This is a genomic window from Teichococcus aestuarii (assembly GCF_003116135.1).
Taxonomy (GTDB): domain Bacteria; phylum Pseudomonadota; class Alphaproteobacteria; order Acetobacterales; family Acetobacteraceae; genus Pseudoroseomonas; species Pseudoroseomonas aestuarii.
In genome coordinates, this window is sequence record NZ_PDOA01000005.1 from 1 (window position 1) to 221,766 (window position 221,766).

Here is a 221,766-nt window from a genome sequence, read left to right on the forward strand (position 1 = left end):
GAACCTTTGGGCCCGCCTCAAAGAATGGCGTGCCGTCGCCACCCGCTACGAGAAGACCGCCCGATCCTTCATCGGCATCCTCTGCCTCGCAGCAGCCGCCGACTGGCTCAAGCTCTAACAGGCCCTAGTCCCGCGCCAGCAGCAGCCGTGCCAGCCGGTCGAACTCCGCCACGCTGAGCGTCTCGGCGCGGCGCGTGCCGTCCAGCCCGGCGCCGCCGAGCAGCGCCTCGGCCTCGCCCAGCGACTTCAGGCTGGAGCGCAGCATCTTGCGCCGCTGCCCGAAGGCCGCCGCCGTCACCTTCTCCAGCGCCGCCATCAGCGCCGGGTCCGGCGCCTCGGCATGCGGCACGAGGTGGACAATGGCCGACCACACCTTGGGCGGTGGCGAGAAGGCGCCGGGCGGCAGGCGCAGCGTCATGCGCGCCTGGCAGCGCCACTGCGAGAGCACGGCGAGCCGGCCGTAATGCTCCGTGTCGGGGGCGGCGACGATGCGCTCGGCCACCTCCTGCTGGAACATCAGCGTCATGCTCTCGAACAGATGCGCCTGGCGCAGCCAGCCGATCAGCAGCGGCGTGCCGACATTGTAGGGCAGGTTGGCGACGATGCGGCGCGGTGCCGGCAGCAGGCTCTCCGCGTCGATCCTCAGCGCGTCGCCCTCGACGACGCGCAGCCGGCCGGGATAGGCGGCGGCCAGCTCCTCCTGCGCGGCGATGGCGCGGTGGTCCAGCTCCACCGCCACCACCTCGGCGGCGGCGGTGTCGAGCAGGGCACGGGTCAGGCCGCCGGGGCCGGGGCCGACCTCCAGCACGTGCCGCCCCTCCAGAGGCGCGGCGATGGAGGCGATGCGGGCGCAGAGCGTGGCATCGAGCAGGAAGTGCTGGCCGAGCGCCTTGCGCGCCGCCAGCCCGTGCTTCGCGATGGTCTCGGCGAGCGAGGGAAGGGAGGCGGAAATGGCCGGATCAGCTCCGCATGTCGATCTGCGCGCGGCGGCGCAGGTCGCGCTGCAGCTGGCGCGAGGTCAGCTCGATGCGATCGCGCAGGATCTGGGCACGCGCCTGGTCGGGCGTCAGCTCGGCCAGGTTGCGGGTCTCGCGCGAGCAGACGGCCAGCACCAGAACGCCCTCCGGCGTCACCAGCGGCTGGCTGGCGCGGTTGACGGCGAGGCTGGCGACGATGCCGCGCAGCGGCGCGGGCTGCAGGGTGTCCTGCCGCAGCGGGCCGCCGGGGTCGGCCGGGCGGTCGGAGCCGCGGGCGGCGGCCTCCAGGGCGGGGCAGGCCTTGCCCTCCAGGGCGCGGGCGCGCTCCAGCGCCTGGATCTGCTGCTGCGTCGGCGCCTGCGGGTCGAGCGCGCTGGTGAAGCCGAAGAAGGCCTGGCGCAGCGTGACGAGGGTGGCGATCTCGCGCCCCGTCTCGCGCTTCTGCCGCAGCGTGACGATCTGGAAGCCCCCCGGCACGCGCTGCGGGTTGGCGATGGCGCCGGGCGGCATCTGGCTCACGATGCGGCCCACGGCGGGGTCGAACTCGTCGGGGCGGGTCCAGCCCATGTCGCCGCCCTGCAGCGCGGTCTGGCTCTGGCTGAACTGGGTGGCGGCGGCGGCGAAGGGCACGCCGGCGCGGAGCTGGCCCACCACATCGTCCACGAAGCGGCGCACCTCCGGCTCGGCGGCCGGGTCGTCGACGGGGATGAAGATCTCGGAGACCAGGAATTCCGGCTCGCCGGTGCGCGCCTTGTGGGCGGCCATGAACTCCTCGATCTCCTGCGGCGAGACCTGGGCCTGGTTGCCGAGCTGCTGCCGCACCAGCCGCGACCAGCCGATCTGGTTGCGGATCTGGTCGAAGAGCGCGCGCGGCTGTACGCCGGCGCCGCGCAGCTGGGCCAGCAGCCCGCCGGAGGGGAGGCCGTTGCGCTGCTCGATCTCCTCGATGGCGGCGGCGACATCGGCATCGGCCACGGGGATGCCGCGGCGCTGCACCTCCTGCATGCGCAGCCGCTCATCCACCAGCAGCCGCGTCACCTGGGGGCGCAGCCGGGTCAGCACCTCGGGGTTCGGCCCCATGCCGGCGTTCAGCGCGAAGAGGCGGGTGCGCGCGGCCACCTCGTTCGCCGTCACCACGTCGCCATTCACCACGGCGACGATGCGGTTCATCGGGGTGGCGCCGGGCTGGGCAGCGCTTTGGGCAGCCCCCTGGGCCGCGCCGGCCCGCTGGGCCAGGGCGCCCGGCGCGGTGGCGAGGGCGGCCAGCGGCAGCACCGCCGCCAGGGCCAGCGCGCGCCACGCCGTGGCACGCAGGGCCGGGACGGAAGGGGCCGGGGCGGAAGGGGTCGGGCGGGTCGGGGCGAGGGCGCGTCGCATGGCGGATTTCCTAGGCCGGGTGCGCATCCTCCGCCAGCCCCAATCGCGCAGGGCGGCGGGGATGGCGCCAGGGTATGACGCCGGGGAGGGCGTCAGATCGCGCGGAAGCCGAAATCGCCCACCGTCTTGAACGAGACACGGAACAGCAGGACGGTGTCGGAAGGATAGTAGGAGGCGCGGTTGCTCGGCTCCGCATAGGTCTTGGCGAAGCGCGTGTCGAAGATCAGGCATTCATCCTCGTAGGTGAGGTTGACGCCGGCCGAGACAGCGCGGTCCAGCTCCAGGTCGTAGCGGCCGAAGCCGCCGCCGCGCCAGAAGCGGGTGATCTGCGCCTGGGCAGAGCCCGAGACCTCGCGCCGCTCGCGGGTCGAGATCAGCGCGGTGGAGGGGTCGGTGTAGAGGTAGCCGGCGCCGAGCGTCACGCGGCCGAGGCTGAGCTGGGCGCGGGTCTCGACCAGCCGGCTGTCCAGGTTCTCCTTGTCCAGCCGGGCGCGGGCGGTCAGGTCCAGCCAGGAAACGGGGGAGAAGCGCACCCGGCCGACCCAGTCCGAAGCCTGGTCGCGCAGGCCGGAATTGACATCGAACACCGCCTCCTCGCTGGCGCGGAAGGAGCGGCCGACCAGCGCCTCGACCTGCCCGCCATTGGGGAAGAACCAGGCGCCGCGGAAAGCGGCGTCCACCCGGCTGCCGCCTTCCTGCCGGTCGCGGCCTGGGAAGCGGTTGAGCTCGAACAGGTTGGCGTCGGTGAACTCGAAGTCGAGGCTGTCCTCGTTCGCCACCAGGGTCTGCCGCCCCGTCGCCGGACCGGTGACGAGCTGCACCCGCGGCTCGATCAGCTGGGTGCCGTAGGCGCCGGCGCTGCGGCTCATCGGCAGGCGCCAGTCCAGCGCCACGCGGACATTGCCGGTGGCGTCGGTGGCGGTGTTGCGGCTGGCGAAGTTGGGGGCGAGGTCGAGGTCGTCCACCCAGCGGGCCAGCCCGTCCGCCTGGGCGCGGAAGGTCCAGACCTGCCCGAAGCGGTCGATGCGCGGCAGGTCGTAGCGCAGGCGGGAGGCGATGCGGCGGGTGTCCGTGCCTTCGTCGCGGAAGAGGGCGAAGGCGCCGATATCCGCGCTGAGGTAGCCGCCCAGCCGGTCGCGCCCCACCCAGTAATCGGCGAAGAGGTTGGGCAGCACGAGCGGGATCTGCCCCGTGTCGTCCACCTCAGAGAGGCCCTGATAGGCACGGCTATCGACCCGCGCATAGGCCTCGGTGCCCCAGAAGCCCTCCGCATAGGCGTCGGAGGAGAGCTGGCGGGGCGCCGGGTAGCGCCAGGCGCGCAGGTAGTTCTCGCTGCTGGCGCGGTTCAGGTTGAAGCCGGTGCGCCAGTTCTCGTCGATCGAGAACTGGCCGCGGCTGTAGATGTGGCCGCCCCAGCCCTCCTCGCCCGGCGCGCCGTCGCGCTGGCCGACGGAGCCGGTGGCCTGGATCTCGCCGCTGTTGAAGCGGCGGCGGTAGTCGAAGCCGAGCGCCGGGTCCTGCTTGGTCGAGAAGGTCGGCGAGAGGGTCAGGTCCTGGCTGGGGTCGATCGCCCAGTAGTAGGGCGTGGTGAGGAAGCCGCCGAGGAAGCTGCTGCTGCCGAAGGTGGGCGTCAGGAAGCCGGACTGGCGCGGCACCGAGGGGTCGGGGTGCGAGAGATAGGGCGTGTAGAGCACCGGCACGCCGCCCAGCATCAGCGAGGCGTCGCGGTAGCGCAGGCGCTTGGCTTCCTGGTCGTGCGTGGCCAGCCGGGCGCGCAGCTGCCACAGCGGCGGCGCCTCCGGGTTCTCGGCGCAGAGGTCGCAGGAGGTGTAGAGCACCCGCGACATGTCGAGGATGGTGCCGTCCGTGCGGCGGGCGCCGCTGGCCACCATGCGGCCATTCTGGGCGAGGCGGGCCTTCAGCCCCTCCACCACGCCATCGCGCATGTTGCCGGTCAGCTCGGCGCGGTCGGCGAACAGCACCTGCCCGTCCGCCTCCAGCAGCTGGACGTTGCCCTCGGCGGTGGCGATGCCGGTGTTGCGGTCGAAGGTGAAGCGGTCGGCGCGCAGGATGCGCTCGTTCTGCCAGGCCTCCACCGCGCCGCGGGCGGTGACGAGGTCGCGCGCCTGGTCGTACTCCACCTCCTCGGCGGTGAAGGTGACGGGGGCGTTGTTGCCGGTCTGGGGCGGTGTTGCCTGGGGCGGTGTTGCCTGCGGCGGTGTTGCCTGGGGCGCTGTGGCCTGCGGCGGGGCGGCCGGCACCGCGCCGGTTGGCTGCGGCGCGGCGGGCTGCGACTCGGCCTGGTGCAGCGGCAGGCTGGCGGAAAGCAGCACGGCGCTGCCCAGCAGGGCGGCACGCCAGCCGGCCGGCGGCAGGGAGCGCCGCGGCCCTCCCCGGCGATCCGTCTTCCCTGCCGGGGGCTCCCCGGCGTCGCGCATGGCTCGGTCCATGCCGCTTCCATAGCGGCTTCGGCGGAGCGCGGCGAGAGGGATGCGCGGCGCCGGGGCGGGCCGTGGGGCGCCGGGGCGGCATCACATTGCGCTCAGGCGCCGCCGGCGGCCTCCGGCGCACCGTGCCCCGGAGCCCGAAGGCCGGGCCTGGAGGCCGGAGCCCGGATTGTGGCTCCCGGCCCGGCTCAGCCGTCTTCCTGGTAGATCAGCAGGGTCAGCGCCAGCAACAGGCCGGCGATCGAGGGGGCCCAGGCGGCCAGCGCCACCGGCAGGGTGCCGGCCTGGCCGAACTCCTCCGACACCTTGTCCAGCAGGAACAGCGCGAATCCGGCGGCGATGCCGGCGCCGATCATCCGCGCCACGCCGCCGCGGCGGGAATGGCGCATCGAGAAGCCGGCCGCCATCAGCGCCATGGCCGCCGTCAGCAGCGGCAGGGAGAGCAGGGAATGGAAGTGCAGCCGGTGCCGCATGGCGGAGAAGCCGGCGCTCTCCAGCACCGCGATGAAGCCCGGCAGCGCCCAGAAGGAGAGGGTGTCGGGGCTGGCGAAGCTGTCCTCGATGCGGTCGGGCGTCAGGGTGGTGGGCAGGCGCAGCGTGCCCGGCGCCGAGGGCTGGCGGTCGCTGCCGAAGGCCACCGCCTGCTCCAGCTCCCACGCGCCGGGGATGAGGCGGGCGCGCGGCGCCTCCACCCGCTCCAGCGGCCGGTCGTTGGCGGCGAGCCGCCACAGCGAGACCTGGGTGAGCTGGAAGCCCTCCCGCCCGATCTCCGGCACGCCGGCCAGGATGGCGACGCCGCCCGGCTCCAGCGTGGCGTCGGCCTGGCGCAGCCAGAGCCGCCCCCCCGCCAGCGAGGACAGGCCCGTGGCGTTGCGCAGGTAGGTGGCGTCCAGCCGCTCGGCGCGCGCCAGCATGGCGGCGGAGAGCGGCGAGACGACGGTGATGGCCAGCGTGCCGAGGCAGAGCGCCACCAGCACCGGCCCTGCCAGGAAGCTCCAGGCCGAGACGCCGGCGGCGCGCGCCACCACCAGCTCGGAGGAGCGGGCGAGGCGCCAGAAGGCGATGATTCCGCCCAGCAGCACGGCGAAGGGCAGGATCTGCAGCACCACGAAGGGCAGCCGCAGCGAGGCGATGGAGGCGACGAGGCCGAAAGTGGCCTCCGGCCGGGTGGCGGCGCGGCGCAGCAGCTCGATGAAGTCGAACAGCGCGACGAGGCCGGTGAGCGCCGCGACCAGCGCCAGCGCCATGCCCGCGAAGCGGCGGGCGATGTAGGCGGAGAGGGTGTAGGAGAAGGCCATCATGCCGGCTCAGCCTTCCGCCGTGCCGGGCCGGCGGCGCGGCAGGCCCGGGCTGCCGGAGAGCACCCAGGCCGCGATCAGCCCCGGCACCACGGCCTGCGCCCAGACCAGCGGGATGGCGGCGTTGTTGCGCGCCGCCAGGTTGCCCACCGCGAGGCCCAGCGCCAGCAGCACCACCACCAGCCCGACGCCGAGGGTCGCCGGCCGCCAGTCGCCATGCCGGCGGAAGCCGCTGGCCAGCGCCGTGGCCAGCCCGACCATGGCGAAGGACAGCGCGGTGAAGGGGGAGGAGAGGCGCTGGTGCCCCTCGGCGCGGAACTTGCGGATGTCGCGCTCCGGCAGGTTCTCCTCCGGGTCGGGGTGCAGCAGCTCGCCCACGAAGCGCTCGCGCGAGTCGCGGTTGCGGGCGGTCTCGGCGGGGCTGTTGGAGGTGCTGGCCAGGTCCACGCTGTTCTCGGCGAAGGAGAGCACGGAGAGGCGCGCGGGGCGGGTGGCGGTGGCCGGCTCCATCTGCTGGCGCACGCCGTTCAGCAGCGTCACGCGCGGGCCGGCGGGGGTGGAGACCAGCCGCCCCTCCTGCGCCATGATGGTGACGGGCGTGCCCGGCTCGCGCATGTCGTGCACCAGGATGCCGCGCAGGGTGCCGTCCGCGGCGCGCTGGCGGGCATAGACAGTGAGCGTGTCGCCCAGGCTGCTGAATACCCCTTCCTGCAGCAGGATGGCCGCCATCTCGTTGCGGATCTCGAACTGCCAGGCGCGGAAGGCGGCATGGCTGACCGGCACCAGCCAGAGCTGCATGAACAGGGCCAGCGCGGTGGCGATGGAGGCCACCAGCAGCGCCGGGCGCGAAAGCTGCCAGTCCGACAGGCCGGCGGCGCGCATCACCACCAGCTCGCGGTCGGCGTTCAGCCGCACATAGGTGAACAGCGTCACCACGAAGGTGGTGATGGGCAGGATCACCGCGAAGAAGCTGGGCAGCAGCAGGCCGGTCAGCTCGATGAAGACCGCGAGGGAAAGGCCGCGGTCCAGCACCAGCTCGATGAAGCGCAGGCTCTGCGTCAGCCAGACCAGGGCGGCGAGCCCCACGGTGACGGCGAGCAGCGACACGCCGAGCTGGCGGAACATGTAGCGGTCGATCTTGGTCATGCGGGCAGGGGTTCACCTCTGGCGGGCCGCGGCGGGGCCGGGGCGGGGGAGGGGCCGGGGCGGGGAGGGACCGGGTCGGGGCTGCATGTAGGCCGGGCGGAGCGGGGCGCCAAGCTTTGCGCCCCCTTCCGCCCGGCGTCCCGCGCCCGGCTACTCCCCGAGAAACGCCCGCAGCACCGGCGCGGGCACGAGGCGCGTGCCGGCCGGCCTCCCGCCCGCCTCGGCGCGGTGGCTGACCAGGCCGAGCAGGCAGGGCACCGACGCATCGACCACCGCGCCGCCGGATTCGCCGGGCTCCAGCCGCAGCGGCATCTCGGCATAGGCGCCGTGCAGCGCCGTGGCCTCCGGCCGCAGCCCGGCGATGCGGCTGGTGGCGCGGCGGCGCGGCGTCAGCACCAGCAAGGGCTGGCCCGGCCACGGCGCGCCGGCGCAGAGCGGCAAGGCGGGGGCGCCGGCCGCCAGGCCCGCCACCCGCAGCAGCGCCACGTCCCGCCCGCCGACATAGACGGTGCCGAGGCCGAGAGGGTCGAGCCCGGGTCCGAGATCGGCCTGCCCGGCGCGCAGCAGCTCCGCCGTGTGGTCCCGCCCCTGGAAGCGGATGGAGGGCGGCGCCGCGCCGGGGGCGCAGCCCTGCAGCAGGGGCTGGGTGCCATCCACCAGGTGCGCCGCGGTCAGGAAGCGGCCGCGGCCGATATGGGTGGCGGCGCCGGTGGCCCAGCAATCCGGCCCCAGCCCGGCGCGCAGCCCGGCCAGCGGCAGCGCCCCCTCCGGGGTGGCGCAGCCGCCGAGCAGCAGCAGCAGCAGCCCGGCGGCGCGGCACGGGTTCAAGAAATCGTGAAGGTGACGGTGCAATGATATCCTGGGAGAACGGTGCCGGGCCGCGGCGGGCGTGACGACCCCGCCGCGTCGCCCGCTGCCATGCCCGGGAGCCGAACCAGCCGCCGCCATGCCCGTCCGCCAGCGCCTCTTCGACAATGGTGTCAACACCGTCACCTTCACCGCGGCCGGAACGGCGCCGCCACCCGGCCTGGGCGCCACCCTGGCGGTCACCTTCGATCCGTTCCGCAGCCTGGAGGTCGAGCGGCCCGGCTTCGGCGAGACGGTGCTGACGGGCCGCGGCATCGACGTGCTGGCCGTGCAGAAGCGGCGCGAGAACTGGTACCAGGATATCAGCCGCGAGACCTTCGTGGCAGAGTTCGGCGCGCGCATCGCCGCCTATGGGCGCGTGCTGTTCTATGGCTCCAGCGCCGGCGCCTATGCGGCGCTGTACTTCGCCCGGCCCTTCGCCGCGCATGTGCTGGCCATCTCGCCGCGTGCCTCCATCCATGCCTCCTACCCCTCGCATGAGCGGGCACGGGCGCGCTGGGGCGCCAGCTTCCGCCACGCCCCGATGGCGGAGGGGGAGGACCGCACCCTGGGTGTCGCCCTGCTCTACGACCCCCGCCTGGCCGGCGACGCGCTGATGGGCGAGGACATGCGCTACCTGGAGCAGGAGATCCTGGCCGCCTACCCCGCGGCGAGGCTGCTGCCCATTCCCTATTCCGGCCACCCCAGCGCGCCGATGCTGGCCGATCTGGGCCTGCTGAAGCCGCTGCTCTTCGGCTACCTGGCGGAAGGGCGGCTGCCCGTGCTGCGCTGGCACGGGCGCCGCCGGGAGTCGTGGAACCACCTGATGCAGCTCAGCCGCGCGCTGCTGCGGCACCGCCGGCCGGCGGCGGCGGCGGCGCTCTGCGACCGGGCGCTGGCGATGCAGCCCGAAAGGGGCGAGCTGTTCCAGCTTGCCGCGCAGATCCGGCAGGCGGTGGACGACCGGCCGGGTGCCATCGCGGCGCTGCGCCAGGCCGTGGCGCTCTCTCCCGCCACGGTGGCGGCGCGGCTGAAGCTGGTGCAGATGCTGCGCGCCGAGGGCGGGACGGAGGAAGCCATCGCCCTGCTGCGGGAAGGGCTGACCCTGGCGCCGGAGCAGCCGCAGATGCGGCTCTGGCTGCTGGAGATGCTGCGCCTGCGCTGCGAGCGGCACATGCAGGAAGGCGCGGTGGAAACGGCCCAGGCCGATGCCAGTGCCGCCCTGGCGATGCTGGATTTCGACGCGGCGCCGGGCGACCTGGCCGAGGCGCAGCGCCACCGCAGCGGCCTGCTCGCGGTGCTGGGCCGCCAGGAGGAGGCGCTGGAGGCCGCCGCCGCCGCCTGCGCGGCCGCGCCGGAGCGCGCCCGCTACCACACCCACCATGCCCGGCTGCTGCTGCGCGCCGGGCAGCTGCCGGCGTCCCGCGCGGCGGCCGAGACGGTCGTGCGGCTGAGCCCCGGCCATGCCGCCAGCCACCGCCTGCTGGCCGAGGTGCTGAACCGCATGAAGCTGACGGAGCAGGCGGTGCGCAGCGCCGGGGACGCGCTGCGCTGCGACCCCGGCAACCCCCGCCTGGAGGAATTCCTCGCCCTGATGCTGAGCAAGGCGGGGCATGTGGCGGAGGCCGTGGCGGTGCTGGAGCGCGCCATCGCACGGGGCGCCACGCAGCCCTCGCTGCTCCAGGCGCACCGGCGCCTCGCCGCGCAGCAGGCCCAGGCCCAGGCCCAGGCCCAGGCCCAGGCCCAGGCCCAAGCCCAGGCCCACGGCACCGCTGCCTGACCGGCGGGAGGATGGCCAGGGGAGGGCCTGCTCCCCCGCCGGCCTTCAAGAACCCCGTGGCGCCGCCGCCCGCGCCAGGCGGTCGTTGATCGCGGCGCCCAGGCCCTCGTCCGGCACCGGCATCGCCGCGATGCCGGAGAGGCCGCGCCGCGCGCCCTCCTCGTCCAGCCAGCGCAGCCCGGCGAAAAGGCGGGAGGCGGCCTCCACCGTGTCGCCCGATTCACTGAGCTGCCAGACGGCGCCGGCGCCCGGCAGCGGCGGCCCGAAGGCCAGCAGCGCCTCGCCCGGCGCCACCGCGCGCGCATCCAGCCGCACCGGCAGGCCGGGGGCGTAGTGCGAGCGCATCATCCCCGGCGCCGGCAGCGCCGCGCCCTCGGCCTGGGCGCCGGGCCGGCCGAGCGGGCCGAGCAGCGCCGCCAGCGCCGCCTCCGGCACGCCGCCCGGGCGCAGCAGCCGCGGCTGCGGGCCGGAAAGGTCGAGCACCGTGCTCTCCACCCCCACGGCGCAGGCCCCGCCATCGAGCACCGCCTCGATCCGCCCGGACAACCCGTCCAGCACATGCGCGGCGGTGGTGGGGGAGACGGCGCCGGAGCGGTTGGCCGAGGGTGCCGCCACCGGCACCCCCGCCGCCCGCAGCAGCGCCCGCGCCAGCGGGTGGGCCGGCACGCGCACCGCCAGAGTCGGCAGCCCGGCGCCGGTCAGGGCGTCGATCCGGCTGTCCGGCGCGCGCGGCAGCACCAGGGTGAGGGGGCCGGGCCAGAAGCGCGCGGCCACGGCGCGGGCGCGCTCGTCGGCCACCACCTCGGCGAAGGCGGCCTCGGCATCGGGGAAATGGCTGATCAGCGGGTTGAAGCGCGGCCGGCCCTTGGCCTCGAAGATGCGCGCCACGGCGCGTGCCTGCCGCGCATCGACGCCGAGGCCATAGACCGTCTCGGTGGGGAAGGCGACCAGCGCGCCGGCCCGCAGCAGCCCGGCGGCGCGCCCGATGGCACTCTCCGGCAGGCGCTCCGTCGGGAGGCTCACGCGCGGCCCTGGCAGAGGAAGGGCTGGTTCTCCCAGCCGGGCTTGCCGTAGCCGAGCGGGCTGCCGTCGAAATGGGTGCAGCGGCCGCCGGCGGCCACCAGCACCGCCTCGGGCGCCGCCGTGTCCCACTCCATGGTGCGGCCGAAGCGCGGGTAGAGGTCGGCCGCGCCTTCCGCCAGGCGGCAGAACTTCACCGCCGAGCCGATCTGCACGATGCGCTGCACCCGCCGCCCCTCCAGGAAGGCGGGAAGCTTCGGGTCGTCCTTGTAGTGGCGGCTGGCCATGACCACGAGCCCCTCCGCCGGCACCGCGCGGCAGGCGATGGGGCGGTGCCCGCCGGCATCCTCCTTCCAGGCGCCCTGGCCGACGATGCCGGTGAACAGCTCGTCCGTCGCCGGGATGGCGACGGCGCCGAGCTTCGGCCGGCCATTCTCGATGAGGCCGATATTGACCGTGAACTCGGCCCGGCCGGCGGCGAATTCGCGGGTGCCGTCCAGCGGGTCCACCAGCCAGTAGCGCGGCGCGGCGGAAAGTTCGGCCCCGTCCGAGACCGCCTCCTCCCCGACCACGGGGATGCCGGGCGCGGCTTCGCGCAGCCCCTCGGTGATGATCGCCTCGGCCAGCCGGTCGGCGGCGGTGACGGGGCTGAGATCCTCCTTGCGCTCCACCGAGAAGCCGGCGTCACGCACGGAGAGGATGGCGGCGGCGGCGCTGCGGGCGAGTCGCGCGGCCAGGGCGAGGAGTTCGGCGTCTGTCATGCTGATATCCCTGTAGCACCCGCGGGCGCGCGGGGAAAAAGCTCCGCCGTGCCGCCGCACGGGTTTCCCCCGCCGTGCCGGCATGGTTCCGTTCCCTCCGCCATCACCGCGAGAGGAGCAGGCCATGAGCGAGACACCGGACGAAGTGCGCTGGGAGAAGCTGACCGCGCCCGAGCTGCGGGCGCTCGCCGGGCGCGGCGCGCTGGTGGTGCTGCCGGTGGCGGCGCTGGAGCAGCACGGGCCGCACCTGCCGGTCTGGACGGACAGCATGATCGGCCATGCCTGCTGCGTCCGCGCCGCCGAGCAGGCGCGCGACGTGCCGGCGGTGGTGCTGCCGCCGATGTGGATGGGCATGTCGGAACACCACCTGCCCTTCGGCGGCACCATCAGCCTGGACTACCAGACCTTCCACGGCGTGCTGCGCTGCGTCTGCCGCTCGCTGAAGGCGCAGGGCTTCGGCCGGCTGCTGCTGGTGAACAGCCATGGCGGCAACATCGACCCGCTGGCCGTCGCGGCGCGCGAGCTGTGCACGGAGTTCGCCATGCCGGTGGTGGCCACCACCATCTTCCACATCGACGGGCCGGGCGTGGCGGCGGTGCTGGAGACGCAGCCGGGCGTGCAGCATGCCTGCGAGGCGGAGACCAGCTTCTGGCTGGCGCTGCACCCGGAGGAGGTGCGGCAGGACAAGATCTCCGATGCCCTGGCGGGGCCGGGCGTCTCCGCCGGCGCGGTGTTCCAGCGCTTCTGGTCCTTCGAGGAGCGGGCGCCCCGGACCGGCGTGCGCGGCGACCCGCGCGCCGCAACGGCGGAGAAAGGCGAGAAGCTGCTGGAGGTGGTGGCGGCGGCACTGGCCGCGGCCATGCGGGAGAAGGTACTGTGGCGCGCTCCTCACGCGGTTTGGGAGGGAGGAAAATTGCCTCAGGGTTGATAAAATCGCTCAGAGGGCAAACGAAGTCTGGCGTGGCTTCGCAAGGCGTAATAAACTTTTCGTGATCCGTCACGATGAGGGATGCGCCTTATGGCTGTCCGGAGCCTCCGCCTCTCTTACCTTGCCCTGGCGATCCTGCTCTGCGCCATGGCGGTTGCCCTGTTGCATGCCACGACCACCGACCATCAGCACAGGATGGCGGCGGCCATCGTGCGGCAATCCGCCCAGACAGCCCTGCACCAGGTGGAGGCCCGGCTGGGGCGGGAGCTGGAGGTTGCCGTGATGGCGGCCACCAGCGGCGCACGCCTGCCCGCCCTGACCAAGGACAAGCCTTCCAAGGACGCCCCGGTGCCGCTGGAGCTGCTGCGCCGGCAGGGCTGGCTGGGGGTGCAGGTCTCCGGGCCGGACGGGCTGCTCTGGCGGGTGGCGCATGACGAATTCGCGCTCTGGGCGCCCGATCCGGAAGGGGAGGCCCGTGCCGCCAGCCTGCACCAGCCCATGGCCAGCAGCCTGCGGCGCGCCCGCTCCGGGCTGGGCGCGCACCTGCTGCTGCACGCGCCGCTGCCGGTGGAGGAGGGCGGCGGCGTCGTCACCATCGTGGTGCCGGCCGCGCTGGTGGAGCAGGCGCTGCGCGACCAGCTCCACATGCCGGGGCTGCACCACCGCGTGCTGGACCATGCCGGCCAGGACATCGCCAGCCGCCCGCCGGTGCAGCCGGGCGAGGCGGGGGAGCCGGCCGAGGGCACGCTGAGCCCCATCACCCTCACCGGCCCGCTCACCGGCTGGCGCATCGTCACCACCGTGGTCGGCTCCCTGACGGAATGGATGCCGCGGCCCTCGCTGCTGACGCTGGTGATGGGCGTGGCGCTGGCCGCCGCTCTGGTGCTGGTCTGCGTGCTGGCCTACCAGACCCGGCGCGGCCAGGCGGCGCAGGAGATGCTGACCCGCGCCCTGGCCGAGCAGGAGGCGGAGCGCCGCCTCTCCGACATCGCCGCCAACCTGCCGGGCGCGCTCTACCGTATCGTCCGCACCCCCGGCGGCAAGCTGGAATGCCCCTATATGAGCGACGGGCTGACCACGCTGATGGGCGAGCCCAGCGGCACCTCGCCGCAGGCGGCGCTGCAGCGCGGCCTGGCGCCGGAGACGCGGGCGCGGGTGGAGGCGGCGCTGCGCCACTCGGCCGACACGCTGACCCCGCTGCTGCTGGAGTTCGACTTCACCACCGCCGATGGCCGCCGCCTCTGGCTGCGCAGCATGGCCAGCGCCCATCCGGGCGTCGATGGTTCGGTCATCTGGGACGGCGTGCTGCTGGACAGCACCGTGCAGCGGGAGGCCGAGGAACGCGCCACCCTGCTGGCGCGCGAGGTGGATCACCGCGCCAAGAACATCATGGCGGTGGTGCGCTCGCTGCTGCTGCTGACGCCGCGCAACGTGCCGCCGGCGCAGTTCGTCGCCAATCTCGACGGCCGGCTCTGCGCCATGGCCCGCGCGCACGACCTGCTGGCCGGCCAGGGCTGGGCGGGGGCGGAGCTGGAATCGGTGGTGCGGCGGGAGCTTGCCACCTACGAGGATGCCGGCGGGGCGCCGCGCCTGGTCTGGCACGGCCCGGCGGTGCGCCTGACCCCGGGCAGCGTGCAGCCCGTGGAGATGATCCTGCACGAGCTCTCCACCAACGCCGCCAAGCATGGCGCCCTCTCCCGGACGGAGGGCATGGTGGAGGTGCGCTGGCTGGCCGTGGCGCAGGGCGGGCTGATGCTGGACTGGCGCGAGAGCGGCGGCCCGGAGGTGCAGGGGGAGCCGGGCCGGCAGGGCTTCGGCTTCCGGCTGATCCACACCCTGGCGCGGCACCAGCTGGGCGGCGGCGCCACCTTCCTGTGGTCGCCCACCGGGCTGCACTGCCGCATCCGCCTGGGCGCCGCCAGCATCGCCGCGATCGAGACCTTCTCGGAGCCGCCCCTGCCGGCCGATTCGCCGCTGGAGATCCCGGAGCCGCCGGCGCGCCAGGCCGCGATGGTGATGTGATCCGCAGGCGCGCCGGGGTTCAGGCCTTACGCTCCCAGCCGCGCGGGCCCTGCTGCCAGTAGGTCAGGCTGTGGCCGGCCGCCTTGGCGGCGCTCCAGCGCTGGCGGGCGGCGGCCACGGCCGCCTCGTCCTGGCCGTCGAACAGGTCGAACACCCGGTCGTAGCTGCCGAGCCGCGCGCTCTCCGCGCCATCGACCAGGAACAGGAAGCGCGCGTCGTTCGGCGCCTCGTCCTCGGTGGTCAGCCAGATTGGCTGCATCGCGGCATGGCCGCTGCGCGGGCTGCCATGCGGCAGCCAGTCCGGGTCGGCGGAGAGCCAGAGGGCGGCGTCGAGGCTTTCCAGCCGCTCGGCGTCGCCCACCCGCACCACCGCCCGGCCGTTCTGCGCCAGCACCCGGCCCAGCAGCTTTGGCAGCGCCGCCGCCAGCGGCGTGCGCGTCAGGTGGTAGAAGCCGATCTCGCTCACGTCCTGCCTTCCCTCCGGTTCCGCCCCTCAGCGGCGGTGCGCGTCCTCGAAGCGCAGCGCCACCAGCCGCTCCAGCAGCCGCACGCCGAAGCCGCTCGGCCCTTCCGGCAGGCCGGGCGGGTTCCCGGCCTGCCCGGCCATGTCGACATGCGCCCATGCGGGGGGTGTATCGCCCAGGAACTCGCGCAGGAAGGCCGCGGCGTGGCAGGCATCCGGCTGGCCGGGGCCGGCGGCGCACTGCCTCAGGTCGGCGATGCCGCTCCGCAGGTCCTCGCGGTGCGCCGCGCCGATCGGCAGCGGCCAGAGCCGCTCGCCCACCGCCTCGCCGGCGGCGCAGAGGGTGGCGCCGAGCGGCGCGTCGTTGCCGAACAGCGCCGCCCGGTGGTGGCCGAGCGCGGTGATGGCGGCGCCGGTCAGCGTGGCGAGGTCCACCACCGCCTCGGGGCGGAAGGCGCGCACCGCGTAGTTCAGCGCGTCGGCCAGCACCAGCCGGCCCTCGGCGTCGGTGTCGATGATCTCCACCGTGCGGCCGGACAGGGTGGTGACCACGTCGCCCGGCCGGTAGGCGGCGGCGCCGATGGCGTTCTCGGCCAGGGCCAGCACGGCGGCGGCGGGGGCGGGGCTGTCGCGCAGCGCCAGGGCCAGCATGGCCCCGGCGCAGGCGGCGGCGCCGGCCATGTCGGCGCGCATCTGCTCCATGCCGGCGGCGGGCTTGAGCGAGAGCCCGCCCGTGTCGAAGGTGATGCCCTTGGCCACGAACACCACCGGCGGCGCGGCGATCCGCCCGGCCCAGCGCAGCACCGCCAGGCGCGGCGGGTTGGCCGAGCCCTGGCCCACCGCCAGCAGCCCGCCGAAGCCGGCCTGCCGCAGCCGCTTGCGCCCCAGCAACTGCACCGCGATGCCGTGCCGCTCCAGCGCCTTCAGCCGGTGGCCGAATTCCTTGGGCGTCAGCACGTTGCCCGGCGCCGCCACCAGGCCGCGCGCCAGCGCCACGCCCTGCGCCACGGCCCACGCATCGTGCCAGAGCGGCGCCACCGCCTCCGGCGCGGGGTGCAGCAGCTCCAGCCGCAGCCCGGCGCGGGTGGCGCCCAGCACGGCGCCGGTGGCGAAGGCCACCGCCTCCGCCGGCGCGAGGGCCGTGGCGTCCAGCACCGCGCGCGTCTCGTCCGCGGGCAGGGCGCCGAGGCCGGCGGCGCCGGCCTGCTCCCAGTCCGGCCCCGGCGCCACGATGCGGCCAGGGCTCCAGCGCGCCGTGCCGGGCCGGTGCGGAAAATCCTGAGCCGGGAAGCCTTCGGGCGCCGGCGTTCCGGCGCGCCAGGGCAGGATGCGGGTGAGCGCGGCGGTCTTGCGGCCCAGACTTCCGCGCAGCCGCAGGCGGGGGGGCGCGGCCGGCGCCCAGGCGGCGCCTTCCGCGCCGGGCGGCCGGTCCTCGGCCCGCGTATCCTCAGCCCTCGTAATGGTCGGCCACCAGCCGGTCGAGCAGCCGCACGCCGAAGGCCGTGGCGCCCTTCGGCGTCAGGGCGCTGTCCTTCGTCGCCCAGGCGGTGCCGGCGATGTCGAGATGCGCCCAGGGCACATGCCCCTCGCGCGTGTCGATGAAGCGCTGCAGGAACTGCGCGGCGCTGATCGAGCCGCCGGGGCGGCCGCCCACATTCTTCATGTCGGCGATGTCGGACTTGATCAGCTTGTCGTAGGCCTCGCCGAGCGGCATCCGCCACACCGCCTCGCCCGTGGCGGCGCCGGCGGCGGAGAGCTGCTGCGCCAGCGTGTCGTCATTGGCGAACATGCCCGCATGCTCGTGCCCCAGCGCCACGATGATGGCGCCGGTCAGCGTGGCGAGATCGACCATGAAGCGCGGCCGGAAGCGCTCCCGCGCGTACCAGAGCACGTCGGCCAGCACGAGCCGGCCCTCGGCGTCGGTGTTGATCACCTCGATGGTCTGGCCGGAGTAGGAGCGCACCACGTCGCCCGGGCGCTGCGCGGTGCCGGAGGGCATGTTCTCCACCAGCCCCACCAGCCCGACGGCGTTGACCTTCGCCTTCCGCCCGGCCAGCGCCCCCATCAGCCCGATGACGGTGCCGGCGCCGGCCATGTCGTACTTCATGTCCTCCATGCCGCCGGCGGGCTTGATGGAGATGCCGCCCGTGTCGAAGGTGACGCCCTTGCCGATGAAGGCCACCGGCTGCGCGTCCTGCGCCGCGCCGCGCCACTGCATCACCACCATGCGCGGCTCCCGCGCGCTGCCCATCGCCACGCCGAGCAGCGCGCCGAAGCCGAGCTTCCGCAGCTCCTTCGGGCCGAGGATCTCGACCGTGACGCCGAGCTTCTCCAGCACCTTGCAGCGCTCCGCCATCTCCTCCGGGTGGAGGATGTTGGGCGGCTCGCTGACCAGGTCGCGCGAGAGGAACACTCCGTCGGCCAGCGCCGAGAGGGGCTGGAAGGCCGCCTTGGCCTCCGCCGGCTCGGCGCTGGCGAGGCTGAGGCGCAGCAGCTTCGGCTTGTCCTCCGGCTTCTCGCGCGTGCGGTACTTGTCGAAGCGATAGCCGCGCAGCCGGGCGCCGAAGGCCAGGGCGGCGGTCAGGGCGGCGTTCAGCCCCTCGGCCGCGATCACCGCCTCCGGCTCGCTGGCGATCAGCGGCAGGGCGGCGCCGCCGGCCTGCTGCGCGCTCTCCGCGTCCGGCTTCGGGCCGAGGCCGACCGCGACGATGCGGGAGAGATGCCCGCCCGGCGCCCAGAGCGTGCAGCTCTGCCCCTTGCGGCCCTTGAAGCCCGCCGCCTCCAGCCCGCGCGAGACCGCGCCGCCGCAGGCCGCATCCGCCTCCTGCGCCAGGCCGGAGAGGGTGAAGCCCTCGGCCAGCGGCAGGACCAGCGCGCCCGCCCGCGGCAGGGCGGCTTTGACGAACAGGATATCGGTCATGGCGGTTTCCATCATGGTGTCTGCGGGCCGGATCGTCTGCCGACAGCCTTGCCACCCCGGGCGCGGGTGGCAAGGGGCGGGGCGGCGATTCTTGCGAAACGGCGGGCAGGGCGGGCCGGCTGTGGCCGCGTGGGGCGGGCCCCCTAGAGCTGCGCCTCGATCGGCAGCCAGCGCACCAGCCGCGCCAGAAGGCGGCGCGTCCAGGGCGCCTCCGGCTCGTGCAGGGTGGTGCCGCCGGCATCGGTCCAGGTCAGGCGCCCCTTCGGGGTACGGCCGACGCGGTAGCTGCGGCCGGGGTCGGAGAGGCGGTGCTGCTCCAGCCCGAGCTGCTCCGCCAGGCCCGGATGGCGGGCCACTGCCCCCATCTCGGTGTTCAAATTGGCCGAGCGCGGGTCGAGGTTGAAGGAGCCGACGAAGACGAGGTCGCGGTCCACCATCAGCGCCTTGGTGTGCAGGCTGGCGCCGCGCGAGCCGAACACGCCGCTGCCATGCGCGCCACTGCGCTTCAGCTCGTAGAGGTCGATGCCGAGCTCGACCAGGCGCGGGCGGTAGCGGGCATAGCCGGCATGCACCGCCACCACATCCGTCGCCGCGAGGGAGTTGGTGATGACGGTCACCCGCACCCCGCGCCGCACCAGATCCTCCAGCACCCGCATCCCCGCCTTGCCGGGCACGAAATAGGGGGAGATCAGCACCGCCTCCCGCCGCGCCTCGCGCAGCAGCGCGTCCAGCGCCGGCGCCAGGCCGCCGGGAACGCCGCGCCCCTTGGCCTTGGCGGGGGGGTCGGCCAGCACGCGCACCGTGTCGGCGGCGGGTAGCAGCGGGCGCTCCTGGTCCAGGAACTGGCGGCGCGTCTCGGCCAGGGCGCGCAGATAGGGCCGGGCCTTGCCGGAATCGGGGATGGCATCCAGCTCGGCGCGGAAGGCGGCCAGTGCCGTGGCGCCGAGCCCGGCGGCGAGGCGGAACTGCTCCACCGGGCGGGCCAGGCTGCTGGCCCAGTAGCTGTCGAACACCGCCTGGGCCTGCCGCGCGGCCTCGCCGGCGATCAGCAGGTCGAGGTCGCGGAAGTTGAAGTCGCCGGCGCCGTCGAAATAGGCATCGGCGATGTTGCGGCCGCCCACCAGCGCCAGACGGCCATCGGCCACCCAGGCCTTGTTGTGCATCCGGTGGTTGAGGTGCCAGCCGCCGAGGGCGAATTCCACCGCCAGCGCCACCTGCCCCAGCCAGCGCAGCCGGGCGGTGTTGAACAGCCGCACCTCGATGCGCGGATGCGCCGAGAGCAGCGCGATGCGCCGGTCCACCCCCAGCACGTAGCTGTCGTCCAGCAGCATGCGCACGCGCACGCCGCGGTCGGCGGCGCATAGCACCTCGCGCGCCATGAGGCCGCCGGTGATGTCGTCCGACCAGCGGTAGTATTGCAGGTCCAGGGTGCGGCCGGCGGCGCGGGCGCTGGCGGCGCGCACCATGAAGGCCTCCAGCCCGCCGGGCAGCAGCGCCACGCCGGTGGAGGCGCCATCGAGCAGCTTCTCGACCATCGTGTCGGCGTCCGAGACAGGCGGCGGCGCGCCGGCCAGCACCGGCTGCGCGGGGGCGTGCGGCGCCCTGGCCAGGGCCTCCAGGGGCGCGCCCGCGTTCATGCCGCCGCCGCGACCGCCGGCGGCATGGCCGGCAGCGCCGGGCGGAGGTCGAGCCGGGCCTTCAGCGGCAGGTGGTCGGAGGCGATGCGCGCCAGGGGGGTGTCATGCACTTGCACGTCCCGCACAACGCCGCGGGGCCAGCCCAGGATGCGGTCGAGCGCAAAAACCGGCATGCGCGAGGGGAAGCTGGCCGGGTTCATCGCCAGGGTGCCGAACAGCCCCTCCAGCGCGCGCAGCGAGGAGCGGCGGCCGGGGCGCCATTCGTTCAAGTCGCCCATCATCAGCGTCGGCATGCTCTCGCCCTGGCCGATCGCCTCCAGGATGGCGGCGGCCTGGCGGGCGCGGCAGCGCCGCAGCAGGCCGAAATGCGCCGCGACGACGCGCAGCCGGCCCGCCGGCAGCTCCATCTCGGTGATGACGGCGCCGCGCGGCTCGGCCCCCGGCAGGGCCAGGCGGTGCACCGCCAGCGGCGTGCCGGCCCGCACCAGCAGGGCGTTGCCGTGCCAGCCATGCCCGTCCGGCAGGCGGGAGACCGGCACCAGGGAGAGCCCGGCCTCGCGCAGCATCTCCGTGTCCAGCAGGCCGACGCGGCGGCCGAAGCGCTTGTCCGCCTCCTGCACCGCGATGATGTCCGGCTGCATCTCGGCGATGACGCGGGCGATGCGCTGCGGGTTGAAGCGCCGGTCCAGCCCGACGCATTTGTGGACGTTGTAGGAGGCCACCGTGATCGGCCCCCCCGGCACGGGCGGCAGCGGCACGGCGGGCAGGGCCGGGATGCCGTGCGCCTGGCGCAGCGCCGCCAGCCCGCCGGGCACGGGCCCGGTGGCGGGCAGGGCAGGCGTTGTCGGGATGCGCGTCGGATCGGGCAAGGTCGGGCTCCGCCATGGATCAGGGCAGGGCAAGGCCGCGCGAGCCGCCCGCCCCAGTCGGTCGCCGGGCGCGGCAGGCGCCCCGGGCTGTGGAAAACCTAGGCAAAGCCCCTCGGGTTTCCAAGCCTGGGCCGTGCCGCAGCGCACGCGCCCCAGCCCCGCGCCGCGATCCTGCCCTAATCTAGGCGCCGCTCAGCCGAGGCCGAGCAGCGAGCGGGCATAGTCCCGCGCCGAGAAGGGGCGCAGGTCGGCGGCCTTCTCGCCCACGCCCACGGCATGCACTGGCAGGCCGAATTCCTCCGCCAGCGCCACCACGATGCCGCCCTTGGCCGAGCCGTCCAGTTTGGTGACGACGAGGCCGGTGACATCCACCATCTCGCCGAACACCTTGCATTGCTGGGTGGCGTTCTGGCCGGTGGTGGCGTCCAGCACCAGCAGCACGGAGTGTGGCGCCGTCTCGTCCAGGCGGCGCATGACGCGCACCACCTTGCGCAGCTCCTCCATCAGAGCGGCCTTGTTGTGCAGGCGGCCGGCGGTGTCCACCAGCAGCACCTCGGTGCCCTGGGCCTGGGCCTGCTTCAGCGCGTCGAAGGCCAGGCCGGCGGCGTCCGCGCCTTCCTTCGCGGGGGCCACCACGGCGCAGCCGGTGCGGTTGCCCCAGATCTGCAGCTGCTCCACCGCCGCGGCGCGGAAGGTATCCCCCGCCACGAAGGTGACGCGCTTGCCCTGCTCACGGAACTGCTGGCCGAGCTTGGCGATGGTGGTGGTCTTGCCGGTGCCGTTGACGCCCACCACCAGCACCACATGCGGGCGCTTCGCCCCGTCCAGCACCAGGGGCTTCGCCACCGGCTCCAGGATGGTGGCGATCTCGGCGGCCAGCGCCTCGCGCACCTCCTGGTCGCCCACCTCCTTGCCGAAGCGGGTGCGGCGGAAGGCGGTGACGATGCGCTGCGCCGCCGCGACGCCGAGATCGGCGGTGATCAGCGCCTCCTCCAGCTCCTCCAGCGCCGCGTCGTCCAGCTTGCGCTTGGTGAACAGGCCGGTCAGCCCGTCCGTCAGCTTGGCGGTGGACCGCGAGAGCCCCGCCTTCAGCCGGGTGAAGAAGCCGCCACGCGCCGTCGGCTCCTCGGCCGGCGCGGCGGGCTCGGGCTGCGCCAGGAGGGAGGCGGGGGGGCCGGGCTCGTGCTCCGGCTCCGGCTGCGGCACGCCGGGCGGCGGCGGCTCCGGCGGTGGGACGGGCACCGGCTGCGGGCGCGGCTCGGGCGGGGTGGATGGCGGCGCTTCGACAGGCGGCTGCGGCGGCGGGGCCGGGGAAGGCGCCGGCGGCGTAACGGGGGAAGGCGCCGGCGGCTCCGGCGCACGGGGCGGCGGGGCGGGCACCTCGGGCGGCGGGGCAGCGGGCGTGGCTGGCGCGAGAGGCGGCACCTCCAGCGGCGGCCGCGGCGCCGTGGGCGTGGCGGGGGCGGGCCATTCGGCGGGGGAGGGCTGCCAGCCCGGCGGCGCCGGCTCGGGGCGCGCGGGGGGGACGGGCTGCTCCAACGGCGCGGCGGGCGGCAACTCGGGCAGGGGCGCGGGGGCCGGGCGCTCGGCGGGCGGCGGCTGCGGCGCGGCGGGCGGTGCCGGGGGCGGCAGCTCGGGCGGCGTGGCGGGCAGGTCGCCCGGCGGCAGATGACCCGGCGGCAGATGACCCGGCGGCAGGCCGGCCAGGTCCGACGGCTGCGGCGAGCGCGTCTCGGGCGGGGCCACGGCGCCGGCGGCTTCCGGCAGGCGGCCGGCCGGCGCATCCTCCGGCGCTTCCAGCCCTTCGGGCGGCGGGCTGCGCGTGCCCTCCGGCGCGGGCGCCATCACCGCCGGATGGGTGTGGGCGGGCGGCGGAAGCTCCGGCTCGGCCTCATCGGCGGGCGGGGGAGCTTCCGGGGCGGGCGGCTCAGCCGAGGCAGGCCTGATCGAATCAGGCTCGGGCGGGGCAGGCTCGGGCGGGGCCTCGGGGTGCCCGGGCGCCGTCTCGGGCGCGGGCGCCGCCGCGTCCTCGGCCGCCTTGTCCTTCTCGCGGCCCGTCAGGCGGGCCCACAGGTCACGCAGCGCCATGCCTCAGGCCACCTCGGCCAGCAGGCCATCCGGCCCCGCGGCGGTGACGCGGGCGCGCAGCACGGCGCCATGATGGCCCGTGGCGCCCTTCAGGCGCAGCGGGGCGAAATGCTCGGTATGGCCACGATCGGGACTTTCCAGCAGCACCGATTCCTCCTGTCCCAGACGGGCGAATGCAAGACGGGCGTTGTAGAAGCGCAGGGCGGCCTCGGCGCCGGCGGCGCGCAGCCGGGCGGCGCGCTCCCGGCGCAGCGGCACCGGCAGCTGCGGCATCCGCGCGGCGGGCGTGCCCGGCCGCTCGGAATAGGGGAAGACATGCAGGAAGGTCAGCCCCGCCTCCTCCACCAGCGCCAGCATCTCGGCGAAGTGTTCCTCGGTCTCGGTCGGGAAGCCGGCGATGAGGTCGGCACCGAGGGCGAGGCCCGGGCGCAGCGCCTGCGCGCGGCGGGCGCAGGCCAGCGCCTCCGCCCGGCCATGGCGGCGGCGCATGCGCTTCAGCATCAGCTCCGCCCCGTGTTGCAGGGAGAGGTGCAGGTGCGGCATCAGCCGGGGCTCCTCCGCCAGCAGGCGCCAGAGATCCTCGTCCATCGCCGCCGGGTCGAGCGAGGAGAGGCGCAGCCGCGGCAGCTCCGGCACCAGGGCCAGCAGGCGACGTACCATCTGCCCGAGCGGCGGCCGCCCCGGAAGGTCGGTGCCGTAGCTGGCGATGTCCACCCCCGTCAGCACCACCTCGCGGTAGCCGGCCTCCAGCACCGCCCGCACCTGCGCCACGATGGCGCCCACCGGCACGGAGCGGGAAGGGCCGCGCCCATAGGGGATGACGCAGAAGGTGCAGCGGTGGTCGCAGCCCTGCTGCACCTGCACGAAGGCCCGCGCCCGCCCGGCGAATTCGGTGACGAGATGCGCCGCCGTCTCGGTGGCGGCCATGACGTCGGAAACGGGGGCGGGCGGCGCGGCGGGGGCCCAGGCCTCCGGCTTCAGCTTGTCGGCGTTGCCGATGACGCGCGCGACGCCCGGCAACGCCGCCCAGGAATCGGGGGCGATCTGCGCGGCGCAGCCGGTGACCAGGATCGGCGCGCCCGGGTTCTCCCGCGCGGCGCGGCGGATGGCCTTGCGCGCCTGCTTCTCCGCCTCGGCGGTGACGGCGCAGGTGTTGACCAGGATGGCGCCTTCATGCCCCGCCCGCAGCGCCAGCTCGCGCATCGCCACGCTCTCATAGGTGTTCAGCCGGCAGCCGAAGCTGAGCACCCGCACCGGCCCGGCGGAGAGATCCTCGGCCGGCGCGCCGGCTGCCTCCGGCGGGCGGGCATTCATCCCGGGAAGGCCTGCGGGTCGAAGCGGCCCTCGAAGGCGGTGGCCACGGGGCCGGCCATCAGCACATGGCCGCCCAGCCGCCATTCCATCTCCAGCGTGCCGCCGGGCAGCTCGACCCGGGCGCGGCGGCCGGCCAGGCCCCGCCGGTGCGCGTTGACCAGCGTGGCGCAGGCGCCGGAGCCGCAGGCCAGGGTCGGCCCCGCGCCGCGCTCCCAGATGGCGACGCGGATATGGTCCGGCGCCAGCACCTGCGCGAAGCCGATATTGGCGCGCTCCGGCAGCAGCGCGTGGTGCTCGGCCACCGGGCCGAGGGCGCGCCAGTCGATGGCGTCCAGCTCGGGGACGAAGAAGGTGGCGTGCGGGTTGCCCATCGAGCAGGCGGCGGGGTCGGCGACGGCGCCGAGGTCCATCGGCAGGTGGAGCGTGTCCATCTCGGCCGCCAGCGGCACCTCCCGCCAGCCGAGCAGGGGCGGGCCCATGTCGGCGCGGACCCAGTCGGTTCCGTGGGGGCCGTCCGGCAGGCGCTCGCAGGGCAGGTCGCCGCGGATGGTGCGGACCACCACCCGCTCCCGCCCCGTCTCGGCCATCAGCAGGTGGGCGACGCAGCGCGTGGCGTTGCCGCAGGCGCCGGCCTCGGAGCCGTCCGGGTTGTGGATGCGCATGAACACATCCGCCCCTGGTCCGGGCGTCTCCAGGGTGATGAACTGGTCGCAGCCGATGCCGTAATGACGGTCCGACAGCGCGGCGATGCGCGTGGGGGCCAGCGGCAGCGGGGCGGGGCGGGCATCGACGATGACGAAGTCATTGCCCAGCCCGTGCATCTTCCGGAACGGGATCATGCTGCGCCATATGCCCCGCATGGCCGCCGAAATGAAGGCCCGTGGCCTGCTTCTTCGCTCTGGGCCGACTTGCAGAAAAAAGATGGGGGCGCGGGGGAATTCCTTCCCCCGCCCTTGCTTCTCACCCGCGCAGCGTGGCGCCGGTCGCCTTGGCCACGGCGGCGACGATCTTCGCCCCCACCGCCTCGATCTCGGCATCCGTCAGGCTGGCCTCGCGCGGCTGCAGCGTCACCTCCAGCGCGAGCGAGACCTTGCCCTCGGGCAGCTTCTCGCCGGCGTAGCGGTCGAACAGCGCCACATCCGTGATCAGTGTCCGCTCCGCCCCGCGCGCGGCGCGGAGCAGGTTCTCCGCCGGCACGCCGGTGTCCACCAGGAAGGCGAAGTCCCGCTTCAGCGGCTGGAAGGCGGGCAGGTCCGGCGCCGCCTTCTTCTTGCGCTTCGGCTCGGGGATGGCGTCGAGGAACACCTCGAAGGCCACCGCCGGGCCGGCGAGGCCGAGCTCCTCGCGCAGCTTCGGGTGCAGCTCGCCGAACTGCGCCAGCACCACTTTCGGCCCCTGCCGCACCACGCCGGAGCGGCCGGGGTGGTAGTAGCCGGGGGCGTCGGTGGTGACGGAGAGCGCCGCCATCGGCACGCCGAGCGCCGCCAGCACGGCCAGCGCGTCGCCCTTGGCGTCCATCGCGTCCACGGCGCGGGCCGGGGATGCCCAGTGGCGCGGCGTCTCGCCCAGGCGCAGGCCGGCGGCCACGGTGAGCTGCCCCTCGGGCGTGATGTCGCGGTAGGCGGCGCCCAGCTCGCACAGCGCCACGTCCGGGTAGCCGCGCGCGGCGTTGCGGGCGGCGGCCAGGGTCAGGCTCGCCACGGGGGTGGGGCGCATCTGGTCGAGATCGGCGGCGATCGGGTTCTCCAGCCGCAGCGCGGCGGGCGTGTCGCCAAAGCGGGCCGCCACGCGGCTGTCGAGGAAGCCGAAGGAGACGCAGTCCAGCATGCCGCGCGCGGCCAGCGTGCGGCGGGCCAGCACGGCGCGGGCCTGCCTCGGCGTCAGCGCGGGGCGCGGCACGGGGGAGGCGACGGGCAGCGACACGGCCGGGATGCGGTCCAGCCCGTGGATGCGCAGCACCTCCTCCAGCAGGTCGCATTCCGGCTCGATGGCGGCGCAGCCCTCGGCGGCGGCCTGGGCGCGCTCCGCCGGCAGGCCGGGCGCCTGGGTCAGGCTGCCCTGGGCGGCGACGTCGTTGCGCCAGGAGGGGACGGAGACCGTCACCCGCGCCGCATCCCGCGCCACCACGCCGAAGCCGAGGCGCTCCAGCGTGGCCACCGCCGTGTCGGCGTCGATGTCGGCGCCGCCGAGGCCGGCGATGCGCTCGAAGCGCAGGCTGGCCTGGCGCCGCCACATCGGCTCCGCCCCGGCCTGCGTCACCTCGGAGGCCTCGCCGCCGCAGAGGGCGATGACCATGGCCGTGGCCGCCTCCAGCGCATCGGGCAGCAGCGCCGGGTCGATGCCGCGCTCGAAGCGCTGGCGGGCATCGGAGCGCAGCTCATGCCGGCGGCCGGAGAGGGCGATCCGCACCGGGTCGAACAGGGCGCATTCGATGAACACCTCGGTGGTGCCCTCGTCCGAGCCGGAATGCTCGCCGCCCATGATGCCGGCGAGGCTTTCCACCGCCTCGGCATCGGCGATCACCAGATCCTCCGGCGTGACCGCCACCTCCTTGCCGTTCAGCGCCAGGAAGGTCTCGCCGGCGTGGCCGGGGCGGAGGAACAGGGCATCGCCCTTCACCTTGGCCACGTCGAAGACGTGCAGCGGGCGGCCGAGGTCGAAGGTGAAGAAGTTGGTGATGTCCACCAGCGCGTTGATCGGGCGCAGGCCGATGGAGACCAGCCGGTCCTGCAGCCATTTGGGCGAGGGGCCGTTCTTCACGCCGCGCACGGCGCGGCCGAGCACCCAGGGGCAGGCCACCGTATCCTCTACCACCCAGCGCAGCGGCGAGGGATAGACCCCCGGCACCGGCTCGGGCGCGAAGGGCTTCAGCGTGCCGAGGCCGGCGGCGGCGAGGTCGCGGGCGATGCCGCGGATGGAGAGCGCGTCGCCCCGGTTGGGGGTGATGGAGATCTCCACCACCGGGTCGTCCAGCCCCGCCCATGTGGCGTAGGGCACGCCCACCGGCGCGTCGGCCGGCAGGTCGATGATGCCCTCATGGTCGTCGCCGAGGCCCAGCTCGCGCGAGGAGCACATCATGCCCTCGCTCTTCACGCCGCGGATCTCGCCGACCTTCAGCATGATGCCGGTGCCGGGCACATAGGCGCCGGGCAGGCCGAGCACGGCCTTCATGCCGGTGCGGGCATTCGGCGCACCGCAGACGACGGAGCGGAGCACGCCATCCCCCACATCGACGGTGCAGGCGCGCAGGCGGTCGGCGTTCGGGTGCTGCACCGCCTCGACCACATGGGCGATGCGGAAGGGCGCGAGCGCCGCGCCCCGGTCCTCGACCCCCTCGACCTCCAGGCCGATGGTGTTGAGGGCGGCGGTGATCTGGTCGAGAGTCGCCTCGGTCTCGAGGTGCTGCTTCAGCCAGCTGAGGGAGAACTTCATCGCTCAGACCCCTTCGGCCAGGGTGGCGGGGGAGAGGGGGCTGGTGCCGTAGTGGCGCAGCCAGCGCACGTCGCTCTCATAGAAGGGGCGCAGATCCGGGATGCCGTGCTTGAGCATGGTGATGCGCTCGATGCCCATGCCGAAGGCGAAGCCCTGGAATTCGCGCGGGTCGATGCCGCAATTGGCCAGCACGCGCGGATGCACCATGCCGCTGCCCAGAATTTCCAGCCAGTCGCCGCCCTTGCCCAGCTCGCCGGTCTTGCGGTTCCAGCCGATATCCACCTCCATCGAGGGCTCGGTGAAGGGGAAGTAGGAGGCGCGGAAGCGCACCGGCAGGTCGCTGATGCCGAAGAAGGCGCGCAGGAAATCGACCAGGCACCCCTTCAGGTGACCGAGAGAAATGCCACGGTCGATCACCAGCCCCTCCACCTGGTGGAACATCGGGCTGTGCGTCGCGTCATGGTCGGCGCGCCAGGTGCGGCCGGGGACGATGACGCGGATCGGCGGCTCTTGCCCCAGCATGGTGCGGATCTGCACCGGGCTGGTGTGGGTGCGCAGCACGGGGCGGCGGCCATCGGGGCCGGCGGGGACGTAGAAGGTGTCGTGGTCCTGCCGCGCCGGGTGGTGGTCGGGGATGTTCAGCGCGCCGAAATTGTACCAGTCGCCCTCGATGTCCGGCCCCTCGGCCAGGGCAAAGCCCATGGCGCCGAAGATCGCCACGATCTCCTCGATGGTGCGGGCGATGGGGTGGATGGCCCCCTGCTCGGCGCCGGCGGGCGGGAAGGGACGGGGCGGCAGCGTCACGTCCAGCCGCTCGGCGGCGAGGCGCGCCTCCAGGGCGGCGGCGTCGAGGGCCACGCGGCGCGCCTCGATGGCGGCCTCCAGCGTGGCCTTCAGCCGGTTCACGGCGGCGCCGCGCTCCTTGCGCTGCTCGGCGGGCACGGCGCCCAGCCCCTTCAGCAGCGCGGTCAGCGCGCCGCTCTTGCCCAGCGTGCCCACCCGCACCGCGTCCAGCGCGCGGAGGTCGGCGGCGGCGGCCAGCGCGGCCTCGGTCTCCGCCTGCAGGGTGGCGAGATCATCCGTCATGGTATCGTCCCGTCCGTGCCTGGCGCGTCTCGGATGCGCCGATACGAAAAGAGCCGCCGGACGCCCTGGAAGCCCAGGGCGGCGGCGGCTCGGTCATCGCAGCCCCCTCAGGAGGGGGCGGAGATCACGCCTCGGCCGAAGCCGGCAGCGCCGCCTTGGCCTTCTCGACCAGGGCGCCGAACGCGGCGGAGTCCTCGAAGGCGATGGCGGCCAGCACCTTGCGGTCCAGCTCGATGTTCGCGGCCTTCAGGCCGGCGATGAACTTCGAGTAGGTCAGGCCATGCTCGCGGGTCGCGGCATTGATGCGCTGGATCCACAGGCCGCGGAACTCGCGCTTCTTAACGCGGCGGTCGCGGTAGGCGTACTGCAGGGCCTTCTCGACGCGCTCGAGCGCGGGGCGGTAGGCCTTGGAGGAACGGCCGACATAGCCCTTGGCGAGCTTGAGGACCTTCTTGTGACGGGCGTGGGCGGCGACGCCGCGCTTAACACGAGCCATGGTTCAGATCCTCTGTCTTACCGGGCCGAACCGTACGGCATCCACTGCTTCACCGTGTCACCATCCTGCTTGTCCAGCACGTAGGTGCCGCGGTTCTGCCGCTTCATCTTGTTGGTCTTGGCGGTCAGCATGTGGCGCTTGTTGCCGGCGCCAGCCTTCACCTTGCCGGTCGCCGTCAGCGTGAACCGCTTCTTGACGCTCGACTTCGTCTTCATCTTGGGCATTTCGGTACTCCTGGTCCTGAAGCGCCCTGCCTCCGGAGAGGCGGACACGGAACCGCGGCCGGGCATGCCCTACAGGCCCGGACGCGCGGGAAGAGGCGGGGGTATAGCCATGCCCGGCCCGCGCGGCAAGGCCGGAGGCCGATTCGCATGCCGCTCCGCGGCGGGCCGATTCGCGCGCCGCGCCGCGCAGGACGCTTCGCATGCCGCGCCGCGCCGGGTCCCGTTCCGGCCCTGGGCAGCGCGGCGCGCCTGGCGCAGCATGGCCGCCAGAGATCCGGTGCGGGAGGAAGGGCGATGACGGAATGCCGGCTGGTGCTGGCGCGGGCGGCCGTGGATGCGGCGTCGCGGATCGGCGCGGCGCGCGCGGCGCATCTGGCGCTGATCGGGCCGATGGCGGCGGCGGGGGAGCTGCTCGCCGGGGTGCCGCTGCAGGATGCGGCGGGGCAATACCAGGGCTCGCTGATGCTGCTGCGGCCCGAGGCGCTGGAGCGCTACCTGGAGGCCGAGCCCTTCCGGCAGAAAGAGGTCTGGCAGAGCCATGCGGTGCATGTGTTCCGCCTCGCCCCGCTGCCCTGGCGCCCCCTGCCGGCGGAGCCGGCGCCGGAGCAGCCCACGCCGGAGCGGCCCACCCACACCATCGCCATCGCCTGGGACGGGCGGGACGAGGCGGCACCGGCGCGGCGCCTGGCGGCGCGCGAGGCGCATTTCGCCCGGGTGGAGCCGGCGGCGCGGGCGGGGCTGCTGGCGCTGGGCGGCGCCATCCTGGACGCGCCGGGCGGGCGGATGGTGGGCTCGGTGGCCATCACCGCACACCCTTCCGTGGCGGCGGCCCAGGGCTGGTGGGCGGAGGACCCCTATCTGCGCCAGGATGTCTGGCGGGAGGTCTCCTGGCACGCCACGCGCTTCGCGCCGCTGCCCTACCGGCCGCTGCCGGGTGTGGGCTGAGCGGCCTCACCGCCGCCCGAACAGCTTCTCGAACTCCGCCTTGCCGAAGCGCAGCCAGGTGGGGCGGCCGTGGCTGCAGGTGGAGGCGCGTGGCGTGGCCTCCATCTGCCGCAGCAGCGCGTCCATCTCGGCCGGGTTCAGCCGCCGCCCGGCGCGGATCGAGCCATGGCAGGCCAGCCGCGCGATGGCGGCATCCAGCCGCCGCCCCAGCGCCGTGCTTTCCTCCCACTCGGCCAGTTCGGCGCAGAGGTCGCGCAGCAGGGGCGCGGGGTCGGGGTTGCCGAGCAGGGCAGGCAGGGCGCGCACCAGCACCGCGCCGTGGCCGAAGCCCTCCAGCTCCAGCCCGAGCCGCTCCAGGGCGGGGGCGGCCTCCAGCAGGCGGCCGCATTCCAGCGGCGCCAGCTCCACCACGGCGGGCAGCAGCAGGGGCTGGCTGCGCACCTGCCCCTCCAGCAGCTGCGCCTTGAAGGCCTCGTGCGTCAGCCGCTCATGTGCCGCATGCTGGTCCACCAGGATCAGCGCCCCATCCGGCGCCTCGGCCAGGACGTAGGTCTCCATCAGCTGCGCCACCGGGCGGCCGAGCGGGCCTTCCGCCGCAGCTGGCGGAAGGGGGGCGGGCGCGGCGCCGGCAACAGGGGCGGGGAAGGCGGGGCGCGGCGCGGGCAGGCGCAGCCCGGGCTGCCAGGAGAAGCCGTGCGCGCGCGGCCCGGCGAAGCCCGGCTCCGCCTCGGCGAAGCCGGGCTGGAAGGGCTCCGGCCGCCCGCCGGCGGAAGGCCAGGGCGCGGCGGGCGGAGGGGCGCCGCCTTCCGCCCCTTCCTCCTCCACCACGGCGCCCGTGGTCCCGGCGCCCACCGCCAGCGCCCGGCGCAGCGCCGAGATCAGCGCGCCGCGCACCGCGCCGGCCTCGCGGAAGCGCAGTTCGGTCTTCATCGGGTGGACGTTCACATCCACCATCTCGGGGGGGAGGTCGATGAACAGCGCCGCCACCGGGTGCCGCCCGCTGGCGATGAGGTCGCGGTAGGCCACGCGCAGCGCGGCGCGCAGCAGCGGGTCCCGCACGGGGCGGCGGTTGACGACGAGGTGCTGCTCGGCCGCGGTGGGGCGGGTCAGGCCGGGCAGGGCGGCCATGCCGTCGAGCGTCAGCGCCTCCCAGGAGGCGCCGCCCACCGGCACGGCGGCGGCGGCGAAATCCGGCCCCAGCACGGCGGCGAGGCGCCCGGCGCGGTCGGCCGGCGCCACGTTCAGCACGGCGCGCCCCTCCAGCTCCACGCGGAAGGCCACCTCCGGCCAGGCCAGCGCCAGGCGGCGTACCGCCTCCACCGCGTGCCCCGCCTCGGTGCCGGGGGTCTTGAGGAACTTGCGGCGGGCGGGGGTGGCGTAGAACAGGTCCCGCACCTCGACGCGCGTGCCCGGGGCGCCGGCGGCGGGCCGCACCTCGCCCTTGGCGCCCCCTTCGACGGTGATCTGGTGCGCCTCGCCCCCCTGCGGGCGGCTGGTGATGCAGAGCCGCGCCACGGCGCCGATCGAGGGCAGCGCCTCGCCGCGGAAGCCCAGCGTGGCGATGCGGAACAGCGCCGCCTCCTCCGGCAGCTTGGAGGTGGCGTGCCGCTCGACGCAGAGGGCGAGATCGGCCGGCGACATGCCGGCGCCGTCATCCTCCACCAGGATGCGCCCGGTGCCGCCTCCCTCCAGCGCCACATGGATGCGGCGGGCGCCGGCGTCGAGCGCGTTCTCCACCAGCTCCTTCACGGCGGCGGCGGGGCGCTCGACCACCTCGCCGGCGGCGATGCGGTCGGCCGTGGTGGCGGAGAGAAGGCGGATGCGGTCCATGCCCGGGCTTATAGCGCAGCCCGGCGGGCGGCGCCGCAGCCGCGCCCGGAAACGCTGCCGGAAAAGAGCCGCCGGATTGCCGGCCGGGGAAGGGTGCTTCCCCGGCGCCGCCTCAGTTCGGGTTGCCCTGCATGTCGCGGATGCGCGCGATCAGCCCCGCCGTGGAGGGGTCGTGCTCGCCCACGCGGCCCGCCGGCTCCAGCTCCGGCAGGATCGACTTGGCGAGCTGCTTGCCCAGCTCCACCCCCCACTGGTCGAAGGCGTCGATGTCCCACAGCGCGCCGAGGCAGAACACCTTGTGCTCGTAGAGCGCCACGAGCTGGCCCAGCGTGTAGGCGTCCAGCCGGTCCAGCAGCAGGGTGGTGCTCGGCCGGTCGCCGGGGAAGAGGCGGTGCGGCAGCAGCCGGGCGATCTCCTCGGGCGGGGTGCCGGCCTTCCGCATCTCGGCGGTCACCTCCGCCTCGGTGCGGCCGCGCAGCAGGGCCTCGGCCTGGGCCAGGCCGTTGGCCAGCAGCAGGCGGTGGTTGTCGGCATAGGGGTGGTTCGGGTTGGCCACCAGCACGAAATCGGCCGGCACGGGGGTGGTGCCCTGGTGCAGCAGCTGCATGAAGGAATGCTGCGCGTTGGTGCCCGGCTCGCCGAAGATCACCGGGCCGGTGTCGTGCCGCACCGGCTCGCCGGCCAGGGTGACGCGCTTGCCCAGGCTCTCCATCTCCAGCTGCTGCAGATGCGCCGGGAAGCGGGAGAGGCGGTGGTCGTAGGGCAGGATGGCATGCGCCTTCAGCCCCAGCCCGTTGACGTGCCAGGCGGTGATGAGCGCCAGCAGCAGCGGCAGGTTCTGCTCGGGCGGCGCGGTGAGGAAGTGCTCGTCCATCGAGCGGGCGCCGGCCAGCAGCTGCGAGAACTCGTCCCAGCCGCAGCCCAGCGCGATGGAAAGGCCGATCGCCGACCACAGGGAGAAGCGCCCGCCCACCCAGTCGTGGAAGCCGAACACCCGGTCCGGCATGATGCCGAAGGCCGAGGTGGCCTCGTGGTTGGTGGAGAGGGCGGCCATGTGCCGGCGCGCGCCGGCCTCGCCCAGGTTGCGCTCCAGCCAGCCGCGCACCACCCGGGCATTGGCCATGGTCTCGGCGGTGGTGAAGGTCTTGCTGGCCACCAGCATCAAGGTGCGGTGCGGGTTCAGCCGGGGGCGGATGGCCTCCCAGTTGTGCGCGTCGGCATTGGCCAGGTAGAGCGGCCGCATCGGCGAGCGGACCGTCCAGAGTGCCCGGCTGGCCATGAAGGGGCCGAGGTCGGAGCCGCCGATGCCGATGTTGATGACATCGGTGAAGGTCTCGCCGGTGGCGCCGCGAATGTCGCCGGTGTGGATGGCGCGGGTGAACTGCCGCATCCGCTCCAGCGTCTCCTCCACCGAGGCGCTGGCATCCTCGTAGCCGCCCTCGGGCAGGGCGGCGCGGAAGCCGGCGCTGCGCGGTGCCCGCAGCGCCATGTGCAGCACGGCGCGCTGCTCGGTCTGGTTGACGATCTGGCCGGCCGCCATGGCGTCGCGCCGCGCCGTCACCTGGGAGGCCTGCGCCAGCTCCAGCAGCGCTGCCAGGATCTCGGAATCGATCGAGGTCTTGGACATGTCGAGCAGGATGCCGCAGGCCTTGCGGTGGAAGCGCTCGAAGCGCTCCGGGTCGGCGTCGAACAGGGGCCGGATCGATCCGGCGCCGGGCTGCCGGGCCAGCAAATGGATCCGGGCCCAGGCGGTCTCGCGCGCGGAAAGCGTCATGCAGTCGGTCCCCAGTTTCACTCCGTGCGGGCAGGCTAGAGCGTCACCGGCTGTCGTTGAAGCCCCCGCCCTACAACCCCTCCGGTTGCCCCGCAACCGTCACGGAAAGCTGACCGGGAACGAGCAGGCGGGCCGCGAGTTTCGTCGCCTGCCCGCGGCTGATGGCGGCCAGGCGGGCAGGGCGGCGCTCGAGCCAGTCCAGCGGGCGGCCGTTGCGGCGCATCGCCAGCAGGGTGGCGGCGGTTCGGCGGCTGTCGGTGAACTGGAGCGGCTGGCTGCCGGTCATGTAGGCCACCGCCTCCTCCATCTCCTCCGCCGTCGGGCCCTGCTCGGCCATGCGCTTCCACTCGGCGCGCAGCACGCCGAGCAGCTCGGCCACCCGCGCATTGACCGTGGCGCAGGAGCCGGCCAGCACGCTCTGGCCGAACAGCACGTCGAGCCCGGCGCCGATGCCGTAGGTCAGGCCCCGCTCCTCGCGGATGCTGCGGGTGAGGCGGGCGGTGAAGCCGCCGCCGGCCAGGATGCGCAGCACCACCTGCGCCGCCTCCCAGTCCGGGTCGTCCACCGGGAGGCCGGGCTGGCCGAACAGCACGAAGGATTGCGGCGAGGCCACCGGCACCACCTGGGTGCCGAACTGGCGGAAATCCGGCAGCGGCGGCGGCGCGGGCGGCGCGCCTTCCGGCAGGGCGCCCAGCAGCTCGGGCAGCAGCGCGGCCAGCTCCGCCGCGGTGATGGCGCCGGAGGCAGCCACCAGCAGCCCCTCCCGGCCCTGGGGGCCACGGCGCAGATGGCGGCCCAGCGCGGCACGGAGCTGCTCCACCGTCAGCGCGGCCAGGCTTTCCTCCGTGCCGCCGGAAGGGCGGCCAGCGGGATGGTCGGGGTAGCCGGCGGCCCAGAAGGCGCGGGCGCCACGGCCGCGCGGCCCTTCCAGCGACTGCCGGGCGCGGGCGATGGCGCGGGCGCGCAGCCGCGCCACGTCCGGCTCGGCCAGGGTGGGCGCCGTCATCGCCAGCCGGGCGAGGCGCACCGCCTGCGGCAGGGCGGGGGCGAGGGCGCGCAGGCTGCCGTCGAAGCTGTCGCGCGCGGCGCTGAAGTCGAGGCCGATGCCCTCGTCGCGCAGCGCATCGGCGAAGGCCAGGGCGGAGAGGTCGCCGGCGCCCTCGGTCATCAGCGCGGCGGCGAGCGCCGAGGCGCCCTCCTGCCCCTTGGGGTCGAGCGATGCGCCGCCCGGCCAGGACCAAGCGAGGCTGACCACCGGCACCGAATGGTCCTCGGCCAGCCAGGCGGTGAAGCCACCGCCCTCCACCACCTGGATGGGCAGCGAGAAGCCGGGGGCGTTCGGGTCGGCGCTCATGCCGCGCCCTCCGGCAGCAGCCAGCCGCTCATCGAGGGGCGGGCCAGCACGGCGCGGGCGGCCGCCTCCACCTGGGCACGCGTCACGGCGCGGATGCGGGCGGGCCAGTACTCGATGGCCTCCAGCGGCAGGCCGGTGGCGAGCGTGCCGCCCAGGATGCGCGGCGCGGTGCCCAGGCTGTCCAGCGCCAGCAGCGTGCCGGCGGTGAGCTGGCGGATGGAGCGCGCCACCTCCGCCTCGGTCACGCCCTTCTCCAGCAGCGTGCCGATGCAGGCGCCGACCGCCTCCTCCAGCTTCGCCGTGGTGGTCTCGCGGCGGGGGGTGACGAACAGCTCCAGATTGCCGGTGCCGATGGCATCCCCGTCGTAGCCGCAGCCGGCGGAGACGGCGAGGCCGCTCTGCACCAGCGCCTCGTGCAGGCGGGAGCCCTGGCCGCCGCCCAGCAGGTGGGAGAGCACCTCCAGCGGATAGGCCTGCTCGCTCGGCGTGGCGCCGGTCAGGGTGGGGGCCACCCAGCCGCGCAGGAAGGCGGCCTCCTGCACCGTCGGGTCGCGGCGCATCAGCCGCTCCTCCCGCGGGGCATCGGGGGCGGGGGCGCGGTTGCGGCGGCCCTTGTCGTAGGGGGCGGGGCGGCCCTGGATGCCGCCGTAATCGGCCACCGCCAGCTTCTCCAGCGCCTCGCGGCCGATGGCGCCGGTCACCACCAGCGTGGCGTTGGCGGGGGTGTAGTAGGTGCGGAAGAATTCCAGCATGTCGTCGCGCGAGAGGCTGGCGATATCCTCCGGCCAGCCGATCAGCGGCCGGCCGCGCCAGTGCTGGCGGCCCCAAAAGGCGGCGTCCCAGTCCTCGCGGAAGCGGCCGCGCGCGGTGCTCTCCACGCGCTGGCGCCGCTCCTCCTGCACCACCTGCCGCTCGGCCTCGATCTCGTCGGCCGGGAACAGGGCGCTGGCCATGCGGTCCGCCTCCATGCCCGCCACCAGGGCGAGGCGGGTGGCCTCGACATGCTGGTGGTAGGCGGTGACATCGCGCGAGGTGAAGGCGTTGTCCTGCCCGCCCTCCCGCGCCACACGGCGGGAGAAGGCGCCGGAGGGCACGTTCGGGCTGCCCTTGAACATCATGTGCTCAAGGAAGTGGGCGAGGCCGGACTTGCCGGCCGGGTCCTCGCCGGCGCCGACGCTGTAGAACACGTAGTGCGCCACCACCGGCGCGCGCCGGTTCTCGGCATGCACCACGGTCAGCCCGTTTGGTAGCGTCCAGAGGCTGGCGCCGAACAGCGGCTTCTCCGCCGGCAGGGCGGCGGGCGCGGCAGGGGGTGGGGAAGCCGGCTGCGTTTGGCTCCGCGCGGGCGGCAGCACGGCGAGGGCGGGGAGGGCGGCAGCGGCCGTGATGGCCGCGCGACGGGAGAGGGCGCACATCGCCGCCTCACATGGGGCGTCCCCCGCCATGCCACCAGGGCCGGCGGGCGACGGCCCGCCGCTCTCCGGCAGATCCGGCGCCGGGCCGTTCAGAACAGCCTCTCGAACAGGCCCTCGCGGCGCCGCTGGATCACCGGGGTCTCGCCATCCACCGGCTCGCGGCCGAGGGCGGAATTCTCGCGCAGGCGCTGCGACTCGCGCTGCGGGTCCACCGCCACGCCGGGCGCCGGGGCGTCGCGCCAGAACATCAGCCGGTCCACCACGCTGCGGTCGGGCTGGTCGAGGCGGGTGCTCTCCTCGTCCACCTGGCCGCGGATGCCGGTGGGGACGCGCGGCCCGGCCTCGGCCAGCAGCGCCATCTCGCCCGAGGAGGGGGCGCTGGAGGCGCCGACGCCGAAGGCGGCGCCCGGCGCCACCGTGGCCTCGCCGGCGGCGCGGCCGCGCAGCTCCTGCGGGCGCGGGGTGCCGGGCCGCGGCGGCGGCAGGTCGCCCAGCGTCGGCGGCAGGGAGAGCGGGGCGCGGGTGACCACGCTGAACTCGTCCGGCGCGTCGCGCGTGAAGCCGAGGGTGCGGGCCGTGTCCGAGCCGCAGCCGGAGAGCAGCAGACCGCAGGCGAGCGGCAGGAGGGCGGCGCGGGCCCCGGGAAGAGCCGGGATGCGGAAGGGGAGCAGCCTCATGGCGTTTCCTTAGCCGTCTGTCGGGGGCGGAACAAGGCGTCGGCGATCAGCGCCACCACGCCGAGCACGATGGCGGCATCGGCGAGGTTGAACACGTACCAGTGGAAGGAGCCCACCCAGAAATCGGCGAAATCCACCACCGCGCCGAAGCGCAGCCGGTCGATGACGTTGCCGATGGCGCCGCCGACGATGCCGCCGAGCGCCACGGCGGTGAGGCGGTTCTCGGCCCGGGCCAGCCAGCGCAGCAGGAAGGCGACGACGGCCAGCGCCAGCAGGGCGAGGCCGGCGCGGTGCCAGACCGTGTCTCCCGCCAGCAGGCCGAAGGTGACGCCGCGGTTCCAGACCATGGTGAAGTCGAAGCCGAAGCTGCCGAAATCGAGCAGCTTCACCTGGAAGCGCTCCGGCAGGCGCAGCACCTCCAGGACCCACCACTTGCTGGCCTGGTCGGCCACCAGCAGCCCGGCGGCGATCGGCAGCCCCAGCTTCAGGCTCATGCGCCCAGGCTCACACCGTTCGGGCTCACGCCGTTCGGGCTCATGCGGCGGCGCGCTCCACCACCGCCTCGCAGCGGCGGCAGAGGGTGGGGTGGGCGGCGGAGGCGCCGACCTCGGGCAGAACGCGCCAGCAGCGCTCGCATTTCTGGCCGGGCGCGGGGTCGGTGGCGACCTCGGGCTGCGCCCCGCCGGGCGGCTCGATGGCCACCTCGGAGACGATCAGCACCTCTTCCCACAGTTCCGGCGGCAGCAGCCGGGCGGCCTCGCCCGCCGTGCCGAAGCGCACCCGCGCCTGCAGGGAGGAGCCGATGCGGCCCTCCTTGCGGTCCAGCTCCAGCAGCTGGGTGGCGCCGCGGCGCGCTTCCCGCACCTGTTCCCATTTGGCGGCCAGCGCCTCGTCCCGCCACTCCGCCGGCACGGCGAAGAAATCCTCGAGGTGGACGGAGCCATCCTCGGAGGGGAAGCGGGCCAGCCAGGCCTCCTCCGCCGTGAAGGGCATGACGGGGGCGAGCCAGGTGGTCAGGCAGCGGTGCAGCGCGTCCAGCACGGTACGGGCGGCGCGGCGGCGCGGGCTGTCCGCCGCGTCGCAGTAGAGGCTGTCCTTGCGGATGTCGAAGTAGAAGGCGGAGAGGTCCGTGGCGCAGAAGGCGTGGATCTCGGGGTAGACGCCGTTCCAGTCGTAATCCCGCACCGCCTTGCGCAGCCGGTCGTCCAGCTCGGTCAGGCGGTGCAGCACCCAGCGCTCCAGCTCGGGCAGCTCGGCATGGGGGAGCTTCTCGCCCTCCTCGAAGCCGTCGAGGTTGCCGAGCAGCCAGCGCAGCGTGTTGCGGATGCGCCGGTACAGCTCCGCCTGCTGCGCCAGGATGTTCTTGCCGATGCGCAGGTCGTCCGCCGTGTCCGAGTTCATCACCCAGAGGCGGAGGATGTCGGCGCCGTACTGCTTCGTCACCTCCTGCGGCGCGGTGACGTTGCCGAGCGACTTCGACATCTTCCGGCCCGTCTCGTCCAGGACGAAGCCGTGCGTCAGGATCGCCTTGAAGGGAGCAAAGCCGTTGGCGCCGACGCTCTCCAGCAGGGAGGAGTGGAACCAGCCGCGATGCTGGTCCGAGCCCTCCAGGTAGAGGTCGGCCGGCACCGGCAGGCCGCGGTCGCGCAGCACGAAGGCGTGGGTCGAGCCGGATTCGAACCAGACATCGACGATGTCCATCACCTGCTCATAGGCGTCCGGGTCACGGTCCGGGCCGAGGAAGCGGGCGGCGGCGCCGGGCCTGTACCAGGCATCCGCGCCTTCCTCGGCGAAGGCGGCGCAGACGCGGTCCAGCACCGCCTGGTCGCGCAGCACCTCGCCGGTGCGCTTCTCGACGAAGACGGCGATCGGCACGCCCCAGGCGCGCTGGCGGCTGATGCACCAGTCCGGCCGTGCCGCCACCATCGAGCCGATGCGGTTGCGGCCCATGTCCGGCACGAAATGCGTCTCGGCGATGGCCTGGAGCGACTTGGCGCGGATCTGGTTGGCATCGTCCATGGCGATGAACCATTGCGGCGTCGCGCGGAAGATCACCGGCTTCTTCGAGCGCCAGCTATGCGGGTAGCTGTGGGTGATGAAGCCCTTGCCGGCGAGGTGACCGGTGGCCTCCAGCGCCGCCCACACCGCGTCATGCGCCTTGAACACGTGCAGCCCCGCGAAGCCCGGCGCCTGCACCGTGTAGGTGCCGTCATCCCCCACGCATTCCGGCACGGCGATGCCATGGGCGCGGGTCAGGTGGAAATCGTCCTCGCCATGGGCGGGGGCCATGTGGACGAGGCCGGTGCCCGCCTCGGTGGTGACGAACTCGCCCTCCAGCAGCGGCACCTCGAACTGGTAGCCGCCCTGGTTTCCTTCCCAGCTCCGCAGCGGGTGGGCCGCGATGACGCCGGCCAGCTCCGTGCCCTTGAACACGCGCGTCACGCTGAAGGCGGCCAGCCCCACCTCCTTGGCGAAGGCGCCGATCAGCGCCTCGGCCACGATGAAGCGCTGGCCGGGGCGCACCAGGGTGGTGCCCTCCGCCACGCCATCCACCGTCAGCAGCGCGTAGTCGATCTCCCCGCCATAGGCGAGCGCGCGGTTCGCCGGGATGGTCCAGGGGGTGGTGGTCCAGATGACGGCCTCGGCGCCCACCAGATCCGGGGCGGCCGCCGTCACGATGGGGAAGCCGGTGTAGAGGATGGCCGACTTATGGTCGTGGTACTCGACCTCGGCCTCGGCCAGGGCGGTCTTTTCCACCGGGCTCCACATCACCGGGCGCAGGCCGCGATAGAGGGAGCCGTTCATCAGGAACTTGCCGATCTCGCCGGCGATGGCGGCTTCCGAGGGGAAGTCCATGGTGGCGTAGCGCCCGGCCCAGTCGCCGGCGACGCCGAGGCGCTTGAACTCCTCGCGCTGCACGTCGAGCCAGTGGGCGGCGTAGGCGCGGCACTCGGCGCGGAACTCCAGCACCGGCACGGCGTCCTTGTCCCGCCCGCCCTGGTACTTGCCCTTGGGGTTGCGGTACTCCTCCTCGACCTTCCACTCGATCGGCAGGCCGTGGCAGTCCCAGCCGGGGATGTACTCGGCGTCCTTGCCGCTCATCTGGGCGGCGCGGTTGATGACGTCCTTCAGCACCTTGTTCAGCGCGTGGCCGATGTGCAGCGCGCCATTGGCGTAGGGCGGGCCGTCATGCAGCACGAATTTCTCCCGCCCCGCCGACTGGGCGCGCAGGCGGTCCCACAGCCCGATCTTCTCCCACCGCTCCAGCCAGCCGGGCTCGCGCTTCGGCAGGTCGCCGCGCATCGGGAAGGGGGTCTGCGGCAGGAACACGGTGCCGCGGTAGTCGCGGCCAGGAGCGTCGGTCATCGGGAGGTCCACATGCCGCCAGGGTGGGCGGGCTTCAGGGCATGAAGAAGGCAGCGCGCGTCGGCGAACCCGGCCCTCGCCAGGAAGCCTGGCCGAGGACCGGGCAGCTAATTCGCGCCGCCAGCAGGGGCGCCTGCGGCCGAGGCTGCGTCCGGGACATGGCGGCGTTTTGCGACCCCGCGCGGCAGGGGTCAAGGGAGACTCGGCGCCGCTTGCCGGCGGCGCCGGGCCGCGCCAGATGCGGGAGCCCCCTCCGCCGGACCCCTTTTGCCGGAGCCCGCCCATGCCCCCGCTCTTTCTCGACCTCGACGGCGTGCTGGCCGATTTCGACCGCGGCGTGCACGCCATCACCGGCCAGCGGCCCGAGGCGCTGCCCCTCAGGACCATGTGGGCCGCGCTCGCCCGCGCGCCGCGCTTCTTCGAGACGCTGGAGTTCATGCACGACGCGCAGGAGCTCTGGCGCTTCTGCGCGCCCTGCCACCCCACCATCCTCACCGGCCTGCCGCTCGGCGCCTGGGCGCCGGAGCAGAAGCGCCGCTGGGTGGCGCGGATGCTGGGGGCGCATGTGCCCGTCATCACCTGCATGAGCCGCGAGAAGCCGCGCTGGTCCGGGCCGGGGCATGTCCTGGTCGATGACCGGGCGAGCGCCGCCGAGGGGTGGGAGAAGAAGGGCGGCGTCTTCGTGCATCACCGTTCGGCGGCGGGCAGCATCGCGGCGCTGCGGGCGCTGGGCTTCGGGAAGGAATAGGGCCCTTCCCGCCGCGCCTTCAGCCCAGCAGCAGGCGGCGGGCCTCGGCGGCGTCGGCCCCGATCTGCGCCACCAGCTCCGGCAGGCCGGCGAAGCGCTTCTCGGGGCGGAGGAAGTGCAGCAGCGCCACCGAGACCTCCTGCCCGTAGAGATCGCCCTGGTAGTCGAAGAGATGCGCCTCCACCCGGCTCTCCGTGCCGCCCACGGTGGGGCGCAGCCCGATATTGGCCACCCCCGGCACCACCTGCCCACCGGCCAGCGTGGCGCGGATGGCGTAGACGCCGCGCGCCGGCTCCAGGTGCCGCCCGAGCGGGATGTTGGCGGTGGGGAAGCCGATGGTGCGGCCGCGCTTGTCGCCATGGCTCACCGTGCCGCAGATCTCCCACGGCCGGCCGAGCTTCCGCGCGGCGCGCTCCGGGTAGCCATCCTGCAGCACGCGGCGGATGCGGGAGGAGGAGAGGGGGCCGCCCGCATCCGTCACCGGCGGCACCACGGAGAGGCCCATGCCCAGCGCCTCGGCCCGCGCGGCGAGGAAGGCCACGTCGCCGCCGCGGCGGTGGCCGAAGGCGAAATCGGCGCCGCAGGAGAGATGGCGGGCATCGAGCGCGCCGTGCAGCACCTCGGAGACGAAGGCCTCGGCCGGCATGGCGGCGAGGGCGGCGTCGAAAGGCAGGGCCAGCACGAAATCGGCGCCCGCCGCCATCAGCGCCCGCGCCTTGGCCTCGGCCAGGGTGAGGCGGAAGGGCGGGTCGTCGGGGCGGAAATGCTCGCGCGGGTGCGGCTCGAAGGTCAGCGCCACCAGCTTCAGCCCGGGCCGCGCGGCATGGGCGGCGCGCAGCACGGCGCGGTGGCCGAGATGCACGCCGTCGAAATTGCCGAGCGCCACGGTGGCGCCGCGCGCGGCCTCGGGGATGGCTTTCCAGTCCGAGAGGATCATGGCGGGGCGGCACCCATCGCGGCGGGGCTCAGCGCTGCGTCTTCTCGGCCCATTTCTCCACCGTCACCGGCGTGAAGCGGGCCAGCGCCTCCAGCGCCGCGTCCGGGTCCTCGGCGAAGGTGACCATGGCGCGGTGCTTCTCGTGCAGGAAGCCCTCGGCCACCATGTGGTCGAACACCGACGACAGGCTCTGCCAGTAGCCGGCGGTGTCGAGGAAGACGAGGCCCTTGTCGTGGATGCCGAGCTGCGTCCAGGTGAAGGCCTCCACCGCCTCCTCCAGCGTGCCGATGCCGCCCGGCAGCACGACGAAGCCATCCGCCAGGTCGGCCATCATCGCCTTGCGCTCATGCATGGTGGAGACCACCCGCAGGTCGGTGATGGCGCCATGCCCGACCTCGCGCTTCATCAGCGTCTCGGGGATGATGCCGATGACCTCGGCGCCGCCGCGCATGGCGGCGTCGGCCACGATGCCCATCAGCCCGACATGGCCGCCGCCATAGACGAGGCCGAGGCCCTGCGCCGCGATGGCGCGCCCCATGGCGCGGGCGGCGGCGGCATAGGCCGGGTTCAGGCCCGGGTTGGAGCCGCAGAACACACAGACACGCTTCATCGGCACAGTCATTCCGGTTGGCCGCCAGGCCGGGTTCGCCCGGCCGCCGGGGAAAGAAGACCAATGCCTTAGCGGCGGGCGCCCGGATGGACAAGCCGGCCATGGGGCGCGACAACCGCCGGCCCAACCGGAAGGAGCGAACGGCCCCATGCCTGTCACCGAACTCGGCACCAGCGAACGCCTGCTGGAGGAACTCCGCGGCTGGGTGGAGCACGAGACCCCCACCACCGACCCCTCCGCCATCAACGGGCTGATGGACAAGGCCGAGGCCGAGCTGCGCGCCGTGGGCGCGGTGGTCGAGCGCATCCCCGGTACGCGCGGCTTCGGCGACCACCTGGTGGCGCGCACTCCCGGCGCCGGAAAGCCCGTTCTGGTGGCCGGCCACCTGGACACGGTGTGGGATCACGGCACGCTGGCCAACACCATCCCCTTCCGGGTGGAGGGCGAGAAGGCCTATGGCCCCGGCATCTACGACATGAAGGCCGGCAGCTTCTTCGCCTTCCACTCGGTGCGGGAGATCCTGCGGCAGAAGGTGGCGACGAAGAGCCCCATCACCCTGCTGCTGACCTCGGACGAGGAGGTGGGCAGCGGCACCAGCCGGGCGCTGATCGAGCGCGAGGCGGCGGGCGCCTGCGCCGTGCTGATCCCGGAGCCGGCGGGCGGGGCCGACAAGTGCTGCGTCACCGCGCGCAAGGGGGTGGGGCGCTTCACCATCCGCGTGCAGGGGCAGAGCGCCCATGCCGGCGGCAACTGGCAGGACGGCGCCAGCGCCGTCGTCACCCTGGCGCGGCTGATCGGGCGGATCCATGCGCTGGTGGACCTGCCCGGCGGCACCACCACCAACTGCGCGCCCATCTGGGGTGGCACGCGGCCGAACGTGATCCCGAACGAGGCAGGGTGCGAGGTGGATTTCCGCGTCGCCACGCTGGAGGACGGGGCGCGCATCGAGGCCGCCATCAAGGCCATGGCGGGCGCGCAGCCCGAGGGCACCACGGTGGCCGTGGAGGGCGGCCTCAACCGCCCGCCGATGGAGGAGGGGCCGGGCAACCTGGCGCTCTACGCCCGTGCCCGGGAGATCGCCGCCCGGCTCGGCTACGACCTGCCGAAGCAGCACCGTGGCGGCGGCTCGGACGGCAACTTCACCGCCGCCATGGGCGTGCCCACGCTCGACGGCCTCGGCTGCTCCGGCGCCGGCGCCCATGCGGAGTTCGAGCACATCCTGTGGCGCGAGCTGGCGCCGCGCTGCGGCACGCTGTGCGAGCTGCTGGAGACGCTGGGGTAAGAGACTTTGTCAGTCTGGCGTCCCGCCTCACCATCAGCGTGACGCCAACTGACAAAAGTTTTTTGGTTCTTTTTTCCAAAAAAGAACGACTTGTTTAGAATTCCAGGCAGATCTTCCCGAAATGCGCCCCCGCCTCCTGGTGGCGGAAGGCGTCCGAGATTTCTTCCAGCGTGAAGCTTCGGTCGATCACCGGCTTCACCGCGGTGGCCTCCAGCGCCCGCACCAGCTCCTGCTGCTGCCGCCGGCTGCCGACGATGAGGCCCTGCAGCCGCGCCTGCTTCGCCATCAGCGCCGCGGTCGGCACCTCCCCGCCGCGCCCGGTGAGCACGCCGATCAGCGAGATGTGGCCGCCGACGCGCACCGCCTGGATGGACTGCGCCAGAGTGCCCGGCCCGCCCACCTCCACCACGTGATCGACGCCGCGCCCGCCCGTCCAGTCCCGTGCCCGGCGGCCCCAATCCTCGTGCTCGCGGTAGTTGAGGGTGTGCGCGGCGCCAAGGGCGCGGGCGCGCTCCAGCTTCTCGTCCGAGGAGGAGGTGACGATGACCTGCGCCCCCATCATGCGGGCGAATTGCAGCGCGAAGATCGAGACGCCGCCGGTGCCCAGCACCAGCACCACCTCGCCCGCCTTCAGCGCGCCATCGCCCACCAGGGCGCGCCAGGCGGTGAGGCCGGCGGTGGTCAGCGTCGCCGCCTCGGCATGGCTCCAGCCGCGTGGCGCGCGGGTGAACCAGGTGGCGGGGCGCACCACCGCCTGCCGCGCATAGCCGTCCACCCCGTCGCCCGGCACGGTGGAGAAGTCACCGAGCGTCGCCGCGCCGTCCATCCAGGTGGGGAAGAACACCGAGACCACATGGTCCCCCGGCGCGAACTCCGCCACGCCGGCACCCACCGCCTCCACGACGCCGGCGCCGTCCGACATGGGGATGCGGCCATTCGCCGTCGGCATCCGCCCGGCCACCACGCCGTAATCGTGGTAGTTCAGCGAGCTGGCGTGGAGGCGGACACGGATCTCGCCGGGGCCGGGGGCGCCGGGGTCGTCCATCTCCGCCCGCTCCAGCCGGTCCAGCCCGCCGGGGGCGTGCAGCACAATGCCTTTCATCGAAGGCTCCTCTTCACTTGTCCGGTGTGACGGGGAGGAAATGGGCCGCTGGCGGCATCGTTGCAGGGTGGTGCGCGGGGTGCCCTAATCAGGCCCTCCACCTGCAGGGAACATCCTCATGGCCGAGGCCAGCCATCTCACCCCCATCCTGGCGCCCATGGTGTTCCTGGGCGCGGCGGTCATCGCCGTGCCGCTGGCCAAGCGGGCGGGTCTCGGCTCGGTGCTGGGCTACATCGCGGCGGGCATCGTCATCGGGCCCTGGGGGCTCGGGCTGTTCGGCGAGCCGGAGCGGGTGGCCGGCATCGCCGAGTTCGGCATCGTGCTGCTGCTGTTCATCATCGGGCTGGAGTTGAACATCGGCCGGCTCTGGGCGCTGCGGCGGGACATCCTCGGCCTCGGCCTCGGCACGGCGCAGGTGCTGCTCTGCGCCGCGCTGCTGGCGCCGCTGCCCTGGCTGCTCGGGCATGGCTGGGCGGCCGCGGTGGTGGCCGGGCTGGGGCTGGCGCTCTCCTCCACCGCCCTGGTGATGCAGTTGCTGGAGGAGAAGGGCGAGCTGGAAGCGCCGCATGGCCGCACCGCCTTCGCCGTGCTGCTGCTGCAGGACCTCGCCATCGTGCCGCTGCTGGCGCTGGTGGCCTTCCTCTCGCCGCACCCGGCGGCGGCGGAGCATCCGGCCTGGGTGGGGGTGGCGCTGGGCTTAGGCGCGGTGGCGGCGGTGGTGCTGGCGGGGCGCTACCTGCTCAACCCGCTCTTCGGCCTGCTGGCCCGCTCCGGCGCGCGCGAGATCATGACCGCCGCCGCCCTGCTGGTGGTGCTGGGCGCCGCCGGGCTGATGGCGCTGGCCGGCCTCTCCATGGCGCTCGGCGCCTTCCTGGCCGGCGTGCTGCTGGCCGAATCCAACTACCGGCACGAGCTGGAGGCGGATATCGAGCCGTTCCGCGGCCTGCTGCTCGGTCTGTTCTTCCTGTCGGTGGGGATGAGCGTCGATCTCGGGGTGGTCTGGGCGCAGGCGCCGCTGCTGCTGGCCGGCGTGCTGCTGCTGGTGGCGCTGAAGGCGCTGGCCACCTATGGCGCGGCGCGTGCCTTCGGCCACCCGCCGGCCACCGCGCTGCGCGTCGGGCTGGTGCTGGCGCAGGGCGGCGAGTTCGGCTTCGTGCTCTATTCGGCGGCCGCGGCGGCGGGGGTGATGGCGCCCTCGCTCGCCAGCCTGCTGGTGGCGCTCGTCACCCTCTCCATGGCCACCACCCCGCCGCTGCTGCGGCTGGCGCCGCGCCTGCTGGCGCTGTGCCGCCGCCCGATGCCGGAGGAGGACTACTCCGACGCGCGCGGCAGCGTGCTGGTGGTGGGCTTCGGCCGCTTCGGCCAGCTTGTCTCGCAGGTGCTGCTGCGCCAGGGCCTCTCCCTCACCCTGCTCGACAACGACACCCACCGCATCCAGGAGGCGGGCCGCTTCGGCGCCCGCGTGCACTACGGCGACGGCACGCGGCTCGACGTGCTGCGCGCCGCCGGCGCCGGGCGGGCACGGATGATCGTGGTCTGCACCGACCGGCCGGAGGTGACCGACCGCGTGGTGGCCGTGGTGCAGGAGGCCTTCCCCGAGACGCCCTGCCTGGTGCGTGCCTATGACCGGGTGCACGCCCTGGCGCTGATGGCGCGCGGCATCGAGGCCCCGGTGCGCGAGACGGTGGAATCGGCGCTGCTGCTGGGGCGGGAGGCGCTGCTGGCGCTCGGCCTGCCGCGCGAGGAGGCGCAGGCGGCGGAGCACGCGGTGCGGCTGCGCGACCGCGAGCGGCTGGCGGCTCAGGCGATGGGCGGCCCGTTCATCGGGCCGGAGCCGCTGACGCCGCCGCGGCCGCAGCACGCCCCCGGGCAACCGGCCCCCGAGGCCGTGCCGGGGGAGTGAGGCGCCCGCGCGGCCCCGCCAGGCCTGCCGCCGGAGGGCGGCCTCAGCTGTCGAGGAGGGTGGTGAAGCCGCCATAGATCATGCGCTTGCCGTCGAAGGGCATGGGCGTCTCGCCGCTCATCATGGCCTTCATGCGCGGGTCGGACATGACGCGCGCATGCACCGTGTCGCGCACCGCCTTGCTCGGGAACTCCATCCAGCTGAAGACAACGATCTCGCCCGCCTCCGCCTTCACCGCGCCGCGGAAGTCGGTGACCTTGCCATCCGGCACGTCGTCGCCCCAGCATTCCACCACGCGGGTGGCGCCGAACTCGCGGAACAGCGCCGCCGCCTCGGCGGCGTGGCGGCGATAGACCTCCCTGTTGCCGGCCGGCACGGCCAGGACGAAACCTTCCACATACTGCATGCCTGCTTTCCTTCCCTGCTCTCCGGGCCGTTGCGCCCTTGATTTTTATGTTGATATCAACATAAAAGCCGCATGTCAAAACATGTGCCCTACGCAACGACGCTGGAGGTGCGGGATGCCTGCCTCTGCCTGCATACGCAGCGCGCGGCGCGCGCCCTGGCCCGCCGCTTCGACGAGGCGCTGCGCCCGCTGGGGCTGACCAGCGGCCAGTTCTCCCTGCTGATGGCGCTGAACCGGCCGGAGCCGCCGCCCCTCGGCCCGGTGGCGGCGCTGCTGGCCATGGACCGCACCACCCTGACCGCAGCACTGAAGCCGCTGGAGCGGAACGGGCTGGTGGCCATCGGCACCGACCCGCAGGACCGGCGCAGCCGCCGCCTCTCGCTGACGGAGCAGGGGCAGGCGGTGCTGGCCCGCGCCGTGCCGGCCTGGCGCGCGCTGCATGGGGTGGTGGAGGCGGAGCTGGCCGCCGCGCCGGCGCCGGTGCCGCCCGATGCGCTGCGCGCGGCGCTGCGCGCGCTGTCCTGAGGCCCCAGCCGCCCGTCAGCCGCCCATCAGCCGGTGGAACACCGGCACCGCCGCCGCCAGCCGCGCCAGGTGGGCGCGCTCGCGCGGGGAGTGGGCGGTGTCCATCACATCCGGGCCCAGGATCACGCAGGGGGCGATCTCCTGCAGCTCGCTGGCATCGGTGCCGAAGGGGCGGGTCTCGGCGGCGTGGCCGGTGGCGGCCTCGGCGGCGCGGATGAAGGGGTGGTCGGCAGGCGTCTCGGGCGGGCGGCCCTGGCGGATGACGTCGAGCGTCACGCCGGCCCGCGCGGCGGCCGCCTCCACCGCCGCCACGATGGGGCTGGGGTCGATGCTGCGGCTGTAGCGGAACTTGATGCGCGCGGTGGCCTTCGGCACCGTCACGTTCACCGCCGCGCCATGGTTGTCGAGCACCAGGTTGAAGTCGCTGAAGGGGGGTGCGTAGGCGGCGTCGTGCAGGGTGGCGTCGTCGCGCAGCCGCTCGGCCAGCGCCTGCATCTCCACCAGGAAGGGGATCAGCGCCCAGTTGGCGTTGCGGCCCACGCCGAGCGAGGAATGCGCCTGCACCCCCTCCGCCACCGCGATGAAGTCGATGTTGCTGCGGTGGCCGCGCACCGGCAGCATCCTCGTGGGCTCGGCCACGACGATGCCGCGCGGCGCCGCCTGGCGGGCGAGCGCGGAATGGTCGGCGATGCGCCGCGCGCCCATCTTGGTGGTCTCCTCGTCGGTGGTGATGAGGAGGGTGGCGGGCAGGTGCGCCGGCAGGGTGCGGGCCGCCACGATGCAGGCGGCGAGCGGCCCCTTCATGTCGGCCGCGCCGAGGCCGTGCAGCACGCCTTCCGCGTCGATGCGGCCCGAGAAGGGGTCGTCCGTCCAGCCGGTGTCCGGCACCGTGTCCATATGGCCGGACAGCGCCACCCCGCCGGGCGGGCCGCGATGCGCGACGATCACCTGCTTGGCCACGCCGGCGGCGTCCGCATAGTCGAGCCGCTCCAGCGCGAAGCCCTCCAGCTCGGCCGCGATGCGGTCGGCCACCGCGCGGTTGGAGACAAAGCTGCGGCTGTCCAGGCGGACGAGGTCGGCGGCGAGGCGGGCGACGGCATCGGCGTGTTGCATGGGGCAAGGGGGTACCCTTGCCGGGCGCGCCTGCGCAAGCCAGGGTGTCTCATCATGCCGAACGCCGCCTATCTCGACCCCCGCTCCGGCCGCACCTGGCCGCTCGACACCCCCCGCTGGTGTGGCCCCGAGGGCCAGCCCCTGCTGCTGACCGACCTGCCCGGCATCACCCGGGCCGACATCGCCGGCGGGGAGCGCAGCCTGTGGCGCTATGCCGCCGCGCTGCCCTTCATGCCCGCGGCGCCGATCAGCCTGGGCGAGGGCTGCACCCCCCTGCTGCGTGGGGAGTGGGCCGGCGCGCCGGTGCGCTTCAAGTGCGAGTGGTTCATGCCGAGCGGCAGCTTCAAGGACCGGGGCGCCTCGGTGATGCTCTCGCTGCTGCGCGACCAGGGCATCGAGGCGGTGCTGGAGGACAGCTCCGGCAATGGCGGCGCCGCCATCGCCACCTATGCCGCCGCCGGCGGGATGCGCGCCAAGATCATGGTGCCGGCCTCGACCAGCCCGGCCAAGACCGTGCAGTCCCGCGCCATGGGCGCCGGCATCCAGCTGGTGCCGGGCAGCCGGCAGGATTGCGCCGACGCGGCGCTCGCCGAGGGCAGCGACCCGGCGGCGGAGATCTTCTACGCCAGCCACAACTGGCACCCCTTCTTCCTGCACGGCACCAAGACGCTGGCCTACGAGCTGTGGGAGGATCTCGGCTTCCGCGCGCCGGACAACGTCATCGTCCCCTGCGGCGCCGGCTCCAACGTGCTGGGCTGCGGCATCGGCTTCGGCGAGCTGATGCGGGCGGGGGAGATCGGGCGGCTGCCGCGCATCTTCGCCGCGCAGCCGGAGAATTGCGGCCCGATCGCCCGCGAATGGCTCGGCGAGGACGCCGCCGACCCCATTCCCACCATCGCCGAGGGCACCGCCATCGCCCAGCCGCTGCGCAGGGCCGAGGTGCTGGCGGTGCTGCGCGAGAGCCGGGGCGGCGCCGTGCTGCTGAGCGAGACCGAGATCGTCCGCGCCACGCGCGGCCTGGCGCGGCGCGGCCTCTACGTCGAGCCGACCTGCGCCCAGGCCGCCGCCGCCTTCGGCCGGCTGCTGGAGGACGGCACCATCCGCGAGGAGGAGACCACCGTGGTGGTGCTGACGGGCAGCGGCCTGAAGGCCACGCAGCGCCATGCCGAGCTGGCGGGGGTGAGCCTGTGACCGCCGCCCCGCGCATCGCCCTGCTGGGCTTCTCGATCGAGTGCAACCGCTTCGCCCCCGTGGCGCGGCGGGAGGATTTCCGCTGCTGGCTGGAGGGCGAGGCGATCCTGGAGGATGCCCGCTCCGCCGCCCCCGTGGCGCTGGCCGAGATGCCGGGCTTCGTGGCGGAGATGGACGCCGCCGGGCCGTGGCGGCCGCTGCCTCTCCTGCTCGCCATGGCCGAGCCGAACGGGCCGGTGGAGCAGACGCTGTTCGACGCCATGCTGGCGCAGTGGCGCGCCGGGCTGGAGGCGCTGCGCGGCGCGGTGGATGGCGTCTATTGCGTGATGCACGGCGCCGGCCTCGCCACGGAGATGGACGACCCCGAGGGCGCGCTGCAGGCGCTGATCCGCGACGTGCTGGGCGAGGGCGTGCCGCTGGTGTGCAGCTACGACCTGCACGCCAATGTCTCGGACAGCATGGTGCGCGACTGCGACGCCTTCGTGGGCTACCGCACCAACCCGCATCTGGACATGCGCGAGCGCGGCGCGGAATCGGCGCAGCTGATGCGCCGGCTGCTGGCCGGCGAGCGTTTTTGCCGCGCCTTCCGCCGGCTGCCGATCGTAGCGCCCACCGTCAGCCTGCTGACGTCCCACGGCCCCTATGCCGAGGTGATCGACCTCGGGCAGGAGCGGCTTGCGGAACTGGGGCCGCAGCGTGTGGCCAATGTCTCGGCCATGGCGGGCTTCGCCTATGGCGACACGCCCTTCAACGGCTTCGCCGTCATCGTCACCGGCCCGGACGCGGCGGCCTGCGAGGCGCTGGCCACCAAGCTGGCCGAGGCCGCCTGGGCGCGGCGCGACCGCTTCGTGGCGAAGCTGACCTCGCTGGCCGATGCGGTGGAGCGCGCGCAGACCTCCGAGGTGCCGCTGGCCTTCGCCGACGTGGCGGACAACCCGGGCGGTGGCGGCGGCGGCAACACCATGTTCATCCTGCGGGCCTTCCACGAGGCGGGGGTGCAGGGCGCGATCTTCGGCGTCATCCACGACCCCGCGCTGGCCGCCGAGGCGCATGCGCTGGGGCAGGGCGCCCGCTTCACCGCCCGCTTCAACCGGGGCAAGGCGGGCGAGGGCTTCGCCCACCCCTTCGCCGCCGAGGCGGAGGTGGTGGCGCTCTCGGATGGCGCGGTGACGGGGCGGCGCGGCATCTTCGCCAACACCGCCATGCGGCTCGGCCCCACCGCCGCGCTGCGGCTGGGCGGCATCACCGTGGTGGTCATCAGCCGCCGCACGCAATGCGCGGACCCCGCCTTCCTCGAGCACCTGGGCCTCGACATCGGCGCGGCGCGGGCGGTGGTGGTGAAGTCGCGCGGGCATTTCCGCGGCGGCTTCGACGAGTTCTTCTCCAACGGCCGGATCGTCGAGGTGGACGCGCCCGGCCTGACCTCCCCCATCCTCGACCGCTTCGCCTGGACCAGGCTGCCGCGCCCCGTGCTGCCGCTGGACCCCGAGACGCGCTGGAGCCCCGCATGACCACGCTCGACGACCTGCCCACCCCGGCCCTGGTGCTCGACCTCGGCATCCTGAAGCGCAACCTGGCGCGCATGGCGGCGGCGGTGGCGCGCCACCCCGGCGTGGTGCTGCGCCCGCACATGAAGACCGCCAAGAGCCTGGAGGTGGCGGCGCTCGCCGCCCCCGGCCACGGCCCGATCACCGTCTCGACGCTGGCCGAGGCGCGCTACTTCGCGGAAGGCGGCTACCGGGACCAGATCTACGCCGTGGGCGTCACGCCGCGGAAGCTCGATGCCATCGCCGCGCTGAACGCCGCCGGCGCCGCCGTGAAGGTGATCCTGGACGATGCCGAGGTGGCGCGCGCCGTGGCCGCGCATCCCGGCCCGCTCACCGCGCTGATCGAGGTGGATGTGGGCGAGGGCCGGGGCGGCGTGGCGCCCGATTCTTCCCTGCTGCCGGAGCTGGCGGCGATCCTGGGCGGGCGGCTGGCCGGCGTGATGACCCATGCCGGGCATTCCTATGCCGGGCGTTCGGCGGCGGAGATGGCACGCATCGCCGAGACGGAGCGGGCGGGCGTCACCGGGGCGGCGGAACGGCTGCGCGCGGCCGGGCACAGGGTCGGCATCGTCTCGCTCGGCTCCTCCCCCACGGTGCTTTATGCCGAGCGGCTGGATGGCGTGACCGAGGTGCGGGCGGGCGTCTACATGTTCGGCGACCTGCTGCAGATGCAGCTCGGCGTGCATGAACCGGAGGACATCGCGCTGACGGTGCTGGCCAGCGTCACCGGCCGCAAGCCGGAGCGGCAGGCGGTGCTGCTCGATGCCGGCGCGCTGGCGCTGTCGAAGGACCGCAGCACCCAGGCCGCGCCGCGCGACTACCAGTTCGGCCGGGTGCTGGGCGCGGATGGGACGCCGTGCTTCGGCGAGGCGCTGGTGGTGCGCACCCACCAGGAGCATGGCGAGGCGCGCGGCGGCGAGGGCCTGCTGGACCTCCACCTGGGCGACCTGGTCCGTGTTGCCCCCAACCATGCCTGCCTGACGGCGGCGGCCTTCGACCGCTACCACGTGGTCGATGGCGGCCGGCAGGTGGTAGCGGTGTGGAACCGCATCAATGGCTGGTAAAAACTGACAGAAAAAAGAAGAGGTCCAGGGGAATTCATTCCCCTGGCCTTTGGTCCGGATAATCCCGCCCCGCCCTGGATTTATAGGTGGGCAGCGACCAGCTCCGCCGCAGCGCCGCCGCCCGGATGAGGAAGGCGGCGCCCATGCCCGCGCACACCGCCAGGGCGCGGTCGGTGCCGGCCAGGGTGAGCGCCACGAACAGCGCGGCCCCCGCCGCCGCCGCCGTGGCGTAGATTTCCTTCCGCAGGATCAGCGGCAGTTCGCCGCAGATGACGTCGCGCAGGGCGCCGCCGAAGGTGGCGGTGATCATGCCGAGCAGGATGGCCGCCCAGGGGCTGGCGCCCGCGCCGAGTGCGGCTTCCGCCCCCAGCACGGCGAAGAGCGCCATGCCCACCGCATCCGCCCAGAGCAGCGGCACGAAGCGCCGCTCCACCCGGTGCGCGGTGAAGAACACCGCCAGCGCCAGCAGCGCCACCATCAGCGCCAGCCCCGGCGTGCCGAGCCAGGCCGCGGTGCGGCCCAGCAGCACGTCCCGCACCGTGCCGCCGCCGAAGGCGGTGGTGGCGGCGATCAGGATGAACCCCACCGGGTCCAGCTGCTTGCGCGAGGCCACCAGCGCGCCGGAGATGGCGAAGGCCGCCGAGCCGGCCCAGTTCAGCACCTCCAGCAGGAGGCCGAGGCCGGACACGCTACTCGGCGGGGGCGGCGGTGGGGGCGCGGCTGGCGCGGACGCTGCCGCGCGCCCCGCCCATGCAGAGCAGCGAGAGGCCGAGCAGCACCGCCACCAGCGGCAGCACCAGATGCGGCAGCCCGGCATCGAGCAGCAGGCCGAAGGGCACCGGCGTCAGCGCGCCGCCCAGCGGCAGGCCGGCGGAGATGAAGCCGAACACCTTGCCGATCTGCCCGGGCGGCGCCGCGTCCTTCACCATGACGTCGCGCGGGGTGCGGCTGGCGCCCAGCGCGAGGCCCGCGCCGAGGGCCAGCGCCACGGCCAGCGGCCCGGGGATGGGCAGCGCGCCGAGCGCCAGGATCAGCGTCATCGCCACCAGGGTGAGGCCGATGACGAAGGCGCCGTGCCGCGTGTAGCGGTCGGCGAACCAGCCGCCCACCAGCACGCCGCCGGTGGCGCCCATCATGTAGCCGGTGAGCGCCATGGAGCCCATGGCGATGGGGATGCCCCAGAGCTGGTCCAGCACCGTGATAACGAAGGCCTGGATGCCCGAGCCCGCCATGGAGGAGAGCAGGAAGAAGGCGAAGAACAGCAGCATGGGGCGGGAGAGCAGCACCGCCGCGCCGCCCTCGGCCGCCTTGGCCCCGCGCGCCTTCGGCTGGTCGGCCAGGATGCGGCTCTGCAGCAGGATGGCGCCCACCACCGGCAGGCCGAGCAGCCCCACCAGCATCAGCCCCCAGCGCCAGCCCATGGTGGCGGCCAGGGCCACGATGATGGGCGGCGCCAGCGCGAAGCCGAGATTGCCCGTCAGCGTGTGCCAGGCGAAGGCGCGGCCCATGCGCGCCTTGTTGATGGAGCCGGCGAGGATGGCGTAGTCGGCCGGGTGGATGACGCTGTTGCCGATGCCCGAGAGCATGGCCAGCCCCAGGATCACCCAGTAGCTGGGCGCGAAGGCCATGGCGGAGATGGAGAGCGTCATCAGCAGCGTGCCGCCGATGAGGTAGGGCCGCGCCCCGTGCCGGTCCACCAGGAAGCCCACCGGCGTCTGCAGCAGGGCGGTGACGCCGCTCATCAGCGCGACCGACAGGCCGAGCGCCGCGTAGGAGACGCCGAACTCCTCGCGCCAGATGGGGAAGAGCGGCGCCAGGCACAGCATGTAGAAATGCGACAGGAAATGGCCGGTGCCGATCAGGCCGATGATGCGCCAGTCCCGGTCGGGCGGCGGCGGGAGAGGCTCTCCGGGGCGTGGATGCGACGTGTCGGGGCCGGGCGTGGCCATGGTGTTTCCTCGGGCGCGGACTGCCGGGCAAGGCTGCGCCCGGGCCGCGGGGCCTGTCAAACCGGCGGGGCGCCGTTCAGCCGCCCAGGCTCTCGCGGATCAGCGCGATCAGCGGCTCGACGAGCTGGGTCTGGTTGGTGGCGTCGCCGAACACCGCCATCTCGGCCACGCCGAGGCCGGGCAGGCCGGAAAGCTCGGCCAGCCCCTCCGGCAGGCCGGAGCGGCCGAGCACCGTGGCGGCCAGCCCCGCCTGCGCCGCCGCCGCCACGCCGAGCAGGCTGGCCGAGACATAGACCACCTCGAAGGCCAGCCCGGCGCGGGCCAGCGCGGCCAGCGCCCGGTCGCGGAACATGCAGCCCTGCGGCAGCATGGCCACGGGGAGCGGGCGGCCCTCGGGCGGCATCCAGCCGGGCGGCGCCACCCAGACGATCGGCTCGGTCCAGATCGGGCGGCCCTCCGTCTCGCCCTCGCGCCGCTTGCCCAGCACCAGGTCCAGCGCGCCGCGCTCCTGCGAGGCGCGCAGCTCGTGGCTGCGGCCCACCTCGATCTCCAGCCGCAGCTCGGGGAAGGTGCGGGCGAAGCGGGCCAGGATCGGCGCCAGGTTACGCGGCACGAAATGGTCCGCCACGCCGAGCCGCAGCCGGCCCGTCACGGGCGGTGCCACCAGCCGGCGCACCGCCTCGTCGTTCAGCGCCAGCATGCGGCGGGCATAGGCCAGCAGCGTCTCGCCCTCCCGCGTGAGCGCGATGCTGCGGCTGGTGCGCTCCAGCACGCGCTTCTGCAGCAGCTCCTCCAGCCGCTTCACCTTCAGGCTGACGGCCGATTGCGTCAGGCCCAGCGCCGCGGCGCCGGCGGTGAAGCCGCCGCGCTCGGCCACCTGCACGAAGCAGCGCAGCAGGTCGAGGTCGAGATCGGGGATGCGCATGGCGCCAGCTTTCGCCCGTGCCGGCGCCGGCGGCAAGCGGGCATGAAAAAAGGCCGGGGGATCGCTCCCCCGGCCCCATCGTTCCTCCGAGGCCGCGCCGCGCGGGGCGCGGCTCAGATCTCGTCGTCGAACCCGCCATCCTCGGCGCCGGCATCGTCGGCATAGCCGCCCGTGTCGCCATAGGCGTCATTGCCGTAGCTGTCGCTGGCCGGCACGGCATCCTGCGCGGCCGGGTCGGTCCAGGGGCTGGAGGTCGGCACCGCGTCCTGCGCGAAGCTGCCGGCCGCGTCCGTCGCGGCGGTGGCCGCCTCGGCCGCGCCGCCGGAGAAGGCGCCCATCAGCATGTTGCCCAGCACCATGCCGCCGGCGACGCCCGCCGCCGTGGTCAACGCCGAGCCAAGGAAGCCGCCGCCGCGGCTCTGCTGCATGGCGCCTGGCGGCACGTATTGCGGCGGCTGCACCGGCTGCGGGCGGGGGCTCATCGGCACCGGGCGCGGCTGGCCGCCGCCGAACATGCCGCCGAACAGGCCGCCCCGGCCCTGCTGCTGCGACGCCTCGGCCTGGCGCTGGGTGTTCTCCAGCTGCCACTCCAGCTCCTGGATGCGATTCTGCGCCTGCACCAGGGCGTGCTCCTGCACGAAGGCGGTCTGCGTGAGCCGGTAGCGCGCCTCGGGGTAGCGGGCGAACAAATCGGCGATCAGGCGGTCGGCCTCCGGGTCGACCGGCGGCAGGGGCGGGCGGGACTGGGTGGCCGGCACGCTGCTGCCGCCCCAGGGCGAGGGCGCCGGCTGCGGGGCGGAGACCCCGGCCATGCGCTCCACGAAGGCGGAAATGATGCGGCGTTCTTCTTCGGTCATGTCCGATCCCCGAGGCGGGGCCTTTCCAGACGGGTTGTCATCCGCGCCCGGCACATATGCACAGGGCGCGAGGCAGGCATCTGGCCTGCCGGGGGCTGGCTTTCAAGCGGAATTAAAAACCGGACATGTTTTGTCACGAAACGCCGCGCCCGCGCTATGCCCGGGACCGCTCAGGCGGCGGTGGAGAGCCGCAGGCGCGCCCATTCGATCACCGGGCAGCGGTCCATCACCGCCACCAGCCCGGCGGCGCGCGCCCGTTCCGCCGCCGCCTGGTCGACGACGCCAAGCTGCATCCACACGCAGCGCGCGCCGAGGCGGATCGCCTCGTCCACCACCGCGCCGGCTTCCTCGCTGCGGCGGAAGATGTCCACCATCTCGAGCGGCCCCGCCGCCTCCAGCGAGGCGGCGACGGCGCTGCCGTGCAGCACCTGCCCGGCCAGGCCGGGGTTGACCGGCGTCACCTCGAAGCCGCGCCCCACCAGGAAGCGCGTCACCTCGTTGGAGGGGCGGGCCGGGTTTGCCGAGGCACCCACCACGGCGATGCGCCGCGTGTTCAGCAGCACCTCGCGGATCGTCTCGTCGCTCAGTCCGTCGATGGCCATGGCGGCCTCCTTTGCTTCAATCCGCGTCCTCGCGGTGCAGGATGCGCAGGCTGTCCTGCTCCAGCGTCAGCGTATAGTCCTGTCCGTCGCTGGCGCGGGCGCGCGCCACGCGCCACAGCCCGTCCTCCAGCGCGACGCGGCCGAAATCCGTGTAGCCGAGGTGGCGCAGCGCCGCGCCGATCTCCGCCCTCTCCTCCGCGCCCGCCGGCCGGTTTTCGGGATCGGTGGCGATGCTGCGCAGGGCGTCGGGCGTCAGGCGCAGATCGCGGCGCGTGCCGTCGCCGGCCACGGCGCCTTCCACCGTCCAGACGCCATCCTCCAGGCCGACCCTGCCCCAGTCCTGGTAGCCCTCGGCCCGCAGCGCCGCCTCCAGCCGAGCGCGCTCGGCCCCGGTAGGGTCGCGGGCCAGGACAGGGGCCGTGCACGGCGCCAGGGCCAGGAGCGGTGCCAGGAACAGGGCCAGGAGCAGGGCCGGCGGGGCGGCGGGGCGGTGGGTCACGGGGCGCGACTCCTCGGGCTCGGGACCAGTGCAACGCGCGGCCGCCCCGGCCGGTTGAGCCGTGCGGGGCAGGCACCCGCCCCGCGCGGCCCGCTTCGGTAGACCCCGCCTCAGTAGATGACGACGCCGCGGATGCTCTCGCCCCGCGTCATCAGGTCGAACCCCTCGTTGATGCGCTCGAGCGGCATGGTGTGGGTGATCAGGTCGTCGATGTTGATCTTGCCGTCCATGTACCAGTCGACGATCTTCGGCACGTCCGTCCGCCCGCGCGCGCCGCCGAAGGCGGAGCCGATCCAGCGCCGGCCGGTGACGAGCTGGAAGGGCCGGGTGGAGATCTCCTGCCCCGCCGCCGCCACGCCGATGATGGTGGAGACGCCCCAGCCCTTGTGGCAGCATTCCAGCGCCTGGCGCATCAGCGTCGTGTTGCCGACGCACTCGAAGGAATAGTCGGCGCCGCCCTTCGTCAGCTCGACGAGGTGGCCGACCAGGTCGCCCTGCACCTCCTTCGGGTTGACGAAATGCGTCATGCCGAACCGGCGGGCCATCGCCTCGCGCTCGGGGTTGATGTCCACGCCCACGATCATGTCGGCGCCGACCATACGCGCGCCCTGGATGACGTTCAGCCCGATGCCGCCGAGGCCGAACACCACCACATTGGCGCCCGCCTCCACCTTGGCGGTGAACAGCACGGCGCCGAGCCCGGTGGTGACGCCGCAGCCGATGTAGCAGACCTTGTCGAACGGCGCGTCCTCGCGGATCTTGGCCAGCGCGATCTCGGGCACCACGGTGTGGTTGGCGAAGGTCGAGGTGCCCATGTAGTGGTGGATCGGCTTGCCGTTGCAGGAGAAGCGGCTGGTGCCGTCCGGCATCTGGCCGCGGCCTTGGGTCACGCGGATCTTCTGGCAGAGATTGGTCTTGCGGCTGAGGCAGTAGTCGCACTCGCGGCATTCGGGCGTGTAGAGCGGGATGACGTGGTCGCCCTTCCGCAGCGACTTCACCCCGGGCCCGACATCGACGACGATGCCCGCCCCCTCATGGCCGAGGATGCTGGGGAAGATGCCCTCCGGGTCGGCGCCGGAGAGGGTGTACTTGTCGGTGTGGCAGAGGCCGGTGGCCTTCACCTCCACCAGCACCTCGCCCTCGCGCGGGCCTTCGAGGTCCACCTCCTCGATGGACAGCGGCTTGCCGGCTTCCCAGGCAATCGCGGCGCGGGTCTTCATGGGCGGCTTCTCCTCAGGCCGTGGGTGGGGCGCGCGTTCGTCGCACTTCTTGCCCCGGCGGAAAAGGTGGTCATCTCTTGGCCCATGCAAATCCCCTTTCTGAGCCGCCCCCCGCAGGTGGCGCTGGTCCGCCTCTCGGGCGTCATCGCCGCGCGGGGCGGCCTCGGCCCGGGCGGGCTGAGCCTCGAGGGCATCGCGCCCGTGCTGGAGCGCGCCTTCGGGCTGAAGCGCCTCGCGGGCGTGGTGCTTGCCATCAACTCGCCCGGCGGTTCGCCGGTGCAGTCCAGCCTGATCGGCCAGCGCATCCGCGCGCTGGCCGAGAAGCACAAGGTGCCGGTCGTCGCCTGCGTCGAGGACGCGGCAGCCTCGGGCGGCTACTGGATCGCCTGCGCGGCGGACGAGATCGTGGCCGACCCGTCCTCGATCGTGGGCTCCATCGGCGTCATCTCGGCGGGCTTCGGGCTGGAAGGGCTGGCGGAGAAGCTCGGCGTCGAGCGGCGGCTGACCACGGCGGGGGGGCAGAAATCCTTCCTCGACCCGTTCCGCCCCGTCGAGCCCTGGCAGCAGGCGCGGCTGGAGGCGCTGCTCTCGGCGCTGCACGCCGAGTTCGCCGGTTGGGTAAAGGCGCGGCGCGGCGCCCGCCTGGCGGCGCCCGAGGATGAGCTGTTCACGGGCCGCTTCTGGACCGGGCGGGAGGCGCTGCCGCTCGGCCTGATCGACCGGCTGGGCGACGCCAGGGGCGAGATCCTGCGCCGCTTCGGCGAGAAGGCGCGGGTGGTGCCGCTCGGCCAGCGCCGGCCGCCGCTGCCGCTGCGCCTGCTGCGCGGCGCCACGGCCGAGGGGCTGGCCCTGGTGGAGGAGCGGGCGGCCTGGGCGCGGCTCGGGCTGTAGGCCCGGGACCTTCCCGGAACCCTCGCTGGACCGGGAGGCCGGGCCGCGCGTAACGACGCCCTCCACCCTGTCCCGGAGTCTCCCATGCCCGGTTCCGCGATCCCGACCCTGACGACGCCCCGCCTGATCCTGCGCCCGCCGGTGGCAGCGGATTTTCCGGCCTATGCGCGGCTGATGGCCTCGCCGCGCGCGGCCGGCATGGGCGGCCCCTTCGGCCCCCGGGCAGCCTGGGGCATGTTCTGCCACGACGTGGCGCAGTGGGCGCTGTTCGGGCACGGGTCGCTGATGCTGGCGCTGCCCGGCTCGGGCGAATGCGTCGGGCAGGTGGGCATCAACCATGGCCCGCTCTTTCCGGAGAAGGAGCTGGGCTGGCTGCTCTATGAGGGGCAGGAAGGCCGGGGCTACGCCACCGAGGCGGCCCGCGCGATGCGCGACTGGGCCTTCGGCACGCTCGGCCTTGCCACCCTCGTCAGCTATGTCGGCCCCGGGAACCGCCGCTCCGCCGCGGTGGCGGAGCGGCTGGGGGCCGTGCTGGACCCGCTGGCGCGGCGGCCGGATGTGGGCGACCTCGTGTACCGCCATTCCGCGGCGCCCCGGATGCCGGCCCGAGGCGGGCCGGGGAGGGGCGGGGGCGCTCAGAGATCCTCGAACCAGCTGACATCGCCATCATCCAGATCGTAGCGCGCGGCGACGATCTTCAGCCGGCCCGAATGCGAGGCCGCCTGCAGCACCGGGCTCTGCGTCTTCAGCCGGGCGGCGACGCGGCGGGCATTGGCCTCCACCGCCGCGTCCAGCCCCACCGTGCCGTCCGCCGCGCGCGCGGCGAGGATGGCCGGGATGATCGGCTGCACCATCTCGCCGATCACGCCGGGGAAGGTGGCGTTGCGCGCCACCACCTCCAGCGCGGCGGCGACAGCGCCGCAGCTTTCATGCCCCAGCACCACGACCAGCGGGCAGCCCAGCACCCCCACGCCATACTCGATGCTGCCCAGCGCCGCCGTGTCCACCGTGTTGCCGGCGTTGCGGACGATGAACAGCTCGCCCAGGCCGCGGCCGAACAGAAGCTCCGGCGACACGCGGCTGTCGGAGCAGCCCACCAGCACGCAGAAGGGCGCCTGCCCCACCGCCAGCTTCACCCGGTCCTCGCGGCCCTGGGCGGAGCGGTAGGGGGCGTCGGTGCGGAACTGGTCGTTGCCCTGCTTCATCAGCTCGAGCGCCTGCTGGGCGGTCAGGCTCGTCTGCGGCATGGCGCCGGCGGCGCGGGGCCGGCCCGGCAGGGCGCCGACGACCAGCCCGGCGGTGGCGGCGAGCAGGCCGCGCCGCGCCAGCCCACCCGCCGCCCGCGGCGGGAACGGGCCTGAGGGGAACGGGCTTGGCAGGAACGGGCTTGGCGGGGAGGAAGCGGCGGGAAGGCCGGGGTGGCAGGTGCATCCGGGCCGGTTGCGGGGGGTGTGGGGCGGCATGGCGCTGGCTCCGTAGGGGAGGGGATAGGGGGCGGCCGGCGCTTGCACCTCCTGCCCGCCCGGTGGCCCCCATGAAGGACCACGCGGCGAGCAGCCGGTTCCCGTCGGCGCGCCGGCTTTTTCGCTTGCCGGAGGCGGCGGCCGGCCCGACCCTCGGCCCGGCGCCCCCTGATTCCTGCCCCCTGACCCCCGCCCCTTGGCCTTGCCCTTGTGAGGAGCCTGCATGGACATCCTGGCCTCGAACGCCGCCTACGAAGCCTTTCTGCGCCACGAGCTGGGGCATGAGCTGGTGGAGGAGGGACTGGCCGAGAAGCGGCGCGAGATGGCGGGGGATGCCTTCGGCTTCCTGCGCGCCACCTATTTCCGCTGGGCCGAGACGGCGCTGGCGCTGTTCCCGGAGCTGGCCGATGCCCCCACCGTCCTGGCGGTGGGCGACATCCACCTGGAGAATTTCGGCACCTGGCGGGATGCCGAGGGCCGCCTCGTCTGGGGCGTGAACGACTATGACGAGGCGGCCGAGATGCCCTACGCGCTCGACCTGGTGCGGCTGGCCACCAGCGGACTGCTGGCCAGCCCGGAGCCGGACTGGCGCGAGGCGGAGCCGATCGCCGCGCATCTGCTGGCCGGCTACCTCAAGGGAGTCCGCAAGCCCGGCCCCACCCTGCTGGACCGCGACCACCGCTGGCTGCGCCGCACCGTGATCGTGCCCGACGAGCACCGCGACGCCTTCTGGGAGAAGCTGAAGCGCAAGCGCCGCCGCTTCGAGAAGCGCGACGGGGCGGAGCGCCCCGTCTTCTTCCCGCGCTACGAGGCCGCGCTGCGCGCCGCCCTGCCGCAGGGCGCCACCGAGCCACGCTTCTGGTACCGCAGCGCCGGCCTGGGCAGCCTCGGCCGGCCGCGCTGGGTGGCGCAGGCGAAGTGGCGCGGCGACTGGGTGCTGCGCGAGGCCAAGGCGGTGCTGCCCTCCGCCTGGGTGCGGCTGCACGGCAGGCATGGCCGCGCCGTGCGCTGCCTGGAGATCGCCACCGGCCGCCACCGCGCGCCGGACCCCTGGTACCGCGTGACGGATGGCGTGGTCGTCCGCCGCCTTTCCCCGAACAACCGCAAGATCGAGACCGACCGCCCCATCTCGCCCGACTGGGACCACGGGCCGGACGAGACGCTGGGCCGCGAGGTGCTGCTGGGCGAGAAGATGCTGAAGGCGATGGGGCGGGAGATGGCGGCCATCCATCTCGGCACCGGCGACCATGCGGCGGCGATCCGCGCCGACCTGGCGCGGCGCCCAGAGGGCTGGCTGCGCGAGGCCGCGCTGCGCGCTGCCCAGGCCATGACGGCCGAGCACCGGCAGTTCGCCGGCCACATGGGGGCACAGGCGGAGAGCTGAGCCGCGCCCCTTGACAGCCGGCCCCGCCGGGGCCGCATTGGCGGGAGCCGCGCCCCTCCCAGCGGGGCGGCGCATCGCCGATCCGGTTTTCCCCGGGCCGCGCGCCGGGCCGCCTTTCCGCCCGCCCGCGCACGCCCCCACCGCCGAGGACCCGCCGCATGGACCAGCCTGTGCCAACCACCGCCTCCCTGGCCGAGGACCCGCGCCTGGACCGGCTGGCGGAGCTCGCCGTGCATGTCGGCCTCGGCGGCATGAAGCCGGGGCAGGAGCTGGTGATGACCGCCTCCATCGAATCCCTGCCCCTGGTGCGCCGCATCGTGGCCGAGGCCTACAAGGCCGGCGCCTCCCTCGTCACGCCGCTGCTCTCGGATGACGAGACGGCGCTCGCCCGCTACCGCCACGCCGCGCCCGAGAGCTTCGACGTGGCGGCGGGCTGGATGTACGAGGGCATGGCCGCCGCCTTCCGCGGCGGCGCCGCGCGCCTGGCCGTGGTGGGGGATGACCCCAACCTGCTGGCGGGCCAGGACCCCGAGAAGATCTCCCGCGCCAACCGCGCCCGTTCCAAGGCCTACCGGCCGGCGCTGGAACTGATCACGGCGTCCGCCATCAACTGGACGCTGGTGCCCTTCGCCTCCGCCGCCTGGGCGCGCACCGTCTTCCCCGAACTGCCGGAGGCGCAGGCGGTGGCGAAGCTGTGGGACGCGATCTTCGCCGCCACCCGCGCCGACACGCCGGACCCGCGCGCCAACTGGGCGGCGCACAACGCCGCGCTGATGACGCGCCGCAGGATGCTGAACGAGCGCCGCTTCCGCGCGCTGCGCTTCCAGGGGCCCGGCACCGACCTCACCGTGGGCCTGGCCGACGAGCATTCCTGGATGGGCGGCTCCTCCAAGGCGCTGAACGGCATCACCGGCAACCCCAACATCCCGACGGAGGAGGTGTTCACCACCCCCCATGCCGCGATGACCGAGGGCACCGTCGCCGCCACCAAGCCGCTCGCCCATGCCGGCACGCTGATCCGTGACATCCGCGTGCGCTTCGAGGGCGGGCGGATCGTCGAGGCGCAGGCCAGCAGCGGGCAGGACGTGCTGCAGAAGATGATCGGCACCGACGAGGGCGCGCGGCGGCTGGGCGAGGTGGCGCTGGTGCCGCATTCCTCGCCCATCTCGCAGACGGGGCTGCTGTTCTTCAACACGCTGTTCGATGAGAACGCGGCCAGCCACATCGCCCTCGGCCAGGCCTACAAGAAGTGCTTCACCGACGCCGAAGGCATGAGCGACGAGACCTTCGCGGCGCGCGGCGGCAATTCCAGCCTGATCCATGTGGACTGGATGATCGGCTCGGCCGAGGTGGATGTGGATGGCATCGGCTTCGATGGCGCCGCCACGCCGGTGATGCGCAAGGGTGAGTGGGTGTAAGGGAAATCTTCTTTTTCTGAAGAAAAAGAAGCAAAAAGACTTTGTCAGTCTGGCGTCCCGCCTCTCCCCGGAGTGCGCCAACCGACAAAAGTTTTTTGGTTCTTTTTTCCAAAAAAGAACAACTTCCCTGACATGCAAAAATCGGGAGAAACACCATGAAGGTATGGCTCGGGGCCGTGCTGGCCTGCGCCATCGCGCTGCCGGCGGCGGCGCAGACGCGGCGCGACGAATTCTACTGGCTGGGCGAGATCAACAAGGCCAGCGCCGTCATCAACAGCCAGGAAGGGCTGCTCGACCCGGCGGCCGCGCCGCGCATTGCCGCCGGGCTGCGGACAGTGCTGCAGGCGGGGGAGCAGCCGGGCGGCAAGCGGCCCACGACCGTCATCACCTTCGAGCCGCTGCTGATCGAGGCCGCCGGCGTCGAGGCCACGCTGCTGCATGCGGGGCGCTCCAGCCAGGACATGCTCTCCACCGTGCGCGCCGCCATCCTGCGCGACGAGCTGCTGAAGCTCGCCACCCAGCTCCACAAGACCACCGCCGCCATGCTGCGCCTGGCCGAGCGCAACACCGGCACCATCGTGCCCAACTACACCAATGGCGTCGCCGCCCAGCCCAACAGCTACGCGCATTACCTGCTCGGCCACATCGCCGGGCTGGAGCGGAACGCGGAGCGGCTGCGCCAGGCCTATGCGCGGCTGGACCGCTCGCCCATGGGCACCACGGTGCTGAACGGCACGAGCTGGCCGCTGAACCGCGAGCGCATGGCGCGCTATCTCGGCTTCCCCGCGCTGGTGGACAATGCCTACGACGCCGCGCAGATCACCGCCGCCGAGATGCCGGTGGAGATCGGCGCCGTGGCCGGCAGCATCGCCATCCATGCCGGCGCCTTCGTCGAGGACGTGATGACGCAGTATGCGCAGCCACGCCCCTGGATCCTGCTGCGCGAAGGAGATGGCAATACCTATGTCTCCAGCGCCATGCCGCAGAAGCGCAACCCCGGCCTGCTGAACGACACCCGCGCCGAGGCTTCGCGCGCCGTCTCGCTCGGCATCGGGCGGCTCATCCAGGCGCACAACATCCCGCCCGGCATGAGCGACCCGAAGGCCGTGCGCGACAACACCGCCGTCGTCGCCGCCGCGCTGCGCACGCTGGCGAGCTGGGAGCGGGTGCTGAACGCAGTGGTCATCAGCCCCGAGCGCGCGCTGGAGGAGCTGAACAGCGACTGGACCGCCTCGCAGGAGGTGGCGGACGTGCTGATGCGGACATACCGGCTGCCCTTCCGCGTCGGCCACCATTTCGCCTCCGAGGTGGTGGACCACGCCAAGGCGCATGACATCCGCCCCAGCGACTTCCCCTATGCCGAGGCGCAGCGCATCTACGCGCACACGCTTCAGGAGATGAAGGTGGAGGGCAGTGCCCTGCCGATGAGCGAGGCGGAGTTCCGCGCGACGCTGGACCCGGTGGCGATCATCCGCAACCGCGCCACCTCCGGCGGCCCGCAGCCGGCCGAGCTGACGCGGATGCTGGAGGCGGCGAAATCCTCCCTCGCGGCGCAGGAGGGCTGGATCGTCGAGCGGCGCGGCGCGATCGACGCGGCGCTGTCCGCTCTGGACAAGGACTTCGCGGCGTTGATGAAGTGACCTTCTTTTTCTGAAGAAAAAGAAGCAAAAAGACTTTGTCAGTTTGGCGTCCCGCTTTGTGTTGGCGCACCCCAAACTGACAAAAGTTTTTTGGTTCTTTTTTCCAAAAAAGAACGTCTGCTACAGCCTTGCCACGAATGCCGCCGGATCCTCGTAGCAATCCATGTGCGGCACGATCTCGATGTTGCCGTCCCGCTCCGCCAGGAAGGTGGGGAAGCTGGTGGCGCCCACGCGCTGCATCAGCCGGCGGGTGGTGTTGATGTGCGCCTCCACCGGCGCGGCGGCGAGGCTGGCGCGGAACTCCGCCTCATCGAGCCCCAGCTCCATGGCGAGGGCGGCGAGCACGCCATCCTCCACCACCCGCAGCCCTTCCACATAGTGCGCGCGCTGGATGGCGCGCAGCATGGCCGGCGCCAGCGGCTCCGGCACCGCCAGCAGGGCGGCGATGGTGGGGCGGGAGTGGAACACCGTCTCCGGGTCCGCCAGCAGCGCCCGGTAGCCCGGCCCGAAGACCTGGCCGGTCAGGGCGCCGATGCGCGCATCGGCTTCCAGGATGTGCTGGCGCTGCCCCTCCCGCAGACGGGCGGCGGGGTGCCAGAGGCCCCCGCCATGCATGCGCAGCCGGATCTCGGGCCGCGCGCGGGCGGCCTCCAGCAGGGCGGTGGCCGCGTAGCACCACCCGCAGAGCGGGTCGTGGATGTAATGCAGGATGGTCATCAATATCCCACGGTGAAGCGTCGGCGCCGGTGGGCCGGGTGCTCGATCTCGTCGGCGAGGGCCACGGCGTAATCCTCGAAGGAAATGGTGCTGCTGCCGCTTGCGTCCAGCAGCAGCCGGTCGGCGCCGAGCCGGAACCTGCCCGTGCGCTCGCCGGGGACGAACATCGCGGAGGGGCAGAGGAAGGTCCAGTCGAGCTGCGCCTCCTGCTCCAGCCGCTCCAGGAAGGCGCCGCCCCGGCGGGCCTCCTCCCGGTAGATGGCCGGGAAATCGGGCGTGTCGAACAGCTTGAGGCCGGGGGCCACCTCCAGGCTGCCGGCGCCGCCCACCACCAGGTAGCGCGCCACGCCGGCCTGCTTCACCGCACCAATCAGCGCCTCGGGGTCGCTGGCGGTGAAGTGGACGCTGCTGATCGCCACATCGTGTCCGGCGAGCAGGGCGGCGAGGGCCGGGACGTCGTGCAGGTCGGCGGCGCGGGGGGTGACGCCGGGCAGCGCCGCGATCCTGCCGGCGTCGCGGGCGATGGCGGTGACGGCGTGGCCACGCCGGGCCAGCTCGGCCAGGATGCGGGAGCCGGCCTGGCCGGAGGCGCCGATGAGGGCGATGCGCAAGGTGAGGTTCCTTCGGGAATGTGGTATCCGTTGGAAACCAGGTAGGCTGAGGACACGCCGGGGCGGAAGAAGGCACTTTCCGCCCATCTGGTGACCGCGAGGTAACCATGGCCGATGACGACACCGCCGGGCCCTGCCCGGGCGACCTGTTCAACCCCGACTGCCCGACCCGGCTGGTGCTGGACCGGATCGCCGACAAATGGACGGTGATGCTGCTGGTGCTGCTCTCCCGCGCGCCCTGGCGCTTTGGCGCGCTGCGCCGGGCCACCGGCATCTCGCAGAAGGTGCTGGCCCAGGCGCTGCGCCGGCTGGAGCGGGACGGGCTGGCGAGCCGGAGGGTCTTCGCCACCATGCCGGTGACGGTGGAATACGCCATCACCCCGCTCGGCACCGACCTCGCCCGCGCGCTGGAGACGCTGCGCCACTGGGCGGAGGCGCATATCGGCGAGGTGCTGGCCGCCCAGCGCCGCTACGATTCAGCCGAGGAAGCGGCGCTGCCCGCGCAGAACGGGGCGATCTCCGCCACCGAGCGGAACAGCGCCAGCGGCGCGGTGGCGGCCAGGGCCTCGGGCCGGGCATAGCCCCAGGAGACGGCGGCGAAGCCCATGCCGACGGCACGGGCCGCCTCGGCGTCCCGCAACTCGTCGCCGATATAGAGGGTCTGGGCGGGGGCGAGCCCCGCCTGCCGCAGCAGGCCGCGCAGCCGGGGCGGCTTGCCGAAGAGCGAGGCGCCGCAGGCATAGGCGCCGATCCGCCCCGCCTCCCGCCCCAGCGTCATGCGGATGGAAGCCTCCGAATCGGAGCTGGCGATGGCCACGGGCATGCCGGCCAGCCGCAGCGCCGCCAGCATCTCCGGCACGCCCGGGAACAGGGGAATCTCGCCCGCCGCCGCCCGCTTGCGCGCGCGCAGATGCGCCACGATGGCCGGCAGGCGCCAGGCCGGCACTGCCAGCCGGCGCAGAATCTCCCGCGAGTCGCAGCCGCGCAGCGCCTCCAGCTCCGACGCCGCCGGGCTGTGGAAGCCGAAGCGGGCGGCGGTCTCCGGCAGGGCGGCGCGGAACCAGGGGAAGCTGTCGGCCAGCGTGCCGTCGAAGTCGAAGACCGCCAGCCGCCAGCGGGCCTCAGCCACCGACCTGGGCGATCCAGTCTGCCAGGTTGTAGGTGTTCGACACGCGGGCGATCTTCTCCCCCCGCACCTCGAAGAAGGCGCCGGCGGGCAGCACATAGGTCTGGCCGCGCGCCTCCGGCAGGCCGGCATCGGTGGCGAGATAGGTACCGTGCACGGTGAACTCGGCCGCGGCGCGGGCGCCGCTCTCGCCCACCATCACCACGATGTCCTTCAACTCCTCGCGGTAATGCGCGTTCATCCGGGCCATGAAGGCGCGGAAGGCGGGGATGCCGGTCTCCCGCGCGCCCTGGTTGATGTCATGCGCCACATCCTCAGCGAGCAGGGCCAGCATGCCCTCCACGTCCCCCGCGTTGAAGGCGGCGTAGTAGCTGCGGATCAGGGTCTCGGTGGCGGCCATGATGGTGTGCCCTTCCTTGCCGGGGGGGTGTGGCGGGTCTTATGGTGCGCCGCGCAACACGGCCGCAAGCCCCAGGCACGCCCAGAACAGATGACCGAGACGCAGCAGATCACACACGCCCCCGCGCCGCCTCCCGCCGGGAAGCCGCTCAGCTTCCAGGACATCATCCTGACGCTGCACCGCTTCTGGAGCGCGCAGGGCTGCGTGATCCTGCAGCCCTACGACATGGAAATGGGCGCCGGCACCTTCCATCCGGCCACCACGCTGCGCGCGCTGGGGCCGAAGGACTGGAAGGCGGCCTATGTGCAGCCCTCCCGCCGCCCCTCGGATGGCCGCTACGGCGAGAACCCGAACCGGCTGCAGCACTACTACCAGTACCAGGTCATCCTGAAGCCGAGCCCGGCCGACCCGCAGGCGCTGCTGATCGAGAGCTACCGCGCGCTCGGCATCGACCCCGCCCTGCACGACATCCGCTTCGTCGAGGACGATTGGGAGAGCCCGACGCTGGGCGCCTGGGGCCTCGGCTGGGAGGTGTGGTGCGACGGGATGGAGGTGACGCAGTTCACCTATTTCCAGCAGGTGGGCGGCATTTCGGTGGAGAAGCCCTGCGCCGAGCTGACCTACGGGCTGGAGCGGCTGGCCATGTACATCCAGGGCGTCGAGAATGTGTACGACCTGGATTTCAACGGCCAGGGCGTCACCTATGGCGATGTGTTCCTGCGCGCCGAGAAGGAATTCTCCGCCTACAATTTCGAGCACGCCGACACCGCCCTGCTGTTCCAGCACTTCCGGGACGCCGAGGCCGAGTGCGCCGCGCTGGTGGAGAAGGGGCTGGCCCTGCCGGCCTATGACCAGTGCATCAAGGCCAGCCACGCCTTCAACCTGCTCGATGCCCGCGGCGCCATCAGCGTGACGGAGCGGGCGGCCTATATCGGCCGGGTCCGGGCGCTGGCGAAGCGCTGCTGCGAGACCTGGATGGCCCCCGGCGGCTGAGCCGCCCATCCGCCCCGCCGAACTGCCATGCTGGCGCCCGAATTCCGCGCCAGCCTTCCTTCCGGCCCTTTCCCCGCAAGGCCCACGATGCCCGAACTCCTGCTCGAACTCTTCTCCGAGGAAATCCCCGCCCGCATGCAGGCGCGCGCGGCCGAGGACCTGGCGCGCCTGCTGGGCGAGGCGCTGAAGGGCGCGGGCCTGCCGGCGGAAGGGCTGCGCACCCTCTACGGTCCCCGCCGCCTGGCGCTGGTGGCCGAGCTGCCCGCCGGCACCAAGGCCGTGGAGGAGGAGCGCCGCGGCCCGCGCGCCGACGCCACCGGCCCGGCGCTGGAAGGCTTCCTGCGCTCCACCGGCCTGACGCGGGAGCAGCTGGAGGCGCGCGAGGGCAAGGGCGGCACTTATCTGTACGCTGTCATCCGCCGGCCGGGGCGGCCGACGCCGGAGGTGCTGGCGGAGATCATTCCTGGTCTCCTGCGCCGCTTCCCCTGGCCGAAGTCGATGCGCTGGGGTGGCACCAGCACCTTCGTCTGGGTGCGGCCGCTGAAGCGCATCCTCTGCCTGTTCGATGGCGCGGTGGTGCCCTTCACCCTGATCCAAGGGGAGGATGACGGGCACGGGCTGGCCAGCGCCGACCGCACCGAGGGGCACCGGATTCTCTCGCCGGGTGACTTTTCGGTTAGAAATTTCTCGGATTATGCGACGCAACTCGCCGCACGGCACGTTGTTATCGACCCCGTTGAGCGCGCCAGGCTTGTGCGTGACGGTATCGCGGCCCTGGCCGCGCGGGAGGGGGTCGAGGTGGTGCCGGATGAGGGGCTGGTGGCGGAGGTGGCGGGGCTGGTCGAATGGCCCGTGCCCCTGCTCGGCCGCATCGACGACGCCTTCATGGACCTCCCCCCCGAGCTGATGCGCACCACCATGCGCGTCAACCAGCGCTACTTCGCGCTGCGCAAGCCGGATGGCGGGGCGGCGCCCTGCTTCGCCGTGGTGTCGAACATCGCCGCCCATGATGGCGGCGCGGCGGTGGTCGGCGGCAATGAGCGCGTGCTGCGCGCCCGCCTGTCGGACGCCCGCTTCTTCTGGGACCTCGACCGCAGGCAGGCGCTGGAAGCCTTCCTGCCGAAGCTGGAGAGCGTGGTGTTCCACGCGAAGCTTGGCACCCAGGGGCAGCGCGTGGCGCGGCTGGCACGGCTGGCCGAGTGGCTGGCGCCGCGCGTCGGCGCCGAGCCGGCGCTGGCCGCCCGTGCCGCGAAGCTGGCCAAGGCCGACCTCGCCACCGGCCTCGTGGGCGAGTTCCCGGAATTGCAGGGTATCATCGGCCGCTATTACGCGCTGAAGGATGGCGAGGATGCGCGGGTGGCCGAGGCCATCGCCGCGCATTACCGCCCCATGGGCCCGGGCGACTCGGTGCCCGACGAGCCGGTGGCGATCGCCGTGGCGCTGGCCGACAAGCTGGACCAGCTCGCCGGCTTCTTCGCCGCCGATGAGCGCCCCACCGGCTCGGGCGACCCCTATGCGCTGCGCCGCGCGGCGCTCGGCGTCATCCGCATCCTGCGCGAGAACGGGCTGCGGCTGGACCTGTCGGACGCGCTGGCCGAGGCCTTCTTCGGCTACCCGCAGGCCGTGGGCGCCACGGCCGAGCCGGAATTCGGCATGGTGGTGGCGCAGGAGGCGATGAAGGCCGGCTTCCAGCCCGGCCCGAAATCCGCCCACCCGCCGATGGTGGCCGCCTTCGCCGCCGGGCTGCTGGACTTCCTGGCCGACCGGCTGCGCGTGCAGCTGCGCGCCGAGGGCGAGCGGCACGACGTGCTGGCGGCCACGCTGGGAGCGGGTGGCGGCGCCGATCTCGTCCGGGTGCTGGCCCGCGCCGCGGCGCTGCGCGCCTTCCTGGAAGGGGAGGATGGCGCCAATCTGCTGGCCGCCTACCGGCGCGCCGCCAACATCCTCCGCATCGAGGACAAGAAGGACGGGCCGCACCGTCCCGAGACCGACCTCGCCCGCTTCACCGCGGCGGAAGAGGCGGCGCTCTCCGCCGCGCTGGACGGCGCGCTGCCGGAAGCGCAGGCGGCGCTCGCCGCCGAGAACGACATGGCCGCCATGGAAGCCCTGGCGCGCCTGCGCGCGCCGGTGGACGCCTTCTTCGAGAAGGTGGTGGTGAACGATGCGGATGCGCAACTCCGGCGCAACCGTCTAGGTTTGTTGGCCCGACTCCGGGCCGCGATCGACCAGGTGGCCGATTTCTCCAAGATCGAAGGCTGAGGAAGACCCGAGATGCAGAAGTGGGTGTATGGTTTCGGCGCCGGCCGCAATGACGGCAAGGCCGAGATGCGCAATCTGCTGGGTGGCAAGGGGGCCAACCTGGCGGAGATGGCCTCGATCGGCCTGCCCGTGCCGCCGGGCTTCACCATCACCACCGAGGTCTGCACCTACTACTACGACAACGGCAAGCAGTACCCCGCCGAGCTGGAGGCCCAGGTGGCCGAGGCGCTGGCGCGCATCGAGCAGGCCGTCGGCCTCTCCTTCGGCGACGAGGCGAAGCCGCTGCTGGTCTCCGTCCGCTCCGGCGCCCGCGTCTCCATGCCGGGCATGATGGACACGGTGCTGAACCTCGGCCTGAACGACCGCACGGTGGAGGGGCTCGCCACCGCCTCGGGCGATTCGCGCTTCGCCTGGGACAGCTACCGCCGCTTCATCCAGATGTACGGCTCCGTGGTGCTGGGCGTGGACCACCACCGCTTCGAGGAGATCATCGAGGACGCCAAGCTGGACAAGGGCGTCTCCGAGGACACGCAGCTGACCGCCGAGGACTGGAAGCAGGTCGTCGCCCACTACAAGGCGATGGTGGAGGAGGTGCTGGGCAGCCCCTTCCCGCAGGAGCCGAAGGCGCAGCTCTGGGGCGCCATCGGCGCCGTGTTCGGCAGCTGGATGAACCAGCGCGCCAACACCTACCGCCGGCTGCACGACATCCCGGCCAGCTGGGGCACGGCGGTGAACGTGCAGGCCATGGTGTTCGGCAACATGGGCGAGGATTGCGCCACCGGCGTCTGCTTCACCCGCGACCCCTCCACGGGCGAGAACATCTTCTACGGCGAGTACCTGATCAACGCCCAGGGCGAGGATGTGGTGGCCGGCATCCGCACGCCGCAGCCGATGTCGAAGGCCCGCTCCAAGCCGGGCGAGCGCAGCATGGAAGAGGCCATGCCCGCCGCCTATGCCGAGCTGGTGCAGGTCCGGCAGACGCTCGAGCAGCACTACACGGACATGCAGGACATCGAGTTCACCGTGCAGCAGAACAAGCTGTACATGCTGCAGACGCGTAACGGGAAGCGCACCGCCGCCGCCAGCCTCAAGATCGCCGTGGACATGGCGCGCGAGGGGCTGATCGACGAGCGGGAGGCGGTGAAGCGCGTGGCGCCCGGCTCGCTCGACCAGCTGCTGCACCCGACGCTGGACCCCAAGGCGCCGCGCAACCTGATCTCGAAGGGCCTGCCGGCCTCGCCCGGCGCCGCCTGCGGCACGGTGGTGTTCTCGGCCGACGAGGCGGAGACGCGCGCCGCCAAGGGCGAGAGCGTGATCCTGGTCCGCATCGAGACCAGCCCCGAGGACATCCACGGCATGCACGCCGCCAAGGGCATCCTCACCACGCGCGGCGGCATGACCAGCCACGCGGCGGTGGTGGCGCGCGGCATGGGCCGGCCCTGCGTGGCCGGTGCCGGCGGCGTGGTGGTGGACTACAACAGCCAGCAGCTCCGCGCCGGCGGCCAGACCGTGCAGGCGGGCGAGACCATCACGCTGGACGGCGCCACGGGCGAGATCTTCCTCGGCGCCGTGGCGATGGTGGAGCCGCAGCTCTCCGGCGACTTCGCCACGCTGATGGGCTGGGCCGACAAGGTGCGCCGCCTGAAGGTGCGCGCCAACGCCGAGACGCCGCTGGACGCCGACACCGCCCGCAAGTTCGGCGCCGAGGGCATCGGCCTCTGCCGCACCGAGCACATGTTCTTCGACCCCGAGCGCATCGGCGCCGTGCGGCAGATGATCATGAGCGAGAGCGAGGGCGGCCGGCGCGACGCGCTGGCCAAGCTGCTGCCCTTCCAGCGCGCCGACTTCATCGAGCTGTTCCGCATCATGGCGGGGCTGCCGGTGACGATCCGCCTGCTCGACCCGCCGCTGCACGAGTTCCTGCCCCACCGGGAGGAGGAGCTGGCCGAGGTGGCGGCGAGCCTGGGCGCCGACCTCGCCACCATGCAGCGCCGCGCCGCCGACCTCTCGGAAGCCAACCCGATGCTCGGCCACCGTGGCTGCCGCCTCGGCGTGACCTTCCCCGAGATCTACGAGATGCAGGCGCGCGCCATCTTCGAGGCGGCGGTGGCCACCGCCCAGGAGACGGGCAAGGCACCGGTGCCGGAGATCATGATCCCGCTCGTCGCCGCGAAGAAGGAGCTGGAGATCACCCGCGCCCAGGTGGACAAGGTGGCGAAGGAGGTCTTCGCCGAGGCCGGGCTGGAGATCGAGTACCTGGTCGGCACCATGATCGAGCTGCCGCGCGCCTGCCTGACGGCCGATGCCATCGCCGGCACGGCGGATTTCTTCTCCTTCGGCACCAACGACCTGACGCAGACCACCTTCGGCCTCTCGCGCGACGATGCCGGCAAGTTCCTGCCCTACTATGTCGAGAAGGGCATCCTGCCGAAGGACCCCTTCGTCTCGATCGACCCGGAGGGCGTGGGCGCGCTGGTGCAGATCGCCGCCGAGAAGGGCCGTGGCGTGAAGCAGGACCTGAAGCTCGGCATCTGCGGCGAGCATGGCGGCGACCCGGCCTCGATCCAGTTCTGCGAGAGCGTCGGGCTGGACTACGTCTCCTGCTCGCCCTACCGCGTGCCGGTGGCGCGGCTGGCGGCGGCGCAGGCCGCCCTGGCCGGCGGCACCGACCGCACCGCGTAAACAGACAGAAAAAAGATGGGGCCCGGGGGAATTCCTTCCCCCGGCCTTTTCTTTTTCTACGGCGCCGCCTTCTCCGGCAGCCGCATCCAGTGCGGAATACGCGGCATGAGCGTGGCCTCGCCGCAGGTCAGCGCCTCATCCCCCAGGATCGGCAGCCGCAGCAGCGCCAGCCCCAGCCCCTCGGCATGGCCGGAGCGCATCTCCCCCACCTCCGCCTCGCCGCGCCGGATGGGCGTGCCCGGCGCCGGCAGCGGCCCCTGCACATCGACCGGCACCAGCCGCCGCTTCAGCAAGCCGCGATACTTCGTGCGGGCCGTCAGCTCCTGCCCCATGTAGCAGCCCTTGCTCCAGGAGATTCCGTCCAGCTCGTCGAAGCCGGCCTCCAGCAGCACGGATTTCTCCGGCTCCAGGTCCGGCGCGCCGTCGGGAAGGCCGAGGGCGAGGCGGTGGCGGGCATAGTCGCCATTCCCGGCGGGCAGGTCGGCGGCGGGGAGGATGGCGCGCCAGCCGGCCTCCGGCAGGCGCGGGTCGGGCGCCGCGACGGCGCCCTCCGGCACGGCCGCGCCGCCCCAGCCGGCCAGCACGCCGAGATCGGGCCGCGCCGCCAGCGCCACCTTCGCGCGCAGGCGGAAGCGGGAGAGGCGCTGCGCCAGCATCTCCGCCTGGGCGGCGGCGCAATCGAGCAGCAGGGCCTCCGGCGTGGCGAGGATGAAGAAGTCGGCCAGCCACTTGCCTTGCGGCGTCAGCAGCGCGGCCCAGACCGCATGGCCGGGGGTGGCGCGCGCCACGTCGTTGGAGACGAGGCCCTGGAGGAAGCTGACACGGTCCTCGCCGGTCAGTTCCACCACGGCGCGGTCGGGGAGGGGGGCGATGGGCATGATATGAGATTTGGCGTTCCGGCGGCCCGAGGCAAGCGGCGGCATGTCCCTCTGCGCGCGGCGCGGAAACCGTGCTAGAGCCGCGCCCGACCATGCGCATCCTGTTCGTGACCGCCACCCGGATCGGGGATGCGGTGCTCTCCACCGGCCTGCTGGACCATCTGCTGCGGACCTATCCCGGCGCGCGGATCACCGTGGCCTGCGGGCCGGTGGCCGAAGGCGTGTTCGCCCGCATGCCGAACCGGGAGGCCACCATCCTGCTCGCCAAGCAGCGCTTCTCGGGGCACTGGTTCTCGCTCTGGGGGCAGGTGGCGCGGCAGCGCTGGGACCTGGTGGTGGATCTGCGCGGCTCCGCCCTCTCCTGGCTGGTGCGGACGCGGCGCCGCGCGGTGATGCGCGGCGGGCGGCGGCCCGGGCACAAGCTGCTGCAACTGGCCGGCGTGCTGGGGCTGCACCCGGCGCCGCGCCCGGTGGCCTGGTTCGGCCCGCAGGATGCGGCGAAGGCCGCGGCGCTGCTGCCGGGGGAGGGGCCCTATCTCGCCCTCGGCCCCAGCGCCAACTGGGCGGGCAAGGTGTGGCCGCCGGAGCGCTTCGTGGCGTTGTTCCAGGCGCTGACGGCGCCGGGCGGGCGGCTGGAGGGCGCGCGCCCCGTGGTGCTGGCCGGACCCGGCGCCACCGAGGCCGCCATGGCGGCGCCCGTGCTGGCCGCGCTGCCGCAGGCGGTCGATCTGGTGGGGCGGCTGGAACTGCCGGAGGCGGCGGCGCTGCTCTCCCGCTGCGCGCTGTTCGTGGGCAATGATTCGGGGCTGATGCACCTCTCGGCGGCGGCGGGCACGCCCACGCTGGGGCTGTTCGGCCCCACCCCGGCGGCCGAATACGCGCCGGTGGGGCGGCGGGCGCGGGCGGTGCTGGCGCGTGGCCTGCCGGGCCGGGCGCCGATGGAGGCGCTCGGCGTCGAGGCGGCGCTGGCGGCGGCGGTGGCCCTGCTGGACACACCCGAGGACACCCCGGAAGGCTGAGGCCGTAAGCCGGTGGCTCAGCCCGCGCCAGGCAAGACCCGGCGCAGGAAATCCTGCCACTGCGCCACCACGGCGGCCTCGGAGAAGCTGGCCTCGTAGGCGGCGCGGCCGGCCGCGGCCAGCGTGGCGCGGCGCCCGGGGTCGGCCAGCAGGGTAGCCAGGGCGCGGCCCAGCGCCTCCGGCTGGTCGCGCGGCACCAGCAGGCCCGTCTCGCCGTCGCGGATCAGCTCGGCGGGGCCATCGGCATCGGCGGCCACCACGGGGCGGGCGGCGCTCCAGCCTTCCAGCACCACATTGCCCAGCGGCTCGTGGCGGGAGGGGCAGACCATCACGTCGCAGGCCGCCAGCAGCGCCGCCGTGTCCTGCCGCCAGCCGAGGAAGCGGACGCGCTCCGCCACGCCCAACTCGCCGGCCAGGCGGGTGAGGGTCTCGCGCTCCGGCCCCTCGCCGGCCAGCAGCAGCACGGCGCCCGGCACATGCGGCAGGGCGCGCAGCAGCGTGTCGAAGGCCTTGTTGGCGTGCAGCCGGCCGAGCGCCAGCAGGCGCGGCGAGCCTTCAGGCAGGTCCGGCAGCTCGGCCGGCAGGGCGCCGGCCATGTCCTCGGCGAAGTTGGGCAGGTGGTGCACCCGCGCCTCCGGCCAGCCCTGCTCCAGCATCCAGCGGCGCAGGCCGCGCGTGTTGCCCACCAGGTGGTCGCAATGGCGGTAGTGGCGCAGGTCGTAATAGCCGCCGAGGCGGCCGACCAGAGTCCAGGGGCCGCGCGGGGTGAAGCCGGCGGCGCGGTTCATCCAGGCCACCACCGCCTGGGGCTGGAAGGCGTGCAGGTGGCGGCGGATCTGGAGATGGGTGGGCAGGTCCAGCCAGCGCTGGCCGAAGCGCAGCTGCACCGGCGTGAGCCCCCGCACCGAGAGCCGCGCCGCGCGGGCCGGATTGGCGCGGATGACCGGCAGCACCTCCTCCCCCGCGGCGTGCAGGGCGCAGCACAGGCGCTCATAGAAGCTCTCGGCGCCGCCCATCGGGGCGCCCGCCATCACCTGGGCCAGCCTCATGCCATTCTCCCGGGAGGTTCCGGCGGGGACAATGCGCCGCCGCGGCCGCCGTTGCCGCCGGGCCTCACGGCGTGGCGCGCAGCCGGGCGAGGGCGGTGAGGCCCACCGCCAGCAGCAGCAGCACGCCGATCCACCAGGCCTGCCACACGCCGTAGCTGAGCATGCCCACCACCCCGCCCGATGTCAGCAGCCCGGCGGCGGCGGGGGCGTGCAGCGCCGCGCCATGCCAGCCCAGCCACAGCAGCAGCCCCGCCGCCAGCAGCGCGCCCACCGCGCCCAGCTCCAGCCAGATCTGCAATGGCGCGTTGTGCGGGTGCAGCGGCAGGCGCTGCGCCCGCACCCCCTCGAACCAGGCGCGCGACACGGCGCCGCCGAGGCCGAAGCGTTCCAGCGCCTCGGGCGTGAAGGTGTCCCGCCCGCCGGGCAGGCTGCGGCTGGACTCGCCGCCCCAGCCGAGCAGCGGCCGCTCGCCGATCCGCTCCAGCACGAATTCCCAGATCAGCACGCGGTGCGCGGCGGAGGGCGGGATGGCGTCCAGCGCCGGCAGGCGGGGCAGGGCGGCGCTGAACATCAGCGGCGCCGCCAGCACCGCCACCGCCAGCAGGGCGCCAGCGGCGCGCGCCACCCAGGCGCCCAGCAGCCAGGCCGCCGCCATCGCCGCCAGCCCGGCCAGCACGGCGATCTTGGCGGATTCGGCGGGCAGCCACAGCACGGTGAGCACCCCCGCCGGCAGCAGCGCCCAGCGCAGCGCGCGCGGCAGCACCGCCGGCTGGGCATGGGGCAGGCACAGCGCCAGCGGCAGCAGCACGGCGATGATGGAGACCGCCGGCTTCAGCCCGAAGGGCAGGTTGGGCGGCGCCTCGGCCGGGCTCATGCCGCGCACCGCCGCGCGCAGCCAGTTGCCGCTGGCATGGTCGAGCAGGGCCAGGGCGATGCCCGCCGCCAGCCCCCAGCCCAGGCAGCGCAGCACGGCGCGCAGCCGGTGCGGCGGCTGCTCCGCCACCGCCCGCGCCGCCATGGCGCCGAGCAGGATGTAGAGGCCCAGGGTGAGCGCGGTGGTGGCGGCGCGGCCCGGCTCGATGGACCAGGCGGCGCTGGCCAGCAGCCAGCCCATCGGCAGCAGGACCGGCGCCAGCACGGCGGGGCGCGGCCAGGGCAGCAGGCCAGCGCCGCGCGCGCCCGGCAGGCGCCGCCGCTCCCATCCATGCAGCGCCACGGCGGCGAGGAAGCCCAGCACGGTGAGCAGCGCCACGGCGCGGAACTGGAGCACCGCCACCGCGGGGGCTATGGCCAGCATCAGCCCGATCGGCAGGCTCGCGCCGCGCAGGCCGCGCGTGTCGGAAGGGGGCATGGGCGGGGCAACTCCCGGCGAGGGCGGCAAGAAGGGCGCGGGAAAGAACCATGCCGCCCCGGGCGAGGCAAGAACGCAGCCTCCGGCCCGCCCCGCCTTGTCGTGCCTTGACAGGAACCCCCCCGAGCCGCTTGGTAGGGTTGAGAATTTCATGCGCATGGCCCCGATGCTGCCGCAGACCCAGCCCCGCCCGGGGCGGCCGGGACCGATGCTCCGGCCCCCACGGGTGGCTCCTTTCCCGTTGTCCCGACGCTTCGCCGCCATGCCACGCGGCCGGGAGGGCTGAGCCATGTGCGGAATCGCCGGCCTCTCGCTGCATGGGCGCGCCGTGCCGGATGCGGCGCTGCTGCAGCGCCTGACCGACGCGCTGGCGCATCGCGGCCCCGATGGCGCCGGCCACCATGTGGCGGCCAATGTGGCGCTGGCGCACACCCGGCTGGCCATCATCGACCTGGCGGGCGGCGACCAGCCGCTCTTCGCCGGGCCTGCCGCGCTGGTCGGCAATGGCGAGGTCTACAACTACCGGGAGCTGCGCACCGAGAACCAGCTCCTCTGCGCCACCGGCAGCGACTGCGAGCCGCCGCTGCACCTGTTCCGGCGCGACGGGCTGGCCTTCGCCGAGCGGCTGCGCGGCATGTACGCGCTGGCCGTGCACGACCGCGCCACCCGGCAGGTGGTGCTGGCGCGCGACCCCTTCGGCATCAAGCCGCTCTATACCGCCGAGCTGCCGGGCGGCATCGCCTTCGCCTCCGAGCCGCAGGCGCTGATCGGCGCCGGGCTGGTGGCGCCGAGGCTGCGCCCCGAGGCGCGGGCCGAGCTGCTGCAGATGCAGTTCACCACCGGCGCGGAGACCATCTTCGAGGGCATCCGGCGCGTGCTGCCGGGCGAGACCATCGCCATCTCGGAAGGCAAGGTGCTGGAGCGCCGGCGCCGCGCCGCCCTGCCCGAGGGCGGGCCGGTCGCCGCCACCGAGGCCGAGGCGCTGGCGCGCTTCGAGGCGGCCTTCCGCTCCAGCGTCGAGCTGCACCAGCGGAGCGACGTGCCCTACGGCATGTTCCTCTCGGGCGGCACGGACAGCGCCGCGGTGCTGGCGATGATGGCGCGGCTGAACGAGGCGCCGGTGCGCGCCTTCACCGCCGGCTTCGACATTCCCGGCGCCGCCGATGAGCGCGAGCGCGCCGCCACCCTGGCCCGCGCCGCCGGCGCCCGGCACGAGACGGTGATGGTGGGCGAGGCCGATGTGTGGCGCCACCTGCCCGAGATCGTCGCCGCCATGGACGACCCGGCGGCGGACTACGCCATCATCCCCACCTGGTTCCTGGCGCGGCGGGCGCGGCAGGCGGTGAAGGTGGTGCTCTCCGGCGAGGGGGGGGACGAGCTGCTCGGCGGCTATGGACGCTACCGCGCTGCGATGCGCCCCTGGTGGCTGGGCGGCAAGGCGCCCCGCACCCGTGGCGCCTTCGACCGGCTGGACGTGCTGCGCGCGGCGCCGACCGGCTGGCGCGACGGCATCGCCGCCGCCGAGGCCGCCGTGGCCTTGCCCGGCCGCACCCGGCTGATGGCCGCCCAGGCGCTGGACGTGGCCGACTGGCTGCCCAACGACCTGCTGATCAAGCTCGACCGCTGCCTGATGGCGCATGGCGCGGAAGGCCGCACCCCCTTCCTCGACAGTGCCGTGGCCGAGGCGGTGTTCCGCCTGCCGGACGGGCTGAAGGTGCGCAAGGGCGCCGGCAAGTGGCTGCTGCGCGAGTGGCTGGCGCGGAACTTCCCCGCCGCCGAGCCGCACCGGCCGAAGCAGGGCTTCACCGTGCCGGTGGGCGCCTGGATCGGTGCCCGGGGCGAGCAGCTCGGCCCGCTGGTGGCGGCGCAGCCGGGGGTGATGGAGATTGCCCGGCCGGAGAAGGTGGTGGCGCTGTTCAAGGCCGCCGCCGGCAAGCGCGAGGGCTTCGCCGCCTGGCACCTGCTGTTCTACGCGCTCTGGCACCGCCGGCATGTGGAGGGGGTGATGCCGGAGGGCGACACCTTCGCCTACCTGGCCGCACGGTAAGGGAAGCGTCCGGGCGGCACGCCGCCCACCCACGTATCGCTCAACCGGCAGAAAAAAGATGGGGGCCCGGGGGAATTCCTTCCCCCGGCCTTTTTTACGCGTACAGATCGTCGAAGAACTGCCGCTCCAGCCGCACCGCCCGCCGGAACAGCGTGGCGCAGGCGGCTTCCTCCGCCGGCCCCACCCGGTCCAGCTCGGAGCGCAGCCAGCCGACGAAGCCCCGGAAGAAGTCGTTGTCGTGCAGGGTGATCCACTCGGCATGGACGAAATCCGGCGGCAGGGGGCCGCTGCGGCGGCTGGCCCAGGCGAGGTAGAGCCACTCCGCCACCACGAGCACGGAGAGCGCCCGGGCGTAGGAGCGGCTCTCCGCCGCCTCCCGCATCAGGTCCTGGAAGGCGCGGGTGGTGCCGCTCAGCACGGGGGCGGTGCGCTCGGCCTCCGGCACGCCGAGCGCGTCGAAGGCGCGCTGGAAGTAGGTGTTCTCGTCGCTGGTGATCATCGCCAGGAAGCCGGAGAGGCGCAGGCGGGCGGCGTAGCTGTCGGCGCTGGCGATGGCGGCGCCGAGCAGGGCCACGAAGCGGTCGATGAACTGGTAGTCCTGCACCAGATAGGCCCGCATCCGCGCCGGCTCGGCGGTGCCGTCCAGCATGGCGTCGACGAAGCGGTGGCGGATGGCGGCGTTCCAGTCCTCGGCGCAGGCGCGGCGCAGCGCCTCGGAGAATCCGGTCTGGGGCATGGCGTTGGTCTCCCGGTCGTGCCGGATGCGGATAGCAGAGCCGCGGTCGGGGGTCGCCCCCGGGGCGGAAACTGCCTAGAGAGAAGGCCACGACCGGCCCCATCCGAGAGGAATGCTCCGCATGACCAGCTACGATCTCATCCTGCGCGGCGGACGCTGCGTGCTCCCCTGGGGCGAGGAGGAGGTCGATGTCGGCGTGCGCGCCGGCCGCATCGCCGCGCTCGGCGACCTGCGGACGGCCGAGGCGGCCGAGGTGCTGGACTGCGCCGGGCTGCACATCCTCCCTGGCCTGATCGACCCGCATGTGCACCTGCGCGATCCCGGCGACCCGGCGGTGGAGACCATCGAGACCGGCACGAAGGCCGCCATCCTCGGCGGCATCACGGCGGTGTTCGACATGCCCAACACCAGCCCGGCCATCACCGGCCAGCAGGCGCTGGAGGACAAGCGCGCCTATGTGAAGGGCCGCGCCTGGTGCGACATCGGCTTCTATGTCGGCGCCGCGCGCTCCAACATCGGCGCCCTGGCGGCGCTGGAGGCCAACCCGGATGTCTGCGCCATCAAGGTGTTCGCCGGCTCCTCGACCGGCGACCTGATGGTGGAGGACGATGCCTCGCTGGAGCGGGTGATGCGCTCCGGCCGCCGCCGCATCGCCTACCACTCGGAGGACGAGTACCGGCTGCAGGAGCGCAAGCCGCTCTACGCCGCCGGCGGCCCGCACCGCCTGCACGCCGAGTGGCGCGACGTGGAATGCGCCTTCCTCGGCACCCGCCGGCTGATGGCGCTGGCGCGCGAGACCGGCCGCCCCGCCCACATCCTGCACGTCTCCACCGCTGAGGAGCTGGGCTACCTGAAGGATTTCCGCGACGTCGCCACGGTGGAGGTGCTGGTCAACCACCTCAGCCAGACGGACGAGGCCTATGACCGCCTCGGCGGCTATGCGGTGATGAACCCGCCGATCCGCGACGCCCGCCACCAGGAGGCCGCCTGGGCCGCCGTGCGCGACGGCACGGTGGACTGCATCGGCTCCGACCACGCGCCGCACAGCCGCGCCGCCAAGGAGCGCCCCTGGCCGGCCACCGCCGCCGGCCTGACCGGCGTGCAGACCCTGGTGCCGCTGATGCTGGACCATGTGAATGCCGGCCGCCTCTCGCTCGGCCGGCTGGTGGACCTGATGGCCGCCGGCCCGGCCCGCGTCTATGGCGCGGTGGGCAAGGGGCGGCTGGCCGCCGGCTACGATGCCGACTTCACCATCGTGGACATGAAGCGCGCCCGCACCATCGAGGAGAGCTGGATCGCCTCGCCCTGCGGCTGGACGCCCTTCGCCGGCCAGCGCGTCACCGGCTGGCCGGTGATGACGGTGGTGCGCGGCCATGTGGCGATGCGCGACGACACGGCGCTGGGCGCCCCGGAAGGCCGCCCCGTCAGCTTCCACAGCTGAGGCCCCGGGGCCGGGCCGGGGCGGGGCCGCCCGGCCCCGCCGCCGAAGCTCCACCGCCAGAGGCTTAACGTGGCGCGCCGCTGCCGCTATGGTCCGCGCCACTTTTCACAGAGGCCGGACCTTGCCGGATATCTTCGACGAAGTGCAGGAGGAGCTGCGGGCCGAACGGGCCCGGCAGCTGGGTGTGCGATATGGCGGCATGCTGGCCGGCGTGGCGCTGCTGGTTCTGGTCGGCCTGGGCGGCTGGCAGGGCTGGCGGTGGTACGAGCAGCGGCAGGCCAGCCAGGCGGCCACGACCTTCCTGGAGGCGCACCGCGCCGCCGAGGCCCAGGGCGCCGACCTGAAGGCGGTGGGCGACCGCTTCGCCGCCCTCGCCGCCGAGAGCCCGGCCGGCTACCGCCTCCTCTCCCTGCTGCGCGCCGCCGCGCTGAAGGCCGAGACGGGCGACCGCGCGGCCGCCCTGGTGATGTGGGACCAGGTGGCGTCCGACAGCGCCGCGCCGCAGCTCTACCGCGACCTCGCCAGCCTGATGTGGGCGCTGCACGGCATGGACAGCCAGGACCCGGCGCTGCTCGCCGCCCGGCTGGAGCCGCTGGCCCAGGCGGGCGGGCCGACGGGTAGCCCCTGGCGCGCCTCGGCGCGGGAGCTGCGGGCGCTGCTCGCCATCCGGCGCGGCGAGACCGCCGAGGCCAAGCGTGACCTGGAGGCCCTGGCGGCCGATGTGAACGCGCCGCGCGGCCTGCGCGACCGCGCCAGCCGCCTCGCGGCGGGATTGGGGGTATGATGCGGGACAGGAAGATCTGGACGCGGCGCGCCGCGCTGCTGGGTGGCGCCGGCCTGCTGAGCGGCTGCGGCCTGCTGGACGGCGTTTTCGGCGACAGCAAGCCGCCGCTGCCGGGCGAGCGCCACTCGGTGCTGACGGCGCAGCGGGAACTGGCGGCCGATGCCGGCATCGCCGGCCGCCCCGTGGCGCTGCCGCCGCCCCAGGCGCGGGCCGAATGGCCGCAGCCCGGTGGCGGCGCCACGCACGATGCCGGCCACAACGCCGTGGGCCCGCGCCTGGCGGAAGCCTGGCGCGCCTCGGTGGGCACCGGCAGCTCCTACCGCCGGCGCATCACCGCCGGCCCCGTCATCGCCCAGGGCACGGTGTTCGCGGCCGACGCCTATGGCGTGGTCTCGGCCTTCGACCTCGCCTCGGGCGGCCGCCGCTGGCGCTTCGACACGCGGCCCGAGGATGACGACACGGGCGCTGTCGGCGCCGGCTGCGCCTTCGCCGACGGCACGCTCTACGTCGCCACCGGCATGGCCGAGATGCTGGCGCTGGACCCCGCCACCGGCGCCGTGCGCTGGCGGGTGCGGCTGCCGGCGCCAACGCGCGGCGCCCCCGCCGTGGCCGATGGCCGCATCTTCATCCCCACCATCGAGAACCAGCTGCTCGGCCTCTCGGCACAGGACGGCAAGCGGCTCTGGGCCTATCGGGCGCAGCCGACCACGGCGGTGCCGCTCGGCCTGCCGGCGCCGGCGGTGGAGGGCGAGTTCGTCGTCGCCGGCTTCCCCTCGGGCGAGCTGGTGGCGTTGCGGCCCGAGGATGGCCGCGTGCTCTGGACGGAGAGCCTGGCCGGGCAGGGCCTGCGCGGCCTGGGCGACATCTCCGGCGTGCGCGGCCTGCCGGTGATCCACCAGGGCCGCGTCTATGCCATGGGCATGGGCGGCACCTCGATGGCGGTGGACCTGCGCTCCGGCCGCCGGCTGTGGGAGCGCGAGGTGGGCGGCACCGCCAGCCCCGTCGCCGCGGGGGAATGGCTGTTCCTGGTGGGCGCCAATGGCGAGCTGCTGGCGGTGGGGCGCGAGGATGGCCGCATCCGCTGGATCAGCGAGCTGAACGCGCCCGCGCCGGGCCAGAAGAAGCAGGACCCGGCCTATTTCGCCACGCCCATCCTGGCGGGCGGGCAGATCGTGCTGCCCGGCAGCGGGGGCGAGGCGCTGCTGGTCGATCCGGCGGAGGGGCAGGTGGCGGGCCGTCTGCGCCTGCCCGGCGGCACGCTGCTGCCGGGCGCCGTGGCGCAGCAGACCCTGGTGCTGCTGACCGATGACGGCACCCTCGTCGCCTATCGCGGCGGCTGAGATCCCGGCCCGGGGGGCGGTGTCCCCCCGGTGTCCACCCCGGTGTCTCGGCGGGCGGGGGGCCGGCATGCGCCGCAACATGGTTTCGCCGGGGCGCGATCTGCTCTAAAGCGGCGGTATCATGCTCCCCCGTATCGCCATCATCGGCCGGCCCAACGTCGGCAAGTCCACGCTGTTCAACCGCCTCGCGGGGCGGAAAATCGCCATCGTGGACGACACGCCGGGCGTCACCCGCGACCGCAAGGAGGTCGAGGCACGCATCGGCGGCCGCCCCGTGCTGCTGCTCGACACGGCGGGGCTGGAGGAGGCCCCGCCCGACACCGTGGCCGGCCGCATGCGCGCCAGCTCCGAAGTGGCGGTGCGGCAGGCGGATCTGGTGCTGTTCGTCATCGACGCCCGCGCCGGCATCACCCCCTCCGACCGCGCCTTCGCCGCCTGGCTGCGCCGCCAGCCTGCCCCCGTGCTGCTGGTCGCCAACAAGACCGAGGGGCGGGGCGGCGGCATGGCCGCTTACGAGGCCTATGAGCTGGGCCTTGGCGACCCCGTCGCCATCTCGGCCGAGCATGGCGAGGGCATCGCCGACCTCTACACCACGGCGCTGCCGATGCTGCCGGAGGAAGAGGACCCCGAGGTGCGGGACCGCGACCGGCCGCTGCGGCTGGCCATCGTCGGCCGCCCGAATGCCGGCAAGTCCACCCTGCTGAACGCCCTGCTGGGCGAGGAGCGCATGATCACCGGCCCCGAGCCCGGCCTGACGCGCGACGCCGTGGCGGTGGAGTGGATCGACGAGACGGGCGGCAAGGTGCGGCTGGTGGACACCGCCGGCATGCGCAAGAAGGCCCGCATCATCGAGAACCTTGAGCAGATGTCGGTGGGCTCCACCATCGCCGCGCTGAAGGAGGCGGAGGTGGCCGTGCTGGTGCTCGACGCCCTGCTGGGGATGGACGAGCAGGACCTCCGCATCGCCCGCCTGGCCGAGCGCGAGGGCCGCGCCGTGGTCATCGCGCTGAACAAGTGGGACGCGGTGGAGGACCGCACCGCCGCCCGCCGCGCGCTGGACGACGTGCTGATGGCCTCGCTGGCGCAGCTCAAGGGCGTCAGCGTCGTCACCCTCTCGGCGATCACCGGCAAGAACGTGAACCGGCTGATGCCCGCCGTGCGCGAGACGCTGGAGCGCTGGAACCGCCGCATCCCGACCGGCGAGCTGAACCGCTGGTTCGAGGCCGCCGTGGCCCGCCACACCCCGCCGCTGGTCGATGGGCGGCGCATCAAACTGCGCTACGCCACCATGCCCAAGGCGCGGCCGCCGACGATCGCCGTGTTCGGACCCCGCGCCGAGGACCTGCCGGAGGATTACCGGCGCTACCTCGTCAACAGCTTCCGCGAGGCGTTCGACATGCCGGGCGTGCCGATCCGCCTGCATGGGCGCGGCGGCAGGAACCCCTTCGTCGAGGAATGAGGCCACGCGCCGCCACCGCATCGTCATGCGGGGGGGCGGCGCAAAGGGCCACGGCCTGTGGCATCCTGCCGGCGACGTGTGACACCGTGCTGACCGGAAGGCCCCTCCCGTGGATATCCTGCTCGCCCTGCTGCTGATCCTCCTGCTGAGCGGGGTGGGCGCCCTCATCTCGCTCTCGGAGATCGCCTTCGCGGCGGCGCGGGAGACAAGGCTGCGCCTGCTGGCCGAGGGCGGCGAGGCCCGCGCCACCCGCTTCCTGGCGTTGCGCCAGGACCCGGCGGCGGTGGTCACGGCGCTGCAGATCGTGGTCAACGCGCTCGGCGTGCTGGGCGGCGTGCTGGGCGAGGGGGCGCTGACGCCGGTGCTGACCCCCGCGCTGGAGCGCCTCGGCGCCGGGGAGTGGGCCGCGCCCGCTGCCTCGGCCTTCTCCTTCGTCACCGTCACCACCCTGTTCGTGATCTTCTCCGACCTGGTGCCGAAGCGGGTGGCGATGATGCAGCCGGAGCGCATCGCCGTGCTCACCGGCTGGTTCCCGGCGCTGGCGGTGCGACTGCTGCGGCCGCTGGTCTGGGTGTTCTCGGGGCTGGCGGATGCGCTGATGCGGCTGCTCGGCCTGCCCACCGCCGTGGTGCACGAGACGGTGACGCCCGAGGAGCTGCGCGCCACCCTGGCCGCCGGCGCCGAATCGGGCGCGCTGGACGCCGCCGAGCACCGGCTGATCGAGAACGTGCTGGCGCTGCGCGAGCGCACCGTCACCTCCGCCATGACCCCGCGCGACGAGATCGTCTTCCTCGACCTGAAGGAGACGCCGGAGGCGTGGCGCGAGAAGGTGCGGCGCCAGCCCTATTCCCGCTACCCTGTCTGCGATGGCGGGCTGGACCATGTGGTGGGCTACACCCGCGCCGAGGACGTGCTGGCCGAGGTGCTGCAGGCCGGCGTCGGCGCGCTGAAGCCCGAGTCGCTGAAGCCGGACACCACCAAGCCCGGCGCCGCCGCCCCCGGCCCGATGCGGCGGGACGTGCCCTCGGTGCCCGAGACGCTGGACCTGTGGGAGGTGCTGGCGCAGTTCGAGGCGCAGAAGGCGGGCTTCGCGCTGGTGGTGAGCGAATACGCGGTGGTGACCGGCCTCGTCACCTACAAGGACGTGCTGGCGGCGCTGGTGGGCGGCCTGGCCGATCCCTTCGAGGAGCGTGCGATCCTGAAGCGGGACGCGGATTCCTGGCTGGTGGATGGCATCGCGCCGATGGCCGATGTCTCCGTGGCGCTGGGCACCGAGGCGCTGCCGGTGGATGGCCCCTACCACACGGCGGGCGGCTTCGTGATGCACCGGCTGCGCCGCGTGCCGCGCAAGGCGGACAAGGTGGAGGCGGCCGGCTTCGTCTTCGAGGTGGTGGATGTGGAGGGTTTCCGCGTGAACCAGCTCCTGGTCACCCGCGTCCTGACTCCCGACCCGGAAAACTGACAGAAAGAAGAGGGAGGTCCGGGGGAATTCCTTCCCCCGGCCTTCACCCCCTCACCGGGGCAGCAGCGCCTCGGCGATCTGCACCGCGTTGAGCGCCGCCCCCTTCAGCAGCTGGTCGCCCACGACGAACAGGCTGAGCGAGCGGCCCGAGGGGTCGCCGCTGTCCGGCCGGATGCGGCCCACCAGCACGTCGTCCTGCCCCGAGGCGTCGCTCGGCATGGGGAAGTAGTTGCGGGCGCGGTCATCCACCAGCTTCACGCCGGGGGCGGCGGCGAGCAGGGCGCGGGCTTCCTCGGCGGAGACCACCGTGTCGAACTCCACCGTCAGCGCCATGCCGTGCGCCCGCAGCACCGGCACGCGGATGCAGGTGATGCCGATGGGCAGCGCCGGCGTGCCCATGATGCGCCGCGTCTCGGCCACCACCTTGGTCTCCTCGCCGTTGTAGCCGCTCTCCGGGTCCATCTCGGCGTTGTGGCTGAACATGTTGAAGGCGTAGGGGTGCGGCAGAACCTTGGGCTCGAAGCTCTCGCCGCGCAGATGGGCGGCGGTGGATTCGCGCAGCTCCTCCATGGCCGCCGCCCCGGCGCCGGAGGCCGCCTGGTAGGTGGCGGCATGCAGGCGGCGGATGGGGTGCGCCCGGTGCAGCGGCGCCAGCGCCACGGTGGCGATGGCGGCCACGCAGTTGGGGTTGGCGATGATGCCGCGGTGCTGCGCGATGGCGGCGGCGTTCACCTCCGGCACCACCAGCGGCACGTCGGGGTCCATGCGGAAGGCGGAGGAATTGTCCACCACCACGGCACCCGCCTTCACGGCGGCGGCGGCGTAGCGCTTGGAGACGCCGGAGCCGGCGGAGAACAGCGCCAGGCCCACGCCCTCGAAGCTCTCCTCGGTGAGGGCCTCGACCGGCAGCTCCTCGCCGCGGAAGGTCATGGTGCGGCCGGCGGAGCGGGGGGAGGCCAGCAGGCGCAGGCGGGAGAGCGGGAAGTTCCGCGCCTCCAGGCAGTGCAGCAGCTCGACGCCGACCGCGCCGGTGGCGCCGACGATGGCCACCACGGGGCTGGCGGCCACGTTCAGGTGCGGCTGGGCTTCGGCGGGGTCTTGAAGGGTGAGCATGGGGTCTCTGTCCGGTGGTGCCGGGAGAGACGGGCGCCGGCGTGTCCGGCTTTGGCCCCGTCCGTCTCCGGCGGGGCCTTCTGGTGATTTATGCTGCGGCGACCCGCGCATGCACCAGAGGACGCCCCGCCGGAGCGGTCGTCTTGGTAATGCGCTTGATGATGATCGGGGCGAACATGCTGCGTATTTCGCCCCGGAACCCCCTGTGCGTCAAGATGGCGCGAGGCCGAGGGGGCGGTACTGCCCCCGCAAGGAGGAAAGAGCCGGCATGACCATCGAGATCGTCAGCCTGAACCGGCGGCCGGATCTGGCCCCGCAGGTGGCCACCTGGCTGTGGGAGGCCTTCTGGCGGGCGCAGGGGCACGGCCCGGAGGCGGTGATGGCGATGCTGGCCCTGCCGCAGGCGCCGCCCGCCCTGCCGCAGAGCCTGGTGCTGCTGGCCGAGGGGCGGCCGCTCGGCACCGCCTCGCTGGCGGCGGGCGACCTGGAGGCGCGGCCGCTGCTGACGCCCTGGCTCGCCGGCCTCTACGTGGTGCCGGAGGCGCGCCGGCAGGGCCATGCCGGCCGGCTGGTGCGGGCGGTGCAGGCCCTGGCGCAGGAGCAGGGGGCAGCGACGCTGTGGCTCTACACGGGTTCGGCCGAGCGGCTCTACACGCGGCTCGGCTGGGTGTGCGAGGAGCGGCTGGCGCATGGCGCGGGCGAGGTCGCGCTGATGCGCCGCGCGCTGGCGCCGCTCACCGGAGCGTAGCGGCGCCCCCAGGCGGCGGCCCCTTCAGCGGCGGAACAGCACCGTCTCGCCCTGGCGCGTCTCGGCGGGCATGCAGAGATCGGCCAAGGCGGGGGCGACATCGGCCGGCTGGGCGATGGTGGCGGGGTCCTCGCCCGGCATGGCCTGGGCGCGCATCTTGGTGGCCACCACGTCGGGGTCGAACAGGTTCACCCGCAGGCGGCTCTCCGCCACCTCCATGGCCCAGGTCTTCACCAGATGCTCCATGCCGGCCTTGGTGGCACCGTAGGGGCCCCAATAAGGCTTCGGGCGCTGCACCCGGCCGGTGGTGACGAACACCGCCCGGCCCGCCGGCGCCGCGCGCAGCGGCGGGTCGCAGGTGCGGATCAGCCGCCAGGTGGCGTTCATGTTGACGCCGACAAGCTGCGTCCAGTCGCGCGGCTGGATATGCGCGACGGGAGTCAGGCTGCCCAGCGCGCCCGCCACATGGGCCAGGATGTCGAGCCGGCCGAAGCGCTCCACCAGGGAGGGGCCGAAGCTGTCGATCTTGTCGGCTTCCTTGCCCGCCAGGTCGAAGGGCAGCAGCGTGGCGCTGCCGCCTTCCGCGCGGATGGCGTCATCGGTTTCCTCGAGGCCGCCCTGGGTGCGGGCCACCAGCACGCAATGCGCGCCGCGCCGGGCCAGCTCCAGCGCCAGCGCGGCACCGAGGCCGCGGCTGGCGCCGGTGACGAGGGCGACCTGGCCGGCCAGCGGCTTTCCCGCCATCGCCGCGCTCACTGGCCGTTTGCCGCCAGCAGCGCGGGCACGCGCTCGGGGTGGCCTTCCAGGTCGGTCAGCGGAATGGCGTAGTCGCCGGTGAAGCAGGCGTCGCAATAGCCGGGGTTGCCGGCGTCGCGCTTCGCATGGCCCAGGGCGCGGTAGAGCCCGTCGAGCGAGATGAAGGCCAGGCTGTCGGCGCCGATGATGCGGGCCATCTCCTCCACATCGTGCTTGGCGGCCAGCAGCTTGTCCCGCTCCGGCGTGTCGATGCCGTAGAAGCAGGAATGCGTCGTCGGCGGCGAGGAGATGCGCATGTGCACCTCCTTGGCGCCGGCCTGCCGCACCATCTCGACGATCTTCCGCGAGGTGGTGCCGCGCACGATCGAGTCGTCCACCAGGATGACGCGCTTGCCCTCGATCATCGGCCGGTTGGCGCTGTGCTTCAGCTTCACGCCGAGGTGGCGGATCTGGTCGGTCGGCTCGATGAAGGTGCGGCCGACATAGTGGTTGCGGATGATGCCGAGCTCGAAGGGGATGCCGCTCTCGGTGGCGTAGCCCATGGCGGCGGGCACGCCGGAATCCGGCACCGGCACGATCACGTCGGCCTCCACATGGCTCTCCCGCGCCAGCTCGGCGCCGATGCGCTTGCGCGTGCCATAGACGGGCGTGCCCTCCATGACGGAGTCGGGGCGGGCGAAATAGATGTACTCGAAGATGCAGAAGCGGCTCTGGCCGCGGCCGAAGGGCTTGATGCTGCGCAGCCCGCCATTGTCGATGACGACGATCTCGCCCGGCTCGATGTCGCGGATGAACTCGGCGCCGACGATGTCGAGGGCGCAGGTCTCGCTGGCCAGCACATAGGCGCCGCCCTCGCCCTCGCCGAGGCGGCCGAGCACCAGCGGGCGCACGCCCATCGGGTCGCGCGCGCCGATCAGCGCGCCGTCATGCAGCGCCACCAGGGAGTAGGCGCCCTGCACCTGCTTCAGCGCGTCGATCAGCCGGTCCACCACATTGGCGTAGAGGCTGATGGCGATGAGGTGGACGAACACCTCCGAATCGGTCGTGCTCTGGAACAGGCAGCCGCGGCGGACGAGCGCGCGCTTCAGCGTGGCGGCGTTGGTCAGGTTGCCGTTGTGCGCCACGGCGAGGCCGCCGAACTCGAAGTCGGCGAAGAGCGGCTGCACGTTGCGCAGCGCCGTCTCGCCCGTGGTGGCGTAGCGGTTGTGGCCGACGGCGCAGCGGCCCTTGAGGCCGGCCATCACCTTCACGTCGCCGAAGATGTCCCCCACCAGGCCGAGGCCGCGATGGGCGTGGAAGGCGCCCGCCTCGGAGAGGGTGACGATGCCCGAGGCCTCCTGCCCACGGTGCTGCAGGGCGTGCAGGCCGAGCGCGGTCAGCGCCGCCGCGTCCGTGGCATTCCAGACGCCGAAGACGCCGCATTCCTCATGGAAGCCGTCGTCTTCATCCCAGGGATTGGTGGAGGGCAGGGGCTGCATCGGCATCCTCGTTACCGGCCTCGGGCCGGCGTGCTCATGTCCGGCCTCTGGCCGGGGGTCGCAGCAGCTCGTCCATGCTGGGCATGCTGCGCTGCGGCAGGTCGGGAAGTCGCGGGCGATACTCCGGTGGCAGGCGCGAGACAAGCGCCGCCGCCGCATCCGCCACCACGGGCAGGGTCCGCGCCTCGCGCACCGGCTCCGGCCAGCGATCCATGGCGGGGAGGAACAGCCCGCCCACGATATAGGCGAGGACCACCAGGAAAGCACCCCGCGCGAGGCCGAACACCATGCCGAGGGCGCGGTCCAGACCCCCGAGGACGGAGTCCCGCACCCGGTTGGCGAACCAGGCGATGAGCAGCTTCAGCATCAGAAGCGCCAGCAGGAAGGCGCCGCCGATGGCGATCAGCTCGGCCAGCCATTCGGGCTGGATGTAGCCCACGGCCAGCGGCCGCAGCCCCGGCAGGATGGTGATGGCGAACAGGGCCGCGCCGATCCAGGCGCCGACGCCCAGCACCTCGCGCACCAGGCCGCGGAAGAAGGCGATGAGCGCCGAGAGGGCGAGCACCGCGAGGACAATGCCGTCCACCCAGGTCATCGGGGGCAGCGTATAGCCAAGCACCGGGCGGGAGTCACGCAATGGCGGCGGCGGGCGGCTCTCATTCCGCCGCCGGCTTCTCCGCCTTCTCGGGGGCCCTCTCCCTGGCCTTCTCCTTTTTCGCCGGCGCGGCGGCGGCGAGCGGCGCCACGAGGTCGGCCAGATGGCCGATCTCGGCCAGGCGCAGCCCGTCATGCGCGGCGGCCGCGCGGCCGCCGCGCGCCACGCGGCGCGGCAGCATGGCGGCCAGGAAGCCGAGCTTGGCGGCCTCCCGCAGGCGCAGGTCGGTCTGCGCCACCTGCCGCACCTCGCCCGAGAGGCCGACCTCGCCGAAGAACACCATGCCTGGATCGGTGGGGCGGTCGGTCGCGGCCGAGACCAGGGCGGCGGCCACCGCGAGGTCGGCCGCCGGCTCGTTGATGCGCAGGCCCCCGGCGATGTTCAGGTAGACATCGTTCTGCCCGAGGCTGACGCGGCAGCGGGATTCGAGCACCGCCATCAGCATGGCCAGCCGCCCCGAATCCCATCCCACCACCTGCCGCCGCGGCGAGCCGCCGGAGGCGGAGGGGGAGAGCAGCGCCTGGATCTCGACCAGCACCGGCCGCGTCCCCTCCATCCCCGCGAAGACGGCACTGCCGGAGATGTTGCCGCGCCGCTCGGCCAGGAACAGAGCGGAGGGGTTGGCCACCTCCATCAGCCCCCGGTCCGTCATCTCGAAGACGCCGATCTCGTCGGTGGCGCCGAAGCGGTTCTTCACCGCGCGCAGGATGCGGAACTGGTGGCCGCGGTCGCCCTCGAAGTAGAGGGTGGCGTCCACCATGTGCTCCAGCACGCGCGGGCCGGCCAGCGTGCCTTCCTTCGTGACATGCCCCACCAGCACCACGGCGAAGCCGCGCGTCTTGGCCAGCCGGGTCAGTTCGGCGGCGCAGGCGCGCACCTGGCTCACCGTGCCGGGGGCGGAGTCGAGGCTGTCCAGCCACACTGTCTGGATCGAGTCGACGATGACGAGGGTGGCCTCCTTCTCCTCCTCCAGCGTCGCTGCGATGTCACGCAGGCTGGTGGAGGCGGCGAGGCCGAGCGGGCTTTCCGAGAGGCCGAGGCGCAGCGCCCGCAGCCGCACCTGGTCGATCGCCTCCTCGCCCGAGATGTAGAGCACCCGCCGCCCGGCGCTGGCGATGCGCGCCGCCGCCTGCAGCAGGATGGTGGACTTGCCGATGCCCGGGTCGCCGCCCACCAGCACCACCGAGCCGGGCACGAAGCCGCCGCCCAGCACGCGGTCCAGCTCGGCCATGCCGCTCTCGGTGCGCGGCGGCGGCGCGGCCCGGCCCTTGAGGCTGACGAATTCCACCCGCCGGCCACCGGCCGATTTGCCGGCGGGGCCGGGGGCGCGGACCTCCACCACCTCCTCGGTCAGGGTGTTCCATTCGCCGCAGGAATCGCAGCGGCCCTGCCATTTGGGCGCGATGGCGCCGCAGCTCTGGCAGACGAAACGGGCGGTGGGTTTGGCCATGCCCCCTATATGGGGCAAACCGGGAACGAAGGGGAGGGGGCGAGCCCCATCCCTGGCCCTACTTGCGCAGCTCCATGGTGATCGGCCCCTCGCGGGAGCCGTTGGCGAACTGGTCCACCATGGCGTTGCCGCTGTGGCCGAGCGTGGCGGCCGGGCCGGTCCAGACGATGCGGCCCTTGTGGATCATCGCCGCCGTGTCGCCGATGCGGCGGGCGCTGGCCATGTCGTGGGTGATAGAGACCGCCGTGGCGCCGAGGCGCTTCACGCAATCCACGATCAGCCCGTCGATCACCGCGCCCATGATGGGGTCGAGGCCCGTCGTCGGCTCGTCGAAGAAAATGATCTCCGGCTCGGCGGCGATGGCGCGGGCCAGGCCCACGCGCTTCTGCATGCCGCCCGAGAGCTCGGAAGGGGAGAGGTCGCCGACGCTGGCGGCCAGCCCCACCTGGGCCAGCACCTCGGCCGCCTTGTCCCGCGCCTTTGCGCGGGTGATGCGCTTCTGCGCCAGCAGCTTGAAGCAGACATTCTCCCAGACGGGCAGGCTGTCGAACAGCGCGCCGTTCTGGAACAGCATGCCGATGCGGTCGTTCAGCGCCTCGCGCTCGCGGCGCGGCATGGCGAGCACGTCGCGGCCGTCGATCTCGATGCTGCCGGCATCGGGCGTGATGAGGCCGAGGATGCACTTGATGGTGACCGACTTGCCCGAGCCGGAGCCGCCCAGGACCACCATGCCCTCGCCGGCCGCCACGTCGAGATCGACGCCATCCAGCACCGTCTTGGCGCCGAAGCGCTTGGTCAGGCCGCGCAGGCGGATTTTCGGGGTGCTGCTCATGAGCCGAAGAACGCCGCCGTCAGGACATAGTCCAGCGCCAGGATGAGGATGGAGGAGGAGACCACCGCCGTGGTGGTGGCAGCCCCCACGCCCTGCGCGCCGCCGCGGCTGGTGTAGCCGCTGTAGCAGCCCATCAGCGTGATGACGAAGCCGAACACCGCCGCCTTCACCAGGCCGGAGATGACATCCATCGGCTGCAGGAAGTTCAGGGTGGAGGTGAGGTAGGAGGCGGAGGTGAAGCCGAGCTGCGCGGTGCCGATCAGCCAGCCGCCCATGACGCCCAGGATGTCGGCGATGACCACCAGCAGCGGCATGGCGATGGTGCCGGCCAGCAGGCGGGGCGCCACCAGGTACTTCATCGGGTTGGTGGAGAGGGTGGTGAGCGCGTCGATCTGGTCGGTGACGCGCATGGTGCCGATCTCGGCGGCGAAGGCGGCGCCGATGCGGCCCGCCACCATCAGCCCCGCCAGCACCGGCCCCAGCTCCCGCGTGATGGAGAGCACCACCACATTGGCGATGGCGCTCTCCGCGCCGAAGCGGGAGAAGCCGGAATAGGATTGCAGCGCCAGCACCATGCCGGTGAACACCGCCGTCAGCGCCACCACCGGCAGCGAGAAATAGGCGATCTCGACGAAGGCGCGGCCGATCAGCCGGGGATAGAAGGGCGGGCGGAGGATGTGCGAGACGCCCTCCAGGGCAAACAGCACCACCGCGCCGAGGACGCGGCAGGCGCCGAGCACGCCGCGCCCGATGGCGGCCAGGACGTTCAGGATCAGGGTCAAGTCAGCCGCGCCGCTTCATGCCGCCGCGCCGGAAGGCCGGCCTGGCTCGAGGTGGCGCCGCCGGTAGCGGGCGCCGAGGGAGGTGAGAATCTCGTAGCCGATGGTGCCGGCGAGCGCCGCCACCGCATCCGGCGTCTGCGCCGGGCCGATCAGCTCGACCCTGTCGCCCAGCCGGGCTTCCGGCACATCCGTCACGTCGAGAGTGATGAGGTCCATCGATACCCGGCCCACCAGCGGCACAGGGCGACCGGCGAGAATGCCGATGCCCCGGCTGGACAGGCTCCGTAGGTAGCCATCGGCATAGCCCGCGGCAATGGTGGCGATGCGGCTTTGCCGCGGCGCGGTCCATGTGGCGCCGTAGCCGACCGTGGCGCCGGCCGGCACGTCGCGCAGCTGCAGGATGGGAATGGTGAGGCGCAGCACCTGCCGCATCGGGTTCGGCCGGCCCGGCGCCGGGTTGATGCCGTAGAGGGCGCAGCCGGGGCGGGCGAGGTCGGAGGCGAAGTCCGGTCCCAGGAACAGGCCGGAGGAATTGGCGAAGCTGGCCGGAACCCCCGGCAGCGCCGCCCGCGCGGCGGCGAAGCGCACGGCCTGGGCGGCGTTCAGCGGATGCGCCGGCTCGTCGGCGCAGGCCAGGTGGGTCATCACGTAGCGCAGGCCGAGGCCCGCGAGGCCGCCCAGCCCCGCCAGCTCGGCGGCGTTGACCCCGAGCCGCTCCATGCCGGTGTCCACATGCAGGATGGCGCCGCGCAGCCCCGCGGCGCGGGCCGCCGCCACATCCTCGGGCGTGTTCAGCACGGGGGTGAGGGCCGCGCCCGCATCGGCGCCGGGCGGGAAGCCGCCCAGCACGGCGATCATCGGGCCGTGGCCGAGGGCCTCCCGCAGCGCCAGCCCCTCGGAGAATTGCGCGACGAAGAAATGCCGGCAGCCGGCATCGGCCAGGACGCGCGCCACGGGAGCGGCGCCGAGGCCATAGCCATCCGCCTTCACCACGCCCGCCACCGGGCCGGAGGGGTGCCGCGCGCCGAGGTCGCGCCAGTTGGCGACGATGGCGCCGAGATCGACCACCAGCTCGCCCGCGAAATCCGCCGCGGCGCGGGCCGGGAAGGCGGCGGCTTCCGCCTCAGTAATCGCTGCCGCCATGCATGTCCCCGTGCACGATGTCGAGATCGCCGAAGCGGGTGAACTCCGCCTCGAAGAAGAGCGGAATGGTGCCGGTAGGGCCGTGGCGCTGCTTGGCGACGATCAGGTCGGCGCGGTTGTAGGCCTTTTCCATGCGGTCCTTCCAGCTGGCCAGGGCCGCCTCGTACTTCTCGGCGTTGTCGAAGTTGGTCTGCTTCGGCTCCTGCATCTTCAGGTAGTAGTCGTCGCGGTAGACGAACATCACCATGTCGGCATCCTGCTCGATCGAGCCGGATTCGCGCAGGTCCGAGAGCTGCGGGCGCTTGTCCTCGCGGTTCTCCACCTGGCGGGAGAGCTGCGAGAGGGCGATGACCGGCACCGCCAGCTCCTTGGCGATGGCCTTCAGCCCCTGGGTGATCTGGCTGATCTCCTGCACCCGGTTCTCCGGCTTGCTGCCGGCGGCGGGGCGCATCAGCTGCAGGTAGTCCACCACGATCAGGTTGAGGCCGCGCGTGCGCTTGAGGCGCCGGCAGCGGGTGCGCATGGCCGAGATGGTGATGGCGGGCGTGTCGTCGATGAACAGCGGCAGGCGGGCGAGCTCGCGGCTGACCTCGACGAAGCGGTCGAAGTCGCGCTGCTGGATCTCGCCGCGCCGGATGCGGTCGCCCGAGACGCGGCTCTCCTCGGAGAGGAGGCGGGTGGCGAGCTGGTCGGCGCTCATCTCCAGCGAGAAGATGGCGCAGCCGCCCTTCGGCACCGCGCCCGGCCCGTGCTCGTCCTCGGCGTCGCGCAGCAGGGACTTGGCGGCGCCGAAGGCGACCTTGGTGGCCAGCGCCGTCTTGCCCATGCCGGGGCGGCCGGCGAGGATGACGAGGTCGGACGGGTGCAGGCCGCCGGTCTTGGCATCCAGGTCGCGCAGGCCGGAAGGCAGGCCGGAGACGCCGCCGCCGCTGGTGAAGGCCTTCTCGGCCATGCTCACCGCATCGGTCAGCGCCCGGCTGAAGGTGACGAAGCCGCCCTCCGAGCCGCCATCCTTGGCGAGGTCGAACAGCGCCTGCTCGGCCGCCTCCAGCTGCTCGCGCGCCTCCAGCTCGGCATCGGCGCCGAAGGCGCGGTTCACCACCGTCTCGCCGAGGTCGATCAGCTGCCGGCGCAGCCAGCAATCATGGATGACCTTGCCGTACTCGCCGGCATTGATGATGCCGACCATGGCGCCGAGCAGCTTGGCCAGGTAGCCGGCGCCGCCCACCTCGTCGAGCAGGCCGGAATGCTCGAACTCGGCGCGCAGCGTGACGGCGTCGGCCAGCTGGCCGGCCTCGATGCGGCGCTGGATGGCGGCGAAGATGCGGCCGTGCAGGGCATCGGCGAAATGCTCCTGCGCCAGGAATTCGGAGACGCGCTCATAGGCCTTGTTGTTGGCCAGCAGCGCGCCGAGCAGGGCCTGCTCCGCCTCCAGGTTCGAGGGTGGCAGGCGCTGCGAGAGGCCGAGCACTTCGCCGGGCGGGGGTACGCTGTTCATGGGGCCAATCTAGCCCCTCCCGCCCGGGCTGTGCGAGGCCCGGGCTGTGGATAGCGGGGATGATACGCGGCTGTCACCGGCAGGACACGGCGGCGGCGGCAGCCCCGCCAGCGATTCCTCCTGCCGGCCCCTTCAGCCCTTGCGCCGCAGGCTGACCGGCGAATCGTGCCGTTCCGCCCCCGGCTCCGCCGGGCCGGCGGCCTCGGCCGGGTGGCGCGCCCGCGCCTCCGCCTCGGCCTGCGCCATGTAGTCCCGGGTCAGCGGCAGGGTGCCGATGTCGCGGGTGAGCTGCAGCTGCCAGTTCATGTGCCCCATGCGGCGGAAGGCCAGCTCCGAGCCCACGAGGTAGAACTCGAACATGCGGCAGAAGCGCTCGTCATAGAGGCTCTGGATGGCGTCGCGGTTGGCGGCGAAGCGGCGGCGCCAGTGGGCGAGCGTCTGCGCGTAGTGCAGGCGCAGGATCTCGATATCCGTCACCCAGAGGCCGGACCGCTCCGCCGCCGGCAGCACCTCGGAGAGGGCGGGGGAGTAGCCGCCGGGGAAGATGTACTTGCTGATCCACGGATTCGTGCTGCCCGGCCCGTCGCTGCGGCCGATGGCGTGCACCAGCGCCACCCCGTCCGGCTTCAGCGCCCCCTTCAGCGTGCGGAAGAAGCGGCGGTAATGGTCGATGCCGACATGCTCGAACATGCCGACCGAGACGATGCGGTCCACCGGCCGGGTCCAGTCCCGGTAGTCCATCAGCTCGAAGCGGACGCGGCCATCCAGCCCCGCCTCGGCGGCGCGGCCGCGCGCCACCGCCAGCTGTTCGGTGGAGAGGGTGATGCCGGTGACGCGCGCCCCGTGCTCGCGCGCCAGGTGCAGCGCCATGCCGCCCCAGCCGCAGCCGATGTCCAGCACCTCGAGGTCGGGCCGGTCGAGCTTCAACTTGGCGGCGATGTGGCGCTTCTTGGCCAGCTGCGCCTCCTCCAGCGTCTCCTGCCCGGTGGCGAAGTAGGCGCAGGAATACTGCCGGTCGCGGTCGAGGAAGAGGGCGTAGAGGCGGCTGTTGAGGTCATAGTGGTGCGCCACGTTGCGGCGCGCGCGGCCGGCGGGGTTGAGCTGGTCGATGTGCCGGCGCAGCCAGCGCAGCTTCTCCATCAGCGTCTCGGCCGGGTGGCCATGCGCCATCATGTTCAGCACCAGCAGGTCCGCCAGCGCGTAGAGGGAGCAGTCCAGCGGCGCGATCTCGCCATCCATGTAGGCCTCGCCGAAGCCCAGGCCGGGATTCAGCAGCAGCCGGCGCAGCGCGCGGGGGGTGCGGATGTGCATGCCGGCCACAAGGCCGGCCCGGGGGCCGCCGTCGCCCGGGCCATCCGTGCCGCGATAAAGGCGCATCCGGCCATCCGGATAGCGGACCGTCAGGGTCCCGCAGCGGATCATGCGGGACAGAACGCGATCGAACAGCATCGTCCGAGCCCTCCATCAACCCCAGCGGCGAAATGGTTGGGTCTCCTTCGCTGACCTGTCCAGTCACGCGGACGGGAGCGGGGCAATGCGGAAGCGGGCCGGAAATGCAGAAAGGGCGCCCCAGGGGGCGCCCTTTCCGGTTTCCATCCTCCGGCCGGCAGGCCGGGGGGCGGGATCAGTCCTCGCTCGCGGCGCCCAGCTCGGACAGCTCGGCGGCCAGCTCGGCCTCCAGGCTCTCCTCCTCGGCCTGCTGCTCGGCGCGCAGGTCCTCACCGCGCGCCTGCTTGTCGGCCTCTTCGACCGAGCGGGCGACGTTGACGGTCAGCGGCAGGAACACCTCCGGGTGCAGCTCGACGCGGACGGTGGTGAGGCCCAGCGTCTTGATCGGCTGCTCCAGCAGCACTTGGCTGCGGGAGACGGTCAGGCCGGCTTCCTTCGCCGCGTCCGCGATGTCGCGGCCGGAGACGGAGCCGTACAGGCCGCCGGACTCGCCCGCCTGGCGGATGATGACGACGGTGAGGCCGTCCATCCGCTCGGCGATGCGCTCGGCTTCCTCGCGGCGCTTCAGGTTCTGCGCCTCGAGCTGGACGCGCTCGCGCTCGAAGCGGGCGAGGTTGTCCTTGTTGGCGCGGATCGCCTTGCCCTTGGGCAGCAGGAAGTTGCGGGCGTAGCCCGGGCGGACCTTCACCAGCTCGCCCATCTGGCCGAGCTTGTCGACCCGCTGCATCAGGATGACTTCGATCATCGGTGTAACCCCGATCTCACATGTTGGCGGGCGGGTTGCGGCGCCCGTACTGTTCGAGGAGGCCGAGCGCCACAAGGATCAGGGCGCCCGGCAGGCTGAAGACGAGAAGCAGGACATAGAGCAGGATCAGCAGTGGCAGCCGGAAGCTGACGCGCGCCAGCCGCGTGTGCATGGCGGCCAGCCCCTGCAGCAGCAGCGGCACGGAGAGCACCAGGCACAGCGACAGCGGCAGCAGCTCCGCGGCCGGGTCGGCCAGCAGCCAGGCCACCGCTGCGAGCGCCGGCAGCGCCGGGTACCAGCGCGGCAGCCGGGCGGCGCGCCAGCGCGGCGCCGGCGCGAGCGCCAGGCCGCGCCGCTGCAGGAAGCCCTGCGCGCCAGCGGCGTTGGCCAGCAGCGCCAGGCCGATCCACAGCGCCAGCGCCGCCGCCTTCAGCCGCACGATCTGGTCCACCACCGCATCCGGCGCCTCGGCGCCCATGCGGTCCAGCCCGATCTGCACGGCATTGCGCAGCGCGGCCTCCAGGCCACCCTCCGCGCCGGCCAGGAAGGCGGCCAGCACGGTCAGCAGCGCCGGCCACAGGCCGAGCAGCACCAGCGGCAGCGTCAGGTCGATGCGCGGCCCGGGCTGCAGGCCGCTGCCCAGCAGCAGCATCGCCGGCACGCCGTAGACGCCGAGCCAGAGCAGCACCGGCAGCAGGCCCGGCGTCACCAGCAGGAGGCTGAAGGCGCCGACCGCCACCGCGATGCCCATGGCGGCCCGGCCGAAGCCGAGGCCCGCCAGGAACAGCGGCAGCGGCGAGAGCCAGAACAGCCCCATGCCCACCGGCAGGCCGTGGAACGCCCACAGCGCCGCGAAGGCCGAGACGAGCCCGCCCGCCGCCCCCGCCAGCAGGCGGGGGTCGTTGGTCAGGCCGGTCCGGGAGGTGCCCCGAGGGTCGCTCATGGCCGCGGCGCCGATCCGTCGCTCAGTCCGTCATCCCGTCCGCTGCGCTCAGTCGTTGATGACGTAGGGCAGCAGGGCCAGGAAGCGGGCGCGCTTGATGGCGTTGGCCAGCTCGCGCTGCTTCTTCCCCGACACGGCGGTGATCCGGGAGGGGACGATCTTGCCGCGCTCGCTCAGGAAGCGGGAGAGCAGGCGCACGTCCTTGTAGTCGATCTTCGGCGCGTTGGGCCCCGAGAACGGGCAGGACTTGCGGCGGCGGTAGAACGGCCGGCGGGCGCCCACGGCGGGGCGGCGGGCGGCGATGTTCACGTCGGTGTTGGTCTCGGACATGATCGATTACTCCTCGCCGCCAGCGTTGTCGGAATCGTCGCGCGAGCGGGCGCGATACTCCTCGCGGTCGTCGTTCCGCTCGCGGCGGCCCGACGAGAAGCGGCCGGCGGCCGGGCGGGGGCCGCGGAAGCCACGGTCGCGCTCACGGTCGTCGCCACGCTTGGCCAGGATGGCGGACGGCGCCTCGGCGTCGATCGCCTCGACGCGGATCGTCATGTGGCGCAGCACGTCCTCGTTGAGGCCGAGCTGACGCGCCGCCTCCTGCTCGGCGGCCGCCGGGCAGTCCAGGCCGAGGAGCATGTAGTGCCCCTTGCGGTTCTTCTTGATGCGGTAGGCCAGGCCCCGAAGGCCCCAGTATTCCCGCTTCTTCACCTCGCCACCGGCTTCGGTGATGGTCGTGGCGACCTGGTCGGCGATGGCCTCGACCTGCGCCTGCGTCAGGTCGTTACGTGCGATGAGCACGGTCTCATACAGCGGCATGGGATCTCCCTGTGGCTGTCTCAGCCCGGGGCCGCACCGACCCATGCCGGAGGGCGCAAACGGGCATAGCCGGGCGCGATGCCTCGCGCGCCCGGCAGGGGAGGCGGCGTAGACCACATTCCGGCGCCCGAGTCCAGGGCCAAGCGCCCGCCGCGGAGTTGCGGCGTTGACAGCCCCGTGCCGCCCCGTTACCCCGCGCGGCTTCACGGACCATTCATGGACCGGGCCCTGGGGGCGTGGCGAGCCGGATGCCCGGCGCCTCGCCGCCCATGACGCCAAGAATGCATGAGGACGCCAGCACCGCCATGTCGATCGCCTTCGTCTTCCCCGGCCAGGGCAGCCAGGCCATCGGCATGGGCCGAGAGCTGGCCGAAGCCTTTCCCGCCGCCCGCGAGGTGTTCGAGGCGGTGGACGAGACGCTGAAGCAGAGCCTCAGCCGGCTGATGTTCGAGGGGCCGGCGGAGGAGCTGACGCTGACCGCCAACGCCCAGCCCGCGCTGATGGCCGTGAGCATGGCCGTGCTGCGGGTGCTGGAGCAGGAGGGCGGCTTCGTCCTCAAGGAGCGGGTGGCGCTGGTCGCCGGCCACTCGCTCGGCGAGTACAGCGCGCTGGCCGCCGCGCAGACCTTCGACGTGCCCACCGCCGCCCGCCTGCTGCGCCTGCGCGGCGAGGCGATGCAGAAGGCGGTGCCGGCCGGCATGGGCGCCATGGCCGCGCTGCTCGGCGCCGAGATGGCCCAGGCGCAGGAGATCTGCGCCCGCGCCGCCGAGACGCCGGAGGGCGCCACCGAGGTGGTCGAGGCCGCCAACGACAATGGCGGCGGCCAGGTGGTGATCTCCGGCCACCGCGGCGCGGTGGAGCGCGCGGTGGCGCTGGCCAAGGAGGCCGGCATCAAGCGCGCCATGCTGCTGCCCGTCTCCGCCCCCTTCCACTGCGCGCTGATGGCTCCCGCCGCCGACGCCATGGCCGAGGCCCTGGCGCTGGCCGAGCTGCGCCCGCCGCTGGTGCCGGTGGTGGCCAACGTCACCGCCGCCAAGGCGACCGACCCGGTCGAGATCCGCGAGCTGCTGGTGCGGCAGGTGACCGGCACGGTGCGCTGGCGCGAATGCGTGGCCACCATGGCCGGCCTCGGCTGCGACCGCTTCGTCGAGATCGGCGCCGGCAAGGTGCTGACCGGGCTGATGAAGCGGCTGGCGCCCGAGGCGCAGGCGATGTCGGTGGGCGGGCCCGCCGAGATCGAAGCCTTCCTCAAGACCCTCTGACGGCCCGCGTCCCGGGAAGGAGCTGAGAGCGATGTTCGGCCTGCAAGGAAAAGTGGCGCTGGTGACCGGCGCCACCGGTGGAATCGGCGCCGAGATCGCCCGGGCGCTGCACCGCCAGGGGGCGAAGGTCGCCCTCTCCGGCACGCGCGAGGCGGTGCTGGCGGAGCTGGCGGCCGAGCTGGGCGAGGGCGCGCTGGTGGCGCCCGCCGACCTCTCCGACCCCGCCGCGCCGCAGGCGCTGGTGGAGCGGGTGGAGTCGGAGCTCGGCCGGCTCGACATCCTGGTGAACAATGCCGGCTTCACCCGCGACGGGCTGGCCATGCGCATGTCCGACAAGGATTGGGCGGATGTGCTGGAGGTCGATCTCTCGGCCCCCTTCCGCCTGGCGCGGGCCGCCATGCGCGGCATGATGAAGCGCCGCGCGGGGCGCATCATCTCCATCGCCTCGATCGTCGGCACCACCGGCAACCCGGGGCAGGCGAATTATGCGGCGGCCAAGGCCGGACTCGTGGGCATGAGCAAGTCGCTCGCCCAGGAACTGGCCAGCCGCGGCATCACCGTGAACGTCGTGGCGCCCGGCTTCATCCGGACGCCGATGACGGACGCCCTGAACGAGCAGCAGAAAACGCGCCTGATGGAGCGGATTCCGCTGGGCCGGATGGGCGAGGCCGCTGACATCGCCGCCGCCGTTGCCTATCTGGCATCGGACGAGGCGGGCTGGGTCACCGGCGCCACCCTGCATGTGAACGGCGGGATGGCGATGAGCTGAAACGGCGGGCCGGGAAATCTGTTCCCCGGCCTGCTTCCATGTTAATGCCGCGCGGGCCGAGGGCGGGGATTGTCCCCACCCGGAGCGCCGGCAGCGTCTGCAAGCAGGAGAGACTCGGGCGATGAGCGATACCGCCGAGAAGGTGAAGAAGATCGTTGTCGAGCACCTCGGCGTCGAAGAGGCCAAGGTTACCGCCGAGGCGTCGTTCATCGACGACCTGGGCGCTGACAGCCTCGACACGGTCGAGCTGGTGATGGCGTTCGAGGAGGCTTTCGGGGTCGAGATCCCGGACGACGCCGCCGAGAAGATCACGACCGTGAAGGACGCGATCGACTACATCGAGGCGCAGAAGGCCGCCTGAAGGCCTTCCATCCGCGCCACCCAGGGAACGCCCAAGGGGATGCCTCCGGGCATGCCCCGATGGACGCTGCCGTGGACGCCAGGGGGAGATAACGCGTGTTTGGTTCTCTGACGACGCCGCGTCGCGTCGTCGTCACCGGGATGGGCATTGCTTGCCCTCTCGGCGTCGGCGTCGCGAATGTGTGGCAGCGGATGCTGGCGGGCGAGAGCGGCATCGGCCCGATCCGCCTGTTCGACGCGAAAGACCTGCCGGCGCGGATCGCCGGCGAGGTGCCGACCGGCTCCAAGACCGAGGGGAAGCTCGACTTCAACGAGTGGATCCCGGTCAAGGACCAGAAGAAGATGGACCGCTTCATCCAGTTCGCCCTCGTGGCGGCGGTGGAGGCGGTGGAGGATTCCGGCTGGGTGCCGGAGTCGGAGGATGACCGGAACGCCACCGGCGTGATGATCGGCTCCGGCATCGGCGGCCTGCCGACCATCGCCGAGAACGCGCAGATGGTGGCGCAGGGCAAGTCGCGGCGGCTGTCGCCCTTCTTCATCCCCTCGGCGCTGATCAACCTGGCTTCCGGCCACGTCTCGATCCGCTACGGCTTCAAGGGCCCCAACCACGCGGTGGTCACCGCCTGCGCCACCGGCGTGCACGCGCTGGGCGACGCGGCGCGCCTCATCGCCCTCGGCGATGCCGACGTGATGGTGGCCGGCGGCACCGAGGCGGCGATCTGCGACATCGGCATGGCCGGCTTCTGCGCCGCCCGCGCCCTGTCCACCGGCTTCAACGACACCCCCACCGAAGCCTCCCGCCCCTGGGACGAGGGCCGCGACGGCTTCGTCATGGGCGAGGGCGCCGGCGTGGTGGTGCTCGAGGAATACGAGCACGCGAAGAAGCGTGGCGCCAAGATCTACGCCGAGGTCATCGGCTACGGCATGTCGGGCGACGCCTACCACATCACCGCTCCGGCGGAGGGCCATGACGGCGCCTACCGGGCGATGCGGGCGACGCTGAAGAACGCCGGCATCACCCCGGACCAGATCCAGTACGTCAACGCGCACGGCACCTCGACGCCGATGGGCGACGACCTGGAGCTGGAGGCGGTGGAGAAGCTGTTCGGCGAGGCCTGCAAGGGCCTGGCCATGTCGTCCACCAAGTCGGCCATCGGGCACCTGCTCGGCGCGGCCGGCGCGGTGGAGGGCATCTTCTCGATCCTCGCCATCCGCGACGGCGTGGCGCCGCCCACGCTGAACCTGCACAAGCCCTCGCGGGAGAGCGTGATCGACCGGGTGGCGCTGCAGCCGCAGCAGCGCAACATCGAGATCGCGCTGTCGAACAGCTTCGGCTTCGGCGGCACCAACGCCTCGATCCTGTTCCGCAAGGCGCCCTGACCCAGCGCCGCCGCGCCATCCCGGCGCGGCGGCGCGGCTTCTGGGGGAAGATCCGCTCCTCCCCCAGCCTTTGCCCCTTCGCCGGGCCTCCGCTCCGGCCAATCCGACAAAGGCTCCTCCTCCATGCGAATCTTCCTGGCTGTGCTGCTGGTGCTCCTGGCCCTGGCGGGCGGCGGCGCCTGGTGGGCGCGCGAGGCCTGGGTCTCGCCCGGGCCGCTGCCGGCGCCCACCGCCATCGTGGTGCCGCGCGGCGGCGGCACCGAGGCGATCGGCGCGCTGCTGGCCGAGCGGGGGGCCATAAGCGACCCCCGCCTGTTCGCCGCCGGCGTGTGGCTGACGCGCGACGAGGGGCCGCTGCGGGCGGGGGAATACCTCTTCCCGGCGCAGGGCTCGCTGCGCGAGGTGGTCTCGGTGCTGCGCAACGCCCGCCCCGTGCAGCGCCGCCTGACCCTGCCGGAAGGGCTGACCGCCCGGCAGATGGCCACGCTGCTGGAGCAGGCCGAGGGGCTGACCGGCGAGATGCCGGTGATCGACGAGGGCGAGCTGTTGCCCGAGACCTATGCCTATAGCTGGGGCGACACGCGCGCCGCCGTGGCGCGCCGCGCCGGCACCGCCATGCGCGAGGCGCTGGAGCGGCTGTGGAAGGACCGCGCCGAGGGGCTGCCGCTGGCCTCGCCGCGCGAGGCGCTGGTGCTGGCCTCCATCGTCGAGCGCGAGACGGGGATGCCGGAGGAGCGCGGCCAGGTGGCCGGCGTGTTCATCAACCGGCTGAAGCGCAACATGCCGCTGCAATCCGACCCCACCGTGGCCTATGCCGCGGCCGATGGCGGCGTGCTCGACCGGCCCCTCAGCCGTGCCGACCTGGAGCGGGACCATCCCTTCAACACCTACCGCATCCGCGGCCTGCCGCCGGGGCCGATCGCCAGCCCGGGGCTCGAATCGCTGCGCGCCGTGCTGAACCCGCAGGAGACGGATGCCCTCTACTTCGTGGCCGATGGCAATGGCGGCCATGCCTTTGCCCGCACGCTGGAGGAGCACAACCGCAACGTCGCCCGTTGGCGGGCGATCGAGCGGCAGCGCGGCGCCCGGCCGTGACGCGTGGCCGCTGAGCCGCACGCGGCCGTGCCGCCGCTGGGCCGTGCCCGGCCATGCTGCCGTTGAGCCGTGCCCGGCTTTGGGCGGAGCTGCTGCTGATCTCGGCGCTCTGGGGCTCCTCCTTCCCGCTGATGCGGCATGTGGCGGGGGTGATGCCGCCGCTGGCGCTGGCCACGGCGCGCGGCGCCTTCGCGGCGCTGGCGGTGGGGCTGTTCCTGTGGTGGCGCGGCGCGCTGCGCTGGCCGGGGCGGCGCAGCCTGCGGCACATCCTGGTCATCGGCACGGTGAATGGCTGGCTGCCCAACGTGCTGACCGCTCTCGCGCTCCGCGACATCGAGAGCGCGCCGGCGGCGCTGATCCAGTCCGCCACGCCGCTGCTGGTGGGGGTGATGGCCTTCTTCCTGCTGCGGGAAGAGCGGCCGGGGCCGCGCATGGCGCTGGGGCTCGGCCTCGGCTTCCTCGGCATCGCCGTCATCCTGGGGCCGCGGGCGCTGGATGGCGGCGCCACCCTCGGCGCCGCGCTGCTGATGCTGGGCACCGCCGCCTCCTACGCCGCCGGCACCGTCTACATGCGCTGGGCCAGGCCGGAGGAGGCGGGGCAGCTGGTGATGGGCCAGCAGGTGATGGCGGTGCTAATCGCCGGCACGCTGGGCCTGGCCTTCGGCGCGCCGGGCGGGTTCGCGCAGCCGGCCTCCATCTGGCTCTCGCTGGTGGTGCTGGGGGTGTTCGCCTCCGCCGTGCCGCTCTCGCTCTACGTGCTGCTGCTGCGCCGGGCGCGGGCCACCGAGGCGGCGATGGTGGGCTATCTGGAGCCGCCCTTCGCCGCGCTGGTGGCCGCCTTCCTGCTCTCCGAGATCCCCGAGCCGCGCGTGGCGCTGGGGGGCGCGGTGGTGCTGCTGGGCGTCTGGCTGGCCACGCGGCGCTGAGCCGCCGGCCTTATCCTCCCGTGACCGGCTTGGCCGGCACGCGGCTGGCCAGCAGGGCCTGCACCCGCAGCGGCAGCGCGCCGGCCAGCCGCGCCAGGGCATAGGTCGGCCAGGGATAGGCGATGCGGGTGCGCCCGGCGGCGATCCCCGCCAGGGTGCGCCGCGCCGCCGCCTCCGGCTCCAGCATGAAGGGCATGGGGAAGCGGTTCACCGCCGTCATCGGCGTGCGGATGTAGCCGGGGCAGACGGCGTGCAGGCGGATGCCGCGGGCGCGCTCCGTGGCGTCGGTCGCCTCCGCCCAGCGCTGCACCGCCGACTTGCTGGCGCAGTAGGCCGCCGCCCCCGGCGCCGCGAAGAAGGCGGCCACCGAGGCGATGACCGCCACCCGCCCGCGCACCCCGTCCGCGCCCGGCGGCTGCGTGGCCATGCGCGCCATGGCGGGCAGGGCGGTGTTCAGCACGCCGGTCACGTTGGTCTCGAAGATGGCGCGGATCTGCTCCGCCGGCTCGCTGCCGCCGCCCGTGCCGCCGGAGATGCCGGCATTGGCGATCAGCAGGTCGATCCCCGGCATGGCCCCGATCCAGGCGGCGCAGGCGGCGGCGTCGCGCACGTCCAGCACCGTCTCGCGCACCGTGGCGCCGGCGGCGCGGCAGGCGGCGGCGGTCTCCGCCAGCCGCCCGGCGTCGCGCGCGGCCAGGTGCAGCGTGGCGCCGGGGGCGGCGCAGGCCAGGGCCAGCGCCCGCCCCAGCCCGGAGGAGGCGCCGGTCAGCGCGATCTGTCGCCAGGGCGTGTTCGCCATGCCTTGCATCCTGAAGCGGAGGGGAAGAGAAGGCCGGGCATGGCTCTCTCGTCGATGACCGGCTTCGCCCGGCACGCGGGCACCCTGCCGGATGGCACGGGTTTCGTGTGGGAACTGCGCAGCGTCAATGGGCGCGGGCTGGATGTCCGGCTCCGCCTGCCGTCCGGGCTGGACCCGCTGGAGGCGAAGCTGCGCGACGCCGCCGCGTCGCGCTTCCGGCGCGGCAACATCTCCGCCACCCTGACGCTGAAGCGCGAGGAGCGGGCGCCGCGCCTGACGCCCGACCCGGCGGCGCTGGCCCAGGCGATCCGGCTGGCGCTGGAGGTGGCGGCGCAGATCCCCGGCTGCCCGGCCCCGCGCGCCGAGGCGGTGCTGGCGCTGCCCGGCGTGCTGCGCGCCGAGACGGCCGAGCCGGCCGAGGCCGAGCTGGAGGCCCGCAACGCCGCCCTGGCGGAGGGCTTCGGCATCGCCCTGGAGGGGCTGGCGGAGGCGCGCCGGGCCGAGGGCGGGCGGCTGGGCGAGATCCTGGCGGCGCTGCTCGACGAGATCGCCGCGCTGCGCGAGGCCGCCATCGCCGAGGCGGCCACCCAGCCCGCCGCGCACCGCGCCCGCCTCACCGCCGCGCTGGCCGCGCTGCTGGAGGGCGAGAGCCGCGTGCCGGAGGAGCGGCTGGCCGCCGAGGTAGCGCTGCTGGCACAGAAATCCGATGTGCGGGAGGAGCTGGACCGGCTCGGCGCGCATCTGGGCGCCGCCCGGGCGCTGCTGGCCTCGGCCGAATCGGTGGGCCGCAAGCTGGAGTTCCTGACGCAGGAATTCGGCCGTGAATCCAATACCCTGGGGGCGAAGTCGGCCAGCCTGGCGTTGACCCGGCTTTCCCTGGACCTCAAGGCCGCGATCGAGCGGCTGCGCGAGCAGGCGGCGAACGTCGAATGAACCGTATCTCCCGGCGCGGGCTCTGCCTCGTGCTCTCCGCCCCCTCCGGGGCCGGCAAATCCTCCGTCAGCCGCGCCCTGCTGGAGCGCGAGACGGCGCTGCGCCTCTCCGTGAGCGCCACCACCCGCGCGCCGCGCCCGGGCGAGCAGGAGGGGGTGCACTACTTCTTCCGCAGCCAGGCCGAGTTCGAGGCGATGGAGGCGGCCGGCCAGATGCTGGAGAGCGCCCATGTCTTCGGCCGCCGCTACGGCACGCCGCGCGCCCCGGTGGAGGAGGCGCTGGCGGCGGGCCGGGACGTGATGTTCGACATCGACTGGCAGGGGCACCTGCTGCTGCGCCGGGCGCTGCCGGGGGATGTGGTGAGCGTGTTCCTGCTGCCGCCGAGCCTGGAGGAGCTGGAACGGCGCTTGCATGGCCGGGGCCAGGATTCCGCCGAAGAGATTGCCCGACGCATGCAGGCCGCCCGCGACGAGATCAGCCACTGGGCCGATTTCGACCATGTCCTGGTGAACACCGACTTCCACGAGACCGTGGCGGAGGTGCGCGCCATCATCCATGCCGCGCGCAGCGCGCGGGCACGGCAGCCCTGGCTGCCCGGCTTCATCGACGGCCTGCTGCGCCCGTGACCCGGCGGCGGCCCGGCCCGCGCCGGGCGCCGCGCGCGGAGGCATTTCCATGTCCATGCTGCTGAACGTCGTGATGCCGATCTTCGTGATGATCGGCATCGGCTACCTCTCCGCGCGCCGCCGCTGGATCTCGGAGGAGGGGCTGCGGGGGATGACGGATTTCGTCTTCCGCCTCGCCATGCCCTGCCTGCTGCTGAACGGCGCCACCATGCCGCACCCCAATGGCGGCGCGACGGCGCTGGCCTTCTTCAGCGGCTGCCTCGCCGCCTATGCGCTGGCGCTGCTGCTGGGCCGGCTGGCGCTGGGGATGAAGCTGGACGAGGGCGGCACCTTCGCGCTCAACGCCGCCTTCGGCAACACGGCCATGATCGGCGTGCCGCTGGTCATCGCCGCCTATGGCCAGGCGGGGCTGGCGCAGCTCCTGGCCATCCTCGGCCTGCATTCGCTGATCCTGCTGCCGCTCGGCACGGTGGTGGGGGAGATCGCGCACAATGCCCGCGCGCCGGTCCTGGCCATCGCCCGCTCCACCTTCCTCTCGGTGCTGCGGAACCCGGTGGTGCTGGCGGTGCTGGCCGGGCTGGTGATCTACCAGTCGGGGCTGGAGGTGCCGCCGGTGGCGCGGCGCTTCCTGGAGATGACGGGCATGGCCGGGCCGCCGGTGGCGCTGTTCTGCCTCGGTGCCAGCCTGGTGGCCTTCGATGCGCGGCGGGACTGGCCCTCGGCGCTGCTCTGCACCGCGCTGAAGCTGCTGCTGATGCCGGCGCTGGTCTGGCTGATGGGGCGGCTGCTGGGCCTGCCGCCGCTGTCGCTTTCCGTGGCGGTGCTGGCGGCCGGCATGCCGACGGGGGCCAACGCCTTCTTCCTGGCCCGCCGCTACGCCGCGGGGGCGGAGCGCTCGGGTGCCACGGTGCTGCTCTCCACCATCCTCTCGGTGGCGACGCTGGCGGTGCTGCTGGCCGTGCTGTGAGGCGGCCTTCCGGCCGCCCCTGTCAGTGCAGGGTGAACTGCCCGGCGGCGTAGCGGAACTCGGCCGGGCGGGCGAGGGCGCTGGAGGCCACCCGCACCGAGTGCAGCGGCCCCTGGATCTCGCGCTGCCAGAAGTCGAGGAAGCGGTGCAGCTCCGGGAAGCGGGGCGCGTGGTCCACCTTCTGCCAGACGAAGCTCTGCAGCAGGCCCGGATGGTCGGGCAGGTGGTAGAGGATCTCGGCCGTGGTCAGCCGCCAGTCCGGAATGCGGACGAAGGCTTCGATATCCCGCAGCAGCATGGGCACTCCTCTCCGTTCTGGTGCGGCCCGGCCTGCCGGGCCAGTCTGATTCCCCTCCTCGGGTGCCGGAGCATGACATGCGGATGACAGGGGGCTGCAAGAAAAATCCTGCGCGAACAGTGTCTTAGCACTCATCGCCAAAGAGTGCTGCTTGCTGCTTGACGTGGCTTGGACTCTTCCCTAGATCGTCAGCACTCGCCGGGGGTGAGTGCTAACAGGCTTGCCCGCCGGCCGAGGCAACCGTCGCTGAATGCGCCACACAGGGCGTCAGGAGAGGGCCATATGAAGTTTCGTCCGCTGCATGACCGCGTCGTCGTCCGCCGGCTGACCGCCGAGGAGAAGACCGCGGGTGGTATCATCATCCCCGACACCGCCAAGGAGAAGCCGATGGAAGGCGAGATCGTCGCCGTCGGTTCCGGTGCGCGCAACGAGCAGGGCGTCGTCGTCGCCCTGGACGTCAAGGTCGGCGACCGCGTCCTGTTCGGCAAGTGGTCCGGCACCGAGGTCAAGATCAGCGGCGAAGAGCTGCTGATCATGAAGGAATCCGACCTGATGGGCGTGATCGCGGCCTGATTTCGGCCTGCGGACCCCATCTTCTTCCCAACAGATCTGACGAGGTAGAGAACCATGGCTGCTAAGGACGTCAAGTTCGGCGCTCCCGCCCGCGAGCGCATGCTGCGCGGTGTGGACATTCTGGCCGACGCCGTGAAGGTGACGCTGGGCCCGAAGGGCCGCAACGTCGTCATCGACAAGTCCTTCGGCGCGCCCCGCATCACCAAGGACGGTGTGACGGTCGCCAAGGAAATCGAGCTGGCCGACAAGTTCGAGAACATGGGCGCGCAGATGGTGCGCGAAGTGGCCTCGAAGCAGAACGACCTGGCCGGCGACGGCACCACCACCGCGACCGTGCTGGCCCAGGCCATCATCCGCGAGGGCGCCAAGGCCGTGGCCGCCGGCCTGAACCCGATGGACCTGAAGCGCGGCGTTGACAAGGCGGTTGCCGTCATCGTCGAGGACCTGAAGTCCAAGACCCGCAAGATCACCACCTCCGCCGAGGTCGCTCAGGTCGGCTCGCTCTCCGCCAATGGCGAGACCGAGATCGGCGAGATGATCGCCCACGCGATGGAGAAGGTCGGCAACGAGGGCGTCATCACGGTCGAGGAAGCCAAGGGCATCCAGACCGAGCTGGACGTCGTCGAGGGCATGCAGTTCGACCGCGGCTACGTCTCCCCGTATTTCATCACGAATGCGGAGAAGATGATCGCCGAGCTCGAGAACCCCTACATCCTGATCCACGAGAAGAAGCTGTCCCAGCTGCAGCCGATGCTGCCGCTGCTGGAGACGGTGGTTCAGTCGGGCCGCCCGCTGATCATCGTGGCCGAGGATGTCGAGGGCGAGGCCCTGGCCACCCTGGTCGTCAACAAGCTGCGCGGTGGCCTGAAGATTGCCGCCGTGAAGGCCCCGGGCTTCGGTGACCGCCGCAAGGCGATGCTCGAGGACATCGCGATCCTGACCGGTGGCCAGGTGATCAGCGAGGACCTCGGCATCAAGCTCGAGACCGTGACGCTCGCCATGCTCGGCCAGGCCAAGACGGTCCGGATCGAGAAGGAGAACACCACGATCGTCGACGGTGCCGGCCAGAAGTCCGACATCGAGGGCCGCGTGGAGCAGATCAAGGCGCAGATCGAGGAGACCACCTCGGACTACGACCGCGAGAAGCTGCAGGAGCGCCTGGCCAAGCTGGCCGGTGGCGTCGCCGTGATCCGCGTCGGTGGCAGCACCGAGGTTGAGGTCAAGGAGCGCAAGGACCGCGTCGACGACGCCCTGCACGCGACCCGTGCGGCCGTCGAGGAAGGCATCGTCCCCGGTGGTGGCGTGGCCCTGCTGCGCGCCTCGCTGAAGCTGGCCGACCTCAAGGGCCTGAACAACGACGAGCAGGTCGGCATCGAGATCGTGCGCCGCGCGATCCAGGCGCCGCTGAAGCAGATCGCCGAGAACGCCGGCAAGGACGGCGCCGTGATCGCCGGTGAGGTCCTGCGCGACAGCACCTACGAGTACGGCTACGACGCCCAGCTCGACGAGTACAAGGACCTGGTCGCGGCCGGCATCATCGACCCGACCAAGGTGGTCCGCACCGCCCTGCAGGACGCGGCCTCCATCGCCTCCCTGCTGATCACGACCGAGGCGATGATCGCCGAGCGTCCTGAGAAGAAGGCTCCGGCCGGTGGCCCGGGCGGCATGGGCGGCATGGGCGGCGACATGGACTTCTGATCCTCCCGGATCAGGTCCCGCCGGAAGGCAAGGGGGCGGCCCGCAGGGGCCGCCCCTTTTTTCGTTGCGTATCCGGCTGCCCGTTTTCCGGTTTGCGTTGACAGTTCAGAAACGATCTGCCCCACTATCCGCGCCAGACGCTTCCGCTCGCCTTGCCGTGCCTCCGGAGACCCGGTCGCTCTTCAAGCCGTCCCGGGACGCCGGCTGGGTTATCGGCTCGGGCGCTCCTGCCCGGCCAATGCGAACAAGGAGTGGCGTCGCATGGCGACTGGCACCGTGAAGTGGTTCAACGCGACCAAGGGCTTCGGCTTCATCGTTCCCTCCGATGGCGGGAAGGACGTGTTCGTGCACATCACCGCCGTGCAGAAGGCCGGCCTGCAGGGGCTGAACGAGAACCAGAAGGTGAGCTACGAGGTTGTCATGGAGCGCGGCAAGGCCGCCGCCACCAACCTGAAGCCGCTCTGATCCTTTTCGTCGGGCTGCCGCGCTCAGGCTGGGAGGGCGCCCGCTGCAGGGCGACCCCGTCCCGCCCCTGACCGGCAGTTCGAAGAAGAAAGATGGGGGTCCGGGGGAATTCCTTCCCCCGGCCTTTTTTCTTAGTTCTCTTCCCACCCGATCGCCCGCCGCAGGAAGGCGGCGCCGAGGGCGGAGAAGCTGGCGACCTCGCCATTGTCCTTGCCGTAGCCATGGCCGCCCGCCTCCGGCTCGTAGAACCCCGCATCGTACCCGAGTGCCTGGAGCTTGGCGGCCATCTTGCGGGCGTGGCCGGGGTGCACCCGGTCGTCCCGCCGCGTGGTGGCGAGCAGGATGGGCGGGTAGGTCCGCCCCGGCTCGGCGGCGTGATAGGCGGAGAAGGCGCGGATGAAGTCCCACTCCTCCGGTTTCTCCGGGTCGCCGTATTCGGCGATCCAGCTCGCGCCGGCCAGCAGCTTCGTATAGCGCCGCATGTCGATGAGCGGGATGGTGCAGAACAGGGCGCCGAACCGCTCCGGGTAGCGTGTCAGCATGTTGGCGATGAGCAGCCCGCCATTCGAGCCGCCCTCCGCCGCGATACGCCCCGGCACGGTGACGCCGCGCGCCACGAGGTCGGCGGCGATGGCGGCGAAGTCGTCATGGCTGCGGGCCTTGGCGGCGCCGCGCCCGGCTTCGTGCCAGGCGGTGCCGAACTCGCCGCCGCCGCGGATCTGGCCGATGACGGCGGTGCCGCCCTTCTCCAGCCAGAGCCGCCCCACCGTGGCCGAGTAGTAGGGCAGGCGGGAGACGCGGAAGCCGCCATAGGCGGAGAGATGCACCGGCGCCCGGCCGCGCTCCGGGTCGCTTCCCTCCCGGGGGCCGATCTGCACATAGGGGATTCGCTCGCCATCCACCGAGACGGCCTCGTGCCGGGTGACGGTCAGCCCGGCGGCGTCGAAGCTGGGGGAGGAAGATTTCAGCAGGGCGGGCGCGGCGGGGGCGGTGCTGGTCAGCAGCAATTGCGGCGGCGTCACCGGGTCCTGCGCCAGGGTGAGCAGGGTGCCGTCGGATTCCTCGGCCTCGGCATCCAGCGGCCAGAGATCGACCACGCCGATGCGCGGCAGGCCCGGGATCTCGGCGGCGGACCATTCGCCGGGGGTGAGCAGGGTGTAGACCGGCGCCAGATCGTCCAGCACCGAGAGCACCAGCCGGCCCTGGCACCAGAAGAAGCCCTGCAGCGACCTGCGCGGCGCCGGCTCGAACAGCACGACCGGGAGAAATTCGCCGCGCAGCACGGCGGCGAAGTCGAAGGCCAGCAGCGTGTCCGGCGCGTACTCCGTGCCGGCGACGGTCCAGGGCGTGCGCGGCTTCACCGCCAGCCAGCCGGCCTGCCAGGTGAAGCTGGCATCGCTGGGCAGCGGGATGCGCGCCGTGGGGCCGGTGCGGTCGCCCAGATGCACGATGGTGTCGTAGAAGCCGGTCTTCTCCAGGAAGACGATCCGCTCGCTCCCGCCCTCGCGGTCCACGGCGCCCCACAGGCCCATGCTCTCGGGCGCCGTCTCGAACAGCACGGGCGCCTCCAGCGGCGCCGTGCCGCGCCGCCACAGCCGCACCCGGCGCGGATAGCCGGAGGCGGTGGCATTGCCCTCGCCCAGCGCGGTGGAGAGCAGCAGCGTGTCGCGGTCCAGCCAGGCGGCGCTGCTCTTGGCCTCGGGCAGCGCGAAGCCGCCCGGCACGGCGGCGCGGGCGGCGAGGTCGAACTCCCGCAGCACCACCGCGTCGCCGCCGCCGCGCGAGAGGCGCAGCAGGGCGCGGTCATGCGTGCCGGGAAGGGTGGTGGCGCCCTGCCAGACCCAGTCCTCGCCCTCCGAGGCCGCCAGGGCGTCGAGGTCGAGCAGTACCTCCCACTCCGGTGCCTCGGTGCGGAAGCTCGATTCGGTGGTGCGGCGCCAGAGGCCGCGCGGATGCGCCGCATCCTGCCAGTAATTGTAGAGCCAGCCGGCGCGCCGGGTGACGTGCGGCAGCTTGCCGGGGCGGTCCAGCGCCGCCTTCAGCCCGTCGCGGTCGGCGGCGTAGCGGGAATCGGCCAGGCGGGAGAGGGTGCGCGCGTTCTGCGCGGCCACCCAGGCCAGGGCGCGCTCGCCCTCGATCTCCTCCAGCCAGAGATGGGGGTCGTCATCGGGCGCGGAGAGGGTGGGGCGGATGTCCATGGCGGCGGCTCCCCTTCGAGACGGAAAGGCCGGGGAGAAGGAATTCTCCCCGGGCCCCTCATCTTTCTTCTGTCCGTTCAGACCGGATCGCCAGAGGGCGCTCGCGCCCGGGGGCATGAATCCGCTCCGCGGACAGCAACTCAGACGATCTGGTAGCGGGCCTTGGCGGCGCGCTCGATGGCGCCGGCGATCAGCCGGTCGATATCCATGCCGATGCGGAAATCCTGAAGGAAGCGCAGCTCCTCCTGCGTCGCGTCGCCATCCGCCGCGGCCACCTCGCAGGCCAGGAGGTAGGCGGTCTCGCGCAGGCGGGGCGGCAGGGCGTCGCGGATCAGGCTGCAGGCGCGGTCCAGCCCGTCATTCTGGCCGAGCAGCATCAGGCAGGACTCGGTCACCGTCTCGATCTCCTGCGCCAGGAAGCCGTCGAACACCGGCAGCTCCTGCACCAGCCGGGACATCATCTTCAGCTCCGCGTCGGACATCTGCCGGTCGGCGGCGGACATCAGCACCATGGCGCAGACCAGGGCCTCCTGGGCGTTGAAGCGGATCTTGGTGTGCGGCATCGGTCGGTTCCTTGCTTGCGCCATGCGTATCGTGCGGCGGCGCGCGGTTCAACGTTCGGCCAGGAAGGCGGTTGTCTGCCGCACCGTCTCGGCCAGGCCCAGGCGCTGGGGGGTGACGCCTTCCGGCAGGCCGGCCAGCAGGCGGGAGGGGGTGCGGGGGTCGAGCAGCACGAACACGCCGCGGTCGTCGGCACGGCGGATCAGCCGGCCGAAGGCCTGGCGCAGCCGGTGCCGGGCGATGGCGTCGTCATAGGCGGAGGGTCGCCCGCCGGAGAGGTGGATGCGCCGCTCCCGGTGCAGGATGGAGGGGCGCGGCCAGGGCACGCGGTCGAACACCAGCAGGCGCAGCGCGCGGCCGGGCACGTCTACCCCGTCGCGCAGCGCATCGGTGCCGAGCAGGCAGGAATCCTCCTCGGCGCGGAAGATGTCCACCAGCGTGGCGCTGTCCATGGCATCGACATGCTGGGCGTAGAGCGGCAGCCCGGCCTCGGCGAGCGCGGGGGCGATGCGCGCATGCACCTCCCGCAGCCGGCGGATGGCGGTGAACAGGCCGAGCGCGCCGCCCCCCGCCGCCAGGAAGAGCTGCTGCATGGCGGCGGCGATCTGGCCGGGGCTTTCCCGCGTGATGTCCTCCACCACGAAGGCACGGGTGTTGGCGGCGTAGTCGAAGGGGGAGGGCAGCGCCGCGCGGATGGCGGGGCTCGGCAGGTGCTGCACGCCGGTGCGCGCCTCGGCCTCGCGCCAGGCGGCCTCGGGGTCCTGGCGGGCGGCGTCGCGCAGCGTGGCGGAGGCGATCAGCACGCCATGCGCCGGCGCCGCCACCTGGGTGGCGAAGGGCACGGTGGGGTCCAGCCAGTGGCGGTGCAGGCCTGAGTCGATGTCGCGCCCCTCGCGCCGGGTGAGCGCCAGCCAGTCCACATAGGTGGGGCGCTGGCCGGGCTCGTTGGGGTCCTCGCGCAGCCGGCGCAGCATGGCCAGCCAGGCGGTGAGCGGCATCAGCGCGCGGCGGTCGATGCTGCGGCTGGCGGTCTCCAGCCGGATGCGGGCGCCGGTCTCCAGCTCAAGGTCCGGGTCCTCCAGCAGGTCGGTGATGAGCTTGCCCAGGTGCTTCAGCGGGTCGCGCAGGGATTCCAGCGCCGTCTCCAGCGCGGCGGCGGCCTCGGGCAGATCGTCATGCAGGGGGTGGAGGTCGCATTCCGCGTCATAGAGCGGGTCGCCCTCGGCGGTGCGGGCCAGGACCTGGGCGCGGACGGCGCGGAGGAAATCCTCGGCCGGGGTGCCGTCGCGGAAAGCGGCGCGGCGGGGGATGCCGGGGGCGGCCCCAGGCGCGGGGAGCGAAGGGCCGCGCGGGTCCTCCGGCATCTCGTCCTCGTCCTCGGCCCGCTCAGCATCGGCCTCGGGCAGCGCCGCCCAGCGGTCCCACCAGCCGGAGGCGGGCAGGGCGCGGGCGGAATGCTCCGTGAGGTCCAGCGGCGGCACCAGGGCGGGGTGCTCGGCCAGCAGCTCCTCCAGCCGGCGGCGCAGGCCACGGGCGCGGCCCCGGCCGCCCTCGTTGCCCAGCAGCCAGCGGCGCAGCTCCGCCATCTCGGCCCCCGACAGCTCGGCCGAGAAGGCGCCATCGGCGGCGTCGAACAGGTGGTGGCCCTCGTCGAACACGTAGCGCAGTGCCGGGCCGTCATCGCCGCCGCCGAGCGCCGCCTGCACCATCACCAGCGCGTGGTTGGCCACGACGAGGTTGGCGGTGGCGGCGCGGCGGATGGAGTGCTCCACATAGCAGCGCTTCCAGTGCGGGCAGGCGGAATGGATGCACTCGCCGCGCCGGTCCGCCAGCAGGGAGATGGCGCCGGCCGGGAACAGCTCGGCCAGCCAGCCGGGGAAGTCGCCGCCCAGCAGGTCGCCGTCGCGCGTCGCCAGCGCCCAGCGCGCCACCAGCCCCAGCGCCACCAGCCGCGCCGGCATGGCGCCGCTCACCGCCTCGTCGTAGTTCAGCAGGCAGAGGTAGTTCTCCCGCCCCTTGCGGATGACGACCTTCTGCCGCCGCTCCTCCGGGTCCGGGTAGAGGCGGGCCAGCTCCTGGTCGAGCTGGCGCTGCAGGTTGCGGGTGTAGGTGGCGATCCAGACGGGGGCGCCGTTGCGCTCGGCCCAGAGGCTGGCCGGTGCCACGTAGCCCAGCGTCTTGCCGGTGCCGGTGCCGGCCTCGGCCAGCACCAGGCGCGGCTCGCCCGGCAGGTCGCGGGGCGTGAAGGCGAGGCTGGCGGCGGAGGCGAAATCGGCCTGGGAGGGGCGCTGCTCGGCGCCCTCGCCCAGGATCTCGGCCAGCTTGGCACGCGCCTCGGCGGGCGAGACGGGGTGGCTGCCGGGGGGCGGCGGTGGCGCCGCCTCCTCCCAGTCCGGCAGCACGCGCCAGACCTTCAGCGCATCGCGCGAGGGGCGGATGCCGGGCTGGCCCAGCGCCGCCAGCACCGAGGGGGTCCAGGGCCAGTCGGCCGCCTCGGCAAGGCGCGCGGCGAGCGCCCCGGCATCGCGGTTCAGCGGCGCGTTGCGGGCGCGCGCCAGCCGGCGCAGCAGCTCCGTGGCGATCTCGGGCAGCAGGGCGGCGGCGGATTCCGCGTCGGTGGGCGGCGGCATCTCCAGCGCCAGCGCCAGGCCGCGCGGCGTGGGCGGCGCGGGCTGCGCCGGCAGGCAGAAGGCGAACAGCTCCAGCAGGTCCCAGGCGCCGGGCAGGCCGGGCAGGTTCAGCCGGCGCGCCGTGGCGGGGGCGTGGACGCAGATGGGCGGCCCCAGCTCGCGCAGCGCCGCCGGCACCTGGGCCGCGCGCAGTAGCGAGAGTTCGCCATCCGGCGTCAGCAGGGCGGCGCGGCCCGGTGCGGGGGCGACCAGGGCGGGGGCGTCGGGCAGCAGCAGGCGCGGGGGCAGGGCGCCGCCCCTGCCCGTGGGCGCCGGGGAAAGGTCCGGGGGGAGAGACACGCGCGGAACCTAGGGGCAAAAGGCGAACGAGGCCAGGATGCAGCGCGGTTTTTCCCAAAGGTGATGGCCGCGCAAGGATGCGGGGGCTGCCTTGCCCAAGCGGCGCGTTGACCGGGCGCTGCCGCGCTGGCATGGGGCGCTGCATGACCGCCGATTCATCGCTCCGCACCGTCAAGGCCTGGCCCTTCGAGGAAGCCGCCAAGGTCGCCGATCGCATTGCCGCGGCCGGCAAAGCGACGGCGCTGTTCGAGACCGGCTACGGCCCCTCGGGCCTGCCGCATATCGGCACCTTCGGCGAGGTGGCGCGCACCACCTGGGTGCGCCAGGCCTTCGAGCGGATGACCGGCCTCAAGGGCCGCCTGCTGGCCTTCTCGGACGACATGGACGGGCTGCGCAAGGTGCCGGACAACGTGCCGAACGGGGACCTGCTGCGGCAGCATCTCGGCAAGTCGCTCACCGCCATCCCCGACCCCTTCGGCACGCATGAGAGCTTCGGGCACCACAACAACGCCCGGCTGCGCGCCTTCCTCGACGCCTTCGGCTTCGAGTACGAGTTCGCCTCGGCCACCGACTACTACCGCTCCGGCCGGTTCGATGCGGCGCTTCTGCGGATGCTGGAATGCCACGAGGAGGTGCGGCAGGTGATCCTGCCCACCCTCGGCCCGGACCGCCGCGCCACCTACTCGCCCTTCCTGCCCGTCCATCCCCGCACCGGCGTGGTGATGCAGGTGCCGGTGGAGGAGGCGCGTCCGCAGGACGGCACCATCGTCTGGCGCGACCCGGAGAGCGGCGAGCGCTTCGAGACCCCCGTCACCGGCGGCCACGTCAAGGCGCAGTGGAAGGCGGACTGGGCGATGCGCTGGTATGCGCTGGGCGTCGACTACGAGATGTCCGGCAAGGACCTGATCGACAGCGTGAAGCTCTCCTCCGCCATCTGCCGGGTGCTGGGGGCGGAGCCGCCGGTCAGCATGACCTATGAGCTGTTCCTCGACGCCCAGGGGCAGAAGATCAGCAAGTCCAAGGGCAACGGCCTCACCATCGAGGAATGGCTGCGCTACGCCCCGCCCGAGAGCCTGGCCTACTTCATGTACGGGCAGCCTGGCCGGGCCAAGCGCCTGCATTTCGACGTCATTCCGCGCGCGACGGACGAGTACCTGCAGCAGCGCGAGCGCCTGCGCGCCAGCCCCGACCCGGCCAACCCCGACTGGCACATCCACGGCGGCGAGGTGCCGAACAGCCCGGAGCCGCCGCTGACCTTCGGCATGCTGCTGAACCTCGCCACCGTGGCGGCGGCGGACACGCCGGAGCGGCTGTGGAAGTTCGTCCGCAACTACGCCCCCGGTGCCACGCCCGAGACGCAGCCGCTGCTCGGGCAGCTCGTCGAATACGCCGTGGCCTATGCGCGGGACTTCGTGCTGCCCGGCCTCACGCCCCGCGCGCCGACGGCCGAGGAGCGCCCCTGCTTCCAGGCCCTGGTCGACCTGCTGCGCGCGCACCAGGCCGAGATCGAGGCGCTGCCCCCCGGCCTGCCGCAGGCCGAGCGCATCCAGGTGGATGTCTATGACGCCGGGCGGCGCGAGCCCTTCATCCAGGTGATGAAGGACGGCTCCCCCGGCGTGGCGCGCGGCTGGTTCAACGCGCTCTACCAGGTGCTGGTCGGCGCCGATCAGGGGCCGCGCTTCGGCAGCCTCGCCGCCGCCTATGGCGTGCCGGAGACGATCCGGCTGGTGGAGGAGGCGCTGGCGCGGCCATCCGATGCCGCAGGGGCGGCACCGGAAGCGGAGGCGGCGTCGGCGTGACCCGCAAGGGCCGCGTGCTCGGCCTGCTGCGGCGGCACGGGCCGACGGTGTTCGGCCTGCTGCTGCTGGTGGGTGCCCTCTATGTGGTGCAGCGCGAGCTGCGGGACCTCTCGATGGCGGAGATCCGCGCCGCCATCGCCGCCGTGCCCACGCCTACCCTGTGGGTCGCCGCGGGCTGGACCGTGCTGGCCTATGCGGTGCTCACCATCTACGACCGGCTCGGCTCGGTCTATGCCGGCAAGCCGGTCAGCTATTCCCGCACCTCGCTCGCCTCCTTCTGCGCCTACACGCTGGCGCACAATCTGGGCTTCGCCGCCGTCTCCGGCGCCGCGGTGCGCTACCGCTTCTACGCCGCCTGGGGGCTGACGCCGGGCGAGATCGCCAAGGTCATCGCCTTCACCAGCCTCACCTTCGGGCTGGGCGGCATGGCGCTGGGCGGCATGGTGCTGATCTGGGAGCCCGAGGTGGTGCCCTGGATCGCCGAGAACCTGCCCCACTGGGCCATGCAGGCGGTGGGCGTCGCGCTGCTCGGCGTGGTGCTCTCCTACATCCTGCTGTCGCGCTTCCTGCCGCACTTCACCGTCTTCGGCCACCGCATCGACCTGCCGGGCTTCCGCATGGCCTGCGCGCAGACCCTGCTGGCCGGTGTCGATGTGGCCGTGACGGCGATGATCTTCTATTCGCTGCTGCCGCCGGCCGAGGGGCTGAGCTTCGCCCGCTTCCTCGGCATCTACCTCGCCGCCTACACGGCGGGGCTGGCGGCCAACGTGCCGGGCGGTCTCGGCGTGTTCGACACGGCGGTGCTGGTGGGGCTGCAGCCCTATGTGCCGGCGCCGCAGGTGATCGGCGCGCTGCTGCTGTTCCGCTTCTTCTACTACATCATCCCGCTCTTCCTGGCCGGCGCCCTGTTCGCCGCCTTCGAGATCAACCAGCGCCGGCACCTGCTGGGCCGGGTCGGCGTCGAGAGCCGGGTGACGGACGCGCTGGAGGGGCCGGCCCTGGCCGGGCTCTCCGGGCTGGCCGGGGTGGCGCTGCTGTTCATCGGGGCGCTGCCGGCACGGGGCTCGCGCCTCGCGGTCTGGGCGGGGGAGTGGGCGGCGCTGGCCAGCCACTTCGCCGCCTCGGTGATCGGCTCGCTGCTGCTGGTGGTGGCCTATGGCATGTTGCGGCGGCTGCGCATCGCCTGGGTCTCGGGCATCGTGCTGCTGATGGCGGGCACGGTGGTGGCGCTGCTGCGTGGCGAGCCCTGGTTCATCTCGGGCGGCTTCCTGGCCCTGGCCGGGCTGCTGGCCTGCATCCGCACCGCCTTCTACCGCGATGCCCGGCTGACCGGCGAGCCGCTGGCCGGCAGCACGCTGGTGCCGCTGGCCGCCAGCGCGGTGGCGGCGCTGACCCTGGCGCGAATCGGCTGGCAGGGGCCGGTGGCGGACGAGCCCTGGTGGGCCGTGCCCTTCTCGGAGGAGACGCCGCACACGCTGCGCTTCGCGGTGGGGCTATGCGGGGTGCTGCTGCTGGTGGCGGTGGTGCGGCTGCTGCGCCCGGCGCGCATCCGCGCCGTGCCCTACGACCTCGGCGCCCGCGCGCGGCTAGCCATGCTGGGCGCGCGAGTGCCGGCGCAGGCCGACGGCGTCATCTTCGCCGAGGGCGGCCGTGGCGCCGGCTTCGCCTTCCGCCGCCAGGGCGATGTGTGGGTGGGGCTGGGCGATCCGGCCGGCGACGAGTCGGCCTGCATCGCCGCGCTGTGGCGCTTCCGCGACCTGTGCGAGCGCAACGGCGTGGCGCATGCCTTCTGGCAGGTCGGTCCCGCCATGCTGCGCGCCTACGAGGATACCGGCCTTGCCGCCGTGCCCCTGGAGGATGGCCGTTACCTGGTCTGCCCGCCCGAGCGCGACCCGCAGGGCCTGCTGGAGCAGCTCGCCCGCTGACCGGCGGCGCGGCGGACGAGGCCCTCCGCCGCCCTTACTGGCTGGCCCACAGGATGCGGTGCATCCACAGGACCTCCGAGAGATCGAAGCTGTAGTGCGGATGGGCCGGGTTGAGGCTGGCCAGCTCGATCCGCCGGGCGGATTGCCGCACCAGCTCCTTGGCCATCACCTCGCCCTTCACCGTGCGCACCACCACTCGGTCCCCCCGCCGCACCGGCGAGTTGGGGGAGACGATGATGATGTCCCCGTCGCGGAACACCGGCTCCATGCTGTCGCCGGAGATTTCCAGCGCATAGGCGTTGGGATCGGCCAGTTCGGGCGAGCTGATCTCGTCCCAGCCGGCGCCGACGGGGTAGCCGCCATCGCCGAAATAGCCGTCGCTGCCCGCCTGGGCCATGCCGATCAGCGGGATTCGCCGGCCGGCCATGCTGCGCGCGCCGGCGCTGTGGAGCGCCGGCGCGCCGGTCACGAGGGAGGCGAAGCTGTCCATCTCCGTGCCGGTGGCGGAGAGGATCTTGGCGATGCTCTCGGTGGAGGGCCAGCGGGCGCGCCCGTCCGCGCCGACGCGCTTCGACGGGTTGAAGGCGGTAGGGTCAAGCCCGGCCTTGCGAGCAAGGCCGGAGGGGGACAGGCCGTGCTCGGCTGCCAGGGCATCGACCGCCCGCCAGATATCGTCATGACGCATGGGCCAATTATCCTAGGCGGGCAATCCCGAATCAATAGGAACATGATCACATTTAGGTGTTGACGCCTAGGATGGCCGCTCGCAATGATGAACAGGTCATCAACCTAATGGCGAGGCAACGCCCCCATGACGGCCGCTCTCCGCTCCAATGCCACCCCGGTTCTGGCTTCCCTGGCAAAGGCCGAGCCATTCCGCAGCGCTGACGAAGCCTGGTTCTGGACGATGGCCGCGCTGACGGCGCGCCGCGACGGGGCGCGGGTGGTGGCCGGCGCCGGCCGCGCCATGCGCCCCTGCGAGCCGGACGACGTGGTGAAGTGCCTGGACCGTCTCTACCGCCAGCGCCGCATCGACCTCGTCCATGCCCGCATCATGCGCCTCTGGGGCGAGCGTGGCGTGGCCCCGGACCCGCGGCACCTTGCCGAGAAGAATGACTGGCGGATCTGGTCGGAAGCCATGCAGCGCCTGGAATGGCCGTTGCGGATCAAGGGTATCGTCGCCGGAGCCAGCCTCGGTGAGCCGGGCGAGGTGGTGGCCCTGCCGCGCCGGGGTGCGGCATGAGCGCCGCCGGAAAGGGCGCGCCGCGGCGGCTCTCGCCACGGCATGCGCTGGCCGGGGAGGAGCAGCAGGTCTGGATCGGCTTCGGCGGGCAGGCGGATCAGGGCTGGTTGCGGCTGCTCCGGCCCGGCTTCCGCCATTGCTTTGCCGTCCTCCGCGACAAGGCGGGGTGGACGCTGGTGGAACCGCTCTCCGGCCGGCTGCTGGTGACGCGGGCCGAGTTGGCGGCCGGTTTCGATCTTCCGGGCTTCTATCGCCGCGCGGGCCTTTCGGTTGTGGGGCCATTCCGCCCGGGGCCGCCCGTGTCCCGCAATTGGCGGCCCGAGATAAGTTTTTATTCCTGCGTGCAGGTGTGCCGCGCCCTGCTGGGCGAGGGGGCGCCACGGGCGTTTACGCCCCATGGGTTGTATCGAGCGCTGGTAAATGAATCCTTGAATAGGAAAATAATCATTGACGCGACCCTGCAGCCTGGCTAAAGATTTCCTCGTCAACGGGCGAGCTGCGCCCTGAGGCATCCTCCCGATCCCCGCACACTGCGCGAGCCCGTCCGGACCCCCTCCGGACGGGCTCGCGGCTTTTTGGGGGTCCTTCCGCCGCATCCCGAAGGAGCCAGCATGCGCATGGGTGGCCTGTTCCGCGCCCCGAAGCCGGTGGTCGTGACCCCGACCACGCCGGCCGAGCCCCCGCCCGCCGGCCCGACCCCCGAGGCCGCCGCCCAGGCCGCCCGGGTGGAGAACCAGACGCGGTCCCGCCGCGGGCTGGCGGGCACCATCACCACCTCCGCCCGTGGCGTGCTCGATGCCGCCCCCGCCGCCGGCCTCGCCGGTGCCCGCAAGACCCTGCTCGGGGAATGAACGCATGAGCCTGACCCCGGAAACCCTGCTGGCCCGCCAGCAGGCGGCGCAGGACCGGCGCCGCCCCTGGGAGAGCATCTGGCAGGAATGCTACGATCACGTCCTGGCCCGCACCCCCGGCAGCGGCGGCCCGACGCTGTATGACGCGACGGCGCCCGACGCCGCCGAGCAGCTCGCCGCCAGCCTGCTGGCCGAGCTGACGCCGCCCTGGTCGCGCTGGTTCGGCCTCGCCCCCAGCCGCGCCCTGGCCGAGGGGCCGGACGCCGCCGCCGCCGCCGAGGCGCTGGAGCGGGCCACCGAGACGCTGCAGGGCCATCTCGACCGCTCCAACTTCGCGCTGGAGATGCACCAGGCCTTCCTCGACCTGGTGGTGGCCGGCACCGGCGTGCTGCTGGTGGAGGAGGCGCCGCCCGGCGCCGCCTCCGCGCTGCGCTTCACCGCCGTGCCGCTGCGCGAGGCGGTGCTGGAGGAAGGCCCGGGCGGCCGGCTGGATACCGTCTATCGCAGCGTCATGCTGGACGCGGCGGCGATCGAGGCGCGCTACCCCGGCGCGCCGCTGCCGCCCGCCCTCCTGGCCGCGCGCGGGCCGGAGGAGGCGCCGCGCCGCCACCGCGTGGTGGAGGCCGTCTGGCCCGAGCGCCAGGGCAGCGCCTATCTCGCGGTGCTGGAATGGGAGGGGCAGGCGGTGCCGCTGGCCTCGGGCCGCTTCCTGGACAGCCCCTTCATCGCGTTCCGCTGGATGAAGCTGCCGGGCGAGACCTATGGCCGCGGCCCGGTGATGAAGGCGCTGCCCGACATCCGCACCGCCAACAAGGTGGTGGAGCTGGTGCTGAAGAACGCCTCCATCGCCGCCACCGGCATCTGGCAGGCGGAGGATGACGGGGTGCTGAACCCCGCCACGGTGAAGCTGGTGCCGGGCGCCATCATCCCGAAGGCGCCGGGTTCCTCCGGCCTGACGCCGCTGGCGGCGCCGGGCAATTTCGATGTCTCGCAGCTCGTGCTGGACGACCTCCGGGCGCGCATCCGCGGCGCCCTGCTGGCCGACCGGCTGACCCTGCCGCGCCAGGCGCCGATGACGGCGACCGAGGTGCTCGAGCGCAGCGCCGAGAGCGCCCGCCTGCTCGGCGCCACCTATGGCCGGATGCAGGCCGAGCTGCTGACGCCGCTGATCGGCCGCTGCCTCTCCATCCTGCGCCGCCGCGGCGAAGTGCCGCCGGTGATGCTGGACGGGCGCGAGGCGCGGCTGACCTACCAGTCGCCGCTGGCCCGCGTGCAGGGCCGCGCCGACGCCGCCAACACGCTGCTGTTCCTGCAGGCCGTGGCGGCGCTGGGCCCCACGGCCGCGGCGCAGCTCGACCTGGCGGCGGCGACCCGCCACCTGGCCCGCACGCTCGCCGCGCCGGCCGGTCTCCTGAACCCCGTCGAGGAGTGACACCCCGCATGTCCGAAAACCTGCTGGAACCCGCGCCGGCGCCCACGGGGTCCTCCCCGGCCCGGCCGGAGGATGTGCCGGAGAAGTTCTGGGACGCCGAGACCCAGTCGCTGCGCGTCGACGCGCTGCTGAAATCCTATCGCGAGCTGGAGAAGCGCCTCTCCCAGCGCGCCATGCCGCCGGCCGAGGACGCGCCGCAGGAGGAGCGCGCCCGCTTCCTGCGCGCCCTCGGCGTGCCGGAGACGCCGGAGGAGTATGCCATCGAGCCGCGCCACGAGATGTGCGGCCCGGACGCGGCGGTGAACGCCCGGCTGCACGCGGCCGGCTTCACCTGCCAGCAGGTGCAGCTGGTCTATGACCTCGCGGCCGAGCGGCTGCTGCCGCTGATCGCCGAGGCCGCCGCCGATTACGAGGCGCAGAAGCAGCGCGCGAAGCTGGCGCAGGAATTCGGCGGCGAGGAGGCCTTCCAGCGCCTGGCGCCGCAGATCGCCGCCTGGGGCCGCGCCAACCTCGCGCCGCCGGTGTTCGAGGCGCTCTCCACAACTGCGGAAGGCGTGCTCGCCCTGCACCGCATGATGGCGAAGGGCGAGCCCAGCCTGGTGCGCGACGCCGAGCCCGCCGAGCAGCTCGACGAGCAGGCGCTGCGCCGGATGATGCGCGACCCGCGCTACTGGCGCTCGCGCGAGCCGGAATACGTCAAGCGCGTGACGGACGGCTTCCGGCGCCTGTTCGGCCAGGACTGAGGCCCGCCCGGCCCGGCCCCGCCTGCGGTCCTGGCCACCCCGGCCCCTTTCCGCCGCCGCGCAACCCGGCCTTCCGCCGGGTGCGGTGGCATGCCCGCCCCACCGGCCCCGCGAGGCCAACCGGTGGGGCGGGCGCGTGCCCATCCCATTCTCCGCCCATGCTGAAGGAACACGGTATGTCCGCTTCCATCGACCAGGTCTTCGCGAAGCAGTTCCAGTCCGAGGTGCACGACGCCTACCAGCGCCAGGGCAGCAAGCTGCGCCCGACGGTGCGCAGCAAGGGCGGCGTGCGCGGCGCCTCCACCGTCTTCCCCGTGGTGGGCCACGGCACCGCGGCGGCCAAGGCGCGCAACGGCGCCGTGCCGGTGATGAACCTGGCGCATTCCAACGTCGAGTGCTTCCTGCAGGACTACTATGCCGGCGAGTGGATCGACCGGCTCGATGAGCTGAAGACCAACATCGACGAGCGCCAGGTGGTGGCCAATGCCGGCGCCTACGCGCTCGGCCGCAAGACCGACGAGCTGATCATCGCGGCGCTCGACACCGCCACCAACGAGGCGGTGGGCACCGCCGCCGGCACCACCGACACCGATGGCCTGACCCGCGCGAAGGTGCTGAAGGCCTTCGAGATGCTGGGCGCGGCCGATGTGCCGGACGACGGCAACCGCTTTGCCATCGTCGGCTGGAAGCAGTGGAGCGAGCTGCTGCAGATCGAGGAGTTCGCCAACAGCAACTATGTGGGCGATGCCGACCTGCCCTGGAAGGGCACGCAGGTGAAGCGCTGGCTGGGCGCGACCTGGATGCCGCATTCCGGCCTGACCAAGAGCGGCAGCCTGCGCTTCTGCTACTTCTACCACAAGACCGCGATCGGCCACGCCGTGGCGCAGGAGGTCTCGACCGACATCACCTGGCATGGCGACCGCGCGGCCTACTTCGTCAACAACATGATGAGCCAGGGCGCGGTGCTGATCGACCAGGCCGGCGTGGTGCGCATGCGCACCGCCGAGTGAGGCGCGTGGGGCCGGGGGGAGAAGCCTCCCGGCCCCTGATCCTTTTTCCCTGACGAAGGAGTTTCGCGATGGCGCTGTCCGCGCTCGTCCTCTGCTCGCGTGCCCTGCTGAAGATTGGCGCGCAGCCTGTCGCCTCCCTCGACGAGGGCACCGCCGAGGCGGAGGTGGCGGCGAATTTGTATCCGGCGATCCGCGACGCGCTGCTCTCGGCGCATCCCTGGAGCTTCGCGACGGGGCAGATGGCGCTGCCGCGCCTCGTGGCCGTGCCCTACGCCGATTACGCCTACGCCTACCAGCTCCCCGCCGACTTCCTGCGCATCCTGTCCGCCGGCGGCGCCGGCGCGGGGCGCGGCATCGACTACCGCATCCATGAGCACCGCCTGCACACCGATGCCGCGGCGGTGACGCTGACCTACCTGTTCCGCCCCGACGAGAGCGCTTTCCCGGCCTTCTTCGCCAATGCGCTGGTGGCGCGGCTGGCGGCGGAGTTCTGCATCCCGCTCACCGAGAGCGGCAGCCGCGCCGAGATGCTGCAGCGCCTGGCCGAGCACGAGACGCGCCAGGCCCGGCTGATCGACAGTCAGCAGCAGACGGTGCGCGCGATCGAGGATTTTCCGCTGATTTCCGCGAGGGGGTGAGAGCATGGCCGCCGGCCGCAGCACCAAGACCAGCTTCACCGCGGGCGAACTCGGCGACCAGCTGCTGGGCCGGGGCGATCTGCGCGCCTTCGAGAACGGCGCGCGCCGCCTGCGCAACGTGTTCATCCAGCCCACCGGCGGCGTGACGCGCCGGCCCGGCCTGCGCCATGTGGCGACGCTGCCCGGCGCCGCGCGGCTGATCGCCTTCGAGTTCAACACGGAGCAGAGCTACCTGCTGGCGCTGACGCATCAGCGCCTCGACGTCTATCTGGGCGACCTGCTGGTGGCGACGCTGGCGGCGCCCTGGACCGGCGCGATGCTGGACCAGATCGCCCACACCCAGAGCGCCGACACGCTGCTGCTGCTGCATCCCGCGATGCCGCCGCAGCGCGTGACGCGCAGCAGCCACACGAGCTGGAATCTCGGCGGCTGGAACTGGATCGCCGCGCCGTTCTTCCGCTTCGCCGACCCTGGCGTGACGATGACGCCGGGCGGCACCACCGGCAGCGTGACGCTGACGGCGAGCGCACCCTTCTTCGAGGCCGGCCATGCCGGCTCGCAGCTCCGCATCGGCGGCCGGCGCGTGACGGTGACGGCGGTGGCCTCGGCCACCAGCGCCACCGCGCAGGTTGTGGAGACGCTGGCCGCGGCCGCGGCCACGCAGGACTGGGACGAGGCCGCCTTCAGCAGCGTGCGCGGCTGGCCGGCGACGGCCTGCTTCCACCAGGACCGCCTGGTGCTGGGCGGCTCGCGCGACCTGCCGAACCGGCTCTGGCTCTCCCGCTCGGGCGATCTGTTCAACTTCGACCTCGGCACCGGCCTCGATGACCAGGCGATCGAGTTCGGCCTGCTGTCGGACCAGGTGAACGCCATCCGCGCGGTGTTCTCGGGGCGGCACCTGCAGGTCTTCACCTCGGGCGCCGAATGGATGGTGACGGGCGACCCGATGACGCCGGCCTCGATCCAGCTGCACCGGCAGACGCGCATCGGCATGCCGAACAGCCGCATCCTCCCGCCCGTCGACGTCGATGGCAGCACCATCTTCGTCGCCCGCTCCGGCCAGGCGGTGCATGAATTCGCCTATACCGACGTGCAGCAGGCCTACCAGGCGAGCGACCTGGCGATGATGGCGCGCCACCTGGTGCAGGACCCTGTCTCGCTGGCCTACGACCAGACGCGCCGCCTGCTGCATGTGGCGATGGCCGATGGCAGCCTCTCCACCCTGACGCTCTACCGCGCCGAGCAGGTGACGGCCTGGACCCGACAGGAGACGGAGGGTGCCTTCCGCGCCCTGGCCGAGATCGACGGCGTGGTGTGGTGCGCCGTGGAGCGCGCCGGCACGGTGCGGCTGGAGCGCTTCGACGATGCGCTCGCCGTCGATGCCGGGCTGACCGGCAGCGCCGACACGCCGAAGGCGCACTGGACGGGCCTCGGTCACCTTCAGGGCCGCGCCGTGCAGGTGGTGGCCGATGGCGCGCCGCACGGCACCTTCACCGTGCTGTCCGGCGGCGTGACGCTCGACGAGCCGGCCGGCGAGGTGCAGGTCGGTCTCGGCTTCAGCCATGTGATCGAGCCGCTGCCGCCGCAATTGCTGAGCGCCGGCGGCAGCCGCAGCGGCCCGTTGCGGCTGGTGGCCGCCAGCTTCCGCGTGCTGGAGACGGCGGCGCTCTCGGTCGATCTCGGCCGCGGCGCGCAGCCCGTGCCGTTCCGGCGGCTGGACACGGCGCTGCTCGACGCCGCGCCGCTCCGCTTCACCGGCGACGTGACGCTGCGCGCCTTCGGCTGGCGGCGCGACACGATGCGGCCGCTCTGGCGCATCGAGGGCGATACGCCGCTGCCGCTGACCCTGCTTTCCGTCACCATCGAGACGAGGATGACCGACTGATGGCCCAGCTTGCCCCCATCGCCACGCTCGTCGGCACGGGTGCCTCGCTCTACGGCACGGTGCGCCAGGGCCAGGCGCAGGCCGCCCAGGCCCGCGCCCAGCAGCAGCAGGAGGCCGCCAGCCTCGCCGCGCGCCAGCAGCAGATCGCGGCCCAGCAGGAGGCGGATGCGCGCGCGCGGCAGGACCGGCTGGAGCGCACCGTGGCCTCCACCCGCGCGCGCCTCGCGGCGGCCGGTGTCAGCCCGGACCAGGGCTCTGCCGCCGCCATCACCACCGGGCTGGAGCAGGATGCCGCGGAGACGGCGCAGGGCAGCCAGGAGGCGGCCGCCGCGCGCATGGCGGCGGGCCGCAGCTCGCTGCTGCGCGAGGATGGCTCGCTGACCACCTGGCTGCGCGCCGGCTCCAGCTTCGGCGGGGCGCTGCGCTCGCTGCTGGACTAGCGCGGCCCGACGGGCACGTCCGCGGCCGGCGGCCGCTCCATCCCACCATCCGTATGAGAGATCCGCATGGCCGAGCATATCCGCATCGGCGACATCACGCCGCGTGTGCATTACGCGGCGGATGGCGCGCTGACCACCTTCGTCTATCCCTTTCCCATCTTCGAAGCCGGGGACCTGGAAGTCCGCGTCGACGGCCTCGTGCAGTCCGGTGGCTACGCGGTGCAGGGCGCCGGCGCCTCGGAAGGCGGCACGGTGGTGTTCGACGCGCCGCCCGGCGCCGGGCGGCAGGTGCTGCTGCGCCGCGTGCTGCCGATCGAGCGCGTCACGGACTTCCAGCCGAACGGCGTGCTGCGCGCCAAGGTGCTGAACGACGAGCTGGACCGGCAGACCGCGATCCTGCAGGGCCTGCGCGACGAGATCGCCAACACGGTGCGCACGGGGCCGGGCGACCTGCCGGCGCAGCTGGTGCTGCCCGGCCGTGGCGGCCGCGCCAACCGGCTGCTCGGCTTCGACAGCCTGGGCAACGTCACCGCCGTGCCGCGCGAGCCGGTGCTGGAGGCGCCGTTCGAGGGCGCCATCCCGCGCACCGTCGAGGACAAGCTGGCCGAGCGGCTGACCGCGCGCGACTTCGGTGCGGCCGGAGACGGGATCAGCGATGACGGCCCCGCCCTGCAGGCAGCGATGAACGCCGCCGCCGCCGCCGGAAAGCTGCTGGAGATCGGCGAGGGCAGCCACCGCACCAGCATGCCGCTGGTGCTGCCGGGCGCCGCCGCCGGGCTGATCATGCGCGGCAGCATCGTCTATGCCGGGCTCGGCGGCGAGGCGGCGCTGACCATCGGCGACGGCGCCGCGACGCGCAACCAGGCAAAGCTCTACCAGGGGCTGCGCGTGCTGCGCGCCAGCCTCTCCGACTGGGCCAGCGAGGCGGATATCGGCCTGCTGCTGCGCAACCTCGATGCCTGCCTCGTCGAGATCCGCCAGGTGGAGGGTTTCACCATCGGCGTCCGCACGCTGGGCGACGAGCTGGGCTTCGAGGACAGCACGCTGCATCTCGGCCGGCTGGTGAACAACCGCATCGGCCTCGACATCCGCACCAGCAGCGCCGCCGCCTGGAACAATTCCATCCGCTACGTCGGCGGCCACTTCGCCAACAGCGGCAGCGTGCATCCGGAGATCTCGCGCTTCGGCGTGCGCTTCTCCTGCGCGCCCGGAGCCTATCCGCGGCACAATGCGCACACCTTCTACGGCCCCGCCTTCGAGCTGCAGCGCCAGGGGACGCCCGGCACGGTGGACGCCATCCCCTTCCTGCTGGAGGCGGGGGACGAGCGCGGCATCGTCGCGCGCAATGTTCGCATGGAGCAGTGCAGCCCGTATGTGGCGCGGCATGCCGGTGGCGCCAATGACTGCCTCTACGAGGTGGCCTATGCCGGCACCTACGCCTTCACCGGCGCCGCCATCGACTACACCGCGGCGGCCACGCGCGCCGGCGGCACGGTGGTGGCGCTGCACCAGGCGACGGCGGCGCATGGCGCCCCCCGCCTGGTGGCGGCGGCGGAGAATGTCCGGCGCCGCGCCTTCCGCCAGACGATCGACACGGCGGATGGCGTGGGGTTCGAGCAGATGGCTGTGCTGTCCGGCAACCCCGCCGGCCCGCCCGCCACGCTGTCCGGCTTCGCCTTCGCCGGCCTGTCGCAGATCACGCTGAATTCGGACAGCGTCGGCCTCCCGACCAGCCGCGCCCTCGCCTTCATCGTCGATTGCGGGGAGTGCAAGGAGTTCTTCCTCGCCGCCGAGGGCAGCGAGCTGCGCCCGGTGGTGATGCAGTTCGACGCCGGCGAGGCGGTGCTGGGCGAGGCGAGCCGCGTCATGCTCTCCAACATGAACACGCTGTGGTCGGGCAGCCCGAGCCATTTCTGGGAGGGCAACGCCGATCTCGACAGCCTGGTGGGGGGCTTCCCGATCAACCGTCTGCAGCGCGTCACGCTGCACGCCAATGCGCGCTACGCCGCCATCGGCGTGCGCGGCGGCTCCGCCGGCGCGGTGCTGAAGGCGCTGCGCCTCTACTGCTCGCCGCTGCATTCGCCCGCGCTGGTCTATGGCGGCGGCCGCAGATGGGGCGTGCGCGAATACACCGGCAGCCTCGATTTCGACCTGGGGAACCTCGCCGCCGGCGCCGCCGCCACGCAGGTGGTGCCGGTGCCCGGCGTGGTCGGCGGCGACTTCGTGCAGGCCAGCTACACCGCCCTCTCGGCCTTCGTCGAGACGGTGCCGACCATCACCACCTCGGCCACGGCCGGCGCCCCGGGCACGGTGACGGTGCAGTTCCGCAACCGCCATGCCTCCACGGCCATCGACCTGGCGGCCGGCACGCTGTTCGTGCGCGCCGTGAAGCCGCGCCTGTGAGCCGCACCGAACTTGTCGCGGAGGAATTGCAGCGTGCCATCCGGCATGTGGTGGACGACTACAACGCCTTCGTGGTGCGCGGGCCCGTGCCCGGCACGCATGACGATGCCAAGGCCTTCGCCGCGCACCATGCCGCGGCGAAGGCCGCCCTGACGCATCTGGAGCACCTGATGAAGCTCGCCCGCGCGGCCTGCGCGAGCGGGGAGGAGCAGGGCATGGCGCATGCCGTGGCCCTGCTGCGCCAGGCGCGCGGCGCCCTGGCCGATGCCTCTCTAGAGGCTGAGGAGGAGAGCGACACCGATGACGGAGCCGCCGGTTGAGCTGATCGAGTTCGTCTGGGTCTGGAACATCGAGGCGGGGCAGGACACGCCCGCCGTGCACCGGCGCATCCTGCGCTGGCTGGCGGGCCGCCGCGCGGCCGGCGACAACCGGCTGCTGCTGATGGCTTTCCGCGGCTGCGGCAAGTCCACGCTGGTCGGCCTCTACTGCGCCTGGCTGCTGGCGCGCTGGCCGGAGACGCGGATCCTGGTGCTGGCGGCCGACCACCCGCTGGCCACCAAGATGGTGGCCACGGTGCGGCGCATCATCGAGCGGCACCCGCTCTGCCGCCACCTGCTGCCGGACGCGCCGGAGGCCTGGGCGTCGGACCGCTTCGCCGTCCGCCGCGCCGGCGCGCTGCGCGACCCCTCGATGCTGGCCGCCGGCCTCGGCGGCAACATCACGGGCACCCGCGCCGACGTCATCATCTGCGACGATGTCGAGGTGGCCGGCAATTGCGACACGCCGGGCAAGCGCGCGGAGCTGCGCGAGCGGCTGGCGGAGACGGAGTTCATCCTGACGCCGGGCGGCACGATCCTCTATGTCGGCACGCCGCACTGCGCGGAAAGCCTCTACGTGCCGCCGGGCACGGAGGGCGCCTATCTCGCCGGCTACCGCCGCCTGGTGGTGCCGCTGCTCGACGCTGCCGGCGGCAGCGCCTGGCCCGAGCGCTTCCCCGTGCCGGCGGTGGAGCAGCTGCGCGACCGCGTCGGCCCGCTGCACTTCACCCGCCAGATGCTGTTGCGCGCCGTCTCGGCGGGGGCCGCGCGCTTCGATCCGGCGCAGATCATCCGCTACGCCGAGGAGATCGACTACCGCGAGGCGCTGGGGCGGCCGGTGCTCAGCCTGCTCGGCCGCCGCATGGTCTCGGGCGGCGGCTTCTGGGACCCCGCCTATGGCCGCCCCGGCCGGGGCGACGGCAGCGTGCTGGCGGCCTGCTTCGCCGATGCGGAGGGCAACCACTACCTGCACCGCCTGGCCTACCTGACGCACGATCCGGATTCACCGGAGGACCCGGCCACCCAGCAATGCCGGCAGGTGGCGCGTCTCGCCGGCGAGCTGATGCTGCCGGTGCTGCGGGTGGAGACGAACGGCATTGGCCGCTTCCTGCCCAGCCTGCTGCGGCGGGAACTGGCGCGTGCCGGCGCCGCCTGCGCCGTGGTCGAGCAGCACAGCCACCGCCCGAAGCAGGAGCGCATCCTGGCGGCGCTGGACCCGGTGCTGGCGGGGCGGCGCCTGCATGCGCATGCCCAGGTGTTCCGCACGCCCTTCGCCGCCGAGCTGGCGGAATGGAAGCCCGACACGCCCGGCACGCGCGACGACGCGCTCGATGCGCTCTCCGGCTGCCTGCTGGCCGAGCCGGTGCGCCTGCCGGGATTGCCGCCCGCGCCGCGGCCGCCTGGATGGCGCGGCATGGCGGCGCAATAAAAAAATTGCCATTCGAATTCACTTTTTGTTGATAATAGCCCGAATGGCCCGTAAGGTTCCTCCGTCAGCGCCGCAATTGCGCCTTGGCTCAGGCAGCCCGCCGGGTTTTCAGCACGTCCGCCGCATGCCGCGCTTCCCCCTCGGCCGTCAGCCGGAAGCGCCCGTCCGCGCGTGGCGCGGCGAGGCCCATGCCAGCCAGCCGGTGCAGGCAGGGGCCATCCTTCAGCCCATCGGGCCGGCCCAGCGGGCCCGCCAGGCGCAGCCTGTGCAGCGCCGAGCGGCAGCAGGTCTCAAGATACGGCTCGTTCCACATCGTTCCATCGCAACCGTCACGGCAGGCGTCGGTGCCCCCTTCCCGGAGGGTGGCGCCGGCGCCTGTGGTGTTCAAGAAGGCCAAGGAGGGCCGGATGAACCCGCTTGATCTGGAACCCCAGACGCTGGCCACCGTCGCCCAGGCCCCGATCCTGGTGCTGCTCGCCTGGATGCTGCGCGGCTTGCGCCGTGGCGCGGACGAGCGCTGCGGCGAGGAGGCGCCGCGGGCCGACTACGACGCGCTCGCGCGCACGCGGGACGAGCTCGCCGCCTTCAAGCTGGAGGTGGCGCGCACCTATGTGCCGCTGTCGCTGATCCGCGATGTCGACCAGCGCCTCAGCCGGCAATTGCTGCGCATCGAGGAGAAGCTCGATGCGGCCACCCGAGCCGCCACGGCTGCTGCGGCCCTGCAATCCGCCCAGCGTGGCTGGCGCTCCGAAGACCGCAGCTGAGAGAGCCCCTCACATGAGCATCGCCCTGTCCCGCACCATCGACGTGCTGACCCTGCCGGCCCAGGACATCCTGGCCATGACCCTCTGGGCCGAGGCCGGCACCCGCCCGGTCCGCGCCATTGAGGGCGCTGGCCGCGACCATCATGAACCGCGTCCGCCTGGCCGAGAGCGGCGCGGTGACGCATTGGGGCCAGGGGCTGTCGGCCATCTGCCGCGCGCCCTTCCAGTTCTCCTGCTGGAACCGCAACCACCTGCGCCATGCGCTGATGCTGGCCATCCCGCCGGGCGACCCGGCCTATGCCATCTGCCGCCGCATCGCCGTGCGCGCCGCCTCCGGCGCCCTGGCGGACTCCACCGGCGGCGCCACCCACGCGCATGACGTGGACGAGCTGCCGCCCTGGGCGGTCGGCGTGCCGCCGCTGGCCGAGATCGGCTGCATGCTGTTCTACCGCGTCGAGCCCCGCTAAACGGAGGGGATGGAGCCCCTCATCTACACCATGGTCCGCGACGCGGACTGGCGCGAGGCCCGCGCCGCCGGCCAGTATCGCGGCAGCGCCGAGGATGCGCGGGATGGTTTCCTGCACTTCTCGACCGCGGCCCAGCTCCGCGCCAGCGCCGCGAAGCACCGCGCCGGCCAGCCCGACCTCTGGCTGGTCGCCGCGGATGCGGCGGCGCTGGGCGTGGCGCTGCGCTGGGAGCCGGCCAGCGGCGGCAAGCGCCCTGGCCTGTTCCCGCATCTCTACGGCCCGCTGCCCCTGGCGGCGGTGCGCTGGTCGATGCCGCTGCCCCTCGGGCCGGACGCCCTCCACCGCTTCCCCGAGGACATTCCCTGAGACTTAGCCCTGAGACCTGGCCCTGAGACTTGGTCCTGAAGTTCGGCCTTCACTCGACCCGCAGCGCCGCGCGCAGCTCCGCCGCGCCGGCCGGGTCGCACAGCCCCTGCAGCCGCCCCGCCGCCAGCCGCGCATAGCGCAGCAGCAGCGCCTTGCGCCGCGCCGGCGCCAGCCGGCGCTCCGCCGGCTGCCGCAGGATGGCCGCCTCTCCCCCCTCCGCCACGATCAGCCCGACATCCTCCGGCAGCAATTCCTGCGGGAAATCGAGATCCACCGCGAAGAACAGCCGGTCGCACCATTCCCGGTACTCGTGCCATTTGCCGTCGCTGAGGAAGTCGCGCGCGCAGCTCTTCACCTCGATGGCGGTGAAACCGCCATCCGGCTCCAGCGCCAGGATGTCGAGCCGCCGGCCGGTTGGCAGCGGCACTTCCAGCACCGGCGCCCAGCCCAGCCGGCCGCAGAGCCGCGCCGCCGCGCGGCACACCGTCAAGGTCCGCTCCGGAATGGAGGGAAGGGGGGAGATCTCGGCCATCCCGCCCATGTTCGCTCTCCGTTCCCTCCCGCGTCAAGCCGTGCCGGCCTAGTGTGGGCCGATGGGTGCTGAACCGCCGTTCTGGAAGACCAAGACGCTGCCGGCGATGAGCCGGTCCGAGTGGGAAAGCCTGTGCGATGGCTGCGGCCGCTGCTGCCTGCACAAGCTGCGTGACGAGGACACGGAGGCGCTGGTCTGGACCAACGTGGCCTGCCGCCTGCTCGACACCGGGAGCTGCCGCTGCCGCGACTACCCCAACCGCCGCGAGCATGTGCCCGACTGCGTGAAGCTGACGCCGAAGCGCCTGGCGAAGATCGACTGGCTGCCGCCCTCCTGCGCCTACCGGCTGGTGGCGGAGGGGAAGGATTTGCCCTGGTGGCACCCGCTGGTCTCCGGCGACCCCGAGACGGTGCACCGCGCCGGCGCCTCGGTGCGTGGCCGCGCCGTGCCGGAGCGCGCGGCGCGCGACCTGGAGGACCATGCGGCGGACTGGCCCGGCGAGTGGCCCGGCGAGGAACCGGGGCCGGAGACGCCCGGCGCCCCGCCGCGGAAGCCTGGGCGGTGAGCCAGGCCAAGTCCCTCCCGGCCCGGGCGGACCGTCTGCCCGGCGCCGTGTTTCGCCGTAGCCGATCTGCGTCCCCACCCAGGAAAGGTCCCCGCCATGAATGAGCCGCTGCGCTGCCGCCCGCCCGCCACCGCCACCGTGCAGATCGACAACGATGATCTGCGGGTCACCCGCTGGGATTTTCCGGTGGGGGCGGAGACGGGCTGGCACCGGCATGGCTGGAAATACGTGGTGGTGCCGGTCTCCGCCGGCACCATGCTGCTGGAGCTGCCGGGCGGGCAGACCGCCGATGTCAGCCTGACCCCAGGCACCTCCTATGAGCGGCCCGCCGGCGTCGAGCACAATGTCGTGAATTCCGGCTCCGCGGCTTTCAGCTTCGTCGAGATCGAGCTGAAGGGGTTTCCCGGCTAAGGTCGCGCTTCGGGCTTCCCTTTTTCCCGCGAATCCGGCAGGAGGGTGCGATGCGCCCCTCCGCCGTTGAGGTCGCGCTCCGGTACCGCGCCGCAGGCGCCGTCCTTGTTTTTCCGCCCGCCCGGCCCCTCATCTGGCGACAGGTGTCATGCGGTCTGCCCAGGGATTCTTGTCCATTGCGCTCTGCCTTCGCTCCCACGGAATTTGAGGCATGGCTGGAGGCTGCGCCGCATCCCTACGTGGTGATGGATGCCCGCTTCGTCCTCGTCTGGGCCAACCGCGCCTATCTCCGTGTCACAGAGCGGCAGGCGGAGGACATCCTCGGCCGCAACATCTTCGATGCCTTCCCCTCCGGCCCGCACGATCCGAACGGGGAGGGCGCGCGGCAGCTCCGCAAGTCGCTGCAGACGGTGTTGCAGACCCGCGCGCAACATACCCTGGCGCTGATCCGCTACGCCATTCCCCGCACTGACAACAACAGCGGCACGCTATTCGAGGAGCGCTTCTGGAGCGCCACGCACACCCCGATCCTCGATGCGGATGGCGAGGTCCGCTACATCCTCCAGCAGACCGACGACGTGACCGAGATCCAGGCGCTGCGCCGCCGGGTCCACATGAGCTCCGAGCAGGGCGAGGCCGGCCTGGATGCGGAGGCCTCGCTGGAGGGCGCCGTGTTCCGCCGGGCGCAGGAGGTGCAGGCGGCGAACTGGGCGCTGGATGCCGAGCGGACGCAGCTGCGCCGCCTCGTCGAGCAGGCCCCCGCCTTCGCCGCCTTCCTGCGCGGGCCGGACCATACCTTCGAGATCGCCAACGAGGCCTATCTCAGCCTGGTCGGGCATGACGACATCCTCGGCAAGCCGGTGCGCCATGCCCTGCCGGAACTGAGCGGGCAGCCCTTCTTCGGGATACTCGACGAGGTCTACGCCACCGGCCGCGCCTTCAACGGCCGTTCCATGCCCGCCTCCCTGCGCCAGCTCGGCGGCGCCGAGATCGTCGAGCGCTTCCTCGACTTCGTCTTCCAGCCGATCCTCGACAGTGACGGCCAGGTGTCCGGCATCTTCGTGCTGGGCTACGACATCACCGAGCAGAAGCGCGTCGCGGACGAGCTGGAACTCTACAAGAACCAGCTCGAGGAGATGGTGCGCGTGCGCACCCGCGCGCTGGAGGAGAGCGAGGCCGAGCGCCGCCGCACCGAGGCCGCGCTGCGCCAGAGCCAGAAGATGGAGGCCATCGGCCAGCTCACCGGCGGCGTGGCGCACGACTTCAACAACCTGCTGCAGATCCTGAGCGGCAACCTGCAGATGCTGCAACGGGCCCAGCTTTCCGCCGGCGACCTGCGCCGGCTGGATGCGGCGCTGGGCGCGGTGGACCGCGGCGCCAAGCTGTCCTCGCAGCTGCTCGCCTTCGCCCGCCGCCAGCCGCTGGAGCCCCGCCCGGTCAATCTCGGCCGGCTGGTGCGCGAGATGGACGACCTGCTGCGCCGCGCCCTGGGCGAGGCGATCGAGCTGGAGACCGTCATCGCCGGCGGGCTGTGGAACACCCTGGCCGATCCGGACCAGGTGCAGAACGCCCTGCTGAACCTGGCGGTGAACGCGCGCGATGCGATGGACGGCACGGGGCGCCTGACCATCGAGGCCGGCAACGCCATGCTGGACGATTTCTACGCCCTGCAGCATGAGGAGGTGAAGGCGGGCCAGTACGTCATGCTCGCCGTCTCCGACACCGGCGCCGGCATTCCGCCCGAGCTGCTGGAAAAGGTGTTCGAGCCCTTCTTCACCACCAAGCGGGAAGGGCGCGGCACCGGCCTCGGCCTCTCCATGGTCTATGGCTTCGTCAAGCAGAGCCAGGGCCACATCAAGATCTATTCTGAGCTGGGCCAGGGCACCACGGTGCGCATCTACCTGCCGCGCAGCCGCGAGGCGGAGGAGGTGCTGCCGCCGCTCACCCTGTCGCCGGTGGAGGGGGGCAGCGAGACCATCCTGGTGGTGGAGGACGACCCGGTGGTGCAGGCCACTGTCGTCGATATGCTGAACGACCTCGGCTACACCGTGCTGCGGGCCTCGGACGGACAGAGCGCGCTCACCCTGGCGCGCAGCGGCGTCTCCATCGACCTGCTCTTCACCGATGTGGTGATGCCGGGGCCGGTGCGCGCGCCCGACCTGGCGCGGCAGGTGCAGGTCATGCTGCCGCACGCGGCCGTGCTGTTCACCTCGGGCTACACCGAGAACGCCATCGTCCATGGCGGGCGGCTCGACCCGGGCGTCAGCCTGCTCTCCAAGCCCTACCGGCGCGAGGATCTGGCGCGCAAGATCCGCCACACCCTCAACAACCGCCGGCAGGCCCTGGCCGCCGCCGCCTCGCCGCGCGTTCCCGTGCCCGCCTACCGCTCCCCGGCCGAGACCGCTCCGGCCGGCGCCATCCGCGTGCTGCTGGTGGAGGACGACCCGCTGATCCTGATGGACACCGAGGACATGCTCTCCGCCCTCGGCTTCCAGGCGGTGGGCGTGCGGGACGGCCGCGCCGCCCTGCGGGTGCTGGAGCGCGAGGGCTTCGACGTGCTGCTGACCGATATCGGCCTGCCGGGCCTTTCCGGCCCGGATCTGGCGCGGCAGGCGCTGGCGCGCTGGCCGGGGCTGCGCATCGTCTTCGCCTCCGGCTATGGCGGGCAGCAGGCGGCGGCGGGGCTTTCGGGCGCGCTGTTCCTCACCAAGCCCTACGGCATGCGCGATCTCGAGGCGGCCATCCAGCGCGCCGCCGCGGCCTGAGCCTCCTGCCCCGCCATCCGGCCGGCCGGCCGGAGGCGGTGCGGCTGCGCGCCGGCGCGGCCTCGCCCGCCCTGGCCTGCCCGGTGCGCTGGCGCCCGCTGGCGCGCGCCCGGCATGTCTCGCTGCGCATCGACCCGGTGGCGGGGGTGGTGGTCGTTGTCCTGCCGCCGCAGGCGGGCCGCCGGGCCGGGCTGGCGCTGCTGCGGCGGCACGCCGAATGGGTGGCGCGGGAGATGGCGGCGCTGGCGCCGCGCCGGCCGCTCGGGCCAGGCGCGCTGGTGCCGCTGGGCGATGTGCCGCACCCCATCCTGCACCGCCCCGGCCACCCCGCCGGCCCGGCCGAGCTGCTCGGCGGCCGCATCCTGGTGGGGGGCGCCGCGGAGGCGCTGCCGCGCCGCGTGCTGGAGCTGCTGCGGGCCGAGGCCGGCCGGCGCATCGCGCCGCGGGTGCGGCGCCACGCGGCGGCGCTGGCGGTGGCGCCTTCTGCCGTGCGGCTGAAGGATACGCGCAGCCGCTGGGGCAGCTGCGCGCCGGATGGCACGCTGGCCTTCTCCTGGCGGCTGGTGATGGCGCCGGGCTGGGTGCTCGACTCGGTGGTGGCGCATGAGGTGGCGCATCTTTCCGAGCGGAACCACTCGCCGCGCTTCTGGGCGCAGCTCGGCCGCCTGGCGCCGCGCCACGAGGGTGCGCGAGAGTGGTTGCGCCGGCACGGGCCGGGGCTGCTGCGCATCGGCTGAGGCCGGCGGGCAGGGCGCCAGGCGGGGCGAGGAGGGGGGGAAGGGCGCTTCCCGCCCGGCGGCGGCCCTGCCATACCGGCGGCGCAGCGGCAGCCCGTTGCCGCGCAGGGAGACCCGCCATGATTCTTCTCGTCACCGGGGCGAGCGCCGGGTTCGGTGCCGCCATCGCCCGCCGCTTCGCGCAGCAGGAGGAGGGCGCGCGCATCATCGCCGCCGGCCGCCGGCAGGACCGCCTGGAGGCGCTGGCCGCCGAGCTGGGCCGGGAAAAGGTGCTGCCCCTGGTGCTGGACGTGCGCGACGGCGCCGCCGTCGCCGCCGCCATCGCCGGCCTGCCGCCCGCCTGGGCGGAGATCGACCTGCTGGTGAACAATGCCGGCCTCGCCCTCGGCCTGGAGCCTGCCCAGCGCGCCAGCCTCGAGGACTGGGAGACGATGATCGACACCAACGTGAAGGGCCTCGTCGCCGTCACCCACGCGGTGCTGCCGGGCATGGTGGCGCGCAACCGCGGCCATGTCGTCAACATCGGCTCCACCGCCGGCGAGTGGCCCTATCCGGGCGGCAACGTCTATGGCGCCACCAAGGCCTTCGTCCGGCAGTTCAGCCTGAACCTGCGCGCCGACCTGTTCGGCACCGCCGTGCGGGTGACGGATGTCGAGCCCGGCCTGGTCGGCGGCACGGAGTTCTCGAAGGTGCGCTTCGGCGACGAGGCGCGGGCCGCGGCCGTCTACCAGGGCACCGAGGCGCTGACGCCGGAGGACATCGCCGATGCCGTCCACTGGGTGGCCTCGCGCCCGGCGCGGGTGAACGTGAACACGCTGCAGGTGATGCCGGTCTGCCAGAGCTTCGGCCCGCTGCGCGTGCACCGGGACTAGCGGCGGGGCCAGCGGCGGAAGGCGGGCGGCGGAAGGCGGGCGGCTTCAGGCCGCCGCGCTGCCGCGCAGGCCCAGCTCCTCCGGCGGCAGCGGCAGGCCGAACAGGTAGCCCTGCGCCTCGGCGCAGCCCTCGGCATGCAGCAGGGCGCGCTGCTCCTCGGTCTCCACCCCTTCGGCCAGGACCGGCACGCCGAGCCCCTGGCCGATCGCCAGCACGGCGCGCAGGATGGTCATGGCCTGGCGGTTGCTGCCGATCTCGCGCAGGAAGCTGCGGTCGAGCTTGATCTTGTCGAAGGTGAAGGCGCGCAGCGTGCCGAGCGACGAGTAGCCGGTGCCGAAATCGTCCATCGCCACCTGCACGCCCAGCGCCTTGATCTGGCCCAGCATCTCCTGGGCCCGCTCCTGGTCCTGCATCAGGATGGTCTCGGTGATCTCCAGCTCCAGCCGGCCCGGCGGCAGGCGGGTCTCGGCCAGGATGGTGGCGATGGTCTGCGGCAGATCGGGCTGCAGGAACTGCAGGGGAGACAGGTTCACCGCCACCCGGCCCATGCGCGGCTCGGCGGCAGCGGCGGCGCAGGCGGAGCGCAGCGCCCATTCGCCGAGGGTCAGGATCAGCCCGCTCTCCTCGGCCAGCGGGATGAACTCGGCCGGCGGGACGAAGCCGCGCACCGGGTGCTGCCAGCGCATCAGCGCCTCGAAGCCGGTGCGCCGGCCGGTCGCCAGCTCCACCTGCGGCTGGTAGAACAGGCGGAGCTGCCCGTCCGCCAGGGCGCTGCGCAGATCCTCTGCCAACCGGCGGCGCACCCGCACGCTGGCGTCCATCTCCGTCTGGTAGAAGCAGGCGCCGCCGCTGCGCAGGGTCTTGGCGCGGCGCATCGCCACGTCGGAATCGGCGAGCAGCGCCTCGCCTGTCCTCGCATCCAGCGGGAACAGCGCGACGCCGATGCCGGCGCTGACCAGGATCTCCGAATGCCCGGCCCAGTGCGGCTGGTGCGCCAGCGCCTCCAGCGCGTCGAGCAGGCCGCGCAGCTCGCCCTCGGCCGTGTAGGGCACCAGCAGGGCGAACTCGTCGCCGCCGAGGCGCCCCGCCACGCCGCCGGCCGGCACCAGGACGGAGAGCTGCCGGGCATAGCTGCGCAGCACCCCGTCGCCGGCCATGTGGCCATGCAGGTCGTTGATCTCCTTGAACCGGTCCAGGCCCAGCCGGATCAGCGCCACGCTCTGCCGCGCCCCGCCGGCGGCACGCAGCGTCTGCTCCAGCTGCTGGGTGAAGCGGGCGCGGTTGGGCAGGCCGGTCAGCGCGTCGTGCAGCGCCAGGTGGCGGATGCGCCGCTCCTGCTCGCGCCGCTCCCGCAGGTCGCGCAGCGCGAAGACGCGCTTGCCCGGGCGCGGCACGTTCTCGCGCACCACCAGCTCCACATCCAGCAGCGTGCCGTCGGCGCGGCGCAGCTGGGTTTCCACCGTCGCCTCCGGCTGGCCCTCCGGCAGGTGCAGCGGCGGCAGCAGCGTGCCGGGCATCTCCTGCCCCAGCAGCTGGGCGCGCGGCAGGCCGACCATCGCCTGGAAGCTCTGGTTGGCTTCCAGGATGCGGCCATCCCGCACGATGGCCAGCCCCTCGATCGCGGAGTCGACGAGGCGGCGCATGCGCAGCATGCCGTCCTCCTCGTTGCGGTGGTCGATCAGGTAGGCGGCGGCGGCGGCGGCCATCACCATCAGCGCCACCAGCCCGACCGTCAGCGCCAGGGCGGCCTGGGTGCCATTGTCGGGCATGTCCAGCGGCAGCGGCAGCACCAGCACCGCCGCCATGCCGGTGAAGTGCAGGAGGAAGATGCCGGTGCCGAACAGCAGCGCGCCTTCCAGGGTGCTTCGCCAGCCGGTGCCGCGCAGGCTGCGCCAGACCGCCGCCATGCCGAACAGCACCGACAGCGCGAGCGAGGCGGCCAGGTAGAAGCGGTCATACGTCACCACGCCGCTGGCGCCATAGGCCAGCATGCCGGTGTAGTGCATGGCGCCGACGCCCGCCCCCACCACCGCACCGCCCAGCAGCGCCGCGCCGCGCGCCGGCCCCACCGCGATGGCGAAGCCGCCGGTGCAGGCGAGGATGGCGATGACCAGCGAGACCAGGGTCAGCAGCGGCTCGAATCCCAGCCGGGTGCCGGGCCCGTAGGCCAGGATGCCGATGAAATGGGTGCACCAGATGGCCGAGCCGCCGGCCATGCCGGCCAGCAGCAGCCAGCCGCCGCGCGACCACGAGCCGGCCTGCAAGGCACGCCGCAGCACGCCCAGCGCCACGACCGAGCCCGCCAGGCACACAATGGCCGCCAGCAGCACCAGCCGCAGGTCATGCTGTTCCGTAATGCACCGGTAGACCTGCATCATGCGCCGCGGCCTTTCATTCTCCTGGCGATCGTCCGGCCGGGACGGCGCCGGCGAAGCTGCATGCTTATCTGAGTGGGCCGGGAATTACCAAAATGTTTGCTAGGGACCCGGCGACGGCGGCGGATGAACGCGCCGCGCGAAAGACCGGCTTTCCTTCTCACGCTCCGGGGCGCGGGCATTGTAAGAAGGCCGCCCATGCCCTCCGTTGTCATGCCCCTCAACCGCTGGCTGCGCTTCCTGGGTCTCGGCCCCCTGCCGCGCCACGAGCCGCGGCCGTGGCTGCTGTTCAGCACCGCCGCCCTGCTGGCCGGCCTCTGCATCGCCGCCTGCTACAGCCTGCTGCGCGAGCGCGTTGTGCAGGACACCGCCGCCCAGGCCGGGCTGCTGGCGCGCGGCGTGGCCGGCGGCGTGGCGGAGCAGCTCTCGCGCGAGCTGCGGGAGGTGGATCTGCTGCTGCAGGACCTCGCCGCCGGCCTGCCCGGCGGCGCGGCCATCGCCGAGGCTGACCCGGCGGAGGCGCTGCGGCCGCTCCTGCCGCGCCTGCGGGCCCTGCCGCAGCTGCGCGCCGTCCTGGTGGCCGACGCCCAGGGCAGGGTGGTCGCCGCCAGCGCCGCCGCGCTGCTGGAGCAGGGCCTGGCGGACCGCGAGTGGTTCCGGCTGCTGCGCGTCAGCGCGCCGCTGCTGCGGGTCGGCCAGCCGGAGGCGGGGCGCCTGCTCGGCCCCCCCGGCGGCAGCACCCCGCTCGACATCGCCCGGCGCGGCGGCTGGAGCATTCCGGTGGCGCGGCCGCTGCTGGCGCCCGCGGGCGGCTTCCGCGGCGCCGCCATCGCCCTGCTGGCGCCCGAGCACCTGCTCGGCCTGTCGCGGCAGCAGGGCGCGGCCTTCGGCATGAGCCTGCGCCTGCACAGCGGCAACGGGCTGCTGCTGGGCCGCTCCGATGGCGGGACGGAGGGTATCGGCGTGCTGAACGCCAGCGCCTGGCCGTTCCGCGACTTCCTGCCCCGACGCGAGAGCGGTGCGTGGGAGGGGCCGGACCAGGACGGGCGCGAGGTGATCGCGGCCTTCGCCATGACCCGCCCGGCCGGGCTGGTGGTGGAGGTGGCGCAGGACCGCGACCTGGCCCTGGCCGCCGCCCGGCGCTGGTCGGGGCTGCTGCTGCTGGCGCTGGGCGGGCTCGGCCTGCTCGTGCTGGCCGCCTTCTGGCTGATGTTCCGACAGGCCTCGGCGCTGAAGCGTCAGGGCGCGGCGCTGGCCAGGAGCGAGGCCGCCGCCCGTGCCGGCAGCCGCGCCAAGGAGGAGTTCCTGGCGGCGATGAGCCACGAGATCCGCACGCCGATGAACGGCGTGATCGGCGTCACCGGCCTGCTGATGGACACGCCGCTGGAGCCGGGCCAGCGCCGCTATGCCGAGACCATCCAGCGCAGCGCCGAGCACCTGCTGATGCTGCTCAACGACATCCTGGACTTCTCCAAGCTGGAGGCCGGCGCTGTCGCGCATGAGCGGATCGCCTTCGACCTGGAGGCGGAGATCGCCACCATCGTCGAGCTGTTCGCGCCGCGCGCCCAGGCCAGGGGCGTGGCGCTGCTCTGCGACCTGGCGCCGGACCTGCCGGCGCAGGTGCTGGGCGACCCGGGGCGGTTCCGGCAGATCCTGTTCAACCTCGTCGGCAATGCGGTGAAGTTCACGGAATCGGGCTGGATCCTGCTGGAGGTGGAGGCGGTGGCGATGCCGGCCGGCCGGCACGAGGCGGGGCCATGCTGGCGGCTGAGCTGCGGCGTGCTGGACACCGGCATCGGCCTCGACCCCGCCAGCATCCCGACGCTGTTCGAGCGCTTCACCCAGGCCGATGCCTCGATCAGCCGGCGCTATGGCGGCACCGGGCTGGGCCTGGCCATCTGCCGGCGGCTGCTGGAGATGATGGGCGGCGGCATCAGCGCCGCGCCGCGGCCCGGCGGCGGCAGCGCGTTCCGCTTCCACCTGGAGGCCGGCCTCGCTCCCGCCCTTCCCGCTACCTCGGGGGGCGCTGCGGCCCCGCAGGCCGGCAACCCCTTGTCCGGGCAGCGCGTGCTGGCGGTGGACGGGCTGGCGGCGCAGCGCGAGATCCTGCAGCGCCAGCTCGAGGCGATGGGCACCGTGCCGCTGGTGGTGGCCGATGCGGCGGCGGCGCTGGCGGCGCTGCGCCGGCAGCGCTTCGCCCTGGCGCTGATCGAGCATGGGGGGGAAAGCCGCTCCGGCCCGGCCCTGGCCAGCCAGATGCAGGAGGCCGCCGGCGCCGCGGCCCCCGCCATGCTGCTCTGCGGCGCAGGCCCGGGAGCGGAGGAGGCGGAGGGCCTGCCCTGCCTGCCGCGTGCCGTCCTGCCGCAGCGCCTGCGGCGGGCCCTGGAGGCGGCGCTGGCGCCGGCGGAAGAGGCGCCGCGCCGGCCCCTGCCGCCCGCCGCCGGGGAGAGTCCCGAGCTGGGCCTGCGCGTGCTGCTGGTGGAGGACAACGCCACCAACCAGCTCGTCATGCGCGCGCTGCTGGATCGCTGCGGCTGCACCGTGGCGCTGGCGCAGGATGGCGGGCAGGCCGTCGCCGCCGCCATGGCGGCGGCCTACGACGTCATCATCATGGATCTGCAGATGCCGGTGATGGACGGGCTGGCGGCGACGCGGGCCATCCGTGCCCGGCCGGGCCCCTGCCAGGGCAGCCGCATCATCGGCCTGACCGCCGCCGTGGGACCGGATTACGAGCGCCAGTGCCGCGAGGCGGGGATGGACGATTACCTGGCCAAGCCGGTGCAGCGCCCGGCGCTGCTGGGCGCGCTGCTGCGGGTGCTGGAATGGCGCGGCGCCCGCATGGCGAGCTAGGGAGCCGCGCCTCCGCCGGCCAGGCCGGAGCGTGCTCCCCCCGGCGGAAGCGGGGGGAAGGGCGGGGCCGGCGGCCGCCGGCTCAGCGCGTCGGCGGAGCGGGGGGGTTGCTGCTCAGCGCCACCAGCTCCTGCAGCGTCTCCTGCGCGGCGGTGCCGAGCTGCGGCAGGAGCTGCTCGGGCGGGGTGGTGTCGCGCGGGTTCATGGCCTGCCGGGCCAGGCTTTCCAGCCGCCGCGCCCCGATGGCGCCGGCGGCGCCGGCCAGGCCGTGCGCGCCGCGCCGGTAGCCCTCCAGATCTCCCTGCTGCGCCGCCGTGACCATCTGCTCCGCCAGCCGGGCCAGGTCGGCCTCGAAGGTGCGGAGGATATTGACGAAAACCTCCGAGGGGAGGTCCTCGGCGAGCTGGCGGGCAATCTGGGGATCAAGAGCATTCACAACGCGGACCCTTGCAAACCTGCCATGGCCGGTCAACGCCGCCAGGTGTGAGACAGGGCAATGTGATGACAGGAGTTCAGCCCTGCGCCTCCTGCGTCCTGCGGGCACCGCGCAGGGCCAGCTGGGCGCCGAGGGCGCAGCCCGCCATGGTGGCGGCGGTGCCGATCCCTGAGCCCAGCTCCACCGCGCTGGCCAGCAGCGTCATGACCGCGCCGAAGCCCATCTGCAAGGCCCCCACCAGCCCGGAGGCGGTGCCGGCCAGCTGCGGCCGCACGCTGACCGCCGCCGCCACCGCGTTGGGCTGCGACACGCCGTTGCCCAGCGCCACGATGGCCATGGGCAGGAAGAAGATGACGATGGAGAGCGGCAGCAGCGCCTGCGCGGCGATGGCCAGCACCGCGCCCGCGCTGCTGACCACCAGCCCCAGCCGCAGCATGCGCGCCAGGCCGAGCCGCGCCGAATAGCGGCCGGCGATGAAGGAGCCGCCGCCGAACGCCACCGAGATGACCATGAAGGCGATGGCATAGGCGCGCGGCGTGTAGCCCATGCCGTCCATCAGCACGCGCGGCGCGCCGGCCATGAAGGCGAAGAACACGCCGGTGGTGCAGGTGGTGATGGCGGCGTAGCAGCGGAAGCTGCGGATGCGCGCGAGCTGCCAGTAGGCGCGCAGCATGCCGGCGAGGCCGGGCAGCGGCTGCTTCTCGGCCAGGGTCTCCGGCAGGCGCAGCGCCAGCACGCCGAGCGCCAGGCCGAAGCCCACGCAGGCCAGCATGGTGGCGCGCCAGCCGAAGGCGGTGGTCAGCTCGGCGCCCAGCAGCGGCGCCAGCATCGGCGCCACCGTCATGCCCATCATGACGAAGCCGATCTTGCTGGCCGCCTGGTCGCGCGGGAAGACGTCGCGGATGATGGCCCGCGTCAGCACCATGCCGGCGCAGCCGCCCGCCGCCTGCGCCGCCCGCGCCACCACCACCCAGCCGATGGTGGGCGCCAGCAGCGCCGCCAGCGAGCCCAGCAGGTAGATGGCCAGCCCCGCCAGCAGCAGCGGCCGCCGCCCGTAGCGGTCCGAGAGCGGCCCGTAGATGAGCTGCCCGAGCGCGATGCCGACGAGATAGACCGTCAGCGTCATCTGCGCCGTGGCGTAGGGCACGGCGAAGATCCCGGCCAGCAGCGGCAGGGAGGGGATGAGGATCTGCATGCTGAAGGGGCCGAGGCCCATCAGCAGCGTCAGCAGCCAGGTCTTCGGCACGCGGCGCGGCGGGGGGTGGACGAACGCTTGGAGGTTTTCTTCCTGGACGACGTCGCGTGGGCTCATGCCGCCAGCCTATGGGCTGCGCCGCCGGCGGGCCACCCACGCCCGTTCACCTTTGGTGACGGAGCCATGCGCCCCGCGCAGCCCAGCCTTCCGTGAAGGCGGCGGGGGGATGTCTCCCCCCGGTTGCCGTCACCAGCGCAGGCTGCGCAGCGCCACCTTGGGCGTGACGCCTTCCCGCGCCGCCTCGGCGTCCAGCGCCTCCGGCGTCGGGTTCGGCCCGAAATGGTCGCCCGCCAGCCCGGTCAGCGCCCAGATGGCATCGACGCCGACAGCCTGGGCCCCGGCGAGGTCGGTGTGCGGCGTGTCGCCCACCGCGGCGATGCGGTGCGCCGGCAGGCCGAGGGTGGCGAGCACCGTCTCGTAGACCATCGGGTCCGGCTTGCCGATCTCGATGACCGGGCCGCCCAGCTCCATGTAGCGGTCGGCGAAGGCGCCGGCGCAGATCAGCCGCTGCCCGGCCACCATCACCGCGCGGTCGGGGTTGGTGCAGACCATCGGCAGCCCGGCGGCGGCGGCGGCCTCCAGCATCGGCAGGTAGGGCGCCACGCTCTCGCGGCCATGCTCGAAATCGGGGCCGGTGTTGAGCACGAAGTCGGCCGCCGCGGCGTCGCGCGTCACGCTGATGTCGAGGCTCTCGATCACCGAGAGGTCGCGCTCCGGCCCGATATGGAAGGCGCGGCGGCCGAGCGGCGCGAAGAAGGGGTGGGTGCGGTCGCGCAGCAGTGTCCAGGCCACCTCGCCCGAGGTGACGATGCCGTCGAACAGCTCGGCGCCGAGGCCCATGCCCGCCAGCGCCTCGCCCACCGTCCAGGAGCGGCGCGGTGCGTTGGAGAGCAGCACGATGCGCTTGCGGCGCGCGCGCAGCTCGCGCAGCGCCTCGGGCACGCCGGGATAGGGCTTCTCGCCATCGTGCAGCACGCCCCAGATGTCGAGGATGAAGCCGTCATACGACTCCGCCAGGGGGGCGACGCTTTCCAGGATCTTCATGCGTTGTCGGCTCCCACCGCGTCATGGACATGGGCGAAGCCGTCGCGCTTCAGCAGCGCGGCCAGCTCCCGCTTGATCTGCGGCACCAAAGCGGGGCCGGCATAGGCGAAGGCGGCGTAGAGCTGCACCAGCGCGGCGCCGGCGCGGATCTTGGCATAGGCCTGCGCGCCGCTGCTGACGCCGCCGCAGCCGATGAGCGTGAGGCGCCCGGCCGCCAGCCGGTGCACCCGGCGCAGCAGCGCGGTGGAGGGCTCGAACAGCGGCTGGCCGGAGAGGCCGCCCGTCTCACCCTTGTGCGCGCCCTTCAGGCTGGCCGGCCGGGCGATGGTGGTGTTGCTGACGATCAGCCCCGCCACGCCGGCGCCCACGCAGGTCTCGACCAGCGCCGGCACGGCGTCATCCGCCAGGTCGGGGGCGATCTTGACCAGCACGGGGGGCTGGCGCGGCTGCGCCGCCCGCGCGGCGGCGACGGCGGCCAGGATGGCGGCCAGCTTCGCCTCGCCCTGCAGGTCGCGCAGGCCGGGGGTGTTGGGGGAAGAGACGTTGATGGTGACGTAGTCCGCCACCCCCGCCACGGCGCTGTAGAGGGCGGGGTAGTCCCGCTCCGGCTCCGCGCCTTCCTTGTTGATGCCGATATTGGCGCCGAGCACGGCGGGGAAGGGCCGCTTCAGCGCCGCCAGCCGCGCGGCGAAGGCGTCCACGCCCTCGTTGTTCATGCCCATGCGGTTGATGACCGCGGCATCCTCCGGCAGGCGGAACAGGCGCGGCTGCGGGTTGCCCGCCTGCGGCCGCGGCGTGGTGGTGCCGGGCTCGACGAAGCCGAAGCCCAGGCGCATCAGCGCCGCCACCGCCACCGCGTCCTTGTCGAAGCCCGCCGCCAGCCCGAGCGGGTTGCGGAAGTCGAGCCCGAGGGCATGGGTGGCGAGCACCGGGTCGTCCGGCGTGGCGTCGCGGCCGGCGAGGCCGAGGGCCAGCGCCTTCAGCGCCAGGCGGTGCGCGCGTTCGGGGTCCATGCCGCGCATCAGCGGCATCAGGGCGGAGGCGAGGGCAGGGGTCATGGCCCGCCGCTTGTGCCCCGCCCGGCCGGACAAGGGAAGGGCGGGAATTGACGCGGGCCCCCCGGCGGCCGAGAAGCCCCGCTTCCTGTCCGGACGACGAGGAGGCGTGAAGGGTGCGCGGTTCCGTGCTGATGCTGGCCGCGCTGGGCCTGTTCGCGATGCTGGACACCAACAGCAAGCTGCTCTCCCAGGGCTATCCGGTGGAGCAGGTGGTGCTGGTGCGCCACCTGGTGCTGCTGGCGCTGCTGCTGGGCCTGCGCGCGCTGCGGCCGGGGGTGGGCGGCGCGCTGGGCACGGCGCACCCGGCGCTGCACCTGCTGCGCGCCACCGGCATGCTGGGCTCGGCGCTGGGCTTCTTCCTGGCGCTGCGGCAGATCCCGCTGGCCGAGGGCTATCTCGTCTACTTCACCGCGCCCTTCATGACGCTGGGCCTGGCCCGGCTGGTGCTGGGCGAGCGGCTGCCGGGCTCGGTATGGCTGTGGTGCGGCGTGGGCTTCCTCGGCGTGCTGGTGGCCATGGCGCCGGGGCTTCGCGCGGGGGGCAGCCTGCTGGCCTATGGCTACGCCCTGCTCGGCACCTTCTGCTACGCGATGGTGATGACCATCAACCGCCGGCTGCGGCACGAGGCGGGGGTGGCGCGGCTGATCCTGTGGTCCTCGCTGCCGGGGGCGCTGGTGCTGGCGCCCTTCGCCGTGGCCGGCTGGGTGCCGCCGGCGGGGCCGGACTGGCTGTTCCTCGCGCTCAACGGCGTGCTGGCCGGCGGCGGCACCATCTGCCTGGCGCTGGCCTTCCGCCGGGCCAGCGCCGCGCAGCTGGCGCCGCTGGAATTCTCCGCCCTGCTCTGGGCGGTGCTGGCGGATCTGGCGATCTGGGGCGTGCTGCCGGCGCCGATGACGCTGGCCGGCGCCGCCATCGTGGTGCTGGGCTGCGTGATGAGCCAGCGGGCCCACCGCGCGCATGGCTGAGGCCCCCGTGGCCCGGCCCGGGCAACGGGTAAGGCGGTAAGGAAGTAAGGGAGTAAGGCGGCCTTGCCGGGCGGTGCGCGGGGCGGCGCCTCAGCGGCGCCGGGGGCCGGCCTCGTTCAGCGCCAGGTTCTGCCGCGCCAAATCCGCCGCCGCGCTGTCGGGGGCGAGGGCGATGGCGCGCTGCCAGTCGCCGCGGGCGCCGGCGGCATCGCCCTTGAGCTGGCGCAGGATGCCGCGCTCCAGCAGCGCTTCGGGGTTCTGCGGGACGAGCCGCAGCGCCGTCTCGATGTCCTGCATCGCCGCGTCCGTGCGGTCCAGGTGGCGCAGCGCGGCGGCGCGGAACACCCAGGCCTCGGCGCGGCCACGGTCGAGCGAGACGGCGCGGTTGAGGTCCTCCAGCGCCTCGGCGTAGCGGCCCTGGGCGCCGGCGGCCAGGGCGCGGTCCACCAGCAGGGCGGGGTCGTCCGGCATCAGGGTCAGCGCCAGGGTGGCGGCGCCATAGGCGTGGCCGGGGTCGCCGGCCATCATCCAGGCCTGCGAGGCCTGGGCATAGATCGAGGCCCGCGCCGCGTTGCTGCCGGAGGCGCCGGCGGCCAGCCGCTCCAGCCGGCCGGCGGCGCGGTCCGGCTCGCCCAGCGCCAGCAGCGCCAGGGCCAGGCAGTGGCGGGCGCCGTCGCCGCCGCCCCGCTCCTCCCACTGCATGGCGCGCTGCGCGGCGCCCTCCGGGTCCTGCCGCAGCTGGGCGAGGCAGGCCTCGTAATCCGGCCCGTCCGCCAGGCGCGGCGGCTCGGGCGGCAGCGGCAGCGCCTCCTCCGTCGCGGCGGGGCCGGCGGGCGGCGGCGCGGCCTCCGCCGCCTCGGGCGAGGCGGGGGCATGCAGCAGGAAGGCGCCACCGGCCAGCGCCGTCAGCATGGCGGCGGCGAAGACGCCCAGCATGGCATGGCGGAGGGGGGCTCGCATGCGGCGCACTCTAGCCGGGGGGTGGGACCGGCGCCACATGGGGGCGGCGCAGTGCAGGAGATGTTGATGGCGATGCTCGTGCTGGGGCTGGGCTATGCCGGCTCGGCGATCGCGGCGGCGGCGGGGGCGGCGGGGCTGGCGGTGGCCGGCACCCGCCGCGCGCCGCGCGCCGGGGAGCCGGCGCCGCCCGGCGTGGCGGTGATCCGCTTCGACGAGGCAGGGCCGGCGATCGCCGCGGCCACCCACCTCGTCGTCACCGCCGCGCCGGAGGACGGGGCCGGCGACCCGGTGCTGGCCGCCCATGCGGCGGCGCTGGCTGCCGCCACCCGGCTGCGCTGGGTGGGCTACCTCTCCACCACCGGCGTCTATGGCGACCGGCAGGGCGGCTGGGTGGCGGAGACGACGCCGCCCGCCCCCGCGCAGGAGCGCTCCCTGCGGCGGCTGGCGGCGGAGCGGGCCTGGTGGGCGGCGCTGGCCGGGCGCGGCGTGGCGCTCGACATCTTCCGCACCGCCGGCATCTACGGCCCCGGCCGCAGCGCGCTGGACGAGCTGCGCGCCGGCCGCGCCCGCCGGGTGGACAAGCCGGACCACCTCTTCTCCCGCATCCACCGCGACGACATCGCCGCCGCCGTGCTGGCCGCCGCGACCGGGGCGGGCTGGCGCACCGATGCCCCCCGCGTGCTGCACCTGGCCGATGACGAACCCGCCACCGGCGCGGCGGTCACGGAGGAGGCGGCGCGGCTGCTCGGCCTGCCGCCGCCGCCCCTGCTGCCCTTCGCCGAGGCCTGGGCGGGCATGTCGCCCATGGCGCGCAGCTTCTGGGCGGAGAACCGGCGGGTGGACAGCCGCGCCACCCAGGCCGCCCTCGGCCTGCGCTGGCGCCATCCGGACTACCGCGCCGGGCTGCGCGCCATCCGGGAAGGCGAGACGCGGAAACAGGGCTGATGCGCCACCATCGCCGCTGCAAGGGCTGGGCGCAGGGTCTATAGAGGCGGGCCATGGACACGCGTCAGACCCTGCTCGACCATTGTTCGCGGCACCTCGGCACCTTGCGGAACGAGGGCCGCTACCGGGACTTCACGCGGCTGGAGAAGATCGCCGGCCGCTTCCCGACCTACCGCTGGCACGGCCCGGGCGGTCAGGGGCCGGGTGGCGCGCGCGAGATCACCGTCTGGTCGGCCAACGACTATCTCGGCATGGGCACCCACCCCGCCGTGCTGGAAGCGGCGGCCGGGGCGGTGGCGGCGCATGGCGCGGGCGCCGGCGGCACGCGCAACATCTCCGGCACCTCGCCGCTGCATGCCGCGCTGGAGGATGAGCTGGCTTCCTGGCACGGCAAGCCGGCGGCGCTGCTCTTCGGCAGCGGCTACCTGGCCAACCAGGCGGCGCTCTCCGCGCTGCTCGCCGCGCTGCCGGGCATGGAGGTGTTCTCGGACGCCATGAACCATGCCTCGATGATCGACGGCATGCGCCGCAGCCCGGCGAAGCGCCACATCTGGCGCCACAACGACCTCGGCCACCTGGAGGAGCTGCTCCGCGCCGCCGACCCCGCCGCGCCGAAGGTCATCGCCTTCGAGAGCGTCTATTCCATGGAAGGCGACGTCGCGCCGCTGCACGCCATCTGCGACCTCGCCGAGAAGTACGACGCCATCACCTATCTCGACGAGGTGCACGCCGTCGGCCTCTACGGGCCGCAGGGCGCGGGCATCGCCGAGCGGGACGGCGCGGCGGCGCGGATCGACGTCATCGAGGGCACGCTGGCCAAGGGGGTGGGCGTGTTCGGCGGCTACATCGCCGGCGCGGCGGATCTCGTGGACTATGTGCGCTCCGTCGCCGGCGGGCTGATCTTCACCACCGCCCTGCCGCCGCCCACCGTGGCGGCCGCGCTGGCCAGCATCCGCCACATCCGCGCCGATGCCGCGCTGCGCGAGCGGCTCGCATCCCGCGCCGCGGCGCTGAAGGCGGCGCTGGACGCCGCCGGCCTGCCGCGGCTCGACAGCCACAGCCACATCGTGCCCGTCCCCGTGCCGGGGGCCGATGCCTGCCGCGCCGTGGCGCGCCGGATGCTGGAGGAATTCTCGATCTACGTCACGCCGATCAACTACCCCACCGTGCCGCGCGGCACGGAGCGGCTGCGCCTCTGCGCCACGCCCTTCCACGACGATGCGATGATCGCGGAGCTGGTGCGGGCGCTGGGGGAGGTGCTGCGGGTGGCGAAGGCCGCCTGAAGAAAAGAAAGGCCGGGGGAGAAGGAATTCTCCCCCGGGCCCCTTCATCTTTTTCTGTCAGTTGGCGCCGTAGCCCGCCACGCGCGGCAGCCAGAGCGCGATGTCGGGGAAGGCGATCAGCAGCCCGGTGCCCGCGGCCAGCATCAGCATGTAGGGGATGATCGAGCGGTTCACCTCGGCCAGCGGCGCGCCGGTGATCGCCTTGATGACCACCAGGTTCATCGCCACGGGCGGCGAGATCAGCGCCATCTCCAGGCTCAGCGTCAGCAGCACGCCGTACCACACCTTGTCGATGCCGAGCTGCGCCAGCACCGGCAGGATCGCCGGCATGGTCAGCAGGATGATGCTGAAGCTCTCCAGCACCAGGCCGAGCAGGAACAGCAGCACCATCATCGCCACCAGGAAGCCGGTGCGGCTGAGGCCCCACTCCAGCACCAGCGCCGTCAGCTCCTGCGGCACGCGCAGCTTGGTCAGCATGTAGCCGTAGATGGCGGCGGCGGCGATGATCATCAGCAGCATGGCGCTGGTGCGGGTGGCCTCGCCCACCCCCTCCAGCAGGTCCCGCCAGCCCAGCGTGCGGTAGATCAGCGCGGCGATCAGGATGGCGTAGAGCGTGCCGGTGCCCGCCGCCTCGGTGGCGGTGAACACGCCCATGTAGATGCCGCCCAGCACGAAGATCGGCAGCGAGAGCGACCAGCCGGCGCGCCGCAACGCCAGGGCGGCGTTCTCCGGCGGCGGGTCGTCGGCCGGCGCCACGGCGCGGCCCTCCGTCAGGTAGCAGTAGAGGGCGAAGGCGCAGGCCATCATCAGCCCGGGCAGCAGCCCGGCCAGGAACAGCGCGCCCACGCTGGTCTCGGTGACATAGGCGTAGAGCACCATCGGCGCCGAGGGCGGGATGAGGATGCCCAGCGTGCCGCCGCCCGCCACCACGCCGAAGGCGCCCTTGCGGCTCATGCCGTAGCGCAGCATCTGCGGGATGGCGATCTTGCCCACGGTGAGCGCCGTGGCCACCGAGGAGCCGGAGATGGCGGCGAAGATGGTGCAGGCGGCGACGGTGGCGATGCCGACGCCGCCGCGCACCCCGCGCAGCAGCGCGAAGGCGGCGGCGTAGAGGTCGTCCACCACCCGGCCGCGCACCATGACATGCGCCATCAGCATGAAGAGCGGGATGGCCACCAGCAGGTAGCCGTCGAGCTGGCCGATCACCAGCTCGCCCAGCGCCGGCACGCCGCCCTCCACCCAGAGCAGCACGCCGAGCGGGAGCAGGAACAGCGCCACGAACATCGGCACGCCGAGATAGAGCACGACGAACAGCGCCGCGAGCAGGGCCAGGAAGGTCATGGGCGGTCTCTGTGTCCTTACTCGCCGCGCGCCAGCGTGTCGCGCGGCAACTCCTCCGCCCCGTCGGGCAGGTAATCCGGCTCCTGGCCCAGCGCCAGCACCACCGACTGCGCCAGCGCCACCACCATCAGCAGCGCCGCGCCCAGCGGCAGCAGCGCCTGGATCCACCAGACGGGCACGCCGTCGATCTCGGTCATCACGCCGATCATGCGGCTGAAGGCCACCGTCTCCAGCCCGGCATGCAGCAGGATGCCCGCCACCAGCGCCACCGAGAGGGTGCCGAACAGCCGCGCCCCGCGCGCCGCGCGGCCGCGCAGGGCGTTGGTCAGCACATCGACGCCGATATGCTCGAAGCGCCGCTGTGCCTCGGGCGCGGCCAGCAGCACCAGCGCCACCACCAGCCAGCCGGCGGTCTTGTCGATCCAGGGCTGCGGCAGGCCGGCCAGGTAGCGCGCTACCACCGAGACGGTGACGAGCACCAGGCACAGCGCCGTGGCCACGGCCCCGAGCGCCGCCGCCGCGCGCGACACCGCCGCGGCCACGGCCGAGACGGCGCGCGCGGCCGGGCTCATCGCGGCCCGTTCCGTCCCGGCGGGCGGCCTCACAGGGCGCGCAGCAGCTCGATGGCGCGGGCGCCGCCCTCCGGCGCCAGCTTCAGGAAGGCATCGACCACCGGCTTCTGCATGGCGCCGCTCCAGGCGGCGCGCTCGGCCTCGGTCTGCTCGTGCACGGCCATACCCTTGGCCTTCAGCTCGGCCAAGGCCCTGGCGGCCACGTCCTCGGTGAGCGGGATCTGGTCGCGCTCCGCCTGGGCAGCGGATTCGGCGATGATGGCGCGGTGCGCAGGGCTAAGCCCGTCGAACCAGCGCGGGTTCACGTAGACATGGGTGAACACGCAGAACCACGGCGTGACGGTGCCGAACTTCTGGAACTCGTAGAAGCGGCGGGAGACGGCGGCGGAGACATCCGTGAGCCCCGCATCCAGCACGCCCGATTGCAGCGCCTGCGGCACCTCCGGCCCCGGCATGGCGGAGGGGGCGGCGCCCACGGCGGTCAGCGCATGGTCGGTCAGCGCGTTCAGGCCGCGGATCTTGAGGCCCTTGAAGTCCTCGGTGGCGATGATCGGCTTGCGGTTGCTGGTGAAGATGGCTTGGCGCGTGGTGTAGAGCCACATCAGGTTGCGCACGGCGCGCTTCTGCAGCAGCCCCTCCAGGTACTGCGCCGCCGGGGAGCCGGGGAACTTCCGGATCCGCTCCAGCTCGGTGAAGAGGTAGGGCAGCGTCAGCACGTTCATCTCGGGCAGCGTGTTGCCCCACTGGAAGTTCACCGCCGCCGCCGCCTCGAAGGCGCCGCGCGCCACGCCGGGGAAGTTCTCGCCCGCCTTGGCCAGCTGCTCCGCCGGGAAGACCTGCACGTCGATCGCGCCCTGGCTCTTCGCCTTCACCCGCTCGGCGAAGGCGGCGAGGATGGTGGCGTGCTGGTGGCTCGGCGGGAACTGGTGCGACAGGCGCATGGTGACCGCGCCCTGCGCCCGCGCCAGGCGCGGCAGGGCAGGGGCGGCGAGGCCGGCCGTGGCGGCCAGGAGCAGATGGCGGCGTTGCATGGAACGAGATCCCCCGGAAGGCTTCTGCGCCGTGTTTGCTGCGGTGCAGCCCGGGGGTCAACAGTTCCGGCAAGCTTTTGCCGATGCCCTGGTATGTTTGTTTCAAATCTCCCGCCCGGCGCGCAACGAGCTGCGGGGAGGCCGGAGACCGGGCACGAAAAAGCCCGCTTCCGGCAGGAGGCGGGCTGATCAGGGCAGGAACCGGGATGGTGGGCGCGACAGGGATTGAACCTGTGACCTTCCCCGTGTCAGGGGGACGCTCTCCCGCTGAGCTACGCGCCCATTCCGGTCGGGGCGGGTAACTATCGCGGCGGGGGCGGGCTGGCAAGGGGTGATTGCGCGGCGACCGCAAAAGCTTTGCACCCCGGCGAGTCGTGACAGCAGGGTTGCGCTATGGCTTGATGCGGCCGGATCATGGATCTTCCTCTGACGCTTCCCGCGGGGCAGCAGCACCCCGGCCCCTTCCTGCTCTCGCGCCCCGATGCGTGGCGGGCGCCGCTGGTGTTCGCCTCGCCGCATTCGGGGCGGGACTACCCGGCCGCCTTCCTCGCCGAATCGCGGCTCGACGCGCTGTCGGTGCGCCGCTCGGAGGATGGCTTCGTCGACGAGTTGTTCGCCGCCGCGCCCCTGCACGGCGCGCCGCTGCTCGCCGCCACCTTCCCGCGCGTCTATTGCGACGCCAACCGCGAGCCCTGGGAGCTGGACCCGGCGATGTTCGACGGGCCGCTGCCTTCCTGGGTGAACAGCGCCAGCCCGCGGGTGGGGGCGGGGCTCGGCACCATCGCCCGCATCGTCGCCAGCGGCGAGCCGGTCTACCGCCGCCGCCTGCCCTTCCGCGAGGCGGAGGAGCGGGTGCAGCGCTGCTGGCAGCCCTATCATGGCGCGCTTTCCGGGCTGATCGCCGAATCCAAGGCGCTGTTCGGCTGCTGCCTGGTGGTGGACTGCCATTCGATGCCCACCCACCCCGCGCATCCGCCGAACGCGCCCGACATGGTGCTGGGCGACGCCCATGGCACCGCCTGCGCGCCGCGCGCCGTGCGGCGGGTGGAGGAGCAGCTCTGGTCGATGGGCTACCGGGTGCGGCGCAACGACCCCTATGCCGGTGGCTACGTGACGCGCCATTACGGCCGCCCGCGCGAGGCGGTGCATGTGCTGCAGATCGAGATGGCGCGCAGCCTCTACATGGACGAGGCGGCGATCGAGCGCCTGCCCGGCATGGGCCGGCTGCAGCGCGACCTGACGGCGATGATCGCGGCGCTGACGCGGATGGACTGGGCCTTCCTGCGCGGCTGAGGGCCGGCCTGTGCGCGGCGCGCCCCTCCCTGGCCGGCGCGCGGGCAAAAAAAAGGCGGTGCCGAAGCACCGCCGAGTTTAGGGAGGAAACGTCCAAGAAAGACAACAACGCAGTGCGTTGCTGCGAGAGGGAAGATAGGCGGGCGATCATTCGTGTGCAAGCGGTTTTTCGCGCTGCAACACGAGTTTTGCCTGCGTTTTCAGCGAGCCCTCATGCGCACTTTGCATAACAAGCGGGCGGCTGCCGGGTTGCACGACAAAAAACCCCGCACAGGCCATAAGCCTGGGCGGGGCTTTGCACAGCATCCGGGCAGACGGCCCGTTGCGGCGGGGTCAGGCGGCGAGGGCTTCCTCGGCGTCCAGCACGCCCGCCACGGCATGCACCACGGCGGCGATGCGCACCGCGGCCTGCACCTGCTCGGTGCTCACGCCGCCATGCTTCACCACCTTCTCATGGCTCTCCATGCACATGCCGCAGCCATTGATGGCGGAGACGGCGAGCGACCAGAGCTCGAAATCCACCTTCTCGACGCCCGGCTTGCCGATGACGTTCATCCGCAGCTTGGCCGGCAGGCCCGGATAGTCGCCGCCCACCAGATGGGTGAAGCGGTAGTAGATGTTGTTCATGCCCATGATGGCGGCGGCGGCCTTGGCGGCGGTCAGCGCCTCGGGCGAGAGCTTCGGGCCGAACTCGGCGACGAGGGCGCGGATCACCTCGGCGTTGCGGCTGGCGATGGCGCTGGCGATGAAGGTGCCGGCCAGCTTCTGCGTGTCCAGCACCGGCTCGGTGGCCAGGCTGCCGAGGTTCAGCTTCAGGTCGCGGGCATAGTCGGGCAGGCGCGCGCGCAGGGCTTCGAGCGACATGGGGTGTCCTCCGGGATCGGGGGGATCGGGGCGGGTCGGGCGTGGGGAAGACGATGGGCGGAGCCGGCGAGCAGCCCGCCGGTTCGGCGCACCGGGCCCCGGAAGCCTTGCCCCCCGGCGTGGCCGGGGGGAGGCGGGGCCGGGTGCTGGCCGGCGCCGTGGCGCCGGCCCGCTTCCGGTCTCAGGCGGCCTGGAACAGCTCGGCGGGCTTCAGCGTGTCGCCGCCCTTGTTCCAGTTGCAGGGGCAGAGCTCATCGGTCTGCAGCGCGTCGAGCACGCGGACCACTTCCTGCGGGTTGCGGCCGACGTTCAGGCCGTTCACCGAGGCCCACTGGATGGTGCCCTCGGGATCGACGATGAAGGTGGCGCGCAGCGCGACGCCGGCCTGCTTGTCCAGGATGCCGAGCGCGGTGGAAAGCTCGCGCTTCACATCGGCCAGCATCGGGAAGGGCAGGTCGTGGATGTCCTTGTTGTAGACGCGCCAGTTCAGGTGCACGAACTCGCTGTCCGTCGAGGCGCCGTAGACGACGGCGTCACGGTCCTCGAACTCCTGGTTCAGCTTGCCGAAGGCCGCGATCTCGGTCGGGCAGATGAAGGTGAAGTCCTTCGGCCAGAAGAAGACGATCTTCCACTTGCCGGCGTCCGACTCGTTGGAGATGTCGACGAAGGACTTGCCGGGGCCTTCCAGACCTTCCGGGCCACCCTTCACGGCGGTCAGGTTGAAGGCGGGAAACTTGTCGCCAACAGTCAGCATGCGTGGTTACCCCCAATGACAGCTTTTCATGCGGGGGCAGGATCGCGCCTGCCCCGGCCGTGGCTTGTTATGTATGCTGCAACGCACACATGCCAATGAATAGTTTTCGATACAATCATCGTCTGGATCGATGACCATCCTCCCCAGCCCGCAGCAGCTCCGCTACCTCGTCGCCCTGGCCGATCTCGGCCATTTCGGGCGGGCCGCCGCGGCCTGCGCGGTGACCCAGTCCACCCTCTCGGCCGGCATCATCGCGCTGGAACGCCAGCTCGACGCCGCCATCCTCGAGCGCGGCCCGGGCAAGCGCCCGGTCTTCACCCCGCTGGGGCTGGAGCTGGTGCGCCGCGCCCGCGCCGCCCTCTCGGCGCTGGCGGCCGTGGCCGAGACGGCGGCGGCGGCGCGCGACCCGCTCTCCGGCCCGCTGCGCCTGGGCGTGATCCCGACCATCGGCCCCTTCCTGCTGCCGCGGCTGATGCCGGCGCTGCGCCAGGCCTTTCCCCGCCTCCAGCTCTGGCTGCGCGAGGACCTGACCGAGCGGCTGGCCGAGGACTTGGCGGCCGGGCGGCTGGATCTGCTGCTGCTGGCGCTGCCCGCCCTGCTGCCGGAGGCGGAGGTGGTGCGGGTGGCGGAGGACCCTTTCATCGTCGCCCTGCCGCAGGGCCACCGGCTGGCGGCGGCGCCCGCCGTGCCGCTGGCCGCGCTGGGGGCGGAGCGGCTGCTGCTGCTGGAGGACGGCCACTGCCTGCGCGACCACGCCCTGGCCGCCTGCAGCCTGCCCGGTGCCGGCGAGACCTTCGCCGCCACCAGCCTGCACACGCTGGTGCAGATGGTGGCCGGCGGCCTCGGCGTCACGCTGCTGCCGCGGCTGGCGGTGGAAGGCGGCGTGCTGGCCGGCGCCAACGTGGCGCTGCGCCCGCTGGAGACGCCGCAGGGGCGCGGGCTGGGCCTGGCCTGGCGCGCACGCTCGCCCCGCGCGGCGGAGTTCCGCAACATGGTGCCGGCGGTGGCGGCCGCCATCGCCGCCCCCGTCTCCGCTCCCGTCGAGTCGGAGCGCAGCCTGGAAGCGCCGGCTGAAGGCAACCCTCCGCCGCCCCGGGCCGTTCCTTCCTTGTCCATTTCATGACAAGGGAGACAAGTTGTGGCAGGTACGATCGGACGGATCGTCAGGGCGCTGGCGCAGGGCGCGGTGCGGCGGCAGCAATACCGGGCCATGGGCGCCGTGGGTCTGCGCGGCTGGAAGCTGGACCTGCTGCGCGCGCTGCGTGGTGGCCGGCGCGGCCCTGCGGCGCATCCGGAGATGCCGCCGCGCGCGCCACGCCGTGATTGACATTCGCGCCCCCGGCCCCTAAACGCGCCCGCTCTAAGAGGGTGCCCCATGAAAATCCGTAACAGCCTGAAGAGCGCCAAGACGCGCGACAAGAACTGTGTGCTGGTGCGCCGCCGTGGCCGCCTGTACGTGCTGAACAAGAAGAACCCCCGGCTGAAGGCCCGCCAGGGCTGATATCCGGCGCCGCCCCTCGCGGGCGGTTGCAGCAGGCTTCTTCCGCCTGAAAACGACGCCGTGGTGCGCACCGCGGCGTCGTTTTTGCGTGCGCGTGCTGCTTGCCCGGCGCCGGCCCGCGGCCCATCCTCCGCAGCAACGAGACTGGCGCGAGGACCCGACCGATGATCGAACTGCCCCCCCCGAACCCGGCCGTGCTGGCGCGGCGGGCGGAGATCGTCGCCGCCCTGCGCGCCCTGGTGCCGGACACCGCCCTGGGCCATGGCGTCATCGGCGACGAGACGCGCCTCAAGGCCTATGAGACGGACGGGCTTTCCGCCTACCGCCAGCCGCCGCTGGCCGTGGTGCTGCCCACCAGCACGGCGCAGGTGGCGGCGGTGCTGCGCTATTGCCACCAGAACGGCATCCGCGTGGTGCCGCGCGGGGCGGGCACCAGCCTCTCCGGCGGCGCCCTGCCGCTGGCCGATGCTGTGGTCATCGGGCTGATGCGGATGAACCGCATCCTGGAGGTGGATTACGACAACCGCCTCGCCGTGGTGGAGGCCGGCGTCACCAATCTCGGCATCACCCAGGCGGTGGCGGCGGAAGGCTTCTTCTACGCGCCCGACCCCTCCAGCCAGCTCGCCTGCATGATCGGCGGCAATGTGATGATGAATTCGGGCGGCGCGCACTGCCTGAAATACGGTGTCACGGCCAACAACCTGCTGGGCGTCACCTTCGTCACCATCGAGGGGGAGGTGATCGAGATCGGCGGCGGGCATCTCGACGCGGCGGGCTATGACTGGCTGGGGCTGATCACCGGCTCGGAGGGGCAGCTCGGCCTCGTCACCGAGGTCACGGTGCGTATCCTGCGCGCGGCCGAGGGGGCGCGCGCCATGCTGGCGGCCTTTCGCAGCAACGAGGTGGCCGGGCAGGTGGTGGATGCCATCATCGGCAGCGGCATCATCCCCGTGGCGCTGGAATTCATGGACCGCCCCGCCATCCATGCCTGCGAGGCCTTCGCCCATGCCGGCTACCCGCTCGATGCCGAATCCCTGCTGATCATCGAGGTGGAAGGCAACCTGGAAGAGCAGGACATCCTGCTCGGAAAACTGAAAGAAATCTGCGGCCGCTTCGACCCGATCAGCCTGCGCGTGGCGGAGACGGCGGAGGAAAGCCTGGCCATCTGGAAGGGGCGCAAGGGCGCCTTCGGCGCGGTGGGGCGGATCAGCCCGGACTATCTCTGCATGGACGGCACCATCCCGACCGGCGAGCTGCCGCATGTGCTGCGCCGCATCGGCGAGATGAGCGAGAGCTACGGGCTGCAGGTGGCCAACATCTTCCACGCCGGCGACGGCAACCTGCACCCGCTGATCATGTTCGACGCCAACGACCCGGAGAGCTTCCGCAAGGCCGAGGCCTTCGGCGCCGATATCCTGAAGCTCTGCGTCGAGGTGGGCGGCTGCCTGACGGGCGAGCATGGCGTCGGCGTCGAGAAGCGCGACCTGATGGGCGTGCAGTTCACGCGCGCGGAGCTGGACCGGCAGCGTGCCATCAAGAGCGCCTTCGACCCCGCCTGGCTGCTGAACCCGGCCAAGGTCTTTCCGCTGGACGGGCTGCCCGCCGCGGCCACCACCCCGCGCGCCGCCTGAAGCCCGGAGACCGACCTTCCATGACCGATCTCCTGCTGCCGCCCGACGAGGCGAGCCTCGCCGAGGCGGTGCGCGAGGCCTCCGCCGCCCGGCTGCCGCTGGCCATCGAGGGCCATGGCACGCGCCGCGCCAGCCTGCGCCCGGTGCAGGCCGCCCGCACCCTCTCCACGCGCGGCCTCACCGGCATCACCCTGAACAAGCCGGCCGAACTGGTGCTCTCCGCCCGCGCCGGCACGCCGATGCCGGAGATCGAGGCGGCGCTGGCAGCGCAAGGCCAGATGCTGCCCGCCGAGCCGCCGGATTTCTCCGCCCTGTTCGGTGCCGACCGGCCGGCGACGCTGGGCGGCATGGTGGCGGCCCATCTCTCGGGGCCGCGCCGGATCGGCCCTGGCGGCGCGCTGCGCGACCAGGTGTTGGGCGTGCGCGCCGTGACGGGCGATGGCGAGGTGATTCGCTCCGGCGGGCGGGTGCACAAGAACGTCACGGGGCTCGACCTCTGCAAGCTGCTGGCCGGCAGCCACGGCACGCTCGGCGTGCTGACCGAGATCACGCTGAAGCTGGCGCCGCGCCCGGAAGGCAGCCTGACGCTCGCGGTGCGGGTGGCGGAGCTGGCGGCGGGGGTGCGGGCGCTCTCGGCGGGGCTGGGCAGCCCCTTCGGCGTCAGCGGCGCGGCGCTGCTGCCGCGCGGCGCGCCGGCCCTCGGGCTGGACGGCCCCGTGGCGCTGCTGCGGCTGGAGGATTTCCTCCAGTTCCTGCCGCACCGGGCGGGGGCGCTGCGCGGTCTGCTGGACGGGCATGGCGCGGTGTCGCTGGTGGAGGGCGAGGACTCGCTGGCGCTGTGGCGCGCCGTGCGCGACGCCGCCCTGCTGGAGGCGGCGCCGGAGCAGGCGGTGTGGCGCCTCTCGGTGAAGCCGACCGCCGCCCCCGGCGTGGCCCGTACCCTGGAGGACAGTTTCGGCGCCCGGCTGCTGCTGGATTGGGGTGGCGGCCTGGTCTGGGTGGCCGGCCCCGCGACGGAGGCGGCGCACCGGGCGGTGATGGCGGCGGCGCAGGCCGCGCGTGGCACCTTCACCCTGTTCCGCGCCCCGGATTCGCTGCGGGCGGCCGTGCCGGTGGTGCCTGATGAACCGGCCGCCCTGGCTGCCATCGGCGCCCGCGTGAAGGCGGTGATGGACCCGATGGGCATTCTCAACCCCGGCCGCCTGCGCGCCTGAACGGACAGAAAAAAGAAGGGGTCCAGGGGAATTCCTTCCCCTGGCCTTCCTTCAACCCCAGCCTGCCGGCGTGCGCTCCATCTCCGCCGCGTGCCGGATGGCGCTGACGCGCCCGAGCGGGCTGTCCCGCTCCTCCAGCAGGTCGGCGATATCCTCCTGCCCCGGATCCTGCGCCGCCAGCCCGCCTTCCACCCGCCCCAGCCCGCGCAACCACTGCCCGGTGGCGGCGAGGGAGACGCGCACATGCCAGGAGCCGCCCTCCTCCGCCCGGCGCAGCAGCGCGGCCTGGATGCCCAGCGCCAGCAGGTAGCCCGAGGCGTGGTCCAGCGCCTGGCAGGGCAGGGGGCGTGGCGAATCCGGCGTGCCGGCGGCCTCCGCCTCATCCTGGTTGAAGCCGGTGGCGGTCTGTACCAGCGAATCGAAGCCGCGCCGCCCCGCCCAGGGGCCGAGATGGCCGTAGGCGGAGAGGCTGGCGCAGACCAGCCCTGGCCGCAGCGCCGCCAGCGCCTCCGGCGAGACCCCGCGTGCCGCCAGCGCGCCGGGGCGATAGGATTGCAGGAACACATCCGCGCCCCGCACATGCTCCTCCAGCGCCGCCTTCTCCGCCGGCTGGCGCAGGTCGAGCAGCAGGCGGCGCTTGCCGCGGCCGGTGTCCATGTCCAGCGCCGGGATGGTGGGCAAATGGGCGGCGCCGATGTGCAGCACCTCCGCCCCATGCGCGGCGAGGCAGCGCCCGGCCACCGGCCCGGCGATGATGCGCGTCATCTCCACGACGCGCAGACCCGTGAGCGGCCGCGTGGCGAGCGGCGGCAGCTTCGTGGGCGGCGCCGCGCCGATTCGCTCCAGCAGCAGGGGCGGCTGCCCGGCCAGGGCGGCGGCCTGCGGGTGCGCGGCCCATTCCACGGTGCCGCGCAGGGCGGCGGCGCAGAGCCCGGCCGCGGCGGCCGCCTCCTCCAGCTCCAGGGCGCGCCAGCCGCGCAGGGCGGCGGCCACCCCTTCGCGCGTGGCGGGCGGCTCGCCCAGCAGGCGCAGCATGCCCGCCCGGTGATGGGGGAAGTTGGTGTGCAGCCGCACCGCGCCGCCATCGCCGCAGCGGTACAGCCCGGCGATGGCATCCCACGGGTCCGGCGGCAGGGCGCCATCCAGGCGGAGATGGCGCTCGCTGCGGAACTCGGCGGCGGCGTGGCGCATGGAGACGCGCACCGCCTGGGCCGGCCCGCCCCGCTGGCGGTGGATCTCGGCGGCGGCGAGGGCGGCGGCGGCGATGCTGGCCTGTGCCGCGGCGCCGACATGGAAGGAGGATGGCTGGACCGGATCCTCGCCCTCCAGCCGGGCCTGGCCGAGCAGGGCCCCGGGCAGGCCGGCCACCTGGAGCAGGCCGCGCAGGGCGTCGGCGCCGGCAGTCCTGACCATGGCAACACTCCCTCGACAGGAGTGTCCGAGCCTGTCAGCCGGCCTTCACCCTGTCCAGCGGGCGGAGGGTTTCAGGCGCGGTCGAACCAGGAGGGGGCGCGGCGGACGGGCTCCTGCGCGACGCGGGTGTCCGGCCGGTAGATCTCCATCAGCCGAGCCTGGCGCGCCACCTCGGAACTGCCGCCCAGCACGGGGTAGGATGGGACAGAAACAGGATTGGTTTCGGAGCGTGGCGTAGGCTGGATAATCACGTTGTCCTCCAGGGAACAAAGCCCGTCCCGGGCTTTCCTGGATGCAACTTAGGGTTGGTATGTTGCTACAAAATTTATGAACCGGATGCTTTTTTGAAGCGCACCCGATCCGGCTTGCATCCTTTCCCCAACCTTCCCACCCTGGCGGGCAAGGAACGGACCCACCGATGCAAACCAGCTTTTCGCCCGCGCAGCTCGCCGACCCCGACACGCGCGAATCCAACACCATCCTGCGCAGCTGCGTGCATTGCGGCTTCTGCACCGCCACCTGCCCGACCTTCGTGCTGCTGGGCGACGAGCTGGATTCGCCGCGTGGCCGCATCTACCTGATCAAGGACATGCTGGAAAGCGGCAAGCCGGCCACCGAGGCGGTGGTGCGGCATGTCGACCGCTGCCTCTCCTGCCTCTCCTGCATGACGACCTGTCCCTCCGGCGTGCACTACATGCATCTGGTGGACCATGCCCGCCGCTACATCGAGGAAAGCTACACCCGCCCCTGGCCGGAGCGGATGCTGCGACGGGTGCTGGGCGCCACGCTGCCCTATCCGCGCCGCTTCCGCGCGGCGCTGGCGGCGGCGCGGCTGGCCCGGCCGCTGGGCGGGCTGATCCCCGGCCAGGGCAGCACGGCGCGCCGGCTGCGGGCCATGCTGTCGCTGGCACCCGCGAGCCTGCCCTCGGCGAGCGACTCGCAGGCGCCGCGCATCCACCGTGCCGAGGGCGCGCGGCGCGGCCGCGTGGCGCTGCTCACCGGCTGCGCGCAGACGGTGCTGGCGCCTTCGATCAACGAGGCCACCATCCGGCTGCTGACCCGCATGGGGCTCGAGGTGGTGGTGACGGCGGAGCAGGGCTGCTGCGGCGCGCTGAACCACCACATGGGCCAGCACGACCCGGCCATGGCGCTCGCCCGCGCCAACATCGCCGCCTGGACGCGCGAGATCGACGGCGAGGGGCTGGACGCCATCGTGGTGAACGCCTCGGGCTGCGGCACCACGGTGAAGGATTACGGCTTCATGTTCCGCGAGGAGCCGGAGCCCTGGGCGGCGCGCGCCGCCGCCGTGGCGGCGCGGGCGAAGGATGTCTCGGAGGTGCTGCAGCAGTTCGGCTACGCGCCGAGCCGGCCCGCGCCGGGCCTGACGGTGGCCTACCACGCCGCCTGCAGCCTGCAGCACGGGCAGAGGATCACCGCCGTGCCGAAGCAACTGCTGCTGAAGGCGGGCTTCACGGTGAAGGAGCCGGCCGAGCCGCATCTCTGCTGCGGCTCGGCCGGCACCTACAACCTGATGCAGCCCGAGATCGCCGGGCAGCTCAAGGCGCGCAAGCTGGAGAATCTGCGGCGCACCGGAGGGGCGGTGATCGCCAGCGGCAATATCGGCTGCCTGACGCAGCTCGGCGGCGAGGCGATGCCGGCCATCCACACGGTGGAGCTGCTGGACTGGATGGCAGGCGGCCCGCGGCCCGCGGCCCTGCCACAGGGCGTGGCGGGTGGTGGGGCACCGCCGATGGCCGCCGAATAGGGCGGCCCGGCCCCCCGCGGCGCGCGGGGGGCGAGAGGCCGCTCAGGCCGCCATCTTGCGCGCGGCGCCGTCGCGCGCCAGCACGGACATCGCCTCGGCCACCAGGCTGGCCGCGTCCTCGGAGCCGGCATCCAGGCAGCAGCGCTCGGCGTGGCTCAGCAGCCGGAGCACGGCGGCCAGGTCGCGTTGCGCCTGGTGGGTCCAGAGGACCGCGGCGATCGGAGTGTCCATGGCGATAAAATACCCGAGATTGCGATGGGGCCGCCGCTTAACATCCTGCGGCCTGCAGGGGCCAGCGGAAACCGCCATCCTCGCGGCACCGCCTCCCGCTGCCCCGCGCTACTGCGGCAGGGCCGGCATGGACGCATTCCAGGACCCTGCCTGCGGCAGCAGGGCGGCCGCCAGCGCCGCGTGGTGCGCTGCCTCGCGCGCGCCGAGCCGCGCGCACTCGGCCTCGATGTAGGAGAGCATCAGCAGGAGCGCCTCCTGGTCGATGCGCAGCTTCTGCTGGAGGGAAGAGGTGTCGGCGGTGGCGGGAGAGGCCATGGAACGCGACCCTGGGGTGAGAGGAAAAGCAGGAGAAGGCGTGTTCACAATCTCGTGATTAAACCATGACGGTGCCGATATCAACAATCAAACCTCCCTGTCGTCAGGCCTTGGCTTGGCCTGGGCGCTCCCCATAGGCTCATGCGAATCCTTCGGAGCGACTCGATGCTGCGTCCCCTGATCCGCATGCTGTCCCTGTTGCCGTTCCTTGCGGCGACACCCGCCCTGGCCGGGCCGACGCTGGAGGGGGTGAAGGCACGGGGCCAGCTCGTCTGCGGCGTCAACAGCGGGGTGGCGGGGTTCTCCGCGCCCGACAGCCAGGGCAACTACCAGGGGCTGGACGCCGATTTCTGCCGCGCCGTGGCCGCCGCCACGCTGGGCGAGGCGGCGAAGGTGCGCTTCGTGCCCACCACCTACCAGACCCGCTTCGTCGCCCTGCAATCGGGCGAGATCGACGTGCTGGCCCGCAACGTCACCCAGACGCTGATGCGCGACACCGCCCTCGGCTTCAACATGGCGGGGGTGAACTTCTACGACGGGCAGGGCTTCGTGGTGACGAAGGCCAGCGGCATCACCGGCGCGAAGCAGCTCGACGGCGCCACGGTCTGCGTGCTGCCCGGCTCGACCAGCGAGCTGAACCTCGGCGATTTCGCCCGGCGCGAGAAGCTGCGCATCCAGCCCGTGGTGCTCGGCTCGATGGACGAGATGACCGCCGCCTACCAGGCCGGCCGCTGCGACGCCATGACCACCGATGCCTCGCAGCTCGCCGCGCTGCGCGTCTCGGCGCTGCGCGAGCCGGCGGCGCATGTCATCCTGCCCGAGCGCATCAGCAAGGAGCCGCTCGGCCCGATGGTGCGGCATGGCGACGAGGAATGGCGCGACATCGTCGCCTGGACGCTGGCGGCGATGGTCGAGGCGGAGGAGCTCGGCGTCGGCCGCGCCAATGTGGAGCAGATGCGCGGCGCGCAGGACCCGAACGTGATGCGCCTGCTCGGCGTGACGCCGGGCTTCGGCAAGGCGCTCGCCCTGCCCGAGGACTGGGCGTACCAGGTGATCCGGCAGGTCGGGAACTATGGCGAGGTGTTCGACCGCACCCTGGGCAAGGGCTCGCCCATCGGGCTGGAGCGCGGCCTGAACGACCTCTGGACGCGTGGCGGGCTGATGTACGCCCTGCCGCTGCGCTGAAGCCGTCCCCTCTTCTTCATCCCGCTTGATTTCGAACAATGACATGGCGTCCGGCGTTCCGCTGTGATGCCATGCGTTCGTGACGCCGCGCGGTTCCCCGCGCGGCGCCCCCAAAGAGAGCAAGGAGGACTTCGCCTATGGCACGAGTGGCCCTCGTCACCGGTGGTCAGCGCGGCATCGGTGCTGCGATCAGCGAGCAGTTGCAGAAGGCCGGCCGCAAGGTAGTCGCCTCCTATGCCGGCAACGACGCCGCCGCGGCAGCCTTCACCGAGCGGACCGGCATCCCCACCGTCAAGTTCGACGTCTCCGACTTCGAGGCGTGCCAGGCGGCGGTGGCCAGGATCGAGGCCGAGCACGGCGCCATCGAGATCCTGGTGAACAACGCCGGCATCACCCGCGACGGGACCATGAAGCGCATGGACCGCAAGATGTGGGACGACGTGATCGACACCAACCTCGGCTCCTGCTTCAACCTCGCCAAGCTGGTGTGGGAGGGAATGACGGCGCGCAAGTTCGGCCGCATCGTCAACATCGGCTCGATCAACGGCCAGGCGGGCCAGTACGGCCAGGTGAACTATGCCGCCGCCAAGTCCGGCATCCACGGCTTCACCAAGGCGCTGGCGCAGGAAGGCGCCCGCGTCGGCATCACCGTCAACGCCATCGCGCCCGGCTATGTGGACACCGAGATGGTGCGCGCCGTGCCGGAGGACGTGCTGCAGAAGATCATCGCGCGGATTCCCGTGGGCCGGCTCGGCCATGCGGAGGATATCGCCCGTGGCGTCTGCTTCCTGACGGCCGATGACGCGGATTTTATCACGGGCTCGACGCTGTCCATCAATGGTGGGCAGCACATGTACTGAGCCGGGCGGGCGGGCCCGGCCCGCCCGCCAGCCTTATGGCGGCAGGGATTTCCGCCGGCCGGCCCGGCACGCGCTCAGCGTGCCGCGGCGCTCTCCCCGTCGCTCATCACGCGATTGACGATCCACGACACAACCGCGACGATGATGGCGCTGAAGAAGGCGGCCCAGAACCCGTCGACGCGCATGCCCGGCATCAGCAGCGCGGTCAGTCCGACCATCGCCGCATTGACCACGAGTGTGAACAGGCCGAGGGTGATGATCGTGAGCGGCAGCGACAGCAGCAGCAACACCGGGCGGATCAGCGCGTTGACGATGCCGAACACGATGGCCGCCAGCACCAGATTGAACGGCCCTGTGAAGCTGATGCCCTCGATGAGCATGTCGGCACACCAGAAAGCGAAAGCGGTGATCAGGGTGCGGGCCAGGAAACCCATGCGAGAACTCCTTGTCGGTTCGCGGGCGGAACGCGGCCGCCTCCACGCAGTTGCCGGGTGATGCGTCGCCCCGTGCCGTCTTGCTGATCCGCGCGCCAGGAGAGGACTGAGGCATGTCGCCCGCTCCGCAGGTCGACTACCGCCGGGTCTACGAGGCATTGCCGGGAAGCTTCCTGCTGCTGTCCGCGGAGCCCTCCCTCCGCATCCTCGCCGCGAGCGAGGAGCATCTCCGCGTCGCCATGGTACAGCGCGAGGCGATACTGGGGCAGCCCTTCTTCGTCGTCTTCACCGACAGCGATCCGCAGGCGCCCGCCATCACCGCGCTGCGCGCCGCGCTCGCCCGCGTGCTGAAGACCGGCGAGCCCGAGCGCCTGCGCCACCTGCGCTACGCGCTGTGGGGGCCGGCGGGGAGCCTCGAGGAGCGCTGGTGGAACATCGCCTGCGTGCCCGTGCGCGACCCGGCCGGGTCGCTGCTGCACATCGTCGTCCAGGCCGAGGATGTCACCGCCGTGGTGCGGGAACGCCAGCACACGCGCGAGACGGTGCGGGGTCTGGAGGAGCGCCTTTCCACCATCTTCAACCAGGACGTCGTCGGCATCGCCTTCGCCGAGCTGAACGGCCGCTACATCGCCGCCAATGAGCGATACTGCGCCATCGTCGGGCGACCCTGGCCGGAGCTGCGGCAGTTCCGCAAGCAGGAGCTGGCCCATCCCGACGACCGGCGCGACGTCGTGGCCGCGCTGGAGCGGGTCAGCCGCTCGGATTCGCTGATCATCGAGCGCCGCTACGTGCGGCCCGATGGCGGCGTGGTGTGGACCAACAGCAGCCTCTCGGTGGCGCATGACGCCGCCGGCGCGCCGGAGATGGTGGTGGCGGTGGTGCAGGACATCAGCGCCCGCAAGGCCACCGAGGCGGCGCTGGAGCGCCGGGTGGAGCGCCGCACCGAGGATCTGCGCGCCGAGATGCTGGAGCGCCAGCGCGCCGAGGCGGCGCTGCGCCAGGCGCAGAAGATGCAGGCGGTGGGCCAGCTCACCGGCGGCATCGCGCACGACTTCAACAACATGCTGACCGGCATCATCGGCTCGATCGACATCATGCGGCGGCGGCTGGACCAGGGCGACACGGTCGCGCTGCGCCGCTACCTGGAAGGCGCCTCCGGCTCCGCCCGGCGCGCCGCGGCGCTGACCAACCGGCTGCTGGCCTTCTCCCGCCAGCACGCGCCGGACAGCCGCCCGCTCGACGTGAACGCGCTGATCGACTCGCTGCAAGAGCTGCTCACCCGCACGCTGGGCGAGCAGGTGGTGCTGCGCGTGCTGCCCGTGCCCGACCTGCCGCTGGCCCGCGCCGATGCCAACCAACTGGAGAGCGCGCTGCTCAACCTGGTGATCAACGCGCGCGACGCCATGCCGCAGGGCGGCGCCCTGACCATCGAGACAGCCCCCGCCCGGCTGACCGCGCAGGAGGCGCAGCGCCATGCCGAGGCGCGCCCTGGCACCTATGTGCGCATCGCCGTCAGCGACACCGGAATCGGTATGCCGCCGGAGGTGCTGGCGCGTGTCTTCGAGCCGTTCTTCACCACCAAGCCGCCCGGGCAGGGCACCGGGCTGGGGCTGGCGATGATCTACGGCTTCATCCGCCAGTCCGGCGGCTATGTGCGGCTGCACAGCCGCCCAGGCCATGGTTGCCGGGTGGAGCTCTACTTGCCCGTGGCGGAGGAGAGCGTGGCGGACGAGGCGCAGGGCGTGGCGGTGCTGGAGCCGCCCCAGGGCGGCGGCGAGGTGGTGCTGGTGGTGGAGGACGAGCCGGCGGTGCGCCTGCTGGTGACCGATGCGCTGGGCGAGCTGGGCTATGTGACGCGCGAGGCGGCCGATGGCCCGGCGGCGCTGACCCTGCTGACCAGCGACGAGCGGATCGACCTGATGGTGACCGATGTCGGCCTGCCGGGGTTGAACGGGCGCCAGCTCTCGGCCCGGGCGCGCGCCACGCGGCCGGAGATGCCGGTGCTGTTCATGACCGGCTACGCCGACAGCGCCTGGATGGAGGAGGGCGGCATGGAGGCGGGCATGGACGTGATCGGCAAGCCCTTCGCCCTCGGCGCGCTGGCGGCCAAGGTGCGCGCCATGCTGGAGGACGCCGCGCCGCGGTAGCGCGCCGCGCCCGGCCCGCCCGCTCAGGCGCCGGCGGGCACCAGCACGCGCCGCCCCGGCGCGCGCGCCGCCGCCGTGGCGGCGGTCCCCTTGGGCATGACGCCGTAGAGCTCCTTGCGCGCCTCGACGATCACCACCCCCGCGAAGCGCGGCGCCAGGGCCCGCCCCGCGCCTTCCCACACCCGCGCGCCGCGCAGCAGCAGCCGCGTCTGGAAGGGCGGGATGAACAGCGCCTTGTCCCGACGCGTCACGGTGTAGAGGTTGCGCTCCAGCAGGCGGGTGAGCTGGCCGGGCGAGTAGGGCCGCCCCTGGCCGAAGGGCGTGCTGTCCAGATGCGCCCAGACGCCGCGCCGGTTGGGCGCCACGATCAGCACCCGCCCCTCGTCCTTCAGCACGCGCCACACCTCGCGCAGCATGCGGCGGGCATTCTCCGAGCCCTCCAGCCCGTGCACCAGCAGCACGTTGTCGAAGCTGAGGTCGGGGAAGGGGAGCGCGCCTTCCTCCACCCGCGCGGCGAGGCCGGGGGCACCGGGCGGCCAGGGCGCCGCGTCCGTCTCGGGCAGGCTGGCGCAGAGCACCCGCGCCGCCTCGTCGCGCCACAGGCGCAGATAGGGCGCGGCATGGCCGAGGCCCAGGAGCTGCCGCCCCGGCAGGGCAGGCCAGATGCGCTGCAGGCGGTCCCGCACCAGGCGCGCGGCAACCCGCCCCGTGGCCGAGGCGTAGAATTCCCGGTACCCATGGAACTCGGCGGGGATGCCGGCGTGGACCTCGTCGCTCATAGGGCTGATATAGGGCCTCGTTCGAGGTGTGACACGTCCCTGAAGCATCCGCCGGGGCGCCGCAAACGAGGAGATCCGCGATGTCCGTGACCGTCCAGGCCGTGCCCTGCCTGTCCGACAACTATGCCTGGATGCTGCGCGACGGCGCCACCGGCACCATCGCGATCTGCGACCCGGGCGAGGCCGCGCCGGTGATCGAGGCGCTGGAGGCGGCGGGCGGGCGCTGCGACATCATCCTGCTCACCCACCACCATGCCGACCACATCGACGGGGTGGCGGAGATCCGCGCCCGCTACGGCAGCAAGGTGATCGGCGCCGCGGCCGACGCGCACCGCCTGCCGAAGCTCGACCAGGCGGTGCAGCCGGGCGACACGGTGCTGGTGGGCGCCACCGCCGGCACGGTGATCGACAGCCCCGGCCACACCCTCGGCCACATCGCCTTCCACTTCCCCGAGGGCGCCGTGCTGCTCTGCGGCGACACGCTGTTCTCGCTCGGCTGCGGCCGGCTGCTGGAAGGCACGGCGGCCGACATGTTCCGCGCCCTCTCGCTGCTGAAGCCGCTGCCGCCGGAGACGCTGGTGTGCTGCGGCCACGAATACACCGCCAGCAACGCCCGCTACGCCCTGACCGTGGAGCCGGACAACGCCGCGCTGCGCGCCCGCGCCGCCGAGGTGGAGGCCGCCCGCGCCGCCGGCCAGCCCACCCTGCCGGTGACGCTGGGCCAGGAGCTGGAGACCAACCCCTTCCTGCGCGCCGGCAGCGTGGAGGAGCTGGCCCGCATCCGCACCGGCAAGGACAATTTCCGCGGCTGAGGCGCGGCGGCGCGGGGGGCTGACGGCGGCGCCGAAGACGGGCATCCTGCCCGCCGACGCCAGAACCCCGCCGACGCCAGAACACAGGACGCGCCCGCATGAAGCTCTTCCACTCCCCCGCCTCGCCCTTCGTCCGCAAGGTGATGGCCTGCGCCATCCTGCGCGGGCTGGAGGGGCGGATCGAGCCGGTCGCCGCCAACCCGCATGTCAGCCCCGATGTGCTGCTCGCCGCCAACCCGCTGAGCAAGATCCCCGCCCTGCTCACCGACGAGGGCCAGGCGATCTACGACAGCCCGGTGATCTGCGAGTATCTCGACGGGCTGGGCGACGCCGCGCCGCTCTTCCCCGCGCCGGGCCCGAAGCGCATCGCGGCGCTGGTGATGCAGGCCCTGGCCGACGGCATCATGGACGCCGCCGTGGCGCGCCGCGGCAACGAGGGCACGCAGCCGCAGGATGAGGGGCGGCAGGCTTTCTCCGCCCGGCAGAAGGCCGCGGTGGAGCGCTCCCTGGCGGTGCTGGAGCAGGCGCCGCCGCAGGGGCTGGCCGATATCGGCGCCGTCTCCGTGGCCTGCGCGCTGGGCTATCTCGACTTCCGCTTCGCGCATGAGCCGTGGCGCGCGGCGCACCCGAAGCTCGCCGCCTGGTTCGAGGAGGTGGCCGCCAGCCCGGCCATCGCCCGCACCGCGCCGCCCCAGGGCTGAAAGGCCACCGCCCGATGGACCTGCGCGACCCCTCCCTGCCGGCGGCGGCGGTGATCGCGGCGCTCGGCCTCGCGCCCCACCCCGAGGGCGGGCACTACCGCGAGATCTGGCGGGACGTGCCGGCGGCGGGCGGGCGCGGCGCCGGCACCGCCATCTACTTCCTGCTGGCGGCGGGCGAGGCCAGCCACTGGCACCGGGTGGACGCCGCCGAGGCCTGGCACTGGTATGCCGGCGCGCCGCTGCGCCTGCGCCTCTCGGCCGATGGCGTGGCGGAGTCGGAGCGCCGCCTCGGCCCCGGCCTCGGTGCCGGGGAGGCGCCCTTCGCCATCGTGCCGACGGGCCAGTGGCAGGCGGCGGAGAGCCTCGGTGGCTGGACGCTGGCCGGCTGCACGGTCAGCCCGGCCTTCGACTTCGCCGGCTTCACCCTGGCCCCGCCCGGCTGGAGCCCCGGCGGCACAGGACCGGGTGCCGCGCCATGAGCGAGGCCGAGGCCTGGGATGCCCGTTACCGCGCCGGGGAATGGCTGTTCGGCCAGGCGCCCAACCGCTACCTGGAGACGCTGGCGCCGCGCCTGCGGCCGGGGATGCGCGCCCTGGCACTGGGCGACGGCGAGGGGCGCAACGGCGTCTGGCTCGCCCGCCAGGGCCTGCGCGTGACGGCGGTGGACTGGTCCGCCACCGGCATGGCGCGCGCCGCCGCCCTGGCCGCCGCCGCCGGCGTGGCGCTGGAGACGGCGGTGGCCGACCTCACCGCCTGGGACTGGCCCGAGGCGGAATACGACCTGATCGCCTGGGTGTTCGTGCATCTGCCGGGGCCGGACCGCCGCGCCGTGGCGGCGCGCGCCTGCCGGGCCCTGGCGCCGGGCGGGCTGCTGCTGCTGGAGGGCTTCACCCCCGCCCAGCAGGGCCGCCGCAGCGGTGGGCCGAAGGACCCGGACCTGCTCTGGACGCGGGAGGAGGCCGAGGCGCTGTTCGCCGGGTTGGCGGTGCAGGAATGCCTGGAGGGCACGGTGCGGCTGGATGAGGGGCCGCGCCACCAGGGCCCGGCCGAGGTGGTGCGCGGCCTCTGGCGCCGCGCTGCCTAGCCGGGTGGCCGGGGGAGAGCCTCCCCCGGCCGTGCCGCCGCGTTCAGGCGGCTTCGATGCACATGGCGACGCCCATGCCGCCGCCGATGCACAGCGTGGCCAGCCCCTTCTTCGCGCCGCGCGCCTGCATCCCGTAGAGCAGGGTGGTCAGCACGCGCGCGCCGGAGGCGCCGATCGGGTGGCCCAGCGCGATGGCGCCGCCATGCACGTTCACCTTCGACGTGTCCCAGCCGAGGTCCTTGTTCACCGCGCAGGCCTGGGCGGCGAAGGCCTCGTTGGCCTCGATCAGGTCGAGGTCCTGGACGTTCCAGCCGGCCTTCTGCAGCGCCTTGCGGCTGGCCGGGATGGGGCCGGTGCCCATGATGGCCGGGTCGACGCCCGCGGTCGCCCAGGAGGCGATGCGCGCCAGCGGCTTCAGGCCACGCTTCGCCGCCTCGGCCGCTGACATCACCACCAGCGCCGCCGCGCCGTCATTGATGCCCGAGGCATTGCCGGCGGTGACGGAGCCATCCTTGGCGAAGGCCGGGCGCAGCTTGGCCAGGATCTCGCGGCTGGTCTCGGGCTTCGGGTACTCGTCGTTCTCCACCACGGTGTCGCCCTTGCGGCCCTTCACCGTGACGGGGGCGATCTCGGCCCGGAAGGCGCCGCCCTTCATCGCCTCGCCCGCCTTGCGCTGGCTGTTGAAGGCGAACTCGTCCTGCTCGTCGCGGCTGATCTGGTACTTCTGGGCCACGTTCTCGGCGGTGTTGCCCATGTGGTAGCCGTTGAAGGCGTCCCACAGCCCGTCCCGGATCATCGTGTCGATCATCTGGAAGTCGCCCATCTTCACGCCGGCGCGCAGGTTGGCGCAGTGCGGGGCCTGGGTCATGCTCTCCTGCCCGCCGGCGACGACGATGGCGGCATCGCCCGAGGCCACCTGCTGGGCGGCCAGCGCCACGGCGCGCAGGCCCGAGCCGCAGAGCTGGTTGATGCCGAAGGCGGTGGCGCCGGCCGGGATGCCGGCGTTGATGGCGGCCTGGCGGGCCGGGTTCTGCCCGGCGCCGGCGGTCAGGATCTGGCCCATGATGACCTCGTCCACCGCGCCGGCCTCGATGCCCGCGCGCTCCAGCGCCGCCTGGATGGCGATGGTGCCGAGCGCGTGCGCCGGCAGGGCCGCGAAGGCGCCGTTGAAGGCGCCGACCGGTGTCCGCGCGGCGGCGGCGATCACGATATCGGTCATGGCTGGGTAACTCCCCTTGTGTTGGCCGGCCGGCCCTTTGCGGCGCCGCGTTCCGGCGAAGGCCATCGCGCTGTCGGGGCGGGCGTCGGGCGCGCCCGTCCCGCACCGCCGTTCCGGCTTACTGTGCGCCGCGTCATGCCCGGCTTACAAGCCCGCCAGCCATTCCCGCAGCGGCTGCCAGAGCACCGCCTCGGCGCGGCCGCCGGCGGCCATGCCGATATGCCCGGCCGGCACCGGCAGCACCCTGGCGCCCGGCAGCCGCGCCGCCAGCGCCAGGGCCGAGGCGGGCGGCACGATGCGGTCCGCCCCCGGCACGGCGACGAAGCTCGGCACCGCGAGCTCCGCCGGGTCCACCACCGCGCCGGCCACGCGCCAGCGCAGCCCCGCCGGCTCGTTGCGGCCGTACCAGCCGCCCAGCGCCTCGCGCGCCACGGGGGCGGCGAGGGGGACGCCGTCGTTCAGCCAGTCCTCCAGCACGACGAAGCGGTGGGCCCGCTCGCCGGCCGGGTCCATGGAAGCGAAGGCGCGGAACTTGGCGGCGATGTTCCAGGGGTCGAGCCCGGCGAACAGCGTCTGGATCAGGTCCACCGGCAGGGTGCCGGTGGCCTGCAGCACCGGCTCGATGCCGGGCAGCAGGGCGGCGAGCGTCAGCGCCCGCTCGCGTGCCTGCCCGTCGCCGGCGTGGAAGTCCCAGGGCGTGGCGAGCAGGGCGAGGCCACGCAGCCGCTCCGGCCGGCGCAGCGCCGCGGCCAGCGCCAGCAGCCCGCCCATGCAGTACCCCGCCAGCGCCAGGGGGCCGAGCGGGCGCAGCGCCGGCGCGGCCAGGGCGCGCTCCAGCCGGCCGGCGATGTAGTCGGTGAGGGTGAAGCCGCGCGCCGCCTCGTCGGGCCAGCCCCAGTCGAGCAGCAGCACGCGGGAGCCGCCGGCCGCCAGGGCGCGCAGCATGGAGTGGCCGGGCGCCAGGTCCATCACATAGGCGCGGTTGACCAGGGAGGGCACCACCAGCAGCGGCGGGCCCGCGCCGCCATAGTCGAGCAGGCGGGTCTCCCCCTCCTGCCACAGCACGGGGAGGGAGGGCATCTCGCGTTGCGCGGGGTGGCGGCGATAGGCGGCGAGGCCGGCGATCAGCGCACGGTCCTGCCGCGCCAGCTGCCGCAGCACGGCGGCGCGGAAGCGCTCAGGCGGGTGGCCGCCGGCGACGAGGGCCTCGGCGATCCGGCGCATCTCCAGCCGGCCCGCCCTCGAGATCGGCCAGGCGTCGCTCCAGCTCGGCGATCCGGGCGAGAAGGGTGCGCCCGTCATCGGGTCCAGGCTCAGCGCCGCGCCCATCCCGCGCAGCAGCGCCAGGTTCAGGTGCAGCGGCAGGGGGCGCGGGCCGCGGCGGCGCGGGGTCATCGGCGGGCGGCGCCGCGGCAGCGGGGGGCGGCGGCGGCGAAGGCGGCGGCGGGGTGGGCGGCGGGGATGCGGTGGCCTCCCGGCTCCCGCTCCACGACGCGGCCTGGAAGCGGCGTGGCGGCGGGGTGGCGGCGGCGCGCATCCAGGCGGCGCCGAAAGCCGCCCAGGCCGCCCAGCCCTCCGCCAGCTCGCGGTCGGCGGCCAGCGCCGAGATCTCGCTCTGCCACAGCGTGATCCAATCCTCTGCCAACCTCTCCAGTGCCTCAGGCCCGGCTTGGCCGCCGCCGGGCTCCGCCCCGGCGCCGGAAGCCGCGCCGGGCCGCTTCCTTTGCGCGTCGTCCTCGGGGCCTGTCATGGCAAATCCTGTCCTGCGGCGCGCGGCCCGGGGCGGCCCGGGGCGTGCCCCCGGGCGTGATCCGGCCCCGTGCCAGGCCGCGCCGGCGGAACATAGCGCCACGGGCGCGCCACGGAAGGGGCGGGGCACCATCCTCCTGTTCGCACTGCATCATGCGCCATGCTAGCGTCGCCGCCACCACATGGCGGGATGGGAGGCGACAATGGCCGAACAGGCAAGGCAGCGCGGCACCGAGGCGGAGGCCAAACCCACGGTAGTCATCAAGAAATACGCCAATCGCCGGCTCTACAACACGGAGGCTTCCTCCTACGTCACGCTCGAGGACCTCGCCGGCATGGTGCGGGAGGGGCGCGACTTCGTCGTCTACGATGCCAAGACGGGCGACGACATCACCCGCGGCGTGCTGACGCAGATCATCGTCGAGGAGGAGGCCAAGGGGCGCAGCCTGCTCCCCACCTCCTTCCTGCGGCAGCTCATCGGCTTCTACGGCGACAGCCTGCAGTCGCTGGTGCCGCGCTACCTGGAATACGCCATGGGCAGCTTCGCCCGGCAGCAGGAGCAGATGCGGGTCTCGGTCGAGCAGGCGATGGGCGGCTTCAACCCCCTGGCCGGGCTGGAGGAGGTGAGCAAGCAGAACATGGCGATGATGGAGCGCGCCATGACGCTGTTCAGCCCCTTCCCGCGCAAGGAGGACTCGGCGCCGTCATCCCGCCCCCCCGCCGAGGAAACCGAGGATGTGGCCGCCCTCAAGGCCGAGTTGCGGCAGTTGCGGCAGCAATTGGCACAGCTGCAAAGGGGCGGTAGCAAGGCCGGATGATAACGCTGAGGTTGCGCTTCTCACGCTGTTGTCAGTCTTCGTAACCCGAAAGGGAACACGCGGCGGCCATTTACTACTTAATAAGGGATGGGATCATTTTTCAGCCTAACAGGGTAGAGCATGGCCGATCTTGAGGCCGGTGCCGTCGCCACGCGCGACGAGCCGGAGGATACCTCCACACAACGCGCCCGGCAGGCTGACCGCCATGTCGGAGCGCGCATCCGTGAACGCCGCCTGATGCTCGGTCTGTCGCAGCAGCAACTGGCCAGCATGATCGGCGTCACCTACCAGCAGGCCCACAAATACGAACGTGGCCTGAACCGTATTTCCGCCGGGCGCCTGTTCGAGATCGCTCTCGTCCTGGCTGTCCCGGTGTCCTGGTTCTTCGAGGGGTTGAACGAGGAAGGGGCGGCGCCGCCGCTGGGCGTGCGGCAGCGCATGTGCCTGGAACTGGCCCGCAACTTCGCGCTCATCGACAATGAGCGGCACCAGGAGGCGCTGAGCCAGATGGCCCGTGCCCTCGCGGCCCAGTCTCAGGGCCGTCCGCTGGACTGAGACGCCGCTTGCTTTTGCGAGCCATTCGCAAAAAGCGGGCGACGCCTCCACTGCCTGCCTTTATGCTCCGGCCGCGTCCGATAGCGCCGGAGTTCCGCCTTGTCCGCACCATCACCGCCTGCCTCGCTCCCGTCCGCCGCTTTCCGCGGCGGGCGGCGCAGGCTGCTGGCCGCCACGGCGGGCGCGCTGGCCGGTGGCTGGCTGGCCGCCCCGCCCCGCCCTGCGCGTGCCGGGGGGGATCCGCCTCCGCCTGAGGCGCCGGGCGCCCGGCGGCACGACTGGACCTTCCGCGCGCAGGAGCGCCCGGCCCGGCTGCTGGGGCCGGACGGTCCCCTCTCGCGGGTCTGGAGCTACAGCGACGCCCTGCTGCCGGTGCTGCGCATCCGCCAGGGCGACGCCATCCGCGCCCGGCTGGAGAACGCGCTGCCGGAGCACACCAGCATCCACTGGCACGGCGTGCGCGTGCCGAACGCGATGGACGGGGTACAGTACCTGACCCAGCCGCCGGTCGGGCCCGGCCAGTCCTTCACCTACGAATTCACCCCGCCCGACACGGGCACCTTCTTCCTGCACCCGCACTGCAACGAGCCGGGGCAGGTGGGGCGCGGCCTCGCCGCCACGCTGGTGGTGGAAGGCGACGAGCCGGAGCCGCCGGACGCCGACATCGTGCTGGCCTGCAAGGACTGGCGCCTGGCGGAGGATGGCACCTGGCTGCCCTTCGAGACGCCGCAGGGCGCCGGGCGCGCCGGCACCTTCGGCACGGTGCGGGCGGTGAACGGGCAGCGCGCCTTCGCCGCCACGGTGCCGGCGCATGGCGATATCCGCCTGCGCCTGCTGAACCTCGACGCCACCCGCACCCTGCTGGCACGGATGGAGGGGGCGGCGGCACAGGTCATCGCCATCGACGGCAACGCGGTCGAGCCCTTCGCGCTGGAGCAGTGGCGCTTCGGCCCGGCGATGCGGGTGGATCTCCGCGTGCGCGCCCCCGCCGCCGGCGCGGGCTTCACCCTGCTCGACGACTTCCCGCGCGAGCCCTGGCCGCTGGCCCGCTTCACCGCCGCCCCCTCGGCCCTGGCCGAGCGCCCCTTCGCGCCGCGCCCGCTGCGGGCCGCCCGCGTGCCGCGCGCCGACCTCGCCACGGCCGAGCGGCTGCCCTTCGCCTTCAGCGCCGCGCCTTTGGGCGCCACTCCGGACAGCGTGGCCGGGCTGCCGCCGGACGATCCCTTCGCGCGGCTCCTGCTGGATTCGCTCTGCGTCGGCCGCAACACCTTCTGGGCGATCAACAAATCCACCTGGCCAGGCGGCGGGAACCGGCAGCTGCCGCCGCCCCTGGCGGAGTTGAAGGCGGGCCGCTCCTACGTCTTCGAGCTGCACAACACGACGCCGCACCCGCATCCCATCCACCTGCACGGCCACACCTTCGAGGTGCTCTCGCTTTCCCGCCAGGCGCTGCCGCGCTTCCTGGCGGACACGGTGCTGCTGCTGCCGCGCGAGCGGGCCGAGATCGCCTTCGTGGCGGCGCCCGGCCGGTGGATGTTCCACTGCCATGTGCTGGAGCACCTGGAGACCGGCATGATGGGCTGGCTGCGCGTCACCTGAACCGGCGGAAACGAAGAGGGGGCGCGGGGGGGGAGTTCCTTCCCCCCCCCCGCGCGCCGTCAGGCGGGGTCGCAGGCCTCGATGCGCGGCCCGGCGGCCTCGATCGTGGCCCCCGCCGCCAGCAGCAGGTCCTCCCGGTACCGCCCGGCGATGAGCTGCACCCCCACCGGGCTCGCCCCCGCGCTGCCCTGCGTGTTCCCGGTGGTGACGGTGAGGGCCGGCAGCCCCATCAGCGGCAGGCCGATCTGCACGAGCTGCGCCTCCGCCACCCGCTCGAAGGCCTCCGGCGACTGGACGTCCAGCAGGTCGGGGAAGGGCAGCTCGGCGCAGACCGGCACCAGCAGCACCGGGTAGCTCTTCAGGAAGGCCTGCCACTGCCGCACGAAGCCGGCGCGCGCCTGCAGCACATCCTGGAACTGGTGCAGGTCCGGCATCTGGGTGAGGCGCTCCATCTGCTGCAGCACGAAGCTGGCATCCGGGTCGCCCTCGCGCGCCACGGCGGCGTTGCCGCCGCGGCGGAACTCGGCCAGCCACAGCATCAGCTGCAGGCGCATCGGCTCGCGCAGCGGCGGGCAGGCGGTCTCGACGATGCTCCACCCCTGCGATTGCAGGCGCAGCGCCGCGTCGCGCAGCGCGGCCTCCACCTCCGGCGCGGTGTCCAGCCCCTCGGGGCGGACGCAGAGGGCGGCGCGCTTCGGCATGGCCGGCCCCTCAAAGGGCGCGGGCACCCACCAGGGGTCGCGCAGATCCTCGGCCGCCATCGCCTGGAAGGAGAGGCGGAGGTCGGCGATGCTGCGCGCCAGCGGGCCGGAGACGGCCATCAGCTGGGCGCCGATGGCGCGCTCGGGGCCGGAGGGGTTCCAGGCCGGGACGCGCCCCAGCGTCGGCCGCAGCCCGTGCACGCCGCAGGCATAGGCCGGGTAGCGGATGGAGCCGGCGATGTCCGTGCCATGGGCGATGGCGCCGATGCCGGCGGCCACCGCCGCCCCCGCGCCCCCCGAGGAGCCGCCCGGCGTCAGCGCCGGGTTGCGCGGGTTCCTCGTGTGGCCGTGCAGGCTGTTGCGGGTGAACCAGCGCAGGCTGAAGGCTGGCGTGTTGGTGCGGCCGATGATGACCGCCCCGGCGCGCCGCAGGTTGGCCACCACCGGGTTGTCCTCGGCGGCGACGAGCTCCTGCTGGATGCGCAGGCCGTTGGTGGTGGCGAAGCCGGCCTGGTCCACATTCACCTTGATGGTGACGGGCACCCCGGCCAGCGGCCCCGCCGTCTCGCCGCGCGCCAGCGCCGCGTCCACCGCGTCGGCCGCGGCCAGCGCCTGCTCGGGCATCTCCTGCACCACGGCGTTGATCCGCGGATTCGCCGCCGCCAGCCGCGCCAGCGCGTCCTGCGCCACCTCGCGCGCCGACACCTGGCGGGCCGCCACGCGGGCGGCGATCTCACTCGCATCCAGGCGCCAAAGCTCACTCATGCTTGCCATCCCCGTCCTCAAGGCGGGGAAGTGTCGCCCCGGCGGGCGCCGCCGTCGAGAGGGGGCGGCTCAGCCCGGCCGGCGCGGCTTGCGGCGGCGGGGCGGGGCGGGGGGGTGGGGGGCGGCGTCCTCCTCGCCGGCGGGCTCGTCCTCCTCCTCGGCCGGCGGCTCCTCGGGCGGCAGGGGGCGCGCGGGTGGCGCGCCGGCGCCGCGCACCGCCTCCAGGCATTCCCGGAAGGCCGCCAGGATCGCGGCGCGGCCGCGCGGGGCGTCGCCCTCCTGCATCAGCATCTGCAACAGCCCGAAGGCGACCGCCTGCTCGCTGTCACCGGTAACGATGATCCTGGGCTTGGGCATCCGGATATTCTCCTGGCGGGGAAGGGAGGCGTCAGGTGGCGCCTGTGGTGGAATCGGCGCCGGGGCCGGCCAGCGCGCGCAGCGCCGCCAAGAATTGCGGGTGGTCCCAGGCGGCGGCGCCTTCCAGCCGCGCCACCTCCTGGCCCTGGCGGTTGACGACGAGGCTGGTGGGCAGGCCGCGTGAGCCGGTGGCGCGGGCGGCGGCGCCGCGGGGGTCCAGCCAGATCTCCAGGTGCTTCACGCCGGTGCGCTCGTAGAAGGGGCGCACCTGCGCCGCGCCGCCCCGGTCGGAGGAGAGCGCCAGCACCGCCCAGCCTTCCGCCGCCAGCGCCGCCTGGGTGCGGTCCAGCGCCGGCATCTCGGCCACGCAGGGCGGGCACCAGGTGGCCCAGAAATTGATCAGCAGCGGGCGTCCCTTGAAATCGGCCAGGTTGCGCGTCTGCCCCGCGGCATCGGTGAAGTCGAAGGCGGGCACGGCGCGGGGTGCGGTGCGGCTCAGCTTGCCGAAGCCCTCCGGCTCCTCCGCCGCAATCCCTTGCCGTGCCGGAAGCAGCGTGGTTAGGGTCGCCCCCGCCGCGAAGAGCGAGAGCAGGGAGCGGCGTTCCAGCAGCACGAGGCAGATCCTTCCTTGTCCAGTCACAGTCGCAGCCAGGGCAACCAGCAGTGGGGCGGGCGCTACAGCGCCGGACCCTCGGCGATCATGGAGGCCATCAATGCCTCCATCGGGTTCGACCGCAAGATGTGGCGGCAGGACATCCGCGGCAGCCTGGCCCATGCCGCCATGCTGCGGCATGTGGGGATCATCTCCGCCGATGACGAGGCCGCCATCCGCGAGGGCCTCTCGGCCATCGGCCAGGAGATCGAGGCCGGCGAGTTCCCCTTCAGCGAGGCGCTGGAGGACATCCACATGAACATCGAGGCGCGGCTGACCGAGCGCGTGGGCGAGGCCGGCAAGCGGCTGCACACCGCGCGCAGCCGCAACGACCAGGTGGCGCTCGATGTCCGCCTCTGGGTGCGCGACGCGATTGACGGGCTGGACGGCCAGCTCGCCGACCTGATGCGCGCGCTGACCGACCGCGCCGACGAGCACGCCGCCACGGTGATGCCGGGCTTCACCCACCTGCAGCCGGCGCAGCCCACCACCCTCGGCCATCACCTGCTGGCCTATGTGGAGATGCTGGGGCGCGACCGCTCCCGCCTCGGCGACTGCCGGGCGCGGATGAACGAGAGCCCGCTCGGCGCCGCCGCGCTGTGCGGCACCGGCTTCAACATCGACCGGCACATGACGGCCGCCGCGCTCGGCTTCGACGGGCCGACGCGCAACAGCCTCGATTCGGTGGCCAGCCGCGACTTCGCGCTGGAGTTCCTCTCGGCGCTCTCGATCTGCGCCACGCATCTCTCCCGCTTCGCCGAGGAGATCGTGCTCTGGACGAACCCGTATTTCGGCTTCGTCAAGCTGTCGGACGCCTACACCACCGGCTCCTCGATCATGCCGCAGAAGCGCAACCCGGACGCGGCCGAGCTGGTGCGCGCCAAGGTGGGCCGCGTCTCCGGCGCGCTGATCGGGCTGATGACGGTGATGAAGGGCCTGCCCCTGACCTACGGGAAGGACATGCAGGAGGACAAGGAAGGCATCTTCGACGCCGCCGAGACCATGGCGCTGGCGCTGGCCGCGACCGCCGGCATGGTGCGCGACATGAAGCCCGACGTGACCCGCCTGCGCGAGGCCGCCGGCGCCGGCTTCTCCACCGCGACGGACTTGGCCGACTGGCTGGTGCGCGAGCTGCGCCTGCCCTTCCGCGACGCGCACCACGTCACAGGCCGCCTCGTCGCCAAGGCCGAGGCGCGGGGGGTGGACCTCTCCGGCCTGTCGCTGGAGGAGCTGCAGGCGGAGGAGCCGCGCATCCACAGCGGCATCTTCCATGTGCTGAGCGTCGAGGCCTCGGTGGCGTCCCGCACCTCCTATGGCGGCACGGCGCCGGTGAACGTCCGCCGCATGGCCGCCGAGTGGCGGGAGCGGCTGGCGTGAGGGCGCGCGGGATGCGCGGCCTGGCCGGGCTGCTGGCGGTGGCGCTGCTGGCGCCGCTGCTGCTGGCCGCCTGCGGCCGGCCGGGGCCGATCCGCGCCCCAGGCCCGCCGGAGGAGATCACCTACCCGCGCAGCTACCCGAGCCGCTGAGGCGGGCGGAGGGGAGGGCTCAGGCCTTCTCCTCCAACTCGTCATGCACCTGTCCGTAGGAGAGCAGGGCGAACAGCGCCGAGCCGCCGATGATGTTGCCGGCCAGGAAGGGCAGCAGGTGCCCGATCAGGCCCTGCCCCAGCCCGAGCCGCCCCTCGAAGACCAGCAGGAACACCTCCACCGAGCCCGCCACCACGTGCGATAGCTCGAACAGCGCGATCAGGTAGGTGACCAGCGTGATCACCCAGAAGCGCGCCGTCTCGGCCAGCGGCAGCAGCCAGACCAGCATCGCCATCATCCAGCCGGAGAAGATGGCGCGCAGGAAGGCCTGCGGCGCCGACAGCTCCGCCATGTGCAGCGAGACCGCCAGCGCCCCCGAGCGCACGAAGGGCGGCAGCACCCCGTCATAGGAGAGCACGAAGGCGAAGGCCGCCGTGCCCACCATGTTGGCCAGGAACACCACCGACCAGTTGCGGGCCAGCGACGCCACCATCCGCCCCGTCGGGTGCGCCAGCACCGGCAGGAAGGCGGTCAGCGTCACCTCGGTGAAGAGCTGCTGGCGGGCCAGGATGACGACGAGGAAGCCCACCGTGTAGCCCCAGCTCTGCACCAGCGGGCGCCAGGGCGCATCCGGCAGCAGGGCGTGCAGCACCCCCATGGTGGTCACCGAGAGGCCGATGGAAAGCCCCGCCGCGAGGCCCGACCACCACAGGCTGCGCCAGGGCCGGCCCAGCTCCTCCGCGCCCTCCTGGCGCACGATCTCATAGATGGCCAGCGGGCGGAGCTTGGCGTGGTCCTCCACCTCCTCCCGCTCCTCGGCCGTCAGAGGGCCGGCGGCCTGCTCCACCTCCGCCTCCGGGTCGTGATAGGGCGGATAGGGCGGGTTGGGCTGCGGAGGCAGGTTGCGCGGCATGTATTGGGACCCAGGCTGGATGCGCCGGCAATGACCCAGCCTGCCGCCCGGTTTCAGGCGGCGAAGGGGAATTCTCCCGCCGCCTCCCACGGACCGCCGCGATAATGCCACAGCAGCAGGCCACGCCCCAGCCCCGCCCAGGGTGGCACCCGCGCCTGCAGGTCATCGAGCAGGGCGCGGGCGGCCTCCGGCTCCACCTTGTTCTGCACCGTCACATGCGGCCGGAAGCCCTGCCGGTCCTGCGGCGTCAGCCAGCCCTGCCAGTCCTGGGCGAGGCCGGAGCGCAGGGCGAGCAGGGCAGGCGATTCCACTGCGCAGGCCACGCCGCGCCCCAGCCCGCGCCAGCCGCTGAAGCGCAGCGGCAGCGGCGCCGTGGCGGCGGCCAGCGCGGCGAGCCTGGCGCCGATCTCCGCCAGCGCCGTGCCCGGCAGGGCGTGGAACAGCGTCAGATGCGCCGGCAGGTGGTTCCGCTCGGGCGGGAAGTAGGCCTGGCGCAACTGGTCGAGCCGGATCTGGCTGGCCGGGTCGAGGGCAAGGCTGAGGATCAGCGGCGCGGGGTCGGTCATGCAACGGAAGTAGGGCTGGGGCGTGGCGTGGCCAGGGGGCGCGCAGTAGAATGCCGCATGGCCGCTCCGCTTCCCGTCGCGCGCGATACCGCCGACCCGTCCTTCGCCGACCTTCTCGCCGCCCGCCCGGCGCTCTCCCTGCACGCCCATGACGGGCTGCTGCTGGAGCAGGTGCCGCTCGCCCGCATCGCGCGGGAGGTCGGCACGCCCAGCTGGGTCTATTCCGCCGGCACGCTGCGCCGCCGCTACCGCGCCCTGCGCGCTGCGCTGGACGGCGCGGGGCTCGACGCCAGCATCCACTACGCCGCCAAGGCCAATGACAGCCAGGCGGTGCTGCGTGTGCTGCGCGCCGAGGGCGCGGGGGCCGACGTGGTGAGCGCGGGCGAGCTGCGCGCCACCCTGGCCGCCGGCATCCCGGCCGGCGCCACGGTGTTCTCCGGCGTCGGCAAGAGCGCGGCCGAGATCCGCCTGGCGCTGGCCGAGGGCATCTTCCAGCTCAACGCCGAGAGCGCCGAGGAGGTGGCGATGATCGCCGCCATCGCCGAGGGCATGGGACTGCGCGCCCCCGTGGCGCTGCGCGTCAACCCCGATGTCGATGCCGGCACCCACGCCAAGATCACCACCGGCCGCGCGGACAACAAGTTCGGCATCGCCTACGAGGACGCGCACGCCCTTTACGCGCACATGGCGGCGCTGCCCGGCATCCGCCCGATCGGCATCGCCACCCATATCGGCAGCCAGATCACCGCCGGCATGGGCGCCTACCACGCCGCCTATGCGCGGCTGGCCGAGATGGTGCGGGGCCTGCGCGCCGCCGGCCTGCCGATCGAGCGCGTCGATTGCGGCGGCGGCCTCGGCATCCCCTACCGCGACGAGGTGGCGCCCGCCCCCGAGGCGCTGGCCGGCACCATCCGCGCCACGCTCGGCGGCCTCGGCCTGCCGGTGATGCTGGAGCCGGGCCGCTGGATCGCCGGCCCCGCCGGCGTGCTGCTGGCCTCCATCGTGCTGCAGAAGCAGGGGCGCGGCCGCCGCTTCCTGGTGGCCGACGCCGCGATGAACGACCTGCTGCGCCCCAGCCTCTACGAGGCCTGGCACGGCATCCTGCCGCTCAGCCCCGCGCGTTACGCCGCGCCGCTGGCGCCGGCCGACATCGTCGGGCCGGTCTGCGAGAGCGGCGACACCTTCGCCCGCGACCGCGCCATGCCCGACCTGCCTCCGGGGGAATTCATCGCATTTTTGGATGCGGGTGCGTATGGTGCGGTGATGAGCAGCACCTACAACGCCCGCCCGCTGGCGGCCGAGGTGATGGTGGATGACACCCGCTTCGCCGTCGTGCGCCCGCGGCAGACACCGGAAGACCTGCTGGCGCACCAGCGCCTGCCGGAGTGGCTCACCCCGTGACGGCGCGGCGCGATCCGCTGGCCCGTCGCCTCGCGCGCGGGCGGCGGCTCGCGCGCCTGGCGCTGGGCTGGGAGGCGCTGTGGCCCCGGCTGTGGCCGGCCCTCGGCGTCATCGGCCTGTTCCTCGTCGCGGCGCTCGCCGGCCTGTTCATGGCCGTGCCGCCCTGGCTCCACCTGCTCCTTCTCCTGGGCTTTGCCCTGGCCCTTGGGCTGGCCCTCTGGCGCGGGCTGCGCGGCCTCGCCTGGCCGGGCGACGCCGCGGCCGAGCGCCGCATCGAGGCCGCCTCCGGGCTGCGGCACCGCCCCCTCTCCACCCTGCGCGACCACGCCACGACGGAGGACCCGGCGACGCTGGCGCTGTGGCGCGCCCACCAGGCCCGCGCGCTCGCCGGGCTGAGCCGGCTGCGCATCGGCGCCCCCCGCCCGAACCTGGCGGCGCGGGACCGGCGGGCGCTGCGCGGCGGGCTGCTGGTGGGCCTCTGCGCGGCGCTGGCCATGGCCGGCGGCGAGAGCGGCGAGCGGCTGCGCCGCGCCCTCTGGCCCAGCCTGATGGCCGCCCCCGCCGGCGTGGCGGCGCTGCGGCTGGAAGCCTGGATCACGCCGCCCGGCTACACCGGCGCCGCCCCTGTCTTCCTCGGGCTGGAGGGCGGCAGCCTGACGGTGCCGCAGGGCAGCACGCTGCAGCTCGCCCTCTCGGGCGGGCAGGGCGGCGCCCCCGAGCTGCGCGTGGACGCGCGCGCCATTCCCTTCCGCACGCTGGATGCCGGCAGCCACGCGCTGGAGATGCCGCTGGAGCAGGGCGCCCGCCTCGCCCTGTGGCGGGAGGGGCGGGAGCTGGCCGCCTGGACCGTCAGCGTGCAGGCCGACGCGCCGCCCACCGCCGCCTTCGCCGAGGCGCCGGGGCCGGCTGCGCGCGGCCTCGCCCTCCGCCTGCCCTGGCGCGCCGAGGATGACTGGGGCGTCGGCGCCGCCCGCGCCGAGCTGCGCCTGGCGGCCCGCCCCGAGGCGCCGCCGCTGGTGCTGGAGCTGCCGCTCTCCGGCGGCAATCCGCGCCAGCCCCGCGGCGTGGCGCAGCCCGACCTCTCGGCGCATCCCTGGGCCGGGCTGCCGGTGCGCGCCCGCATCGTGGCGCGCGACGGCGCCGGGCAGGAAGGCACCTCGGAGGAGGCCGGCCTGACCCTGCCGGAGCGCAGCTTCAACCACCCCGTCGCCCGCGCTTTGGTGGAGCTGCGCAAGGCGCTCTCGGCCGATCCGGGCGGGCGGGAGGCGGCGCGGCTGGGGCTGGACCGCCTCGCCGCCGCGCCCGAGGCCTTCGAGCACGACATCGCCACCTTCCTGGCGCTGCGCGTGGCGCGCCACCGGCTGCAGCGGGACCGCCGGCCGGAAGGGGTGGAGGAGGCCCAGGCGCTGATGTGGCAGACCGCCGTGGCGCTGGAGGAAGGCCGCACCGACCGCACGGCGCGCGCCCTCGCCGCCGCGCGCGAGGCGCTGCGCGAGGCGCTGGCCGAAGCCGAGCGCACCCCGCCCGACGCCGCCGCCCGCGCCGAGCTGGAGCGCCGCGTGCAGGAGCTGCGCGAGGCGGTGCAGCGCCACCTGGAGGCGCTGGCCGAGCGGCTGCGGCAGGAGAATGCCGAGGCCATGCCCTTCGACCCCAGCCAGCGCCTGATGGACCAGCGCGAGCTGGACCGCCGCACCCAGGAGATGCAGGACGCCGCCCGCGAGGGCCGCACCGACCGGCTGGAGCAGGAGCTGGCCGAGCTGGAGCGGATGCTGGATGCCTTGCAGGAGGGCCGCGTCGCCGCCCGGCCGGAGGGCGGCAATGCCCGCCGCCAGCAGCAGCAGCAACAGCGCGGGCAGCAGCAGATGGGCGCGGTGCAGGACATGGTGCAGCGTCAGGGGGAGATGCTGGACCGCAGCCACCAGCGCGGCGAGGCCCAGCCCCCAAATGCCGGCGGCCAGCGGCAGGCCCCGCAATCCCGCCAGCAGGCCCAGGCCCAGGCCCAGGCCCAGGGCGAGGCCGGCCAGCAGGCGCGGCGCGATGCCAGCCAGCAGCGGGCGCTGCGCCGCGCGCTGGGCGAGCTGATGCAGCAGTTCGGCGACCTCACCGGCGAGATCCCCGAGGCGCTGGGCCGTGCCGACCAGGCCATGCGCCAGGCGCAGGAGGCGCTGGGCCAGGGCGGGGACGCTGCGCCCCACCAGCAGCAGGCCATCCGCGAGCTGCAGGAAGGCGGCCGGCAGATGGCGCAGTCCATGCAGCGCCAGTTCGGCCAGGGGCAGGGCGAGGGTGAGGGCCAGGGCGAAGGCCAGGCCATGCCCGGCCAGGAGCAGGGCAGCGGCCAGGGCCAGGACCGCATGACCGGCCAGAACCAGGGGCGCGACCCGCTGGGCCGCCCCACCCGCGACGCGCCCGGCGCCAACGACCAGGGCAGCGACACCCAGGTGCCGCAGGAGGCCGAGATGCTGCGCAGCCGCCGCATCCTGGAGGAGCTGCGCCGCCGCGGCGCGGAGCGGGAACGGCCGGCCAGCGAGCTGGACTACATCGACCGGCTGCTGAAATCGTTCTGAGGCGGCGCCGCCCCCGTCACTCCGGCAGGGCGAGGGCGGGCAGCCGCGCCAGCGGGATGCGGGCGGCGGAGAGGGTGCGGTTCTCCAGCGTCACCGGCACCTCCAGCGTCGGCTGGCCGGTCTCCGGGTCGGGGCGGGAGAGCAGGGGCAGCAGGCCGCGCGCCAGCGTGGCGGTGCGCGGCGGCACCAGCCCGGCCGCGCCCAGCGCCTCCAGCAGGCGCGGCGCGCCGGCGATGCGCAGCGTCCCGGCGCCCATCGGCTGCAGGGCGGCATCCAGGACCAGGGTGGCGGCGGCGCTGGCGGCCACCTCGCCGGCGCGCAGGGTCAGCGCCCGCACCTCCAGCGCGCCGCCGGAATCGCGCCATTGCATGGCCCGGGCAGGCAGGAGGCTTGGCCCCGGCAGGGGGCCAGTCATGACCGCCTCCAGCGTAGCCGCCTCCACCTGCCGGCCAAGCGGCGTGGCCAGGGGCAGCATCACCCCGTCCAGGGAGAGGGAAAGGGTCAGGGCCGCCTCGCCCTCCCTGGCATCCGGCGCGGTGGCAAGGTGGGCGCTGGCGGCCTCCACCGCCGTGGCTTCCGCGCCGGTGCCGATGCGGAGCTGCGTGGCCGTGACTGTGGCGCGGTCCGGCGCCCGGCCCGCTTCCAGCGGCAGGGTGGCCAGAATCCGGCCGGCGGCGAAGGGCAGGATGGCACCGCCGAGGCGCAACGACTGCCGGCCCTCCGGCTCCGCCTCCAGCGTGCCGGGCCGCAGCAGGCGCACGCGCAGCATCAGCGCCTCCGCCTGCCATCCGGCGGCGCCGGGCACCGCGACGCGCGGCGCCGGCAGGGCGAGGGTGGCGGCCAGCGGCCAGCCGCCCGGGCTTGGCGGGCCATGCGCCACCTGCCAGCCCTGGGCGCGGCGGGCCTCGGCCCAGGCATGAAAGCCGGCCTCCAGCCGTTGCGCCGCCAGGCGCCACAGCACGGCGTGGCCGGCACCGAGCAGGGCCAGGGGCAGGGCCAGGCCGAGCAGCCACCAGCCGGCACGGTGCCGGCGGCGGGGCGAGGGGTCTTGCGGCTTCCGGGTCATCACCGGCCAGGGTATAGGGGGATCGGCCGCCCTGCGGAAACGCGGCGTGGCCTTCCCGACCCCAACCCGGCCGGCCGCTTCCCTGCCCCCCGGCCACGCCCGCCGGGCGGAGGGCGCGCGGCCGCGCAGCCCTGGACGCCGACCCGGCCCGCCGCATGACCCACCCCGCCATTGCCCCGCTGCTCGATCCGGACGGCTCGCTCTACGTCTTCGGCTACGGCTCGCTGATCTGGAAGCCGGGCTTCGCGCACAGCGCCATGCATCCGGCGCTGCTGCGGGGCTTCCACCGCCGCTTCTGCATCTGGTCCCGCCGCTACCGAGGCACGCCGGAATGCCCCGGCCTAGTGCTGGGGCTGGACCGGGGCGGGGCCTGCCGCGGCGTGGCCTTCCGCGTGCAGGCCGAGGCCGCGCCGGCGGTGCTGGACTATCTCGACGAGCGGGAGATGTCGGGCGGCGTCTATGAGCGGCGGCTGGTGCCGGTGCGGCTGCTGGACCAGCCGGGGGCGGTGCGGCGCGCCGTGGCCTTCGTGGTCGACCGCCGGGCTGAGGCCTATTGCCGGGATCTGACGCCCGAGCGCGCCGCCGCCGCCATCGCGCTGGGCCAGGGCTGCATGGGTCCGAACCGGGACTACCTGCTGAACACGGTGGCGCATCTGCGCGCGCTGGGGGTGCGGGATGCGGGGCTGGACCGTATCGCCGCACTGCTGCCGGCCGGCCCGGCGGAGTAGCGGCGCCGATTCGCGCCAGCCGCTACAATGGGCCGCACCGCTTATCCGCAGACTTATCCACAGTGGCCGGTGGGAAGCGGCTGGCACATCAAGGCCCGCCCGCGCCACGTCCGCAGTGCCGCAGAGGGATTCTTCGTAAAATCAATGGCTTGATGCTGGTTGGGGCCGCCGCGCAACAGTCAAGACGCGCTTTCGAAAAGAGAAAAGCCAGCCTCAGCAGCGGCTTGCGGGCAGTCCCTGAAACAGTTTCGAAATCTTCCGTGGCCCTTATCCCACAGATTTATCCACAAGGGGTGGGGACAGGGCAGGGCCACCGGCGGCCACCACCAGGCGGTCGGTCTCACGTTCGATCGCCTCTTCCAGCGCCGCCACCAGCTGCACGCGCGGCAGGCCCGGCGGCAGCGCCGGCATGATGGCCACGGTGATCGGCCCCGGCAGCTTGCGGGAGAGCGCGCCGCGCCCCCAGCGCAGCCCGCTGTCGGTGGCCACCGGCACCACGGGCGCGCCGCTGGCGGCGGCCAGCGCCACCACCCCCGGCTGGTAGGGGATGCGCTGCCCCGGCATGGTGCGCGTGCCCTCGGGGAAGATGACGATCTGGTGCCCCTCGGCTAGCACCGCGCCGGCCTCGCGCACCATGCGCTTCAGCGCCGTGGCGCCGCCCTTGCGGTCCACCGCCACCGCCCCGTAGTGCCGCGCCAGCCGGCCCCAGGTCGGGATGCGCAGCAGCTCCTGCTTCAGCACATAGACCGGGTCCGGCAGCAGGGCGAGCCAGACGACCGTGTCGTAGGCGGACTGGTGCTTGGCCGCCACCACCACCGGCCCCTTGGGCATGTGCTCCCAGCCCGTCACCCGCAGCCCGATGCCGCAGACCACGCGCAGCAGCCACAGGATCAGCCGCGCCCAGCCCTGCACGTAGCGGCGCACGTAACGGCGCGGGAAGGGCACCAGGGCCAGCCCCAACACGCATGTCATGGCGGTGACGCTGAAGAACAGCGCGTTGAACAGGGCCGAGCGCAGGGCGGTCACGAGGGCGGTTTCTCCGGTTTCAGGACGGACAGGCCGAGCATCGCCCCGATCAGCTTGCCGTATTCCCGCAGCAGCAGCCCGGGCCGGGGGCCGGCGGCCTGCACCGGGTGGGCCACCAGCGTGACTTCGGGCAGGGTGCGGCGCAGCTCCAGCAGGGCGCGGGGCATATGGAAGGCGGCGGTGACGACGCGCAGCGAGCCGATCTGCCGTGCCCGCGCCCATTCCGCAACCTCCAGCCCGTTGCCGCGCGTGCTGGTGGCGGCGCGGCCCATCGTCACGCGGCCGGCGAGCGGCGCGGGATCCAGCCCGGCGCGCTGCGCCAGCTCCTCCAGCGTGGCGTCCCGCCCCGCGCCGGAGATGATCAGCCAGCGCGCACGCCCCTCGGCCAGCAGGTGCAGCCCGGCATCGACGCGCTGCGGCCCGCCGGTGAGCACGGCGATGCCGTCGGTGGTGGCGAGCGGTGCCTCCGGCCGGGCGCGGCTCTGCCCGGCGAACAGCGCCAGCCCGCCCAGCAGCAGCAGCGCCGGCAGGGCCGGCAGCAGCCAGAGCCGGCTGGGGCCGCGCCGCCGGCTGCCATCGGGCAGGGGTGTCACGGCAGGCGCTTCAGCCAGCGGCGGACGCTGAACTGCGCGGTCGCCCAGCCGATCGCGCCGGCCACGGGCGGCAGCATCAGCAGGTCCAGCCAGGGCAGCGCCGACCAGGGCTGCACCACGCCGCCCGAGAGGGGCGCCGCCAGGCTGGCCATGGCGCCCAGCGTCGGCACCGCCAGCGCCGCGCCGGCCAGCGCGCCGCCGGCCGCCAGCAGCCCGATGCGGCGGGCGAAGCGGCCGGCGATATCCCCCTGCGTGGCGCCGAGGTCGTGCAGGATCTCGATGGCCTGCCGGCGCGAGGCGAGGCCGGCCCGCGTGGCCACCGCCACCACCGCCACCGCGACGCCCACCACCAGCGCCAGCACCGCCAGCGCCACGCCCTGCACGCTGCGCGCCAGCGCGGCGAGCCGCGCCACCCAGATGCCATGCGCCTCCAGCTCCGCCCCTGGCACCGCCTCGGCCAGCTGGCGGCCGATCGGCGCCGGGTCGATGTTGAGGTTCTCCAGCCGCAGCTCCAGCACGGAGGGCAGCGGTAGGGCCGGCACCTCGCCCAGCCAGGGGCGCAGCAGCTCCCGCATCCGCGCCGAATCGACCGCCTCGGCGCTGGCCACGCCGGGCATGGCGCGCAGCAGGGCCAGGGCGTCGTCCATCCGGCCGGCCTGCTCGGGCGGCAGCTGCACCGTCACGGCGGCGGCGGCGCCCTGCTGCCAGCGCTCCTTCAGCGCCGCGGCGCCGCGGCTGCCGGCCAGCGCCAGCGCCGCCAGCAGCGCCATGGCGGCGACGAGGCCGGGCAGCAGCCGGTCGGACAGCGCCCGCTTCAGCCCCAGCGGGTCGCGCGCGTAGCGGGTGCGGCGCTCGGTCATGCCACTCCGGTTGCGGGCATCAGCCATGATGGATGACCTTCCCATCCTCCAGCAGCAGGGCCTGGGCGGGGAATTGCGCCACCAGGTCCTCGCTGTGGGTGGCCACCACAACGGTGGTGCCCAGCCGGTTCATCTGCGTCAGCAGCGCCAGCAGGCGGCGCGCCTGGTGCGAATCGAGGTTGCCGGTCGGCTCGTCGGCCACCAGCAGGGCGGGGCGCGTCACCACCGCGCGGGCGATGGCGATGCGCTGCTGCTCGCCGCCCGAGAGCTGCTGCGGCAGGGACAGCTCCTTCCCCTGCAGCCCCACCCAGCGCAGCATCTCCGTCACGTCCGGCCGCAGGCTGGCCTCGGAGCGGCCGGCGAGGCGCAGCGGCAGCGCCACGTTGTCGAAGGCGGAGAGGTAGGGCAGCAGCCGGAAATCCTGGAACACCACGCCGATGCGCCGGCGCAGGCCGGGCAGCGCGCTGCGCCGCGCCGCGTCCACGCGCACGCCCAGCACCTCCAGCTCCCCCCGCGTCGGCAGCAATGCGAGATGCATCAGCCGCAGCAGCGAGGATTTGCCGGCGCCGGAGGCCCCCAGCAGCCAGGTGAAGCTGCCCTCGGGCAGCGTGAAGGTCAGGTCGGCCAGGGCTTCCGGCCCCTCCTGCCCGTCGGGCGAGGGGTAACGCAGGCCGACCGCGGTGAAGCGCACCATGCGGCAGGGAATGCCACGCCAAGCCGCGCGCCGCCACCCGCCTCGCTTTACGAAGGGTTGCAGCGCAACGGGGGGTTGCAGGGCCGGGGGTGCCCCGGCATAGCGGTGGCATGCGCCTCGAATGCCCGGCCTGCGCTGCCGCCTATGACGTTCCGGACGCGCTTCTGGCGCCGGGGCGGGCGGTGCGCTGCGTGCGCTGCACGCAGAGCTGGGTGCCGCTGCCCGCCCGGCTGGAGGCGCCGCCGCCGCTGCTGGCGCTGCCGCCGCTGCGCCCTTCCGGCCCCCCGCCCGCCGCGCCCGGCGTGGCGGGCGCGGTGTTCGCCTGGATTCTCTCTCTCCTGGCGGTGGCGGCCGGGGTGGCGGCGCTGTGGCATTGGCGCGCCGACATCGCCGCCGCCTGGCCGCCCGCCGCCCGCCTGCTGGCGCTGCTGCCCGGCGGCTGAGAAGGCTGCGGCTGAAAGGCGGTGGCTGAGAAAAGGCGGCTCAGCCCAGCGGTGCGTCGCTGCGCTGCTCGGCGTGGCCGTGGGTGATGTAGTGCAGGGCCGCCGCCTGCTCGTCCGCGCCGAAGGCGGCACGCAGGTCGGCATAGTTCCGCAGGTACTGGGCGGCATCGAAGGCGGCGGCGTCGCGCCCCTCGGCATGGCCATGCGCCAGCCAGTGCCGGGTGCCGGCCCGGAGGTCGGTGCCGAAAGCGTCGACCAGGTCGTCATGGCCGGCGATGTAGCGCGCGGCGTCGAAGCCGGTGGCGCGTCCTTCGTTCCGGCCGAAGCGGATGTAGTGCGCGGCCGCGGCCTCCGTGTCCTGCCAGAAGGCGTCCAGCAGGTCCTCATGCGCGGCGAGGTAGCTGGCCGGGTCGAAGCTGGTGGCGCGGCCCTCGGCGCGGCCGTGGCGGATGTAGTGGGTGGCGCCCGCATCCTCGCTGGCGCCGAAGGCGGCGATCAGGTCGGCCTGGCTGGCGATGTAGGCCAGCCCGTCGAAGCTGGTGGCGCGCCCCTCGGCGAAGCCGTGCTGCAGCCGGTGCACCGAGCCGGCCAGCGCATCGGCGCCGAAGGCGGCGGCCAAGTCGGCATGGCTGGCGACGTATTCGAGCGGGCGTTCCGAGGAAAGGGCGCGCAGGTCGATCCTCACCCCGTCGGCGAACTGCACCACCTCGATCGCCGCGCCGGAGAGGGTGGCGCCCGTGCCCAGGTTGCGCGCCAGCAGCGACTCGCCGTCGCGCAGGACATGCCAGGCGCCGCTGCCCTGGTCGATCCGCAGCGTGTCCAGCCCCGCGCCGCCATGAAGGTCGCCGCCCTGCGGCGGCGCCACCAGCAGCCGGCTCGCCGCGAAATCCGTGCCGGGGATGAAGGCCAGGATGTCGAGCTTGCCCTGGTCCGGCGTGATCCAGTTGTCGCCCAGGATGCCACCCGTGTCGCCCGAGTTCGGGTTCCAGGACCACCAGGCCCAGGACAGGCCGGCCGAGGGCGCGCCGGCGTCGCGCGTGCCGTCGCCATCGTGATCGCCGTTCAGGGTGCGGGTCAGCGCCAGCAGCCAGGCCAGATCCTTCGGGTCCTGCAGGCGGCTGCCGAACTCGCCCAGGATGATCGGCGCGATGCCCTCGCGCGAGATGTAGCCCCATTGCCGGTCGAACACCGCGGGCAGGGTGGCGGCGAGGTCATCGCTCTGGAACCAGGGCTGAGCGAAGACCGAGTTGGGGTAGTCGTGCGGCGAATAGACCACCTTGTTGCCGGCGGGCAGCACCACCGGCCGCTCGGCGACCCCCTGCAGATTGCCGCCCCACCAGTAGGAGTCGCCCTCGTGGCGGTCCACGCCTTCCACCAGGATCAGCCAGTCCGGGTTCACCGCCTGAATGGCCGCACCGGCGCGCTCGGCGGCGGCGTGCCAGTCGGTCGCCGGGTCGCCGCCCCAGCTGGCCTGGCTGTGCGGCTCGTTGTGCAGGTCGGCGCCGATGACGGTCGGGTTGCCCCGGTAGCGGCCGGCCAGCATCACCCAGTCGGCGATCCACTCGGCTTCCGGGTGGGTGTTGTCGTACCAGAGGCCGGAGCCGTTGGGGCCGTCCCCCGCCGTGCCGCGGTGCCGGTCGAGGATGATGCGCAGCCCGATCTCGCCCGCATAGCCCACGATCCTGTCGAGCAGCTGCACGCCGGAAAGGCCGGCGAGATCCGGGTTGCGGCCGTAGTCGATGTCGGTGGGCGGCAGCCTGCCGTCGAGCACCTCGCTGGAGAAGGGAAGGCGGATGGCGTTGAAGCCAAGCGCCTTCATCTGGTCCATCATCTCCTGCCAGTTGCGCGCCTGCAGCCCGTCCGGCGCGCCGCGCACCGTCTCCATGCCGAACCAGTTCACCGCCGAGAGGCGCACCGGGATGCCGGCGGCATCGACGATCTCGTTGCCGCGGGTGGAGAAGAAGCCGTCGCCCGGCTGCTGGCGTGAGAGCATGCGTGCGCTTTCCTGGCGGCGGGGGAGGCCGGGCGGTCATGGAAATCCCGGCCAGATGCAGGGCCTGGCCGGGCGAGGGAATTCTTGGAAGGGAGCGGGGGTGCATCCAGGGCCGGCAGGCGGCCATGGAGGACGCCTCAGAACAGATCCAGGTCGGTGCGGCCCTCGGCATGGCCGAAGGTGATGAAGTGCCGGGCGGCCTCGTTCTCGTTCGAGCCGAAGGCGGCGCGCAGGTCGGCGTAGTTCGCCAGATAGGTCCGCGCATCGAATCCGTCGGTGGTGCGGCCTTCCTCGATGCCGTGATGGAAGTAGTGGCGCTGGCCGGCCGCCGCATCGGCGCCGAAGGCCTCGATCAGGTCGGCATAGCTGGCGATGTACTGCAGCCCATCCAGGCTCCAGTCCATCTTGGTGTCCGAGAAGGTCTCGACATAGGCGCGGCCGGTGTTCGGCTCGCTGCCGTCGGACAGGCGGCCGGGGAAGCTGTCGTCGGAATCCCAGCGGGACTGGAACACCACGTCATGCGTGTCGAACCACACCTTCATCGCCTTCACGAAGGGCTCGGCGTTGTTGGTCATCACGCCCCATTCGGAGTAGGCGGTGGGCTTGTCGCGCGCGGCGGCGAAGTCCTGGTGCCACTGCAGCCCGTACTTCTCCTTCAGCAGCATGTCCCAGGCCTGGTAGGGATCGCTGGTGAAGTAGAGGGTGTTCCAGTAGACATCCATGCCGATGATGTCGACATAGTCGTCGCCCGGATAGGCGGTGGCGGGGTCCATGCCGCCCCAGGCCTCGTTGACGTTCCACTCGAAGACGAAGCGGTCGGAGACGGCGCGGAACGAATCGACGAACTGGCGGAAGGCGCCGATATACGCCTCCTCATGGCCGATGGCCGACCACGGGAACCAGTCGCCGTTGAACTCCCAGCCGGTGCGGACGTCGATCGGCCCGTCGGTCTGGCTGTTCTCGATCAGGATGGTGGCCAGCTCGCGGTAGCGGGCGTTGTAGGCGCCGGTGGCGGCCTCCTCCAGCGTCGCGCCGAGCGGGATCAGCGGGATCGACCACTGATGGTCGCGCGGCGTCTCGTGCCACAGCTCGCGGGCGTTCCAGCGGGTGCTGTCGATCAGGTCGGCCCAGCTCTGGAAGCCGGAGACGACGTGAATGTTGTCCACCTCCCGGCCGAGCCATTCCTCGAAGGCCGGCAGATCCTGCGGCCGGTTGCCAAGATAGACACCAAGCTGGGTCATCGGGCTCTCCTGATCATCCGAATGAAGAAGGAGGGGCCCGCCCGTGCGGGGCGACCGGCTGCCATGCTCCTGCTCGGGAAGGCGATAGAGCAGGGCGCTGAATGAAAAAATAGAAAACAACAAAATTCAGGATCAACATTTTAGTGAGGAGAAGAACCCACATCGGATCCTCGCGTTACTTTCAACTTTTATTCGCGTGATGCGCGGAATGATTGTGGGATTTCCTGGCCGCGTGTGGATCTCGCCGCGGGTGCGCGGAAAGGCGCCGGAATGGTCCGCGGCGTCAACCCTTGCGTTGGCCGGAGCATGACAGCCGAGGCGGAGCGGCGCCGGCGCTAGAGCCTTTTCCGTTCGTACTGGCTCACGGAAAAGGCTCTAGCTCATTGTTTTCACGAGCATCTTAACGCGATCAGGCGAAGCAGCCTGCTCGCGATCTGCTCTAGGCTCCGGCCAGCAGGCCGAACAGCCAGACCGTCGCCACCCCGGCCAGGATGGAGGCGCTGAGATTGCCGGTGCGCCACTGCACCAGCACCACCGCCGCCGCCCCGAACAGCCCCGGCAGGCCGGTCCGGCTCAGGGCCAGGGTCACGTAGGCGGCAAAGATCGGCCCGGGCAGATGGCGCAGCATGGCGTCGATGAAGGGCGGCGGGCGGACCACCCGCAGCAACGCATAGCCGCCGGCACGGCAGAGATAGGTGACCAGCGCCATGCCCAGGATGGCGAGCAGCACGTCGCTCCGCATCATGGCGCCGTGCCGGGGCCGGATGGTGCCGTGCCGGGGCTGGCCTCGGAACCGGCCCCGGAACTGGCCTCGGAACCGGCCTTGGGCCCGCCACGGGCCCGGATCTCGTTCCAGGCCGCCAGGGCGGCGCCGGAGAGGGCGCCGGCCAGCAGGGGCAGGGGCTGCGGCAGGCCCAGGCGCTGCGTTCCCAGCGCCGCCAGCCCGGCCAGCGCCCAGGGCAGCAGGTCCTGCCGGGCCCCGCGCCAGATCGGCACCAGCAGCCCGACGAAGGCGGCGGTGCCGCCGAAGAACAGCGGGTGCCCCGGCGGCAGCTGCACCACGCCGCTCAGCACATGCCCCGCCACGGTGGCGGCCTGCCACGCCACCCACAGCGAAAGGCCCAGGCCCAGCAGGTAGCCGGCATCGCGCCCGCCCGCCCGGTGCTCGGCGATGCTCATGGCGAAGGCATGGTCCACCAGCGTGGCCAGCGTGCCCCAGAGCCGCCAGCCGCGCAGCCGGTCCAGCCAGAAGCCCAGAGCGGCTCCCATCGGCGCCAGGCGGATGTTCACGACCAGCGCCGCGAAGGTGACCGCCAGGACGGGCGCCGGGTCCGCCCAGAGTTCCAGCGCCAGGAGCTGCGCGGCGCCGGCATAGACGATCGCCGACATCAGCAGGGTCTCGGCCAGCGACAGGCCCTTGCCGGCGGAGATGACGCCCACCACCATCCCGAAGGGCAGCAGTCCAAGGTAGAGGGGCAGGGCGGCACGCGCCCCGCGCCGCATGCCGGCGCGGGTGAACACCACCGGGCGGAAGGGCTGCGGCTCAGCCACGGCGGGAGGCCAGCAGCCGCTCCTCCGCCACCTCGGGCGGCAGGTCCAGCGCGCGCTGCGCCACCTCGCGCGGGAAGCCGGCCCGCGCCAGCGCGGCCAGCGTCTTCAGCCGGGCGGCCGCGTCGGGGGGCGTCGCGGCGAAGGGGCCGGCGCGGCGGCGGCGCAGATGCCCCAGCGCTGCGATCAGCTCATCGGCCGTCTCTCCGTCCAGCGCGGCCTCGGCCGTGGACGCCGCCACGCCCTTGGCGGCCAGATGCGCGGCGATGGCGCGGCGGGAGCGGCCACCCTGTTGCAGGCGCCGGGCGCGGGACGCGGCGAAGGCGGCGTCATCGACCGCCCCTGCCTGCACCAGGCGGCGCGCCACCTCCTGCGCCGCCGCGCGGCCCTCCGCCACCACCCGGGCGATGGCCGCGCCATCCTGCCCCTCCGCCTCGGCGCGCTGCGCCCAGCGGGCCACGCGCCGCTGCAGCACGCGTACCAGCCCGGCTTCCGTGGCGGCGAAACGTGCCAGATGCAGCAGCGCGGCCTCGCGCAGCCGGCCGGCATCCGGCGCCGGGCCGGCCGCCGGCCTCCGCCTGGGTTCCTGCCGCTTTTCCATGCGCGCAATCTGCCATGAAGCGGCCGGCCTGCCCACCCGGCGCCTGCCCCATGGCGCGGGGGCAAGAGAATGGCTTCCCGGTAGCAAGCCACAAACGCGAATGCCGCCGGCCTGGCGGCCGGCGGCATCCTCGACTGTCTCAGGCTGCGCGGGCCATCGGCCCGCAAGGGCTCAGCGCGTGGGCGGAACCGAGGAGCCCGTGGTGCCGGTGCTGGCCGGCGGCGGCACGGCGCTCGGGCCGATCGGCGGGTTGGCGCCGGCCGGGCCGGTGGTGGTGGAGGTGGAGGGGCTGCCATTGCGCTGGTTCATGCGCGGCTCGCCCGACTGCGCCGGCGCCGGCACCGGCTGCGTGCCCGGGGGCGTGGCGCTGCGGGTCGGCGGGTTGGCACCCTGCTCGGTGCGGGGGCCAGTGGTGGTGGGGGTCGAGGGGCTGCCCTGGCGCTGGTTCATGCGCGGCTCGCCGGACTGCGCCGGCGGCGGCACTGGCTGCGTGCCCGGGGGCGTGGCCGTGCTGCTCGGCGGGTTGGCGCCGGTCTGGGCCATGGCGGCCCCGCCGACCCCGGCGAAGCCGATCAGGGCGGCAGCGGTCAGGGCGATCATCGGTGTGCGCATCGTGTCGGATCCTCCAGCGGGGGTCTGGGTGCGCCCGGTGAGGGCGCGTGCCCCGGGGTAACTGGCCGGGCCGGGCAGAGTTGCGACGGTGCAGTTTGGCCCGCCTCACGATGCTGCTCACGATGCCGCTTGCTGGGCCGCTTGCTGGGCCGCTTGCGGACGATTTCCGGCCTTTGACCGCGCCGCCGGTTTGCGGCACTCTGCCCGTTTCCGCGGTCGGGCATGCGAAGGGTCGCGTGCGGCGCGGAAGCAGCCGGAGACGTATTCGCGTGATCCCCGCTCTGATGCCGACCTACAACCGTGCCGACCTCGCCTTCGAGCGGGGCGAGGGCGCCTGGCTGTGGACGGCGGATCAGCGACGATTCCTGGATTTCGGCAGCGGCATCGCCACCACCAGCATCGGCCATGGCCAACCGCATCTGGTGCGCACCATCGCCGAGCAGGCGGCCAAGGTGATGCACGTCTCCAACCTCTACCGCGTGCCACAGGCCGAGCGCCTGGCCGCGCGCCATGTGGAGGCCTCCTTCGCCGACAGCGTCTTCTTCTGCAACTCGGGCGCCGAGGCGAATGAGGGGATGATCAAGGCCGTCCGCAAATACCATGCGGAGAACGGCCACCCCGAGAAGTTCCACCTGATCTGCTTCGAGGGCGCCTTCCACGGCCGGACGCTGGCCACCCTCTCGGCCACCGGCAATGAGAAGTACCTCGCCGGCTTCGGCCCGCCGGTGCAGGGCTTCGACCATGTGCCCTTCGGCAACATGAACGCGGTGCGCGACGCCATCGGCCCGCACACCGCCGGCATCATGATCGAGCCGATCCAGGGCGAGGGCGGCGTGCGCCCGGCCGACCTGCGCTTCCTGCAGGAGCTTCGCGCGGTGTGCGACGAGTTCGGCCTGCTGCTGGCGCTGGACGAGGTGCAGACCGGCATGGGCCGCTCCGGCAAGCTCTGGGCGCACCAGTGGGCCGGTATCGAGCCGGACGTGATGTCCTCGGCCAAAGGCATCGGCGGCGGCTTCCCGCTTGGCGCCATCCTGGCCAAGGAACATGTGGCGAAGCACCTGAAGCCCGGCACCCATGGCACCACCTATGGCGGCAACCCGCTGGCCTGCGCCGCCGGCAACGCCGTGCTGGACGTGGTGCTGGCCCCCGGCTTCCTGGAGCAGGTGGACCGCGTGGCGCGCCACCTGTGGCGCGGCATGAACGACCTCGCGGCGCGCCACCCCACGGTGGCGAGCGGCGTGCGCGGCGCCGGACTGCTGGTCGGGCTGCAGCTGACGCCGGCGGTGGCGAATGGCGACTTCCAGGCCGCCGCCGTCGACGAGGGGCTGCTGACCGTGGCGGCCGGGCAGAACGTGCTGCGCGTGGCGCCGCCGCTGATCGTCACCGAGGCGGAGGTGGACGCGGCGCTGGAGATGCTGGACCGCGCCGCGCGCCGCCTGACCCCGGCCGACGCCAAGGCGATGGCCAAGTGAGTGCGGCGTTGAAGACGACGGCGCAGGGGGGGGCGGCGCAGGGCCGCCCCCGCCACTTCCTGGAGCTGTCGGATTTCGACGGCGCCACGCTGCGCGGCATGCTCGACCTCGCCGCCCGCGCCAAGGCCGGGCAGGTGGCGGACAGGCCGCTGGCCGGCAAGACGGTGGCGCTGATCTTCGAGAAGCCCTCCACCCGCACCCGCGTCTCCTTCGAGGTGGGCATCCACCAGCTCGGCGGCCATGCCATCGTGCTGTCCTCGAAGGACATGCAGCTCGGCCGCGGCGAGACGCCGGCGGACACGGCGCGGGTGCTCTCCCGCTACGTGGACGCCATCATGCTGCGCACCGACAGCGTGGCGAAGCTGCGCGAGCTGGCGCAGCACGCCACCGTGCCGGTGATCAACGGCCTGACCGACGTCTCCCACCCCTGCCAGCTGATGGCCGACATCCTCACCTTCGAGGAGCATCGCGGCCCCATCGCCGGCAAGGTCGTGGCCTGGACGGGCGACGGCAACAACGTGGCGCAGAGCTTCATCCAGGCCGCGGCGCGGTTCGACTTCACGCTGCGGCTCGCCACCCCGCCCGAGCTGGCGCCGCCTGCCCAGCTGGTGGACTGGGCGCGGCGCGAGGGCGCGCGCGTCGAGCTGACGCCGGACCCGGTGGCGGCGGTGCGCGGCGCGCACTGCGTCGTCACCGACACCTGGGTCAGCATGTCGGACGAGAAGGAGGGCGGCCCCACCGCCCGCCACAACACGCTCGCCCCCTACCAGCTCAACGAGGCGCTGCTGGCCCACGCGGCGCCGGATGCGGTGGTGATGCACTGCCTGCCGGCGCACCGTGGCGAGGAGATCACCGGCGCGGTGATCGACGGCCCGCAGAGCGTGGTGTTCGACGAGGCGGAGAACCGGCTGCACGCGCAGAAGGGCGTGCTGCTCTGGGCGCTGGCCGGCCTCTGAGGCCGAGGGCCGGCTAAACGCTTCATCAACGCTTGCGGGGTAGTTCTGGACCGGACCTCCTGGCCAGGACACCCCGCATGCCTGTCTTCGCCACGCTTGCCGCGTTGCCGCGCCGCCTTGGGGTGGTGCCGCGCCTTGTGCTCCTCACCCTGCTCTCCGTCGTCTGTGTCGCGGCGGTGTCGAGCGGCACCATCCTGCTGCAGATGCGCCAGTATGCGCTCGCGCAGTCGCAGCAGGAGCTGGAGAGCAACCTCGCCATGCTGAAGGCGCTGCTCGCGCTGCAGGGCCGGGAGTGGCGCCTGCAGGGCGAGACGCTGCTGCTGGACGGCAAGCCGGTGAACGGCCGCATGGAGGTGGTGGACACGGTAAAGGCCGTGGCCGGCGGCGTGGCCACCATCTTCGCCGGCGATACCCGCGTGGCCACCAACGTCACCCGCCCCGACGGCGGCCGCGCCGTGGGCACGAAGCTGGCGCCCGGCCCGGCATACGACGCCGTGTTCCGCCGCGGCGAGGCCTATCACGGCGTCAACGTCATCCTCGGCGCCGAGCACCAGACCATCTACGAGCCGATCCGCGATCCGGAGGGGCGGGTCGTCGGGCTGCTCTTCGTCGGGCAGCCGCTGGCCGCGCTGATGGCGACGCAGGACAGGCTGGCCTTCACCGCGCTCTGGACCGGCGCCGCGGTCACCCTGCCGGTGGCGCTGGCGGTGTGGTGGCTGATGAGCCTCGTGCTGCGCCCGCTGAAGGGGCTGGCCGGGGCGGTGAACGCCATCGCCGCCGGGCAGTTCGACCGCCCCGTGCCCTGCACCGAGCGGCACGACCAGCTGGGCGAGATCGGCCGCGCCGTGCGCAGCCTGGGGGAGGGCGCCCGCCAGGCCCGCGCGCTGGAGGCGGCGGCCGAGGCCCAGCGCAGCCAGGCCGCTGCCGCGCAGCGGCAGATGCAGGCGGCGCTGGCCGGGCAGATCGAATCCGCCGTGGGCGGCATCGCCCGGGCGCTGGGGGGCGAGGTGGAGCGGCTGGAGAGCGCCACCCGCGCCGTGGGCGAGGGCACCGGCGCCGCCGCGCGCGATGCCGGCGCCGCCACCGAGCGCGCCCAGGGCGCCACCCGCAACGTGCAGGCGGTGGCCGCCGCCGCCGACCAGCTCGCCGCCAGCGTCGAGGAGATCACCCGCCGCGTCAGCGATGGCGCCGCCGTCACCCGGCAGGCGGTGGAGGCGGTGGACGCCTCGGACGCCACCGTGGCCGGGCTGTCGGCGGCGGCGGCGCGCATCGGCGACGTGGTGAAGCTGATCGCCGACATTGCCGGTCAGACCAACCTGCTGGCGCTGAATGCCACGATCGAGGCGGCGCGGGCGGGGGAGGCCGGCAAGGGTTTCGCCGTGGTGGCCTCCGAGGTGAAGAGCCTGGCCAACCAGACGGCCAGGGCGACGGAGGAGATCGGCACCCAGATCAACGCCATGCGCTCCGCCACGGGGCAGGCGGTGCAGACGGTGCGCGGCATCGCCCAGGCCGTCGGGCGGATGGACGAGGTGACCTCGGCCATCGCCGCGGCGGTGGAGGAGCAGAGCGCCGCGACCCGCGAGATCGCCCGCAACGCCGCCGCCGCCGCCAGCGGCACCCAGGGCGCGGCCGACAGCACGGAGCGGCTCGGCGCGCATGTCGGCACCGCCGCCGGCGCGCTGGAGGCGCTGCGCGAGGCCACCACGGCGGTGGCGCAGCAGGGCCAGGCGCTGCGGCAGGAGCTGGTGGAGGTGGTGGGCCGGCTGCGCGCGGGCTGAGCCCTTTCTCCCACAGGCCGCTTTGCGGAATCCGCCGGCCGTCCTACCTAACAGGCTGTGGCATGCAGAGGATGGGCCTGAGGGATGGACGGGAGGATGGACGGGGCGAGGCGCTTTGATGTCGTGGTCGTGGGCGGCGGGCCGGTGGGGCTGGCCTTTGCTGCCTCGCTGTCCGGCCTGGGGCTTGCCATCGCCGTGGTCGAGCGGCAGGCGGAGGCGGCGCTGGAGAATGCCGCCTTCGACGGGCGCGAGATCGCGCTCACCTACCATTCGCAGGACATCCTGAAGCGCCTCGGCGCCTGGGCGCACATCCCGGCGGAGAGCATCTCGCCGCTGCGGGAGGCGCGGGTGCTCAATGGCGGCTCCGCCTACGCGCTCCGCTTCGACACGCGCGGCCGGCCGGAGGCGGAGCTGGGCCGGCTGGTCTCCAACCACGCCATCCGCCGCGCCCTCTACCGCGTGGCCCGCGCCTGCCCCGACGTGACGCTGCTGGCTGGCCAGGGCGTCGCCGCCATGGGCACGGACGTGGACGGCGCCTGGCTGCGGCTGGAGGACGGCACGGCGCTGCGGGCCGGCCTGCTGGCGGGGGCGGACAGCCGCTTCTCCGGCGTGCGCAAGGCGCTGGGCATCGGCGCCGAGATGCGGGATTTCGGCAAGCGCATGATGGTGGCGCGGGTGCGCCACGCGGCGCCGCACCACGCCGTCGCCACCGAGTGGTTCGACTATGGCCAGACCCTGGCCATGCTGCCGCTGAACGGCGACTGCTCCTCCGTGGTGCTGACCCTGCCGGCCGAGGAGATGGCGCGGCTGGAGGCGATGCCGGAGGCGGCCTTCGGCCCCGAGATCGCCCGCCGCTACCGCCAGCGCCTGGGCGCCATGGAGCTGGTCAGCACCCGGCATGTCTATCCGCTGGTGGCGGTCTATGCCGAGCGCTTCGCCACCACCCGCGCCGTGCTGCTGGGCGACGCGGCGGTGGGGATGCACCCGGTCACGGCGCATGGCTTCAATTTCGGCCTGCGCGGGCAGGACACGCTGGCGGGCGAGATCCGCGCCGCCCGGGCGGCAGGGCGGGATTTCGCGGCGCCCGACGTGCTGCGCCGCTACGCCCACGCGCACCGGCGCGCGACGCGCCCGCTCTACCTGGCCACCAACGCCACGGCGAGGCTCTACAGCGAGGAGACCCTGCCCGCCCGCCTGCTGCGCGGCGCCGCGCTGCGCCTTGGCAACCACCTTCGCCCGGTGCAGCAGCTGGTGGTCTCGCAGCTGATGGAGAACCGGGTGGAGGGCCGGGTCGCCTGAGGGCGCCGGCCCGGAGAAGCCGCGCATGAGCGGCACGGATGCCGCCGCCCCGTCGCAGAGCGGGGCGGAGGTCCCTATCTATGCTTTTTGGAATTTTCAGGCCCCTGCCGCGTGACCGATCCGACCCAGCCTTCCACCACCCCCGATTTCCTGAACCATGACCGCCCGCCCGTGCCGGACCTGACCGTGCCGCGCGGGGTCCAGCCCTTCCACCTGCAGGAGAAGCCGGTGCGCGGCCGCCTCGTGCGGCTCGGCCCGCTGGCCGACGCGCTGCTGACCCGGCACGACAACCCGCCCGCCGTGGCGGCGCTGATGGGGCAGGCCCTGGCGCTGACCGCCGGCCTCGCCGCCGCGCTGAAGTTCCAGGGCAGCTTCAGCCTGCAGGCCAAGGGCGATGGCCCCGTCCGTATGCTGCTGGCCGACTGCACCGAGGCCGGCGCGCTGCGCGGCTATGCCCGCGCCGAGCCGGAGAGCCTGCCGGAGGGCAGCCCCGGCGCCGGCACGCTGCTCGGCCAGGGCTATCTCGCCTTCACGGTGGACCAGGGCGCGGAGATGGAGCGCTACCAGGGCATCGTCGCCATCGAGGGCGAGAGCCTGGCGGAGATGACGGGGCACTACTTCGCCACCTCCGAGCAGCTGGACAGCCGCGTCTGGCTGGCCGCCGGGCACACGCCGCAGGGCTGGCGCGCCTCCGCGCTGATCCTCGAGCGGGTGGCGGGCGCGGGCGGCATCGGCCCCGGCATGGACAGCGCCGCGCAGGAGGATGCCTGGGAGACCGCGCTCGCCCTGGCCACCACCATCACCGAGGCGGAGATGCTGGACGATGCCCTCTCGTCCGACCGGCTGCTGTACCGGCTGTTCCACGCCGAAGGGCTGATGCTCGACCGGCCGCGCCCGCTCTCCTATGGCTGCCGCTGCTCCCGCGCGCGGCTGGCCTCGGTGCTGGCCGGCTTCGGCACGGACGACCTCGACCACATGGCCGAGAATGGCGACATCACCATGACCTGCGAGTTCTGCAATGTCGGCTTCCGCTTCCCGCGGGACGAGGTGCAGCCCGCCGCCGGCCAGGCCTGACACCGCCCTGGGCGGGAGTGGCGTGACGGCCGGTATGGCCGCCGCGCCCGCCGCGTGGTTTGTAGAGGCATCTTCGGCCCCTCCGGTGGTTCCACCGGGGCGGGGTCCGCTCCAACTGGGGGAGAACAGGGGATCATGATGTCCATCACACGCCGCGGGCTCGCGCTCTCGCTGCCGGTGCTGGCGGCGGCCTGCGCGGGCGGCGATGCCCAGCCGGCCCTGCAGCCGCCGCCCACCTATGGCCACCTGACGCCGCTGCGGCTGAACGTGCTGAACATCGAGGTGCTGGAGCCCGGCCCCGGCCCCAATATCCGCATCGACCCGCCCGCGCCGCTCTCCCCTTCCGCCCAGGCGGTCCGCATGGGGCGGGAGCGGCTGGTGCCGGTCGGCACCACCGGGCGCGGCCGCTTCCTGGTGGAGAGCGCCATGCTGACGCGCGAGGTGGGCGATGGCGGCGGCCTGTTCACCCAGCGCACGGAGCGCCTGTCGCTCGCCATCCGCGTGCGGGTCGAGGTGCTGGCCGATGACGGGCGCCGCGTGGCCTTCGCCGAGGCCGAGGTGCGCCGCAGCGCCACCGTGATCGACGAGGGGCCGGCCAGCCGCGCCCGCGCCGCCGACCAGATCGTGCGCCAGGGCATGGACGACCTGAACGTGGAGTTCGAGTTCCAGCTTCGCCGCAACCTGCGCGACTGGCTGATGACCGGCGCCCCCACCGCGCCGCTGCCCGGCCCGGTGCAGCAGGAAAGCCTGATCCGCCCCTGAAGACGGGCCGGGGGGGCGGGCCCAGGGCGAGCAGGCTGGGGAGGGCGGCGCGGCCGGCCGCCCCCGCCTCAGGCTTCCGGCACCGGCCGCCCGTTCTGGGTCAGCGCCAGGAATTCCCGCCGCATGGCGGGATCGGTGCGGAACTCGCCCAGCATGCGGCTGGTGATCATGGCGACGCCCGGCTTGTGCACGCCGCGCGTCGTCATGCACTGGTGGCTGGCCTCGATGATCACGGCCACGCCGCGCGGCCGCAGCACGGAGTCGATGCTGTTGGCGATCTGCGCCGTCAGCTTCTCCTGGATCTGCAGGCGGCGGGCATAGGCCTCCACCACGCGCGCCAGCTTCGAGATGCCGACCACCCGCCCGGCGGGGAGATAGGCCACATGGGCGCGGCCGATGATGGGCACCATGTGGTGCTCGCAATGGCTCTCCAGCCGGATGTCGCGCAGCACCACCATCTCGTCATAGCCGTCCGTCTCCTCGAAGGAGCGGGCCAGCAGGGCCACCGGGTCCTCCTTGTAGCCGGAGAAGAACTCCTCATAGGCGCGCGCGACGCGGGCGGGGGTGTCGGCCAGCCCCTCGCGCCCGGGGTCGTCGCCGGCCCAGAGCAGCAGCGTGCGCACGGCTTCCTCGGCTTCGGCCCGGCTGGGGCGGCGCGGCGCCGCATCTCGGTCGGTGCTGGCGGGGTCGGCCAGCGGACGCGCCGGCGGAAAGGTCATGTTCACGGTGCGAATTCCGATTGGCGGTCCGTCAGGAAAGGCGCTCAGGAAACGGGCTCAGAAAAGGCGTTCAGAAAAAGCTCTGGGGCATCAATGGGGACGGAACGGCGCCGGGGCAATGGCCGCCGGCGCAAGGCTCGGGCGACGAGGGATCAATGCACCGCGCCGGTCTGGTGCGGGCTGTCCAGGCTGAACAGCGGGATGGCGATGTCGAAGGCTTCGCCGCTGACGGTGTCGAGCATGTGATAGAACCCGCGCATGAAGCCCGAGGGCGTGGAGAGCGGGGTGCCGGAGGTGTATTCGAAGCTCTCGCCCGGTTCCAGCACCGGCTGCTCGCCCACCACGCCGGGGCCGTGCACCTGCTGGGTGCGGCCCATCCCGTCGGTGATCTGCCAGCTCCGCTTCAGCAGCTGCACGGTGCGCTGCCCCTGATTCTCGATGCTGACGCGATAGGCCCAGACGAAGTGCGACTGCTCCGGCTGCGACTGGTCGGAGAGGTAGAAGGCGCGCACCGAGACGCGGATGTCGCGCGTGGTGGCGGTGAAGAGGGGAGGCTGGGTCATGGCGGTCCTTCAGCCGGCGCGGCGCAGCGCGGCGGTGGCGAGGCCGGCGCCCACCAGCATGCCGCCGCCCGTGCGGTTCAGCGCGCGGCGCACGGCCGGCCGGCGCACGGCGCCGGAGAGCCGCCCGGCCAGCAGCGCGTAGAGCAGCGCGTTGGCCGCCGCCAGGCTGACGAAGCTGGCCACCAGGATGGCGGCCTGCGGCAGGAAGGGCCGGGCCGGGTCGAGGAATTGCGGCACGAAGGCGACGAAGAAGGCGATCGACTTCGGGTTCAGCGCGGTGACGAGGAAGGCCTGCCGCCAGGCGGCGCGGGCGCTGAGCGGCGCCGCCGCGCCCGGCTCCACCGGCGCGCGCCACAGCCTGACGCCGAGATAGACGAGATAGGCCGCGCCCGCCCATTTCAGCAGGGTGAACAGCGCCGCCGAGGTGGCCAGCAGCGCGCCGAGCCCGGCCAGCGACAGGCTCATCGCCACCAGGTCGCCCGCGGCCACGCCCGCCACCAGCGGCAGCGCCGCCCGGCGCCCGCCGCCCAGGGACTGGCCGATGACGAGAAGGATGGTGGGCCCCGGGATCAGCAGCATGACCGATGCCGTGGCCAGAAAGGCGATCCAGGTCTCGGGCGACATGGTCTCTCCGGTGGCGCGAGGGCCGCCCATTCTGCGCCGGGGCGCGCGGCGCGTCGAGTGCGGGCCCGCATCCGTGAACGGGCGGATGGGCGAGGGGGAGGGAGGCTTCTTTCACCGCCCCCCGGTTCCACGGCTCAGCGCCGCTTCGGCCCCTGCTGGAACAGGTCGGGCTCCGGCGCGGCGGCGGCGGCGGGGGCGGCGGCGCGCTTCGCCGGCGCCTTGCGCGGGGAGTCCGCCGCCTTCTCGGCAGGCGCCGGGGCAGGTTCGGCGGCAGGCTCGGCGGCGGGTTCGGCGGCAGGCTCGGCGGCACGGGCGCGGCGCGGCGCCTTGGCGGCCGCTGCCTTGGCGGGCGGCGCCTTCACCGCCGCCACCGTCTCCTCCACCACCATGCGGCCGAGCGGCTTCTTGCGCGGGGCGGTCTCGCCGCCCACCGCGTCCAGGGCGGCGGCGATGTCCTCCACGAGGTCCGCCACGTCCTCGAGCCCCACCGAGAGGCGCAGCGCGCCGTCGGTGATGCCGAGCCGCGCCCGCTCCTCCGCCGCCACGCGCATGTGGGTGGTGGTGGCGGGGTGGGTGATCAGGCTCTTGGCGTCGCCCAGGTTGTTGGAGATGTCGATCACCCGCAGCGCGTCGAGGAAGCGGAAGGCCGCCTCCTTGCCGCCCTTGAGGGTGAAGCTGACCAGCGTGCCGCCGGCCGACATCTGCTTCTTGGCGAGCTCATACTGCGGATGGCTGGCGAGGGTGGGGTAGTGCACCGCCGCCACCTCGGCCCGCTCCTCCAGCATCTGCGCCACGGCGGCGGCGTTGCGGCACATGGCCGGCACGCGCAGGTGCAGCGTCTCCAGCCCCTTCAGGATGGTCCAGGCGTTGAAGGGCGAGATGGCCGGGCCGGTGTTGCGCACGAAGGGCTGCAGCACCTCCTCGATCCACTTCTTCGAGCCGAGCACGGCGCCGCCCAGCACGCGGCCCTGGCCGTCGAAATGCTTGGTGGCGGAATAGACCACCACATCGGCGCCAAACTGCATCGGCTTCTGCAGCAGCGGCGTGGCGAAGACGTTGTCCACCACCACGATGGCGCCGGCCTCGTGCGCCAGGTCGCACACCGCCTTCAGGTCCACCAGCTCCAGCATCGGGTTAGAGGGGGTCTCCAGCAGCACGAGCTGGGCCGGGCGCTTGAAGGCCGCCTTCCATTGCCCGAGGTCGGCGCCGTCGACGAACTCGGTCTGGATGCCGTAGCGCGGCAGCAGGGTGGAGACGATCCAGTGGCAGGAGCCGAACAGGGCGCGGCTGGCCACCACCCGGTCCCCCGTCTTGAGGTGGGAGAGCATGGCGGCGTGCACGGCGGCCATGCCGGTGGCGGTGGCGCGGCAGGCCTCGGCCCCCTCCAGCGCGGCGAGGCGCGCCTCCAGCATCTGGACGGTGGGGTTGCCGAAGCGGGAATACTGGAAGTGCTGCGCCTCGCCCGTGAAGGTCTGCTCGGCCTGCAGGGCGCTGTCGTAGACGAAGCCGGAGGTGAGGTAGAGCGCCTCGGAGGTCTCATCCAGGTTGCTGCGCATCTGGCCGCCCCGGACCAGCAGGGTTGCGGGGCGCAGCGGACGGTCGGAAGCGGGCTTGGCCATCGGACGGGCGACTCTCGGGCTGGCATCGACACCCGGCCCGGTCGGGCGGGGTTTGCGCGCGCATCCCCGCCGCGGCCGTTTAGCGCGATTGTTTAAGCTCGCCGCAAGCTGGCCGGACAAATCGCGAGCGCCCGGCGGACCGGGCGGAAAGACTCTTACGCGCGGCTTGCCCCCTGCACAAGAGCAGGCTAGAAGCTTCGCCGACGCGGGCGTAGCTCAATGGTAGAGCTCTTGGTTCCCAACCAAGTGACGAGGGTTCGATTCCCTTCGCCCGCTCCAGCCTCCTCCCTGTTCATGGCACCGCGTGGCGCTTCGCCGCGGTCTCGGCCCCCATTCCGGGCGCAGGGATGCGGCGCTCCGTGCCGCAGGCGGTGGCCGTGGCACTGCCCCGGGGCCTCAGCGGCACTGGCGGGGCCTGATACTCCCAGGAGCGCCGAGCAGGCGGGCATAGGCGCCGCGCTGGATGCCGTAGCACGCGCAGGCGATGCTTTCGAGGCCGGGCCGGTCGGTCACCGTGATCCTGCCCTTCTCGTAGCGGATGAAGCCCGCCTTCTGGAACTGCCCCGCGGCAACGGTGATCCCGGCGCGACGGACGCCGAGCAGCATGGACAGTATCTCGTGGGTCATCGGCAGCACATCGCCCTCGACCCGGTCATGCGCCATCAGCAGCCAGCGGGCGAGGCGCTCATCGGTGTGGTGGCGGCCGTTGCAGGCCGCCATCCGCGCAACCTGCTCATGATGGACGAGGGCGTAGCGCAGAAGAAGCGTGCGCAGGGCCGGATCGGCCTCGAGCGCCGCGCGGAATGCATCCGCGCCCATGCTCAGCGCCACGCCGGGGCACTGGACCATCGCCTCGAGGTCGCTGTGGCTGTCCCCGAGCAGCACGGGAAGCCCGACCAGGCCTTCCAGCCCCACCAGCCCCACTTCGGCCGCCTCGCCATCCTCCATGTGGGCCACCATGGACACGTAGCCGCTCTCCGGAAAACAGACGGAGGTGATGGGGACATTCGGCTCGTGCAGGCTGGCCCGGAGGCTCAATTCCACCGGACGAAGCTCTGGCCAGAGGCGGGAAAGACTGTCGGGTGGAAGGGCCGCGAGCAGCCTGTTGCGCGGATTGGGCGCGGACGGATCGGGAGGGAGCAAAGCAGGTTCTTGCCAGGAGTATCGGCGGGAGTCTGGAACTCTTTCGGCTACCCGCACCCGAAGGCATCAGCGGGCATTCCCAGCCTACGGCCCGGGCTTTTCCCTGTCGATGCGAAAGCGTACAGCTTGGGCGGAACGATCCCGCCGCTCCGCAAGACTGCGGCCTGCCAGAAGGCTGCGGCCTGTCAGAAGACTGCGGCCTGCCAGAAGACTGCGGCCTGCCAGAAGGCTGAGGGTTGTCAGAAGGCTGTGGGGCCCGGCCTGGCGGCGCCGAAGAGTTCCAGCCCCACCGGGATGCCTGTGGGTGGCTCGCCATCCATCATCGCCCGCACCATCTCGATGGTGCGGAGCACCGTCCCGGTCTCGTAGGGCTTGCCGATGGCGCCGAGGGCGATGTCCTTCGCCCGCCGGGCCTCGAGGATCTGGCCGCTGACGAAAACCGACAGGATGCCCCACCGCTTGCGGAGGATGCAGGCCAGTTCCACCCCGCTGCTGCCATCCCGCAGATTGATGTCGAGCAGCGCCAGATCGGGCCGCGCCCCCTCGCACAGCGCCAGGGCCTCGGCCAGCGTCGCGGCCGGGCCCATCACCTCGTGGTCCGCGGTCTCCAGGGCTTCGCCGAGCACCATGGCGATCAGCACCTCGTCCTCGACCAGTAGAATTCGCATTGGCCAGACTTTCCTTCGCCCTGCTCGGTCGGTGTGAGGTACCTGGCGTCAATGCATGGTGAACACCCTCGTTGTACGCTATCGTACATTTCTGCCATCAAGAGATCATGAAGGCCGCCGGGCCGGGCGCCAGCCGCGAGGCGGCGCGCCTCCATCCGCCTTTCCGCACGGGCGACGATCCGCATCAGGACGGTGGCGGGAGGCCGCTCAGTGGCGGTAGAGGGCGTTGCCTGTGCAGAACAGGCGGTCATAGGCGCGGCGGGTCACGCCGTAGCACTCGCAGGCGGCGCTCTCGAGGCCCGGCCGGTCCAGGACCGTGATGCGGCCACGCTCGTAGCGGATGAACTGCGCCCGCTGGAGCGCGCCGGCCGCCACGGTCACGCCGGCGCGCCGCACGCCCAGCATCATCGCCAGGAATTCGTGCGTGATGGGGAACTCATCCCCCTCGCTCCGGTCATGCGCCATCAGCAGCCAGCGCGCCAGGCGCTGATCGGTGTGGTGCCGCCCGTTGCAGGCCCCGGTCCGCGTCACCTGGCCGAGGAAGGCCAGGACGAAGCGGAGCAGCAGGCGCCGGAGGGCGGGGTCCTCCTCCATCGCCTGGCGCAGATCCTCCGCGTTCAGGCTGAAGGCCGTGCCGGGCCCCTGGATGAGGGCCTCCAGGTCCTCGGTCTCTCCGCCGAGGAGAACCGACAGGCCGACCACGCCCTCGAAGCCGATGAGGCCGACCTCGGCTCCGTCGCCATTCTCCAGGATCGCCAGCATGGAGGACCATCCCGTCTCGTGGAAATAGACGGTTTTGATGGGGGCTTCCGGCTCATGCAGGGTGCGGCGGAGCGGCATCTCCACCAGGGTCAGCCTTGGCCGCAGGCGGGCGAGGCTTTCCGGCGGCAGGGCGGCGAGCAGGCGGTTTCGGGGAGAGAACGAAACTGGACGGTCGGTTGCCACGATAACTCCTGCCGCGGTGGTGTCGGCGGGAGCACATGCCACTCTCAGCCACCCGCGCCAGAAAGCCTCAGCGGGTGATGAGGGGCATATAGGGCCGGCTCACCGGCATTCTGAGTACGGAACCGTACAAACGGCCAGAAATCGCCTGCGTCCTGAAAGCTTCTCACCCCGGGCCGGCAAGGCCAGCGAGGGCGGCCGGTGCCCTGGCATGGCACAGCTCCCCGATCATCCTGACCAGATCCTCGGGGTTGTAGGGCTTGCACAGCACCGGAACGCCCCTGTGGCTGTCCAGGACCGGGTGGCCGTCATGTCCGGTGGCGAAGAGAAAGGGCACGCCCCGCTCGCGCAGCACATCGGCGACCCCGATCGCCTTTGCATCGCCGAGCTGGATATCCAGCACGGCGGCGGTGATGCCGCCATCCGCCATCGCGACCTTCACCATCTGGAGGGCGTCCTGGACCGAAATGACAGGCCCCAGCACCAGCGCACCGGCGCCGATGAGGGAGTCCTCCACCATCATGGCGATCACCGCCTCATCCTCGGCCACCAGGATGCGCGTGCCGTCCAGGTCAGGTTTGCAACCGCTGTTTGGCGTCTGTGTCATGGACATGCTTGTGGATTGTTTCGAACGTGCATGGCTGTCCGGTAGCGTACAACCCAAGGACGTTCCGATGGGAGGCGGGCACACCGGCGCTTCCGGCGCATGGCCAGGCCCGAGGCTTGCCCGGTAACCGCCCGCGTGTTCCCCTGGGCCGGCCATGCAAGTGGCGCCTCTGCCGTGCAGCCCGGAGTGGTGATGTCTGGTCCCGACCAACCTTCTCTGGAGAAGCCCTCTCCAGCCGATATCGGCGTCGTCCGCCCCGAATGGGTGGACCATTACGGCCACATGAACCTGGCCTACTACGTGGTCGCCTTCGACCTCGCGACGGATGCGCTGTGGCCGGGACTCGGGCTGGGGCCGGCCTTCCGCGCCCAGGGCCTCGGCACCTTCGCGGCCGAGAACTGGGTGGCCTACAAGCGCGAGGTGACGGAGGGGATGCCGCTCGCCGCCCGCTCCGAGGTGCTGGCGCATGATGCCAAGCGGCTGCTGCTGCGCCACCGCCTGTTCCATGCGGCCGAGGGGTGGGAGAGCGCGGAATGCGAGCTGCTCTTCCTCTGCGTCGACCTCGAGCGCCGCAAGGTGGCGGAATGGCCGGCGGTGGTGCGCGCCGCCTTCGCCGCGGCGCCGGCCGGGCCGCCGCCCCAGCGCCTCGCGCTGAGGCGCTGAGGCGCGGCCGCTACTTCTTCTCGATGTTCCAGAACACCATGACCGGCGCCTCCAGCACGCCGGAGATGTTGACGCGGCGGGCATAGGGCTGGTCGTACTGGCCGAGCACCCGGTAGGGCTGCACCTCGGCCAGGCGGCGGTGCAGCGCCTCGGTCGCCGCCTTCCGCGCCGGCTCGTCCACCGCCTCCACCACGGCGTTGCGCAGGCGCTCCGCCTCCGCGTCGCAGGGCCAGCCGGCCCAGGCGCGCTCGCAGGCCATGTTGGTGCCGATATTGGTGATGGGCGACTGCATGGTGGCGCCCGAGGCGGTGGTGACAAAGAGGTTCCAGCCGCCCTGGTCCACCGGGTTGCGGTTCTGCTGGCGCGTCGTCACCGTGCCCCAGTCGGCGAACTGCACCTCGACATTCATGCCGATCTTCTTCAGCGACTCGGCCGCCACCTCGGCCATGCGGCCGATCGGCGCGATGTCGTAGGAGGAGTTCAGCACCAGCTTCTCGCCCTTGTAGCCGCTCTCGGCCAGCAGGCGGCGGGCGGTCTCCAGGTCGGGCTTCGCGTAGGGCGCGGCGCCGGCCTCGGTGCCGTTCGGGCTGCCGCAGACGAAGTAGGAGCCGCAGCGCTTCCACCACTGCTCGTCGCCGAAGCCGGCGGCGAGGAAATCCGCCTGGTCGGTGGCATAGGCGAGCGCCAGCCGCGCGCGCGGATCGTTGAACGGCGGGTAGAGGTGGTTGGGCCGCAGCATGCCCTGGTTGGGCAGGCTGGAATAGCGCTCCACCCGCACATCGCGGCTGCGGCTGAGGACCGGGATCAGGTCCTGGCCCGGCTGCTCCCAGATGTCGATCTCGCCCGTCTGCAACGCCGCGGCGGCGGTGGCGGGGTCGGGCATGATGGTCCACTCGACGCGGTCGAGCTTCACCACGCGGCCGCCGGCGAGGCCGTCGGCCGGCTCGGCGCGCGGCACGTAGTCGGCGTTGCGGTCGTAGACGACGCGGGC

Annotated in this window: 210 protein-coding genes, 2 tRNA genes, 2 pseudogenes and 1 riboswitch (1 of these 215 only partly in view); of the genes and pseudogenes, 98 read left to right on the forward strand and 116 right to left on the reverse strand. The window is 73.3% G+C overall.

Annotation, left to right across the window (positions count from 1 at the left end; translation table 11 throughout):
* Positions 1-118: pseudogene (locus CR165_RS09410) on the forward strand (IS5-like element ISMex42 family transposase); the annotation flags it as partial.
* A 6-nt stretch (positions 119-124) separates the two neighbouring features.
* On the opposite strand, the gene rsmA reads toward CR165_RS09410, so the two are convergent.
* The 6 genes from rsmA to CR165_RS24995 all read right to left on the reverse strand — a co-directional run bounded on the left by rsmA (position 125) and on the right by CR165_RS24995 (position 8,097).
* Positions 125-952, reverse strand: coding sequence for a 16S rRNA (adenine(1518)-N(6)/adenine(1519)-N(6))-dimethyltransferase RsmA (gene rsmA / locus CR165_RS09415; protein ID WP_109516741.1), 828 nt, complete (start codon positions 950-952; stop codon positions 125-127).
* A 7-nt stretch (positions 953-959) separates the two neighbouring features.
* On the reverse strand, positions 960-2,354 hold the full coding sequence (locus CR165_RS09420) for a peptidylprolyl isomerase (RefSeq protein ID WP_109516742.1): 1,395 nt from the start codon (positions 2,352-2,354) through the stop codon (positions 960-962).
* 92 nt (positions 2,355-2,446) lie between these two features.
* The gene (locus CR165_RS09425) at positions 2,447-4,804 is read right to left on the reverse strand and encodes an LPS-assembly protein LptD (protein WP_245906296.1); all 2,358 of its coding nucleotides are present in this window, start codon (positions 4,802-4,804) and stop codon (positions 2,447-2,449) included.
* 185 nt (positions 4,805-4,989) lie between these two features.
* Entirely contained in the window at positions 4,990-6,099 is a 1,110-nt protein-coding gene (gene lptG / locus CR165_RS09430) for an LPS export ABC transporter permease LptG (protein WP_109516987.1), read from the reverse strand.
* 9 nt (positions 6,100-6,108) lie between these two features.
* On the reverse strand, positions 6,109-7,245 hold the full coding sequence (gene lptF / locus CR165_RS09435; protein ID WP_109516743.1) for an LPS export ABC transporter permease LptF: 1,137 nt from the start codon (positions 7,243-7,245) through the stop codon (positions 6,109-6,111).
* A gap of 150 nt (positions 7,246-7,395) precedes the next feature.
* Positions 7,396-8,097 (reverse strand): trypsin-like peptidase domain-containing protein, encoded by a 702-nt coding sequence (locus tag CR165_RS24995; protein WP_219929717.1) that lies wholly within the window; start codon positions 8,095-8,097, stop codon positions 7,396-7,398.
* A gap of 94 nt (positions 8,098-8,191) precedes the next feature.
* On the opposite strand from CR165_RS24995, the gene CR165_RS09445 reads away from it, so the two are divergent.
* Positions 8,192-9,871, forward strand: coding sequence for a tetratricopeptide repeat protein (locus CR165_RS09445; RefSeq protein ID WP_109516744.1), 1,680 nt, complete (start codon positions 8,192-8,194; stop codon positions 9,869-9,871).
* 45 nt (positions 9,872-9,916) lie between these two features.
* Here CR165_RS09445 and CR165_RS09450 read toward each other — a convergent pair whose 3' ends face one another.
* A complete protein-coding gene (locus tag CR165_RS09450) occupies positions 9,917-10,894 on the reverse strand; it encodes an L-threonylcarbamoyladenylate synthase (RefSeq protein ID WP_109516745.1) in 978 nt (325 codons plus the stop codon).
* The gene (gene cysQ / locus CR165_RS09455) at positions 10,891-11,652 is read right to left on the reverse strand and encodes a 3'(2'),5'-bisphosphate nucleotidase CysQ (protein WP_109516746.1); all 762 of its coding nucleotides are present in this window, start codon (positions 11,650-11,652) and stop codon (positions 10,891-10,893) included. The genes CR165_RS09450 and cysQ overlap by 4 nt, the downstream gene beginning before the upstream one ends.
* Positions 11,653-11,776: 124 nt before the next feature.
* On the opposite strand from cysQ, the gene CR165_RS09460 reads away from it, so the two are divergent.
* Positions 11,777-12,580, forward strand: coding sequence for a creatininase family protein (locus tag CR165_RS09460; RefSeq protein ID WP_109516747.1), 804 nt, complete (start codon positions 11,777-11,779; stop codon positions 12,578-12,580).
* A gap of 90 nt (positions 12,581-12,670) precedes the next feature.
* Entirely contained in the window at positions 12,671-14,602 is a 1,932-nt protein-coding gene (locus CR165_RS09465) for a sensor histidine kinase (RefSeq protein ID WP_109516748.1), read from the forward strand.
* A 19-nt stretch (positions 14,603-14,621) separates the two neighbouring features.
* On the opposite strand, the gene CR165_RS09470 is transcribed toward CR165_RS09465, so the two are convergent.
* The 12 genes from CR165_RS09470 to rpmI form a co-directional block, all read right to left on the reverse strand.
* A complete protein-coding gene (locus tag CR165_RS09470; RefSeq protein ID WP_109516749.1) occupies positions 14,622-15,068 on the reverse strand; it encodes a DNA polymerase III subunit chi in 447 nt (148 codons plus the stop codon).
* A gap of 27 nt (positions 15,069-15,095) precedes the next feature.
* The gene (locus CR165_RS09475; protein ID WP_181378083.1) at positions 15,096-16,295 is read right to left on the reverse strand and encodes a leucyl aminopeptidase family protein; all 1,200 of its coding nucleotides are present in this window, start codon (positions 16,293-16,295) and stop codon (positions 15,096-15,098) included.
* Positions 16,296-16,512: 217 nt separating this feature from the next.
* Positions 16,513-17,985: a leucyl aminopeptidase gene (locus CR165_RS09480; RefSeq protein WP_109516751.1), complete on the reverse strand. Its 1,473-nt coding sequence runs from the start codon at positions 17,983-17,985 to the stop codon at positions 16,513-16,515.
* A gap of 143 nt (positions 17,986-18,128) precedes the next feature.
* The gene (locus tag CR165_RS09485) at positions 18,129-19,622 is read right to left on the reverse strand and encodes a phospholipase D family protein (protein WP_109516752.1); all 1,494 of its coding nucleotides are present in this window, start codon (positions 19,620-19,622) and stop codon (positions 18,129-18,131) included.
* A complete protein-coding gene (locus CR165_RS09490; protein WP_245906298.1) occupies positions 19,619-20,491 on the reverse strand; it encodes an endonuclease/exonuclease/phosphatase family protein in 873 nt (290 codons plus the stop codon). The genes CR165_RS09485 and CR165_RS09490 overlap by 4 nt, the downstream gene beginning before the upstream one ends.
* Before the next feature lie 192 nt (positions 20,492-20,683).
* Positions 20,684-21,649 carry a signal recognition particle-docking protein FtsY gene (ftsY, locus tag CR165_RS26270; protein ID WP_219929723.1) on the reverse strand — a complete coding sequence of 322 codons (966 nt, stop codon included), beginning with the start codon at positions 21,647-21,649 and terminating at the stop codon, positions 20,684-20,686.
* A 933-nt stretch (positions 21,650-22,582) separates the two neighbouring features.
* Positions 22,583-23,782: a tRNA (N(6)-L-threonylcarbamoyladenosine(37)-C(2))-methylthiotransferase MtaB gene (gene mtaB, locus CR165_RS09505; protein WP_245906330.1), complete on the reverse strand. Its 1,200-nt coding sequence runs from the start codon at positions 23,780-23,782 to the stop codon at positions 22,583-22,585.
* Between the two features lie 107 nt (positions 23,783-23,889).
* Positions 23,890-24,732, reverse strand: a complete 843-nt coding sequence (gene dapF, locus CR165_RS09510) for a diaminopimelate epimerase (protein WP_109516990.1) — start codon at positions 24,730-24,732, stop codon at positions 23,890-23,892.
* A gap of 121 nt (positions 24,733-24,853) precedes the next feature.
* A complete protein-coding gene (pheT, locus tag CR165_RS09515) occupies positions 24,854-27,325 on the reverse strand; it encodes a phenylalanine--tRNA ligase subunit beta (RefSeq protein WP_109516755.1) in 2,472 nt (823 codons plus the stop codon).
* Positions 27,326-27,328: 3 nt separating this feature from the next.
* A complete protein-coding gene (gene pheS, locus CR165_RS09520; protein ID WP_109516756.1) occupies positions 27,329-28,411 on the reverse strand; it encodes a phenylalanine--tRNA ligase subunit alpha in 1,083 nt (360 codons plus the stop codon).
* A gap of 124 nt (positions 28,412-28,535) precedes the next feature.
* Positions 28,536-28,907, reverse strand: a complete 372-nt coding sequence (gene rplT, locus CR165_RS09525) for a 50S ribosomal protein L20 (RefSeq protein ID WP_109516757.1) — start codon at positions 28,905-28,907, stop codon at positions 28,536-28,538.
* Positions 28,908-28,924: 17 nt separating this feature from the next.
* Positions 28,925-29,131: a 50S ribosomal protein L35 gene (gene rpmI / locus CR165_RS09530; protein WP_109516758.1), complete on the reverse strand. Its 207-nt coding sequence runs from the start codon at positions 29,129-29,131 to the stop codon at positions 28,925-28,927.
* A gap of 294 nt (positions 29,132-29,425) precedes the next feature.
* Here rpmI and CR165_RS09535 point away from each other — a divergent pair, with 294 nt between their 5' ends.
* Positions 29,426-30,076: a YciI family protein gene (locus CR165_RS09535; RefSeq protein ID WP_245906300.1), complete on the forward strand. Its 651-nt coding sequence runs from the start codon at positions 29,426-29,428 to the stop codon at positions 30,074-30,076.
* Between the two features lie 6 nt (positions 30,077-30,082).
* Here CR165_RS09535 and mutL read toward each other — a convergent pair whose 3' ends face one another.
* The 7 genes from mutL to ileS form a co-directional block, all read right to left on the reverse strand.
* The gene (mutL, locus tag CR165_RS09540) at positions 30,083-31,906 is read right to left on the reverse strand and encodes a DNA mismatch repair endonuclease MutL (protein WP_109516759.1); all 1,824 of its coding nucleotides are present in this window, start codon (positions 31,904-31,906) and stop codon (positions 30,083-30,085) included.
* 112 nt (positions 31,907-32,018) lie between these two features.
* Positions 32,019-33,680 carry a glucose-6-phosphate isomerase gene (gene pgi / locus CR165_RS09545; RefSeq protein WP_109516760.1) on the reverse strand — a complete coding sequence of 554 codons (1,662 nt, stop codon included), beginning with the start codon at positions 33,678-33,680 and terminating at the stop codon, positions 32,019-32,021.
* A gap of 70 nt (positions 33,681-33,750) precedes the next feature.
* The gene (locus CR165_RS09550) at positions 33,751-35,034 is read right to left on the reverse strand and encodes a M16 family metallopeptidase (RefSeq protein ID WP_109516761.1); all 1,284 of its coding nucleotides are present in this window, start codon (positions 35,032-35,034) and stop codon (positions 33,751-33,753) included.
* On the reverse strand, positions 35,031-36,449 hold the full coding sequence (locus tag CR165_RS09555; protein ID WP_109516762.1) for a M16 family metallopeptidase: 1,419 nt from the start codon (positions 36,447-36,449) through the stop codon (positions 35,031-35,033). Before CR165_RS09555 ends, CR165_RS09550 begins: the two co-directional genes overlap by 4 nt.
* Before the next feature lie 89 nt (positions 36,450-36,538).
* The gene (locus tag CR165_RS09560; RefSeq protein WP_109516763.1) at positions 36,539-37,126 is read right to left on the reverse strand and encodes a DUF3035 domain-containing protein; all 588 of its coding nucleotides are present in this window, start codon (positions 37,124-37,126) and stop codon (positions 36,539-36,541) included.
* Positions 37,123-37,620 carry a signal peptidase II gene (gene lspA / locus CR165_RS09565; RefSeq protein ID WP_109516764.1) on the reverse strand — a complete coding sequence of 166 codons (498 nt, stop codon included), beginning with the start codon at positions 37,618-37,620 and terminating at the stop codon, positions 37,123-37,125. The genes CR165_RS09560 and lspA overlap by 4 nt, the downstream gene beginning before the upstream one ends.
* A gap of 40 nt (positions 37,621-37,660) precedes the next feature.
* Entirely contained in the window at positions 37,661-40,492 is a 2,832-nt protein-coding gene (gene ileS / locus CR165_RS09570) for an isoleucine--tRNA ligase (RefSeq protein WP_109516765.1), read from the reverse strand.
* Between the two features lie 283 nt (positions 40,493-40,775).
* On the opposite strand from ileS, the gene CR165_RS09575 reads away from it, so the two are divergent.
* Entirely contained in the window at positions 40,776-41,240 is a 465-nt protein-coding gene (locus tag CR165_RS09575; protein ID WP_109516766.1) for a hypothetical protein, read from the forward strand.
* Positions 41,241-41,259: 19 nt separating this feature from the next.
* On the opposite strand, the gene CR165_RS09580 is transcribed toward CR165_RS09575, so the two are convergent.
* Together CR165_RS09580 and CR165_RS09585 are read right to left on the reverse strand one after the other, a co-directional pair.
* The gene (locus tag CR165_RS09580; protein ID WP_109516767.1) at positions 41,260-42,177 is read right to left on the reverse strand and encodes a bifunctional riboflavin kinase/FAD synthetase; all 918 of its coding nucleotides are present in this window, start codon (positions 42,175-42,177) and stop codon (positions 41,260-41,262) included.
* A gap of 28 nt (positions 42,178-42,205) precedes the next feature.
* The gene (locus tag CR165_RS09585) at positions 42,206-42,787 is read right to left on the reverse strand and encodes an LOG family protein (RefSeq protein ID WP_109516768.1); all 582 of its coding nucleotides are present in this window, start codon (positions 42,785-42,787) and stop codon (positions 42,206-42,208) included.
* Between the two features lie 148 nt (positions 42,788-42,935).
* Between CR165_RS09585 and CR165_RS09590 the strand changes: the two genes are divergently transcribed.
* Entirely contained in the window at positions 42,936-44,069 is a 1,134-nt protein-coding gene (locus CR165_RS09590) for a M20 family metallopeptidase (RefSeq protein ID WP_109516769.1), read from the forward strand.
* Positions 44,070-44,163: 94 nt separating this feature from the next.
* Here CR165_RS09590 and CR165_RS09595 read toward each other — a convergent pair whose 3' ends face one another.
* A complete protein-coding gene (locus CR165_RS09595) occupies positions 44,164-45,171 on the reverse strand; it encodes a zinc-dependent alcohol dehydrogenase family protein (protein ID WP_109516770.1) in 1,008 nt (335 codons plus the stop codon).
* Positions 45,172-45,289: 118 nt separating this feature from the next.
* Between CR165_RS09595 and CR165_RS09600 the strand changes: the two genes are divergently transcribed.
* Positions 45,290-47,074 (forward strand): monovalent cation:proton antiporter-2 (CPA2) family protein, encoded by a 1,785-nt coding sequence (locus CR165_RS09600; protein ID WP_109516771.1) that lies wholly within the window; start codon positions 45,290-45,292, stop codon positions 47,072-47,074.
* Between the two features lie 43 nt (positions 47,075-47,117).
* Here CR165_RS09600 and CR165_RS09605 read toward each other — a convergent pair whose 3' ends face one another.
* The gene (locus CR165_RS09605; RefSeq protein ID WP_109516772.1) at positions 47,118-47,480 is read right to left on the reverse strand and encodes a DUF1428 domain-containing protein; all 363 of its coding nucleotides are present in this window, start codon (positions 47,478-47,480) and stop codon (positions 47,118-47,120) included.
* Between the two features lie 72 nt (positions 47,481-47,552).
* Between CR165_RS09605 and CR165_RS09610 the strand changes: the two genes are divergently transcribed.
* Positions 47,553-48,005 carry a MarR family winged helix-turn-helix transcriptional regulator gene (locus CR165_RS09610; protein ID WP_109516773.1) on the forward strand — a complete coding sequence of 151 codons (453 nt, stop codon included), beginning with the start codon at positions 47,553-47,555 and terminating at the stop codon, positions 48,003-48,005.
* A 15-nt stretch (positions 48,006-48,020) separates the two neighbouring features.
* On the opposite strand, the gene CR165_RS09615 is transcribed toward CR165_RS09610, so the two are convergent.
* Positions 48,021-49,118 carry a M20 family metallopeptidase gene (locus CR165_RS09615; RefSeq protein ID WP_109516774.1) on the reverse strand — a complete coding sequence of 366 codons (1,098 nt, stop codon included), beginning with the start codon at positions 49,116-49,118 and terminating at the stop codon, positions 48,021-48,023.
* Between the two features lie 54 nt (positions 49,119-49,172).
* On the opposite strand from CR165_RS09615, the gene CR165_RS09620 reads away from it, so the two are divergent.
* Genes CR165_RS09620 through CR165_RS09630 form a run of 3 tightly spaced genes read left to right on the forward strand, consistent with a single transcriptional unit; the run spans position 49,173 to position 52,920 of the window.
* Entirely contained in the window at positions 49,173-50,309 is a 1,137-nt protein-coding gene (locus tag CR165_RS09620) for a threonine synthase (RefSeq protein ID WP_181378084.1), read from the forward strand.
* Positions 50,306-51,820, forward strand: a complete 1,515-nt coding sequence (locus CR165_RS09625; RefSeq protein WP_109516775.1) for a M81 family metallopeptidase — start codon at positions 50,306-50,308, stop codon at positions 51,818-51,820. Before CR165_RS09620 ends, CR165_RS09625 begins: the two co-directional genes overlap by 4 nt.
* Entirely contained in the window at positions 51,817-52,920 is a 1,104-nt protein-coding gene (locus CR165_RS09630) for an alanine racemase (RefSeq protein ID WP_109516776.1), read from the forward strand. The genes CR165_RS09625 and CR165_RS09630 overlap by 4 nt, the downstream gene beginning before the upstream one ends.
* A 34-nt stretch (positions 52,921-52,954) precedes the next feature.
* Here CR165_RS09630 and CR165_RS09635 read toward each other — a convergent pair whose 3' ends face one another.
* The 7 genes from CR165_RS09635 to CR165_RS09665 form a co-directional block, all read right to left on the reverse strand.
* Positions 52,955-53,608: a trimeric intracellular cation channel family protein gene (locus tag CR165_RS09635; RefSeq protein ID WP_109516777.1), complete on the reverse strand. Its 654-nt coding sequence runs from the start codon at positions 53,606-53,608 to the stop codon at positions 52,955-52,957.
* A 1-nt stretch (position 53,609) separates the two neighbouring features.
* Positions 53,610-54,869, reverse strand: a complete 1,260-nt coding sequence (locus CR165_RS09640; RefSeq protein ID WP_109516778.1) for an MFS transporter — start codon at positions 54,867-54,869, stop codon at positions 53,610-53,612.
* 76 nt (positions 54,870-54,945) lie between these two features.
* Positions 54,946-55,794 carry a LysR family transcriptional regulator gene (locus CR165_RS09645; protein WP_109516779.1) on the reverse strand — a complete coding sequence of 283 codons (849 nt, stop codon included), beginning with the start codon at positions 55,792-55,794 and terminating at the stop codon, positions 54,946-54,948.
* A gap of 113 nt (positions 55,795-55,907) precedes the next feature.
* Positions 55,908-56,651, reverse strand: a complete 744-nt coding sequence (locus tag CR165_RS09650; protein WP_109516780.1) for a DUF2076 domain-containing protein — start codon at positions 56,649-56,651, stop codon at positions 55,908-55,910.
* Between the two features lie 170 nt (positions 56,652-56,821).
* Entirely contained in the window at positions 56,822-57,253 is a 432-nt protein-coding gene (locus CR165_RS09655) for a CoA-binding protein (protein WP_109516781.1), read from the reverse strand.
* Between the two features lie 16 nt (positions 57,254-57,269).
* Positions 57,270-57,752: a PepSY domain-containing protein gene (locus CR165_RS09660; protein WP_109516782.1), complete on the reverse strand. Its 483-nt coding sequence runs from the start codon at positions 57,750-57,752 to the stop codon at positions 57,270-57,272.
* A 110-nt stretch (positions 57,753-57,862) separates the two neighbouring features.
* Entirely contained in the window at positions 57,863-58,972 is a 1,110-nt protein-coding gene (locus CR165_RS09665; RefSeq protein ID WP_109516783.1) for an S-(hydroxymethyl)glutathione dehydrogenase/class III alcohol dehydrogenase, read from the reverse strand.
* Between the two features lie 84 nt (positions 58,973-59,056).
* Between CR165_RS09665 and CR165_RS09670 the strand changes: the two genes are divergently transcribed.
* On the forward strand, positions 59,057-59,863 hold the full coding sequence (locus CR165_RS09670; RefSeq protein ID WP_109516784.1) for a S49 family peptidase: 807 nt from the start codon (positions 59,057-59,059) through the stop codon (positions 59,861-59,863).
* A gap of 84 nt (positions 59,864-59,947) precedes the next feature.
* Positions 59,948-60,544, forward strand: a complete 597-nt coding sequence (locus tag CR165_RS09675; RefSeq protein WP_109516785.1) for a GNAT family N-acetyltransferase — start codon at positions 59,948-59,950, stop codon at positions 60,542-60,544.
* Here CR165_RS09675 and CR165_RS09680 read toward each other — a convergent pair.
* Positions 60,499-61,326 carry a carbonic anhydrase gene (locus tag CR165_RS09680; protein WP_219929718.1) on the reverse strand — a complete coding sequence of 276 codons (828 nt, stop codon included), beginning with the start codon at positions 61,324-61,326 and terminating at the stop codon, positions 60,499-60,501. The genes CR165_RS09675 and CR165_RS09680 overlap by 46 nt on opposite strands.
* A gap of 223 nt (positions 61,327-61,549) precedes the next feature.
* Between CR165_RS09680 and CR165_RS09685 the strand changes: the two genes are divergently transcribed.
* The 3 genes from CR165_RS09685 (at position 61,550) to CR165_RS09695 (ending at position 65,768) form a co-directional block, all read left to right on the forward strand.
* A complete protein-coding gene (locus CR165_RS09685; RefSeq protein WP_109516786.1) occupies positions 61,550-62,710 on the forward strand; it encodes a DUF2252 family protein in 1,161 nt (386 codons plus the stop codon).
* A 158-nt stretch (positions 62,711-62,868) separates the two neighbouring features.
* On the forward strand, positions 62,869-64,128 hold the full coding sequence (locus CR165_RS09690) for an aminopeptidase (RefSeq protein WP_109516787.1): 1,260 nt from the start codon (positions 62,869-62,871) through the stop codon (positions 64,126-64,128).
* 155 nt (positions 64,129-64,283) lie between these two features.
* Positions 64,284-65,768 (forward strand): argininosuccinate lyase, encoded by a 1,485-nt coding sequence (locus CR165_RS09695; protein ID WP_109516788.1) that lies wholly within the window; start codon positions 64,284-64,286, stop codon positions 65,766-65,768.
* Positions 65,769-65,888: 120 nt separating this feature from the next.
* On the opposite strand, the gene CR165_RS09700 is transcribed toward CR165_RS09695, so the two are convergent.
* Both CR165_RS09700 and CR165_RS09705 read right to left on the reverse strand, forming a co-directional pair.
* Positions 65,889-66,485, reverse strand: a complete 597-nt coding sequence (locus tag CR165_RS09700; RefSeq protein WP_109516789.1) for a DsbA family protein — start codon at positions 66,483-66,485, stop codon at positions 65,889-65,891.
* Positions 66,485-67,096 carry an NAD(P)-dependent oxidoreductase gene (locus CR165_RS09705; protein WP_109516790.1) on the reverse strand — a complete coding sequence of 204 codons (612 nt, stop codon included), beginning with the start codon at positions 67,094-67,096 and terminating at the stop codon, positions 66,485-66,487. The genes CR165_RS09700 and CR165_RS09705 overlap by 1 nt, the downstream gene beginning before the upstream one ends.
* Before the next feature lie 107 nt (positions 67,097-67,203).
* Between CR165_RS09705 and CR165_RS09710 the strand changes: the two genes are divergently transcribed.
* Positions 67,204-67,677, forward strand: a complete 474-nt coding sequence (locus tag CR165_RS09710; RefSeq protein ID WP_109516791.1) for a winged helix-turn-helix transcriptional regulator — start codon at positions 67,204-67,206, stop codon at positions 67,675-67,677.
* On the opposite strand, the gene CR165_RS09715 is transcribed toward CR165_RS09710, so the two are convergent.
* Entirely contained in the window at positions 67,566-68,225 is a 660-nt protein-coding gene (locus CR165_RS09715) for an HAD-IA family hydrolase (RefSeq protein ID WP_245906302.1), read from the reverse strand. The two genes, CR165_RS09710 and CR165_RS09715, sit on opposite strands and share 112 nt — an antisense overlap.
* Complete coding sequence (locus CR165_RS09720; RefSeq protein ID WP_109516793.1) at positions 68,218-68,622, reverse strand: ketosteroid isomerase-related protein; 405 nt, start codon at positions 68,620-68,622, stop codon at positions 68,218-68,220. The genes CR165_RS09715 and CR165_RS09720 overlap by 8 nt, the downstream gene beginning before the upstream one ends.
* Before the next feature lie 90 nt (positions 68,623-68,712).
* On the opposite strand from CR165_RS09720, the gene CR165_RS09725 reads away from it, so the two are divergent.
* The 3 genes from CR165_RS09725 to ppdK all read left to right on the forward strand — a co-directional run bounded on the left by CR165_RS09725 (position 68,713) and on the right by ppdK (position 74,556).
* Complete coding sequence (locus tag CR165_RS09725) at positions 68,713-69,615, forward strand: glycine--tRNA ligase subunit alpha (protein ID WP_109516794.1); 903 nt, start codon at positions 68,713-68,715, stop codon at positions 69,613-69,615.
* Positions 69,616-69,702: 87 nt separating this feature from the next.
* Entirely contained in the window at positions 69,703-71,874 is a 2,172-nt protein-coding gene (gene glyS / locus CR165_RS09730) for a glycine--tRNA ligase subunit beta (RefSeq protein ID WP_109516994.1), read from the forward strand.
* A 12-nt stretch (positions 71,875-71,886) separates the two neighbouring features.
* Positions 71,887-74,556 carry a pyruvate, phosphate dikinase gene (gene ppdK / locus CR165_RS09735; protein WP_109516795.1) on the forward strand — a complete coding sequence of 890 codons (2,670 nt, stop codon included), beginning with the start codon at positions 71,887-71,889 and terminating at the stop codon, positions 74,554-74,556.
* Positions 74,557-74,612: 56 nt separating this feature from the next.
* Here the strand turns inward: ppdK and ygfZ are convergent, their stop codons facing one another.
* Positions 74,613-75,434 carry a CAF17-like 4Fe-4S cluster assembly/insertion protein YgfZ gene (ygfZ, locus tag CR165_RS09740; protein ID WP_109516796.1) on the reverse strand — a complete coding sequence of 274 codons (822 nt, stop codon included), beginning with the start codon at positions 75,432-75,434 and terminating at the stop codon, positions 74,613-74,615.
* Between the two features lie 92 nt (positions 75,435-75,526).
* On the opposite strand from ygfZ, the gene CR165_RS09745 reads away from it, so the two are divergent.
* Positions 75,527-76,453 carry a glycosyltransferase family 9 protein gene (locus CR165_RS09745; protein WP_109516797.1) on the forward strand — a complete coding sequence of 309 codons (927 nt, stop codon included), beginning with the start codon at positions 75,527-75,529 and terminating at the stop codon, positions 76,451-76,453.
* Positions 76,454-76,470: 17 nt separating this feature from the next.
* Here CR165_RS09745 and CR165_RS09750 read toward each other — a convergent pair whose 3' ends face one another.
* Both CR165_RS09750 and CR165_RS09755 read right to left on the reverse strand, forming a co-directional pair.
* A complete protein-coding gene (locus CR165_RS09750) occupies positions 76,471-77,502 on the reverse strand; it encodes a glycosyltransferase (protein WP_109516798.1) in 1,032 nt (343 codons plus the stop codon).
* 64 nt (positions 77,503-77,566) lie between these two features.
* Positions 77,567-78,853, reverse strand: a complete 1,287-nt coding sequence (locus CR165_RS09755) for an O-antigen ligase family protein (protein WP_109516799.1) — start codon at positions 78,851-78,853, stop codon at positions 77,567-77,569.
* Between the two features lie 289 nt (positions 78,854-79,142).
* On the opposite strand from CR165_RS09755, the gene asnB reads away from it, so the two are divergent.
* Positions 79,143-80,900: an asparagine synthase (glutamine-hydrolyzing) gene (gene asnB, locus CR165_RS09760; protein ID WP_109516800.1), complete on the forward strand. Its 1,758-nt coding sequence runs from the start codon at positions 79,143-79,145 to the stop codon at positions 80,898-80,900.
* A 94-nt stretch (positions 80,901-80,994) separates the two neighbouring features.
* Here the strand turns inward: asnB and CR165_RS09765 are convergent, their stop codons facing one another.
* Positions 80,995-81,636, reverse strand: a complete 642-nt coding sequence (locus CR165_RS09765; protein ID WP_109516801.1) for a TenA family protein — start codon at positions 81,634-81,636, stop codon at positions 80,995-80,997.
* Positions 81,637-81,757: 121 nt separating this feature from the next.
* On the opposite strand from CR165_RS09765, the gene CR165_RS09770 reads away from it, so the two are divergent.
* The 5 genes from CR165_RS09770 to CR165_RS09790 all read left to right on the forward strand — a co-directional run bounded on the left by CR165_RS09770 (position 81,758) and on the right by CR165_RS09790 (position 88,122).
* The gene (locus CR165_RS09770; RefSeq protein WP_109516802.1) at positions 81,758-83,077 is read left to right on the forward strand and encodes a dihydroorotase; all 1,320 of its coding nucleotides are present in this window, start codon (positions 81,758-81,760) and stop codon (positions 83,075-83,077) included.
* A 121-nt stretch (positions 83,078-83,198) separates the two neighbouring features.
* Positions 83,199-83,861: a tetratricopeptide repeat protein gene (locus tag CR165_RS09775; RefSeq protein ID WP_109516803.1), complete on the forward strand. Its 663-nt coding sequence runs from the start codon at positions 83,199-83,201 to the stop codon at positions 83,859-83,861.
* Entirely contained in the window at positions 83,858-85,201 is a 1,344-nt protein-coding gene (locus CR165_RS09780; protein ID WP_245906304.1) for an outer membrane protein assembly factor BamB family protein, read from the forward strand. Before CR165_RS09775 ends, CR165_RS09780 begins: the two co-directional genes overlap by 4 nt.
* Before the next feature lie 121 nt (positions 85,202-85,322).
* On the forward strand, positions 85,323-86,660 hold the full coding sequence (der, locus tag CR165_RS09785; RefSeq protein ID WP_109516804.1) for a ribosome biogenesis GTPase Der: 1,338 nt from the start codon (positions 85,323-85,325) through the stop codon (positions 86,658-86,660).
* Positions 86,661-86,769: 109 nt separating this feature from the next.
* Positions 86,770-88,122: a hemolysin family protein gene (locus CR165_RS09790; RefSeq protein WP_109516805.1), complete on the forward strand. Its 1,353-nt coding sequence runs from the start codon at positions 86,770-86,772 to the stop codon at positions 88,120-88,122.
* A gap of 51 nt (positions 88,123-88,173) precedes the next feature.
* Here CR165_RS09790 and CR165_RS09795 read toward each other — a convergent pair whose 3' ends face one another.
* Complete coding sequence (locus CR165_RS09795) at positions 88,174-89,235, reverse strand: aspartate-semialdehyde dehydrogenase (protein ID WP_109516806.1); 1,062 nt, start codon at positions 89,233-89,235, stop codon at positions 88,174-88,176.
* 268 nt (positions 89,236-89,503) lie between these two features.
* Here CR165_RS09795 and CR165_RS25000 point away from each other — a divergent pair, with 268 nt between their 5' ends.
* The gene (locus CR165_RS25000; protein WP_181378085.1) at positions 89,504-89,983 is read left to right on the forward strand and encodes a GNAT family N-acetyltransferase; all 480 of its coding nucleotides are present in this window, start codon (positions 89,504-89,506) and stop codon (positions 89,981-89,983) included.
* Between the two features lie 24 nt (positions 89,984-90,007).
* Here CR165_RS25000 and CR165_RS09805 read toward each other — a convergent pair whose 3' ends face one another.
* From CR165_RS09805 to rpsF, 13 genes are all read right to left on the reverse strand, one after another.
* On the reverse strand, positions 90,008-90,727 hold the full coding sequence (locus CR165_RS09805) for an SDR family NAD(P)-dependent oxidoreductase (RefSeq protein ID WP_109516996.1): 720 nt from the start codon (positions 90,725-90,727) through the stop codon (positions 90,008-90,010).
* An 8-nt stretch (positions 90,728-90,735) separates the two neighbouring features.
* Positions 90,736-92,223, reverse strand: a complete 1,488-nt coding sequence (gene purF, locus CR165_RS09810) for an amidophosphoribosyltransferase (protein WP_181378086.1) — start codon at positions 92,221-92,223, stop codon at positions 90,736-90,738.
* 28 nt (positions 92,224-92,251) lie between these two features.
* A complete protein-coding gene (locus CR165_RS09815) occupies positions 92,252-92,854 on the reverse strand; it encodes a CvpA family protein (RefSeq protein WP_245906305.1) in 603 nt (200 codons plus the stop codon).
* Between the two features lie 19 nt (positions 92,855-92,873).
* Positions 92,874-94,322 carry a DNA repair protein RadA gene (radA, locus tag CR165_RS09820; RefSeq protein WP_109516810.1) on the reverse strand — a complete coding sequence of 483 codons (1,449 nt, stop codon included), beginning with the start codon at positions 94,320-94,322 and terminating at the stop codon, positions 92,874-92,876.
* A gap of 58 nt (positions 94,323-94,380) precedes the next feature.
* Positions 94,381-95,154: an ABC transporter ATP-binding protein gene (locus CR165_RS09825; protein WP_109516811.1), complete on the reverse strand. Its 774-nt coding sequence runs from the start codon at positions 95,152-95,154 to the stop codon at positions 94,381-94,383.
* The gene (locus CR165_RS09830; protein WP_109516812.1) at positions 95,151-95,936 is read right to left on the reverse strand and encodes an MlaE family ABC transporter permease; all 786 of its coding nucleotides are present in this window, start codon (positions 95,934-95,936) and stop codon (positions 95,151-95,153) included. Before CR165_RS09830 ends, CR165_RS09825 begins: the two co-directional genes overlap by 4 nt.
* Positions 95,937-95,951: 15 nt before the next feature.
* Positions 95,952-97,079: an alanine racemase gene (gene alr / locus CR165_RS09835; protein ID WP_109516813.1), complete on the reverse strand. Its 1,128-nt coding sequence runs from the start codon at positions 97,077-97,079 to the stop codon at positions 95,952-95,954.
* Positions 97,060-98,577, reverse strand: a complete 1,518-nt coding sequence (locus CR165_RS09840) for a replicative DNA helicase (RefSeq protein ID WP_109516814.1) — start codon at positions 98,575-98,577, stop codon at positions 97,060-97,062. Before CR165_RS09840 ends, alr begins: the two co-directional genes overlap by 20 nt.
* A 132-nt stretch (positions 98,578-98,709) precedes the next feature.
* Positions 98,710-100,026 carry an SAM-dependent methyltransferase gene (locus CR165_RS09845; RefSeq protein ID WP_109516815.1) on the reverse strand — a complete coding sequence of 439 codons (1,317 nt, stop codon included), beginning with the start codon at positions 100,024-100,026 and terminating at the stop codon, positions 98,710-98,712.
* Positions 100,027-100,201: 175 nt separating this feature from the next.
* A complete protein-coding gene (gene rplI / locus CR165_RS09850; RefSeq protein WP_109516816.1) occupies positions 100,202-100,771 on the reverse strand; it encodes a 50S ribosomal protein L9 in 570 nt (189 codons plus the stop codon).
* Positions 100,772-100,787: 16 nt separating this feature from the next.
* Complete coding sequence (locus CR165_RS09855; protein ID WP_109516817.1) at positions 100,788-101,714, reverse strand: DUF2232 domain-containing protein; 927 nt, start codon at positions 101,712-101,714, stop codon at positions 100,788-100,790.
* A 48-nt stretch (positions 101,715-101,762) separates the two neighbouring features.
* A complete protein-coding gene (gene rpsR, locus CR165_RS09860; protein WP_109516818.1) occupies positions 101,763-102,044 on the reverse strand; it encodes a 30S ribosomal protein S18 in 282 nt (93 codons plus the stop codon).
* 6 nt (positions 102,045-102,050) lie between these two features.
* Entirely contained in the window at positions 102,051-102,524 is a 474-nt protein-coding gene (rpsF, locus tag CR165_RS09865; RefSeq protein ID WP_109516819.1) for a 30S ribosomal protein S6, read from the reverse strand.
* Positions 102,525-102,829: 305 nt separating this feature from the next.
* Here rpsF and fabD point away from each other — a divergent pair, with 305 nt between their 5' ends.
* From fabD to CR165_RS09895, 6 genes are all read left to right on the forward strand, one after another.
* A complete protein-coding gene (gene fabD, locus CR165_RS09870) occupies positions 102,830-103,786 on the forward strand; it encodes an ACP S-malonyltransferase (protein ID WP_109516997.1) in 957 nt (318 codons plus the stop codon).
* A gap of 31 nt (positions 103,787-103,817) precedes the next feature.
* Positions 103,818-104,555, forward strand: a complete 738-nt coding sequence (gene fabG, locus CR165_RS09875; protein ID WP_109516820.1) for a 3-oxoacyl-[acyl-carrier-protein] reductase — start codon at positions 103,818-103,820, stop codon at positions 104,553-104,555.
* Between the two features lie 121 nt (positions 104,556-104,676).
* Entirely contained in the window at positions 104,677-104,916 is a 240-nt protein-coding gene (locus CR165_RS09880; RefSeq protein ID WP_007434665.1) for an acyl carrier protein, read from the forward strand.
* 95 nt (positions 104,917-105,011) lie between these two features.
* Positions 105,012-106,295 carry a beta-ketoacyl-ACP synthase II gene (gene fabF / locus CR165_RS09885; RefSeq protein ID WP_109516821.1) on the forward strand — a complete coding sequence of 428 codons (1,284 nt, stop codon included), beginning with the start codon at positions 105,012-105,014 and terminating at the stop codon, positions 106,293-106,295.
* Positions 106,296-106,418: 123 nt separating this feature from the next.
* Complete coding sequence (gene mltG / locus CR165_RS09890) at positions 106,419-107,390, forward strand: endolytic transglycosylase MltG (RefSeq protein ID WP_109516822.1); 972 nt, start codon at positions 106,419-106,421, stop codon at positions 107,388-107,390.
* A gap of 53 nt (positions 107,391-107,443) precedes the next feature.
* Positions 107,444-108,316, forward strand: a complete 873-nt coding sequence (locus CR165_RS09895) for a DMT family transporter (RefSeq protein WP_109516823.1) — start codon at positions 107,444-107,446, stop codon at positions 108,314-108,316.
* Positions 108,317-108,326: 10 nt separating this feature from the next.
* Here CR165_RS09895 and CR165_RS09900 read toward each other — a convergent pair whose 3' ends face one another.
* Entirely contained in the window at positions 108,327-109,115 is a 789-nt protein-coding gene (locus CR165_RS09900) for an SDR family NAD(P)-dependent oxidoreductase (RefSeq protein WP_367604211.1), read from the reverse strand.
* A gap of 39 nt (positions 109,116-109,154) precedes the next feature.
* On the opposite strand from CR165_RS09900, the gene CR165_RS09905 reads away from it, so the two are divergent.
* The 3 genes from CR165_RS09905 to CR165_RS09915 are packed head-to-tail and all read left to right on the forward strand — an operon-like array spanning position 109,155 to position 111,641.
* Positions 109,155-110,048, forward strand: a complete 894-nt coding sequence (locus CR165_RS09905; RefSeq protein ID WP_109516825.1) for a YicC/YloC family endoribonuclease — start codon at positions 109,155-109,157, stop codon at positions 110,046-110,048.
* Positions 110,045-110,674 carry a guanylate kinase gene (gmk, locus tag CR165_RS09910; RefSeq protein ID WP_109516826.1) on the forward strand — a complete coding sequence of 210 codons (630 nt, stop codon included), beginning with the start codon at positions 110,045-110,047 and terminating at the stop codon, positions 110,672-110,674. The genes CR165_RS09905 and gmk overlap by 4 nt, the downstream gene beginning before the upstream one ends.
* A 49-nt stretch (positions 110,675-110,723) precedes the next feature.
* On the forward strand, positions 110,724-111,641 hold the full coding sequence (locus CR165_RS09915) for an AEC family transporter (protein WP_109516827.1): 918 nt from the start codon (positions 110,724-110,726) through the stop codon (positions 111,639-111,641).
* Between the two features lie 22 nt (positions 111,642-111,663).
* On the opposite strand, the gene CR165_RS09920 is transcribed toward CR165_RS09915, so the two are convergent.
* Positions 111,664-111,939 carry an usg protein gene (locus tag CR165_RS09920; RefSeq protein ID WP_109516828.1) on the reverse strand — a complete coding sequence of 92 codons (276 nt, stop codon included), beginning with the start codon at positions 111,937-111,939 and terminating at the stop codon, positions 111,664-111,666.
* A 282-nt stretch (positions 111,940-112,221) separates the two neighbouring features.
* On the opposite strand from CR165_RS09920, the gene groES reads away from it, so the two are divergent.
* From groES to CR165_RS09935, 3 genes are all read left to right on the forward strand, one after another.
* Entirely contained in the window at positions 112,222-112,512 is a 291-nt protein-coding gene (gene groES / locus CR165_RS09925; protein WP_040612562.1) for a co-chaperone GroES, read from the forward strand.
* Positions 112,513-112,566: 54 nt separating this feature from the next.
* On the forward strand, positions 112,567-114,210 hold the full coding sequence (groL, locus tag CR165_RS09930; protein ID WP_109516829.1) for a chaperonin GroEL: 1,644 nt from the start codon (positions 112,567-112,569) through the stop codon (positions 114,208-114,210).
* A gap of 261 nt (positions 114,211-114,471) precedes the next feature.
* The gene (locus CR165_RS09935) at positions 114,472-114,675 is read left to right on the forward strand and encodes a cold-shock protein (protein WP_109516830.1); all 204 of its coding nucleotides are present in this window, start codon (positions 114,472-114,474) and stop codon (positions 114,673-114,675) included.
* A 131-nt stretch (positions 114,676-114,806) separates the two neighbouring features.
* Here the strand turns inward: CR165_RS09935 and CR165_RS09940 are convergent, their stop codons facing one another.
* From CR165_RS09940 to CR165_RS09950, 3 genes are all read right to left on the reverse strand, one after another.
* Positions 114,807-116,873, reverse strand: coding sequence for a prolyl oligopeptidase family serine peptidase (locus CR165_RS09940; RefSeq protein ID WP_109516831.1), 2,067 nt, complete (start codon positions 116,871-116,873; stop codon positions 114,807-114,809).
* A gap of 140 nt (positions 116,874-117,013) precedes the next feature.
* Positions 117,014-117,436 carry a tellurite resistance TerB family protein gene (locus CR165_RS09945; protein WP_099094626.1) on the reverse strand — a complete coding sequence of 141 codons (423 nt, stop codon included), beginning with the start codon at positions 117,434-117,436 and terminating at the stop codon, positions 117,014-117,016.
* A gap of 48 nt (positions 117,437-117,484) precedes the next feature.
* The gene (locus tag CR165_RS09950) at positions 117,485-120,352 is read right to left on the reverse strand and encodes an ATP-dependent DNA helicase (protein ID WP_408887536.1); all 2,868 of its coding nucleotides are present in this window, start codon (positions 120,350-120,352) and stop codon (positions 117,485-117,487) included.
* A gap of 194 nt (positions 120,353-120,546) precedes the next feature.
* On the opposite strand from CR165_RS09950, the gene CR165_RS09955 reads away from it, so the two are divergent.
* A complete protein-coding gene (locus CR165_RS09955; protein ID WP_109516999.1) occupies positions 120,547-122,202 on the forward strand; it encodes a lysine--tRNA ligase in 1,656 nt (551 codons plus the stop codon).
* Positions 122,199-124,127 carry a phosphatidylglycerol lysyltransferase domain-containing protein gene (locus CR165_RS09960; RefSeq protein WP_181378087.1) on the forward strand — a complete coding sequence of 643 codons (1,929 nt, stop codon included), beginning with the start codon at positions 122,199-122,201 and terminating at the stop codon, positions 124,125-124,127. Before CR165_RS09955 ends, CR165_RS09960 begins: the two co-directional genes overlap by 4 nt.
* A 34-nt stretch (positions 124,128-124,161) precedes the next feature.
* On the opposite strand, the gene CR165_RS09965 is transcribed toward CR165_RS09960, so the two are convergent.
* The gene (locus CR165_RS09965; protein ID WP_109516832.1) at positions 124,162-124,812 is read right to left on the reverse strand and encodes a S24 family peptidase; all 651 of its coding nucleotides are present in this window, start codon (positions 124,810-124,812) and stop codon (positions 124,162-124,164) included.
* Positions 124,813-124,938: 126 nt separating this feature from the next.
* On the opposite strand from CR165_RS09965, the gene CR165_RS09970 reads away from it, so the two are divergent.
* From CR165_RS09970 to terL, 12 genes are all read left to right on the forward strand, one after another.
* Positions 124,939-125,370 (forward strand): hypothetical protein, encoded by a 432-nt coding sequence (locus CR165_RS09970; protein WP_109516833.1) that lies wholly within the window; start codon positions 124,939-124,941, stop codon positions 125,368-125,370.
* Positions 125,367-125,843, forward strand: a complete 477-nt coding sequence (locus tag CR165_RS09975; protein WP_109516834.1) for a hypothetical protein — start codon at positions 125,367-125,369, stop codon at positions 125,841-125,843. The genes CR165_RS09970 and CR165_RS09975 overlap by 4 nt, the downstream gene beginning before the upstream one ends.
* A gap of 138 nt (positions 125,844-125,981) precedes the next feature.
* Complete coding sequence (locus tag CR165_RS09980; RefSeq protein ID WP_245906307.1) at positions 125,982-126,221, forward strand: hypothetical protein; 240 nt, start codon at positions 125,982-125,984, stop codon at positions 126,219-126,221.
* A gap of 4 nt (positions 126,222-126,225) precedes the next feature.
* A complete protein-coding gene (locus CR165_RS09985) occupies positions 126,226-127,653 on the forward strand; it encodes a portal protein (protein WP_109516835.1) in 1,428 nt (475 codons plus the stop codon).
* An 8-nt stretch (positions 127,654-127,661) separates the two neighbouring features.
* Positions 127,662-128,396 (forward strand): capsid assembly protein, encoded by a 735-nt coding sequence (locus tag CR165_RS09990; protein WP_109516836.1) that lies wholly within the window; start codon positions 127,662-127,664, stop codon positions 128,394-128,396.
* A gap of 176 nt (positions 128,397-128,572) precedes the next feature.
* Entirely contained in the window at positions 128,573-129,406 is an 834-nt protein-coding gene (locus CR165_RS09995; protein WP_109516837.1) for a phage capsid protein, read from the forward strand.
* 68 nt (positions 129,407-129,474) lie between these two features.
* Positions 129,475-130,044, forward strand: a complete 570-nt coding sequence (locus CR165_RS10000) for a hypothetical protein (protein ID WP_109516838.1) — start codon at positions 129,475-129,477, stop codon at positions 130,042-130,044.
* A gap of 4 nt (positions 130,045-130,048) precedes the next feature.
* On the forward strand, positions 130,049-131,929 hold the full coding sequence (locus CR165_RS10005; protein ID WP_109516839.1) for a hypothetical protein: 1,881 nt from the start codon (positions 130,049-130,051) through the stop codon (positions 131,927-131,929).
* On the forward strand, positions 131,929-132,369 hold the full coding sequence (locus tag CR165_RS10010; RefSeq protein WP_109516840.1) for a hypothetical protein: 441 nt from the start codon (positions 131,929-131,931) through the stop codon (positions 132,367-132,369). Before CR165_RS10005 ends, CR165_RS10010 begins: the two co-directional genes overlap by 1 nt.
* Before the next feature lie 66 nt (positions 132,370-132,435).
* Complete coding sequence (locus CR165_RS10015; RefSeq protein WP_109516841.1) at positions 132,436-134,772, forward strand: hydrolase; 2,337 nt, start codon at positions 132,436-132,438, stop codon at positions 134,770-134,772.
* Positions 134,769-135,092, forward strand: coding sequence for a hypothetical protein (locus CR165_RS10020; RefSeq protein WP_109516842.1), 324 nt, complete (start codon positions 134,769-134,771; stop codon positions 135,090-135,092). Before CR165_RS10015 ends, CR165_RS10020 begins: the two co-directional genes overlap by 4 nt.
* Positions 135,073-136,518: a phage terminase large subunit gene (terL, locus tag CR165_RS10025; RefSeq protein WP_109516843.1), complete on the forward strand. Its 1,446-nt coding sequence runs from the start codon at positions 135,073-135,075 to the stop codon at positions 136,516-136,518. Before CR165_RS10020 ends, terL begins: the two co-directional genes overlap by 20 nt.
* An 88-nt stretch (positions 136,519-136,606) precedes the next feature.
* Here the strand turns inward: terL and CR165_RS10030 are convergent, their stop codons facing one another.
* Positions 136,607-136,831: a hypothetical protein gene (locus CR165_RS10030; protein WP_109516844.1), complete on the reverse strand. Its 225-nt coding sequence runs from the start codon at positions 136,829-136,831 to the stop codon at positions 136,607-136,609.
* Between the two features lie 94 nt (positions 136,832-136,925).
* On the opposite strand from CR165_RS10030, the gene CR165_RS10035 reads away from it, so the two are divergent.
* The 3 genes from CR165_RS10035 to CR165_RS10045 all read left to right on the forward strand — a co-directional run bounded on the left by CR165_RS10035 (position 136,926) and on the right by CR165_RS10045 (position 138,115).
* Positions 136,926-137,282 carry a hypothetical protein gene (locus CR165_RS10035; protein WP_146201867.1) on the forward strand — a complete coding sequence of 119 codons (357 nt, stop codon included), beginning with the start codon at positions 136,926-136,928 and terminating at the stop codon, positions 137,280-137,282.
* A gap of 143 nt (positions 137,283-137,425) precedes the next feature.
* Positions 137,426-137,749 (forward strand): cell wall hydrolase, encoded by a 324-nt coding sequence (locus tag CR165_RS10040; RefSeq protein WP_245906309.1) that lies wholly within the window; start codon positions 137,426-137,428, stop codon positions 137,747-137,749.
* Positions 137,750-137,758: 9 nt separating this feature from the next.
* Entirely contained in the window at positions 137,759-138,115 is a 357-nt protein-coding gene (locus CR165_RS10045; protein WP_109516846.1) for a DUF952 domain-containing protein, read from the forward strand.
* Between the two features lie 49 nt (positions 138,116-138,164).
* On the opposite strand, the gene CR165_RS10050 is transcribed toward CR165_RS10045, so the two are convergent.
* Positions 138,165-138,656 carry an MmcB family DNA repair protein gene (locus tag CR165_RS10050; protein ID WP_146201868.1) on the reverse strand — a complete coding sequence of 164 codons (492 nt, stop codon included), beginning with the start codon at positions 138,654-138,656 and terminating at the stop codon, positions 138,165-138,167.
* Positions 138,657-138,708: 52 nt separating this feature from the next.
* Here CR165_RS10050 and CR165_RS10055 point away from each other — a divergent pair, with 52 nt between their 5' ends.
* From CR165_RS10055 to CR165_RS10075, 5 genes are all read left to right on the forward strand, one after another.
* Complete coding sequence (locus CR165_RS10055) at positions 138,709-139,212, forward strand: YcgN family cysteine cluster protein (protein ID WP_109516847.1); 504 nt, start codon at positions 138,709-138,711, stop codon at positions 139,210-139,212.
* Between the two features lie 96 nt (positions 139,213-139,308).
* A complete protein-coding gene (locus CR165_RS10060; RefSeq protein ID WP_109516848.1) occupies positions 139,309-139,623 on the forward strand; it encodes a cupin domain-containing protein in 315 nt (104 codons plus the stop codon).
* 176 nt (positions 139,624-139,799) lie between these two features.
* A complete protein-coding gene (locus tag CR165_RS10065; RefSeq protein WP_219929719.1) occupies positions 139,800-142,388 on the forward strand; it encodes a response regulator in 2,589 nt (862 codons plus the stop codon).
* Positions 142,389-142,426: 38 nt separating this feature from the next.
* Positions 142,427-143,125: a M48 family metallopeptidase gene (locus CR165_RS10070; protein WP_245906311.1), complete on the forward strand. Its 699-nt coding sequence runs from the start codon at positions 142,427-142,429 to the stop codon at positions 143,123-143,125.
* Between the two features lie 119 nt (positions 143,126-143,244).
* On the forward strand, positions 143,245-143,997 hold the full coding sequence (locus tag CR165_RS10075) for an SDR family NAD(P)-dependent oxidoreductase (protein WP_109516851.1): 753 nt from the start codon (positions 143,245-143,247) through the stop codon (positions 143,995-143,997).
* A gap of 45 nt (positions 143,998-144,042) precedes the next feature.
* On the opposite strand, the gene CR165_RS10080 is transcribed toward CR165_RS10075, so the two are convergent.
* Positions 144,043-146,376, reverse strand: coding sequence for a bifunctional diguanylate cyclase/phosphodiesterase (locus tag CR165_RS10080; RefSeq protein ID WP_109516852.1), 2,334 nt, complete (start codon positions 146,374-146,376; stop codon positions 144,043-144,045).
* A 195-nt stretch (positions 146,377-146,571) separates the two neighbouring features.
* Here CR165_RS10080 and CR165_RS10085 point away from each other — a divergent pair, with 195 nt between their 5' ends.
* Complete coding sequence (locus tag CR165_RS10085; RefSeq protein ID WP_109516853.1) at positions 146,572-149,223, forward strand: hybrid sensor histidine kinase/response regulator; 2,652 nt, start codon at positions 146,572-146,574, stop codon at positions 149,221-149,223.
* Positions 149,224-149,305: 82 nt separating this feature from the next.
* Here the strand turns inward: CR165_RS10085 and CR165_RS10090 are convergent, their stop codons facing one another.
* The 4 genes from CR165_RS10090 to CR165_RS10105 all read right to left on the reverse strand — a co-directional run bounded on the left by CR165_RS10090 (position 149,306) and on the right by CR165_RS10105 (position 153,016).
* Complete coding sequence (locus CR165_RS10090; RefSeq protein ID WP_109516854.1) at positions 149,306-149,659, reverse strand: Hpt domain-containing protein; 354 nt, start codon at positions 149,657-149,659, stop codon at positions 149,306-149,308.
* A 76-nt stretch (positions 149,660-149,735) separates the two neighbouring features.
* Positions 149,736-150,971: a multidrug effflux MFS transporter gene (locus CR165_RS10095; protein WP_109516855.1), complete on the reverse strand. Its 1,236-nt coding sequence runs from the start codon at positions 150,969-150,971 to the stop codon at positions 149,736-149,738.
* 129 nt (positions 150,972-151,100) lie between these two features.
* Positions 151,101-151,958 (reverse strand): TIGR01459 family HAD-type hydrolase, encoded by an 858-nt coding sequence (locus tag CR165_RS10100; protein WP_109516856.1) that lies wholly within the window; start codon positions 151,956-151,958, stop codon positions 151,101-151,103.
* Positions 151,955-153,016: a quinone-dependent dihydroorotate dehydrogenase gene (locus tag CR165_RS10105; RefSeq protein WP_109516857.1), complete on the reverse strand. Its 1,062-nt coding sequence runs from the start codon at positions 153,014-153,016 to the stop codon at positions 151,955-151,957. Before CR165_RS10105 ends, CR165_RS10100 begins: the two co-directional genes overlap by 4 nt.
* A gap of 113 nt (positions 153,017-153,129) precedes the next feature.
* Here CR165_RS10105 and CR165_RS10110 point away from each other — a divergent pair, with 113 nt between their 5' ends.
* Positions 153,130-153,981, forward strand: coding sequence for a DMT family transporter (locus CR165_RS10110; protein WP_245906313.1), 852 nt, complete (start codon positions 153,130-153,132; stop codon positions 153,979-153,981).
* Positions 153,982-154,071: 90 nt separating this feature from the next.
* Here the strand turns inward: CR165_RS10110 and CR165_RS10115 are convergent, their stop codons facing one another.
* Positions 154,072-154,941 (reverse strand): tetratricopeptide repeat protein, encoded by an 870-nt coding sequence (locus CR165_RS10115; RefSeq protein WP_109516858.1) that lies wholly within the window; start codon positions 154,939-154,941, stop codon positions 154,072-154,074.
* 66 nt (positions 154,942-155,007) lie between these two features.
* On the opposite strand from CR165_RS10115, the gene CR165_RS10120 reads away from it, so the two are divergent.
* Together CR165_RS10120 and hemA are read left to right on the forward strand one after the other, a co-directional pair.
* Entirely contained in the window at positions 155,008-155,886 is an 879-nt protein-coding gene (locus CR165_RS10120) for a Rossmann-fold NAD(P)-binding domain-containing protein (RefSeq protein ID WP_367604212.1), read from the forward strand.
* Positions 155,887-155,939: 53 nt separating this feature from the next.
* Positions 155,940-157,169, forward strand: coding sequence for a 5-aminolevulinate synthase (gene hemA, locus CR165_RS10125; RefSeq protein ID WP_109516860.1), 1,230 nt, complete (start codon positions 155,940-155,942; stop codon positions 157,167-157,169).
* Positions 157,170-157,226: 57 nt separating this feature from the next.
* Here the strand turns inward: hemA and CR165_RS10130 are convergent, their stop codons facing one another.
* The 4 genes from CR165_RS10130 to CR165_RS10145 form a co-directional block, all read right to left on the reverse strand.
* Positions 157,227-158,510 (reverse strand): TRAP transporter large permease, encoded by a 1,284-nt coding sequence (locus CR165_RS10130; protein ID WP_109516861.1) that lies wholly within the window; start codon positions 158,508-158,510, stop codon positions 157,227-157,229.
* 17 nt (positions 158,511-158,527) lie between these two features.
* Positions 158,528-159,082, reverse strand: a complete 555-nt coding sequence (locus CR165_RS10135) for a TRAP transporter small permease (RefSeq protein WP_109516862.1) — start codon at positions 159,080-159,082, stop codon at positions 158,528-158,530.
* A gap of 29 nt (positions 159,083-159,111) precedes the next feature.
* Positions 159,112-160,113 carry a TRAP transporter substrate-binding protein gene (locus CR165_RS10140; protein WP_109516863.1) on the reverse strand — a complete coding sequence of 334 codons (1,002 nt, stop codon included), beginning with the start codon at positions 160,111-160,113 and terminating at the stop codon, positions 159,112-159,114.
* A 207-nt stretch (positions 160,114-160,320) separates the two neighbouring features.
* Positions 160,321-160,395 (reverse strand) — tRNA-Val (locus CR165_RS10145).
* Between the two features lie 132 nt (positions 160,396-160,527).
* Here CR165_RS10145 and CR165_RS10150 point away from each other — a divergent pair.
* Entirely contained in the window at positions 160,528-161,406 is an 879-nt protein-coding gene (locus CR165_RS10150; protein WP_109516864.1) for an N-formylglutamate amidohydrolase, read from the forward strand.
* 333 nt (positions 161,407-161,739) lie between these two features.
* On the opposite strand, the gene CR165_RS10155 is transcribed toward CR165_RS10150, so the two are convergent.
* Both CR165_RS10155 and CR165_RS10160 read right to left on the reverse strand, forming a co-directional pair.
* Complete coding sequence (locus CR165_RS10155; protein WP_109516865.1) at positions 161,740-162,270, reverse strand: carboxymuconolactone decarboxylase family protein; 531 nt, start codon at positions 162,268-162,270, stop codon at positions 161,740-161,742.
* A 181-nt stretch (positions 162,271-162,451) separates the two neighbouring features.
* On the reverse strand, positions 162,452-163,024 hold the full coding sequence (locus CR165_RS10160; protein ID WP_109516866.1) for a peroxiredoxin: 573 nt from the start codon (positions 163,022-163,024) through the stop codon (positions 162,452-162,454).
* Positions 163,025-163,154: 130 nt separating this feature from the next.
* On the opposite strand from CR165_RS10160, the gene CR165_RS10165 reads away from it, so the two are divergent.
* The 5 genes from CR165_RS10165 (at position 163,155) to CR165_RS10180 (ending at position 167,370) form a co-directional block, all read left to right on the forward strand.
* Entirely contained in the window at positions 163,155-164,147 is a 993-nt protein-coding gene (locus CR165_RS10165; RefSeq protein ID WP_109516867.1) for a hydrogen peroxide-inducible genes activator, read from the forward strand.
* 15 nt (positions 164,148-164,162) lie between these two features.
* The gene (locus CR165_RS24470) at positions 164,163-164,351 is read left to right on the forward strand and encodes a hypothetical protein (RefSeq protein ID WP_146201869.1); all 189 of its coding nucleotides are present in this window, start codon (positions 164,163-164,165) and stop codon (positions 164,349-164,351) included.
* 48 nt (positions 164,352-164,399) lie between these two features.
* Positions 164,400-164,525, forward strand: coding sequence for a type B 50S ribosomal protein L36 (ykgO, locus tag CR165_RS10170; RefSeq protein WP_099094591.1), 126 nt, complete (start codon positions 164,400-164,402; stop codon positions 164,523-164,525).
* A 164-nt stretch (positions 164,526-164,689) separates the two neighbouring features.
* Positions 164,690-166,156, forward strand: coding sequence for an FAD-linked oxidase C-terminal domain-containing protein (locus tag CR165_RS10175; protein WP_109516868.1), 1,467 nt, complete (start codon positions 164,690-164,692; stop codon positions 166,154-166,156).
* Between the two features lie 20 nt (positions 166,157-166,176).
* Positions 166,177-167,370, forward strand: coding sequence for an FAD-binding protein (locus tag CR165_RS10180; RefSeq protein ID WP_109516869.1), 1,194 nt, complete (start codon positions 166,177-166,179; stop codon positions 167,368-167,370).
* Between the two features lie 51 nt (positions 167,371-167,421).
* On the opposite strand, the gene CR165_RS10185 is transcribed toward CR165_RS10180, so the two are convergent.
* Positions 167,422-168,783 (reverse strand): CoA transferase, encoded by a 1,362-nt coding sequence (locus tag CR165_RS10185; protein ID WP_109516870.1) that lies wholly within the window; start codon positions 168,781-168,783, stop codon positions 167,422-167,424.
* A 71-nt stretch (positions 168,784-168,854) separates the two neighbouring features.
* Positions 168,855-169,034 (reverse strand): hypothetical protein, encoded by a 180-nt coding sequence (locus CR165_RS24475; protein ID WP_146201870.1) that lies wholly within the window; start codon positions 169,032-169,034, stop codon positions 168,855-168,857.
* Positions 169,035-169,201: 167 nt separating this feature from the next.
* Between CR165_RS24475 and glcF the strand changes: the two genes are divergently transcribed.
* A complete protein-coding gene (gene glcF, locus CR165_RS10190) occupies positions 169,202-170,548 on the forward strand; it encodes a glycolate oxidase subunit GlcF (protein WP_109516871.1) in 1,347 nt (448 codons plus the stop codon).
* A gap of 42 nt (positions 170,549-170,590) precedes the next feature.
* Here glcF and CR165_RS10195 read toward each other — a convergent pair whose 3' ends face one another.
* Together CR165_RS10195 and CR165_RS10200 are read right to left on the reverse strand one after the other, a co-directional pair.
* Positions 170,591-170,779, reverse strand: a complete 189-nt coding sequence (locus tag CR165_RS10195) for a soj family protein (protein WP_109516872.1) — start codon at positions 170,777-170,779, stop codon at positions 170,591-170,593.
* 108 nt (positions 170,780-170,887) lie between these two features.
* Positions 170,888-171,094 carry a hypothetical protein gene (locus CR165_RS10200; protein ID WP_109516873.1) on the reverse strand — a complete coding sequence of 69 codons (207 nt, stop codon included), beginning with the start codon at positions 171,092-171,094 and terminating at the stop codon, positions 170,888-170,890.
* A 165-nt stretch (positions 171,095-171,259) separates the two neighbouring features.
* Here CR165_RS10200 and CR165_RS10205 point away from each other — a divergent pair, with 165 nt between their 5' ends.
* Positions 171,260-172,279, forward strand: a complete 1,020-nt coding sequence (locus CR165_RS10205; RefSeq protein ID WP_109516874.1) for an amino acid ABC transporter substrate-binding protein — start codon at positions 171,260-171,262, stop codon at positions 172,277-172,279.
* Between the two features lie 137 nt (positions 172,280-172,416).
* Positions 172,417-173,139 (forward strand): acetoacetyl-CoA reductase, encoded by a 723-nt coding sequence (gene phbB / locus CR165_RS10210; RefSeq protein WP_109516875.1) that lies wholly within the window; start codon positions 172,417-172,419, stop codon positions 173,137-173,139.
* A 74-nt stretch (positions 173,140-173,213) separates the two neighbouring features.
* On the opposite strand, the gene CR165_RS10215 is transcribed toward phbB, so the two are convergent.
* Positions 173,214-173,573: a phage holin family protein gene (locus CR165_RS10215; RefSeq protein ID WP_109516876.1), complete on the reverse strand. Its 360-nt coding sequence runs from the start codon at positions 173,571-173,573 to the stop codon at positions 173,214-173,216.
* Positions 173,574-173,686: 113 nt separating this feature from the next.
* Between CR165_RS10215 and CR165_RS10220 the strand changes: the two genes are divergently transcribed.
* Positions 173,687-175,720, forward strand: a complete 2,034-nt coding sequence (locus tag CR165_RS10220; RefSeq protein ID WP_109516877.1) for an ATP-binding protein — start codon at positions 173,687-173,689, stop codon at positions 175,718-175,720.
* A gap of 23 nt (positions 175,721-175,743) precedes the next feature.
* Here the strand turns inward: CR165_RS10220 and CR165_RS10225 are convergent, their stop codons facing one another.
* Entirely contained in the window at positions 175,744-176,499 is a 756-nt protein-coding gene (locus CR165_RS10225; protein ID WP_109516878.1) for a class I SAM-dependent methyltransferase, read from the reverse strand.
* A gap of 80 nt (positions 176,500-176,579) precedes the next feature.
* Between CR165_RS10225 and gloB the strand changes: the two genes are divergently transcribed.
* The 4 genes from gloB (at position 176,580) to CR165_RS10245 (ending at position 179,096) form a co-directional block, all read left to right on the forward strand.
* Positions 176,580-177,311, forward strand: a complete 732-nt coding sequence (gene gloB, locus CR165_RS10230; protein ID WP_109516879.1) for a hydroxyacylglutathione hydrolase — start codon at positions 176,580-176,582, stop codon at positions 177,309-177,311.
* Between the two features lie 98 nt (positions 177,312-177,409).
* Complete coding sequence (locus CR165_RS10235; protein WP_109516880.1) at positions 177,410-178,012, forward strand: glutathione S-transferase N-terminal domain-containing protein; 603 nt, start codon at positions 177,410-177,412, stop codon at positions 178,010-178,012.
* 14 nt (positions 178,013-178,026) lie between these two features.
* The gene (locus CR165_RS10240; RefSeq protein ID WP_109516881.1) at positions 178,027-178,491 is read left to right on the forward strand and encodes a cupin domain-containing protein; all 465 of its coding nucleotides are present in this window, start codon (positions 178,027-178,029) and stop codon (positions 178,489-178,491) included.
* On the forward strand, positions 178,488-179,096 hold the full coding sequence (locus CR165_RS10245; protein WP_109516882.1) for a class I SAM-dependent methyltransferase: 609 nt from the start codon (positions 178,488-178,490) through the stop codon (positions 179,094-179,096). Before CR165_RS10240 ends, CR165_RS10245 begins: the two co-directional genes overlap by 4 nt.
* 43 nt (positions 179,097-179,139) lie before the next feature.
* On the opposite strand, the gene CR165_RS10250 is transcribed toward CR165_RS10245, so the two are convergent.
* From CR165_RS10250 to CR165_RS25380, 3 genes are all read right to left on the reverse strand, one after another.
* Positions 179,140-180,315: an acetyl-CoA C-acetyltransferase gene (locus CR165_RS10250; protein ID WP_109516883.1), complete on the reverse strand. Its 1,176-nt coding sequence runs from the start codon at positions 180,313-180,315 to the stop codon at positions 179,140-179,142.
* Between the two features lie 144 nt (positions 180,316-180,459).
* On the reverse strand, positions 180,460-181,710 hold the full coding sequence (locus CR165_RS10255) for an alpha/beta fold hydrolase (protein ID WP_109516884.1): 1,251 nt from the start codon (positions 181,708-181,710) through the stop codon (positions 180,460-180,462).
* Entirely contained in the window at positions 181,707-181,937 is a 231-nt protein-coding gene (locus CR165_RS25380; protein WP_146201871.1) for a hypothetical protein, read from the reverse strand. Before CR165_RS25380 ends, CR165_RS10255 begins: the two co-directional genes overlap by 4 nt.
* A gap of 330 nt (positions 181,938-182,267) precedes the next feature.
* Between CR165_RS25380 and phaR the strand changes: the two genes are divergently transcribed.
* The 3 genes from phaR (at position 182,268) to CR165_RS10270 (ending at position 185,036) form a co-directional block, all read left to right on the forward strand.
* Positions 182,268-182,882 carry a polyhydroxyalkanoate synthesis repressor PhaR gene (gene phaR / locus CR165_RS10260; RefSeq protein WP_109516885.1) on the forward strand — a complete coding sequence of 205 codons (615 nt, stop codon included), beginning with the start codon at positions 182,268-182,270 and terminating at the stop codon, positions 182,880-182,882.
* Between the two features lie 120 nt (positions 182,883-183,002).
* Positions 183,003-183,437: a helix-turn-helix domain-containing protein gene (locus CR165_RS10265; protein ID WP_109516886.1), complete on the forward strand. Its 435-nt coding sequence runs from the start codon at positions 183,003-183,005 to the stop codon at positions 183,435-183,437.
* Positions 183,438-183,536: 99 nt separating this feature from the next.
* The gene (locus tag CR165_RS10270) at positions 183,537-185,036 is read left to right on the forward strand and encodes a multicopper oxidase family protein (protein WP_109516887.1); all 1,500 of its coding nucleotides are present in this window, start codon (positions 183,537-183,539) and stop codon (positions 185,034-185,036) included.
* Positions 185,037-185,095: 59 nt separating this feature from the next.
* On the opposite strand, the gene CR165_RS10275 is transcribed toward CR165_RS10270, so the two are convergent.
* From CR165_RS10275 to CR165_RS10285, 3 genes are all read right to left on the reverse strand, one after another.
* Complete coding sequence (locus CR165_RS10275; protein ID WP_109516888.1) at positions 185,096-186,502, reverse strand: amidase family protein; 1,407 nt, start codon at positions 186,500-186,502, stop codon at positions 185,096-185,098.
* A gap of 69 nt (positions 186,503-186,571) precedes the next feature.
* Entirely contained in the window at positions 186,572-186,859 is a 288-nt protein-coding gene (locus CR165_RS10280) for a hypothetical protein (RefSeq protein WP_109516889.1), read from the reverse strand.
* A 31-nt stretch (positions 186,860-186,890) separates the two neighbouring features.
* Entirely contained in the window at positions 186,891-187,472 is a 582-nt protein-coding gene (locus tag CR165_RS10285) for a TlpA disulfide reductase family protein (protein ID WP_109516890.1), read from the reverse strand.
* Positions 187,473-187,487: 15 nt separating this feature from the next.
* Between CR165_RS10285 and argH the strand changes: the two genes are divergently transcribed.
* Both argH and CR165_RS25005 read left to right on the forward strand, forming a co-directional pair.
* A complete protein-coding gene (gene argH, locus CR165_RS10290) occupies positions 187,488-188,888 on the forward strand; it encodes an argininosuccinate lyase (protein ID WP_109516891.1) in 1,401 nt (466 codons plus the stop codon).
* Positions 188,885-189,037 (forward strand): hypothetical protein, encoded by a 153-nt coding sequence (locus tag CR165_RS25005; protein WP_181378098.1) that lies wholly within the window; start codon positions 188,885-188,887, stop codon positions 189,035-189,037. The genes argH and CR165_RS25005 overlap by 4 nt, the downstream gene beginning before the upstream one ends.
* Before the next feature lie 19 nt (positions 189,038-189,056).
* Here CR165_RS25005 and CR165_RS10295 read toward each other — a convergent pair whose 3' ends face one another.
* Both CR165_RS10295 and CR165_RS10300 read right to left on the reverse strand, forming a co-directional pair.
* Positions 189,057-189,950 carry a formate/nitrite transporter family protein gene (locus tag CR165_RS10295; RefSeq protein ID WP_109516892.1) on the reverse strand — a complete coding sequence of 298 codons (894 nt, stop codon included), beginning with the start codon at positions 189,948-189,950 and terminating at the stop codon, positions 189,057-189,059.
* Positions 189,951-190,003: 53 nt separating this feature from the next.
* Positions 190,004-190,516, reverse strand: coding sequence for a 2'-5' RNA ligase family protein (locus tag CR165_RS10300; protein WP_109516893.1), 513 nt, complete (start codon positions 190,514-190,516; stop codon positions 190,004-190,006).
* Positions 190,517-190,573: 57 nt separating this feature from the next.
* Here CR165_RS10300 and lysA point away from each other — a divergent pair, with 57 nt between their 5' ends.
* Positions 190,574-191,917 (forward strand): diaminopimelate decarboxylase, encoded by a 1,344-nt coding sequence (gene lysA / locus CR165_RS10305; RefSeq protein WP_109516894.1) that lies wholly within the window; start codon positions 190,574-190,576, stop codon positions 191,915-191,917.
* Complete coding sequence (locus CR165_RS10310; RefSeq protein ID WP_181378088.1) at positions 191,914-194,481, forward strand: TIGR02302 family protein; 2,568 nt, start codon at positions 191,914-191,916, stop codon at positions 194,479-194,481. Before lysA ends, CR165_RS10310 begins: the two co-directional genes overlap by 4 nt.
* A gap of 16 nt (positions 194,482-194,497) precedes the next feature.
* On the opposite strand, the gene CR165_RS10315 is transcribed toward CR165_RS10310, so the two are convergent.
* Positions 194,498-195,547 carry a DUF2125 domain-containing protein gene (locus tag CR165_RS10315; RefSeq protein ID WP_109516896.1) on the reverse strand — a complete coding sequence of 350 codons (1,050 nt, stop codon included), beginning with the start codon at positions 195,545-195,547 and terminating at the stop codon, positions 194,498-194,500.
* A gap of 155 nt (positions 195,548-195,702) precedes the next feature.
* Between CR165_RS10315 and CR165_RS10320 the strand changes: the two genes are divergently transcribed.
* Positions 195,703-196,275, forward strand: a complete 573-nt coding sequence (locus CR165_RS10320) for a gamma-glutamylcyclotransferase (protein WP_109516897.1) — start codon at positions 195,703-195,705, stop codon at positions 196,273-196,275.
* Positions 196,276-196,542: 267 nt separating this feature from the next.
* On the opposite strand, the gene CR165_RS10325 is transcribed toward CR165_RS10320, so the two are convergent.
* The 4 genes from CR165_RS10325 to CR165_RS10340 are packed head-to-tail and all read right to left on the reverse strand — an operon-like array spanning position 196,543 to position 199,448.
* Positions 196,543-197,301: a lysophospholipid acyltransferase family protein gene (locus CR165_RS10325; RefSeq protein WP_109516898.1), complete on the reverse strand. Its 759-nt coding sequence runs from the start codon at positions 197,299-197,301 to the stop codon at positions 196,543-196,545.
* Complete coding sequence (locus CR165_RS10330) at positions 197,298-197,894, reverse strand: YdcF family protein (RefSeq protein ID WP_245906314.1); 597 nt, start codon at positions 197,892-197,894, stop codon at positions 197,298-197,300. Before CR165_RS10330 ends, CR165_RS10325 begins: the two co-directional genes overlap by 4 nt.
* A complete protein-coding gene (locus CR165_RS10335; protein WP_245906316.1) occupies positions 197,891-198,781 on the reverse strand; it encodes a cell division protein FtsX in 891 nt (296 codons plus the stop codon). Before CR165_RS10335 ends, CR165_RS10330 begins: the two co-directional genes overlap by 4 nt.
* Complete coding sequence (locus CR165_RS10340; protein ID WP_109516900.1) at positions 198,774-199,448, reverse strand: cell division ATP-binding protein FtsE; 675 nt, start codon at positions 199,446-199,448, stop codon at positions 198,774-198,776. The genes CR165_RS10335 and CR165_RS10340 overlap by 8 nt, the downstream gene beginning before the upstream one ends.
* A gap of 110 nt (positions 199,449-199,558) precedes the next feature.
* On the opposite strand from CR165_RS10340, the gene CR165_RS10345 reads away from it, so the two are divergent.
* Positions 199,559-199,891 carry a zinc-ribbon domain-containing protein gene (locus CR165_RS10345; protein ID WP_109516901.1) on the forward strand — a complete coding sequence of 111 codons (333 nt, stop codon included), beginning with the start codon at positions 199,559-199,561 and terminating at the stop codon, positions 199,889-199,891.
* Positions 199,892-199,931: 40 nt separating this feature from the next.
* Here CR165_RS10345 and CR165_RS10350 read toward each other — a convergent pair whose 3' ends face one another.
* The 6 genes from CR165_RS10350 to CR165_RS10375 form a co-directional block, all read right to left on the reverse strand.
* Positions 199,932-201,884 (reverse strand): glycoside hydrolase family 5 protein, encoded by a 1,953-nt coding sequence (locus CR165_RS10350; RefSeq protein WP_109516902.1) that lies wholly within the window; start codon positions 201,882-201,884, stop codon positions 199,932-199,934.
* 137 nt (positions 201,885-202,021) lie between these two features.
* A complete protein-coding gene (locus CR165_RS10355) occupies positions 202,022-203,125 on the reverse strand; it encodes a glycoside hydrolase family 26 protein (RefSeq protein WP_109516903.1) in 1,104 nt (367 codons plus the stop codon).
* Between the two features lie 439 nt (positions 203,126-203,564).
* A complete protein-coding gene (locus CR165_RS10360) occupies positions 203,565-203,870 on the reverse strand; it encodes an AzlD family protein (protein WP_245906318.1) in 306 nt (101 codons plus the stop codon).
* Positions 203,867-204,676, reverse strand: coding sequence for an AzlC family ABC transporter permease (locus tag CR165_RS25990; RefSeq protein ID WP_281262099.1), 810 nt, complete (start codon positions 204,674-204,676; stop codon positions 203,867-203,869). The genes CR165_RS10360 and CR165_RS25990 overlap by 4 nt, the downstream gene beginning before the upstream one ends.
* Complete coding sequence (locus tag CR165_RS10370) at positions 204,669-205,274, reverse strand: regulatory protein RecX (protein WP_109516904.1); 606 nt, start codon at positions 205,272-205,274, stop codon at positions 204,669-204,671. Before CR165_RS10370 ends, CR165_RS25990 begins: the two co-directional genes overlap by 8 nt.
* A gap of 171 nt (positions 205,275-205,445) precedes the next feature.
* Positions 205,446-205,886 carry a hypothetical protein gene (locus CR165_RS10375; RefSeq protein ID WP_109516905.1) on the reverse strand — a complete coding sequence of 147 codons (441 nt, stop codon included), beginning with the start codon at positions 205,884-205,886 and terminating at the stop codon, positions 205,446-205,448.
* A gap of 269 nt (positions 205,887-206,155) precedes the next feature.
* Between CR165_RS10375 and CR165_RS10380 the strand changes: the two genes are divergently transcribed.
* The 6 genes from CR165_RS10380 to CR165_RS10405 all read left to right on the forward strand — a co-directional run bounded on the left by CR165_RS10380 (position 206,156) and on the right by CR165_RS10405 (position 213,227).
* Complete coding sequence (locus CR165_RS10380) at positions 206,156-207,358, forward strand: aspartate aminotransferase family protein (RefSeq protein WP_181378089.1); 1,203 nt, start codon at positions 206,156-206,158, stop codon at positions 207,356-207,358.
* Complete coding sequence (gene argF / locus CR165_RS10385) at positions 207,355-208,314, forward strand: ornithine carbamoyltransferase (protein ID WP_109516907.1); 960 nt, start codon at positions 207,355-207,357, stop codon at positions 208,312-208,314. The genes CR165_RS10380 and argF overlap by 4 nt, the downstream gene beginning before the upstream one ends.
* A gap of 77 nt (positions 208,315-208,391) precedes the next feature.
* Positions 208,392-210,092, forward strand: a complete 1,701-nt coding sequence (locus tag CR165_RS10390; protein ID WP_109516908.1) for a methyl-accepting chemotaxis protein — start codon at positions 208,392-208,394, stop codon at positions 210,090-210,092.
* Positions 210,093-210,188: 96 nt separating this feature from the next.
* The gene (gene ubiM / locus CR165_RS10395; protein WP_109516909.1) at positions 210,189-211,391 is read left to right on the forward strand and encodes a 5-demethoxyubiquinol-8 5-hydroxylase UbiM; all 1,203 of its coding nucleotides are present in this window, start codon (positions 210,189-210,191) and stop codon (positions 211,389-211,391) included.
* 111 nt (positions 211,392-211,502) lie between these two features.
* Entirely contained in the window at positions 211,503-212,465 is a 963-nt protein-coding gene (gene hslO / locus CR165_RS10400; protein ID WP_109516910.1) for an Hsp33 family molecular chaperone HslO, read from the forward strand.
* A gap of 135 nt (positions 212,466-212,600) precedes the next feature.
* Positions 212,601-213,227, forward strand: a complete 627-nt coding sequence (locus tag CR165_RS10405; RefSeq protein WP_109516911.1) for a hypothetical protein — start codon at positions 212,601-212,603, stop codon at positions 213,225-213,227.
* A gap of 68 nt (positions 213,228-213,295) precedes the next feature.
* Here the strand turns inward: CR165_RS10405 and folE are convergent, their stop codons facing one another.
* The 4 genes and pseudogenes from folE to metZ all read right to left on the reverse strand — a co-directional run.
* Positions 213,296-213,946: a GTP cyclohydrolase I FolE gene (gene folE / locus CR165_RS10410; protein WP_109517007.1), complete on the reverse strand. Its 651-nt coding sequence runs from the start codon at positions 213,944-213,946 to the stop codon at positions 213,296-213,298.
* 152 nt (positions 213,947-214,098) lie between these two features.
* Complete coding sequence (apaG, locus tag CR165_RS10415) at positions 214,099-214,509, reverse strand: Co2+/Mg2+ efflux protein ApaG (RefSeq protein WP_109516912.1); 411 nt, start codon at positions 214,507-214,509, stop codon at positions 214,099-214,101.
* Between the two features lie 9 nt (positions 214,510-214,518).
* Complete coding sequence (locus tag CR165_RS10420) at positions 214,519-215,133, reverse strand: LysE family translocator (protein WP_109516913.1); 615 nt, start codon at positions 215,131-215,133, stop codon at positions 214,519-214,521.
* Positions 215,134-215,561: 428 nt separating this feature from the next.
* A pseudogene (metZ, locus tag CR165_RS10425) lies at positions 215,562-216,752 on the reverse strand (O-succinylhomoserine sulfhydrylase); the annotation flags it as partial.
* 59 nt (positions 216,753-216,811) lie between these two features.
* A riboswitch (SAM riboswitch) is annotated at positions 216,812-216,890 on the reverse strand.
* Positions 216,891-216,957: 67 nt separating this feature from the next.
* Between metZ and CR165_RS10430 the strand changes: the two are divergent.
* Positions 216,958-217,031, forward strand: a tRNA-Gly gene (locus tag CR165_RS10430).
* A gap of 117 nt (positions 217,032-217,148) precedes the next feature.
* On the opposite strand, the gene CR165_RS10435 is transcribed toward CR165_RS10430, so the two are convergent.
* The 4 genes from CR165_RS10435 to CR165_RS10450 form a co-directional block, all read right to left on the reverse strand.
* Complete coding sequence (locus CR165_RS10435; RefSeq protein WP_245906320.1) at positions 217,149-217,796, reverse strand: Crp/Fnr family transcriptional regulator; 648 nt, start codon at positions 217,794-217,796, stop codon at positions 217,149-217,151.
* Between the two features lie 338 nt (positions 217,797-218,134).
* Complete coding sequence (locus CR165_RS10440) at positions 218,135-218,563, reverse strand: response regulator (RefSeq protein ID WP_109516916.1); 429 nt, start codon at positions 218,561-218,563, stop codon at positions 218,135-218,137.
* A 207-nt stretch (positions 218,564-218,770) separates the two neighbouring features.
* Positions 218,771-219,508 (reverse strand): Crp/Fnr family transcriptional regulator, encoded by a 738-nt coding sequence (locus CR165_RS10445; RefSeq protein WP_245906321.1) that lies wholly within the window; start codon positions 219,506-219,508, stop codon positions 218,771-218,773.
* Between the two features lie 163 nt (positions 219,509-219,671).
* Positions 219,672-220,118 carry a response regulator gene (locus CR165_RS10450; RefSeq protein WP_219929720.1) on the reverse strand — a complete coding sequence of 149 codons (447 nt, stop codon included), beginning with the start codon at positions 220,116-220,118 and terminating at the stop codon, positions 219,672-219,674.
* Positions 220,119-220,304: 186 nt separating this feature from the next.
* Between CR165_RS10450 and CR165_RS10455 the strand changes: the two genes are divergently transcribed.
* Positions 220,305-220,775 (forward strand): thioesterase family protein, encoded by a 471-nt coding sequence (locus tag CR165_RS10455; RefSeq protein WP_109516917.1) that lies wholly within the window; start codon positions 220,305-220,307, stop codon positions 220,773-220,775.
* Positions 220,776-220,785: 10 nt separating this feature from the next.
* On the opposite strand, the gene CR165_RS10460 is transcribed toward CR165_RS10455, so the two are convergent.
* Positions 220,786-221,766 carry the 3' portion of an ABC transporter substrate-binding protein gene (locus CR165_RS10460; protein WP_109516918.1) on the reverse strand. Its footprint extends 609 nt past the window's final position, so 981 of the gene's 1,590 nt are visible here — the last part of the coding sequence; the start codon falls outside the window, past its right edge; its stop codon occupies positions 220,786-220,788.

What these genes read in the sequence shown, in the direction of transcription:
- CR165_RS09420 (WP_109516742.1), bottom strand. Translation starts at nt 2,354, where the DNA reads ATGCGACGCGCCCTCGCCCCGACCCGCCCGACCCCTTCCGCCCCGGCC.
- CR165_RS09425 (WP_245906296.1), bottom strand. Translation starts at nt 4,804, where the DNA reads ATGGACCGAGCCATGCGCGACGCCGGGGAGCCCCCGGCAGGGAAGACG.
- lptG (WP_109516987.1), bottom strand. Translation starts at nt 6,099, where the DNA reads ATGGCCTTCTCCTACACCCTCTCCGCCTACATCGCCCGCCGCTTCGCG.
- lptF (WP_109516743.1), bottom strand. Translation starts at nt 7,245, where the DNA reads ATGACCAAGATCGACCGCTACATGTTCCGCCAGCTCGGCGTGTCGCTG.
- CR165_RS09445 (WP_109516744.1), top strand. Translation starts at nt 8,192, where the DNA reads ATGCCCGTCCGCCAGCGCCTCTTCGACAATGGTGTCAACACCGTCACC.
- cysQ (WP_109516746.1), bottom strand. Translation starts at nt 11,652, where the DNA reads ATGACAGACGCCGAACTCCTCGCCCTGGCCGCGCGACTCGCCCGCAGC.
- CR165_RS09460 (WP_109516747.1), top strand. Translation starts at nt 11,777, where the DNA reads ATGAGCGAGACACCGGACGAAGTGCGCTGGGAGAAGCTGACCGCGCCC.
- CR165_RS09465 (WP_109516748.1), top strand. Translation starts at nt 12,671, where the DNA reads ATGGCTGTCCGGAGCCTCCGCCTCTCTTACCTTGCCCTGGCGATCCTG.
- CR165_RS09480 (WP_109516751.1), bottom strand. Translation starts at nt 17,985, where the DNA reads ATGACCGATATCCTGTTCGTCAAAGCCGCCCTGCCGCGGGCGGGCGCG.
- CR165_RS09485 (WP_109516752.1), bottom strand. Translation starts at nt 19,622, where the DNA reads ATGAACGCGGGCGCGCCCCTGGAGGCCCTGGCCAGGGCGCCGCACGCC.
- mtaB (WP_245906330.1), bottom strand. Translation starts at nt 23,782, where the DNA reads ATGCGCGAGCTGGCGCTGCGGGCGGGGCATGAAGGCGCCATCCTGGTC.
- dapF (WP_109516990.1), bottom strand. Translation starts at nt 24,732, where the DNA reads ATGATCCCGTTCCGGAAGATGCACGGGCTGGGCAATGACTTCGTCATC.
- pheT (WP_109516755.1), bottom strand. Translation starts at nt 27,325, where the DNA reads ATGAAGTTCTCCCTCAGCTGGCTGAAGCAGCACCTCGAGACCGAGGCG.
- pheS (WP_109516756.1), bottom strand. Translation starts at nt 28,411, where the DNA reads ATGACGGATGATCTCGCCACCCTGCAGGCGGAGACCGAGGCCGCGCTG.
- rplT (WP_109516757.1), bottom strand. Translation starts at nt 28,907, where the DNA reads ATGGCTCGTGTTAAGCGCGGCGTCGCCGCCCACGCCCGTCACAAGAAG.
- rpmI (WP_109516758.1), bottom strand. Translation starts at nt 29,131, where the DNA reads ATGCCCAAGATGAAGACGAAGTCGAGCGTCAAGAAGCGGTTCACGCTG.
- CR165_RS09535 (WP_245906300.1), top strand. Translation starts at nt 29,426, where the DNA reads ATGACGGAATGCCGGCTGGTGCTGGCGCGGGCGGCCGTGGATGCGGCG.
- mutL (WP_109516759.1), bottom strand. Translation starts at nt 31,906, where the DNA reads ATGGACCGCATCCGCCTTCTCTCCGCCACCACGGCCGACCGCATCGCC.
- pgi (WP_109516760.1), bottom strand. Translation starts at nt 33,680, where the DNA reads ATGACGCTTTCCGCGCGCGAGACCGCCTGGGCCCGGATCCATTTGCTG.
- CR165_RS09550 (WP_109516761.1), bottom strand. Translation starts at nt 35,034, where the DNA reads ATGAGCGCCGACCCGAACGCCCCCGGCTTCTCGCTGCCCATCCAGGTG.
- CR165_RS09555 (WP_109516762.1), bottom strand. Translation starts at nt 36,449, where the DNA reads ATGTGCGCCCTCTCCCGTCGCGCGGCCATCACGGCCGCTGCCGCCCTC.
- CR165_RS09560 (WP_109516763.1), bottom strand. Translation starts at nt 37,126, where the DNA reads ATGAGGCTGCTCCCCTTCCGCATCCCGGCTCTTCCCGGGGCCCGCGCC.
- lspA (WP_109516764.1), bottom strand. Translation starts at nt 37,620, where the DNA reads ATGAGCCTGAAGCTGGGGCTGCCGATCGCCGCCGGGCTGCTGGTGGCC.
- ileS (WP_109516765.1), bottom strand. Translation starts at nt 40,492, where the DNA reads ATGACCGACGCTCCTGGCCGCGACTACCGCGGCACCGTGTTCCTGCCG.
- CR165_RS09575 (WP_109516766.1), top strand. Translation starts at nt 40,776, where the DNA reads ATGCCCCCGCTCTTTCTCGACCTCGACGGCGTGCTGGCCGATTTCGAC.
- CR165_RS09580 (WP_109516767.1), bottom strand. Translation starts at nt 42,177, where the DNA reads ATGATCCTCTCGGACTGGAAAGCCATCCCCGAGGCCGCGCGCGGCGCC.
- CR165_RS09585 (WP_109516768.1), bottom strand. Translation starts at nt 42,787, where the DNA reads ATGAAGCGTGTCTGTGTGTTCTGCGGCTCCAACCCGGGCCTGAACCCG.
- CR165_RS09590 (WP_109516769.1), top strand. Translation starts at nt 42,936, where the DNA reads ATGCCTGTCACCGAACTCGGCACCAGCGAACGCCTGCTGGAGGAACTC.
- CR165_RS09595 (WP_109516770.1), bottom strand. Translation starts at nt 45,171, where the DNA reads ATGAAAGGCATTGTGCTGCACGCCCCCGGCGGGCTGGACCGGCTGGAG.
- CR165_RS09600 (WP_109516771.1), top strand. Translation starts at nt 45,290, where the DNA reads ATGGCCGAGGCCAGCCATCTCACCCCCATCCTGGCGCCCATGGTGTTC.
- CR165_RS09605 (WP_109516772.1), bottom strand. Translation starts at nt 47,480, where the DNA reads ATGCAGTATGTGGAAGGTTTCGTCCTGGCCGTGCCGGCCGGCAACAGG.
- CR165_RS09610 (WP_109516773.1), top strand. Translation starts at nt 47,553, where the DNA reads ATGTCAAAACATGTGCCCTACGCAACGACGCTGGAGGTGCGGGATGCC.
- CR165_RS09615 (WP_109516774.1), bottom strand. Translation starts at nt 49,118, where the DNA reads ATGCAACACGCCGATGCCGTCGCCCGCCTCGCCGCCGACCTCGTCCGC.
- CR165_RS09620 (WP_181378084.1), top strand. Translation starts at nt 49,173, where the DNA reads ATGCCGAACGCCGCCTATCTCGACCCCCGCTCCGGCCGCACCTGGCCG.
- CR165_RS09630 (WP_109516776.1), top strand. Translation starts at nt 51,817, where the DNA reads ATGACCACGCTCGACGACCTGCCCACCCCGGCCCTGGTGCTCGACCTC.
- CR165_RS09640 (WP_109516778.1), bottom strand. Translation starts at nt 54,869, where the DNA reads ATGGCCACGCCCGGCCCCGACACGTCGCATCCACGCCCCGGAGAGCCT.
- CR165_RS09645 (WP_109516779.1), bottom strand. Translation starts at nt 55,794, where the DNA reads ATGCGCATCCCCGATCTCGACCTCGACCTGCTGCGCTGCTTCGTGCAG.
- CR165_RS09650 (WP_109516780.1), bottom strand. Translation starts at nt 56,651, where the DNA reads ATGACCGAAGAAGAACGCCGCATCATTTCCGCCTTCGTGGAGCGCATG.
- CR165_RS09655 (WP_109516781.1), bottom strand. Translation starts at nt 57,253, where the DNA reads ATGGCCATCGACGGACTGAGCGACGAGACGATCCGCGAGGTGCTGCTG.
- CR165_RS09665 (WP_109516783.1), bottom strand. Translation starts at nt 58,972, where the DNA reads ATGAAGACCCGCGCCGCGATTGCCTGGGAAGCCGGCAAGCCGCTGTCC.
- CR165_RS09670 (WP_109516784.1), top strand. Translation starts at nt 59,057, where the DNA reads ATGCAAATCCCCTTTCTGAGCCGCCCCCCGCAGGTGGCGCTGGTCCGC.
- CR165_RS09675 (WP_109516785.1), top strand. Translation starts at nt 59,948, where the DNA reads ATGCCCGGTTCCGCGATCCCGACCCTGACGACGCCCCGCCTGATCCTG.
- CR165_RS09680 (WP_219929718.1), bottom strand. Translation starts at nt 61,326, where the DNA reads ATGCCGCCCCACACCCCCCGCAACCGGCCCGGATGCACCTGCCACCCC.
- CR165_RS09685 (WP_109516786.1), top strand. Translation starts at nt 61,550, where the DNA reads ATGGACATCCTGGCCTCGAACGCCGCCTACGAAGCCTTTCTGCGCCAC.
- CR165_RS09690 (WP_109516787.1), top strand. Translation starts at nt 62,869, where the DNA reads ATGGACCAGCCTGTGCCAACCACCGCCTCCCTGGCCGAGGACCCGCGC.
- CR165_RS09695 (WP_109516788.1), top strand. Translation starts at nt 64,284, where the DNA reads ATGAAGGTATGGCTCGGGGCCGTGCTGGCCTGCGCCATCGCGCTGCCG.
- CR165_RS09700 (WP_109516789.1), bottom strand. Translation starts at nt 66,485, where the DNA reads ATGACCATCCTGCATTACATCCACGACCCGCTCTGCGGGTGGTGCTAC.
- CR165_RS09710 (WP_109516791.1), top strand. Translation starts at nt 67,204, where the DNA reads ATGGCCGATGACGACACCGCCGGGCCCTGCCCGGGCGACCTGTTCAAC.
- CR165_RS09720 (WP_109516793.1), bottom strand. Translation starts at nt 68,622, where the DNA reads ATGGCCGCCACCGAGACCCTGATCCGCAGCTACTACGCCGCCTTCAAC.
- CR165_RS09725 (WP_109516794.1), top strand. Translation starts at nt 68,713, where the DNA reads ATGACCGAGACGCAGCAGATCACACACGCCCCCGCGCCGCCTCCCGCC.
- glyS (WP_109516994.1), top strand. Translation starts at nt 69,703, where the DNA reads ATGCCCGAACTCCTGCTCGAACTCTTCTCCGAGGAAATCCCCGCCCGC.
- ppdK (WP_109516795.1), top strand. Translation starts at nt 71,887, where the DNA reads ATGCAGAAGTGGGTGTATGGTTTCGGCGCCGGCCGCAATGACGGCAAG.
- ygfZ (WP_109516796.1), bottom strand. Translation starts at nt 75,434, where the DNA reads ATGCCCATCGCCCCCCTCCCCGACCGCGCCGTGGTGGAACTGACCGGC.
- CR165_RS09745 (WP_109516797.1), top strand. Translation starts at nt 75,527, where the DNA reads ATGCGCATCCTGTTCGTGACCGCCACCCGGATCGGGGATGCGGTGCTC.
- CR165_RS09750 (WP_109516798.1), bottom strand. Translation starts at nt 77,502, where the DNA reads ATGAGGCTGGCCCAGGTGATGGCGGGCGCCCCGATGGGCGGCGCCGAG.
- CR165_RS09755 (WP_109516799.1), bottom strand. Translation starts at nt 78,853, where the DNA reads ATGCCCCCTTCCGACACGCGCGGCCTGCGCGGCGCGAGCCTGCCGATC.
- asnB (WP_109516800.1), top strand. Translation starts at nt 79,143, where the DNA reads ATGTGCGGAATCGCCGGCCTCTCGCTGCATGGGCGCGCCGTGCCGGAT.
- CR165_RS09765 (WP_109516801.1), bottom strand. Translation starts at nt 81,636, where the DNA reads ATGCCCCAGACCGGATTCTCCGAGGCGCTGCGCCGCGCCTGCGCCGAG.
- CR165_RS09770 (WP_109516802.1), top strand. Translation starts at nt 81,758, where the DNA reads ATGACCAGCTACGATCTCATCCTGCGCGGCGGACGCTGCGTGCTCCCC.
- CR165_RS09780 (WP_245906304.1), top strand. Translation starts at nt 83,858, where the DNA reads ATGATGCGGGACAGGAAGATCTGGACGCGGCGCGCCGCGCTGCTGGGT.
- der (WP_109516804.1), top strand. Translation starts at nt 85,323, where the DNA reads ATGCTCCCCCGTATCGCCATCATCGGCCGGCCCAACGTCGGCAAGTCC.
- CR165_RS09795 (WP_109516806.1), bottom strand. Translation starts at nt 89,235, where the DNA reads ATGCTCACCCTTCAAGACCCCGCCGAAGCCCAGCCGCACCTGAACGTG.
- CR165_RS25000 (WP_181378085.1), top strand. Translation starts at nt 89,504, where the DNA reads ATGACCATCGAGATCGTCAGCCTGAACCGGCGGCCGGATCTGGCCCCG.
- CR165_RS09805 (WP_109516996.1), bottom strand. Translation starts at nt 90,727, where the DNA reads ATGGCGGGAAAGCCGCTGGCCGGCCAGGTCGCCCTCGTCACCGGCGCC.
- purF (WP_181378086.1), bottom strand. Translation starts at nt 92,223, where the DNA reads ATGCCGATGCAGCCCCTGCCCTCCACCAATCCCTGGGATGAAGACGAC.
- radA (WP_109516810.1), bottom strand. Translation starts at nt 94,322, where the DNA reads ATGGCCAAACCCACCGCCCGTTTCGTCTGCCAGAGCTGCGGCGCCATC.
- CR165_RS09825 (WP_109516811.1), bottom strand. Translation starts at nt 95,154, where the DNA reads ATGAGCAGCACCCCGAAAATCCGCCTGCGCGGCCTGACCAAGCGCTTC.
- alr (WP_109516813.1), bottom strand. Translation starts at nt 97,079, where the DNA reads ATGGCGGCAGCGATTACTGAGGCGGAAGCCGCCGCCTTCCCGGCCCGC.
- CR165_RS09840 (WP_109516814.1), bottom strand. Translation starts at nt 98,577, where the DNA reads ATGAACAGCGTACCCCCGCCCGGCGAAGTGCTCGGCCTCTCGCAGCGC.
- CR165_RS09845 (WP_109516815.1), bottom strand. Translation starts at nt 100,026, where the DNA reads ATGCTGTTCGATCGCGTTCTGTCCCGCATGATCCGCTGCGGGACCCTG.
- rplI (WP_109516816.1), bottom strand. Translation starts at nt 100,771, where the DNA reads ATGATCGAAGTCATCCTGATGCAGCGGGTCGACAAGCTCGGCCAGATG.
- CR165_RS09855 (WP_109516817.1), bottom strand. Translation starts at nt 101,714, where the DNA reads ATGAGCGACCCTCGGGGCACCTCCCGGACCGGCCTGACCAACGACCCC.
- rpsR (WP_109516818.1), bottom strand. Translation starts at nt 102,044, where the DNA reads ATGTCCGAGACCAACACCGACGTGAACATCGCCGCCCGCCGCCCCGCC.
- rpsF (WP_109516819.1), bottom strand. Translation starts at nt 102,524, where the DNA reads ATGCCGCTGTATGAGACCGTGCTCATCGCACGTAACGACCTGACGCAG.
- fabD (WP_109516997.1), top strand. Translation starts at nt 102,830, where the DNA reads ATGTCGATCGCCTTCGTCTTCCCCGGCCAGGGCAGCCAGGCCATCGGC.
- fabG (WP_109516820.1), top strand. Translation starts at nt 103,818, where the DNA reads ATGTTCGGCCTGCAAGGAAAAGTGGCGCTGGTGACCGGCGCCACCGGT.
- CR165_RS09880 (WP_007434665.1), top strand. Translation starts at nt 104,677, where the DNA reads ATGAGCGATACCGCCGAGAAGGTGAAGAAGATCGTTGTCGAGCACCTC.
- mltG (WP_109516822.1), top strand. Translation starts at nt 106,419, where the DNA reads ATGCGAATCTTCCTGGCTGTGCTGCTGGTGCTCCTGGCCCTGGCGGGC.
- CR165_RS09895 (WP_109516823.1), top strand. Translation starts at nt 107,444, where the DNA reads ATGCTGCCGTTGAGCCGTGCCCGGCTTTGGGCGGAGCTGCTGCTGATC.
- CR165_RS09900 (WP_367604211.1), bottom strand. Translation starts at nt 109,115, where the DNA reads ATGGCGAACACGCCCTGGCGACAGATCGCGCTGACCGGCGCCTCCTCC.
- CR165_RS09905 (WP_109516825.1), top strand. Translation starts at nt 109,155, where the DNA reads ATGGCTCTCTCGTCGATGACCGGCTTCGCCCGGCACGCGGGCACCCTG.
- gmk (WP_109516826.1), top strand. Translation starts at nt 110,045, where the DNA reads ATGAACCGTATCTCCCGGCGCGGGCTCTGCCTCGTGCTCTCCGCCCCC.
- CR165_RS09915 (WP_109516827.1), top strand. Translation starts at nt 110,724, where the DNA reads ATGTCCATGCTGCTGAACGTCGTGATGCCGATCTTCGTGATGATCGGC.
- CR165_RS09920 (WP_109516828.1), bottom strand. Translation starts at nt 111,939, where the DNA reads ATGCTGCTGCGGGATATCGAAGCCTTCGTCCGCATTCCGGACTGGCGG.
- groES (WP_040612562.1), top strand. Translation starts at nt 112,222, where the DNA reads ATGAAGTTTCGTCCGCTGCATGACCGCGTCGTCGTCCGCCGGCTGACC.
- groL (WP_109516829.1), top strand. Translation starts at nt 112,567, where the DNA reads ATGGCTGCTAAGGACGTCAAGTTCGGCGCTCCCGCCCGCGAGCGCATG.
- CR165_RS09935 (WP_109516830.1), top strand. Translation starts at nt 114,472, where the DNA reads ATGGCGACTGGCACCGTGAAGTGGTTCAACGCGACCAAGGGCTTCGGC.
- CR165_RS09940 (WP_109516831.1), bottom strand. Translation starts at nt 116,873, where the DNA reads ATGGACATCCGCCCCACCCTCTCCGCGCCCGATGACGACCCCCATCTC.
- CR165_RS09945 (WP_099094626.1), bottom strand. Translation starts at nt 117,436, where the DNA reads ATGCCGCACACCAAGATCCGCTTCAACGCCCAGGAGGCCCTGGTCTGC.
- CR165_RS09955 (WP_109516999.1), top strand. Translation starts at nt 120,547, where the DNA reads ATGACCGCCGATTCATCGCTCCGCACCGTCAAGGCCTGGCCCTTCGAG.
- CR165_RS09965 (WP_109516832.1), bottom strand. Translation starts at nt 124,812, where the DNA reads ATGCGTCATGACGATATCTGGCGGGCGGTCGATGCCCTGGCAGCCGAG.
- CR165_RS09970 (WP_109516833.1), top strand. Translation starts at nt 124,939, where the DNA reads ATGACGGCCGCTCTCCGCTCCAATGCCACCCCGGTTCTGGCTTCCCTG.
- CR165_RS09975 (WP_109516834.1), top strand. Translation starts at nt 125,367, where the DNA reads ATGAGCGCCGCCGGAAAGGGCGCGCCGCGGCGGCTCTCGCCACGGCAT.
- CR165_RS09980 (WP_245906307.1), top strand. Translation starts at nt 125,982, where the DNA reads ATGCGCATGGGTGGCCTGTTCCGCGCCCCGAAGCCGGTGGTCGTGACC.
- CR165_RS09985 (WP_109516835.1), top strand. Translation starts at nt 126,226, where the DNA reads ATGAGCCTGACCCCGGAAACCCTGCTGGCCCGCCAGCAGGCGGCGCAG.
- CR165_RS09990 (WP_109516836.1), top strand. Translation starts at nt 127,662, where the DNA reads ATGTCCGAAAACCTGCTGGAACCCGCGCCGGCGCCCACGGGGTCCTCC.
- CR165_RS09995 (WP_109516837.1), top strand. Translation starts at nt 128,573, where the DNA reads ATGTCCGCTTCCATCGACCAGGTCTTCGCGAAGCAGTTCCAGTCCGAG.
- CR165_RS10000 (WP_109516838.1), top strand. Translation starts at nt 129,475, where the DNA reads ATGGCGCTGTCCGCGCTCGTCCTCTGCTCGCGTGCCCTGCTGAAGATT.
- CR165_RS10005 (WP_109516839.1), top strand. Translation starts at nt 130,049, where the DNA reads ATGGCCGCCGGCCGCAGCACCAAGACCAGCTTCACCGCGGGCGAACTC.
- CR165_RS10010 (WP_109516840.1), top strand. Translation starts at nt 131,929, where the DNA reads ATGGCCCAGCTTGCCCCCATCGCCACGCTCGTCGGCACGGGTGCCTCG.
- CR165_RS10015 (WP_109516841.1), top strand. Translation starts at nt 132,436, where the DNA reads ATGGCCGAGCATATCCGCATCGGCGACATCACGCCGCGTGTGCATTAC.
- terL (WP_109516843.1), top strand. Translation starts at nt 135,073, where the DNA reads ATGACGGAGCCGCCGGTTGAGCTGATCGAGTTCGTCTGGGTCTGGAAC.
- CR165_RS10030 (WP_109516844.1), bottom strand. Translation starts at nt 136,831, where the DNA reads ATGTGGAACGAGCCGTATCTTGAGACCTGCTGCCGCTCGGCGCTGCAC.
- CR165_RS10035 (WP_146201867.1), top strand. Translation starts at nt 136,926, where the DNA reads ATGAACCCGCTTGATCTGGAACCCCAGACGCTGGCCACCGTCGCCCAG.
- CR165_RS10040 (WP_245906309.1), top strand. Translation starts at nt 137,426, where the DNA reads ATGAACCGCGTCCGCCTGGCCGAGAGCGGCGCGGTGACGCATTGGGGC.
- CR165_RS10045 (WP_109516846.1), top strand. Translation starts at nt 137,759, where the DNA reads ATGGAGCCCCTCATCTACACCATGGTCCGCGACGCGGACTGGCGCGAG.
- CR165_RS10050 (WP_146201868.1), bottom strand. Translation starts at nt 138,656, where the DNA reads ATGGGCGGGATGGCCGAGATCTCCCCCCTTCCCTCCATTCCGGAGCGG.
- CR165_RS10055 (WP_109516847.1), top strand. Translation starts at nt 138,709, where the DNA reads ATGGGTGCTGAACCGCCGTTCTGGAAGACCAAGACGCTGCCGGCGATG.
- CR165_RS10060 (WP_109516848.1), top strand. Translation starts at nt 139,309, where the DNA reads ATGAATGAGCCGCTGCGCTGCCGCCCGCCCGCCACCGCCACCGTGCAG.
- CR165_RS10075 (WP_109516851.1), top strand. Translation starts at nt 143,245, where the DNA reads ATGATTCTTCTCGTCACCGGGGCGAGCGCCGGGTTCGGTGCCGCCATC.
- CR165_RS10080 (WP_109516852.1), bottom strand. Translation starts at nt 146,376, where the DNA reads ATGATGCAGGTCTACCGGTGCATTACGGAACAGCATGACCTGCGGCTG.
- CR165_RS10085 (WP_109516853.1), top strand. Translation starts at nt 146,572, where the DNA reads ATGCCCTCCGTTGTCATGCCCCTCAACCGCTGGCTGCGCTTCCTGGGT.
- CR165_RS10095 (WP_109516855.1), bottom strand. Translation starts at nt 150,971, where the DNA reads ATGAGCCCACGCGACGTCGTCCAGGAAGAAAACCTCCAAGCGTTCGTC.
- CR165_RS10100 (WP_109516856.1), bottom strand. Translation starts at nt 151,958, where the DNA reads ATGAAGATCCTGGAAAGCGTCGCCCCCCTGGCGGAGTCGTATGACGGC.
- CR165_RS10105 (WP_109516857.1), bottom strand. Translation starts at nt 153,016, where the DNA reads ATGACCCCTGCCCTCGCCTCCGCCCTGATGCCGCTGATGCGCGGCATG.
- CR165_RS10115 (WP_109516858.1), bottom strand. Translation starts at nt 154,941, where the DNA reads ATGCGAGCCCCCCTCCGCCATGCCATGCTGGGCGTCTTCGCCGCCGCC.
- CR165_RS10120 (WP_367604212.1), top strand. Translation starts at nt 155,008, where the DNA reads ATGGCGATGCTCGTGCTGGGGCTGGGCTATGCCGGCTCGGCGATCGCG.
- hemA (WP_109516860.1), top strand. Translation starts at nt 155,940, where the DNA reads ATGGACACGCGTCAGACCCTGCTCGACCATTGTTCGCGGCACCTCGGC.
- CR165_RS10130 (WP_109516861.1), bottom strand. Translation starts at nt 158,510, where the DNA reads ATGACCTTCCTGGCCCTGCTCGCGGCGCTGTTCGTCGTGCTCTATCTC.
- CR165_RS10135 (WP_109516862.1), bottom strand. Translation starts at nt 159,082, where the DNA reads ATGAGCCCGGCCGCGCGCGCCGTCTCGGCCGTGGCCGCGGCGGTGTCG.
- CR165_RS10140 (WP_109516863.1), bottom strand. Translation starts at nt 160,113, where the DNA reads ATGCAACGCCGCCATCTGCTCCTGGCCGCCACGGCCGGCCTCGCCGCC.
- CR165_RS10150 (WP_109516864.1), top strand. Translation starts at nt 160,528, where the DNA reads ATGGATCTTCCTCTGACGCTTCCCGCGGGGCAGCAGCACCCCGGCCCC.
- CR165_RS10155 (WP_109516865.1), bottom strand. Translation starts at nt 162,270, where the DNA reads ATGTCGCTCGAAGCCCTGCGCGCGCGCCTGCCCGACTATGCCCGCGAC.
- CR165_RS10160 (WP_109516866.1), bottom strand. Translation starts at nt 163,024, where the DNA reads ATGCTGACTGTTGGCGACAAGTTTCCCGCCTTCAACCTGACCGCCGTG.
- CR165_RS10165 (WP_109516867.1), top strand. Translation starts at nt 163,155, where the DNA reads ATGACCATCCTCCCCAGCCCGCAGCAGCTCCGCTACCTCGTCGCCCTG.
- ykgO (WP_099094591.1), top strand. Translation starts at nt 164,400, where the DNA reads ATGAAAATCCGTAACAGCCTGAAGAGCGCCAAGACGCGCGACAAGAAC.
- CR165_RS10175 (WP_109516868.1), top strand. Translation starts at nt 164,690, where the DNA reads ATGATCGAACTGCCCCCCCCGAACCCGGCCGTGCTGGCGCGGCGGGCG.
- CR165_RS10180 (WP_109516869.1), top strand. Translation starts at nt 166,177, where the DNA reads ATGACCGATCTCCTGCTGCCGCCCGACGAGGCGAGCCTCGCCGAGGCG.
- CR165_RS10185 (WP_109516870.1), bottom strand. Translation starts at nt 168,783, where the DNA reads ATGGTCAGGACTGCCGGCGCCGACGCCCTGCGCGGCCTGCTCCAGGTG.
- glcF (WP_109516871.1), top strand. Translation starts at nt 169,202, where the DNA reads ATGCAAACCAGCTTTTCGCCCGCGCAGCTCGCCGACCCCGACACGCGC.
- CR165_RS10195 (WP_109516872.1), bottom strand. Translation starts at nt 170,779, where the DNA reads ATGGACACTCCGATCGCCGCGGTCCTCTGGACCCACCAGGCGCAACGC.
- CR165_RS10200 (WP_109516873.1), bottom strand. Translation starts at nt 171,094, where the DNA reads ATGGCCTCTCCCGCCACCGCCGACACCTCTTCCCTCCAGCAGAAGCTG.
- CR165_RS10205 (WP_109516874.1), top strand. Translation starts at nt 171,260, where the DNA reads ATGCTGCGTCCCCTGATCCGCATGCTGTCCCTGTTGCCGTTCCTTGCG.
- phbB (WP_109516875.1), top strand. Translation starts at nt 172,417, where the DNA reads ATGGCACGAGTGGCCCTCGTCACCGGTGGTCAGCGCGGCATCGGTGCT.
- CR165_RS10215 (WP_109516876.1), bottom strand. Translation starts at nt 173,573, where the DNA reads ATGGGTTTCCTGGCCCGCACCCTGATCACCGCTTTCGCTTTCTGGTGT.
- CR165_RS10220 (WP_109516877.1), top strand. Translation starts at nt 173,687, where the DNA reads ATGTCGCCCGCTCCGCAGGTCGACTACCGCCGGGTCTACGAGGCATTG.
- CR165_RS10225 (WP_109516878.1), bottom strand. Translation starts at nt 176,499, where the DNA reads ATGAGCGACGAGGTCCACGCCGGCATCCCCGCCGAGTTCCATGGGTAC.
- gloB (WP_109516879.1), top strand. Translation starts at nt 176,580, where the DNA reads ATGTCCGTGACCGTCCAGGCCGTGCCCTGCCTGTCCGACAACTATGCC.
- CR165_RS10235 (WP_109516880.1), top strand. Translation starts at nt 177,410, where the DNA reads ATGAAGCTCTTCCACTCCCCCGCCTCGCCCTTCGTCCGCAAGGTGATG.
- CR165_RS10240 (WP_109516881.1), top strand. Translation starts at nt 178,027, where the DNA reads ATGGACCTGCGCGACCCCTCCCTGCCGGCGGCGGCGGTGATCGCGGCG.
- CR165_RS10245 (WP_109516882.1), top strand. Translation starts at nt 178,488, where the DNA reads ATGAGCGAGGCCGAGGCCTGGGATGCCCGTTACCGCGCCGGGGAATGG.
- CR165_RS10250 (WP_109516883.1), bottom strand. Translation starts at nt 180,315, where the DNA reads ATGACCGATATCGTGATCGCCGCCGCCGCGCGGACACCGGTCGGCGCC.
- CR165_RS10255 (WP_109516884.1), bottom strand. Translation starts at nt 181,710, where the DNA reads ATGACCCCGCGCCGCCGCGGCCCGCGCCCCCTGCCGCTGCACCTGAAC.
- phaR (WP_109516885.1), top strand. Translation starts at nt 182,268, where the DNA reads ATGGCCGAACAGGCAAGGCAGCGCGGCACCGAGGCGGAGGCCAAACCC.
- CR165_RS10265 (WP_109516886.1), top strand. Translation starts at nt 183,003, where the DNA reads ATGGCCGATCTTGAGGCCGGTGCCGTCGCCACGCGCGACGAGCCGGAG.
- CR165_RS10275 (WP_109516888.1), bottom strand. Translation starts at nt 186,502, where the DNA reads ATGAGTGAGCTTTGGCGCCTGGATGCGAGTGAGATCGCCGCCCGCGTG.
- CR165_RS10280 (WP_109516889.1), bottom strand. Translation starts at nt 186,859, where the DNA reads ATGCCCAAGCCCAGGATCATCGTTACCGGTGACAGCGAGCAGGCGGTC.
- CR165_RS10295 (WP_109516892.1), bottom strand. Translation starts at nt 189,950, where the DNA reads ATGCCGCGCAACCTGCCTCCGCAGCCCAACCCGCCCTATCCGCCCTAT.
- CR165_RS10300 (WP_109516893.1), bottom strand. Translation starts at nt 190,516, where the DNA reads ATGACCGACCCCGCGCCGCTGATCCTCAGCCTTGCCCTCGACCCGGCC.
- lysA (WP_109516894.1), top strand. Translation starts at nt 190,574, where the DNA reads ATGGCCGCTCCGCTTCCCGTCGCGCGCGATACCGCCGACCCGTCCTTC.
- CR165_RS10315 (WP_109516896.1), bottom strand. Translation starts at nt 195,547, where the DNA reads ATGACCCGGAAGCCGCAAGACCCCTCGCCCCGCCGCCGGCACCGTGCC.
- CR165_RS10320 (WP_109516897.1), top strand. Translation starts at nt 195,703, where the DNA reads ATGACCCACCCCGCCATTGCCCCGCTGCTCGATCCGGACGGCTCGCTC.
- CR165_RS10335 (WP_245906316.1), bottom strand. Translation starts at nt 198,781, where the DNA reads ATGGCTGATGCCCGCAACCGGAGTGGCATGACCGAGCGCCGCACCCGC.
- CR165_RS10340 (WP_109516900.1), bottom strand. Translation starts at nt 199,448, where the DNA reads ATGGTGCGCTTCACCGCGGTCGGCCTGCGTTACCCCTCGCCCGACGGG.
- CR165_RS10345 (WP_109516901.1), top strand. Translation starts at nt 199,559, where the DNA reads ATGCGCCTCGAATGCCCGGCCTGCGCTGCCGCCTATGACGTTCCGGAC.
- CR165_RS10350 (WP_109516902.1), bottom strand. Translation starts at nt 201,884, where the DNA reads ATGCTCTCACGCCAGCAGCCGGGCGACGGCTTCTTCTCCACCCGCGGC.
- CR165_RS10355 (WP_109516903.1), bottom strand. Translation starts at nt 203,125, where the DNA reads ATGACCCAGCTTGGTGTCTATCTTGGCAACCGGCCGCAGGATCTGCCG.
- CR165_RS10360 (WP_245906318.1), bottom strand. Translation starts at nt 203,870, where the DNA reads ATGATGCGGAGCGACGTGCTGCTCGCCATCCTGGGCATGGCGCTGGTC.
- CR165_RS10370 (WP_109516904.1), bottom strand. Translation starts at nt 205,274, where the DNA reads ATGGAAAAGCGGCAGGAACCCAGGCGGAGGCCGGCGGCCGGCCCGGCG.
- CR165_RS10375 (WP_109516905.1), bottom strand. Translation starts at nt 205,886, where the DNA reads ATGCGCACACCGATGATCGCCCTGACCGCTGCCGCCCTGATCGGCTTC.
- CR165_RS10390 (WP_109516908.1), top strand. Translation starts at nt 208,392, where the DNA reads ATGCCTGTCTTCGCCACGCTTGCCGCGTTGCCGCGCCGCCTTGGGGTG.
- ubiM (WP_109516909.1), top strand. Translation starts at nt 210,189, where the DNA reads ATGGACGGGGCGAGGCGCTTTGATGTCGTGGTCGTGGGCGGCGGGCCG.
- CR165_RS10405 (WP_109516911.1), top strand. Translation starts at nt 212,601, where the DNA reads ATGATGTCCATCACACGCCGCGGGCTCGCGCTCTCGCTGCCGGTGCTG.
- folE (WP_109517007.1), bottom strand. Translation starts at nt 213,946, where the DNA reads ATGACCTTTCCGCCGGCGCGTCCGCTGGCCGACCCCGCCAGCACCGAC.
- apaG (WP_109516912.1), bottom strand. Translation starts at nt 214,509, where the DNA reads ATGACCCAGCCTCCCCTCTTCACCGCCACCACGCGCGACATCCGCGTC.
- CR165_RS10420 (WP_109516913.1), bottom strand. Translation starts at nt 215,133, where the DNA reads ATGTCGCCCGAGACCTGGATCGCCTTTCTGGCCACGGCATCGGTCATG.
- CR165_RS10440 (WP_109516916.1), bottom strand. Translation starts at nt 218,563, where the DNA reads ATGCGAATTCTACTGGTCGAGGACGAGGTGCTGATCGCCATGGTGCTC.
- CR165_RS10450 (WP_219929720.1), bottom strand. Translation starts at nt 220,118, where the DNA reads ATGTCCATGACACAGACGCCAAACAGCGGTTGCAAACCTGACCTGGAC.
- CR165_RS10455 (WP_109516917.1), top strand. Translation starts at nt 220,305, where the DNA reads ATGTCTGGTCCCGACCAACCTTCTCTGGAGAAGCCCTCTCCAGCCGAT.